This is a genomic window from Streptomyces sp. NBC_00576, assembly GCF_036345175.1.
In the GTDB taxonomy this organism is placed as follows: domain Bacteria; phylum Actinomycetota; class Actinomycetes; order Streptomycetales; family Streptomycetaceae; genus Streptomyces.
Genome location: NZ_CP107780.1, coordinates 4,544,733 through 4,775,418, shown reverse-complemented (window position 1 = coordinate 4,775,418; position 230,686 = coordinate 4,544,733). Strand labels below are relative to the sequence as shown.

Genomic DNA, 230,686 nt, shown 5'->3' with positions numbered 1-230,686 from the left:
GGGATGAGGAGTTCCGGGCGGAAGCTCGGGCTTGGCTCGGTGCGCATGTTGATGGGGCTCTTGATCGGCGTTCCTGGGAGCGGATTCTTGGGAAGGCCGGGTGGATCGGGCTCTCCTGGGGTGAGACCGGGTACGGCAACCGCAGCGCCACTCTCACCCAACAAGTCGTCTGGGCCGAGGAGTACGCCCGTTCCGGGGCGCCGACGCGGTCCGGGCACATCGGGGAGAATCTGCTTGCCCCGACGCTTCTCGCGCACGGTACCGACGAACAGCGGGCGCGGTTCCTGCCGCCGATCGCCGCGGGGGAGGAGCTCTGGTGTCAGGGCTACAGCGAGCCCGGCGCGGGTTCGGATCTCGCCGGGGTGAGTACGAAAGCGGAACTGGCCGCTGACGGGACGTACCGGATCACCGGTCAGAAGATCTGGACGTCCCTCGCCCATGAAGCGGACTGGTGCTTCGTGCTCGCCCGGACGGAAGCGGGGTCGGTCCGGCATCGTGGGCTCAGTTTTCTGCTCGTCCCCATGGACCAGCCAGGGCGGATCGAGGTCCGGCCCATCCGGCAGATGACCGGGACCAGCGACTTCAACGAGGTCTTCTTCGACGGGGCACGCGCGCGCGTGGAGCACCTCGTCGGAGGCGAGGGCGGCGGCTGGGGCGTCGCCATGAGTCTCCTCGGGTTCGAACGAGGGGTTTCGACACTTGCCCAACAGATCGGATTCGTCGGGGAGTTGGGGCGGGTTGTGCAGGCCGCCGTCGAGAGTGGCGCGGTGGCGGATCCCGTCGTACGGGAGCGACTCGTTCGGCAGTGGGCCGAGTTGCGGGTGATGCGCTGGAACGCCCTGCGCACGCTGGGGAGTTCGGGGGACGCCGCAGCGCCGAGCGTAGCCAAACTGCTGTGGGGCGGGTGGCATCAGCGGCTCGGGGAGCTGGCGATGCTGGTGCGGGGCGCGGGGGCTGCCGTCGGGCCGGTGGAGTGGTCGCAGGCGGCACCGTACGAACTCGACTCCGCACAGCACCTGTTCATGTTCTCCCGGGCCGACACGATCTACGGCGGCTCCGACCAGATCCAGCGCACGATCATCGCCGAGCGCGTGCTCGGACTGCCGAGAGAACCCAAGGGCTGACGGCTGACAAGGGGCTGCGTGATGCGAGGTGTGGTGTTCGACGGAACGCGGATCGAGGTCGTTGACGATCTCGACGTAAGGGATCCGGGACCCGGGGAGGTGCTCGTCGCGATCTCGGCGGCGGGGCTGTGCCACAGCGATCTGTCTGTCGTGGACGGGACCATCCCCTTTCCTGTTCCCGTGGTGCTCGGGCACGAGGGCGCCGGGGTGGTGGAGGCCGTCGGGGCGGGTGTCACGCATGTGGGACCCGGGGATCACGTGGCCCTTTCGACGCTCGCGAACTGCGGGGCGTGCGCGGAGTGCGACCGGGGGCGCCCGACCATGTGCCGGCAGGCGATCGGGCGGCCTGGGCGGCCGTTCACTCGGGGCGGGCGGCCGGTGTTCCAGTTCGCGTCCAACTCGGCCTTCGCGGAACGCACGGTCGTGAAGGCCGTCCAGGCGGTGCGGATACCCAAGGACATCCCCATGCCCTCCGCCGCGCTCATCGGCTGCGGGGTGCTCACCGGAGTCGGCGCCGTGCTCAACCGGGCCCGGGTCGACCGCGGGGACACCGTCGTGGTGATCGGCACGGGCGGGGTCGGGCTGAACGTCCTCCAGGGCGCGCGGATCGCGGGCGCCCTGCGGATCGTCGCTGTGGACGCGAACCCGGCGAAGGAGGCGGTGGCGCGGCGGTTCGGCGCGACCCACTTCCTGACCTCGACGGAGGGCGTGCGGGACCTGCTGCCGACGGGCGCGGACCATGTCTTCGAGTGCGTAGGGCGCGTCGAACTCGTACGGCAGGCCATCGACCTGCTCGACCGGCACGGCCAGGCGATCCTGCTCGGGGTGCCGCCCGCTACCGCCGAGGCGTCCTTCCTCGTCTCGTCGATGTACCTGGACAAGTCGATCCTGGGCTGCCGCTACGGGTCCTCGCGGCCGCAGCGGGACATCGCGCTGTACGCCGAGCTGTACCGCGAAGGGCGGCTGCTGCTCGACGAGTTGGTGACGGAGACGTACCCGGTCGAGGACTTCGAGAAGGCGGTGGGGGACGCGGAGGCGGGGCGGGTGGCGCGAGGGGTGCTGACGTTTTGAGTGGGTGCTGACGTTCTGGCGGGGAGGACGGGTGCCGACATGCCGAGTCGTCGTTGCCGTGCGGTGGGCGGCCGGGTTTTCCACAGGGCCGGTCCGCAGGAGGGCTGGTCCGCGGACTTTTCCACAGGGCGCCGGAAATCCACTGGGGCGTTGTCGGTGCCGGGCCCTAGCGTCGACGCATGACCTACCGCGACGTCGCCTCCAAACAGGTCGTCATCTGGGCCTGTACCTCCGTCGGCGCCCGGATGCCGGTGGCCATGGCTCCGCTGGCCCTGGTCTTCCTGGTGCGCGAACGCCCCGGAGGTTATGCGCTGGGCGCGGTCCTCGCCGCCGCCTATGTGATCGGCGAGATCATCGGCGCCCCGGTCCTCGGCATGCGGCTGCGTCCCGAACACGCCCGACCCCAGCTGGCCGCGGGCCTCGCGGCCGGATGCGCCGGCTTTGTGGGCCTCGGGGCGCTTCCCGAGGCGCATTCCGTGGTCCTCGCCGCGTTCGCGTTCCTGGCCGGCGCCGCCCCGGCCGCGTCGGCCGGCAGCCTGCGCGCGCTGCTCACCCACCTGGTCCCGGAACGTGCCGTGTCGCAGGCGATGTCCACCGAGTCGATACTCGTGTCGGGCATCTGGGCCGTCTCTCCCGCCGCCGTCACCGGGCTGGCCCTCGGCGTCGCGCCGCGCGTCCCGCTGCTGCTCGCGGCCGCCCTGATGGCCTCGGCGGTCGTGGGCCTGCGGCTGCTGCCGGCCGGCTGGAAGACGGACTCCGCGGATGGCACAGCGGGTGGCACGGACGGCGGGGAGCGGGCGGGCGGGTCGCCGATCCGGCTGCTGGCCGGTGCCTGGCCGGTGTTCGTGACGGGCGCGGCGGGCCTGGCACTGCTCGGTCTGGCCGAACTGGTCCTGCCCGCCCTCCTCGAACAGCGCGGCATCCGGGTCGGCTGGTCCGGCCCGCTGCTGACGGGTCTGGCGGTGGGCGGCGGGCTCGGCGCGTTCCTCTACGGCCTGCGCGGCTGGCCAGGGCTGCCGCGGACCCGCGGTGTCGTGTTGGTCTGCGGAATGTCGGCCTGTATGACGCTGGTCGCGCTGATACCCAGCACGGCCGGGATCGCGGCCGCGCTGACCGTGGGCGGCATGCTCCAGTCGGGCGGGCTCCTCAACCGCAACCTGGCGCTGCGCGAGGCCCTGCCGCCGCGCCTGCTGGCCGCGGGCTACTCGGTCATGTACGCGGCTGCCGGTGCGGGTTACGCCGCCACCGGCTCGCTCGCCGGCGCCCTGCTGCACGTGACGGCACCGTCCAACGCCATCCTGGCCGGCGTGATCCTGACCCTGGTGCTGGCGGCGGTCGGCTGGTGGGGCGAGGCCCGCCGCGCAGGGCGTTCAGCGCGGGGCGCCGACTCCGCCGTAGACCCCGGGATCGCCGTCCCTGGACCCGCCGGACCCGCCGTTCCCGACGCCCCCGGCCCGGAAGGTGCGGCGATACGCGGTGGGGGTGACACCGAGGGTCGTCTGTAGGTGCTGCCGCATCGACTGGGCCGTGCCGAAGCCCGCGTCGCGGGCCACCTGGTCGACGGACAGGTCGGTGGACTCCAGGAGGTGCCGGACCCGTTCCACGCGCTGCTGGACGAGCCACTGGCCGGGACTGACACCGACCTCCTCACGGAACCGGCGCGTGAACGTACGTACCGACATGGACTCCTGCTCCGCCATGTCGCGCAGCTGGAGCGGTTCGTGGAGGCGGCCGAGCGCCCAGGCGCGGGCGGTCGTCGTCGTCGCCAACTGGGGTTCCGGCACCGGGCGTTGGATGTACTGCGCCTGCCCGCCGTCGCGGTGCGGCGGTACGACCGTACGCCGGGCCACCTCGTTGGCGACGGCGGCGCCGTGGTCGCGGCGCACCATGTGCAGGCACAGGTCGATCCCGGCCGCGACGCCCGCCGAGGTCAGCACGTCACCGTCGTCGATGAACAGGACGTCCGCGTCGACCCTGACCTTCGGGAAGATCCGCTGGAAGTGCTCCGCGTCGGCCCAGTGCGTGGTCGCCGGACGGCCGTCCAGATGGCCGGCGGCGGCGAGCACGTACACGCCGGTGCAGATGGAGGCGAGCCGGGTGCCGGGCCGGATGTGGGCGAGGGCGGCGGCCAACTCGTCCGTCAGCACGCCCTCCTTGAACACCGGCCCGAGCTCGTACGACGCCGGGACGATCACCGTGTCGGCGGTGGCCAGGGCCTCCGGGCCGTGGGCGACCTGGATGGCGAAGTCGGCGTCGGTCTCGACCGGGCCCGGCGGGCGGATCGAGCAGGTCACGACCTCGTACAGGTGCCGGCGACGGGCGTCCTTGGGGCGGCCGAAGATGCGGTGCGGGATGCCCAGCTCGAACGGGAGTACGCCGTCGAGGACCAGGACGACGACGCGGTGGGGGCGGAAGTCCGGGTCGGCCTGCGGGTGGGCAGAGGCGGTGGAGGCGGTAGACGCGGCGGAGATGACGGGCATGGCCCGATCCTAACGAATACTGTCCTTCGGGCCACTCGTGCGAGGAGTTCGCAGGTCGGACGCTTGACGACGTGACGACGACTTCGAGACAGACAGCCGATGCCGCCGCCGGCGATCTCCACAAGCCCGGCCGGGCCCCGCGCTTCCGCATCCACAGGGCCTGGTTCGTCGCCGCCGTCACCTTCGTGACGATCATCGGCGCCGCCGCCTTCCGCTCCCTGCCCGGACTGCTCATCGACCCGCTCCACGAGGACTTCGACTGGTCGCGCGGCACGATCGGCGCCGCCGTCTCCATCAACCTCGCGCTGTACGGACTGACGGCCCCCTTCGCCGCCGCGCTGATGGACCGCTTCGGGATCCGGCGGGTCGTCGCGATCGCCCTCGCGGTCATCGCGCTGGGCTCCGGCCTGACCGTGTGGATGACGGCCGCCTGGCAACTGATGCTGTGCTGGGGCCTGTTGGTCGGCCTGGGCACCGGTTCGATGGCGCTCGCCTTCGCGGCGACGGTCACCAACCGCTGGTTCACCGAGCGGCGGGGCCTGGTGACGGGCATCCTGACCGCCGCCTCCGCCTCCGGCCAGCTGATCTTCCTGCCGCTGCTGTCGTGGATCATCGAGACGTACGACTGGCGCCCGGCGGCGGTGACGGTGTCCCTCGCGGCTCTGACGGTCATCCCCTTCGTGTGGCTGCTGCTGCGCGACCACCCGGCGGACGTGGGCCTGAAGCCGTACGGGGCCACCGAGTTCGTACCGAAGCCGGCCCCCGTGCAGGGCGCGGCGAGGCGGGCGGTGAGCGTCCTCCTCTCGGCGGTGCGCACCGGCCCGTTCTGGCTCCTCGCGGGCACCTTCGCGATCTGCGGGGCCTCCACCAACGGCCTGATCCAGACCCACTTCGTGCCCGCCGCCCACGACCACGGCATGCCCATCACGGCCGCCGCCTCGCTGCTCGCGGTCATCGGCGTCTTCGACGTGGTCGGCACGATCGCCTCCGGCTGGTTCACCGACCGCTACGACCCGCGCCGCCTCCTGGCGGTGTACTACGCGCTGCGCGGCGTCTCGCTCCTGTTCCTGCCTGTGCTGCTGGCCCCGAGCGTCCACCCGCCGATGCTCTTCTTCATCGTCTTCTACGGCCTCGACTGGGTCGCCACGGTCCCACCCACCATCGCCCTGTGCCGCGAGCACTACGGCGACGACAGCGCGATCGTCTTCGGCTGGGTCCTCGCCTCCCACCAGGTCGGCGCGGCCCTCGTCGCATTCCTCGGCGGCATGGCCCGGGACGTCTTCGGTTCGTACGACGTGGTCTGGTACGCGTCGGGCGCGCTGTGCGCGGCGGCGGCGCTGATGGCGTTGGTGATACGGCGGCGCGGGCCGGCTCGGGTGGTGGGAGCGCCGGCCTGAGGGGTTCCGGTGTGGTTCGGCAGGGCGCCTGCTGCGGCGTGAAGGTGCGTAGCGCAGTGAGACACGCGAGGCTGCGCTGAGAAGCTGGGAGCCGCGGTCGCGGACTTCGAGCCTCTGCCGTTCGACGGGGATGCCGCTGCCAGGTACGGCACCCTGGGCGTGCTGACCATCGCGGCCGACAGGGATCCCCGTCCGCGTCGCATGGACCTGATGACCGCTGCGATCGCATCGGTGCGAGGCCTGCCGCTTTACACGCGAAACGCGGATGACTTCAAGGGACTGGAGGGCGCGGTGGTCGTGGTCCCGGTCTGACCGGGGTCCCGTCACCGTTGCCGCAGAGGAGGGGCATCCCGCTGGCGCCGCGCTGCGGGTGCTCATGTCATCCGGGAGCAGACCGGTGACCGGGATGGGTCCGGGTCAGAGGAACCGGCCCCGATGGAACAGCAGCGGCGGCCCGTCTTCGGAAGCTGTCCCCAGCGCGTCCACCCGCCCCACGACGATCAGGTGGTCGCCGCCCGTGTGCACCGCCTGGATCGTGCAGTCGATCCAGGCGGAGGCGCCCGCGAGGCGTGGGGAACCGGAGACCGGGGCCGCGTCGTAGCTGACCCCCGCGAACTTGTCCGCGCCGCTCTTCGCGAACCCGCGGCACAACTCGCCCTGCTCGGCGCCCAGGACGTTGACGCAGAAGACGCCCGCGCGGGCGATGAGCGGCCACGTCCTCGACGTACGGCCGACCATGAAGACGACGAGGGGCGGTTCGAGGGAGAGGGCGGAGAAGGACTGGCAGGCGAAGCCGGCGGGGGTGGTCTCGCCTTCGGCCGCCGGGGCGGTGACGACGGTGACGCCGGTCGCGAAGTTCCCCAGTACGCGCCGGAATTCGGCCGGGGCGACCGGTGCCCGCTCGTCCTCGCTGACCGCCCGTAAGTCCGGCCGGGGCAGCGCTTCGACGGGGCCCGCGACGGCGGGTGCCGCTGTTGGTGCCCCGGCCGACCTGAGATACCGGACGGCAGCTGCCGCCATTCCCGCTTGTCCCAACATACGTCCATTGGAACTGACGAAGCGTCAGAAGTGAAGCCCCACAGGGTAGTCAGCTCCCTCTGTAGTGCGGGCTGCGGCGCTCCACGAAGCTCGCGACGCCTTCCTGCGCGTCGGCCGTCGTCATGTTGATCTCCTGGGCGGTGGCCTCGGCGGCGAAGGCGGTGGCGCGGTCGGCGTCCAGGGAGGCGTTGATCAGCTGTTTGGTGAGGGCGAGGGCGCGGGTCGGGCCGGTGGCCAGGCGCTCCGCCCATTCGCGGGCCGTCTTGTGGAGGTCCTCGGCCGGCACGACCCGGTTGACCAGGCCCAGGCGCTCGGCGTCCGGGGCGGTCAGCGCGTCGCCGAAGAACATCAGTTCCTTCGCGCGCTGCGGGCCGATCAGGCGGGGGAGGAGATACGCCCCGCCGCCGTCGGGGACGAGTCCGCGCCGTACGAACACCTCGATGAACCGGGCCTGTTCGGCGGCCAGGACCAGATCACAGGCGAGGGCGAGGTGGGCGCCCAGGCCGGCCGCCGTGCCGTTCACGGCGGCGATGACCGGTTTCTCGCAGTCGAGGACGGCGGCGATGAGGCGCTGGGCGCCCAGCCGGATGATGCGGGCCACGTCACCGGCGACCCGCTCCCCGGCGGCCTGACCACCTCCTCGCAGGTCCGCGCCCGTACAGAAGCCGCGGCCCGTGCCCGTCAGGACGACCGCTCGTACGGTGGGGTCGGCGGAGGCGTCCGAGAAAAGTTGGATGAGGCGTTCTCGCTGGTCAGGGGTGATGGCGTTGAGGGATTCGGGGCGGTTGAGGGTGATCCACGAGACCTGATTGTCAGTGGCGTGCAGTACCAATGAATCAGCCAATTCGGCGGATATTTCCGGCGTGCTGGATTCTTCGGGGGAGGAAGTCATGGGGGTGCTGCTCCGTTTCTCACGGTGGCTAGAGCGGCGGCTGGTTCACGTCCTGGCCGGGCCGGCCGGGCCGGCTGTCCTGGTCCTCCGGACCCGGTCCGCACACCGCCAGCGCGTCGAGCGCCACCGCCCCCTGCCCCCTGGGCAGCACCATCAGCGGGTTGATGTCGAGCTCCGCCAGCTCGTCCCCGAGTTCCAGCGCCATGCGCTGCACCCGCACGACGACCTCGACGAGCGCGTCCAGGTCGGCCGGGGGGCGCCCCCGGACCCCGTCGAGCAGGGCACGCCCGCGCAGCTCGGTCAGCATGTCCCGCGCCTGCTCCTCGCCGAAGGGCGGCACACGTACGGCGGTGTCCCGCAGCACCTCCACGAGCACGCCGCCGAGACCTACCGTCACCGTCGGGCCGAACAGGTCGTCGTGCGTGACGCCGACGACCATCTCGACGCCCCGCTCGACCATCTGGCACACGAGTACGCCGTCCAGGTCCACGCCCTCGTAGCGGGCGATGTCGGTCAGCTCGCGATAGGCGTCCCGGACCTGGCTGGCCGAGGTCAGCCCGATCTTCACCAGCCCGAGTTCCGTCTTGTGCGCGATCTGGCCGCCCGACGCCTTCATCACCACCGGGTAGCCCACCAGCCCCGCCGCCCTGACGGCCGCCGCCGCGCTGGTCACCAACTGCTCGCGTGGCACCCGGATCCCGTACGCGCGCAGCAGCAGCTTGGCCGCGTGCTCGCTCAGCGCCTCGCCCGGCCGCATCAGTGCCCGCGCCTTGCGGAAACTGGGCGACGGGGTGCGCGGAGCCTCGTCGAAGGGGGAGCGGTACGAGGCGGTGAACCGGGCGTGGTCGAGGTGGGCGCGCACGGCGGTCACGCAGTTCGCGAAGGTACGGAAGGTGGCCACCCGGGAGGACCCGAGCAGCGTCTCGCGGTACGCCGACTCTGTGCCGACCGGCGATCCCCAGATCACGCACACCAGCTTGTCCGTCTGCTCGGCCGCGTCCACGAGGTCCTGTGCGAGCTTGTCGCTCATCGGGGGGAAGGGGCCGGTGATGGGACAGACCAGGACGCCCACCGCCGGGTCGGCGAGGATCGCGTCGATGATCTTCCGGCCGCGCCAGTCGCCGACCGGATGCCCGCCGCTGTCGACCGGGTTGGCCACGTTCAGGTAGTCGGGTATCCACTGGTGCAGCTCGGTCTGTTTGGCGGCCGACAGCGGCGGCAGGCTCAGCCCGGCCTCGGTCGCCAGGTCCGCGAAGTGCGCGCCCGTGCCGCCGGAGATCGAATAGACGGCGACCCCGTCGGCGAGCGGACGGCGGGCGCGGGCCAACAGGGCTGAGGTGTCCTGGAGTTGGTCGAGTCCGTCGACGCGGATCACGCCGTACTGCCGCATCGCCGCGTCCACCACCTTGTCGGCGCCGGTCAGTTTGCCGGTGTGGGAGGCGGCGGTGCGGGCGCCGGTCTCCGTGCGGCCCACCTTGACCGCGACGACCGGTACTCCGCGCCGGGCCGCCCGGTCCGCTGCGAGGAGAAAGGAGCGGCCGTCCTTGAGGCCCTCGACGTAGCAGGCGATGGCGCCCACCTCGGGCCGTTCGGAGAAGTAGGAGATGAAGTCGGCGGTCTCCAGATCGGCCTCGTTGCCGGTGGGGGCCCAGTGGGAGAGGCGGATGCCGAGTTCCTGGAGGGCGAAGACAGGGCGGCCCTGGTGGCCGGACTGGGTGATGAGGGCGATCGCGGGGCCGTCGAGGTCCTCGCGGAAGTTCTCGAAGGCGTTGAGGTTGGTGTTCGGGCCGAGGAGCCGGAGGCCGGAGCGGCGGACGGCGGCGGACAGGCGGGCCTGTGCCTCCGCGCCCGCCTCGCCGGTCTCCGCGAACCCGGAGGCGAAGGCGACGGCGAACTTCACCTTTGCCTCGGCGAGTTGCTCGACCACGGGAAGGGGGTCGGCGACCAGGAGCACAGCGAGATCGACCTGCTCGGGCAGGTCCGCGACGGAAGGGAAGCAGGGGATGCCGAAGACGGCCTCGCGGGTCGGGTGCACCGGGTGCAGCCGGGCACCGACCCGCTCGGCCCACGCCAGCAACTGCCGGGTGATACCGGTGTTCGGCCGCCCCTCGGTGTCCGAGGCACCGATCACCGCAAGGGACTCGGGCCGGAAGAAACGGTCGAGATCGGGCACGCCGGCGTACAACGGCCGGCCGCTGACGTCGAGATCGTCGACATCGGCCGGCCTGCCGTGCACGACCGGCGAGGGCTGCTCGCCGCAGGCGATGACCCGGGCCCGGCGGGAGTCGGTGGTGAGGGTGCCGTGGGTTGATCCAAGCATCGGTCCACCCGATCCTGTGTGACAGCCAATAAACTGACGCAGTGTCAGGTTACTGAACTGACGCTCCGTCAGGAATGGCTGTGCGGGCAAAGTTGGACAACCGATGCCTGTGGTCATGGCCGAGCCGGCTTCGGCCTTCTGCGCAAGCGAGTCCTGCTCGCCTGATGTTTTCCCTCAGGGGCGCTGTGCTCCCAGGTCGGATTGCGGGGCGGCCCGACACGTCGGTGGGATCCCCATCGCTCGGGCTGCCTTCGTGGCCTCGCGGAGAGGCTCAGGCCTCGTCGAGTTCGGTGAGCAGGGCGAAGGTCAGTGCGTCGACAGGGCGGGGCTTGCTGTCGGACTCCTCGCTGAAGGTGTTCACCATCATCACCACCGCCGTCATGCTTTGCCTGCTGAACGCCGCACAGGTGCTGAATCCGCCGGTGCCGCCGTTGTGCCAGATCACAGTCCGGCCGCCGGGCAGCGTGCTGAGATGCCAGCCGAGCCCGAGCCGCAGGTTCTGGTCGACGGTGAAATGAGGACGCTGGGTCAGTTCGATCGCATCCCGCAACGGCGAGCGCTCCGGGCGCAGCTGGGCGCCGAGAAAGCGGAGCATGTCGTTGGCGGTGCTGTAGACAGAGGTGCCTGCACCGGTGTGAACGTGATCGTGCCAGTCGGGCACGGGATCCCCGGCGAGATGACCGACGGCCTTGCGGGAGGCCATGTCCGGCCTCAGGGTCGTCGTCGTGTCGGGCAGGCGCAGCGGCGTGGTCACATCGCGCTTCAGCATCTCAGCCACGTCGTCGAAGGCCAGCGACTGTCCGAGCAGTCCGAACCCGAGGTTCGAGTACTCGTAGGTGCTGCCCGGCTCGGTGCTCAGCGTCGTCTCGGCCAGGCCGACGGCCAGGTCGTCCAGCGTGTAGTGCGCGTACGGGTCGTAGGGATCCGCTTCCGCCAGGAGGTTCGGAGGCAGCGAGGGCAGACCGGAGGTGTGGGTCGCAAGGTCGACCAGCGTGATCCGTCGAGGGCCCTTGCGCGGGATGCGGAACGCGGGGGGCAGAACGAGCGGCGCGTCGAGGCGGACCGTGCCCGAACACACGGCGCGCGCGAGAGCAGTGGTGGTGAGGGTCTTGCCGATCGAGCCGAGCTGGAACACCGTCCTGCCGCCCGGTGCGGGGCCGTCCTGGGATGCGCCCGCCGCGTATCCGTGTGCGTCACGGATGACTCCGCACACCACGCTCGGGCTGCCGGCGGCCAGTGCACGGTCCAGGTATCGCCGCACCCGCGCGGCCAGGTCGCCCTCGGCCGCCGTGCCGTTCCCGGCCGCCGTGCCGTTCCCGGCCGCCGTGGCGTTCCCGGGTAACAGCGACACACCAGCCCCGGCTGCTACCGCGCCCAGTAATTTCCGTCGGTTCACGAACCACTCCTTGTCATCGAGTTCGGTGCCGGCAACACCGCGGACAACAGCACGAGCAGCGGTACCACTCTGCCTGCGGGCACCTGGTAGTGCCCACGTCCCTCGGCCCGGAGCCAGCCGGCGGCGGTGAGTTGTTTGAGGTGGTGGTAGAGCTGTCCGGTGGTGTTCAGTCCGGCTGTCTCCTGCAGTTCGGCCGCGGACCGGGTTCCTCGCAGCACCGCACGCAACAGGGTGAGCCGCACCGGGTGCCCCAGGGCGGCGTATGGCGTGGCGTGATCCGCCCAGTTCGCTTCGAGCAGTTCCTCCGCCGGCGTGCCTTGCTGCCATTCGTAGTGTTCGCCTGTGGGCAGGTCCAGCGCGCCGGCGAACAGCACCTGCCCATCCCCGGTGAGCCGCTGGCGCAGCCCCTCAAGTGCCCAGAACACATCGTTGGGGGGCACGTTCGGTCCCAACTCCAGCCGCGCCACTCGTTCTTCGAGCGTGGCGACTCGCTCCAGCAGGGATTCATCAGGCATGAGCCCGAAGTTACGTTATTCCGGAATAACAGATCAAGCCCCTGGGGGAGGCGTGAGTCCGGGGCTGTCGTCAGGCAGGCAGCCGGGCGGCCTGGCGTTCGCCGTCCCTGGCGATGGCTTTCGCGATCTTCACCGCGTCGATCGCCATTTCGCGGAACATCCCGCTGATGGGGTTGGTGTAGCCGGTGAAGAAGAGGCCTGGCGCGTTCTTCGGGGTGCGGGGCCCGTGGACGACCGGCTTGCCGCGTGCGTCGAGTACGTCGAGGTGGCCGACGAGGTCTTCCAGACCCCGGAGGTATCCGGTGGCGGCGACGACGGCGTCCGGTTCGAGGCGCTCACCGTCGGCGAGGACGACCTTGCCGTCCTCGAACGCTTCGACGGCGGCCACGATCTCGACCCGGCCCTTGCGTACGGCGTCGATGAGGCCGACGTCCTGGACGGGGAGCGAGCCGGCGTTGACGCGCGAGTACAGCCCGGTGTCGGGGCGGGGCAGCCCGTGGGCGGACAGGTCGGGCACGCTCAGCTTGGCCATCGGTCCGGCGAGCCGGTCGACGAGGCGCACCGGCAGCCGTCGTACGACGATGCCCGTGAACTGGGCCGCCCAGCCGGCCGTGGACCGCCGCACGATGTGCGGAGCGGTACGCACCGACAGCCGCACCCGCGAGGCCCCGCCCTCCGCCAGGTCTACGGCGATCTCGGCACCGGTGTTGCCGATCCCGACGACGAGGACGTCACGGCCGGCGTAGGGCGCGGCGTTGCGGTACTGGCCGGCGTGCAGCAGCTCACCGCGGTAGGCGTCGCGCCCGGGCCACTCGGGGATCCGGGGTGTGTGGTTCGTCCCGGTGGCGACGACGACCGCGCTGCCGGTCAGCTCGCGCCCACCGGTGGCGTGCAGCAGCCAGCCGGTGCCGTCGGCGGTCCGCTCGACCCGGGACACCTCGACGCCGGTGACGACCTCCAGCTCGTGGTGCTCGGCGTACTTGTCCAGATAGCGCACCACGTCGTCCCGCGACACCCACCGCCCGAACGAGCGCGGCATCGCCAGCCCCGGCAGCGAGGACAGCCGCCGGGTGGTGTGCAGATGCAGCCGGTCGTAATGCCGCCGCCAGGACGACCCGACCTTGTCGCCCCGCTCCAGCACGACAGCCCGCACACCCTGCGCCCGCAGCGCGTACGCGACGGCGAGACCGCCTGGCCCGCCGCCGATGACGTACACGGGAGCGGCAGATGACGGTGACGGTGCGGGTGAGTCGGCCATGTGCCTGAGCGTATTCACCTGCTCATTTGATAGGTCTCGGTCAAGACCGGAATTGGTTGCGGATTGATCACGGCTGTGGGGGGAGTGGGTGGGGCGAGTGGCGTAGGGGGCTTGGAGTGTGCTGGAACCGTGACGGCGAGGGTGAATGTCTGGAGCGTGTTCGATTGTCAGTGGTGGCCCATAGGGTCGACGCATGGCTGATCGCGACACTTTTGCGCCCCTGGTCTTCTTCGAGTACGACCACAAGCCCGGCAGTTTCTGCCTCATGCTCAGTGACCAGCACATGCTGGACACCGAGAAGGTCTTCACGGACCGCGGGTACGACGGCTGTGGGTACGGCTGGGCCGGCGTGGCGCGATCCGCGGTGCGCTCACGTGCCCCCGAACTGGCCGACCGCTTCGGCCTCGATCCCGAGGCGGGCATGTTCGTCGCGTACGGCGAGGACGCGGATGCCCTGCGGGCGCTGGCGCCGCTGCTGGTGCAGGCGCTTGAGGACCACCGTCTGCTGGGGGAGTTGATCGACGCCGGCGAGCCGGACTGGTTCGACTGAGGCAGTCCGTGACCGACGCGCGGGAGCATCCGCGGCCACTCCCGCCGCGGAAGCGCGGCAGTCACTTTGTTGGATGTGTCCGATTCCGGTGCGTGCGCACCTTGCGCGTACGGCATCTGTGCGCTGAACTGACGTACCGTCAGATTTCGCCATCCGTAAGGGAGTCCGCCGACATGGGCATGGACGGGGACCGGTTCGACATCCCAGAGATCGACGCCTTCACGCGGCCCTACTGGGACGCGGCGGCCGAAGGGCGGCTGCTCCTGCGGCGCTGCGGGGCCTGCGGGCGTGCTCATCACTATCCCCGCGAGTTCTGCCCGTACTGCTGGAGCGAGGACGTGACGTGGGAGACCGCGAGTGGGCTGGCCACGCTCTACACCTGGTCCGTCGTCCACCGCAATGACCTGCCGCCCTTCGCAGAGCGCACGCCGTACGTCGCCGCTGTCGTCGACCTCGACGAGGGGCCGCGGATGATGACGGAGGTGGTGGACGGTGTGGAAGGCGAGTTGCAGGTCGGGATGGGGCTGGCGGTCGCTTTTCGGGAGGGTGTGCCGATTTTCTGTCCCAGAGGTGGGAGTCGCACAGCCGTACGGGCTTCAATGGGCTGATGGCCCATATCCATGAGAGGTCCCTCACCCACCCCATTCCCGAGTTTCCCGAACTGCTCGGTCACGGACTCCGGCTGCGGCAGTGGCGCGCGGACCTGGACACCGACGTCGACGCGTGGCTGCGCGGGCTGACCGACCCGGACTTCAGGCGCTGGAACACCCCGATGAAGCCGGTCACCGACCTCGACAGTGCCCGGGACTCCCTCGGCACCCGCTCCGGGACCGCGGCGGACGGCACCCGGGTGTCCTTCTGCGTCACGGACATCGGCACCGGCGCGATACTCGGCCACCTGGGCGTCAACGACATCGACCCCTTCTTACGGCTCGCCCACGTCGGCTACTGGGTCCTCCCCGAGGCCCGCGGCAAGCGCGTCGCCACCCGCGCCCTGGCCCTCGGCACACGCTGGGCCTTCGACAACCTCGGCCTGAACCGCCTGGAACTCGGCCACGCCATAGGCCACGACGCCTCCTGCCGCGTCGCCGAACACTGCGGATTCCGCTACGAGGGAACCCTGCGGGGCGCGATGTTCGAGGCGGAACGCCAAGATGTGTTCCGGGACGTACACCTGCACGGGCGAATCGCCCAGGACCCGGAGCCGGATCAGGGAGCGGGCACGCCTACGGCCAGAGCAACTCCCTGAGCCAACCGGCGTCCGAACGACGGTACTTGAGCCGTACGTGCCGCCGCTGGGCGTCTCCCTGGAAGAACTCGGCCTCGACCGGGCGCAGTCGGTACAGGGTCCAGGTCGGGGCGGGGGCGTCCGGGTCGCGCTGCGCTCGTTCCCAGGCGTCCTGGGAGGCGTGGGCCAACTCGGTCACCGAGCCCAGTACTTCACTCTGGCGGCCGGTCAACGCGGCGGCCAGTGCTCCCGTCGAGCGGGCGTGCAGGTCGGCCTGTGCCTCTGTCGAGGGGGCGGACTCGACGGGGCCGCGCAGCCGGATCTGGCGGCCCAGTGCGGGCCAGTAGAAGTGGAGCGCCGCGTACGGTCGTGCCGCGAGTTGGCGTCCCTTGCTGCTCCCGGAGTGGGAGGCGAAGGACCAGCCGTCGGTATCCGCGCCGTGCAGCATGACGGTGCGTACGTCGGGCAGGCCGTCCGCGTCCGACGTGGCCAGGGACATGGTGTGCGGCTCGATCTGCCCGGCGGCCACCGCCTCCGCGAACCAGGCGGTGAAGAGGGGGAGTGGTTCGGTGGGGGCCGCGTTCGGGTCGAAGGCGGGCAGGGCTGTGACCTCGGGGGACCACACCCGCAGGGTCCTGAGCAGTTCGTGAAGATCCGGATCCGGTTCCATGGGACGAGTATCGCGGTACGTGCGGGTACGTGCTGATACGAGGGTCACTCCTCCCGGCAGGCGACATACGTGTCCGCGGGCCCGTACAGAGCCGTTGCCGCGCCCGTCGACAGGGCCCAATAGCGGTCGCCGTAGGACCAGTGCCACCACTCCGTGGGGTAGTTGGCGAAACCTGCCGTGGTGAGCGCGGCCGACAGGACGCGGCGGTTGGCGCGGGCGGTGGGGGAGATGCCGGGGGCGTCCGTGTAGCAGGCGCCGTCGCTCTCCTCCGGGCTCGCGTTCACCGGGGTGCCCAGGTCGAGTTCCGTGCCGGAGGCGGTGCACAGGGTCAGGTCGACGGCGGCGCCCGCGACGTGCGGGCCGATCTCCGGCGGGGAGAGCGAACGGCTCGCCTGGGTACGCAGATACGGCTCGGGCCAGTCGGGGTGGGCCGCGCGCAACTCGGCCTGGTACCTGTCGAAGTACTGCTGCTGCAGGACGAGCGGACGGTAGCCCTCGATGGCCAGCAGACGCAGGCCCTCGGGCAGCAGATGGGCGGCCCGGGCCAGGCGCGCGGCGGCGCCCTCGCGGAGCAGGGCGTAGGCGCCGGCCGGGTCGGCCAGCCGGGTGTCGACGCGCAGGTAGGGCAACTCCCTCAGATCCACGAGTGGTTCATCGCGTTCCCGGACCGGGATGCCGGCAACACGCGGGTCGTTCATGAGGATGATCTCGGGCATGGCCCTCCTGTGGAGGCTGCGGGAGTCGAGGTGCACGGACTCCGGGGACGGTCGGCAGACCGTCCCCGGATGTCCCCGTCGCGTGTGCTGTTGTGTGTGCTGTCGCGCGGCTGGTTACCGCTTCTTGGGCGACACGTAGCCGACGACGTCACCGGCCTTGGTGTTGTACCGGTTCGTCCGCTGGTAGACGCCCTCCGTGCCGCCGGAACCGGTCTTGGTGGTGTTGCCCTCGACGGTCGTCAGCTTCTTGGTCGTCTTGTTGTAGCCGACGACGATGCCGATGTGATCGACGTCCCAGCCGTTGCGCCCGAGGCGCGGTCCGTTGCTGCCCCAGTCGTAGAGGACCGCGTCGCCGACCTTCGGGACGTAGGAACCCCGGGCGTGCCAGGTGCCGATGGAGTTGCGGGCCCGGTAGAACGAGCCGGCGAACGCGTCGGTGTTCTTCGTCCTGGCGCCGGAGTTCTTCCAGACGTAGCGGACGAAGTCGGCGCACCAGCTGTTCGTGCGCCACTGCAGCCCGCCGACCTTCGTGCAGTTGCCGACCGTGCCGCTCTTCGGGTCGGTGGCGACGGCGCTGTAATAGTTGCAGTTGCCGGCCTTCTCGCGGTTGCGCGGCGACATGGTCACCTGCTTCTTCGCCGTCTTGCCGATGGCCTTCTGGAGCGGCGTCTGCGCCGCTGCCGCGGCCGGTGCGGCCGACGGTGTGAGCGCTTCCGCCTGTGCCGTCAGCGTCCCGCCCGCGAGGGCCGAGATGAGCAGAAGGGCGGCGGCGGTGCGTCGCGCGGGCGGCTTGGTCATGCTGGGCATTGGAGGTCCTTTCCCCGTTGAATCTCCGTCGGTGCCGGGGGAGTTCGGGTTGTTGCTCCCGTTTCCTTCCGACACCAAGAAGCTTCGCGGGGGCCTCTGCAACTTCTCTGTAAGTCCTCTTCAAGGCTCTTCAAGGCTCGTTGCGCTCCCGTGCCTCGTACGCGCCGAACACCTCGCCCGCCTCCGCCCGCAGGGCCCGCGCCTCTCGTTCGTCGCCGAGGGCCTCCCGCAGGGTCGCCAGGGAACGCAGGGTGCGGGCCCGGGGAAGGGGCAGGCTCAGGGTGTCCCACAGGGTGACCGATGCCGAGAGGTGGGTTTCCGCGTCAGCCAACTCCCCTGCCGCTAGGGCGCATTCGCCCAGGGTGCGGTGGACCAGCGCCTCGCCGTACCGGTCGCCGTACCGCCGGCACACGTCGAGCAGTCCGGCCAGGTCCGCCGCCGCTTCCCGGGTCCGTCCCAGCCTCAGGCGTGCCTTCGCCCGAGCCTGGGCCGAGTACGCGCTCATCAGGCGGTCGCCGAACTCCTGGAGAATCGCGAGGGACTGGCCGGACAGTTCCTCGGCCTTCTCGTACTCCCCGAGCGCCCGGTGCAGCAGTCCGTACGTCCGCAGGACGAGCGCTTCGCCGCGTCGGCTGCCGAGGCGGCGATACGCGGCCAGACCCTCGTCGAGGACGGTGCGGGCGGCGGCGTACTCGCCGAGTTCGACATAGACGGACCCGGCGTACCGGCAGGTGACGCCGAGTCCCCTCAGGTCGTCGAGCCGTCTGAAGTCGACCATGGCGCGGCCTAGTTCGTTGGCCGCCTCCAGTAAGCGGCCCTGCTCACGGTGGGCGGTGCCCAGGCCCGCGAGGGCCGCCGCGTGTCCCCGTACGTCGCCGAGGTCGTCGCACAGGCCGACCGCCTGCTGGAAGTAGCCCACCGACACGGCGAAGTCGTCCTGCTCGTACCGGAGATGGCCGAGACCGATGAGCAGCCGGGCCTCCCCGGCGCGGTCCTCGGCCCTGCGTACGGCGGCCAGCGCCGCCTCGTGTGTACGCGACCACGCGTCGAAGCGGTTGTTGACGATGTAGGCGGACGAGCACAGGGTGATGGCGGCCTCGTAGGCGAGCGCGTGCAGGTCCATGGCGGCGGCCCGCTCGACGGCGAGGCTGATCGCGTCGGACTCGGCCTCGAACCACCTGGCCGGGTCGGCCAGCGCTGCCTCGGCGGCCCGGTCGGCGACCGGCCAGAGCGTGCGCGGGGAGTGGAGCACGACCTCCCCGGAGGGCGCCGCGGCGGTTGCCCGGCCGGTGAGCCACAGCCAGCCGCCGAGCGCCCGGCCGAGGGCGGCGGCCCGCTCGGCGTGCGAGTCCTCCGCCTCGGCGCGCTCGACCGCGTACACCCGTACGAGGTCGTGCAGCCCGAAGCGCGGCTGGCCCGCCGGGTCGGTCCCCGTGAAGTGCAGCAACTGGGCGTCGATGAGCTGCTCCACGACGTCCTCCGCCTCCGGTGCGTCCAGCAGCGCGGCCGGCACCCAGGGGGCCACGTCGGATGCGCCGAGCAGGCCGAGCCGGCGCAGGGCGGTACGGGCGGGGGCGTCGAGGGCGTCGTAACTCAGGCCGAGTCCGCTGCGTACCTCCAGGTCGCCGACGGCGAGTTCGTCGAGGCGGCGGCGCTCGTCGGCGAGGCGCTCGGCGAGCCGGTGCGGCGTCCAGTGGCTGCGGGTCGCGAGGCGGGCCCCGGCGATGCGCAGGGCCAGCGGCAGCCCGCCGCACAGGTCGACGATCCGCCGTGCCGCCTCGGGTTCCCGCCCGACCTGCGCGTCACCGGCGATCCGGCCGAGCAACTCGATCCCCAACTCCACGTCTAAAACGTTGAGTTGGGTGAGGCGCGCGCCGTCGAGGCCCGCCAGCCTGGCCCGGGACGTGATCAGCACGCCGCAGCTCGCGCCGCCCGGCAGCAGCGGCCGTACCTGTGCCTCGCTGCCCGCGTCGTCGAGGACCAGCAGGATCCGGCGTCGGGCGACCAGGCTGCGGAAGAGGTCGCCGCGTTCGGCGAGACCCTCGGGCGGTTCGGCGCCCAGCGCCCGCAGCAGCCGGCTCAGCACCTCGCCGGGCGGCACCGGATCGGCGAAGCCGTGCAGTTCGGCGTAGAGCTGGCCGTCGGGGTAGGCGTCGGCCAGCCGGTGCGCGACCTGCACGGCGAACGCGGACTTCCCGATGCCGCCGGGCCCGGACACGACCGCGATCGGCATCGCCTCGCGCGGTCCGCCGGACAACAGGGCGTCCACTTCCGCGAGTTGCCGCGCGCGGCCCGTGAAGTCGCTGATGGCGGGCGGGAGGAGGGAGAGGGAGGCGCGGGGCAGCGGCACCACCTCGGGCGGGCTGCCGATGCCGGCGCCCACTTGTGCAGGGTTCGCCGAGCCGGTCGGGTTCACCGAGCCTGCTGCGCCTGCTGCGCCCGCTGCGCCCGCTGCGCCGGCCGAGCCTGCTGCGCCGGCCGAGCCTGCTGCGCCGGCCGAGCCCGCCAGGTTCGCTGCGCCGGCCGAGCCCGCTGCGCCGGCCGAGCCCGCTGCGCCGGCCGAGCCCGCTGCGCCGGCCGAGCCCGCTGCGCCCGCTGCGCCCGCCAGGCCCGCCAAGCCCGCCGGGTTCGCCGAGCCGGTCGGGTTCGCCGAGTTCACCGAGCCCGCTGCGCCGGCCGAGCCTGCCGAGCCCGCTGCGCCGGCCGAGCCCGCCGAGCCCGCTGTGCCCGCCGAGCCCGCCGGGTTCGCTGCGCCGGCCGAGCCCGCTGCGCCCGCTGTGCCCGCCAAGCCCGCTGAGCCCGCCGAGCCCGCCGAGCCCGCCGGGTTCGCCGAGTCGGCCGAGCCCGCAGAGGTCACAGAGCCCGCCGCTTGCGTCGTTTCCTCCGGGGCAAGGTTGCCGGCGTCCTCCCTGCCGGTGGCGTTGATCGGTATCGGTATCGGCATCAGCTTCTCGTCCGACCGCAGGATCGCCTCGTACAGCCGCCGCAGTTTCGGGCCCGGATCGATGCCGAGTTCGTCGGCGAGTACGGCACGTCCCTCGGCGTACAGCGTGAGCGCGTCGGCCTGGCGGTCCAACCGGTAGAGGACGAGCATCAGTTGGCCGCGTAACCGCTCCCGGGTGGGGTGGGTGCCGACCAGGGCGGTGAGTTCGGCGGCCAGGTTCTGCTCGTTGCCCGGTGTCGCGAGGTCGGCGGAGATCCGGTCCTCCAGGGCGGCCTGCCGTGCCTCCTCCAGCCTTTCGGCCTCGACGCGCAGGGCCTCACCGACTCCGCCGAGTGCCGAGCCGTGCCACAACTCCAGTGCCTCCCGGAGGAGTTGGGAGGCGGCACGGTGGTCGCCGGCGGCGGCGTGGTCTCGCCCGAGCGCGGTGAGCCGCTCGAAGTCGGCGAGGTCGATCCGGGCGCCGTCCGTGTGCAGGAGATAGCCGGGCGGGCGCGTCTCGATCGGGTCGGGGCGCGAGCCCGTACTCGGGTCGGTGCCGGTGGGCAGCGCGCGGCGCAGGCCGGAGACGTATGTCTGGATCAGTGCCCGTGCCGTGTCCGGGGGTTCGTCGCCCCAGACCGTGTCGATCAGGGCGCGAGTGGAGACGACCCGCCCGGGGCGCAGCAGCAGCGTGGCGAGCAGGGCACGGGGTTTGGGCCCGCCGAGCGAGAGACGGTGGCCGTCGGAGCGGGCCTCGACCGGGCCGAGCAGTCGGTATTCCAGGTCCACCGAGCCCCCCAATTCTACACACAACGTGCACATGTCATTTCCGGGCGGAAATGGCAGCGTACGCATCGGGTTCGTGGGAGGTCACGGAGAACACGCGAGGGCATGGCGGGTAAAGACAACGAAAAACGTCCAGGTCGGCCCGTACGTATGTACGGGCCGACCTGGACGTCATGACTCAGTCCGGCTCAGCCGACGCCGACCGCTGGGGTCGGACGTGGGTCGGACGAAGGTCAGACGAGGTCGAACCGGTCCAGGTTCGACACCTTGACCCACGCCTTGACGAAGTCCTTGACGAACTTCTCCTTGGCGTCGTCGCTCGCATAGACCTCCGCGACCGCGCGCAGCTCGGAGTTGGAGCCGAAGACCAGGTCGGCACGGGTGCCGGTCCACTTGACCTGGCCCGAGGCGTCGCGGCCCTCGAAGGTGTTCTGGTCCTCGGACGTGGCCGTCCACTCCGTACCCAGCTCCAGCAGGTTGACGAAGAAGTCGTTCGTCAGCTTGCCCGGGGTGTCGGTGAAGACGCCGTGCGAGGAGCCCTGGTGGTTCGCACCGAGGACACGCAGACCGCCGACGAGGACGGTCAGCTCGGGGGCGCTCAGGTTGAGCAGGTTGGCCTTGTCCAGCAGCAGGTACTCGGCGGGAAGGCGGTTGCCCTTGCCGAGGTAGTTGCGGAACCCGTCGGCGGTCGGCTCCAGGGCGGCGAAGGACTCGACGTCCGTCTGCTCCTGCGTCGCGTCCACGCGGCCCGGGGTGAAGGGGACCTCGATGTCGAAGCCGGCGTCCTTGGCCGCCTTCTCGACGCCCGCGGCACCCGCGAGGACGATCACGTCGGCGAGCGAGACCTGCTTGCCGCCGGACTGCGCGGCGTTGAAGGACGTCTGGACGCCCTCCAGGGTGCGCAGCACCGTGGCGAGCTCGTCCGGGCTGTTGACCTCCCAGCCGGCCTGCGGCTGGAGGCGGAGACGGGCGCCGTTGGCGCCGCCGCGCTTGTCGCTGCCGCGGAAGGAGGACGTGGCCGCCCAGGTGGTGGAGACCAGCTGGGACACCGTGAGGCCGGTGGCGAGGAGCTGCGCCTTGAGGGCGGAGACGTCGGCGGCGTCGACGAGCTCGTGCGTCACCGCGGGCAGCGGGTCCTGCCACAGCAGCGTCTCGGACGGGACCTCGGGGCCGAGGTAGCGGACGACCGGGCCCAGGTCACGGTGGGTCAGCTTGAACCAGGCGCGGGCGAAGGCATCCGCGAACTGGTCCGGGTTCTCGTAGAAGCGACGGGAGATCTCCGCGTACGCCGGGTCGAACTTGAGCGACAGGTCGGTCGTCAGCATCATCGGAGGCTTGGACTTCGAGGCGTCGTGGGCGTCCGGGATGGTGCCCGCGCCGGCGCCGTCCTTGGCGACCCACTGCTGGGCGCCGGCCGGGCTGTGGGTCAGCTCGTAGTCGTACTCGAACAGGTTCTTGAAGAACCCGTTGCTCCACTGGGTCGGCGTGCTCGTCCAGGTGACCTCAAGGCCACTGGTGATCGCGTCGCCGCCCTTGCCGGAGCCGTGCGTGCTCTTCCAGCCGAAGCCCTGCTGCTCGATCGGGGCAGCCTCGGGGTCGGCGCCGACGGCGTCCGCCGGACCGTTGCCGTGGGTCTTGCCGAAGGTGTGGCCACCGGCGATGAGGGCGACGGTCTCCTCGTCGTTCATCGCCATGCGGCGGAACGTCTCGCGGATGTCGCGGGCCGCGGCGATCGGGTCCGGATTGCCGTTGGGGCCCTCCGGGTTGACGTAGATGAGGCCCATCTGGACGGCGCCGAGCGGCTCCTCCAGGTTACGGTCGCCGGTGTAGCGCTCGTCGTCGAGCCAGACCTTCTCGGGACCCCAGTACACGTCCTCGTCGGGCTCCCACACGTCGGCACGCCCGCCGCCGAAGCCGAAGGTCTCGAAGCCCATCGACTCCAGGGCCACGTTGCCCGCGAGGATCATGAGGTCGGCCCAGGAGAGGTTCTGGCCGTACTTCTTCTTGACCGGCCACAGCAGACGGCGGGCCTTGTCGAGGTTGCCGTTGTCCGGCCAGCTGTTCAGGGGGGCGAAGCGCTGCTGACCGGCGCCACCGCCACCGCGGCCGTCGCTGATGCGGTACGTGCCCGCGCTGTGCCAGGCCATCCGGATCATGAACGGGCCGTAGTGCCCGAAGTCGGCCGGCCACCAGTCCTGCGAGTCGGTCAGCACCGCGGCGATGTCCTGCTTGACGGCAGGGAGGTCGAGGGTCTGGAACGCGGCGGCGTAGTCGAACTCCTCGCCGAGCGGGTTCGAGACGGCCGGGTTCTTCGCGAGGATCTTCAGGTTCAGCTGCTCGGGCCACCACTGGCGGTTGCCGCCGCCCTGCGTCGGGTGCGGGGCACGCGTGTGCGCGACCGGGCAGCCACCCGTTCCCTCGGTTTTCGCGTCGGTGACGATCGCGTCATGGTTCTCAGACATGGGAATCCTTCCGGACGGGGCAGATCTCGGTGCTGCTCACGACTGCGCTCTCAGGAACTTGGGGGTGGGGGGTGGGGGACGCTGGGCATGTGGAGGAGGTCACACACGCCGTCACGTCTCTTCTGTCTCCTGCCGCACTGGAGTCGCTTCCTGTCCCTTGGCTCCCATGGCTCCCTTGGCCATCGCCATAAGCGATCCTACAATGGACAAGGTCCAAGTCAAGAAGTGTGACAAATCCATATCCTATCGGAACCCGGACGTCCACTGGTAAAATCCGCGTATTCCGCCGAACCTGAATAGGTGAACGATATGAGCGACCTGCTGGAGCGACTGCGTGGGCGCGGCTGGCGCATGACTTCCCAGCGGCGTGTCGTTGCGGAGGTCCTCGACGGCGAACACGTCCATTACACGGCCGACGAAGTGCACGCCCGCGCGGCCCAGCGGCTGCCGGAGATCTCCCGCGCGACCGTCTACAACACCCTGGGCGAGCTGGTCTCCCTCGGGGAGGTCATCGAGGTCGCCACGGACGGCCGGGCCAAGCGCTACGACCCGAACGCGCACCATCCCCACCACCACCTGATCTGCTCCAACTGCGGCACGATCAGGGACGTCCACCCCACCGGCAACCCCCTGGCGGACCTCCCCGCGGAGGAACGCTTCGGCTTCACGGTGTCCCAGGTCGAGGTGACGTACCGGGGGCTGTGCGGGGCCTGCGGGTAGGGGAGACGTAGGGGAGACCCTTTAGTACGTCCCGTACATCCCCGTACGTACGTTCAGTACGACGGTTGCCTCGGCGTCATGCCCGCAACCCGTCGCACAGCACCGCCAGTGCCAGGCGCGGGTCCGCTCCCGCGTTCGCCCGGTGCCGCAGGGCCAGCAGGATGCCCGAGAGGATCGCCATCAGGTCCGCGATGCCGATGTCGGCGCGGATCGTGCCGGCGGACTGGGCGCGGGTCAGCAGGTGGCCGATCGCGCGGTGGAGGTCGGCGGAGGTCGCGTCGACCGTCGCCCGGACCTCGGGGCCCGCGTGGGCGATCGCGTCGATCAGGTCCGCCTTGGTCACCGCGTCCGTCACCAGCCGGTCAAGCACCGTGAACAGTGCCGCGCCCGGGTCGTCCGCGTCCCGCAGAGCGTGGGCCTCGGTGAGGAGCGGGTCGAGGCGCTCGTGGACCACCGCCTCGAACAGGCCCTCCTTCGTGGGGAAGTGCCGGTACAGCGTGCCCGGCCCCACACCCGCCCGGCGCGCGATCTCGTCCAGCGAGACCGAGAGTCCCTCGGCGGCGAACGCCTCCCGGGCCACCGCCAGCAGCCGGTCCCGGTTGCGGCGGGCGTCGGCGCGCAGGGGCCGGTTCTCTGACGCCATTTACGGGGTCTCCCTCGTCGTGGACCTCGTCCTGAACCATATAGACCATATAAGCGGGGCGCTCTCTCCGGTACGGTGAGGGTAACCGGGGCGCACTCTCCGATTCTGGCTCCGGCACCTGCCCCGTAACCCGTAAGGAGAAGCCCGTGGCCACCCCTGACGCCCCCGCCACCCGCACGGCATTCCTCGCCCTCGACTACGTCACCTACATCGTCGACAACTTCAGCCACGACCCCTCGGTCGCCGAGCGTGCCGCACACGCCCTCGCCGCCGCCCGTACGGCCGGGCTGCCCGTCTTCCATGTCGTCCCGCAGGGCATGAGCGAGCAGATCCACCCGCTCCTGGCCCCCGCCGAGGGCGAGACCGTGCTGACTAAGACCAGCTTCAGTGCCTTCGCCACCACCGACCTCCGCGAGCAGTTGGAGGCCGCCGGGGTCGGCCGGATCGTGGTCGCGGGCGTCGCCACCTCCGGGACCGTGCTGTCCACCACCAGGTGGGCGGTCGACACCGGACTCCAGGTCACCGTCTGCGCCGACGCCTGCGACGACCCCGACCCCGAGGTCAACGCCGTACTGCTCGACGAGTCGGTCGCCCCGAAGAGCTGGATCGGGCTGTGGCGCATCGCCGACGTCCGGCCGGCGGACGAGATCCCCGAGCTGTGGGCGGGTGTGACGTGAGTTGACATCCTCCCCCGCCTAACGGCGGGGGATTCCAGCGGTCGCCCGCTGGGGTTCCTGCTTCATCGACGGCTGCCCCGTCCGGGAGGAATCCCGTTGAGGTCTTACACCATCTCCACAGGCAGACACGGCCAGCCCGGCCGCGAGAATGTTCTTCGCCGCGTTCACGTCGCGGTCATGCACCGCGCCGCAGCCGCACGTCCATTCGCGGACGTTCAGCGGCAGCCCGGCCCGGATCGTGCCGCAGGTTCCGCACAGCTTCGAGCTGGGGAACCACCGGTCGACCACGACCAGGTCGCGCCCGTACCAGGCGCACTTGTACTCCAGCATTGTCCGCAGGTCGCGCCATGCCGCGTCCGAGATCGCCCGGGCGAGCCTGCCGTTCTTCACCATGTTGCGGACGGTGAGGTCCTCGATCACGACCGTTTGGTTCTCACGGACGAGACGGGTGGTCAGCTTGTGCAGGAAGTCACGGCGCCGGTCGGTGATCCGGGCGTGGACCTTGGCGGCCTTCACCCGGGCTTTTTCCCGGTTGGCGGAGCCCTTCTCCTTGCGGGACAGTTCCCGCTGGGCCTTCGCAAGGCGGACCCGGTCACGGCGCTCGTGCCGGGGGTTGGTGACCTTCTCCCCGGTGGACAGGGTCACCAGGGAAGTGATCCCCGCGTCGATCCCGACAGCCGCCGTAGTGGCCGGCGCCGGGGCGATCATGTCGTCGCAGAGCAGCGACACGAACCAGCGTCCGGCCGCGTCCTGGGACACGGTCACCGTCGACGGCTGCGCACCCTCGGGCAGGGGACGGGACCACACGACGGCGAGGGGCTCGCGCATCTTGGCCAGCGTCAGGCGGCCGTCCCGATAGCGGAACGCCGAGCTGGTGTACTCCGCCGAGCGGCGGGACGTCTTCCGCGACTTGAACCGCGGGTACTTCGCCCGCCCCTCGAAGAAGCTGGTGAACGCGCCCTGCAGGTGCCTCAGGCACTGCTGCAACGGCACCGAGGAAACCTCGGACAGGTAAGCGAGTTCCTCGGTCTTCTTCCAGGCTGTGAGCATCGCCGAGGTGGCGTTGTAGTTGACCCGCTCCTGTCGCTGGTACCACGCGACGGTACGGGCTTCGAGGGCCAGGTTGTAGACCTTCCGCACGCAGCCGAACGTGCGCGACAGCTCGTCTGCCTGCGCATCGTTCGGGTGGAAGCGGTACTTGAACGCCCGCTTCACGTGGGTGACCATAGCTCACAAACTATCACAGCGGATTGTGACTTCCTGACGTGTCGTCGGTGGTGGACGCCGAATCGTCCTGGCGGCGATTCGCCTTTCCCTGCCCCGCTCCGCAGGAGTCCGATTCCTCCCCGGCCTGAAGGCCAGGGCCAGGGTTTCCTCGGAGGTATCCGATGAACCGCTGACAGCCCCCGGTTCCTCCCCGCTCACCCCCGGCCCAGCACCACCGTCCCCGACGAGCAGAACCAGCCCCCCGTCCCCGACGCCACCGCCAGCTCCGGCAGCCCTCCCGCAGCCGTGCGGACCTGCCGCGCACCCTCGTCCCCGCGCAACTGCCGCACCGCCTCCACCAGCAGGAACAGGCCCCGCATTCCCGGGTGTTGGGCCGAAAGCCCGCCCCCGTCCGTGTTGACCGGCAGTTCGCCGCCCGCCACCCTCAACCGGCTCTTCGCGGCGTCCACGAACTCCCCGCCCTCGCCCTTGCCGCAGAAGCCGAGGTCTTCCAGCGTCACCAGCGTCATATAGGTGAACGCGTCGTAGATCTCCGCGAAGTCCATCTCGTCGGGCCGAACTCCCGCCCGCTCGAAGGCGATCCGCCCGCTCACCGCCGCCGGGGACACCGTGAAGTCGGCCCACTCCGACATGCTGACGTGCGAGACGTGCTCGCCGGTGCCGAGGATCCACACCGGCCGCGTGCGGCAGTCCCGTACGTACTCCTCGGCCGCCAGCAGCACCGCCGCGCCCCCGTCGGAGCGCAGACAGCAGTGGAGCTTGGTGAAGGGGTCCGCGATCATCGGGCCGTCGAGCACCTCGTCGACGGTGATCGGGGTGCGGAACATCGCCTCCGGGTTCAGCGCGGCGTTCGCCCGCGCCTGGACCGCCACCGACGCCAACTGCTCGATCGTCGTGCCGTACTCGTGCATGTGGCGGCGGGCGGCCATCGCGTACTTGGCGATGAGTGTGTGGCCGTACGGGACCTCGAACTGCAGGGGTCCGCGCGCGCCGAAGGAGAGGTTGCCCGTCCGCCGGCCCGCCTTGACGTCCGCGCGGGCGGTGGAGCCGTAGACGAGGAGTACGGCGTTCGCGTGGCCCGCCGCTATCGCGTCCGCCGCGTGCGCCGCCATGACCTCCCAGGTCGAGCCGCCGACCGAGGTGGAGTCGACCCAGGTCGGGCGCAGGCCCAGGTATTCGGCCACTTCGGCGGGGGCCAGCGTGCCGAGACCCGCGGACGCGAAACCGTCCACCACCTCCCGTCCGAGCCCCGCGTCCGCCAGTGCCCGTCGGGCGGCCTGCGCGTGGAGTGCGTACGGGGTGACGTCGTCCACCCGGCCGCAGTCCGACAGGGCCGCCCCGACGATCGCGACCTTCCGGCTCATCGTCTGCCCTTTCGTTGCCTGCCCGTTCGTCGTCGGCTCAGACTCAGACTCAGCATGAATCTGACGGTATATCAGCGCGGGCTCTGTGCGGCAGGGTGCGTCCGCCCTAATATGACGAACCGTCAGATCCCGCTGAACGGGCGCCGCGGACGCCCAGGAGGGGCAGGTCATGGACGCCCGATTCACCCCCGAGCAGGACCACATCCGCCGTACTCTCCGCGAACTGCTCCGCAAGCGCTGCTCGCCCGGCGACGTACGGGCCGCCGTCGACACCCCGGCCGGGTACGACCCCGCGCTCTGGGTAGCCCTCGCCCAGGACCTAGGCCTGCCGGGCCTCGCCATCCCCGAGGCCCATGGCGGTGTTGGCGGCACCACGACCGAACTCGCGCTCGCCGCAGAGGAGTTGGGCCGTCCTCTGGTCCCCTCTCCCATGCTCGCGACCGCCGTACTCGCGGCTCCCCTCGTCGCCGCCCTCGGCATCGATGCCCAGCGCGCCGACCTCCTCCCGCGCATCGCCTCCGGTGCCCTGACCGCAGCTCTCGCGGTCCCCGGTACCGCCCTGGCCAACGTTCTCTCCCTCACCGGTGAACCCCGGCGCGACTGGGCCGGGGGAGGGCGGGCCGGAGGTGTGCAGGCTGCCCAACGGGCAGGTGGCTGGCGGCTGTACGGGCAGGTCGGGCAGGTCCTCGACGGACACAGCGCCGGGCTCCTCCTCGTCGCCGCCCACGCCGGTGGGTACGCCCGTTCGCGCACCCTCCTCTTCCTCGTCCCCGGCGACGCCCCCGGCCTCGTACGCACCCGGCAGACCTCCCTCGACGCCACCCGTCCCCAGGCGCGCCTCGAACTGCGGGACGTGCCGGCCGAGTTGCTGGGCGACGGGGAGGCCGACGCCGGTGACGCCCTCTCCCGGGCCCTGGTTCGCGTCGGTGATGTCGCCGCCGCCGTGCTCGCCGCGGAGGCTGTCGGGTCCGCCGACCGGATACTGGAGCTGACCGTCGAACACGCCTTGCGGCGCGAGCAGTTCGGGCGGGCGATCGGGTCCTTCCAAGCCGTCAAGCATCGGCTCGCCGATGTGTACGTACAGGTCCAGGCGGCGCGTTCGGCCGCCTACTACGCGGCCTGGGAAACTGCCTCGACAGCCACAACCACCCACGGGGGAGAGCGGGTTGGCGGGATCGCTCTCGCGCAGGCCCTCGAATCCCTCCGTACCGCCGCCGCCGAGGGTATTCAGCTGCACGGCGGTATCGGCTTCACCTGGGAGCACGAGGCCCAGCTGTACTTCAAGCGCGCCGCCGGCGACGAGCTGCTGTTCGGGCCGGTGCACCGGCTCCGGGCGCACGCAGCCGAGGCCGCGCGGCTCTTCGACACGGGAGAGGTGGCGGTCTGAATGCCTGTGACAGCGGCGAGGGTCGTGAAGGCGGTCCAGAAGGTGTCCTCGGCGCCGGCCTTCGCGCGGATCGCTCCGCACGTCGTCCCCGCGCTCGACCGTGCCGTCCACCGGCTGACCAGGGGGAAGGTGCTGCTCAGCGCCCAGCTGCTGCCCGGGGTCGTGCTCACCGCGCGCGGCGCGAAGAGCGGGCAGCTACGGCGTACACCGCTCGCGTGCATGCCGGAGGAAGCGGGGAAGGGGCCGGAGAGGGGATCGGAGAAGGGGTCGGAGAAGGACTCCGGGCACAGCTGGTTGCTCATCGGGTCCAACTTCGGGCGTACCGGTCATCCCGCCTGGACCGCCAACCTCCTCGCCCATCCGGACGCCGAGGTCAGCTGGAAAGGGGAGGACATCCCGGTCAGGGCCCAGTTGCTGGCGGGCGAGGAACGGGACGCCGCCTGGAAGGCACTGCTGGCGTTCTGGCCGCCGTACGCGACGTATCAGGCGCGGGTCGAGCGGGAGATCCGGATCTTCCGGATCGTGCGGCGATGAACACACCTGTCCGTGGCCGGTGATGTGCGACAGGCGGTGGCCACCGGAGTGGACCACCGCCTGTGTGACAGGACTTGGGCCTGAATGGGCCGCGGAACCTGGATAAATGGGCTGAGGGCTATTTCGTCGGCTTCCTGCCGGTCACGCCCAGGTGGACCAACAGGGCCAGATTGGGCTTCAGTTCAGCCTGTTTCACACCCCAGGTCTGGAAGCCCTTCTGGTGGGAGGCCACCGCCGCGAGCATCGCGACGAGGGAGCCGGCCATCGCGGCGGGGTTGACGTCCTTGTCGACCTTGCCCTTGGCCTGTAGCTCGGTGACCGTGTCCGTAAGGGAGTTGTTCACGGAGTTGAGGATCTTCATGCGGATCTTGTAGAACCGCTTGTCGCCCTCGGCGGCGCCCAGATCGACGACCCTGAGGATCGCGTCGTTCCTGCGCCAGAACTCCAGGAACCCGTCGACGAGTTCCTGGGCGGTCTGCCAGCCGGCCTTGCCGACCCATGACCGTCCCGCGAGCAGCTGGGTCAACCCGGCGCCCTCGGTGGCCATTTGCTCGGCGATTTCCAGGACGGCGCCTTCGACGTCCGGGAAGTACTGGTAGAAGGTGGCGGGCGAAGTCCCCGCCTTCCGGGCGACATCGATGACTTTGACGTCCCGGTATGGGGAGGAGCTGAGCATCTCGCTGAGGCAGTCGAGGAGCTTCTGCCGGGTCGCCTGCCCACGCCGACCGGCCACGCGGCCGTCGACGGTACGCACTTGTCCTGTCATGCCGTCAGCTTACCGAGGGGTGATCGGAGCGCGATTCGGCCGACTGCAAATGGGGTGCATGGGAGGTGAGAGGGCGTGTGGAGGGCGGCGAGAGGCGGCTGTGCCCGGTCCCGCGCCCTGATCCCGCGCCTGCTCTGCGGGATGCGTGAAGGACCGTTAGCTTGACGGTATGGCCGAAAACAGGGCATCCGCCCGCACAGAGGGCGTCCCGTGCTGGGTGGACGCCCAGCTGCCTGACGTCGAGGCGGGCAAGCGCTTCTACGGTGAGCTCTTCGGGTGGTCCTTCCAGGAGAAGGACGGCCTGGTGCAGGCCCTGTGCGACGGCGAACCCGTCGCCTCCCTCGCCCACAAGGCCGACGGCAGGATGCCCACCGTCTGGACGGTGTACTTCGCCACTCCGAACGTCCATGCTCTCGTCGCCCGGATCCACACGGCCGGCGGACAGGTGATCTCACTGCCGGTTCCCGTGGGCGAGCTGGGGACGACGGCGCTGGCCGCCGATCCCGAGGGGGCCGTGTTCGGCCTCTGGCAGGCAGGTACGCACCCCGGATTCGGCCGCCGTCACGAGCCCGGCACCTTCGCCTGGGCCGAGCTGTACGCCCGGGACACGGCTGTCGCCAACACCTTCTACGGCAACCTCTTCCACGAGGCGCTCTTCGGTGCGGACGCGGCCCCCGACTTCGGCCGGGCCGCCGTCACGGAGGTGTTCCCGGCCGAGATGCCGCCGCATTTCCTGGTCCATTTCGCCATCGAGGACATGGAGGAGGCGCTCGGGACGGTGAACCGGATCGGCGGGCGCCTCCAGGTACCGCCCTTCGACACTTCGTACGGGAATGTGGCGGTCGTCACGGACAATCAGGGAGCGTCGTTCGCACTCCTCCGAAAATGAGCCCGCCAGCGGCCTTCATCAGCCTTCATCAGCCGTCATCGGCCGTCTTGAACGGGCGTGGGGCTGTCCGGGGGCGCCCTTGTGGGAGGCTTTTGCCCGGAGTTGTGTGGAGACACCCCGTTCCGGACCCGAGTTCGCAACCTGTGCCCGGGCCAGGAAGAATCGGGGTGCGTGCCGCCAACGCGGTGGCGGTGGTGAGACGCTGCACGGGGTCGCGTACATATGTGGGTGACGCGGCTCGTACGGGGAGGTGGCAGGCAAGTGGTGGATCAGCTGACGCAGCACGATCCGCGGCGCATCGGGCCGTTCGAGGTGCTGGGACGGCTGGGTGCCGGCGGCATGGGGCTGGTCTATCTCGCGCGCTCGGCCTCGGGCCGGCGCGTGGCGATCAAGACGGTCCGTACGGAGCTCGCCGAGGACCAGCTGTTCCGGGTCCGCTTCACTCGTGAGGTGGAGGCGGCGCGGGCCGTCTCCGGCTTCTACACGGCCGCCGTCGTCGACGCCGATCCGCGTGCCGCCGTACCGTGGCTGGCCACCGCGTACGTTCCCGCACCCTCCCTCGAAGAGATAGTGAACGAGTGCGGGCCGATGCCGGCCCAGGCGGTGCGCTGGCTGGCGGCGGGGGTCGCGGAGGCGCTGCAGTCCATCCACGGCGCGGGGCTCGTCCACCGTGACCTCAAGCCGTCGAACGTGCTGGTGGTCGAGGACGGCCCCCGGGTCATCGACTTCGGTATCGCGTCGGGCGTCTCGAACACGCGTTTGACGATGACGAACGTGGCCGTCGGTACGCCCGCCTACATGTCGCCCGAGCAGGCGAAGGACTCGCGGAGCGTGACCGGCGCCAGCGACGTGTTCTCGCTCGGCTCGATGCTGGTCTTCGCGGCCACCGGCCACGCCCCCTTCCACGGCGCGAACCCGGTCGAGACGGTCTTCATGCTGCTGCGCGAGGGCCCGGACCTCGAAGGTCTCCCGGACGAGCTGCGCCCCCTCATCGAGTCCCTGATGCAGATGGAGGCGACCGGCCGCCCCAACCCCGCCGACCTCCAGGCCCAGCTCGCCCCCCATCTCTTCGGCTCCGGCTCCGACGACAGCGGTACGGCGTCCGCGTGGCTGCCCGAACGGGCGGTGGCCCTCATCGAGACGCGGCGCGGCGGACGCCCGGCGGCGAAGCCGCAGTCGTCCGGCGGCCGCAGCGGCGGCAGGCTGGCCATCCCGCCCCCGCCGTCCCACGACCCGGCGCCGGGCTTCGGACCCGGCCCGCGCCCCGGTCTCCTGCCCGGCCCCATGCCGTCCACCGTGCCCGCCGGAGCGCCCGACACCGGCCCCGTACGGCTGGCCGGCGCCCCCGTGCCCATCGGCCCCGGCCCGCGCGTCGCCGACGCCCGCGCCGCCGCCGTACAGGCGCCCCCTCCGGAGGCCGGCCTCGTGGCCTCCTGGTCGCGCCCGCGCCCCGGCGTCAACGGCGCCGACCCGAACCCCCTCCCGGTCGCGCCGCAGCTGCCCCCGGAGTCCCCGGCGGGCTGGCGCCCCTGGCGTTTCCGTATGTCGAACGACGTCTGGGGCACCCCGGCCGTCGCCGGCGACCTCGTCTACGTCACCTCCTTCGAGGTGCACGCCCTGGACGTGATGACGGGCCGCCGCCGCTTCAAGACGAGGGACGTCGCCTGGTCGATGGCGGTCGCGGACGGCCGCGTCCACGCCTCCGACGGCCCGACCCTCTTCGCTCTCGACGCCCGCGAGGGCATGGACCTGTGGCGTCTGTCCACGGACGCCTGGGTGTACTCCCTCAAGGCCGACCGGGGCACGGTCGTCACCGGTACGCGCGGCGGCGGCGTCCAGGGCTGGGACGCGGCGACCGGCCAGAAGCTGTGGGAGCACACCGGCGCCCAGACGGACTTCGAGTCCCCGGAGGCCGGCCCCCACGTCCACGAGGGCACGGTCTTCGTGTGGCAGGACGCGCGGCTGCGCGCCCTGGAGGCCCGTACGGGTGACGAGCGCTGGTCCTACCCGATCGGCGACGCCGCCTCCTGCGGCGGCGTCCCGGTACGGCTGACCCCGGGCCCCGACGGCCAGGTGTACGTCTCCGCGGGCACCCGCGTCCTGGCGATCGACGTCGCCGCCGGCCATGTCCGCTGGCACTTCGAGGCCCCGGCGGTCTTCCTCTCCCCGCCCACCTTCGCGCCGGGCCCGGCGGTCACGGGCGGCGGCGTCTACCTCGCCGACTACCTCGGCACGGTGTACGCCCTCGACGCGGCGGACGGCCGGGACCGGTGGCGGATCGCGACGGAGTCGCGCGCCTCGATCGAACCGGTACTGGTGGCGGCGGGCCATGTGCATGTGGGCAGCGGCAAGGGCCTCTACACGCTCGACGCGGTCACCGGCACCCCCAAGTGGCGCTTCCAGGCGGGCGGCGACATCGTCGGCGCCCCGGCGGTGGCCGAGGGCCGCATCCACTTCGGCTCGACGGACCACCTCCTGTACACCCTGAAGGCCGACGACGGCCGCCTGAGATGGAAGCTGGCCACCGGCGGCGAGATCACCGGCGCCCCCGTGGTCAAGGACGGCGTGGTGTACGCGTGCAGCAAGGACCGATGCGTGTACGCACTGGACGCGGAGAAGGGGACGGGGACGGCGCGGACCGGGTGAGCTCTTAGGCCTGTCCGGCGTTTGAGGACAAGGCCCGTTCAGGGCCGGAGGGGGGTCTGGGGGCGCAGCCCCCAGGGGACGGGCGCCCAACCACGTAGCCCGGTTCCAGAGCGCTGAAACCATGGTGAAACCGCGCTGAATGCGGCCTGCCGCAATCTCCTCGGCATGACCTCAACGACATCGCACTCACTCGCCATCGCGGCCAAGGGGCTGCGGAAGGCCTACGGGGACAAGACGGTCCTCGACGGCATCGACCTGGCCGTGCCGGCCGGCACCGTCTTCTCCCTGCTCGGCCCGAACGGCGCCGGCAAGACCACCGCCGTGAAGATCCTCTCCACCCTCGTCACCGCCGACGCCGGCGAACTGCACGTGGGCGGCCACGACCTGGCCACGGACGCGCAGGCCGTACGGGCCGCGATCGGTGTCACCGGGCAGTTCTCCGCCGTCGACGGCCTGATCACCGGCGAGGAGAACATGCTCCTCATGGCGGACCTGCACCACCTGTCCAAGCAGGAGGGACGGCGCGCCGCCGCCGAACTCCTCGAGCGCTTCGATCTCTCCGAGGCCGCGAAGAAGCCCGCCTCCACCTATTCCGGCGGCATGAAGCGCCGCCTCGACCTCGCCATGACGCTGGTCGGCAACCCGCGGATCATCTTCCTCGACGAACCGACCACCGGCCTCGATCCGCGGTCCCGTCACAACATGTGGCAGATCATCCGCGGGCTGGTCGCCGACGGCGTCACCGTCTTCCTCACCACCCAGTATCTGGAGGAGGCCGACGAACTCGCCGACCGTATCGCGGTGTTGAACGACGGAAAGATCGCCGCCGAAGGCAGCGCGGAGGAGCTGAAGCGGCTGATCCCGGGCGGGCACGTCCGGCTGCGTTTCACCGACCCGGTCGCCTACCAGTCCGCCGGCGTCGCCCTGCGCGAGGCCACCGGGGACGACGAGTCGCTGTCCCTGAGCATCCCCAGTGACGGCAGCCAGCGCGAGCTGCGCTCCATCCTCGACTGGCTGGACTCGGCCGGCGTCGAGGCGGACGAGCTGACCGTGCACACCCCCGACCTCGACGACGTGTTCTTCGCCCTGACCAGCACCACGACCAGCACAACCACCAGCGCCACGACCACCACCGTGCCCAGCCAGTCCAAGGAGAACGTCCGATGAGCGCCTTCTCTCTCGCCGTACGCGACTCGAACACGATGCTGCGCCGCAACCTGCTGCACGCGCGGCGCTACCCGTCCATGACGCTGAACCTGCTGCTCACGCCGATCATGCTGCTGCTGCTCTTCGTCTACGTCTTCGGAGGCGTGATGAGCGCGGGCATCGGTGGCGGCGGCGCGGACCGCGCCGACTACATCGCCTATCTCGTCCCGGGCCTCCTGATGATGACCATCGGCTCCACCGTGATCGGGGCCGCGATCTCCGTCTCCATGGACATGACCGAGGGCCTCATCGCCCGCTTCCGCACGATGGCGGTCTACCGCGGGTCCTTGCTCGTCGGGCACGTCGTGGGCAGCGTGCTGCAGGTGCTCGCCAGTCTGGTCCTCGTCAGTGTCATCGCCGTGGCCATCGGGTTCCGGTCCACGGACGCCACGGCCCTGGAGTGGCTGGCGGCGTTCGGACTGATCGCGCTGTTCACCCTGGCGCTCACCTGGATCGCGGTCGGGATGGGCATGGCCAGCCCGAACCCCGAGGCGGCCAGCAACATGGCGATGCCACTGATCCTCCTCCCGCTCATCTCCAGCGCCTTCGTCCCCATCGACGCGATCCCTGGCTGGTTCCAGCCGATCGCCGAGTACCAGCCCTTCACGCCGGCCATCGAGACCCTGCGCGGCCTGCTGCTCGGCACTGAGATCGGCAACAACGGGTGGCTCGCGATCGCCTGGTGCGTCGGCCTGATCGCGCTCGGCTACCGCTGGTCGACGTCGCTGTTCAACCGCGACCCGAAGTAACCGCCATGACAGCGCGGGCCGCCTCCCGCAACTCGTCCCGCCCCAGGGCGGCGTACTCCGACACCGCGTCGGCGTACGCCGCCCTGGCCGCGTCCCCGGCGGCCCCGACCGCCTGCCGGGCGCGGTCCGCCGACATCGTCGGCTGGAACGAGCGCAGCACCCGCAGCCGTTCGGCCAGCGCGATCATCCGTACGGCGGCCGAGGCGTCGTCGCCGGACGTGAGCGCCGCCAGGCCGAGCGCGTACAGCACCGTCCCGAACACCGGGAGGTCCATGGGCGAGCCGGCCGGACCGGAGAGCAGAGTCCGCAGCCCCTGCCGCAGTCGGTCGACGGGCTCCGCGACGAGCTCGAGGCGGCCGGCGTGCGCGTGCGCCGTCACCGCCACCGCCAGGATCTCCAGCACCCACCGGTCGAAGAACGGGTCGCCGCCGGGTATCGAGCCGACTGCGGGCAGCGGCTGCACGGCGTTGCGCCACAGGCCCAGCCCGACCTCCGTCAGTCCGCGGGCGAGCGCGATCTCGGCGCGCCCGAGGATGTCCATGCTGTAGTCGTCCTGCTGCGTGGTGGTGGCGCCCTCCGCCTGCCGCAGCCAGTACTCGGCCTCGTCGGGGTCGCCGCGCTGGAGGCAGGCGAGGACGAGGCTCCAGCGGATGCCGATGAGGTCGTGCTCGTCGCCGAGCCGCAGCAGCGCCTGCAGCGCCGCCTTGAGGTGTCCGTACGCTTCCTCGCCCCGCTCCGTCTGCAAGCACAGCTCGCTCAGCCGGGAGTGGCCCATGACCTGCAGGAACGGGTTGTCGACCGGCCCCAGCGCGGCGATGATCCGCCGAGCCGAGGCGAGCGCGCGGTCGATGTCGTGCTCCGACTCCCAGACGTAGGTGGCGACGCACTCGGCGGTGCCGGCGAGCAGCGGCTGCTCGCTGTCGCAGAGCTTCTGCAGCACTTCGTAGTCGGGCGGCAGCATCTCGGGGACCGCGCTCAGCACCAGCGCGACGGCGCGCAGCAGCGTGTCCGGCGGGGCCGGGGGCAGCCGCCTGAGGGTGACGAGCTGGCGTACGACGTGCGGGCCGTAGCCCATGAACAGGCTCACCGTGCACAACACCGCGGCCGAGCGGGCGACTTCGACGTGTTCGGGCTCGGGGTAATAGTGCGACAGCGGCGGGCCGGTGTCCGCGGCGAGGGTGGAGAGGCGGGGATAGCTGGAACCGATGGACCACAGAGCGGCGAGGACGGCGGTGAGGGCGGCGGTGGTGGGGTTGTCCGTACGGGCCAGGGCGTGCCGCAGCGCCAGCACGAGGTTGTCCTGCTCGGCCCTGATCCGCTCCAGGTCGGTCAGCGGTTCCGAGCGCAAGAGCCAGTCGTGGTTCGCGACCCCGAAGTCCCGCGCCCAGGCGAGAAACCGGCCGACGGCCTCCTCGTCCTCGCCCGCCTCCGCGCGCCGGGCCGCGCTGAACTCCCGTACGGTCTCCAGCATCCGGAAGCGCACACCGGCCGGGGTCTCGGCGACGGTGAGCAGTGACTGGTCGGCCAACTGCTCCAGCAGAAACAGCGCGTCCTCACCCAGCACCCGCTCCGCCGTCTCGCCGGCGAAGCCGCCGGGGAAGACGGACAGCAGGCGCAGCGCGGCCCTGGCCTCCTCGTCGAGGAGGTTCCAGCTCCAGTCGACGACCGCGTGCAGTGTGCGGTGGCGCTCCGGTACGTCCCGTGCGCCGCCGCGCAGCAGCGCGAACCGGTCGCCGAGGCGGCGGGCGATCTCCGGCACCGACAGCACCCGTACCCGCGCCGCCGCCAGTTCCACGGCGAGCGGCAGCCCGTCGAGGTGCCGGCACAGCCCGGCCACCGCGTCCGACGGCAGCTCCACGCCGGGCCGGGCGGCCCGGGCCCGCTGCGTGAACAGCTCGACGGAGGTGGCGAGTCGGAGCTCCGGCAGCGCGTACACCGCCTCCGACGTGAGGCCCAGCGGGGACCGGCTGGTGGCGAGCACCCGCAGGTCCTTCGAGGACGACACCAGGGCCTGTACGAGGCCGGCGGCACCGGCGATGACCTGCTCGCAGTTGTCCAGGACCAGCAGAGCGGGCCCGGCGCCGAGCACGCCGAGGATGCCGGGCACCGGGTCGCCCGGCGGGTGGCCGCTCCTGGCACCGGGCCGCCCCTCGCCCGCGCCGAGCGCGGAGGCGACCTCGGCGGCCACGTCCGCGTCCGCGGTGACACCGGCCAGCGGCACGAAATACACCACGCGCTGCTCGGCCCGGCGACTGACGGCATGCGCGAGCCGGGTCTTGCCGAGGCCCCCGGGACCGACGACGGTGACGGCGCGAGAGGCGCGCAGCAGCCGCTCGACCTCGGCGATGTCCTCGTCCCGCCCGAGCAGCGGGTTCGGCTCGTGCGGCACCCCGTGCCTGACCGTGGGCGCCTCGCCGGACAGCAACTCCTGGTGTACAGACTTGAGTTGAGCCCCCGGGTCCGTGCCGAGCGTCTCGCGCAGCCCCCGCCGATACGCCTCGTACCGCGTCAGCGCGGCCGACGGTCCCGCCGTCGCCGCCTCGCCGCGCAGCAGCTCGGCGAGCACCTCCTCGTCGCGCGGACGCTCCGACGCGGCCACGGCCAGTGGCCCGGCGGCCTCCGCGTGCCGGCCAAGCTTGGCGAGCGCGAGGGCCTGCGCGCGGACGAGGGTGCCGCGCACGGGGGCACGCTCGGCGCGCAACGCGGCCACAGGGTCGTCGGTGTCGTCCCCGCCGCCCGTGCTCCCCTCCCACAGTGCGAGCCCTGCCTCGGCGGCGGCCAGCGCCCCCGCGTGGTTCCCGGCCCTGGCCCGGTCCGCGCTCGTGGCGGCGTGCAGCAGCAGGGCGGAGCTGTCGATCTGGTCCTCGGCGAGGGCGAGCCGGTATCCGGTCGGCGTGCTCACGATGACATCGGCGCCCAACTGCGCCCGCGCCCTGGACACCAGAACCTGCAGCGCCTTCCCCGGCCGCTCCGGCAACTCCTCCGGCCACAGCCCCGCCACCAGCCGCTCGGTGCCGCAGCCGGTGCGCAGGTCGCCCGCGAGGAGGGCGAGGAGGGCGCGCAGGCGGGGCGCGGTGACTTCCTGTCCGCGATAGGCGACCCGCGGGAGGAGGGTCAGGTCGGTGGTCATCCGTGCAGATTAGCCAAGGGGCCGGTGCACCGCGCGGCCGGTGAACTCCCGCTGCGCGGGCGGCTGTCGGGGCTACGCGTTTCTGACTACTCGTGTCCGGCGAACATGTCGATCAGGCCGTGGGGTGTGTTGTCGCCGTAGAGCAGCTCGTGGAGTCGGTTGCCGTCGGTGGCGGCTGCGGCGCTGCGGGGGAACATGGCCTGCTCGTACTCGGTGAGCGCGGTCTCGATGTCGCCGGGGTGTGCGGCGAGGGCATTGGCGAGTTCGGCGCCGTCGAGCATGGCCAGGTTGGCGCCTTCGCCGTTCGGGAGCGCGAGGTGGGCGGCGTCGCCGAGCAGGGTCACCCCCGGCACCCGGTCCCACCGGTGCGCGACGGGCAGAGCGTGGAGGGTGCGCAGGACCGGTGCGGTCTCGCCGTCGGTGATCAGTGCGGTGATTTCCGGTGCCCAGCCGTCGTACTCCTGAGCGATCCGCGCCGTGGCCGCGGCGGAATCGGTGAAGTCGATGCCCGCGAACCACTCCTGCGGCTCGGCGAGCATCACGTACGTGTGCAGGGTGCCGCCGCTCTCCCGGTGAGCCCCGAGGCCCCTTCCCGGCGCGAGCGCGTACAGCGCCCCGCCGCCGACCGTTTTCGCGTGGGCCGGGTGCCGGGTGTCGCTGTCGAACAGGTAGGTCTCGACGAACGACATTCCGGCGTACGTGGGTGTCGCGTCGGAGAGCAGTGGCCGGACGCGGGACCAGGCGCCGTCCGCGCCGACGAGCAGGCCCGTGGTGAGAGCGGTGCCGTCGGCGAAGGTCACCTCGTGGCGGCCGTCGCCGAGGGCACGGGTGCCGCTGACCTTGTGCCCCCACCGGACGGTGCCGGCCGGGAGCGAGTCGAGCAGCAGCTGCCGCAGCTCGCCGCGCTGCACCTCGGGGCGGCCACCCGTACCGTCGTCGGCCTGGTCGAACAGGACGGTGCCGTTCCGGTCGAGGATCCGCGTCGCCTCGCGGCCCTCCAGGACGAGGCCGCGGAACTCGTCGAACAGGCCGGCTGCCCGCAAGGCGACTTGGCCGTCGTGCTCGTGGATGTCGAGCATCCCGCCCTGTGCGCGGGCGGTCGCGGATGCTTCCGCCTCGTAGACCGTCGCCGGGATGCCGTGGACGTGGAGGACGCGGGCGAGGGTCAGTCCGCCGAGTCCGGCGCCGATGATCGTGACGTTGGTGGTCATGGTGGCTCCGTAAGTTGTCGGGCGTCTCTGGAACGCCGTTCCAGTGCGTTCGGGTGCCAGCCTGGAACGCCGTTCCATAGATGTCAAGATGGAACGGCGTTCCAGGGGTGTGTCAGGATGGGCGCATGGCAGTGAGCAGGACGCGTCCTTCGGAGCGACGAAGGGAACCGCTCTCCCGGGAGCGCATCGTCGAGGCGGCGGTCGAGCTTCTCGACGCGACGGGCGAGGGCGGACTCACGTTCCGCGCACTGGCCCGGCGCCTCTCCACGGGGCCCGGGGCGATCTACTGGCACGTCACGGGCAAGGACGAGCTCCTCGGCGCCGCCACCGACGCCGTCGTCACCGGCACCATGACCGGCGTTACCTCGGGTACAACACCGCAGGAAGCGGTCCGTGCCCTCGCGGTCGGCGTGTTCGACGCGATCGACGCCCACCCGTGGATCGGCGCGCAACTCGCCCGCGCCCCGGCACAGTCGCCGCTGCTGCGGGTCTTCGAGCACCTCGGGCGCCAGGTCCAGGCGCTCGGGGTGCCTCACGCCGCCCGGTTCACCGCGGCGTCCGCGCTGCTGAACTACATCCTCGGCGTCGGCGGCCAGAACGCGGCCAACGCCCGCGACCACCCGCCGGCCGCCACCCGCGCCGAGTTCCTGGGCGCGGTCTCGGACTCCTGGGCGAACCTCGACCCCGACGAGTTCGCGTTCACCCGGAGCGTCGCGGACCAGCTACGTGACCACGACGACCGGGAGGAGTTCCTGGCCGGCATCGACCTCATCCTGGCGGGGATCGCTGGGATCACCGCGCGGCGGTGAACTTCCGCCAGGCGGTGGGGGAGAGGCGGAGTATGGGGGGTCGGGACGTGCACCGTGGCAGCGGACAACCGGACGACGCGTACGCCGGGGAAGCACCGGGTGAGCTGTCGCCCCGCCAGGCCCGCGCGCTGTGGTGGGGATCGACCGGGCTGGTCCTCGCCGTCCTGGGCACCTCGGTGCTCGTCGCCGGCGCGGAGCACGGCCGACGGCTGCCCGTGGCGGTGGCCCTGGTCCTCGTACAAGCGTGTGCCCTGAGGTGGCTGGCGCGCGCCCCGGTCGCCGCACTCGCTGCGAACGCGGCGGCGGGGCTCGCCGTGTGGGCGCTGCTGCCCGCGGTGACCCTGACGGGGGCACTGCTCGCGGCACAGGTCGCGTTGTGCGTGCTGTCGGCCGTCAGACCGCGGCAGCTGTCGCTGTGGGCGCTCGCGGCGATGTGCCTGCCGGCACCGCTGGCGTTCGCGGCGGGTGGCGGTGCGGGTGGGGCGGTCTATCTGCTGGCGGTGGTCCTGGCGTGGACGACCGGTCAGTGGCGCAGGGCGCAGCAGGCACGGACGAGGGCGGAGACGCGTCGGGCTGTGATGGAGGAGCGTGCGCGGATCGCGCGCGAAGTCCACGATGTCGTGGCGCACACCCTGTCGGTGATGGTCATTCAGGCGGACGCAGCCGACGACGTGTTCACCCAGCGGCCCGAACAGGCCCGTCAGGCGCTGCGGGCCATCGAGACGGGCGCCCGCTCGGCGCTCGGCGAACTACGCCTGCTGCTGCGTGCGTTCCAGCCAGATCAGGGGGAGGGCGGGGCCGGGGAACAGCGGGAGCCGGTGCCTTCGCTCGCGCGCCTGGACGAGCTGGCCGACACCGTGCGCGCGACCGGGATGACCGTGCGCGTGCACCGCGAGGGCGCCACCGACGGACTGCCGGCCACGGTGGACCTGGCGGCGTACCGGATCGTCCAGGAGGCCCTCACGAATACGCTGCGGCACGCGGTCGGCGCCGACGAGGTCAGCGTGCGTGTGCGCGTGAACGCCGTAGGGGAGTGTGTGGAGGTCACGGTGGTCGACAACGGGCGTACTCCGCAGGGAGGTTCGGCCGCGGCGGGAGCGGGACGCGGTCTGGTGGGGATGAAGGAACGCACACGGCTCCTGGGCGGTAGCCTGCACGCCGGTCCGCTGCCCGGAGGCGGGTTCGAGGTGGCGGCGCGGCTGCCGGTGGAGGGCGCGTCATGACGCTGCGCGTGGTGGTGGCCGATGACCAGGTCCTGGTCCGTACCGGATTCCGCATGATCATCGACGCCCGGGACGACATCGAGGTGGTCGGTGAGGCGTCCGACGGCCGGGAGGCGGTGCGGCTGACACGGGAGCTGGCGCCCGACGTGGTGCTGATGGACGTACGCATGCCCGTGCTGGACGGCATCGAGGCGACCCGGCAGATCGCGGAGTGCGGCAGCCGGGCCCGGGTGCTCGTGCTGACCACCTGGGATGTGGACGCGCACGTGGTCGCCGCCCTGCGGGCCGGGGCGAGCGGCTTCCTGCTGAAGGACATGCGCCCCGGCGAACTCGTCGACGCCATCCGCCTCACCGCGCGCGGCGACGCGCTGCTGGCGCCTGCCGTGCTGGGCCGCGTCCTGGACCGGTTCCTGCGCACCACGCCCGACCCGGCCCCGCCGCCCTCCCTGCGGGACCTCTCCGAGCGCGAACGGGAGGTGCTGACCCTGATCGGGCAGGCGCTGTCGAACGCGGAGATCGCCGAGCGGCTGCGTCTGTCGGAGGCCACCGTCAAGAACCATGTCACCGCGGTGCTGCGCAAACTGGGCCTGCGTGACCGCGTCCAGGCCGTCGTGGCCGCCTACGACCACGACCTCGTACGGCCGCGCCGCCCCTGACGGCATCGCCTCCTCCCTGAGGAGGAGGCCACGCCGCGCTCCTCCCGCGTTCCCAGTGCAGGGCCGTTCCCGCGGCCGATCCGTGGCCAGGGTGTGCGGCCGTAGCGTCGAAACGTGACCGACGACCTGGCCTGCCTCATGTATCTGCTCGCCCACGACGACGCGGCCGAAGGCCCCTACGACCGTTCCCGGACCCAACTGCTGGTCCGTGCCGCCGCCCTGGTCGACCTCGCGTCGCGCGGCCGGCTGAGGGAGGACGCCGGCACGGTCGGCGTGTCCGGCACGGAACCGACCGGCGACCCGGTCCTGGACGGCGTGCTGCGGGACGCCGCCGCCGGACACGGCTGGAAGCGCCTCGTGCGCCGCCACCGCAAGCGGACCCTGACCCAGGTGGAGGACCGGCTCGCCGCGGCGGGAGTCCTCACGGTGAAGGCGCCCCGCACCCGATTCGGCAGCCGGCGGCTGACCGTGACGGACGGTGCCGTACCCGCCGCGCTCCGCGCCCGCGTGTCCGCGGCACTGCACGGGGACGGCCCCGTGCGGGAGATCCCCGCCGCCGACGCCGCGCTGCTGGCACTGGCCGCGGCGGGCGGCATCCGCTCGGTCGTGTCACGGCGGGACCAGAAGACCTTCCGGGCCCGTATCGACGCCTGCACGGGGTCTCTCGCCGCCCTCGCGCCCGGGCTGGAGAAAGCTGTACGCGCCCTGCCGACGACCGTGATCGCCGCACAGGGCGGCATGGGCGGCGGCTGACCGGATGGGGAGATGACGAACATGCTGAACATGCGCCGCGTCCTGACCGACCTGGGCTGCGCCCTGACCGCCGTGCTCGCGACGGCCTGGTCCGCAGCGCCACCGACACAGCCCGCCCCGCCCGCCGCCGCCACGACGGTACGTATCGACGACGGCCTCGTGCGGGGCGCCGCCCACGACGGCTACCGCACCTTCGAGGGCATCCCCTACGCGGCGCCCCCGATCGGCACACTGCGCTGGGCGCCGCCCCACCGCCCGGCCCCCTGGTCCGGGGTGCGCGATGCGACCCGGCCCGCGAGCGCCTGCCCGCAGCCGGCCGGTGAGGTGCCCGGCGGCAGCACCGACGAGGACTGTCTCCACCTGAACGTCACGACGCCCGACGGCGCGCGACCGGCACGCCCCCGGCCGGTGATCGTGTGGCTGCACGGCGGCGGCTTCACCACCGGAGCGGGCAGCTCCTACGACGCCCACCGCATGGCCACCCGCGGCGACGTCGTGGTCGTCACCGTCAACTACCGCCTCGGAGCCCTCGGTTTCCTCGCGCACAGCGGGCTGCCCGGCTCCGGCACCTTCGGCCTTGCCGACCAGCAGGCGGCGCTGCGCTGGGTCCGCGCCGAGATCGGCGCCTTCGGCGGCGACGCGCACAACGTGACGCTGGCCGGCGAGTCGGCGGGCGGCTACAGCGTCTGCGCCCAACTCGCCTCACCCGCCGCCGCGGGCCTCTTCGGCCGGGCGATCATCGAGAGCGGCCCGTGCACAGGCCGCCCCGACCTCCCGTTCGCCCCGTCCTCCGTACCCTTGTCCACGGCGCGCGCCGCGGGCGCGGACCTTGCGGCAAAGGTCGGCTGCGGCTCTGCCCGCGACGTCCTTGCCTGCCTGCGGCGCGTGGACGACGTCTCCCGTCTGCTCGCCGCCCAGGACGTCGATCAACACCCCGCGTACAACACCCCGTTGCTGCCCGAGGACCCCGCTGCGGCGATCGCCGCCGGCCGCTTCCACCGAGTCCCCGTGCTCATCGGCAACAACCGCGACGAGGGCAACGGCTGGGCCGCCGGGATCATCCAGGCCGGCCACCCCGTCACTCCCGACACCTGGCCCGACATGGTGGCCGCCTTCTTCCCCTCTCCGGGACTGGCGAAGGCGATCGTCCGCGAGTATCCGGTGCACCGCACCGACGGGGGCCCGGTGTTCGGCGCGGTCATCGGCGACGCCGACTTCGCCTGCCCGACGGCGCGCGCCGACGGTCTGCTCGCCGCCCATGTGCCCGTCTGGCGCTACGAGTTCGCCGACGAGCACGCCCCGCCGCTCACGCCGGGCACGCCGCCGTTCCCGCTCGGCGCACCGCACGCGAGCGAACTGCCCTACCTGTTCGACTTGGGTGGCCGTCCCTGGGACCTGACCGCGCCACAGCACCGGCTGGCCGACACCATGATCGACTACTGGACCCGCTTCGCCCGCACCGCCGACCCCAACGGCCCGTCGTCACCGCACTGGCCCCGCCAGACGGTGCCGTCCCTGGCACCGGACCACATCGCCCCCACCCACACGACGGGCTCCCGCCATCACTGCGGGTTCTGGAACGCCCTTGGGTGACGACGCGGACGAGACCGGGCGTTCACCCCAGGCCCGGCAGGCTCCGCAGCTCGCTGATCTTCATGATGCGTGCGAGCAGCACGAACACCAGGAGCATCGTGAGACCTCCTGCAGCGAGGCCCAGAGCGGGTGCCCAGGTGGTTGACGTGATGGTGGTGGAGGATGAGCGGGCCACGAACCAGCCCAGCGTTCCCGCGGCGAGGGCAGAGGCCGTCAGCTTGCCGTAGGTGCGGCACAGTCTCTTGCCGTCCAGTCGGCCTTCGAGGCGTCGTCGCAACAGCAGCGCGGTGATGAGCAGGCCGATGGCGTATGAGGCGGCGTAGGCGCCGGCCAGGCCGGTGACGGCCCACCGCGGGGGCATCAGCAGATGGCAGGCGGTGGCCAGGGCGACGTTTGCCGTACTGATCCACACGGCCATCCAGAACGGGGTTCGGGTGTCCTCGAACGCGTAGAAGCCGCGCAGCAGCATGTACTGCGCCGAGAAGGGGATCAGGCCGAGTCCGAAAGCCTGGAGCATCTGGCCCAGCGGCACGATGGACGCCGGATCGGCTGCTCCGTGGGCGAAGATCACCTGCGCCATTTGCGGGCCGAGGGCCACGAAGAAGAAGGCGGCGGGCACGATGACGACGCCGCTGATCCGCAGGGCCCGGGAGAGGTCGCCGCGCATGTCGTCCAGGCGGTGTTCGGCGACGGCCCGGCTCATCCGCGGCAGCAGGGCGGTGACCAGCGAGACAGTGATCACCGACTGCGGCAGCGACCAGATGGTCTGCGCGTAGGTGTAGGCGGAAAAGCCCACGCCGCTCTCGGGCAGTGCCGTGTCCGCGGCGGAGGCGTAGCGGGTCACCACCGTGCTGGCTACGAGGTTGGTCAGGACGAACAGCAGGGTCCAGCGGGCTGCGCTGATGCTCTTGCCCAGGCCTGTGCCGCGCCAGTCGAAACGTGGGCGGAAGCGGAAGCCGGCGGCCCTGGCGAAGGGGATCAGGGCAAGAGCCTGGATCGCCAGGGCGAGTGTGGTGCCCGCGCCGAGCAGCGTGACCTGGGTTTGCGTGATGTCCTGGACGGAGTCCGGGACGGTCATCATGCCGAGGTATACGCCGAACATGGAGATCAGGACGACGTTGTTGAGGACAGGGGTCCACATCATCGCGCCGAACTTGTCCCGGGCGTTGAGCACTTGGCCCAGGATGCTGAACAGTCCGTATAAGAAGATCTGCGGGAGCAGGAACCGCGCGAAGACCACCGTCAGCTGAAACGCTTCGTGGTTGGCCGGTGAGTCGCTCTGATAGAGGCTGATGATCTGCGGCGCCGCCCAAACGGCCAGCAGCGTGCCGGCTCCCAGCACGGACATTGTGAGGGTGACCAGACGCTGCTCGAAGGCCTGTCCGCCATCCGGCTGCTCCACCCTGGCCCTCACCAACTGCGGTACCAGTACGGAGTTCAGCGCACCGCCGATGAGCAGGAAATACAGGCTAGCCGGCACCACGTTGGCCTGGTTGTACGTCGTGGCCAGCAGTCCCGTCCCGAGTGCCCCGGCCTGTAAGACTGTTCTCAGCAGGCCCGTAGCCCGGGACACCACCGTCCCCGCCGCCATCAGCATGGACGAGCGCATCAGCCCGCCCTTTGCCGCGCCAGACTTCGTAGCGGCGTGCCGCCCTCGCTTCTGTTTCCCCGGTAACCGCGTTCTCGCCGCGCCCTGTGTCCCCTCCGCCATGTGCCTAATCTACGGCGTAGAGATCATCATCATGGGCACTGCCCCGGGTTCTCAGGTCGGCCCGCAGTCCCCAGTCGATGCATTGCGGCGAATGGAAACTCCGGGCCGTGGGGTCATGCAGTACGCAGGTGCGTCAGGCCGGGAAGGTCCTCGCTACTCGCTGGCGTCCGGATCGCATAGGGGCCGCAGTCCGCCGGGCAGGTCAGGAAGCTGGAAGGAGTATCAGCCCAGCATGTTGATGTGCTGCCGTACAAACGGCGAGAAGCGGGACACGTCCTCATCGCGGACGCCGAAGCCGTCCGCGCGTAGCTGGTTGACCGCGGCGTCCATGTACCGGGTGGCCTGGTCGTTTACTGGCGGAGACCCCGTTCCGCGCCACAGCACTGCCCCGGTCACTGCGCGGCGGTGAACACCCGCCAACTGGCAGGGGAGAGGCGGAGTATGGATGTGTCGGGGGATGTCTTGGAGTCGCGGACGGCGACGACTCCTGGGAAGATCGCCGCTCGTGAACCGCGCTGACCTGCGAAACGGTGCGGACGGGTGGGCGACTTGATCGGTCACCGGCATCAACCGGAGCATCGTTGCGTACGAACCGGGCCGGCCACGCAACGTCATACCGTCGCGACCTGCACACTCACGTGATCACCGGGACTTTGAAACCGCCCTGAGTCCAGGGGTTGGGCCGGGCAACGTCGCTTCTCCTTCCAGGTTCCAGGCGAGCGCGGCCGACCACGAGTTCAAGCCCACGAATTGCCGAAACTCCGTTGCACGCAAGCGACGTGAGGTCACTCCTGCCTCAACGGAGCTTCTGTACGTTCAGTCACACCCCCGCTGACCGGACGCTCCAAGGGTGCAACCCGACCTCAAGCCGGTTTTCTGAAGCGCCTCGGCGTGGGTTCTGGATTCAGGTGATCGTGGCCGGCACCCAGACTCCCTCCCGAGTCGGCCCGAATGTGACCGACTCCTCCCGGCTGTCGTTGACCCAGCGGTCGTAGGCGCCCACGCCCTCCAATCGGATTCCGAAGTGATACATCGGGTCGGCGAAGACGACGAAGTGGTTCTCAAGCTCGAATTCTGCGCACCTCACTGTTCCGCTGCCCGGCACGGACTCGTTGTTTAGTGCATAGCGAATCCGCGTGATCCGATACTCGGAGTGGGAGTCGGCAAGGAAGGAATCGCCGCAGGAAGCGAGCGTGAACTCCTCGTCCTCGCCCTGGAGCGCCGGAGAGGGTTCCGTCCCTGTGACCAGGCTCATGGCCAACTGTCCGTGGTTGCCGACCGAGTCGAGCCGGAAATATCCCTCGTCAAGGGCCAGGTAGACGCTGTCTGCCAGCGGTGTGAACCGTGGAACGGCTTCATCACGGTCGACGAAGCCGGGTACTTGGACGTCCCGGACCCTCCGCCTGGCCAAGGGCTCGAACATGGAGTGGATCTCATGCACCGACTTGCTCCTCGTAGTACTCACCCGACCATCACGATCTTCAAGTCCATTCCCGCGCCCGACTTGAGGAGCGTCCAGAACTCTCCGAGGGCTTTCAGGACCAGCGTAAGTCCTTCGCCACGGAAGATCAGACCGGGCCCTGCGGTCTTGTTAAGTGTCCCCATTCCCTTATGTGCGAGCTTACCGCTGCGGATCATCTCCAAAAGGTCGATGAGGAACGTCGCACCTTCATCGTCCTTCCATTTCGGATATTTTTCCCGAGGACGTCCTCAAGCAATGACTTGTGGCTGAGGTAGTGCGCTTTGAAGTTCTTGCCGGCGGTGAGGAGAGTCAGGCATGGAATCTTTGGAAAGTCGTCGGACTGGGCGAGCGAACTCGCCATCTGCGCTGTACCGGCCGTCCGGGCGAGTGACTTGTCCAAGCAGGACGGTTTGGGGAACTTTTTCGCCAGTTTGATGATCTGGCGCAGCCGTTCCATGGTCCGCTTGGCCCATTCTGCCTTCTCGAAGAATTTGGCGATGCCCGTCGCCACTCCGGCGCGGCAGGATGTCAACTCGCCTGCTGGCTCCTGTGGTTGGGGCGAGGTGGGTGGACGAGGGTGTCGAGCGCGCCCACGGCCGCGAGGAAATGGGCCGGGCCGCGACGCGATCGTTCTCCCGCGCACCACCAGGAGAACTGTCCGTCGTCCGCATCCCGCGGATGCATGCCCAGGCCATGCTCGGCGCACACGGGCCACACCTTCCACAGAAGCCCGGTGATGGTGTCCTGCGCGGCTTCGGTGACGCTGCCCAGTGCATGGGCAGGGTGGTTCACCGATTCCGGGTACAGGCAATTGCCGTGCCACTCGCCGTTGGCCCGACCGACGTAGACGTGTTCCGGCTCGTCCGCATCGTAGGACGGCATGGCCAGCAGTTGCAGGGGTTCCTGCTCGGGGAGGGTCGCCGCCAGGTCCCGGTTGAGGAGGGCGAGGGCCTGGTCCCATATGGGGTACTCGCCGGGCGGGACCCGACGGGGCTCGGGAGGGTCGAAGAGCGTGCGCATGGGCACCATTCTCCGCCCCGCGGCCACAGCCCCAGGTCGCGCACCAGGTCGTAAGCAGTCGATGCGTGGTGTCGTGGTGTCGTGGTGTCGTGGTGGCACTCATATAGGTTCAGATATAATAACTGCACCTATACAAGCTTGGAGTTTGGTGTGGACAAGCCCGCCGACATGTTCGACCGCGAGTTCGAGTGGGCCGAGCTGACCCGGTTTGCTGCCCTGCCCGGTCCGAGGGCGACGCTCGGTGTGGTCTCCGGCCGTCGTCGTCAGGGCAAGACGTTCCTGCTCGATGCGGTCTCCCGGGCCAGTGGCGGCTTCATGTTCACCGCGACCGAGACCACCGAGGCCGATGCCCTGCGTCAGTTCGGCGAGGCTCTCGCCCGGTACCGGCGCCAGCCCACCCCGTTCCGCTTCGCGCACTGGGACGAGGCGGTCACCGAACTCATGCGCATCGCCGACGCGGGCGGCCCCAGGGTGGCGGTCATCGACGAGTTCCCCTTCCTCGTCAAAGCCTCCCCTTCACTGCCCTCGATCATCCAGCGCGCCCTGGACCCCGCCGCTCAGCACACCAACACTCCCGTGCGTCTGCTGCTGTGCGGCTCCGCGCTGTCCTTCATGGGCAGGCTGCTGTCCGGTAACGCGCCGCTGCGTGGCCGAGCCGGTCTTGAACTCGTGGTACCCACCCTGGACTTCCGCCTCGCGGCCGAGTTCTGGCAGATCGGTGACCCGCGCACCGCGCTGCTGACCAATGCCGTCGTCGGCGGCACGCCTGCCTACCGCCGTGAGTTCACCCAGGGCGACACGCCGGCCGGGCCGGACGACTTCGACGCCTGGGTCGTCCGTGCCGTGCTCAACCCGGCGCGCCCGCTCTTCCGGGAGGCCCGCTACCTTCTCGCCGAAGAGCCCGAACTTCACGACACCGCGCTCTACCACTCCGTACTGGCCGCAATCGCCGCGGGCAACGCCGCTCGTGGTGGCATCGCCGACTACCTGGGGCGCAAGTCCACCGACCTTGCCCACCCGCTGAGCGTTCTCCAGGACGTCGGCATGATCACCCACGAGGCGGATGCATTTCGCCGAAATCGCTCCGCCTACCGCATCGCCGAGCCGCTCGTCACCTTCTACCACGCGGTCATGCGCCCTGCCTGGGGCGACCTGGAACGCCCCGGGCGGGCGCCCGACGTCTGGCGCCGCGCTCAGTCCACCTTCCGCAGCAAAGTCGTCGGCCCGCACTTCGAGCAAATCTGCCGGGAATGGGCCCGCTGGCACGCGGCGTCCGGCACACATGGGGGACACGCCACGAGGGTCGCCGGCGGCACCGTCAACGACCCCGCTGCCAGGACCAGCCATGAGGTCGACGTCGCCGTCCACGGCGAAACCCCCGACGGACGCCAAGCGCTGCTCGCCATCGGAGAGGCGAAGTGGAGCGACGTGATGGGGCTCGGCCACCTGGAGCGGCTCCGGCACATCCGCTCTCTCCTGACCAGGAGCGGCGCGGCCACCGAGACAACACGGCTGTACTGCTTCAGCGGCACCGGCTTCACCGACGAACTGCAGCACCTCGCGAAGGACGACCACACGATCCAACTGATCGACTTGCTCCGCCTCTACCAGGGAGACTGACTTTCTGATCTGCGGGCCGGGGGACACGATCGTCTTCCTACTGCTGGATCCGCAAGCTGTCAGGACGGCACAGCGGGGCAGCTGGTGCCCCGTGGTGGGACTGTCAGGTCGGTGAGGTAGCTGTCCACGGCGTCCTCCATGCACGGGCCGTTGGTGACGCTGCCGTGTCCCTGGCCCTCGTAGGTGAGGAGCACGCCGCTGCGGCCGAGCTGCCGGGCCACCGAGACCGCCCACGGGTAGCCGGTGGCTGGGTCGTGCAGCGCGTTGGACACCAGGATCGGCGGGGCACCGTGTGCGTTCAGGCGGTGCTGCGGGTTGGCGGTCGGCGCGCCCAGACACGCCGCTGCCATGTGGATCGGCAGCAGATACGGCAGGTCAGGTGCGGTCATCTTCGTCATGGCGACGAGCGAGGAGTACTCCGGGTAGTCGCGCACCGGCAGGTGCCAGTCCGAGCAGAAGACCGGGGTGGCCGGATGCAGCGGCGCTATCGAGGTGGGCGACGCGGGCAGCGGCCTGCTCGCGTCCATCCCCGCGATCGCCGTGGCCAGGCCCGCGTAGTCGGCCCCGTAGAACTTCCGGAACGCGATCTTGTTGACCAGGTCCGAGGACGAGAGCGAGGTGCCCGGCTTCGCCGGGTCCTCCAGCTCGCCGCGCCCGGCCCGGGCCAACAGGCCCTGCCAGACGGCGCGGACGTCGCGGCCGTGCAGCGCGCAGTCCGCGGCACCGTCGCACCACTTCACGAACTCCCGGAATGAATCCTCTGCCGTGGCAGCCTCGGACCGCAGGAAGTCACGGGTGGTCGGGACGCTGTGGTCCATGACGCTCTCCAGCACCATCGCGCGCACGCGGCGCGGATAGGTCTCGGCGTACTGCGCGCCCAGCAGTGTGCCGTACGAGCTGCCATGGAAGGTCAGCTTCCGCTCGCCGAGGGCGGCCCGGAGGGCGTCCAGGTCCCGGACCGTCTGGGCGGTGTCAAGGTGGTCGAACACTGGGCCGGTACGGGCCCGGCAGTCGGTACGGAGCCGCCTGTTGTACGCCATGGTGGCGTCGAAGTCCGCCTGGCTCTTCAGCTCTGGTGACGGCCGCTCGGCAAGCAGGTCGCCGGAGCAGGTCACCGGGTTGCTGCCGCCCACGCCGCGCGGATCGAAGCTGACGATGTCGAACCTGCGGCGGACCTCGGGGCTGAACCGGCTGATACGGCGCACCACCATCTCCACACCCGAGTCGCCCGGCCCGCCGGGGCCGAACACCATCGGGCCGACGCGGGCGCCGGGGTCGGTGGCCTTGCGGCGGGCCACGGCCAGGTCGAGTCTCGGCCCGTCCGGGTGGGCCCAGTCGACCGGCACCGCAAGAGTGGCGCACTCGGCTCCCGGCTGCGCCGGATCGTCACACGGTGCCCACCGCAGGGCCCCAGCGAGAGATGGCGACGCGTGGACCGCAGGAGCGGCGGCGACGCCGGTGGTGACGGCCATGGCGGCTCCCACGGCCATGGCCGTGCCCCGCGCGGTGATGCGCCGCAGTGCGGATCTGCCCCTGAACGGCATGGATCCTCCTCGTGAAGAGAGCGGTTGTGTGGCGTGCGGACCCGGCCGGGGCACCGTCTTCACGTTAGGTGCGCTGTTGCCCATGTGGTGCCCTTGTCAGGGGCTTTTCCGGGTCGGGTCGGGGACCGCTCAGGGGCGCTCGGGGGCGATCGGGGCGCAGGGCGAAAACCGGTCAGGGTCGGGTCAACTCTGTTGGCAGGGCGGCCGGTTGTTCCTCAGTCCCGGCGGATCAGTTCCGGGTCGATACGGCGGCCCACCAGCGGCAATGAGCCCACTGCGGCCGTCGCCACCACGCCTGCGGTGGCGAGGGTCAGCAGGGGGATGCCTGCCAGGTCCCAGCGGATGGTGCCGCCACCGGTGATCAGGTAGCTGGACTCGGCGAGTTTGCCCGTCAGCAGGGCCAGGATCAGGCCGAGGCCCAGTGGCAGCACGACCTGGGCGCACTGTACGGCCCGCATGGTTCTCGCCCGTGCGCCGATCAGGGTGACGGCGGTGACCTGCGCGCGGCGCTCGACGGCGCGGTCGGTGACGGACACGAGGAAGGCGGCCACCCCGATGACCAGGCCCATGATCATGCCCAGGGTCATGAGGGTCTCGACCACGGAGATCTGCTCAAGGCCCTGGACGTTCAGCCCGACGAGTTCGATCTCGGCGATCGGGACGACGGCGGCGATGCCGTCGAGGACACCGCGCACCTGGCCGGGGTTCGAGCTGCTGGTGAGGAGGAGCTCCGCGTCGCGTGGGTTTGCCTCGGCGGGCAGCGCGGACGGTGGGACCAGCAGCACGGCGTTGCCGACGGCGGAGGCCGAGTACGCGCTGTAGACGATCCGCTCCGCGGGGAGGGTGACGTTCAGGTTCTCGGCCTTGCCTCCGTCGAGGCGGAAGCGGAACGACGTACCGGGTTGAAGATCGGATCCCAGGCTCGAGTTGGGGTCGACCAGCCGCATCACTTGGCCGTCCACACAGCCCTCGGAGCGCCGGGTCATACGGTCCAGCTGGGCGCAGGTGGCCACCAGGGCCGTGGCCGACGACGCGAGGGCCGCATCGGGCCGGCCCGCGTGGTCCGCGTTCAGGTCGACCCAGGAGTTCATCATGACGGCGTGCGTGCGTACGCCTGACACGGCTGCGAGGTCCCGCTGCTGCTGTGCGTCGAGTCCCGACAGCGGAAGGGAGTAGTCCTGCACGGGACCGGACGGGCGGGTGACCTGCTCCAACTGGATGAGGACGCCCTGGGCGAGCGAGGCGGCGTAGACGAGGAGCACGAGGCCGGTGACGACCCGCATGGTGCTTCCCGGCTCCGCCTCGTTGCGCCGCATCGCCAGATTGAGCGTCAGGGACTGGGTGGACCTCGCCAGTCGGCCGGCCAGTGCGTACGAGAGCAGGGGCAGGGTCAGCACGAGTCCTACGCCGGTCAGCACGACCCCGGCGACCACGAGCAGCGCGTTCGGGCCGTCACTCGAGGCGGGGCGTCCCATCAGGCCCGTGGCGCAGAAGCCGCACACGATGCCCAGGCCGGCGAGCAGCAGCAGACCGCCCCATTTGGAAGGCGGTCGCGGTACCGCCGTACGCCGTACCGCCAGGGGGTTGGCGGTCGCGTCCCGCACGCTCCTGCGGCCGACGAACCAGGCGAGGGCCGGGCAGCCGATCAGGCAGACGGCGATGGTGGTCGCGGACAGGGCGCCGTCGCCCGGGTACCACCTCAGGCCGGGCAGACCGGCTCTTGACATCACCTGGTTGAGGAGCCAGTACTCGCCGAGTCCCAGCACCGCGCCGAGCAGTGCCGCGACGACGGTCTCGGCGGCGTTCACGCGCTGGGTGCCCTTGATGCTCAGGCCCAGCAGCCGCAGTGCCGCCAGGCGGCGCATACGGCTGGCGGCGGAGAGACGGGCGCAGACCGACAGGAAGATTCCCAGGGGCAGCAGAACCAGTGTGGCCAGCGCGAACCGTACGTCGGTGAGGGTGGACGGGTCGACGGCCGGGAACGGGGCGTAGCTGTAACCGAACCCCTTCAGGGTCCGGCCCTCGTCGGCGATCCGGGCGCGATCGGTTCCGACGTAGGCGTAGAGCTCGTCGGGATGAGCGAGTCCGGCCGGGCGGATCACGCCCGCCTCGCGACCCGGCAGCAGGGCCTTGACGGCAGGTGCCTCACGCAGCAGGTCGTGCACCCGTGGGGAGACGAACACCTCGCCGGGAGAAGGCAGTTCACTCAGTCCGGGCGGAGTGGACTGCGGTCCCTGGACTCCCCGGGCTCCCCGGGCGACGAACACCCGGGTGAACGACTTGGAGCCGTAGGCGTCGTTGCGCTGCAGGACGAGGGTGCCGTCCGCCGGCCCCTTCGCGGAGGTGACGGGCTGCCGGGCGGCGGCACGGCCGTCGTGCGCGTCGAGGATCGCCGGGACGGTGAGGACGAGGGCGAGGCAGCAGACCCCGATGGAACCGCCGACGGCCATCAGGAAGAAACGGATGCGGTTGCCGCGCCCCGCGCCGAACAGCAGGCGCAGACCGAACAGGAATTCCCTCACACCGCACCCCGCGGGCTCAGGACTCCGTCAGCCATCGTGTAGTGGGTGTCGGCCTGCGCGGCGATGGCGTGGTCGTGTGTCACCAGAAGGACGGCGGTTCCCTGCGACCGGGCCAGGCCGAGGAATTCCTTGAGTACGGCGGAGGCGTTGGCGCTGTCGAGCGATCCCGTCGGCTCGTCCGCGAAGACGATCGCGGGCCGGTGCACCAGGGAACGGGCGACCGCGACGCGCTGGCTCTGCCCGCCGGAGACCTGTCCGGGACGGCGCTCACGCAGGTCGCCGAGTCCGAGGCGCTCGAGCACCTCGCCGGCTGCCGCGAGGGCGGGACCCTTGCGCTGCCCGGCCAGCCGCAGGGGCAGGGCGGTGTTCTCCTCGACGGTGAGTTCCGGCAGCAACTCGCCGTACTGGAAGACGAATCCGAAGCGTTCCCGGCGGAGAGTGCTGATCTCGTCGTCGGAGAGATCGCCGAGCGTCCGCCCTTCGAACCGCACCTGACCGCGAGTGGCGGGGAGGACACCGGCGAGACAGTAGAGGAGCGAGGACTTGCCGGAACCGCTCTGCCCGGTGATCGCCACGACCTCCCCGGGGGACACTGAGAGATGGGCATCACTGACGGCCGACTGATTGCCATAGGAAAGGTCAACTCCTGTGGCAACGAGGATTTCTGACATGCTGTTGGCTTCCCCCAAAGAAGCGTGCGGGCCCAAGAAGATGTCCTGGGCCCGCGGTTTTGCAGAAGTGACCGACTACTTCTGGTAGTGCTTGGTCTCCGAGCAGTTGTCAGGGTTCAGCGAGCCCTTGTCACGGCAGACGCGTATGTACGCGTCGTCCGTGTACTGGGCGGCACCGTCCCAGTTCAGCTGGTCGAAGGAGACGGAGCTCTTCTGCTTGCCGTTGTAGCGGCTCCAGTCGTAGCCCTCGACCCGCACCTGCATGTAGACGTTGTGCCCGTCACCGTTGTCGGTGTCGTTGAGCTTGCCCTCCCACTCGAAGGCACCGTGGTTCTGCCCCGAGGGCCAGAACGTGTACGAGCCACCCGTGAAGGATGCGCCCCCCGTGGTGAGCGTCGGAATGGTGTGCCACGAGACCGCCATCGCGCTCCCGGCGCCCAGGGCGAAGATCCCGCCGGCGAGCACGCCAACTGCCAACTTGCGCATTGTTTCTCCCGTTTTGTTTCACCCTGGCTGGTCGTTGTGCCTCCAGGGGCGCGGATGAAAGTAACAGGAGCAACGACGAGTGAGCCTGGGGTAAACCCGGGGACTGTTCCGGTTTGGCTGGTTTCACTAAAGATCTTCACCCGACCATCACGCTTTGCACTTCGAAAGCTACCTGATGCCCGCTTCGTGATCGAGCCGGTGCACGGGCAACTCCGCCGCCAGGGCACGGCGTTGATCTGCCTCCTGCCGGTACTCCTTGGGTGACATCCCGTAGGCGGTGCGGAAGGCCCGGGTGAAGTCGGACGGGCGCGGGTAGCCCCAGCGGGCGGCGATGACGTGGATCGGCGTACAGCGCAGCGAGCCGTTCGCGAGGTCGCGGTGGGCGTTTTCCAGGCGTCGGCGGCGGATCCAGGCGGCGACCGTTTCGCCCTGTGCCTGCTGCTGGAAGATGCGGTGCAGATAGCTGAGCGAGATGTTGTGGGCGGCGGCGATCACCGGCGGGGTCAGTTCCGGGTCGTGCAGGTTCTGGTGGACGAACGTGCGGATACGTTCCGTCAGGGCCTGCTGGCGGGTCTCCGGAGACAGGGCGGCCTCCGCGTCGAGCAGTTGGCCGAGCCAGGCCGACAGCAGGTCGAGGACGACCGTGCCCAGGCGGGGTGCGTCAGCGGGCTTGAGGGTGTCGGCCTGGCGGTCCAGGCCGGTGAGGAAGTCCGCCAGCAGGGCGCCGATGCCCTCGTCCCCCGACAGGCGCCGGTTCAGCAACTCCCGTACCCGGTGCGGCGGCAGGGGCAGCAGCGCCTTGGGTATGTCCAGGCCCACACCCCGGACGACCCGGCGTTCCCGGTCGTCCGCCGGCCGGAAGTCGTAGGGCCGCGAACTGTCGGCCAGGTGCAGGTCACGTGGGTTGAACGTGGTGGTCCGCCCGGCGTGGTCGAGGCCCATCCCGCCGTCGAGCATCAGCGTCAGGTGATACAGCTCGCGGTCGCACTGGCGCACCATTTTCGGGCTCCGCAGAAAACGCGTCGGCAGGAACGACACCTGCATCACGGTCGCCGGCCCCAGCTCCAACAGCCGTAGCTCTCCCCAGAAATCGGCGGAGTGGGTGCTGATGAAATCGTTGGAGCGTGTCCGGGCGATCAGTTCCCGCCAGTAGTCGAACCTGTCCGCCGCAGGCACGTCCTCGCTCCGGAACACCGTCCCGATCATTCCGTTCCCCACCGATCCCCTGCCGAACACTCCCGTCGTCATCCTTAACACGGGCGGCGCGAGGCACCTGGGTCCCCAACCAACTTTTTACGGCAACCAACCTCTTACGGCGCCGCAGTGCTGCCCGGTGTCGCCGTGGGCCCAGCCACGCTCGCCGACGGCGAGATCCCCGCCGGAGTCGGCGCTGTCGAAGCCGCCGGGGAGAACACCGGCGTCGCGGCGACCGAGGCGCCCGGCTCCTCGGTGGGCGCTTGGCTCGGGGAGTCGAGCTCCTCGGTGGGCTCCTCGACGGGTGCTTCGTCGGGGGCGTCGGACGCTCCGCTCGGGTCGGTGCTGGCGGGTTCGGACGGCTGCGGGGTGGCGGGTGACGGCGAGCGGTCGGCGGGGGGTGTCGCCGGGCTCGTCGGGACGGGCGGGGCCATCGGGACCGTCGGGGAGCGGGGGGTCTCGGACGAGGTCATCAGGTTCAGGGGGAGCGCGATGAGGGCGGCGACGGCGCAGACCATGCCCACTCCGGCCGCCGTACGGACTCGGCGGCGGCGGGTCGCGGTGCGGCGGATCTCCTCGTAGCGGCCCGGCGCCGCGCCCAGGTAGGTGGGCGTGGGGGCGAGCAGGATCAGGAGGGGGTCGTCGGGGTCGTGGTCGGGACCGGGCGGGTCGAATTCCGGGTCGTCGTCAAACCGTGTGGTCAAGGCTTTTCCTCAGGTGGGCGCGGAGCAGTTCACGGGCCGCGTGGAGGTCGGCCTTGATGGTTCCTTCCTTGCGTCCGGTCAGGGCGGACACGTCCCGGATCGGCATGTCAGCGTAGTAGTGGAGGAGTATCGGGACGCGTAGTCGTTCCGGCAGCGACTGTACGAGGAGGCGTACGGACGGGTCCGACGGGTCGGTGTGGGGGCGCAGGGCCGCTTCCGTGGTCACGTGCCGCATGGCCTTGCGTTCGCGTTCCAGTTTGCGCCAGTGGTCCCGGACGATGTTGGCCGCCGTCACATAGAGGAAGCCGCGCGGCTCCTCCACCGATGTCCAGCGCGCCCACAGGCGGGTGAACGCCTCCGAGGCGATCTCGTGGGCCGTCTCGTCGTCGTCGACGAGCCGGCGGCACCAGCCGGCCAGGCGTGGATAGAGGGCAGCGAACAGCTCGGACGCTGCCTTGTCGCGGGACCGTTTCAACGCTCTCCATGGTGCCGTTGCCACGGATGTGGCACTCGTGGGGGAGGACGACGGGCCGGCGGCGTACGTTCCGGCGGCCCGCCATCCTTTCTGTTCAAGCACGTTCAAGCACGTTCAAGTACGTTCACGGGCTCGTCGACGACGTCAGCGCGGCGAAGACGATCACGTTGTCGAGGTAGCCGCTCTCGTCCTTTGGGCCGCCGCACGTGATGAGCCGAAGCTCCGGGCGGCTCACGTTCCCGTAGACGTCGTCGGCCGGGAAGTCGGCCTTGGCCACCGTCCGTACGGAGGTGACCGCGAACTCGGTCTCCGTGCCGTTCTCCAGGCGCGCCACGATTTTCTCGCCCCGGCGCAGCCGCGTGAGGTCGTGGAAGACGCCGTCCCCGTACGCGCCGACCGTGACATGCCCGAGGATCACCGACGGGCCGGTCTGACCGGGCGTCGGCGAGTGTTCGTACCAGCCGGCCTGGTCGTGATCGGTGACCGGAGGCACCTGCACGGTGCGGTCGGACGCCAGCCCGAGCCGCATGACCGGGGTGTCGACGCCGATGACCGGGATCCGGAGTCGGACGGGGGCCGAACGGCCCACCGCCCGGGCGGAGTTCGCGGACGTGTGCTGACCAGAGGTCGACTGCGGCTTACCGGAGGTCGAGCGTGGCGCGCTGCCGCCGGGGCTCGCGGTCCCTGTCGTCCGTACGCCCCCGGCGCCGGAGGAACAGCCCACGAGCAGCGAGGCAGCGGCAGCCGTGGCTCCCGTACCGAACGCGCGCCTGGAGAGCACGGTCACGCGCCGGTCGTCCGCCGACGGCGTACGACGAACACCGCGGCGCCACCCACGGCGAACGCGGCGGCGGCAGCGCCCCCGCCGATCAGCGTCCCCGGCGTTCCGGAGTCCGTCGACGTCGGCGTCACACCGGTGTTGGGGGCGCCCTTCGGAACCTCGGCGATCTGGGCGTCGGTGGTGGGAGCGTCGCCGGGAACCGGGGAGGCTTCCTCGGCCGGGACCTGGGTCGGTGCGGTGCTCGGCTCCTGGGGCGCCTCGGTCGGCGCCTCGCTCGGCTCCGGGGTGGCCTCGGTCGGCGCGGTGCTGGGGACCGGGGTCGGGCTCGTGCCGTCGGCGAACGCGGGTGCGGTGCCCGCGAGTACGGCGGTGGCCGCGAGTGCCACGGCGCTGAGGACGGTACGGCGCACGGTACGGCGCATGGAATCGCTCTCTTTCGTCGTCCGCCCCGAACCGCGCCCGGATGAGGGCGGGTTGGGCTGGGCGGGCTGAGTGACGGATCGAGGGGAGAGACGAGTCGGCGGCCGAACGGGTTGTAAAGAGATGGCAAAGTCGTCAGGTGGTCGGCAGAGGGCGGCGGCGGGGATGGTGAGCGGCGGCTCGGGTTGCCCAGACGTACCCCACGGGTTTACCCGTACCTACGCCACAGGTTTACAGGCACTCCTACCAGTGCGGGATGGCATCAAGCACTTGGAATGCCAGGCTTTCCACGTCCAGCCGGAGACGTTCATGGCGCCGGCAGGCGAATAGGGGGCTGACATGAACATGCATATGAGCATCAGATCCGTCCGGCCGAGCAGGGGGAGGTGGCGCCGGGCACTGGCCACGGCGGCGGTGCTGGCGACCACTGGCAGCGTGCTCACCGTCGTTTCGCAGCCGGCACAGGCGGCGCTGCCGCAACAGCAGATCGCCGATCCCGTCCACTACTGGAACGATGTCCTGCTCCAGGTCATCCGGCGTGAGGGGGGCGGCCCGGGGCCGATGTCCCGTTCCGCGGCGATGCTGAACGCGGCGATCTACGACGCGGAGAGCTCGTACCAACTGAAGTGGAATGGCAAGATCACCTCGGAGCAGTACATCTACGCCCACAAGTACGACGGCTGGGTCCAGGGTCCCGACGAAGAGGAACGGGTGATCGGCCGTACGGCGTACAACATCCTGCTGGGGCTGTACGAGAACCAGACGCAGTTCCTCGACTCGAAGTTCCTTGAGCGGTTCGGCACCGCGCCCACCGAGTTCGATCTGCTCGACGTCACGGTTGTCAATCGTATGGTCACGCAGATGAGGAACGCGCGAACCGGCGACGGCTCCGCCAATCCCAAGGTGTACGTCGGTGACAACAAGCCCGGCGCGTGGCGGCCCACCAGCTACCCGGACATGCCCGATCCCTCGTGCGAGCGCGACAGCCAGGCAGTCACACCGTTCTGGGGCGAGGTGAAGCCCTTCGCCCTCACCTCCGGCTCGCAGTTCCGCCCGGCGACCCCGGGCCTGTACGGGACGTACGAGAAGCTGCTGGTCAGCGACGCCTACAAGGCGCAGGTCGAGGCGGTGCGGTCGGCCGGCGCCGACAAGCCGACCGCGCGTACGCCCGTTGTCAACCGGACCCCGGATCAGGAGGCGGCGGCCTGGTTCTGGGCCAACGACGAGAACGGCACCTACAAGCCGCCGGGCCAGCTGCTTCAGGCGACCCGGGAGATCTCCGAGGCCCGCCGCCTGAACACGTACGAGAACGCTCGGCTGTTCGCGCTCGTTTCCCTCGCCATGGCGGACGCCGGGATCGCGGTACGGGACGTGAAGTTCCTGACACCGATCGACCTGTGGCGGCCGGTGTCGGCGATCCGGGAAGGCGGGCTCGACCCGGAGTGGAAGCCGCTGCTGAAAACCCGGGCGGGCGTGAACGTCAACCCGTGCTTCCCGGCCTGGGCCTCCGGGCACGCGACGTTCGGCGCGGCCTGGGCAGGGGTGATGAAGCGCTACTTCGGCAGCGACAACATCGCCTTCGACATGACCACCGACGAGCCTCAGTCACCGGTGAAGACCCGCCACTTCACCAGCTTCAGCGCGGCGGCCACCGAGGACGCCTACAGCAGGGTCTGGCTCGGAGTCCACTTCCCGTGGGACGCGGAGGACGGCCTCACCCTGGGCGACAAGGTCGCAGCCCACGTCTTCGCCACGAAGCTGCGCAAGTTCTAGGGCCGGTGCCGGTGCCGGTGCCGGTGCCGGGTCCCGGTTCAGGTCCGGGACCGGGTCCCGTGCCCGGTGGTGCCCCGGACAGGACGGAACTCCTGCTCATCGAGCAGGAGTTCCGTTTGTCGCGGCGTGCTCAGCTCGCGCTGTCCCTCAACTCCTCAAGGAACGGGATCAGCGCCGCGTTGACCTCGTCCGGCCGCTCCTGCTGTGTCCAGTGGCCGCAGCCCTCCAGCACCACCGGCGCGCGCCGCAGATTTGGCATCAACTCCGGGAGCCGCTCGATCAGTTGAGGCGTACCCGGAAACGCCGGCACCAGGTCCTTGTCGCCGTACACGTACAGCGCGGGCGGGCTGACCACCGCCCCGTGCCAGGCCGCCGTCAGTTCCCAGTTGCGGTCGATGTTGCGGTACCAGTTGAGGGCGCCGGTGAAGCTGCCCGCGAAGCTCTCGGTGAGGGAGTCGAGGTCGGCCTCCGTGAGCCAGGCCGGGAGTTTCTCCGGGTCGGGCATCGTGTCCAGCCAGCCCTGGCCGGGCTCGACCAGCGGCTGCCTGCCGCTGCCCGCGCCCGGGCAGTCGCCGGAGGCGCCGTAGAGGACCTGGCGGAGGGTGGTGCGCGGGTCGCGGGCCAGTTCCGCGTCGGCGACCCCGGGGAGGGCGAAGTAGTTCCAGTAGAAACGGCCGCCGAACATCGCCTCCATCACGCCCAGGGGACGGTGGTCGCCCCGGAACGGCGGCGGCACGCTCAGGCCCGCCACCCCGCGTACGACGTCCGGGCGCAGCAGCGCGGTGTGCCAGGCCACCGGCGCGCCCCAGTCGTGGCCGACGACGTACGCCGTCTCCTCGCCGAGCGCGTGGATCAGCCCGACCACATCGCCGACCAGGTGCAGGATGCTGTACGAGGACACGTCCTCGGGGCGGTCGCTCTTGCCGTATCCGCGCTGGTCGGGGGCGACGACCCGGAAACCGGCGGCGGCCAGCGGCCCGAACTGGTGGCGCCAGGAGTGCCAGGACTCGGGGAACCCGTGCAGCAGTACGACGAGCGGGCCCTCGCCCGCCTCCGCGATGTGCAGCTGGATGCCGTTCACGTCCACCATGCGGTGCTCGACCGCCGTGCGGTTCTCAACCATGATGCAAAGGGTATGCGTTGCTATCGCAATCGAAAATCCGGGGTCCTGGCCGAGAACAGTTCCGCCTGTCGGTCGCCCGGGAGGTTGCCGAGCCGGACCAGGTGCGGGGCGTACGCGAGGGCGTGTGCGCGGGCCGCCTCCTTCGCCGCCCACACCGCCCGTACCGTGCCCTGCACCCCCTCAGGCGGATAGGACGCGATGACGCGGGCGCGTTCGACGGAGGCCGCCAACGACCCACCGGGCGCGGTGACTTCACTGACCAGACCGATCTCGTAGGCCCGCGCCGCCGACACGCGCTCCGCCGTCCCCATCAGCGCCATGCGCGCGATCTCCCCGTACGGCATCCGCTGCGCCATGCCCATCGACTCGTACGCGCTGACCATGCCGTACGTGGTGTGCGGGTCGAAGAAGGTCGCGCTCGGGTCGGCGACGATGAACTCCGACTCCGCGAGGAGGTAGAAGGCGCCGCCGCACGCCATACCGTTCACGGCGGCGATCACCGGCTTCCAGAGGTCGTTCGCCTTCGGGCCGATGGAGTCGAGCGGATCGTCCACCATGTAGGGCGAGTTGGGCTGGGGGACGGCCGCGGAGCGGTCGAGGCCCGTACAGAAGGCGCGCGGCCCGGCTCCCGTGAGGACGACGGCCCGTACGGTGTCGTCGAAGCGCAACTCCCGCCAGGTGGCGGCCAGTTCGGCGGCGGTGGCGAGGTCGATGGCGTTGAGTTTCCGCGGCCGGTCGAGGGTGACGACCGCGACCCCGGTCTCCTTGTCGGTCGAGAGGCTCAGGCTCACGGCCGCTCCAGGATCCACTGCGGAAGCCCGGTGGAGGAGAAGACGACCTGCACCCGTGCGCCGATGCGAATCCGGTCGGGGGAGAGGGAGTTGAGGGGCGCGTCCGGACCGGTGACCAGGTTGCCGACCAGCCGGATGCGCGGTGCGTCCGCCAGTTCGACGACGACCACGTTGTACGGGGCCTGCTCGGCGTAGTCCGGGAGGAGCGGGGGATGCGGGACGACGTACGACCAGACGCGTCCGCGTCCGCTGACCGCGCGCCACTCGCTCGCGAAGGACTGGCAGTGGGGGCAGCAGGGGCGGGGCGGGAAGCGGGGCTCGGCGCAGTCCGCGCAGGTCTGGACGGCGAGTTCGCCCCGGGCCGCGTGCTCCCAGAAGGGGGCGCCGTCGTCGTCGACGACCGGTGTCAGCATCTCTCAGCTCCTTAGGAGAAGGGCGGAGGTGGGGACGCCCTCACCTGCGGTGACCAGGCAGGTGGAGGCCCCCGGGACCTGGGCGGTGCTGGTGCCGCGCAGTTGCCGTACGCCCTCGGTGATGAGGTTGAAGCCGTGGACGTACGCCTCGCTGAGACCGCCCCCGCCGGTGTTGAGCGGCAGCCGGCCGCCGATCTCCAGGGCGCCCCCCTCGGTGAAGGCGCCGCCCTCACCGCGTCCGCAGAAGCCGTAGCCCTCCAGGGAGAGGGGGATGAGAGCGGTGAACGCGTCGTAGATCTGGGCTACTTGGACATCGTCGGGTGTGAAGTCGGCGTGTTTCCAGAGGTGTCGGGCGGCTGTCCAGGCCGGGCCGGTCAGCGGGTCGTCGTTCCAGTAGTTGACCATGCCGTGGTGCTGGGCGGGCAGGCCCTGGGCGGCGGAGTGGATGTACACGGGCGCGCGGCGGCAGTCGCGGGCCCGCTCGGCGGAGACGATCACGCAGGCCAACGCCCCGTCCGTCTCAAGGCAGTTGTCGAAGAGGCAGAGGGGTTCGCTGATCCAGCGGGAGGTCATGTACATCTCGCGGGTGAGCGGCCGGTCGTACATGATCGCGGCCGGGTTCTGGTTCGCCCGGTTGCGACAGGCGAGGGCGACGTTGAAGAGGTGGTCGCGGGTCGTGCCGTACTCGTGCATGTGGCGGCGGGTGAGCATGGCGATCTCGTCGGAGGGGCGGAGGAGCCCGAAGGGGCGTGTCCACTGGGCGGGGGTGGGGAGTTGGGCGCTGGTGTTACGCCAGGGCCGGGGTCCGGAACCCCTCTTCCGCGACCTCCAGGCGACGCCGACCGTGGCCTGCCCGGTGGCTATCGCGGCGGCGAGATGGGCGACGGTGGCACAGGAACCGCCGCCGCCGTAGCCGACCTTGGAGAAGAAGGTGAGGTCACCGAGGCCGAGCGCCTTGGCGACCTCGACCTCGTCGGTCTCCTCCATGGTGTAGGAGGCGAGGGCGTCGACCTCGGTGGGAGAGATGCCGGCGTCGTCGAGCGCGGCGAGGATTGCACGGCATGCCAACGTTCGTTCATTTTCGGGGAGTTGGCGCGCGAAGGGGGTCTGTCCGATCCCGGCGATGGCGGTGGCGTCCTTGATGCCGGCCGTAACTGGCGCTAGTGCCATGACTGCACACACCTCCGCAAGCGTGCCCGGCTGCTGACAGGGCGTCAGGTTACAGCTAATCTGACGGTCAGTCAGCTCCTGTGTGTCGGGGTGTTGGGGTGCTGGAGAGTTGTGGGAGGCCGGCTGTGCGCGGTGACTTGGAGTGGGGCAGCATTCCGGGGCTGGTCCGGGCCGCGGTGGAGCGGTACGGCGACACCGAGGCGGTCGTCGACGGCCGTACGCGTGTCTCGTACGCGGAGTTGGGCGCCCGCGTGGAGCGGGCGGCGGCGGCCTGCGTCGCGAGCGGGGTGGCGGCCGGCGACCGGGTCGCGATCTGGGCGCCCAACTCTCTCGACTGGATGGTCTCCGCACTGGGCGCGGTGTCGGCGGGCGCGGTGCTCGTACCGCTGAACACGCGCTTCAAGGGGGCGGAGGCGGCGTACGTACTGGGGCGCAGCCGGGCGCGGCTGCTGTTCGTGACGGGGACGTTCCTGGGCACGTCGTACGTGGCCTCCCTGAGGCGGGCGGCGGGGCACGGTGACGGTCAGGGCCCGTTGCCGGGGCTGCCGGAGCTGACGGACGTGGTGGTGCTGGGGGAGGACGCGCCGGCTGAATTCCGTACGTGGAAGGACTTCCTGGCGGGCGGCGAGGGGATGGACCCGGCGGTCGTCCGGGCGCGGGCGGAGGCGGTGGAGGGTTCCGATCCCTCGGACATCGTCTTCACGTCGGGCACGACCGGGCGGCCGAAGGGGGCCGTGATCACGCATGCGCAGTCCCTTCGGGCGTACGAGATCTGGAGCGAGTTGGCGGGGCTGCGGGAGGGGGACCGCTATCTCGTCGTGAACCCGTTCTTCCACACCTTCGGCTACAAGGCGGGGGTGTTGGCGTGCCTGATGCGGGGCGCGACGGTGATCCCGCAGCCGGTGTTCAACGTCGACACGGTGCTGGCGAACGTGGCGGCGGAGAGGGTGTCGGTCCTGCCGGGGCCACCCACTCTGCTTCAGTCGCTTCTCGACCACCCGTCCCGGGGCGCGTACGACCTGTCGACGCTGCGGCTGGTGGTGACGGGGGCGGCGGTGGTCCCGTTGCGGCTGGTGGAACGGTTGCGTACGGAGCTGGGTGTGGCGACCGTCCTCACGGCCTACGGGCTGTCGGAGGCGAGCGGGATCGTCACGATGTGCCGCCAGGGGGATGCCGTGCCGGTGATCGCTTCGACTTCCGGGCGGGCGATCCCGGGGGTGGAGGTGAGGGTGGAGGCGCCTGTGGGCGAGCCCGGGGAGGTGCTGGTGCGGGGCTTCAACATCATGCGGGGGTACTTCGAGGACGCGGACGCCACGGCTGAAGTCGTCGCGGGGGAGGGGTGGTTGAGGACGGGGGATGTCGGCGTGCTGGACGGCGACGGCAACCTGCGGATCACCGACCGGCTCAAGGACATGTTCATCGTCGGCGGCTTCAACGCGTACCCGGCGGAGATCGAGCAGCAGCTCGGGCTGCATCCGGATGTGGCGGACGTGGCGGTGATCGGGGTGCCGGACGCGCGGCTGGGGGAGGTCGGGAAGGCGTATGTGGTGCGGCGGCCGGGGGTGAGTCTTACGGGGGACGACCTGATCGCTTGGGCTCGGCGGGAGATGGCCAACTACAAGGTGCCGAGGGCTGTGGAGTTTGTGGGTGCGCTGCCTCGGAACGCGAGCGGGAAGGTGGTCAAGGGGGAGTTGCGGGAGGGGAGTTGAGGGAGAGGGAGGTTGCGCAGCGGGCGGGTCAGGACGACTCGGCCGTCGACGACTACGGCGTTCCCCTCGCGGCCGTCGGGCGGCAGCGAGCCGTGCTCGTCGGGCATGAGGTCTACCAGGGGCCGTACGCCAAGGCGGCGGCCCTCGCGCACTCCCTCGGCCGTATGCGCTGGCTGGAGCGGTCGAATCTCAAGGCGGCCGTCGCGGTGGCCCACGCATACCTCGTCGCCTCCGGTATTCCGGCCAAGCTCGACCAGCAGCGGGTCTCCGCACTCGCGAACGAGCTGAAGAGGGAGAGCTGCACGGTCCGCAGCGTGACCGAGTTGCTCAAGTCCTGGGCTGTGTGACGGCCTTGGTGAACGGGTGCCGGGGTCGGGGCGGTTGTCGCCCCGGCCCCGGCGCAGTCTGTACGGCCCTCCTCGCGTCACGGGCCGGTTGTGGCGCGGTGGATGGGCGGTTCGTCCGGTGGTGTGCTCATGGGGAAGGTTCTCGCCGTCAGTGCGCCTGGGGTTGGGTGCGCCGGGCGTAGGCGCGTGCCGCGCGGGCGCGGTCGCCGCAGCGGGTGGAGCACCAGTGGCGGCGGCCGGTGCGCAGCAGGTAGCGGTTGCAGGGGGCGGAGCCGCAGGCGGCGAGGCGTTCGGCGTCGGGGCCGGTGAGCAGGTCGGCGGCGTTGGCGGCGAGGACCGCGAGGGCGTGGTCGAGGATCTGCGTCGTGGGGTGTGAGGCGGCACGGTGCAGGCCGTGGGTCTGGTCCCAGCACAGCAGGGAAGCCGCGGGTGCCCGGGTCAGCGCGTCGTTGACGGCGGAGAGAGCGCTCGGTGGGGCGACGTGCCCGTCGACCCGGGAGGCGAGCAGTGCGCGGATCTGTTCGCGCAGCGACCGCAACCGTGCGGCGCACACCTCCCGCAGTCCGGCGTCGGCCGGGGCGAGGCCGCGTTCTGTGAGCCACTGATCGGCCGCCTCCGGGGTGCCGAGCAGGTCGAGGAACTGGCCGCCAGGCAGGGCCGGAGCGCTGTTGGCGAAGTCGAGTGCCGGGTACTGCTCCACCCCCGGTGCGGGCGGCGGGGGCGGCTCGGCGGCCACGGGCATTCTCATGGTTCTCATGGTACGACTTGCCGCCATCCGTGAGAAACGGCTACCTTCATCTCACGGATAACCCTTCTCTCATCCGTGAGGTGTCTTCTTCCATGGCTTCTGTCGGCACGCCCAGTGAGCAGGTTCCCGTCCGCGTGTTCGGCGGCCCGACCGCCCTCATCGAGTACGGCGGGCTGAGGTTCCTCACCGACCCCACCTTCGACCCGCCCGGCGACTACCCGGCGCCCAAGGGTCCGCCCCTGACCAAGACCGCGCCCTCCTCCGTCACGCCCGCCGACCTCGGCACCGTCGACGCGGTCCTGCTCTCCCACGACCAGCACCCCGACAACCTCGACCACTCCGGCCGGACCCTCCTCGCCGACGTACCCCTCACTCTCACCACCCCCAGCGGCGCGGACCGTCTCGGTGGCACCGCCCAGGGTCTCGCGCCCTGGGAATCCGTCGCCCTGCGCCGCCCCGACGGCGGCACCGTGACCGTGACGGGCGCGCCCGCCCTGCACGGACCCGAGGGTGTCGCGGAGGTGGAGGCGATCGCCGGCGAGGTCGTCGGCTTCGTCCTGACCGGGGACGGCCTGCCCACGGTGTACGTCAGTGGCGACAACGCCTCGCTCACCCTGGTCAAGGAGATCGCCCAGCGGTTCGGCCAGGTCGACACGGCCGTCCTCTTCGCCGGGGCTCCCCGCCGCCCCATCTTCGACGGCGCGCTGCTCGTCCTCGACAGCGCCCAGGCCGCCGAAGCGGCCACCATCCTCGGAGCACGCCGGGTGGTACCCGTCCACTGCGACAGCTGGGCCCATTTCACCGAAGGCCGCGCCGACGTGGTGGCCGCCTTCACCGCCGCGGGCCTGGCCGACCGGCTGCAACTGGACTGACGGCGCCGGCCGACGGCACATACGGCGGCAGCCGCGGGCACGTGCTCCGCGGCTGCCGGTGGTTGTGTCGTTGTGTTCTCAGCGGCCCGCCGTCACCGGAGCCTGCTTCTGCTCCGCGGCGTCCGGGACGGCCCCGGAAGTCTTCGCCGCGGCCTGGGCGACCGCCGTTCGCTTCGCGATCCGGCGCAGGTAGAGGTTGTTGAAGACCAGTGCGAGGGCCGTCAGCGAGGCGCCCACCACCTGCATGCCCGCGGGGACCGCACCGGTCAGCGCGGAGATGACGAAGGCCGTGACCGGGACGACGTCCATGAAGAGGACGCCGTTGAGCGGGCCCAGGTACTTGTTGCCGAAGTTCCAGCCGAGCACGCCCACGAAGCCGGCGATGACGCTCATGTAGGCGAGCTCCGGCAGGATCGTGCCCACGGCGTGGGCCGACGGGACCGGGACGCCGCCCGCGGCCAGGATGATCGCGGTGATGACCGTGGCGCTGCCGAGTCCCAGAACCGTGGTGATCGCCGTGTACTTGATCGGTGACCAGGTCGGGAAGTAGGACGCGCCGGCCGTGTAGACCACCCAGCACAGAGCGGCGAACAGCAGCAGCGCGTCGGGGCCGAAGTCCGACAGGTGGGAGAACAGGGAACCGAGGTCGCCCTCCGAGACGACGAGGATGACGCCGACGAAGGACATGGCGATGAACGCCAGCGCGCCCTTGGGCGGCACGACCTTGCGCAGCACCCAGTTCACCAGGAAGCCCATCATCGGCATGGTCGCCATCATGATCGAGGCGTTGAGGGCGCCCCGCTCGCCGATGAGGTCCTGGCCGAAGAACACCAGGAACTGGAAGCCGGCGAAGCCCGCGGTACCGAACAGCCAGGCCAGGCCGATGCGTTCGCCCTTGAGCTTGAGGCCCGCGGCGCCCTCGCGGATCCGCAGGAACAGCAGGAACATGGCGCCGGCGATCGCGTATCGCATGCAGGTGAAGGTGAACGGGTCGATGTGCCGCAAGGTCACATCCATGATGGGGAACATCGCTCCCCAGGACACGGTGGCCACGAGGCAGAGCAACACGCCCCGGGTGTAGTTCTTCTGATCGACCATGACTCTTCCAGTCGGGTTGGGGACGGACAACGGAGGGACAGACAAGGGAAGGACGGACAAGGGAAGGACCGAGAACGGACAGGCGGAGAACAGAGGTGGACGGCGCCGTACGGCGGGCGGCGGTGCGGAATCAGGCGGGGACGAGGCGCGTCGCACGCTCGGCCGCGGCGGCCCGTACCAACGGGAGGACCATCTCCAGCAGTTGGGCCGCCCGGACCTTGCCGGTCGGGCTGAACGGGATCGCCTCGACCGGGACGACGTACGCGGGCAGGCAGGGCACGCGCCGCTCGCACGCGGCTTCGACCGCCCGTCGGCCGCTCTCCAGGCGCTCCGGAGCGACCGCGGCGAAGGGTACGACCAGTACCTCGCCCACCTCGGGGAGCCGAGTGCGCAGCACGGCCGTCTCCCGGACGCAGGGCAGGTCCATCAGGTCGTTCTCCAGACCGAAGATGTTGACGTCGAGCGGCTTGCCCCCCGCCGCCTTGGACACGCCGTCGTTGCGGCCGGTGAGTTCGAGCCGCCCGGCCTCGTCGATGAAGCCGCTGTCGCCGGTGAGCAGGAAGCGCTGGGTCCGGCCGCCGTGGTCGAGGGTGAGGAAGCCGGGCTCGGCGGCGGCGTACGTGTCCATCAGCTGATAACTGGCGATCGCCACCCGGCCCCGCTGCCCCTTCGGCAGCGGACGGTCCTCCGGATCCAGGACGGCGATCGTGTTGCCCGGCATGGGCCGGCCGGAGCGGCAGGGTGCCACGTGCAGTTCCTCGGGGCCGATCATCACGTTCACGCCGGTCTCGGTGGTGCCGTAGTAGAGATGCAGCACCGCGCCCAGGCGGTCCCACGCGCTGTTGACGACCCAGCGGTTGAGGTGGCGTCCGCCGGAGAGGACGAAGTGCAGCCGCGAGGTCCTGTGCAGGTGCTCCGACGCCGGGTGTGCCACGACCCTGGTCAGAACGGGCGGCACCATGAGCGTGGTGGAGACGCCCTCGTCCTGGATCAGCCGGATCAGCTCGCCGACGTTGTCGTACGGACCGAGGACGATCGTTCCGCCGAGGGTGAGGAAGATACGCGCCCAGCCGGGTCCTGAGGCGTGGTAGAGCGGGACGGTCACGAGGTGCACATCGTCCTCGTCGAAGGAGTACTGGTCGACCAGATCGGCGAACCGACGCGCCTCGAACGAGGTCCGGCGGATCACCAGCTTCGGGATACCGCTGGTGCCGGAGGTGAAGGAGAACGCCTCGAAGGGCTGTTCCACCGGCTGCGGTTCGCCGGGGGCGGCCAGCAGCAGATCGGTGAAGGCGACGCCCGGCGAGCCCTTCGGGGGGTCGCTGTCGAGGCGTATGTCCAGCACGTCGCGGTCGGCGGGCCAGCCGGCCTCCGTCAGGATCTGCCGGTGCGTGGTGGTACTGATGACGACGGTGGGCCGGAGCTGCTCCAGAGCACCCGAGGTGGCCCGCGGTCCCGCGGTGTGGTCGAGGCCGACGCAGGGGATGCCGAGCGAACTGAGGGCCGCCATGGCGACGACCAGTTCCCAGCGGTTCTCGGCGACGAACACCGCGCGGGCCGGGCGCCTTTCGGGCAGTCGGAGTTCGATCGCGCTTGCCACCCGGGCGACCTTGTCGGCCAGGTTCGCCCAGGTCAGCCGGACGTCGCCGTCGACAATGGCGAGGTGGCCGGGCCGGCGCGCGGCGTGCGCACGGATGTCTGTCAGCTTGATCATGGGTCAGTTCCTTCCCGTCATGGCAAGTCGTTCTGTTGAGTCGGCGGTGGTGGTGGCGGTGGTGGCGGTAACGGCGGTGGTGGCTCCGTTGGTGGCGGCCGTCGTGGTGGCCGAGTGCCGCAGCGTGTAGATCTCGCATCCGCTGGAGCGCAGCGCGCCGATCTCCTCAAGGGTCCGGTCGCACAGCCGCTCGCCCGGCACCGTGATCGGGATGCCCGGCGGGTACGCGATGATGAAGTGCTCGGAAGTCCCCTGCGTCAGTGCCGCGGACGCCGTCCGGTAGGTGCGCTGGATGGTGCGCAGCGCGTCGAGCAGACGCAGCAGCATGGCCTCGTCGACCCCGATGTGCAGGTGGAAGAGCACGGCGTCGCCGCTCTCGCGGGCCACGTACAGGGCGTACTCGTCGAACAGGATCCGCCGGAAGTCGGCGGCGGTGATCCCCAGCGCGCTGATGTCGACCAGCACCCTGGTCGGGTCGTCGCTCACCAGCAGCGCGGGGTCGGTGAGGTGTCCCTCCGGCCCGAGCGCTCGATACGCGGACAGCCGTGGGTCGGTGCCGAGTTCGCCGCGCAGGGTGCGGGCCAGGGTCAGCGACCGCTCCAGCAACGCCTCCCCCTCGGTCTCCGCCTGCAGCCGTGCCAGGTCCAGGCTGGCCAGGACGGGGAAGCTGGGCGAGGTGGTGTGGTGCTGGAACAGCGCCTGCGCCATGCGCTCCTGCGCCTCGCCGTCGCCGACCAGGTGCAGGTACGAGCCCTGCCGCAGCGCCGACATCGACTTGTGCGCCGAGTGCGTCACGGCCACCGTCATCGCCAGATCCGGCTCGGTCCGGCGCAGCACCTCCACGGCATGCAGCGCGGTCAGCGGGCGCAGCCGGGGATGGAAGCGGTGCACCGCGCCCCAGGCCTCGTCGACCAGGACGTGGACCCCGGGGTGGGCCGCGGCCAGCTCGGCGAGGACGGTCGGCAGGTCGTAGCGGACGCCGTCGTACGAGACCGCCGAGAGGACCACGATGTCGTAGGGCCGCTCCTCCACCACGGCCCGGCGGAACATCTCCAGCAGGCGGGGCAGGTCGCCGAACGTCCGGGGGCAGTCGCCGCAGCACTTCTGCATGGGGGCGTACGTGACGTCCGCGCCGAGCCCGCCGAGTGCGAAGTGCACGGACTGGTGGCAGCTGCGGTCGGCGAGCACGCGGCTGCCGGGGCGGGCCAGCGCGGTCAGCGCCGCGCGGTTCGCGGTGCTGGTGCCGGTCGACAGGAAGTACGTCGCATCGGCGCCGAAGCTGTGGGCCGCGAGGCGCTGGGCCTCACGGAGTGGGCCGCGGGGTCGGAAGAAGGAGTCGAGCATGGTGCCGCTGTACGACACGTCGGCGGCGAGGTGGGCCACTCCGAACAGGGCCTCGTACGAGGCGCGGATCCCGGAGTCGCGGATGGAACGGCCGTTTGAGAGCGGGAGGGCGTGGAACGAGGCGATGTCCCTGCGGGCCACTGCCAGCACGGCGTCGGCCAGCGGTGCCCTGCTCGCCCGGTGGTGCCCGGGGAGAGGTGATGGCGCACTCTCCCCGGGCACGGGATGGGAGCTGGTGGATTCGGTCATGGTTCGAGTAAAACAAAACCTTCGCGAAGGAATCAAATATTATCGGGATCCCTGATGAACGCGGAAGGAGCGGCTGCGGCGGCTACGCGCGGTCGTCCGTGAACACCCCGGCGGCGTACGCGGCCGCCGACGGCCCCGGTTGCAGGGTCGCGTGGGCGGCCACCGCGTGGATGTCACGCCAAGCGCGTTGCAGGGGACTGTCCTGACTCAGGGCGCGCACGCCCGCCGTGCGGAAGAGGCGCTCCACCGCGCCCGCCAGGAGGTCGACGGCTACCGCCGCGTCACGCTGGTTGCGGGCCGCCGTCTCCGGCTCGAACGCCGCCGGAGGGGTCAGCGCCGCCCGGTCCGCCCGGTTCGCCGCCGTCTCCAGCAGCAGCTGGGCCGCGTCGATCTCGGCGGAGCAGCGGGCGAGGGTCTGCTGGACGCCGGGATCGCCGGACACGCCGCGCTGCCGGGCGAGCGCTGTCCACGAGTCGAGGGCGCCCCGGGCCGCCCCGAGGGCGGGCGCGCAGAAGAAGAGCGAGGCGACCAGGGTGTACGGCACCCGATGGCAGGGGGCCGCGTCCGCGTCCCGCACGCCGGTCAGCAGGACGTCCCGCAGAAAGGAGCGGTGCTCCGGCACAAAGACGTCGTCGACCGTGACCGTGTCGCTCCCGGTGCCCCGCAGGCCGACGCTGTCCCAGGTGCGGTGGACCCGGACATCCCGACGGGGCAGCGCGAGGACGCGGTACTGCGGCTGCCCGGCCTCCGGGTCCTCGATCGTGGCCAGGAGTATCCAGTCCGCGTGGTCCGCTCCGCTGGCCCACGCCCAGCGCCCGGTCAGCCGCCAACCGCCGGGGACACGGGCCACTTGGCCGGACGGTGGGACGACCGCCGCCGCGATCGCGGTGTCGGGGGTGTCGGCCCACAGCTCCGCCTGCGCGCGCTCCGGGAGATGGGCGGCGAGCCGGGCGTGCCCGGCCTGTAACGCGCAGCACCAGGCGGTGGAGGCGCAGCCCTCGCCGACCGCGGCCACGGCGTTCACCAGTTCGGTGAAGCCGCCCGCCCGGCCGCCCCAGCGGCGCGGCACGAAGTGGCGGGCGAATCCGGCCGAGGGGAGGGCGTTGACCACCTCCGGGTGCAGTCGCCCGGCGTCCTCCGACGCGCGGGCGTACCGCGCTGCGAGTGCGGTGACGGCGGTCGGGGCGAGGGGGGTGGCGGGGAGTGCAGTGGTCATGGTCCTGCCTTTCGGTGTGGGTGTGGGTGTGGGTGTGGGGTGGGCCGGCCGCTGGGGCCGTGCCGCTTCTGCCGTTGTGCTGGGTTGCGTGCCCCGGGTAGAAAAAAATTCGATCGAGAAGGTATTTTCTTGGGATGCTAATGAGAGCGAGGACGAGGTGAAGCAGGACAGAGCGCGCCGTACGTACGATCAGCTCCTCGACTCGGCGGCGACCGAGTTCCTCCGCCACGGCTTCACGGGGACGAACCTGGCCGCCGTGGCGGCCCGTTCACAGGTGACGAAGGGAGCGCTCTACGGCCACTTCGCGTCCAAGGCGGAGCTGGCCGACGAGCTGACCCGGCGGTTCGAGGACACGTGGGCGCAGTTGCTGTCGTCCTCCGGACGGAGTGACCGGTCCCTGGTGTGCACCCTGCGGGAACTCACGACCGAACTCGCCCGGCGGCTGGACGACGACCCGCGGTTCGCGGCGGGCCTCAGGCTGGCCACGGACGCCGCTCGCGTGGACCGGCGTGAGCCGGCGCCGATCGGCGAACTGCGCGACGTGCTGGAGAGCCTGGTCCGGGAAGCCCAGCGGGACGGTCGAACCCACACCGAGCAGCGGCCCGAGGTGCTGGCCCGGCTCGTCCTGGTCCTGCTGCTCGGTACGCACTCCACCCGGTGGGGGGCGGAGGGAGGCGGACTCGCCGAGCAGGTGCGGGAGATCTGGGACGTGGTCCAGCCGGTGATGGCCGAGCGCCCCGCCGGGGGACCTCCGAGGGTGCCGTACTGAGGGCAGTGCCGCACGAGCGACCACGGGCCGGCCGTGGCCGGTCGCGCCGATGCGGCACAGCCGAGTGAGTCACAGCCGCGTGACGTCACAGCCCCGCGCCCCTTACGGGGCGCGGTCTCACGCCGGACTGAGACAGGTTCGCTCAGCCCCTGGACGGCAGGACGCGCGCCGTACCTCGACCGGGGCACCGCGCGCGTCAGGCCGCCGCGTGCAGTGCCCCGGTCGAGGCGGGCCCCGGCAGGCGTGCCCAGTGCAGGCGACGGGCGTGGACCGTCAGGGTCGGGTCGGTGCCGACCACGACCGGATGCCCGACGCCGCTGAGGAGGGGGAGGTCGCTCGCGTCGTCGCCGTACGCGAAGCACTGCTCGGGGGTGAGCCGGAACGAGGCCATGATCCGCTGGGTGGCCTCCGCCTTGGCCTCGCCGAGCATCGGCCGATCGGTGATCTCACCGGTCAGCACACCGCCCACCGCCTCGGGTGTCGTGCAGACCAGCAGGTCGGCGCCGACCGCCCGGCTGATCGGGGCCAGGCAGGCGGCGAAGGAGCCGGAGACCAGGACCGTCAGGTGCCCGGCGTGGGCGTGGCGCCGTAGCGCGTCCCGTACGGGCGGGTGGAGAAGGCCCCGGACACGCTCCCGGGCGAACCAGAGCCGGCCGCTCTCCTCCAGGTCCGCCTCGCGGGTGCCGCGCAGCAGACGGTAGTAGTCGCGGTTCACCTGCTCGCGGGGCACGCCCGAGCGGAGCCGGCGGCCGAGAGAGGTGCGGGCCGCGGTCAGGTCCGCGGGATCGCGACCCTCGCGGTCCCAGTGGAAGGCGAGGAAGCTCATCATGCTCTTGCAGGTGATCAGCGTTTCGTCCACGTCGAAGAACGCGGCTCTGAGGGGGTCGATCGTCATGGGACAAGAAACCTCGTGGGTCTTCGTGGGCTCGTCGAAGAGCCCGCCGTCAACGGCTTGTCGGGTGCGGGTGCGGGTGCGGGTGGCCGGTCGGCCGGCGCGGAGCGGAGGTCCATGTGCGCGGTCTCGACCAGGTCGAGAATCCGGTCGGCGTACGGCCGCAGTCGGGCCCCGGCCGAGGTGAGCTCGACGGAGCGGTTGCCGCGGCGCACGAACAGGGGCATGCCGACGGATTCCTCAAGGCCCTTGATCTGGGCCGTGATGCTGGGCTGGGAGTAGTTCAGGTTCCGGGCCGCCTGGGTGAAGCTGAGTTCGCGCGCGACCTCGCGAAAGGCACGCAGACGCTGGAGTTCCACGGAAGTTCCCCTGTCTCGGGCGTACGTGAACCGGTCAGCCATTCGTTCGGGACCTGCCCGGACCGGTCGTTGTCGCAGGCCCGGTACACGGCGACGCGCGCCGTGCCGGACGCCTGCCGGTCAGGCCCTGGTGAAGCGGACGTCGGCGCGGGCGAGTGTGCGCTCGCCCTGGACAGCGGTCAGGTGCAGTGCCCCGGCGGAGTGGTCGGCCGCCCTGATGGTGACCGGCCGGGACAGTTCGCCGAAGGACTCGAACCCGGAGCTCATGGAGGTCAGCACGGCGTCGCGGCCGGCCGCGAGGTGGCCTGCCTGACGAAAGGCTTCGAGCAGCACCATGCCGGGCACGTGGTCCGACGGGTGCTCGAAGTAGCCCGGGTGACCGGGGTCCGCGTGCAGCAGCCAGGTGGTCGGGTCCCCGTTCGTGGATGTGCGCAGCAGCACGTCCGCACGGGGCCGGCCGGCGATCACCGGTGCGGTCAGGGTGGTGGCCGGTGACGCGCTCGGGACGGGCGTGGTGTCCTGGCCGCGTCGGCGGAGTATCCCGTAGCGACGCGCGTCGACCACCAGCACGGCGACGGAGCCCTGCGCGCACGGCCGGCCGTCGACCTCGACCGTGACGTCGAGACGGGCATCGAAGCGGCGGGCGTCCGGGGCACCTGTCCCCGTTATGGACACGTCCAGGACCGCGCCGAGCGGTGTGCCCCCCACTCGGAGGGCGGTGAGGTCGTCGATGTCCAGGGAGAGCGACTTGAAGACGAAGTGGTGGTCCAGCGGAACGTTTCTGTAGCGGTGGATGAGGAAAATCCCCGCTTGCCGCACGGTCTCGGCGAGCAGCATGAAGTCGCAGCGGCCGGCCGTGTCGGGTCGGTAGAACGCGTGGTGGCGCGGCCACTGGGCACCGACGAGAAACCGGTCGGCGGCGACCTGGACGCCATCGGTGAGGAAGACCTCGTGCACGGACGCACGGTGTACCAATTGGCGCGGCACCGTGCGGTCGAAGGTGAGCCCGACCCGGGCGCATTCTGCCGGTGACGGCACGGCAGGCAGCATGGTTACAGACATCCCCGTATCCCCCCCAAGAGGTGTATGTCTACGCACAGAGGGCCTGCGCCCCCCGGCAGCAAGAAATATACCTTCGGGAATGTATATTGCAAGGGGGTTGATCAGAAAGGCGGAGTGACCATGGCAGGTAGCCAGAATGAACCGAAGCAGGAACGGGCGTGGCGCACGAGGGCCCACATCCTCCAGGTGGCGGCCGAACTCTTCGCCGAGCGCGGCTACGCGACGGTGACGTTGCAGGACGTGGCCGAGCGGGCGTCCATGACCAAGGGTGCGGTGTACTTCCACTACAAGAACAAGGAGGCGCTCGCTGTCGCCGTGGTCCACGAGCACTACGTACGCTGGCCACTGCTCCTGCAGGACGTGGCGGCCCGCGAACTGCCGCCGTACGAAACGCTGGTCACCGTACTCGACCGGGTGGCCGAGGCGTTCCGCGACGACATCGTGGTCCAGGCCGGCGCGCGTCTGCAGATCGAACGGTCACTGATCGACGCCGACCTGCCCGAGCCGTACGTGGGCTGGGAGGAGTACCTGACCGGCTTCGTCAAGGAGATCGAAAAGGACGGCGGGCTGCGCCCGGGCGTCACCGCTCGGGGCGCGGCCCGGGTGATCGTCGCCGCGTTCTTCGGCATGCAGCACATCTCCGATGTGCTCAGCCGCCGAGCCGATCTCGCCGAGCGCTACGGCGAGTTGCGCTACGTCGTGCTCGAAGGGCTGTGTGCCTGAAGGAACGAGATGTGTCGTCGACCGCGCGGCGCCGCGGCACCCGCTGGATTCGTTCCGGGGCTGGTGTCATGGCGCCGGCCGCGAGCGTGCTGGAGGCGGTGCCCTACCCGGGACGGTGCGCCGGGGGGCTTGGGCGGCTCCGTTCTCGTCCCCGGGGAAGTCCGTTACTCCTGGGGTTCCGGGGACGCTGCCGGGGCCACGCCGATCCGGCGGATCTCCTCCAGTGGGTACGGGGTGCTCCTGCTGCCGTAGCGGAGTTCGTCGACGAAGTCCCACATCACGAGGGCGAGCGGCGCGTGGCGGGCGATGATGGCCGCCGCCTCCTTCGGGATTGGGGGGCTTCCGGGGCTTCCGGGGAATCTTGTGAGGTGCTTGCCTTCCGCGCAGGCGCGCACCAGCGCGCGGCGGTCCTCCCGGTCGTATCCGTACAGAGCGGTGACCAGCCAGTGCACCAGGTAGGACTCGGTGTAGCAGCGGTCGTACGTCTGATGGCGGTCGAAGAACTCGGCCTCGTTCCGGGAGAGTTCGAACCGGGAGGACAGGGCGAGGCCGTAGTCCGCGAAGTAGAGGCGCCGGCCGTCGGTGAGGATGTTCTCGAAGTGGGCGTCGAAGTGCAGGAGCCCTCGGCTGTTCATGAACGAGGTGCCCGCTGCGAGGCCTTGCTCCACCATGACGCAGGCCCGGTCTGCGGCCTCGTCGCCGACGGTCAGTTGTTCGCTGAGCCACTGGTGCAGGTTCTGCGGGATGTACTCCAGGAACAGTGCCACGCTCGCCGAGGACTGCTGCAGAGCCTCGATGCGGTGGCGTACCTGCGATCTGCCTCCCCAGTAGGCGACGGCCCTTTCTACGTCGGCCAGTTCCTCGGGGAGAGGTGTGGAGTCCGGCAGTACGCGCCAGTGGTACATCAGGGGGAAGCCCTCGTGATCCCCCGTGAGCACCCAGTCCGTCGTCATGGTGTGCGCGGCGAGTTCCCGCCAGGCCCCGAAACCCGGCCCACCGATGCCGTACTGGCAGAACATCGGAAGGTCGAAGAGGTTCGCCGTGGACCGTACGTTCTCCGGGTGCCTCTCCGGATCGGTGAGAGGCACCCGCTTGACGAAGACCGGGATTCCGTCGATCTCCAGAAGCGCAGACTTTCCGCCGATGCCGGAGCCCAACGGCGTGGCTGCGTCGAGGAGTTCGGACAGCGCGCGGTCGCTGTGCAGGGCCAGGGCGGCGGAGACGGTGCCGTGGGCGGTCAGGCGCGCGGGGTGCGACATGTCTCTGCGGCCGCCGGTGAGGCCGGGTTCCGGTTCTAGCCCGGCCACGGGGTGACTTGGAGGATGTACACGCACTCGTGGCGAACGATGGTCAGGTAGAGGAACATCCCGCCTGAGACATAGGCGGTCTGTACGCCCTCGCCTGCGCCTTGATACCGAGTGCCGTCCAGGTGAAGAGCCTCGGCTGCTCGTGCGATCTCGTCGGCTCGCTTCTCGACCTCTGCGACGAACGCGGGAGGCGCGGGCGTGGGGCCACCAGTGACGTGGGTTTCGTCCGGGTCGTACTCCCAGCGCCAATCACTCACCGGTGACCGACTCCCGAGCGGTGGAGTGCAGGCGCCGGATCTCGTCCATGGCGTCACGCCAGGCGGGTTCGTCACGGTCGATGGTCTGTGCCGTGTACTCAGCGGTACGGAGCTGTGCGGCGGCGGCCGGAATCCTTGCGATCTCGATCGCCACCGCCCACGTTTCGAGAAACTGGGTGATGGGACCGAGGCTGCCCGTGCGCGCTGCGAGGGTGATGGCCTCGTCCTTCTGCCGCTCCATGTCGGCCAGCCGGTGGGGAGCCACCTGTGCCAGGGCCACGCGCAGGGCGGCGGGCGTTCGCTCGGGCCGCGGGATAAGAGGCCCGCTGGGCTCGAAGTGCTGTGCGGTCATCCTGATCCTTCCGTGGACCGTGCCATGCCCACGGTACGGCAGGGGCGAGTGACTACGCAGGGTGTTCGGGGTGATCGGTCAGGGTGAGCTTCTGCTCTTGGGTGGGTCAGCCCTTCACGTCGGTGAGGAAGGCTGTCCAGGCCCCGGCCTGGAAGAGGAGTACGGGGCCGTTGTGGGGGGCGGTTTTGGAGTCTCGAACAGGGATGACGCTGAGGGGTTTGACGTGAGGGAGGGCTACCTCGACGCAGTCTCCGCCGCTTCCGTTGCTGTAGCTGCTCTTGCGCCACCGTTCGGTACTCAAGTCACTTTTTCTGCTTGCCATTTCGGTATTCCTCTGCCGCTCGCTCGACCATGGCCAGGGACGTCTCAGGTGGAAGTGCCGTCGCCCTGAGTAGATCGTACGACCTGCGGTAGTCCTTCACGAGGGCTGGATAGTCGATGAGTTGGCCGCTGTGGAGACCCTCCGTGTAGATCAAGGGTGGCGCGTCCGGGAAGGTCATGGCCTTGGTCATGCCCATCATGAACGGGTGGGCCGTGGTGGTTTCCGGGAGGAGTTGCAGAACACCCTGCGTGGAGCGGATCACGTGCGCGATGTGCTCCAGTTGTTCCGCCATCGCCTCGGGCGACAGAAGTGGCTTGCTGATCAGCGACTGGTGCAGGATCGCCCAGAACGCGGGGCGCTGCTCGCGCTCCCAGATGTCCGCGCGTTCCAGGCGGGCTCGTACCTGGCTCTCGACGGTCTCGGGCGGCAGCCAAGGCAACGAAGTGTGGACGACTGCTTCTGCGTACGGCCGTGTCTGGAGCAGGCCGGGGATGAGCGCGGGCGCCCACTCCTCGATTGACTCTGCGTGCTGTTCCATCTCGACGACATCCGCGAAGTACTCCGCATGCCCCGACTGCTTCGCCTTGCGCGCGTCTTCACAACGTCGGGTGAAAAAGCCGTCCGTGCCCAGCTTCCGGTCGACGTGTTTGGCCAGGTCGTCCGTCATTCGGCGTTCGCCGCGCTCGACCTGGCTCAGGAACGAGATGCCGCGCCAGCTTCCCTCGACCAACTGTTCCAGGGTCAGGCCCGCCTGCTCCCTTCGGAAGCGCAACTCGGCGCCGTAGAAGGAGGGGACGTTCGCGGACGCGTCGGGGTCCTTGCGGGAAGGCACAACTCACCACCGTCTCTTTCCAGTTGCGCTGTGCAATCTGAATCCCTTTCACGGTACGCACAGTCACGTCATTCTGTGAGGGAATCATCACAGAGCGCACATGGGAGTGCGCTGAACAGGGAGGTCCCCCGATGGAGTCGACGCACCAGAACACCACCGTCTACGACGTCACCCTTTGCGTCGAGGAACTCCGTGCCGCTCTTGCCGAGCACGGCATCACCCTTCCGTCCCTGCGGGTCGATCTGCCGAGTTTCGCGGGGAGTTACCAGCCGCCGAGGGGACTGGTCGCTCTGGGCGGCTGCAACGCGGCCACCGCGCTGAAGCTGGCCGCCGTGCTGAGGAACGCGGCGGGACAGTGAACGCGACGACGACGGCGGACTTCGGTGCCGAACTGCTCGCCGTCCCCAAGGCCGTGCCGGAGCTGCGCCGCGCGGTGCGGGAGTGGTTCGGGGAGGACGCGTATGGGCGCGTAGGTGGAGACGTCCAGTTGTGCGTGACCGAGCTGGTCGGCAACGTCGTCCGGCACGTGGGGGAGGGGACGCCCGTTTCTGTGCGGGTGGGCTGTGTGGACGGTGCTCGTATCCGGGTCGCAGTCGGTGATCCCGACCCGCGTGCTCTTCCGGTGCTGCTCAGCGCCACGGGGGCCGACGAGTCGGGGCGCGGGCTGGCGCTGCTGGGTGCCCTCGCTGTGCGGTGGGGCGTGGAGGTCGAGGCCGGGGGCAAGACGGTGTGGTGCGAGTTGGAAGGCGCCGGTGTCCCGCGGGCCATGGAGCGCCGACGGGAGCAGGAGCGGCTGGGGGAACTGGTGGCGTGGATGGAGGAGAAGGGCGGGCCGGTCACGGAGGAGGAGATGGCGGCGGCAGAGGCGGAATGGCGGGAAGTCGGCCGTATCTTCGCCGAGCGAGAGCGAGAGCGTGACGTACGAGGGCGAGCGTGAGTAAGAGTGCGAGCGGGGGGCACAGAGTCGCGCACCCGGCCTTCCGGCCACCACCGCCCGATAGATGCACGACCCCGCCCGCCCCCGGACACACCACGACCGCGGCGGCTCCCCCTCCGCGCCGCCGCGGTCGTTCCCCGTGCAGGTGTACGTCTGTTGGAGTGTTGGAGCCGGTGGCTCAGGCCGGTTCGTCCGTCGCGTGGACGTCGTTCGGCTTGGCGGTGGTCGGTTCCGTCGTGGCGTGGACGTCGCCCAGGATCGTCGCCGTGGCCTTGGACTTCTTGGCCGGTTCGGTCGTCGCGTGGACGTCGTCCAGGGTGGCGGTGGCCGGCTCGCTCGTCGCGTGGACGTCGGTCGGCTTGATTTGGTCGCTCATCTTGCTGTCTCCCCTGTAATGGTGACCGGTGGACTGAGGGGCCCGCCCCGCGACTCCCCCGCGGACTGCGGGACGGGCCCTGGGCCGGTTCACCATAAGAGGTCCGGCCCTCTGTCGTTCCGCCTGCCCCCCGACGCGACGGCTCGACAGGGACGAGCCTGCCGGACGGCGATAAACGAACGATGAACGTCCCGCCGTTTCGGGTTTTATGTCGTACGCCCGAGCAACCTTCAGCAGTTCGTGCGCGTTGCCCGCCCCAGCAGCCCCCGTACCGTGTCCGCCTCCGGCGCCTCCAGCGACTCGAAGATGCCGAGCGCGTCCTGCCAGCACACCTGGGCGCGGTCCAGTTGACCTACGCCGTGCAGGGCGCGGCCGAGGACCGTGAGGACGTTGCCGCGTCGCCATTCGCCGCCGATGCCGCGCAGTACCGTCAGCGCCTGCTCGGCGTTGGCCGCCGCGCGGGCCGAGCGGGTCGCCGCGAGATCGACCTCGGCGAGGCGGAACAGGGTCATGCCCTCCCACAGGCGCTGCCTGCTGTCCCGGAACACCCGCAGGGCCTCGTCGAGATGACCGGCGGCCTCCGTCAACTGGCCGCTCTGGGTGAGCGCCAGGCCGAGCGCGTAGCGGCCGTTGGCCCCTCTGACCGTGTGGCCCATCGCGTCGTACATCGCCGTGCCCTGCTGGGCGAGAGCGACCGCGCTGTCGGTGCGGCCCGTGGCGAGGTGGATGCGGGACAGGTTGCACAGGGCGCTCGCCTCGCCGGGTCGGTCGGCGAAGGCGCGGTAGCTCTCGATGGCGCGGGTGAAGTGGGCCTCGCCCGCGTCGTGCCGGCTCTGGTAGAGCGCGACGACGCCGCTGATGTTGGACGACCAGCAGGCGGTGTACTGGTCGTCTGCCGCGAGCGCCAACTCCGTTGCCCGCTCGGACTCCTGGACGGCCGCGTCGAAGAGGCTCCCGGAGACATGGTGCACGAAGGCCAGGGTGGTGAGGGCGCGGGCCTCCGTACGGGGGGAGCCGGCCTCCCGGGCCGCGTCCCGCACGATCGCCGCGACCGCCTCGTACTCCTTGGAGTTGGTGCCGGACTCGGCCAGTTCGACCGCCGCCCAGAGCACGTCGGCGGCGCGGCGCAGTGTGTCCGGCCGGGTCGCGGACTGGCGTACGCAGGCCAGCACGCACACCGCCTCCGCGTGCACCCAGTCCTGCGCAGCGTGGCTGTCGGCGAAGGTCAGCCCGGGATACTCCGCATGCTCCAGGTGGTCGACGAGTTTGTCCTCGGGGCGCTGGATCCGGTAGGTCGCGGCGACCGTCGCGAGGTAGAAGTCGAGGAGGCGTGACATGGCCGACGCCCGTTCACCAGGCGGGTGTTCGTCCCGTTCGGCGCAGGAACGCGCGTAGAGTCGTACGAGGTCGTGGTAGCGATAGCGGCCCGGCGCCGCCGATTCCAGCAGCGAGGTGTCGACCAGGGATTCGAGGACCTCTTCCGCGTCGTCAACCGGCAGGTCCAGTACGGCCGCTGCCGCCGCGAGGGATATGTCGGGGCCGTCCGCCAGGCCCAACAGCCGGAACGCGCGGGCCTGTTGGCGGTCCAGGGCGCCGTAGCCGAGTTCGAAGGTCGCCTTCACCGCGAGGTCGCCGGCCTGGAGTTCGTCCAGGCGGCGGCGTTCGTCGCCCAGCTTCTCCGCCAGGACGGACACCGTCCACGTCCTGCGCGCCGCCAGCCGGGACGCCGCGATCCTGATCGCCAGCGGCAGGAAACCGCAGGCCGCCACCACGTCCAGGGCGGCCTTGCGCTCCGCGGCGACCCGCTCCTCGCCCACGATCTTCGTGAACAGCTGCAGGGCCTCCTCGGGGGACATGACGTCCAGGTCGACGAGGTGGGCGCCGGCCAGGTCCACCATCCGTACCCGGGAGGTGACCAGGGCCGCGCAGCCCTCCGTGCCCGGCAGCAGTGGACGTACCTGGGCGGCGTCGCGGGCGTTGTCCAGCAGGACCAGGACCCGGCGGCCGTCCAGTACCGAGCGGTACAGGGCCGCGCGCTCCTCCAGGGAGTCCGGGATCGCCGAGTCGGCCGTTCCGAGGGCGCGCAGGAAGGCGCCGAGGACCGTCTCCGGCTCGGAGGCCTGGGTGCCGGCGCCCTGGAGGTCGATGTACAACTGCCCGTCGGGGAAGGCGGATCGGGCCTGGTGGGCCACATGGACGGCGAGCGTCGTCTTGCCCACGCCGCCGATACCGGCCAGCGCGGACACGGCCATCACTCGGCCCTGTGCCGACGAAGCCGACGATGCGGATGCCAGGACCTTGCTCAGCTCGGAGACGAAGGCCGTACGGCCCGTGAAGTCCGGGACCGTGGCGGGGAGTTGGGCGGGCCGGACGAGTGCGGGGGCCGGTTCGGGGGCGAGCGGGGCGGAGGGTTCGGCGAGCCCGGGGTCCGCCTGGAGGATGCGCTGCTGCAGCTCCTTGAGGCCGGGGCGGGGGTCGACGCCGAGTTCGTCGGCGAGGAGGCGGCGCGTGTCCGCGTACACCGCCAGGGCCTCGGCCTGCCGGCCGCTGCGGTACAGCGCCAGCATCAGCAGTTCGCGCAGGCGCTCACGGAGGGGGTGTTCGGCCGTGAGGGCGGTCAACTCGCTGACCGACTCGGCGTGGCAGCCCTGTTCGAGGTCCATGTCGAGCCGGGATTCGAGGAGTTGGAGGAGCCACTCCTCCAGCCGGGCCCGCTGCGCCTCCGCGTACGGACCCGGGAGGCCCGCCAGCGGCTTGCCGTCCCACAACTCCAGCGCCTGGTTGAGGACGTCCCGGGCATGGCACAGATTTCCGGCGCTCTTGGCCTTCTCCGCCTCCGTGGACAGTTCCTGCGCCACCGTCAGATCCAGCGCGCCCTCCGCGAGCGAACGGATCGCGTACCCGCCGGACTCGCTCACCAGCACCCAGGCGCCCAGCACCTTCCGCAGCCGTGACGCGTACGTCCGTACCGCCGCCAGCGCCTGCGACGGCGGTTCGTCGCCCCACAGCGCGTCGATCAGCTCGGCGGCCGTCGCCGTCCGGCCCTCGCGCAGCAACAGCGCGGCCAGCAGCGCCCGTTGCTGCGGGGATCCGGTGGGCAGAGGCTCCTCGTCGCGCCAGGCCCGCACCGGTCCGAGCACGCTGAAGCGCAGCGCCGCCGGGGAATCAGCCGGAGAGTCTGCCGGGGGTCTCACCGGCGTATCCCTGGGATCCCGCTGTGCCGGCACCCGCGGTACAGCCGGTATGTCACCCATCACCGCTCCCTGCCGAACTTCATGACCAGGACAGCAGTTTGCCTTGTCCGTGGCATGTGCGTCAGCTCTGGGGACAGCGATCACAGTTCGGCGCACGAGGTACCACAGGGTTCTCACACGATCTCCGCACGGGGTTCAACAGAAAGGGACGTGCGAACACGGGAGCTGACGGTTCGTCAGATCGGCGCTACCGTGCCCCTTATGGAGACGACTGTGGAGAGTACGGAGACCACGAGCACCTTCCCGAAGATCATCTCGGTGGACGACCACACGGTGGAGCCCCCCAACGTCTGGCAGGACCGGCTGCCGAAGAAGTACCTGGACATCGGCCCCCGCATAGTCCGCGCGCCGCTGAAGTCGATGTCCTTCCTCGGCGGCCGGTTCAAGCCCGTCATGGGCGAACCGGGCGACGACGGCCCGATCGGCGACTGGTGGGTCTACGAGAACCTGCACCGCCCCCTCACCCGCCTCGACACCGCCGTCGGCTACGACCGGGACGAGATCAAGCTCGAGGTCATCACGTACGAGCAGATGCGCCCCGGTTCGTACGACGTCCCGCAGCGACTGGCCGACATGGACATCAACCACGTCCAGTCAGCCGTCTGTTTCCCGACCTTTCCGCGCTTCTGCGGCCAGACGTTCACCGAGGCCAAGGACCATGAACTCGGGCTGCTCGGCGTGCGCGCGTACAACGACTGGATGGTGGAGGAGTGGTGCGGGCCGGCCGCGCAGGGCCGTCTCATCCCGCTCACCCTCATCCCGCTCTGGGACGCGGAGTTGGCGGCGGCCGAGGTCCGGCGCAACGCGGCCCGGGGCGTCCGGGCGGTCGCCTTCTCCGAGATCCCCCCGCACCTCGGCCTGCCCTCGGTCCACGGCGACGACTGGGACCCGTTCCTCGCCGCGTGCGCCGAGACGGGGACGGTGATCGCGATGCACATAGGCTCGTCGAGCCGTATGCCGTCCACGTCCGCCGACGCCCCGCCCGCCGTCGGCTCCACCATCACCTTCGCCAACTGCTGCTTCTCGATGGTCGACTGGCTGATGAGCGGCAAGTTCGAACGCTTCCCGGAGCTGAAGATCATGTATGCGGAGGGCCAGATCGGCTGGATCCCGTACATCCTGGAGCGCGCGGACGTGGTCTGGGAGGAGAACCGGGGCTGGGGCGGAGTCGCCGACAAGGTCCACCGGCCGCCCTCCGAGCTGTTCGCCGAGCATGTCTACGGCTGCTTCTTCGACGACGCCTTCGGGCTGCGCAACCTCGACTCGATCGGCGTCGGCAACGTCCTCTACGAGACCGACTACCCCCACTCCGACTCCACTTGGCCCGGCTCGCGCGAGGTCGGCGAGGCGCAGATGGGGCATCTGGACGCGGACGTCGTGGAGCGGATCGTACGAGGGAACGCGATCGACCTGCTGGGCCTGACGGCGGACGGGCTGTGGCAGCCCGGCAGTCCGGCGTAGCGGGGCAGGCGAGGATGGAGCGAGGCGAAGAGAGGGCGAAACTGGCGTAAACCCATAGCGCCGCTGGTCATCCGGTACCGTGAACTTCCTTGGGGGGCCAAGTAGTCGGACTGTGAAGGTGTGCTGCCGAACGCGGCTGTCCCCCAGCGAACGCACAGTGACCGCGTAGCGACCGCATGGAAAAACGGGGGCCGTCCGTTGCCGTACACCGCCGAGATCAGCCGGACCAACCCGGGGTGTTTCATCTTCCTCGTGGACCAGTCGGCCTCCATGAGCGACCCCATGGAGAGCGGTGAGACGACACAGCCGCGGGCCGAGGTGGTGTCCAACGCCATCAACCGGCTGCTGACGGAACTGTCGGTCAAGTGCGCCAAGGAAGAAGGCGTACGCGACTACTTCCACGTCGCCGTGATCGGCTACGGCCACCAGCACGTCGGCTCCGCCTACCAGGGCGCCCTCGCCGGCCGCGACCTCGTTCCGCTGAGCGAGGTCGCCAACAACCCGGCGCGGGTGGAGAGCCGTACCAAGAAGGTGCCGGACGGCGCCGGCGGGCTGGTCGAGACGTCCGTGCAGTTCCCGGTGTGGATGGACCCGGTGACCAACGGGGGTACGCCCATGACCCGCGCCCTCGGCTACGCGGACACCCTGGTGGCGAACTGGGTCGACGCGCACCCCAGCGGCTTCCCGCCCATCGTCCTCAACCTCACCGACGGGGAGTCCACCGACGGCGACCCGACCAGCGCCGCCATCGGCCTGGCCTCCCACGCCACCGCCGACGGCCCGGTCCTCCTCTTCAACCTGCACGTCTCCGGCAGCGGTGGCGACCCCATCACCTTCCCGGACAACGTGGAAGCGCTGCCGGACACGTACGCCAAGCTGCTGTTCCACATGTCCAGCGTCCTGCCCGGCCACATGCGCTCGTACGCCGCCTCGCAGGGCCACCGCGTCAGCGAGACGACCCGGGGCTTCGTCTACAACGCCGACATCGTCTCCATCGTGGAGTTCCTCGACATCGGCACCCGTGCGACGGAGCTGCGCTGACCATGGGGGACATCCCGGCGCTGCCGCGGGCGCAGTGGTTGTGGACGCCGAAGTCGGGCAGCAGTGAACAGGAGTGCGAGGACGCCGCCTACTGCTGGCAGTCCGACGAGGCGGGCGTCGACAGCGCCGGACGGGCCGTCGCGTCGCTGTACGCCGCGGTGTCCGACGGAGCCTCGGAGAGCCTGCTCGCCCGCGACTGGGCCACGCTCCTGGTCGCCGACGCCGTCGAGTCCATGCGGCTCGCCGGTGACTGGTGGGACGAACTCGGTACGTTCGTACGGGACTTGATGGAGCGCTCCGCACTGCACTGGGACGCCTTCCTCACCCGCTACCAGGCCGAGCGCGCCGCCCAGGGCAGGCCCATCACCTGGTACGAGCAACCCGGCCTGGAAAAAGGCGCGTTCGCCACCGTGCTGGGCGCCGAGATCCGGGCCACCGTCCTGGAGGACGGCACGACCCGCCGCCACTGGTACGCCTTCGCCCTCGGCGACAGCTGTCTGTTCCAGCTGCGCGACGGGCGCCTCCTCGAATCCTTCCCGGTGCGCACGGTCGAGGAGTTCGGGATCACTCCTCAGCTGCTGGGCAGCCGGAACCACGATGCGCGGCTGGTCGCGGAACGGATGCGGGTGGCGCACGGCGAGCTGCTGCCCGGCGACGAACTACTGCTCACCACCGATGCGTTGGCGGCCTGGGTGCTGTCCCGGGAGGCAGCCGGCGAGGCTGAACAGGCCGTGGCTTTCCCGGCCTTCGCCGCGTTCGGCCAGCAGGACTTCGCCGAGTGGGTGGACGACCAGCGGGCGCGCGCCCGGATGCGCAACGACGATGTGACCCTCGTTCGAGCGAAAGTGTGACGTTCATCCGTATATCCGTATGACGGTGCGGAGTTCTTCCGGATGGTGGCGAGAGGGGAGGCGTAAATGGCGGTGTCCCGCGGCGGTCGTCCCGGTCACGACCCCGGACGCGACCCCGGTACCGGACCGGTCCGGAGGTTTCCGACGGGCGCGAACTACGCGGAGGCGTTGCAACACCCCGAACTGTGCTTCAGCGACCCGGACTTGAAGCACGGCAGGATCCAGCAGAGCCCGGCCTGGGGCCCGAAGGCGATCTCCGGGAACTTCGCCAGCGTCTTCGACATCACGTCAAAGGACGGTCAGCGGTACGCGCTGAAATGCTTCACCCGGGACAGCGCGACGCTGGGCAAGCGCTACTCCGCCATCAGCTCGGCACTCGGCGGACTTGGTGGACCTGGTGGAATCGGTGGCTCTGGCGCGGGTGGTCTGTCGCAGCCATGGCCGGTCGGGTTCGACTTCCTGGAACAGGGAGTTCTGGTCGGGCGGGAGTGGTACCCGGCGGTCAAGATGACCTGGGCCCAGGGCACCGGACTCATCAGCTGGATCGAACGCAACCTCCACGACCCGGCCGCCCTGCACACACTCGCCGACCGCTTCCTGGCCATGACCGCAGACCTGGAGCAGAACGGCATCGCCCATGGCGACCTCCAGCACGGCAACCTCCTCGTGGCCGCCGACGGAACCTTCCGGCTCGTCGACTACGACGGCATGTACGTCCCCGCCCTGCGCGGCGAGCAGGCGACCGAGAACGGCCACCGCAACTACCAGTCGCCCTCCCGTACGGCCGCCGACTACGGCCCCGCCATGGACCGCTTCTCCGCCTGGACCATCGAACTGGCCCTGCTCGCCGTCGCCACGGACCCCGGTCTCTGGACCCAACTCCACGACAGACATGGTGAGTTCCTGATCCTGTCCGAGGCGGACTTCAAGGAACCGGCGACCTCGCTGGCCTGGCCCGTCCTGCTGAGCCACCCGGACGAGCGGGTACGGGACGTGGCCGGCCGGGTCAAGGGCTTCCTCGGCAGGCCGGCGTCCGCCCTGCCGCCCCTGACCGCCGACGCCGTGAAGCTCCCGGCGCAACGGACGGCATCGGCATCGGCATCAGCATCGGGTGCGGGAACAGGGGCTGGTACGGGGGGCTACGGGGCCGGAGGCGGCCTGGGCGGCGGCCGTCCCACGGTCACGTCCTGGACGCCGACCCCGTCCGGGGCACCCGCGTCCGGGGTGCCGGCCTGGATGGCGGGGCGCGTGGCCATAACTCCGGTCCCCACCTCCGCGTCCACCCCGCCCCCGGTGCGGCAGCCCGCCGCTGCCGGACTCCCCGGGTTCGGCGGGCGCAGCGCCGGTGACCTGCTCGCGGCCGTCGGCGCGCTGCTCAGTACGTCCGCCCCGGGTGCGCTGGTCCTCGCGGCGGCCCAGCCCGTGGACGTCCTGCCCGCGGCACAGGGCCTGGCCCTGCTCACCTCCGCCGCCCTGGTCGGGTACGCGCGACGCCGGCGCCCCGAGTACCGGGCGGCGCGGAAACGGGTGCGCGACCTGAAACGGCGCTCCCGTGAACTGGCCGACCCGGCGGGCGCCCATCAGCGCCTGGAGAAGGAGATCCGCGTCCTCGACGACGCCCTCGCCAAGGACAACACGGCCTCGGACCAGCGCGTCCAGGCACTGCAGATCGAGCTGCGTGACGGCCAGGCCCGTATCACCATGGACCTCAACCGTCGTACGGACCAGGCCCAGCAGCAGCTGGTGGGGCTGGCGGCGAATGAGCAGCGGCGGATCGACAAGGCGCTGGAGCCCGCGATCAGGGCGCACATCCAGGACAAGCTGCGCAGCACGTCGATCCAGGGGGCGCTGTCGCTCAACAACATGGGCAGCAAGATGGTGCAGGCGCTCCAGGACGCGGGCATCCGAAGCGCGGCGGACTTCATCGGCGTGGACTTCTCCCACAACCCGTCCGTGGTGTTCCTGGTCGGCCCCGGCGGTCAGCGGATCCGGGTGCCCGGCATCGGCGAGGCCCGGGCCGCCGTCCTCAGCGACTGGCGGCAGGGTCTGGAGCGCCGGGCCAGGGCATCCGCACCCACGACGGTGCCGCCGGCGGCCAAGGCCCAGATCAAGGCGGACATCGCCGCACTCCGGGGGACCCACCAGACGGAGATCAAGCAGGCGGAGGGCGAGGCCCAGCAGAGGAAGGCCGCGTTGCAGCAACGGATCACCGACGAACGGGGTCGCCTGATGGGGCAACGCCAGCAGCGGGCGATGGACACGCAGCGCAAACGGGCGGAACTCCTCCAACGGCAGAAGCAGTTGGCCGGTGCGGGGGCGGAACGGACACGGGTCGAGGCCGACCTGGCGACCGCCCGCCAGGAAACCCGGGGTGCGCTCGGCGCCGGCAGGTATGTGCGGTTTCTGTTGACCGGGGGGTGAGGTGGCCGCCGGTGCAGCCCAGGTCGTGTTTCCCACCAGCCCACCCGTCTCGGCACGATTGCCCGGCGCCCCTTGAACTTCTCGGTGCCGGGCGGCATCTCCAGTGGTCCGGACGGTTCGGCGCGTCCATGGCTTCCCACCCACCCGCCCCACCGCTCCTGCAGCCCAGCCAGCATCCCTCCAGCCCCGGCCCGCACCCCCAGCCCGTCCGGCGTTTGAGGAAGAGGCCCGTTCAGGGCCGACGGGGGCCTGGGGGCGCAGCCCCCAGGTACTGGATGGGAAGGAAGTTCGGCGACCCCTTGCCCGGCGATGCGGCAGCCGTGACGATGGCCATCGCGGCCCGAATTGACGGACCGTCAGATCCGGCAGGGAAAGGGACGCGCCCATGACCTACGGCATGCAACTCCCCATCCAGTCCCAGTCCACCCTCTACACCGAACCCTGGGAAACCTCAGCCACCCCCACCGACCTCCTCCACATCGCCCGCACCGCCGACCGCGCCGGCTTCGCCTACCTCGCGGCCTGCGACCACGTCGCCATCCCGCGCCGCCTCGCTCCCGCGATGAGCACCGTCTGGTACGACCCCGTAGCCACCCTCGCCCACCTCGCCGCCGTCACCGAACACGTCCAACTCCTCAGTCATGTGGCCGTCGTGGGCCTCCGCCACCCCCTCCTCACCGCCAAGCAGTACGCCACCCTCGACCACCTCTCCGGCGGCCGCCTGATCCTCGGGGTCGGGGCAGGCCACGTACAGGAGGAGTTCGAGGCGCTGGGGGTCGACTTCGAGCGCCGGGGCGCCGTACTCGACGAGACGATCGACGCGTTGCGCGCGGCACTCGGGCCGGACGAATTCCCGGAGCACCACGGCAAGTTGTACGACTTCGAGGGGCTCGGCCAGCGTCCACGGCCTGCCCAGGAACGCGTACCCCTCTGGGTCGGTGGGTCGTCCCCGGCCGCCGTACGCCGGGCCGCACTCAAGGGTGACGGCTGGCTGCCGCAGGGTGACCCGCGCGACCGGCTCCCGGACCAGATCGCCCGGATCCGTAGGCTGCGCGAAGAGGCCGCGATCCAGGGGCCGTTCACCATCGGGGCCATCACCGAACCGCTGTACGTCGGTGAGCCGGGGTGGGAGGTCGGGCGGCGGACGATCAGCGGGGCACCGGAGGCCCTCGCCGAGTCGCTGCGGGCGTACGGCGCGATGGGCGTCGACCAGATCCAGGTGCGGTTCCGGAGCCGGAGTCTCACCGAACTCACCGACCAGATAGGGGCGTTCGGGGAAGAGGTGGGCCCGCTGTTGGAGGGCGGGTCGGAGGGGAACCTGTCTGACAGCCTGACCGGTTCCTCTTGAATCTTTGAACATGTCCACGCCGGGGCGCGTACGTATGAACGTACGGACGTCATGGTTCCGGCGGAAGGACATGCACGGTGCGCACCTCCCGGCTCGTCGCCCACTCCTCACCCACGTCCGCATCCTCACCGGCGTCCCCGCCCGTGTCCCTGCCCAGGCTGTCCGTCGCCCTGGCCTGTGCCGAGGGCGAGTGGCCGCACGAGGGGTGGCCGGACCCCGACGACCCGCACGTGGGGCGGGTGTTGCGCGTGGCCCCGCCCTACCGTGAGCTGAGCGAGGAGGGCGCCGTGGATGTCGTCGTCCTGCGATGCGAGGAGCCTGCGACCGAGTTCGCGGTGCTGCTGAGGGCCATGGGGGCCGTGAGCGTTCCGGTGATCGTCGTCAGCCCCCGGCGGGACATGGAGACCGTGGTGGAGGTGTTCCGGGGCGGGGCCGGATATCTGGTCGAGGGCGACTACTGCACCTGCATGCTGGCCTCGGCGGTCATGGCGGCCACGGTCGGGCACACCTACCTCTCGCCGATCGCCTGCGCCGCGCTCCGGGACAGGGTCCAGCGGGAGTCCGGGGAGGGGAGAGGCAGTGCGTCCGTCGCCGGGGCGGCGATGGAACGGCTGCGGAGTCTGCTCTCGCCGCGCGAGCGGCAGATCATGGAGCTGCTGTCGACCGGCCTGGGCGCCCAGGAGATCGGGCTGCGGTTAAGGCTGAGCGAGAAGACGGTCCGCAACAACCTCAGCAACATCTACGCCAAGCTGGACGCCAGGGGGAGTACGGACGCGGTGCTGAGATGGCTGGGGGCGACCCCGGCTGTTCGCACCTGAGAACAGCCGGCGCCGCCCTGCTCGCTGAATTCCGGTCCGGATGCCGCTACGGCGCCGGAATCTCCGTCACCGGGATTTCCACGTCCGTGACGTTGGCGCCGCCCTCTTCGAATCCGGGCTCCGCCCTGACGCTGTTCTCCGAGTTCTGGAGTCCGTTGGCCTGGGGAGTTCCGCACTCGACGTTGCGCAGCCAGAGACGGCCGTCAGGCGTACCGTTCTTCAGGAGCTGCGGATAGAAGACGTGCACGGTCGTGGCGCCCTCGCTCGGCGAGAAGAAGACTGTCTGGCCGTCCTGCGCTTCCTTGTACGTGGCCTTGAGGAATCCGCTCACGTCGGTTCGCTTCTCCGACCACATGAAGAACCCGATGTGGTTGGGTTTCACGGTGTCGGTCCGGGAGAAGTCGAATCCGGTACCGGTGTCGTCACGCTTGAGGTTGAGTTCCGTCGTGTTGAACTTGGCGCCGATCTCGAAGAACGAGTTTCCCAGCTTCGAATCGGCGGAAGCGGTGAACCCGTCTTCGAGCGTGACGGACCTCGTCACCGACGCCGACACGCTGAAGGCCTTCGAGAGGGCACTCGTGGAACCGCAGTTGTCGGTAATTGTGGATACGCGCTTGTTGGGCCCGAGGTTGTCCCTCTTGAACTGGACGTCGACAAATTCGCAGTTCTCCAGCTTCGGGTTGTTCTGCGCGCAGTCCTTCGTCACCTCGGAGGGGGTGGCGGCACCCGCCTGGTTCATCAGCGGAACGGCCACCGCGATGGCCACCACCGGGGCCATGGCGATGACGATGCGCTTCTTCTTGCTCCGGTGATGTCCCTTGCGGCTGGTGCGGGTCATGGTGCGTCTCCTTGCGGGGAAAGGGGGGAGTTGAGGGCATTCGGCCAGGTGAGGCGAGGCGTGGGGGTGGGGAGTGAGGGGGAGTGGGGGGAAACGCGGGACATGGGAGAGCGTCGTCAGCAGTCGGTCAGGACCGGCTTGACCGCCCCGTCCGCGATGCCTGCGGCTCCGGCGGCGCCGGGCAGGATGGCGGGTCCCTCGACGAGTTCCGACGCGACGAAGTTCTTCTCCGGGGAGGGGTTCACGGCGAAGCTGCCGGGGAATGCGTCCTGCCTCACCCTCCATTCGCCGGTCATACGCTGCATTTTCGGCGTGAACTCCATGTGCAGGACCTTGCCGACCGGAACCTCCCGATTCTCCGTGTCGCCGGCGGTCACCGACTTGACGGTCATGTCGGTGGTTCCCTTGTGCTTGAGCCAGGCCCCGCTCAAAAAGCCGAAGAGCCCGCCGCCGGCGCCCTGTTGGGTCGCGGTGTACTTGCCCGAGCCCTGGCCCACGGTGGCCTTCCAGGTGATCGACACCTTCGCCGGTTCGGTGGCGTTCGGTTCGCAGTTCGGGAAGTCGATGGAGGCCTTCTCCGTGGGGCCGTCGAACGACTGGAAATTCGTCTCGACGTAGTCACAGTTGGAGGCTTCAAAACCGTCCGCGAAGGCGCCCCCGAAATCCCGTACGGACTGCTGTTTTCCGTTGAGCACCGAGGACCGTTCGCACATCCTGATGATCTGGTCGGGAGTCTTCGCCTCCTCGGCCGCGTTGGCCGACGGAAGGAGGGCGATGATCGCGCCGCCGGTGGCGAGCGCCGATCCGACCGCCACGAGTCGGACCTTCTTGTTCTTCAGACGCCTCTTGGCCATGTCGCTCCGTCCCTGGGATTCCTTGGTGATCGCTTTGCCTGTTCGTGGAGGATTATTGGCGTCATCCATGGGTCCGCGACAGGGTCAAATATCCCTACTCCTCGGTTACTTGGGGTGTGCTCTCGCACACACTCCCCTCAGGTCTGACGCATCGTCAGGTACGGCGATACGATGCTGACCTCCACCGATCCGAACGATGTGAACGCTGCGAAGGGGTTCCGCATGGGCAAGCTCGACGGACGGGTCATCATCGTCACCGGCGCGGCACGCGGCCAGGGGGAGCAGGAGGCCCGGCTCTTCGTGACGGAAGGCGCGCGGGTGGTCGTGGCGGATGTGCTCGACGACCAGGGAGAGGCCCTCGCCAAGGAGTTGGGTGCGCTGTACGTCCATCTCGACGTGCGCGAGGAGGCGGGGTGGCAGGCGGCCGTCGCCGCCGCGGAGAAGGCGTACGGCCGGATCGACGGGCTGGTCAACAACGCCGGCATCCTCCGCTTCAACGCCCTCATCGACACGCCCCTCGACGAGTTCATGCAGGTCGTGCAGGTCAACCAGGTCGGCTGCTTCCTCGGGATCAAGACGGTCGCGCCGCACATCGCCGACGCGGGTGGCGGGACGATCGTCAACACCGCCTCGTACACCGGGGTGACCGGGATGGCGGCGGTCGGGGCGTACGCGGCGAGCAAGCACGCCATCGTCGGGCTCACCCGGGTCGCCGCGCTGGAACTGGCGCGCCGGAAGATCCGGGTCAACGCCGTGTGCCCGGGCGCGATCGACACCGCGATGTCCAACCCGGCCGTACTGGACCCGGGCGCGGACGCCGAGGGTGCCGCGCGGGGCCTGGACAAGCTGTACCGCAAGCTCGTGCCGCTGGGGCGGATCGGGCGGCCGGACGAGGTGGCGCGCCTCGCGCTGTTCCTCACCTCGGAGGACTCCTCGTACATCACCGGGCAGCCGTTCGTCATCGACGGGGGCTGGCTCGCGGGTGTCGCCGTCGTCTGACCGATGCGACAGCAGTACCTGACTGACCGTCAGCTATTGACGGTCACAGGGGCCGGTGGAACAGTCGACTCAACAAATCTGACGCTGCGTCAGAAACGACGGAGAACGTCAGAAACGTCAGGAACGGTTACTGGGGACGGTGAACCTCCTTGGAATTCGGGCTCTTTGTACAGGGATACGTGGGCAAGCGGGCCGAGACCGATCCGCTCGCGGAGCACAAGGCGCTGATGGAGGAGACCGAGTACGTCATTCAGGCGGACAAGTCGAACTTCAAGTACGCCTGGGTGTCCGAGCACCACTTCCTGGAGGAGTACTCGCACATCTCGGCCAGTGACGTCTACCTCGGCTACCTCGCCCACGCCACCGAGCGCATCCACCTCGGCTCCGGCATCTTCAACCCGCTCGCCCCGGTCAACCACCCGGTGAAGGTGGCCGAGAAGGTCGCCATGCTCGACCATCTCACCGGCAACCGCTTCGAGTTCGGTTCCGGCCGAGGTGCCGGCTCGCACGAGATCCTCGGCTTCATGTCCGGCATCACCGACATGAACCACACGAAGGAGCTGTGGGAGGAGACGATCGCCGAGTTCCCGAAGATGTGGATGCAGGACGAGTACGCCGGCTTCCAGGGCAAACACTGGTCGCTGCCGCCGCGCAAGATCCTGCCCAAGCCGTACGGGCCCTCGCACCCCGCGATGTGGTACGCCGCCGGCTCGCCGCCCTCGTACGCCATGGCCGCCCGCAAGGGGCTCGGAGTGCTCGGCTTCAGCGTCCAGAAGGTCTCCGACATGGAGTGGGTGCTGGAGCAGTACAAGACGGCGATCGTGGACGCCGAGCCGGTCGGGGACTACGTCAACGACAACGTGATGGTGACCTCGACGGCGATCTGTGCGCCGACGCACGCCGAGGCGGTACGGATCGCCGCGGGCGGCGGGCTGCACTATCTGCAGTCGCTGCTCTTCCGGTACCACGACACGTTCCCTCGTCCCGAGGGGTTCCCTGTGTGGCCGGAGACGTTGCCCGAGTTCAACGAGGAGATCATCGAACTGCTCATCGCCGAGGAGCTGTTGATCTGCGGCGATCCGGACGAGGTGCTGACGCAGTGCAAGCGGTGGGAGCAGGCGGGCGCGGATCAGTTGAGCTTCGGGATGCCTATCGGGATCTCGAAGGAGGACACGCTTCAGACGATCCGGTTGGTGGGGGAGCACGTGATTCCGAAGATTGACACGGATCCTGTGCATCGGACTTCGCGGTTCCGAGGGGTGGCTTGAGGGTCTCGTTGGCGGGTGCGGGTGCGGGTGCGGGTGCGGGTGCGTGGGGGTTGTTCGCGCAGTTCCCCGCGCCCCTTAGGTAGGAGTGAGGTGCCGTCTTGCTTGATCATCTGGTCAGAGGGGTTACCGTCGTCGACGGGACCGGTCGCCCTGCCTACGTCGCTGATGTGGGGATACGGGATGGGCGTATCGCGGTCATCGGGTCCCGTGTCACCGAGGAGGCGCGGACGACGGAGGAAGCCGCCGGGCTGGTCCTCGCGCCCGGGTTCGTCGATCCGCACACGCATTACGACGCCCAGCTCTTCTGGGATCCGTATGCGACCCCCTCCCTCAATCACGGGGTCACGACGGTCGCCGCCGGTAACTGCGGTTTCACGCTTGCCCCGTTGAACCCGGACCGGCCCGACGACGCCGACTACACGCGGCGGATGATGTCCAAGGTCGAGGGGATGTCCTTGGTGGCGCTGGAAGAGGGGGCGCCCTGGAGTTGGAGCAGCTTCGGGGAGTACCTGGACGCGCTGGAGGGGCGGATCGCGGTCAACGCCGGTTTCATGGTGGGGCATTGCGCGCTGCGCCGGTACGTCATGGGGTCGGACGCGGTGGGCGGTCAGCCGACCGCGGCTCAACTCGCCGACATGCTGCGGCTGTTCCACGAGGCGATGGACGCCGGAGCCTGGGGATTCTCCACCACCCAGTCGTCCTCGCACTCCGACGGGGACGGCAAGCCGGTGGCGTCCCGGCACGCGCTGCCCGCCGAACTCCTCGCCCTCTCCCAGGCGGTCGGCGAGCACGAGGGCACCCAGATCGAGGCGATCGTCGCCGGCTGCCTCGACCAGTTCAGTGACGCCGAGATCGATCTGTTCGTCGAGATGAGCGCGGTGGCCGGGCGCCCGCTGAACTGGAACGTGCTCACGATCGACGCGTCTGTGCCGGCCCGCGTACCCCGCCAGCTTGAGGCAAGTGAGCGCGCCCGCAAGGCGGGTGGCCGGGTCGTGGCCCTCACCATGCCCATCCTCACCCCGATGAACATGTCCCTCGGCACCTTCTGCGCGCTGAACCTGATCCCCGGCTGGGGACCGGTGCTGGGGCTCCCGGTCCCGGAGCGGATCACCCGGCTCGGCGACCCCGAGGTGCGGGCGGAGCTGGTCCGCCGGGGGCAGAGCGAGGAGGCGGGCGTCTTCCGGCGGCTGACGGACTTCGGCCGGTATGTCATCGGGGACACCTACAGCGAGGCGAACGAGGGCCTGACCGGAAGGGTGGTCGAGGACATCGCCGCCGAACGCGGCCAGGACCCCTTCAGCTGCCTCGTCGAGATCTGCGTGGCCGACGAACTGCGTACGGTCCTGTGGCCCATGCCCACCGACAACGACCCGGCGTCCTGGGCGCTGCGCGCCGAGACCTGGCGGCACGAGGACGTGCTCCTCGGTGGCTCCGACGCCGGCGCGCACCTGGACCGGATGTGCGGGGCCCCGTACACGACCCGTTTCCTCGGCGACTGTCTGCGCGGGCGGAAACTGGTGCCGCTGGAGCGGGCGGTGCAGATGCTGACCGACGACCCGGCGCGGCTGTTCGGCCTCCGGGAGAGGGGACGCATCCAGGAGGGCTTCCATGCGGATCTGGTCCTCTTCGACCCGGAGCGGATCGCCGCCGACAAGGCCACCCTGGTGCACGACCTGCCGGGTGACAGCCCGCGTCTCGACTCGAAGGCGATCGGCGTAACAGCCGTGTGGGTCAACGGGGTTGAGACGATCCGTGATGACACGGTGACGGGTGCGGTACCGGGCAGGGTGCTCCGCTCGGGCCGGGACACGGCGACGGTGAGCACCAAGTGAGCGACGGACAGCGGCTGTTCGTCGGCGGTTCGTGGGTGGAACCGGCCGACGGGCACTACGAGGTGATCGACCCGGCGACGGAGGAAGTCGTCGGGTGGGCGCCGGAGGCCTCGCGGGATCAGGCGCACGCCGCCGCCGCGGCGGCCCGCGAGGCCTTCGGACCGTGGTCGCGCACGTCACCGGAGGAACGGGCCGCCGTCCTGGCCCGCGCCGCGGACATCATCCAGAGCCGCCTGGTGCCGTACGCCGCGCTCGCCCAGGCGGAGACCGGCGCCACGACGGGGACGGCGCGCGGAATGCAGGTGGGCGTGGGTGCGGCCCGTTTCCGCCGGTACGCGAAGGTGGAGCCGGCCGAGTGGGCGATCCCGCCGCAGGTCAACGAGGGGGGCCCGTTCGGGAAGGCCGCGGTGATGGGCGCACTGGCGATACGCCAGCCGGTCGGCGTGGTCGCCTGCATCACCTCGTACAACAACCCGTGGGCCAACCCGGCCGGCAAGATCGCGCCCGCGCTGGCGATGGGCAACACGGTGGTCGTGAAGCCCGCTCCGCAGGACCCGCTGTCGGTGTACAGGATGGCGGAGGCGCTGGAGGCGGCGGGCGCGCCGCCGGGGACCGTCAACGTGGTCAGCGGGCTGGGCGTCGGGGTAGGCGAGGCGGTCGTGGGCGCCGGGGACGTCGACATGGTCAGCTTCACCGGCTCGACGGCGGTCGGACAGCGGATCGCCGAGGTGTGCGGCCGTGGCATGAAACGCCAGTTGATGGAGCTGGGCGGGAAGGGCGCGGCCCTCGTCTTCGACGACGCGGACATCCGCTCGGCGGTCGCGGGCATCGGCACGACGTTCTCGTTCTACAGCGGCCAGATCTGCACGGCGCCGACGCGGGTGCTGGCGCAGCGGGGCGTGTACGGGCAGTTGGTGGAGCAACTCGCCGCGTATGCCGGTCACTTGAAGGTGGGTGATCCTCGCGCGGAGGGCACGGTGGTCGGGCCGGTGATCTCGGGGGCGCACCGGAACCGGGTCGAGGCATACGTCGAACTCGGGCGGAAGGAAGGCGCGGTGGTCGTCGCGGGCGGCGAACGGCCGCCGTACGACCAGGGGTTCTATGTCGCCCCGACCCTGCTGGCCGACTGCACGAACGACATGCGGGTGGCCCGGGAGGAGATCTTCGGGCCGGTGGTGACCGTCATCCCCTTCGACGACGAGGAGGAGGGCGTCGCGCTGGCCAACGACAGCGAGTACGGGCTCATCGACTACGTCTGGTCCGGCGATGTGGCCCGCGCATTCCGGGTCGCCCGGCGGCTACGGGCGGGCGGGGTGGGCGTGAACACCGTCGGACGGAACATGGAGGCGCCGTTCGGCGGGTTCAAGCGGAGCGGGGTGGGGCGCGATGTGGGGTCGTACGCGCTGCATGCGTACGGGGAGGTGCAGGCGGTCGTCTGGGCGGGGTGAGCGCGAGCAGGGCCGAGGTCCGGCCCTGCTCGCGCGCGTAGGAGAAACGCACCGTCAGGAGTCGAAGCACTCCCGGTCCGTGCCGCCCGCCGGTGTGAAGCACAGCTGTAGGCCGGTCCGGTCCGGGCCGCCGATCATCGGCGTGAATCGGTAGTCGCTCGTATCCGCGGCGTCCGTGATGACGACCCGACGCGGCAGGGTGCCGGGGGCAGAGACCTCGATCATGTCCCCGACCTTCGAATGCCAGATCCGGCCCCAGGCGGCGGCGCACACCTCGCTGTACCGGAGATCCACCCCCGTACCGGTGCTGGTGTGGTGCGGCGGACCGAGCGAGTCCACCCGTTCGGGTATCCCGCAGGCCATCGGGCTGGGGTCCTTCCCGTCGCACGCCTTCCCCCGGCATCCGGGGGCGGGATCCAGCGTGGGGGACGCCAGGCTCGCCGGGCTTCCGGCGGCGCTGTGGCCGCGCAGAGACAGCGCCGCCATCATCGCCACTGCGGCCACACCCACACCGGCGATGAACAGCCCCTGGCGCCGAACCCTCCGGTGGTCGCCCGTGGCGCCCACGGCACCTGCGGGGACCAGGGCGGACGCGGACGTGGGCGAGGACATGGGCGGGGGCTCGGCAGAGGGGCGGGTGTGCCGGGCGCGCCCGCTCCACTCGGCGTCCGCCAGTTCCCACAGCGCGAGCAGCCGCCCGGCGGACTCCCCCGCCATCGCGCACAGCGCCTCGACGGCCTGCCGGGGCACCGGCTTCTTCCCGTTGAGATAGCGCTCCCAGGACGACTTGCTGTACGGCGTGCGCTCGGCCAGCGCCGCCAGGCTCAGGCCCGTCCTCGCCCTCATCTCGCGGAGCCCCTCGGCCAGTGCCACGCACTCCGGTGCGGGGCCGGTCATCCGCGCAGCGCCTGCCAGGTGTGCGGACCCACGACGCCGTCCGCCGGCAGCCCGGCCTTCTTCTGCAGACGCATCACGGCCGCGATGGTCTGCTGCCCGTAGACCCCGTCGACGGTGCCCGGCTCCAACCGGAGGTAGCGCAGCAGGCACTGGGCCTCCACCACGTCCCAGCCCGGTCCGGCAAGGACGGCGGTGCGCGTCTCGCTGTAGTCGGCGAACAGTCCCCCGCCTGCCGCGCCGGAACGGCGGACCTTGCAGGAGTACGACTTGCCCGGCTTGAAGACGTACCAGCCCAGCCCCGAGGTAGAGGTGTTGTTGCTGTTGGTGCCGGCATTGGCACCGGTACTGGTGGTGGTACTGCTGCTCGGCTGTGGGCCGTCCAGCGCCGTCTGTACCTTGTCGCCCCCGCTCTCGTCATCGCCCCAGGGCGCGCCGATCAGCATTCCGGCGCACATCCCCACGAGCGCGGCGGCCACCACGGCAGCGAGGGCGACGGGCCGGCGCACCCCTGGCGGCTGCCCAGCCCCCGGCACCGCGGGCCCCTCATCCGAGGCGCCGGGCCCCTCCGCCGATGCCGTAGAACCTGCGTCCGCACCGGAAGGCTCGGCAGCCGCCTCACCCCGTGCTCCCTGCTCGCCGCCGTCCTCCGCACCGGCCGACGAGGACGACGCGATCCGCTGCGGCCACGCTTCCTCGGCCACCTCGTGCAGCACCAGCAACCGGACCGGATCCGCCTCTGCGACCCGCGCCAGCTCCTCCACCGCGTGGCGCGGCGGCAGTGCCTTCCCGTTGAGGTAGCGATCCCACGACGAGCGGCTGTATCCGGTCTTGCCCGCGAGGACGTCCAGGCTCAGCCCGCTGCGGTCCTTCAACCTCCGCAACTGCACCACGAGTTGCCGGACTCTCTGGTCCAGAGAATCCGGCAGTTCCTTCCAACGTGACACGCCCCACCCCAATACGCATCAGAAACCCCCCAGGGCTCTCGCCCCTTGCCCTGTTAGTACACCTCGCGCGGGCTCCAGGGCCAGGCCGACGCTCCACACCCATGTCCTCAGCCATGTCCCGCGAGGGCGGGCGTCCCAGCGATACCGCATCACGCCGGACATCCCAGCAGGTCAACGCTTGTGACGTCCCACGGTGTCCCAACGGGGCCGGCCTCACTGGCCCAGATCCGGATTGACCAGCAGTCTCTGTCGAGCAAGCAGACGGCGCGGTCCACCCGCATCGTCCTCACGGGGAGGAGGTCGAAGCATGAACGCACGAAAGTGCACCGCCTCGCGACGTCAGAACCCGGACAGCTCGCTGTACGAAGTGCGGAGCAGCTGGCCGAATCGGCCTCCTGAAGCTGGCGCGAATCCATCCACGGCCAGTCAATCGAAGAGCGTGTTCTCGATCCCGGCCGCGTAGTGGGCGGCATCAACCCCGGGATGTGCACCGCAACCCGGCAAGCCCGCAAACTCGCCCAGCCCCCAAAACACCTACTGAAGAAAAGGGTCCCCACCATGCGAAATGACACTTTCAAGGGCACGCGGCGGATACTGGCCACCGCCGTCACTGCTGTCGGCCTGCTGGCCGCGTTCGCCGGTTCCGCCCACGCCTCGGGCGGTACTTTCTCGGGCCGTACCGAAAACGGCTGCGGTACTGCCTCCGGCACCTACCACTGGTACGAGACCACCATGTACAACGGCAAGCAGGCATTCAAGACCGACTGGGACATGTCGGTCGTTGACCACTGTTCGACCGACAATGTGAGCGAAAGCCTCTACACGAAGTACTCGAAGTGGAACGGTTCCTCCTGGGCCAACGACAACAAGTTCCACAAGATCGCGGCCTCGGGCAATGGCACCAATGTGGCCGATGTCCGGCTGTACATTTGCCACGTCGGAGACGGCAACAGCTGCGTGGAGCTGTAGGACTGACACACGCACCACCTGAACCCCGGCGCTGCGACCACTTCGCAGCTACGCGGTTCCGCGTCTGCCTGGGATGGGCCCGGTCGGCATCACGCCGGGCGGGCCCATCTTTCGTGGATGGCGTCCCGTGTGACGGCGCAGCCGGTTGAAACCGGCGGGCAGCTCGGTCGCCGCGCCCCGCCGAGCAACCGACGGCCGCCCGGGACGCGGCGTCGAGCGGTCGCTCAGCAGCCGAGGTAGAACCGGATGGCCGTACCCTCCGGGCCCGTGTGGACCCGGACCAGGTCCGCGACGGTGTGCACCAGCAGCAGGCCCCGTCCGCCTCGCTGGTCCCGGGTGGCGGGGCGGCGGCCGGCGAGCGGGTCGTTCAGTTGCCCGCGGTCTCGGACCTCGCACACCAACTGCGAGTCCTCGGCCCAGATCCGCAGGCTCCCCGAACCACCGCCGTGCACCACGCTGTTGGTGGTCAGCTCGGCCACCGCCAGCGCGAGATCGTCCAGGCGTACGCCGGACAGGCCCAGCTCCGCGGCCCGCGCGATGGCGAAGTGCCTGACGTACGGCAGCTCGTCGATGCCGAAGTGCTGGGGCTCGGCCGCCGCAGGGGCCGCCGAGAGCGGCTGGTTGTACTGGGCGACGACCTGCCCGGGCGCGTACGACGGGCTGGGCCGCTCGCTGCCGCCGGAGACGATCACCGGGTGGGTGGCGTACGCGTCGGTGAGCACCTCCTCCGCGAGGCGCTCGGCGTCGTACGGGCACAGGATGGTCACGTCCCGGCCCTCGAACGCCGGGTTGATCAGCGCCTCGTGCTGGACGCACGCCGGGTACTCCACGTTGCTGCGGCCGGGCCAGATCGGCTCCCCGATGATCCGCACATGTGTCTGAGGGTGGGCGTCGGCGAAGGCGCGCAGCACCCTCGGGATGATCCGGCCCGGGTTGCGGCCCGCCTCGGTCATGTCGAGGAAGTACACCGACGTGGCATCGGCGCCCAGGCTGTCCTTGAGCAGGGTCAGGTTCGGGCCGGGCACGGCGACCGCCACCGGATGGCCGACCTTCAGTCCCTCGCGGATGAAGGGCAACGTGCCGTCCAGGTACTCCTCCTGGCCCCGGTAGAACAGGGCGGGATGCACAAACGTCTCAGCAGTCGCCTCAGCGGTCTTCGTGGCAGTCACCGGGCCACCACCTCGATCACGGACAAGTCGGGCCAGAAAATTTCAAGCAGCCGTGGAAGGGTGGCAGGCGGCCGTTCGACCACGATGCGCCGCCCGGCCGGAAGGTCCTGAGCGGCCACCGCCAGGGCCGAGGCGCCGGCGACATCGACAAAGGTCACGGCGGACATCTCCAGATGGCACACGATCTCCTTACGAAGGGGCAGTTGCCGCAGCGTCCACTCCCAGGCCGGACACGTGGCCGCAGTGATCTCGCCGACCGCCCGCCACCCCGCTCCGTCGAGCAGCGGATGCAGCAGCAACGCGCTCCCCGACGCGACCGGTGCCGGCCCTGACCCCGGCGCCGGCGCTGATGCCGAGGCATTCGCCCGTCGTCGCAAACTGTCCACGCCCTCCACGTCCATCTGCCGGTTGCACCTCGCTGTCCCCACGCCGCGCAGTCAAAGAGGAAAGCTGTTCATAGGCACCTTCAGTACACCGCCGCCACTCCCGCCTGCCCCGCGGGAGCCCATATATGCACAGCCGCGCCCCGGCCCGCGACGCGCCGGAACGGTGTCACATCTGCACGCAGGATCCTGAATATGCCGTCCCGGAGGGGGAAGGCGCGACAACACAACAGCCGCGGGCTACGGCAGAGCCGCGCCGTGTGGCGTGGACCCCGACGGCGCATCAGGACCCCAGACCCGAGGTGAGTACATGTCTGCAGCCGATCCTCGTTCACCGTTCGCGTCGGTCGCCCATGGGCCATTGATCATCCGTACCGAAATGCTGGACACCACCGCGGTACTGGCGCCAAGCGGGGCGATCGTTCACGGCTGCACAACGCTGCTCGATCCGGCCCTGGGCAAACTCCCCTGTGACACGGACGGATTGGTCCTGGACATGGCGGAAGTCACCTTCATGGACACCGCCGGGCTCCAGTTGCTCGAACGGCTGGAGGACTACAGCAGCCTCGCCGACATCCCTCTACGGACCGTCAACTGGAACGGCCAGCCCCGCCGCGTCCTGGAGATCATCGGCCTGCCGGTCCCCGCGGCCGGATCCGACCCCGCCGACCCTTTCTCCTCGTCCCCGCCTCCGGACACCCGCCAGTTGGTCGCCTCTCTGCGCTCCGACCAGGGCCTGTGCGCGGTGGCCGCGGAACGCGCGGAACAGGTGGAGAGACTCCGGGAGGAGGTGCACCAGTTACAACAGGCCATCGACTCCCGCCCGGTCATCGACCAGGCACGCGGGATCCTCATGGCCGTCGAAGCCTGCACAGCCGACCAGGCCTGGGACGCCCTGCGCGACGCCTCCCAGCACGCGAACACCAAGCTCCGCGACGTCGCCGAAGCCCTCGTCGCCGTGACCACCGGCGGCCCGGCTCCGACCGAGCCCGTGCGCACGGCGCTACGGGACGCGGTGCGGCGCCGGCAGCGGCGGGCGCCCTGAGGAGGGGGCGGGCGTTCGTTCTTCGTTCAACGCTTGAGCATGTGGATGAGGGCGGCGAAGGCGTCGCGACCGGTCGAGACGACGGAAGAGGGGTCCGGTGTTGCCGAATCGGCGAGCAGGATCGTTTCGGCGGTGACGGATATGTGGACGCAGGCTTCGCCTTCCTGGCAGTGGGACGACTTCTTCCAGGCGTGCTGGGACATGAGGACTCCTCTACAGGTTCTGGGCGATGGCAAGGATCAGGTCTCGGGACTTCTCCGGGGCGAGGGCGGCGGCCTCGACGGTGTCCAGGAGCTGTCGGTACTTCTCCAGGTGGGCCTCGGCGTCAAGCAGCATGGGGCCGTGGAACTGGTCGAGTTGGACGGTGTCCAGTTGCGGTACGGGTCCGCACAGGTAGTTGATGGACTGCCCGGACCCGGGGAACGCGCCGACGTCGAACGGCAGCACCCGGAGGATGATGTGGTCCCGTTCGCTCATGTCGAGCAGATGCCGGAGTTGCGCGCGTGCCACGTCACGGCCGCCGACCCTCATGTGCAGGGCGGCTTCATGGATGACGGTGCTGTACGGATTCGGGTTGGCCCGGTACACGACGTCCTGTCGCTTGATGCGGTACGAGACCCGGTGCTCGACCTCGGGCGGAGTGGGAGCCGGGATCACGTGACGGAAGATCTCGCGGGCGTGCTCGGTGGTCTGGAGCATTCCGGGGACGTGTGAGGTGAAGGCGGTGCGCAGGGCGGTTGCGTGGTGCTCCAGTTCGGCGAGTGAGAGCAACCCTGAGGGCAGTACCTCGCGGTACGCCTCCCACCACCAGCCGCGGGTCTTCTCGCCGGCCATGGCGACGAGGGCGTCGACGTAGGGCTGGTTCGCGCAGGAGTAGAGGTGGGCCATCGCGCGGACGCGGTCAGGGCTCACGCCGAACCGGGCGGACTCCACGTTGCTGAGTTGACCAGAACTGGTGCCCAGCAATTGCGCTGCCTCCGTCGCGGTCATCCCCGCCCGCTCACGGAGTTTGCGCAGCTCCGTCGCGAGCCGGACACGTCGGGCCGTCGAAGCGGGCCTTGTCGTCATGGCGTCTCCTTGTCGCGCGCACCGCAGGGGTTTGTCACCCACATGAGGGATAAAGCGCCGAGATCCTTCGGAATCCAGCAAAGCACCTTTGCCGATCCCCTAACTTCGTCTCAGGCGCCCCACCGCCCAGAAGCACCCCGCTCGACGGAGCGACCACGGTCACTGGGCAACGCAACGCAGCATCACGCAACACAACGTACCGACACCACCCAACTCCCCTCCGTGATCGGAGACTTCCGATGGCCACCGTATCGCCGTCATCCCCGTTTTGGAGCTACGCCCTCCAGCTCCCGCACGATCCCCGCGCACCGGGCATCGCCCGCGCCACCCTGCGCACCGTCCTGGCCGCCCACGACCTCGCCCACCTCACCCCCACGGCCGAACTCCTCGCCTCCGAACTGCTCACCAACGCCCACCTCCACACCAGGGGCCCGTACATGCTCCGCCTCCTCGCCACGGAACCGGACCGGCTCCGGGTCGCGGTGTGGGACACGGACCCCAGGGTCCCGCCCGGCTTCCGCGAGGAGGGCGCCCTCGCCGCCGTACCCCCGGACGACGCCGAAGGCGGACGCGGGCTGCACCTCGTACGGGCGTGTGCCGACTCGTGGGGGGTGTCCGTGCTGCGGGAGCTGGGGGCGTCGAAGGGCGGCAAAATGCTGTGGGCCGACTGCGGACCGACGGAGGTGACCGGGTGATCACGCCCTGTCGGCCTTCCGTGAGCGGCGTCATACTGGGAAGTGGAGCCATGCCCGTTCATCAGGAGCAGATCATGAGCGCACAGCCCGAGCACGCCTGGGGGGAGATGCCGCTCCCACCGATCCGGACCGTGGACGACCTGCGCAGTGCGCTCAGCCGTTACGGCTTCCCAGGGGACCGGGAGCGGTTCGAGGATGAGTTGGCGGCTGCCATAGGAGCTGCTCCGACCAATGACTTCGAGGGTCCCGCCGCCGTGGTCAGACACCCCATGTCGTTTGGTGTCAAGCTGCATGGGGTTCGGGGTGTGCGTGGTGCGACCAGGCGGTCGCTTCGTCGTAGAAGGTTCGGGTCTTGAGGCAGCCGTGGAGGATGCCGACGAGGCGGTTGCCGACCTGGCGTAGGGCGGGGTTGTAGCCGGCCTCGCGGGCGCGCTGCTTGTCGTAGTAGTGGCGGGCGCCGGGTGAGGCGCGCAGGGCGGAGAACGCCTGACGCTGGAGGGCGTCGGCGAGCCGGTTGTTGCGGATGTAGCGGGCCTGGACGGTGTGGCTCTTGCCGGAGGCGCGGGTGACGGGGCTGGTGCCGGCGTAGTTCTTGCGTGCCTTGGCGGACGCGTAGCGGGCGGGGTCGTCCCCGAACTCGGCGAGCACCCGCGCGCCGGTGATCACCCCGATGCCGGGCATCGAGAGGTAGATCTCAGCGTCCGGGTGCGCGAGAAAATGCGCCTTCACCTGCGCTTCCAGCTCGGTTATCTGCTCGTTCAGGGCGACCAGCAGCTTCGCGTGGGCGGTGGCGGTGGCCGCGTAGGCCGCGGTCACCGGCTCAGGCAGGCCGAGGTGCTGCTCGCGCATCGCGGTCTGGATCGTGGCGGCCTTGGCGCTCCGGTTGTGTCGGCGGTAGCGGGCCAGGACGACGGTGATCTGCGCGCAGGTCAGCTTCGCCGCTGCGGCGGGTGTAGGCGCCTTGATCAGTAGCTCCAGTGCGTCCGGGCTGGTCAGTTCCAGGTCCGCGTAAGCGTTCAGGGCGGCGGGAAAGTACTCGCGCAGCGTGTTGCGCAGCCGCTGGAAGGTACGGGTGCGTTCCCAGATGAGGGTCTGGTGGGCGCGGGCGACGACCTTGACGGCCTGGGCCTGTTCGCTGTCCCCGGCGACCGGCCGCAGCTGGTCGCGGTCGATGCGGACCATGTCGGCCAGCGCATGCGCGTCACCCTTGTCGCTCTTGGCGCCGGAGGTGCCGTACCGCTCCTTGAACCGCGCGGCCTGCCGGGGGTTGAGGGCGTAGACCTGGTAGCCGGAGGCGAGCAGGGCCTGTACCCAGGGGCCGCGGTCGGTCTCGATGCCGACGATCACATCGGTGGCATCGAGGTCGTCGCCGCCGTGCCTCGCGATGAGTTCGTGAAGCTTGGTGATGCCCTCCACGCCCTCGGGCAGTCTCGCGGCGGCCAGTTTGCGGCCGGTCGCGTCCTGGACCTCGACATCGTGGTGGTCCTCGGCCCAGTCGTCGCCGATGAGAATCAACTCGCCCTCCCGGTCAGGTAGTTCACTCGGGCAGCCTGCGGAAGACGCGGCACGCTCCCTAATGGATCCAGTGCTCACGCTCTGCTCGGCGGGCACGCCACCCCATCAGCGGTCTGGCCTTCCGGCCGACCGGCAGGGGCACGGTCTGACCACAGAAGTCGGATGCTTCCGGGCTTGTGAGTGCTCACCTGTCGGCGGCTACGGCACCGAGTCTCTCCGACCCGGCAGCTCCCATTAGGGCTTACCGCCACCGGGTTCGGATCAGGAACTCGCCGGAGATCATGGCGGCCCTTGAGGAAGCTCGTAGCGGGGGCGGCGGTACGTGAACGAGTTTCCGTTGGAGGAGGCCGAACCCGCGAGGAAGGTGTTCGGTGACCTGACGGAGGGGGAGCGGGAAGTCGTACGGGACGCGCTCGCGGTGATCGGGCGGGACCCGGCGGCCGGCCGCGAGATTCCGGGCTGGCGCCCTCCTTCCGTGGAGTACACGTACACGACCCCACTCGCTCACGACTCGGCGGAGGCGATCACGGTTGTGTACACCCACACGCCCGGAATGGGTGTGACCGTCGTCTTCTACTTCCGTGATCCACAGGTGGTGGACTGAGGCTGCCGGTGTCGGCCTTCGACGGCCGGATGCGCGGGCGCAAGGATGAGCAGGGCCGTCAGCAGGAGAGTTGGCGGGCTCCACGACCGGTAGGGTCGGTGAGCTTCAGTCCCAGCAGCATCCGGTCGTTGTGCTCGGCGGGGTCATAGACCCCGTCCGGGTCTGCCAGCAGAGCACCCGACAGCGCGCACAGCTCCAGCAGTTGATGCCATTCGCGGCCGCTGCGGGCCAGACGCGACATTTCCATGCCCAGCACCAGGCCCACATGGTCCAGGCCGACCTCGGAGACCAGACGCTGGAAGCCGGCCGGCCCGCTTTACGACGCCGGATGCGGAGTGGCCCAGGTCCTCGTCGATCACCAGGACCCTGGAGGCAGCCCAGCCCAAGTCGACGGCCCGTTGCCTGAGTCCGTACTGCAGCCGGGTGGACTCGGCATGATCGAGGACCTGCTGGGGAGTCGACTGACGGACATAGATCACCGCGAGCCGGTCACGATGCCACGGCTGGATCTTGCCCTCAATCCGATCCCACGGCGCTGCAGCCGTCGTGCTCACCGAGGTCACCCCCGTCCTGCCCGACCGGGTCCGCCGCGGTCACCATCCGTGCAGCCAGCACTGCCAGCAACCGCACCACCAGCTGGCGGTTCAGTTCCGGAACGGCTCCCCACTGCGGAATCCGGGGAGCTCAGCGGCGACATGTCCGTCCACTGACCCTCACCGCCCTCTTCGTCATCAGCCAGCCGCTCACGCAACTGCCGGACAAAAGCAGCGGTGTTGAGCAGGCCATCAACCCCTACGACAGGCCTGTTCCCCGCCTCGGGCACATCTATGTCGGCATTACGGCTTGCTCCTTGAGCACACCTTCCGGCTGATGAAACAGACCCTCGGCTGGACCCGCCCGAAACTCCGCACCCCCGAGGCCGGAGACCGCTGGACGTGGCTGATCAACGCCGCCCACACCCAGCTCCGGCTCACCCACGCCGCAGCGGACCTCCGCCGCCCCTGGGAGAAGCCGGCCGAGCCCGCACGGCTCACCCCGGCTCGAGTCCGCCGAGGGTTTCGGAACCTCCGCCCGCACCTGCACTGTCCAGCCCGTGCACCGAAACCCTCAACACCCGGACCAGGAAGACCACTTGGTTCGAAGAACCGCCGCCCCACGACCCACTATGACGTCGGAAAAACGACCAGGCGCCCCGAGAGCATCATCGAGCGCGACAGCCTCAGAGGTTAGAAGACGCGCTCAGGGCCCACGCTGGTCCAGGACACGATCTCGGTATCCACGCCAGGCTTCGAAGGCCGACTGGGCGCAGTCCGCGGTTAGGAAGTCTCCCGACCCGGTGTCGAAGGCCCGTGCTTTCAACGCATCGGCGACCGCGAGGGCAGCGTGAGCTGCCATTTCGCTATCGCCATGGATGAAGAGGCTGACGCCGGCGACCGGCGCGTCGTCAGCCTCGTTGACCGGGGTGCTGATGGAGAAGCCGGGACCCTCGTAATCGCCCCATCCATTCTGCGAATACTCGATGCCCGGCAGCACCTCTGCAAGGACAGCGCGAACATCGCAGCCCGCGCCCAGACTCGGCGGCTCCCAGTCCTCGGGGATCTCGTCTATCGCCTCGGCCTCGGGCGGAAACCGCATGATGAATACATCCCAGCTCACCCGCACAATCTACGCGCCAGCACTGACACTCAGCCCGGGCATGAACCGGCCGCCTGGTTAAAAGACCTTACGCTTTCTGAAGGGTGTCTTTGAAGGGCGACAACGTGTTCAGCAGCTCCACACATTGGCGGTCCGTCCACAAATAATCCAGCGCCTGCGCCGGTGCCGGAGAGTACACCCTGGTATGAAAAAGCCACGACCAGTGCGAAGGAGTGGTGGCACGTTAATGTGGAGAACCATGACTGGTCCCAGAGCCCATGGGGGTCCACGGATTCTCCCCTGATTCCCGGGATCGGCGGGCCTCTGCTAGCGTACTGAACCGGTCTGGTCGGAGGGTAGTGAGTGATGAACGTTTCCTTGTTCCCTATTTCTGGGCGAGAGATCGAAGATGGTTTCGGACTGGTCATTTCCCGATTCCATGTTCTAGAATCGAATGATTCCACCGTGTTGTGTGACCTCGGTGACGATTCAGGTGTTATCGAGAAGCTTTTGCAGCAGATTAACGCGAGCGACGGTGTCATCTCGGCTGTTTCTGGTGGGAGTCTCCTCGGTGATGACGGTGCTGGAACATTTTGCACTTTTCTGTCGGCCGAAGAAGTAGCAGAGGTAAGTCAGTTCTTTTCTTCCGTCCCTGTTCGGGATGTGATGCAACAGGCGCCCGAGGTGCTTTCTGGAATTATCCGTGGCCGGATCCCTGCCGGCTACCTGGAGGATCTGGAGGCAACCTTGATTGACCTGTGGAGAATCTATGATCTCGCGGCCAGGGAAGCTCTGTGTGTGGCCCAGGTCTATGAAGGGTGATCGCTCCAAGCGATTGCTCACGAGGCGTAATGAATCGTCCGGGCGGCATCCAAGCCGTTCGTGACACTGGGCTTCGAACAGGTCAAATCCTTGCCCCGGGGTGCTTTGATGTTGCCTGTTACGCATGACTTCGGGCAATATTGCCGCCCTGCCACCACCCTTGTGCTGCGCGCCCTCTTCGGCGGCCGGATGCCCCCGGTGAGCAGCAGAGGCGCCCTGACCGTGTCTTCCCGCGCCCTCTCCCGTTGCTGCTGACAGGGGAGTTATGGCTCTCCGTCCTGGGGAGGAGTAGGCGTTTGCAGCACGATCTGTCATGCGGTGCGTCCGGAGGCAAGGAGGCCCGCGTCATCGTGGTCGGTGCGGGTTTCTCCGGCATCGGTGCCGCCATCCGGCTGCGCCAAGCGGGATTCGGTGACCTCCTGGTGCTGGAGAAGGCTCCGCAGCTCGGGGGCACCTGGCGGGAGAACACCTATCCGGGCTGCGCGTGCGACGTGCCGTCCTCGCTCTACTCCTACTCCTTCAACCCCAACCCCGGATGGAGCAGGCTCTTCGCGGGGCAGCGGGAGATCCACGACTATCTCCGGACGACTGCGGAGCAGTACGGCGTGGACGAAGCGCTGCGCTGCGATGTCCGCGTGCTGCGGGCCTGGTGGGATCGGCCCTCGGGGCGTTGGCGGTTGGAGACGACCGACGGTGACTACAGCAGCGAGGTGCTGGTCATGGCCACGGGCCCCTGGCACCGGCCACGGCGTCCTGAGGTGCCGGGGCTCGCCGAATTTCCCGGTCCGGTGTTCCACACCGCGCAGTGGGACCACACCGTGGACCTGGCCGGACGGCGCGTGGCGGTGGTGGGGAGTGGGGCTTCGGCCGTACAGGTCGTCCCGGCCATCCAGGAACAGGCGGCAGCGGTGCACGTCTTTCAGCGCACCGCCCAGTGGATCCTTCCCAAACCCGACTTCCCGGTCCCCCGGTCCCTCGGCTGGTGTCTGCGCCACTTGCCAGGCGCTCAACAAGTCATGCGGAGTGCCCAGTTCAGGATGCAGGAGGGCTTCGGCTACGTCTTCCGTCACCCACGGCTCGCCCGCCCCCTGCAGGCAGCAGCTCGTGCTCACTTGCACCTCGCGGTCCGTGACCGGCTCCTGCGGCAGGCGCTCACGCCGCACTACACACTGGGCTGCAAGCGCCTGCTGACCTCGAGCACCTACTATCCGGCGCTGACCAGGCCCCACGTCCACCTGCACCCCACCGCTGTCTCCGCCGCCCGCGGAAATCGCCTCATCGGGGCCGACGGTTCCCAGGCCGAGGCCGACGTGGTGATCCTGGCCACCGGCTTCCACATCGGCGAACTGCCCCTGGCACGACGCGTGCACGGCACGGACGACCTGACCCTGCACGAGACCTGGGCAGGGGGGCCCGAAGCCCATCTCGGCACCACCGTCAGCGGCTTCCCCAATCTGTTCCTCCTCCTGGGCCCCAACATCCTCAGCGGCTCCACCTCCGCCATCACCGTCCTCGAAGCCCAGCTCACCTACCTGTGCGCAGCCATGGAACACCGACGCCAGGGCGGCTACACCTCCATGGACGTGAAACCGGCGATCCAGGCTGCGTACAACACCGCGTTACAGGACGCGCTGCGCACCACCGTGTACGACGCCGGCCACTGCTCCAGCTACTACCTCAGCCCCAGCGGGCGGAACACCTTCTCCTGGCCCTGGTCCACGGGTCGGCTCATCCGCAGCCTGAGCCGCTTCGACCCAGAGGCCCACATCCTTCAAGGACCACCCCTGCCCGGCCCTCGGTCCGCGCCCAGCACGCCGGATCACACCCGCCCCGGTCGGTGAGACAGATGCCTCCGCGTGACGCAGCAGCCTCGCAGGAGGCGAAATAGCACGCATCAAGTCGATGCCGACCATGGTGGTCTTCAGCCCTGGAGGTCGACCCGCACCGTCAGCAGATTCGTCCCCATGGCCCGTACGCCCGTGCTGTTGACGCGCGGCAGTGTCCGCAGCCGGGCGATCGGGTCGTCGTCCGGGAGAAGGTGGGCCGTGCCCGAGTGCCACCGGCCTCCGACCCGCACGCGCACCCGCGGGTCGGCCTTGATGTTCCGTACGTACTGCGACTTCTCGCCGAACTCCGAGACCAGCCAGAACGTGTCGCCGACGCGGCGGCCGCCGACCGGGGTGACACGGGGCAGGCCGGAGGTGCGGCCCGTGGTCTCCAGGAGGGTCTGGAAGGGGAGGCGGCGCATGACGGGGTTGCCGATCCGGCGCTGGAGGGCGGTGGTGGCCTTGAATCTGAGCCGGCCCTTCCCCGACTCCGGGGTGGAGTTGTGCTGCTGAGTCACCTGTTGTCCCCTTCCATCGGCGTCGCCGGGCTGCTGTCCGGGTTCAGTCCGGGTTCAGTCCGGTTCAGTGTGACAGCCCCCCGGTAACGCCGTAACGCCGGATGATTTACTCCCAAGTGCCGGTCTGGCGCAGGCCCGCCCCTGGGTCCTGGAAAAACGGAATACGGAAAACGGAGAGGCGGAGAGACGGAATGGGAGCCGGCCTCGTACTCATATTCATCCCGCTGTTCTTTTATCTGACGTCGGCAGTGCTGCTGTGCGTCAAGGTCGCCGACCGGACATCCTCGAAAATGGGCTGGCTGTTCTCGGTGGCGCTCATCTTCGGACCTGCCGCCCTGCTCACCGTCGGTGGCCTGTACGATTCCGGCGTCTGGTAGGGGCCGGGAGATCAGGTGGAAACCCTCTTCACGGTGGTGATCGTCGTGTTCATGGGATGCGTCTACGCATGGCCGGTCGTTCCGCTGGTCGCTTACCCGCTCAACCGACGGCGTGGTTCCTGGGCGGCCCTCTACTGCTGCGCCCCGCACTGAGACTCCTGGAGGGTGAGGACGGCTTGGACGAGGGTCGTGATGTGCAGGACATCTGCCGTACAACCCTTTGCGCGTCCAACGGGTCTCACCTTACGTCCGAAGTGTTCCGGGCAATCCGGAAGTGGCCGCTTCGTGCTACGGGGACCTGCGCTGACCACGCATGCCTTTCGGTGTCCCCCGCTTCAGAGCACGTCTGAGCACATGTCATGACACGTAGCTCAACCACGACGATCAGGGGGAAACACCACATGCGTCATCTCAAGACCGCCACCGCGGCGCTGGCCTGCGCCTTCGCTCTCATCCCGGCCGGAGTCGCCGCCGCCGGGAGCGGCCCGGCGCCCGCACCGACCGCCCGCACCACCACTGCGGCGGCCTCCACCGCGCCGTCCGCCGACGGCAACCCGGCGAGCCTGCGGGCCCGGGTGGCCGGGGTGTGCACGGACGCCTACCAGATCGGTTCCACCGGGTACGTCAAGCGCGCCGGCCAGACCATCGCCTCCGTCAAGCAGTTCTACTCGCCGTCCTGCGGCCAGAACTACGGCTACGTCTGGGTCTGGGACAGCTTCCGCAACGCCGTCGGAGACTACGACGTGACCTCCGCCGTCTACAGCTACGCCCGGGACGAGGTCCTGGGCAAGCATTCCTGGACCAACACCGACGGCCAGGAGTTCTGGTCCAGCGGCACCCGCACGGTGAACGAGTGCACGGCCGGCTCGGGCACCGTACGGGCCGCCGGTGACCCCGCACCTGTGGGGGGTTACTCCAGCAAGCGCTGCTGAACCCATGCCCACGGCGGGGGAGTTGACCAACGGCTCCCCCGCCGGAGGGACAGCGCCGCCCCGGCAACACTGTTGCAGCACCTGCGAAGCGGGACATGTTGGTCTTGTGCCCCCCTGCACTCGCGCCGCTGCTGTGGTGTGTTCTTGAATGGTGTCCCAGAGGGACTTCAGCTGGGCGAAACGGGTGGGCGGTGGCGAGTATGCGCGTGGTGACCTGGAACCTGTGGTGGCGGTTCGGGCCCTGGGAGGCGCGGCAGAAGGCGATCCTTTCCGTGCTGCGGGATCTGCGGCCGGACGTGGTCGGGCTCCAGGAGGTCTGGGAGTGCGGCGGGGAGAACATGGCCGCCTGGCTCGCCGACGAACTCGGGCTGCACTGGACCTGGGCCGCCTACGAGGCCCCCGAGCGCTGGCAGCGGCGTATCGGGGACGCGAAGGTCAACGTCGGCACCGCGGTGCTGAGTCGCTGGCCCGTCGTCGAGAGCGAAGCGATGCGGCTGCCGGCCCCCGACGACCTGGACGACGGACGCATCGCCCTGTACTCCCGGCTCGCCGCCCCCGGCCACCACGTGCCCTTCTTCACCACGCACCTCACCTCCGCGCCCCACGCCTCGGCGGTCCGCTGCCAACAGGTCACCGCCCTCGCGGAGTTCGTGGCGAAACGCCGTGACGGCACCGCCTTCCCGCCCGTCATCACCGGCGACTTCAACACCTGGCCCGACTCCGACGAGATCCGCCTGTTCGGTGGTTACAAGACGGCCCCGCCCGTGCCCGGCCAAGTCTTCCTGGACGCCTGGGAGTTGGCCGATCCAGCGGCCCCATCGGCGACTTGGGACGCCACCAACCCGTACGTCGCGGCCGGCTTCGGCCCCAGCGCGCGGATCGACTATGTCTTTGTCGGGCCGCCGGGGCGGGGCGGACTCGGACATGTGCGCCGGGTGGAACGGGCGGGGCACGGGCCCGTGGAGGGCATCTGGCCGTCCGATCATGCGGCGGTCGTAGCCGAGTTGGCGTCCGCGTGAGCGTATGAACCGGGCGAAACCGTCAGCGTCTGATCCTCACAGGCCAGGGCGTTGGCCGGACCACGGGCGCTGGGGCGGATCGGCCCGGTGCCTCATGCTCCTTCTGGTGTACGGGGCGCACCGTGCCAGCGCCACGTCGTGAGGCGCGGTCGGCCAGGGAGCTCCGCTCGGCCGGTGGCCCACAGGAGGGTTGGCCAGCGTTCGGTGTCGGTCGGCGCGTCGGGGAAGATGCGACGCAGTACCCGGTCGCACAGGTCGGGGTCGGGCGCCCATTCGATGCCCAGGCCCTCGGCGACGTCGTGCGTGTGCACCAGCGTCTCCACGATGCCCATGGCGGCGAAGCCCTCGGGATCGGCCGCGCCGAAGATGTGGTGCGACCTGACTGTTGGCGGCTTGGTCCGCACGATGGCAGTCAGCAGGGCGCCGCTCGCCTCCAGTACCTGGAGCAGTCCGGCCGGCCCCGCCTCGCGGTCCACGAAGATGACGTTCGCCGGGCCGCCGGGCTTCTTGCGGCTCCACGCGAACGGGACGTGCGTGTCCAACGGTGGCGTCTCGGGGCCCAGTTGGGCGGCGTAGGAGAACAGGTCGTCGGCCAGGTGCTCGACGGTCTCCCAGCAGTCCCACTCCAGTGAACCCGCGTCGGCGCTCCAGTCGGCCGTCTCCGCGCCGCGCAGGGCACCGACCGCCAGGCGCACCGCGCGGTCGACGTCGGCCGCGGTGACGGTGGTGCCCGGCGTGCCCTGCGTGCTCTGTGAGTCACGTGTTTCAGCCATGGCCGGACCGTATCAACGGCCACCCCCACCTCGCCGACCTCGCCCACACCGGCGCCTTCCCCGCGTTCCGGTGATCGCCGGCGTGGGTGGCGTGGCTGTGGTCCTCGGGGCCGGTGCCGTGTACGTCGTACGGTGCCGCAAGTCCGGCACCGGCACGACGCATCCTGACTCGACGCTTGACCCGACCGACTAGGCCTCGTTACCGCCCCAGGAAGATCGGGTTCGTGAACGCGGCCAACGCCCCCGGCAGCGGCGCCAGTACGGCCTCGTGGCGGACCTCCGCCCGGACGTATGCCGCGTACTGGGCCGTCGTACGCCATTCCACGGCTCCCGCGCCCGTCACCGGCAGGACCCCGCTCGTGAAGAGCACGCCCTGGTCCGTCACGAAGCGGACCGTGCAGCGCGGGGCGCCTGTCACCTCCAGGCGGACCGTGACCGGGGCGTCCTTGGACACCTTCAACCGGCCGCCGATGTCCGCGTGTTCGCCCTTCGGGCCGGATGCCGTGAAGGTGAGGGAGACCGACTTGGACTCGGCGACGTAGGAGCGGCCTGCTTTCAGGCCCTCCTGGATCGCCTCCCGGGTCAGGTCGTCGGCCAGGACCACCGTCTGCGGGACGCCCACCGGGTCGGGGTCGCGGTGGGCGTCGCTGTTGCCCATGGCCGGAATCCACCCGCGGCCTTCCCTGACGGACGCCACCAGCATGCCGTCCCAGTCCGCGAGAGCCACCTCGTCCTCGGGCGAGTAGGCGCCGTTCCACACCTCCACCGCGTCCGCGTCGGCGAAGCCGAACTTCCAGTTGCAGCCGACGCAGGTGGCGTGCGGGTGGGCCGGCACCACCAGGCCGCCGGCGCGGCGGATCTGGCGCGCGTACTTGCCGAAGCGGTTGTCGCGGGCCCGGTAGCGCCAGTCGACGAACGTCCCCGGATCGGTCCCGAGCGCGACCACGTGACCGTTGCGGGTCGTCACCTCCTCGCCCACCATGATGAGGAGGTCGTCGCCCGCCTGGTCGGCCCAATGAGCGTGCGCCGACTGGGTGTTGTGGTCCGAGGAGTTGATGAAGTCCAGGCCCGCAGCCCGCGCCAGGGCCGCGATCTCGGCCGGGGTGCGGCGGCCGTCCGAGTACCAGGTGTGCAGGTGGCAGTCGCCCCGGTACCACGCACGCCCTCTGCCCTTCGCCCGCTCGGGCGGATAGACGGGCGGGACGACCTCGCCGGGCTCGCCGTAGGTCAGCGTGATGGTGATCTCGTACGAGAGGCCCTGCGGGGAGACCGTGTAGGGACCCAGCGCGATGTGCCAGGTGCCCGGCTTCACCGGGCCCGGAAGGTAGCCGGGCGTCGCGTCGTCCGCGCGGACGAAGAACTCCGTGCGTGCCCCGCCCGACCAGCCCCGGAAACCCTTGCCGCCCAGTTCGGTACCGCGCTGGTCGAAGACACCGATGTCGAGCGCGTTGCCCGCGGTGCCGGCCGGGACGGACGGGCGGTCGTAGCTGTACGCGACCCTCAACTCCCGTACGCCATCCGGGATTTCGACGGGCAGGTAGACGAAGTCGGGGGAGCCGGTCGGCAGCGTGCCCCGTACCGTCTTCGTCTCTGTGCCGGGCGCCGCCTCGGCCGGGGTGCCGTGGGAGAAGGTCACGCTTCCCAACGTAAGCGCGGCGGCGGCTCCGGACACGAAGAGGGCGCGTCTGCCGAGACCGCTTCCCGTGCCGGTGACACTTCCGGTGCCGGAACCGTGGTCGTGGTCGTCTTCGCACATGCTGCTGCTCCCAGGGTGTCGGGGTGTGACGTGGGTGATGCAGTGGCGCTCCGTCCACTCTCGTACCCGGGGGTGAACTCCCTTACAAGACAAGGGAATCGCCATCTTTCGAGTGCGCAGCGCGCACCACGTGGCGGGAACGCGGCCCGGGTGATGTTCCACCAATGCCGACCGGTCGGTATGGACAGACAAGACGTCGCCCGGTACAGATATGGACATGCGCCTAGCCGTCACGATCTTCCTCACCGACGAGACGATCACCCCGACCCGACTCGCCCGTGAGCTGGAGCAGCGCGGGTTCGCCGGGCTGTATCTGCCCGAGCACACGCACATCCCGGTCGAGCGGACCAGCCCGTACCCGGCGGGCGGCGACCTGCCGCCCGAGTACGGCCGTACGCTCGACCCCTTCGTCGCGCTCGGCCAGGCCGCCGCCGTCACCGAGCGGCTCGCCCTCGGCACGGGCATCACGCTCGTCGCCCAGCACGACCCGATCGACCTCGCCAAGCAGATCGCGACCCTCGACCACCTCTCCGGCGGCCGTTTCACCCTCGGAATCGGCTACGGCTGGAACGTCGAGGAGGCCGCCGACCACGGCGTGGAGTGGCGTACGCGGCGCGAGCTGACCCGGGACAGGATGGCGCTGATGCGCGCCCTGTGGGCGGACGAACCGACCGCGTACGAGGGCGAGTTCGGGAGTGTGCGGGCGAGTACCGCGTATCCCAAGCCGGTGCAGAAGTCGCGCGGGCCGGTCGTCGGCCCCCGCACCCTCATCGGCGGGGCGGCCGGGCCGAAACTGTTCGCCCACATCAGCGAGTACGCCGACGGCTGGCTGCCGATCGGCGGGCGCGGCCTGTCCGAGTCGCTGCCCCTGCTGCGGTCGGTGTGGGCGGACGCGGGCCGCGACCCGGCCGCCCTCCAGGTCGTCCCGTACGCCGTCCAGCCCACCCCGGGCAAGCTCGCCCACTACGCCGACCTCGGCATCGAGGAGACCGTGGTGCAGCTGCCGCCGGCCGGGGAGGCGGAGATCCTGGGCCTGCTGGACGGGTACGCCCCGTACCTGTAGCTCAGCAGTCTCCGCTGTAGCTGTAGCTCCGCAGGCTCCGCAGGCTCCGCAGGTGATGGCTGCACATGGCTGCCAGTGCCGCTCTGTAACGTTCGCCACCCCGAATGGACAGGGCGGTCCTGCAGGACCTGATCACATCGATCGTATGCTCGATGGATGACGACCTCCGAGACTTCCGGAACCGGCCCCACCGAGCGCCCCGGCGCCACCGGCCCGACCGAGAACTCCATGCGTCGCGCCCTCAAACGGGCCCGGGACGGCGTCGCCCTCGACATCGGCGAGGCCGCGGTGCTGCTCCAGGCCCGCGGCGAGGCCCTCGACGACCTCACCGCGTCCGCGGCCCGCGTACGGGACGCCGGCCTGGAGGCCGCGGGCCGCCCCGGCGTCATCACGTACTCGAAGAGCGTCTTCATCCCCCTGACCCGCCTCTGCCGGGACAAGTGCCACTACTGCACCTTCGTGACCGTCCCCGGCAAGCTCCGCAGGGCGGGCCACGGCATGTTCATGTCCCCGGACGAGGTCCTCGACATCGCCCGGCGCGGCGCCGCCCTCGGCTGCAAGGAAGCGCTGATCACCCTCGGCGACAAGCCCGAGGACCGCTGGCCGGAGGCGCGCGAGTGGCTCGACGCGCACGGCTACGACGACACGATCGCGTACGTCCGCGCCATCTCGATCCGCATCCTGGAGGAGACGGGCCTGCTGCCCCACCTCAACCCGGGCGTGATGTCGTGGACGGACTTCCAGCGACTGAAGCCCGTCGCTCCCTCCATGGGCATGATGCTGGAGACGACGGCGACTCGTCTGTGGTCCGAGCCCGGCGGCCCGCACTACGGCTCCCCGGACAAGGAACCCGCCGTACGGCTACGGGTGTTGGAGGACGCGGGCCGGTCGTCCGTCCCCTTCACCTCGGGCCTCCTGATCGGGATCGGTGAGACGTACGAGGAGCGGGCGGAGTCCCTCTTCGCCCTCCGCAAGATCTCGCGCGCCTACCACTCGATCCAGGAACTGATCATCCAGAACTTCCGCGCCAAGCCCGACACCGCGATGCGCGGAATGCCGGACGCGGAACTGGACGAACTCGTCGCGACGGTGGCGGTGGCCCGCCACATCATGGGCCCGAGCGCCTGCCTCCAGGCCCCGCCCAACCTCGTCGACTCCGAGTACGAGCGGCTGATCGGCGCCGGCATCGACGACTGGGGCGGGGTCTCCCCGCTCACCATCGACCACGTCAACCCGGAACGCCCCTGGCCCCAGATCGAGGAGCTGAGGGGTAAGTCGGCGGCAGTCGGCTTCGAACTGCGCGAACGCCTCTGCGTCTACCCGGAGTTCGTACAGCGCGGCGAGCCCTGGCTCGACCCCCGACTCCTCCCGCACGTACGGGCACTCGCCGACCCGGAGACAGGCCTCGCGCGCGAGGACGCCGTCGTCGAGGGGCACCCCTGGCAGGAACCGGAGGAGGTGTTCGTGTCGTCCGGCCGCACCGACCTGCACACCACCATCGACACCGACGGCCGTACGTCCGACCGGCGCGACGACTTCGACGAGGTGTACGGCGACTGGGGCGCCCTGCGGGAAGCGGCGGCGCCCGGGATGGTGCCGGAGCGCATCGACACGGACGTACGACAGGCGCTGCGCACCGCGGCCGACGACCCGACTCGGCTCACCGACTCCGAAGCCCTGGCCCTCTTCCACGCGGACGGCCCCGCACTGGACGCGCTGTGCCAAGTCGCCGACGACGTACGGAAGTCGGCGGTCGGGGACGACGTCACCTACATCGTCACCCGGAACATCAACTTCACCAACGTCTGCTACACCGGCTGCCGTTTCTGCGCCTTCGCCCAGCGCCGCACGGACGCCGACGCCTACACGCTGTCCCTGGACCAGGTGGCCGACCGCGCCCAACAGGCCTGGGACGTGGGGGCGGTTGAGGTCTGCATGCAGGGCGGCATCCACCCGGACCTGCCGGGCACCGCCTACTTCGACATCGCGCGCGCGGTGAAGGAGAGGGTGCCCGGCATGCACGTACACGCCTTCTCGCCCATGGAGGTCGTGAACGGCGCGACCCGCACCGGGATGTCGATCCGCGAATGGCTGACGGCCGCGAAGGAAGCCGGCCTCGACACGATCCCCGGCACGGCGGCCGAGATCCTCGACGACGAGGTCCGCTGGGTCCTGACCAAGGGCAAGCTGCCGACGGCAACGTGGATCGAGGTCGTCACGACGGCACACGAGCTGGGCATCCGCTCCTCGTCCACGATGATGTACGGCCACGTCGACCAGCCCCGCCACTGGCTGGGCCACTTCCGCACCCTCGCCCGCATCCAGCAACAGACGGGCGGCTTCACGGAGTTCGTCACCCTCCCCTTCATCCACACCAACGCGCCGGTGTACCTCGCGGGCATCGCGCGCCCCGGCCCGACGATGCGCGACAACCGGGCGGTCATCGCCATGGCCCGCCTTCTCCTGCACACCCATATCCCCAACATCCAGACGAGCTGGGTGAAGTTGGGGACGGAGGGCGCGGCGGAAATGCTTCGCTCGGGCGCGAACGACCTGGGCGGCACACTGATGGAGGAGACGATCTCGCGGATGGCGGGGTCGAGTTACGGGTCGTACAAGTCGGTGAAGGAACTGATCGCGGTCGCGGAGGCGGCGGGTCGCCCGGCCAGGCCCCGGAACACCCTTTACGGGGAGGTCACGGAGGAGCGGCAGCGGGCGGCGGCTGTTTCGGACGGGCATCTGCCGGAGTTGTTGCCTGTGTTGGAGTGACCAGTTTGCTCGGCATGGCGAGGTGGAGGTCTGTCCCGGCTGCTGCGGCGGCTCGCAGAGCGTTCGGAGGTCGGCTTTGCGTGACTGACCGCCTCATGCGCCGTCGGCGTCCAGACGTTCCGCCGACTCGAGCAGGTGCTTCGGCAGCTTCGAACTGGCCGCTAGCACCTCGATACCGATGAGGCGGCCCTCCTTGTCGAAGTCGAGGTTGATCATGCCGTCGACCTTCACCGGATCACAGGGATACAGAGCTGGCCTTCTGCGGCCTCGCCGGTTCTCTCGGTGATGATCCGCGTCACCCGCTGACCAGCAGTCACGACCGAGGTGGTCTGCCTCCCATCCCGCTCACGCCTGTTTGCGGGCCGTCAGACGACGACACGGCCCCGCAGGATGATCCGGCTCGGGTGGGCCAGTGCGGAGGGGTCCCGCGTCGGGTCGGTGGCGTAGGCGACGAGGTCGGCGGGGGCTCCGTCGGTCAGGCCGGGCAGGCCGAGCCAGGAGCGGGCCGACCATGATGCCGAGCCGAGCGCGGCTTCGGTCGGCAGGCCGGCCCGGACGAGCCACTCGACCTCCGAGGCGACGGTGCCGCACGGGAAGCTGTCCGTGCCTGCCAGGACGGTGACACCGGCTTCGAACGCCGCCCGGACGCTGGGCAGCATGCCCTCCCAACCGTTCAGCCACCAGTCCCGGGAGCCGCTCGGCTCGGCGGCCCGCCGCCGCTCGGCACCGGCACCGAAAACGCTCAACGTCGGTACGTATGCGGTCCCTTGGGCCGCCATCCGGTCGATCAGACCGGGGTCGAGATGCATCCCGTGCTCCAGACTGTCGACCCCGGCCAGTACGGCGTTGCGGCAGCCGTCGGCGGTCTGGCAGTGCGCGGCCACCCGGCCGCCGACGGCGTGCACCGCCTCCACGACGGTGGTGAGGATCTCCAGCGGCAGCGCGGGCTCGTTGTACTTCCAGTCGCCGATGACCTTGCACCACCCCGAGGACGCCTTCACCTCCTCGACGGCGGCATCCACCAGGCCGGCCTCGCTCACGTCCCGCCCGAACCCGGGGAAGAACCGACCGGGCGTGGCCAGCCACCGCCCGGCCGAGTGAACGCGAGGCAGCTCCGGATCGTCGTCCACCCAGGCCGGGATACGGGCGGCGGATCCCGGCGTGCGCACGAGCAGCACGCCGGCGTCCCGGTGATCGGTCAGGTGTCGGCGTAGCGTCTCGTCGCTGAACGCGTCCTCGACGCCCTCCGCACCCGGATGGGTGTGCGCGTCGACGAGGCCGGGCAGCAACCAGCCCCCGTCGACGACCAGTTCGGCATCCCTGTCCGAACCCGCTGCCGGGACCGGTTCGGTCCACAACCGGCCCCGGTCGATCCAGAAGGTCCGCTGCTCTCGCTCGGGCAGTACGACGCCTCGCACCTTGAGCACCACGGTCGACTGCCCCTTCCTGGTGGGTGGTTCACGGGCCGGTAGCCCACTGGGAATGTAGCGTCCCGCTGCTCACCAACCGGTCGAGACCGGGTCACCTCCACCGGAGGAGCCGGAGGAGCCGGAAGAGCCGGAAGAGCCGGAAGCCGAGGGGATGCGCGCCCGTATCCACCCGCCGCCACGCTTGCTCAACGCTGTGATTCGATGTGTCGATGGACGGTCAAGGAAGCGCGGCCCAGGAGGCGCTCTACCACGCGCTCGACGAGACGGTGTCACGGCTGTACGGCGAAGGCCGGTTGGCCGATGCCCTGAAAGCGGTGGAGGCCGAGGCCCCTCGGATCCCTGCCCGCCGCGCGGACACCGCCCACCTGGCGGCCTGTCTGCTGACGCTCACCGGGCGGCCCGAGGACGCGCTGGCGGCGCTGTGCACCGCACTCGCCGACGGCGCCTGGTGGAGTCCCGCGATCCTTGTCGATGACGACGACTTGGCCGCCGTCCGCGACCTTGAGGGGTTCGCCCCTTTGCTCCGCGAGTCCACGGCCCGGCACGCGACGGCCACCGGGGTCCCTCTTCCTCCGGTCGTACGACGGCCGCAAGGCGACCCCGGTGGCATCCCCCGAGGTGTCCTGGTCGTCCTGCACGGCGCCGATCAGAACGCCGCCTTGGCTGCGGAACAGTGGGCGGCGGCGGTTGACGCGGGCCTCGTCCTCGTCGCCGTCGACTCCTCCCAGCGGTCGACCCCGCTCTACCGCAGCTGGCCCGACATCGGCGTCGGCATCCGGGACATCACCGCGGCGCTCGCCGAGCTGGACGAGGCCGACTCCTCCCTGCCACTCCTCGCGGCGGGCTTCTCGGCGGGCGCGCGCGTGGCCGTGCTGTGGGCGCTCTCCGACGCAGCGGTACGCCCCTCCGGCTTCCTGGCGGTGGGCCCTGCCCTCACACCGGCGCACCTCGACGGGGAACGGCGCGCGAGGGCCGCGCAGGGTGCGGTGCGCGGCCGGATTCTGGTGGGGGACCAGGACGACGACGTCACCCCCGAGATCTACGACGCCCACGCAATGCTCGCCGACGCGGGCGCGGACGTCACCCTGGAGACCATCCCCGGGCTGGGGCACGCCTTCCCCGCGGGCTTCGGACGTAGCCTCCCGGGCCTGCTGGAGTCGTTGTTGGTGACTCGGCCCCGTCCTGCGGGGTGCTGAGGGCCTGTAGGTGACTCCGCGGGCGTCCGCACCGGGTTCTTCTTCCGGGTGCGCCCTCTTGCCGAGGTGGTACCGGGTTCTTCTCTGCACTTTGGACGTCGCCGGACCTGGCAGCACGAAATCAATGGCCCGAGGTTCTGGGGATTCCGTAGCGTGTCAGTCATGCCGATCCCTGTCCTGTACTGCCGTGATCCGTTGAATCCACGATGCGTGGACGAACACTTCGCGCAGGAGGCACAGGGCGTGCGGGCCTGCGGCGGGGTGATGGGGGTGATCGACCACGATGCGCTGTTGCGGGGTGACGCAGAACAAGCTGTTGCACACGTACCGGCTGGGCTGGGAAGTGCCTGGTACCGGGGTTGGATGATTCCGGGCGATCGATACGCCGCGTTGGCTGAGGCGCTGAGTCGACGCGGCACCCCGTTGCTCGTCGCTCCGGAGCAATACCGGGCTGCTCACGAACTGCCGGGCTGGTATCCGATGTTCGTCGATGTCACGCCCGTGAGTGTGTGGCGCCCCACCAAACCCGGTGAGGTCCTGACCGCCGAAGACCTGGCTGTTCTCGCCGAGTCGTTGCCGCCGGGCCCGGGAATCGTGAAGGACTACGTCAAATCCCGTAAGCACGAGTGGGAGCAGGCGTGCTTCCTTCCCGATCTAGCCGACGCGGTGGGGGTGATACGGGTCGTGCGGCGCTTTGTGGAACTGCAGGAGGAGTTCCTTGCTGGTGGGGTAGTTCTGCGCAGCTTCGAGACGTTCGCGAAGCCGGAGTCCGTCGCGGCTGAAGTGCGCGTGTGGTGGCTGGATGGTGAACCCAGGCTGCTCACGCCCCACCCGGACGGCCCGTTCGAGTGTGAGCTGGTGCCCGACCTCGGCCATATCGGGTCTGCGGTGCAGCGACTGGGATGCCGGTTCGTCACAACCGACGTGGCTCTCCGCGCGGACGGGGTGTGGCGAGTCGTCGAAGTCGGTGACGGCCAGGTCAGTGACCTGCACCCGTCGAGCACGCGTGGCGAGTTGGCCGCTCTGCTGGTCGGTCCGTAGCGCTGCGGAAGCAGCCACGCGTTCACGCCAAGGTGCGTGCCTGGGCAGCTGACAACGACATCCAGCTGGTCTTTCTGCCGCCCCATGGCTCCTGGCTGACCCGGATCGAGGCCGAGTTCGCGGCCTTGCGCTACTTCGCGCTCAACGGCACCGACCACCGCAGCCATGAAGAGCAGAATGCCGCCATCGCCGCCATCGCCGCCATCGCCGCCATCGCCGCCTACGTCCGCTGGCGCAATGCCCGCGCCGGCCCGAAGACGAACTTTGCACCCGCCTCGCCGATCCGTTCGTGGACCGAATACCCGGCAAGGCCGCATGACGAGCCGCTCTAGATCACTTCCCGGAGCACGTCGTCGACCGGAGTGGCGCTCATGCCGAGGATCTTCTCGGTCTCGGAGTAGTCGATGACGAACGGCTCACCCGGCTTGGTGAGCACTTCGTGCATTTCCGCCCAGAACGGCTCGGTGAACGCGAGCAGGGTCAGATCGCGTTCGGTCATCTCTTCCATCCGCGGTTCCGGTGCCCCAGAGAGTTCGGCGAGTCGCACGGCCAGTTCCCGCACCGACAGGGTCGAGGTGGGTACGTGCCAGGCCCGGCCGTACGCCTGTTCGTTGCGGCTCGCGGCGACCAGCGTGCGCGCGGTGTCGCCGATCGCCGAGTAACTGTGCGGCACGTCGAGTTCTTGTGGCACCAGGGCCAGCGTGCCTTCCATGACCTGCCGCTGCACCATGAGACTGAACACCGAGACGGCGCCGGAGCCGTAGAACTGGGCAGCCCGCACCTCGGTGACCTTCACGCCTGAGGCGGCGGCCTCCTCCCATACTTGCGCCCTGACCCGCCCCTTGGGGCCGGTCGCGGCCAGGGGGAGGGCCGGCGTTATCGGCCCGCTCACCGGCCCATACGCGTAGTGGTTTCCGAGCATCACGTACGCGACACCGGTCCGCCTTACCGCGCTGAGGAGCGACGCCGACAAGACCGGAAACTGCTCGGGCCAGAGGTGGTATGGCGGCGCGGCGGTGGTGAACAGCGTGTCCGCCCCCTCCGTCAGGTCGGTGAGCCGATCGGTGTCGGTCGCGTCAGCGGCGACCTTGTCGATGAGCGGGTGCTCGGGCCCGCCGCCGGTCCGGCTGATCATTTGAACCCGCTCGCCGTCCTCAGCCAGCAGCAGAGCGGTCTTCGACGCGGCGGCCCCGCGACCCACGATCACATGAGATTTCATGCCGACAACGCTGCCGCTCCGCACCCTCGTAGGATAGTGGCCTGAATGACATCCTTCCGGAGGTTCTGGCCATGCACCGCGTCACCTCGGTCATCGTGCCGCCCGTACTGAGCTTCGACGTCTCGATCCCGCTGATGGTGTTCAACAGCGTCCCGGACTACGACGTGCGCATCTGCGCGGCGCGGCCCGGCCCGATGCCTACCGTCGGCGGCCCCGACATCGTGGTGCTGGACGGCCTGGACGCGGCCGAGGGCGCCGACACGGTGATCGCCGTCGGCAGCGGCGGCGAGCAGGCCCCCACGGAGGTCCTCGACGCCCTGCGGAAAGCCGCGGCTACCGGCGCGCGGATCGCCTCCCTGTGTACGGGTGCTTTCGTACTGGCCCAGACCGGCCTGCTCGACGGGCTCCGCGCCACGACCCACTGGGGGCTGGCCGACGACCTCGCCACTCGCTTCCCGTCCATCGATGTGCAGCCCGACCTCCTCTTCGTCGAGGACGGCGGCATCTTCACCTCTGCGGGCGCAGCCGCCGCCATCGACCTGTGCCTGCATCTGGTCAGAATCGACTACGGCGCGGCGGTCGCCAACACGGCCGCGCGGCTCGCGGTCGTCCCTCCCGTACGGCCGGGCGGCCAGTCCCAGTTCATCCAGACACCGCTACCGCCGGAACGCGGCACCTCGCTCGCCCCCACACGCGTCTGGGCGCTCGAACACCTTGATCGCCCGCTCACCCTGACCGACCTGGCAGGTCACGCCAGGACGAGCGTGCGCACCCTCACCCGGCGCTTCCACGCAGAGACCGGGCTGAGCCCGCTCCAGTGGTTGCTCCACCGGCGCATCGACCGGGCCAAAGAACTGCTGGAGACGACCGAACTGCCCATGAACCAGGTAGCCCAGAACAGCGGCCTGGGCAGCGCGGACTCCCTCCGCAAGCACATGGTCGGCCGGGTCGGCCTCACTCCCACGGCCTATCGCGCGAGCTTCAACCGAGCGCCCACTGGTGCCTCCCGCTGAGGTTGGCAGCATGACCACGCCGCGGTAGGGCACCCGTCTGCACTGCGACGGCCACGATCTGTTGCACCGTCCGCCTTCTGGATCCGTCGACCGGAGCAGTCCTGCCGAGGGCCAACGTCCCACGGCCGTCTCCGAGATCAGACCTTGAAGACCATCTGCGGGCCGACGCGCAGCAGGTCGATCACCTGGCCAAGGCCGCGTGACAAGCCACTAGAAGGCCGCTGTCCGGTCTTCGCTGCGCGGGTCGCTCACCTGATGCTCCGTGTAGATGCCCGAGCGCGCCTCACGACGCCAGGGACGCCCGTAGGTCACTGCGTCGGCGGCGGCCTCGGAACTGTCGTCGAGGTTCACGACGGCTACCGATGGCGAGTCGTCCGTGGGGCACCGCGCAAGCCAGTCACCATTGGGGGCGACGATTCCGGACGGTGCGGTGGTGCTGTGCTGCGTCGGCACCGACATGCTGACCCAGTAGCTGTTGACCGCGGCGTGGCCTTGGGCTTGGACGGCGGTGTTGCCCGAGGTGCCGCTGGTGGAGAACAGGACGCAGTCGACATTCAGCTTCTCGTACTCTGCGAACAACTCCGGGTAGTGGATCTCCATGCCGAGCAGGCAGCCGAATCGCACACCGCCGACCTCGAAGGTCACCGGTGAGACGCCCGGCGAGTACATGTACGAGACCTTCGTCTTCGACAGCAGGCGCTCGTCATAACGCGTGACGACCTCGCCGCGGTCGGAGATGACGTAGAGGCTGTTGTGCGGGCGGTTCGGGCCGGTCAAGCGGTGCACCGATGCGATCACCGTCCACAGCCGCAACTCGCGGGCCAGCTCGGCGATCGCAGCCAACTCCGATTGGAGCACCGGCCACTGGCACCGATCCCAGTCCGCCGGGCCGACCGCGTCCGGGCCGTCGACGGACATGACATGTTTGCTGGGAAAGCAGATCGCGCCTTCCGGAAAGTGCACGATTTTCGCCCCCTGAGCACTGGCCTCGCGCATCAGAGCACGGACCTCACGCCCGCTTTCGCGCAGCGCTTCGACGTCTCGGGGGTCATCGCGTACGGGGGTCTGCGCTACGGCAAACCGCACACTCTTGGGGTTCCTTGCTTCCGGCATGACGTCTCCTGATGGAGTCGGACGGAAGTGCCGGAGGGCGGACGTGTAGGACTCGCCGGTCTTGGCGGCGCGGGCACGCACCTGGCGCTTGAAGTTCCTACGGGCTGTCATCGCGGCCTTCCACGCCTTGAGCGACGGCTCCCCAGCAACCTCGCCCGAGGCGATCGGGCTGCGACAACGACCTGAGACGCTGGTCCCTTTGCCTCCGGGGGAGACCGTGCTGGGGACGGTCGCGGGAGGTTCGGCGTAGGCCACGCAGTCGGTCATCATGCCGTCGCCCGCCGGCTCCGTCAACATCCCTCGACCTGTTCGGCGCACCGTCGAACGCCCCGGCCGCCGGCGAGAAACACTCAGGTCGACGGGCTGAACTCGACAGAGAAGCCGCCGCTCACGGGCTCGCCTATTCCGGGTAGGGCCTGCCACCTGGCACTGACGTCCTGCCGGTACAGGACGAGCGACCACCGCGTTCCACTCGGCGACGGATGGCTGAGGTTGCTGCCGGTGCACGGGCAGCGCCGGTGCACCGGCAGGGAGTCAGGGGCCCCGAGATGCCTTTCGGCTCAAGGCAGTTGGGGCGAGTACTCGCTCAGTACCCCACCCGGAACGTAGCGTCCTGCTGCTCCGTAGCCGTGGAGATCGGGTCGATCCGCAGCACGTAGTTCGAGTGCCGTATGTACCGCGTCGGGTTGTTGTACGACCGGAACGACGCCCACGAACTGTCCGCCAGCCCAGCCGTCCGATAGAACGTCGCGTCGCCTGCGAACGTCGACGTGCCGTCGTTCACGTCGAGTTGGAGCGCGTAGTTGTAGTGCCGGAGGTAGCGCGTCGGGTAGTTGACCGACTGGAAGGAGACCCCCGCGCTGTCGGCCAGGCCCGGGACCAGTTTCCACTCCGAGTCGGTGTACAGGTCGAAGGGGTACTCGTCGATGCGGGCCACGTAGTTGGCGTGGCGGACGTAACGGGCCGGGAAGTTGTACGACTTGAGGCGGTTCCAGGCCGGGGTGCCCCACTTGGTGAGCAGGTTGTTGTACTCGGTTGTCGTGATCGTCGTGATGCCGCAGTGCTTGGAGTTGACCGGCTGGGTGTACGTCTTCTGGTCGAGCGCGGTCCAGGTGCCGGAGGCCAGGTTGCTGGTCTGCCAGGCGTAGAACACGCCGTTCGGTGTGTAGGTGTCACCCCAGAGGTACCAGTTGCCCGACGTCAGCGACTTGAACACCGTCGGGGCTTCCGTGCCGCCGTGCGACACGCCCGCGCTGTACTCGGTGAAGCTGCCCGGGTTGAGGGTGGTGGAGCGCGCGGAGACCAGTGTCTGGTTCTTCTTGAAGAACAGGTAGTTGTAGCCGTTGACGCCCACCGCCATGTCCCCGTCGATCACTTCGTACCCGGGGTCGAAGAAGACCTGCGGGGCCGACGCCGTGACGAAGTCGCTGGTGTAGTTGACCATGATGACGTTGTGGCCGCTGGAGTTGACCGCCGAGTAGATCACCGCGTACTGGCCCCGCCCCGCGTCCCAGAACGCCTCGGGTGCCCAGCTGTGCGTGGTCATGTCGTGGAGTTTGAGGCGGCGGTAGCCGGTGAAGGTGCGCAGGTCGGCCGAGTCCCAGACGTGGATGTACTGGCTGTTGTACGACCAGTCCGTGCCCTTGAGGTCGGTGGCGAGGACGACGAACGTGCCGTCCTGCTTGCGCATGAGGAACGGGTCGCGCAGGCCGAGGGCGCCCGCGGTGGGGGTGACCACGGGATTGTTCTGGTTCAGCGGCGTCCAGTTCAGCGAGTCGGTGCTGACGGCCAGGTGGAGGCCGTAGTCGGTGCCCGCGCCGAGGCTCGTCGACTCGGTGAAGTAGCACATCACGTACGCCGAGTCGGCCGCGTGGGCGGTGCCGGCGCCGAGGGTCATCACGCCGGACATGGCGAGAGGAGTGGTGGCGGCCATGCCGAGGAAGAGGCGGCGGGACGGCTGGGGTCTTGCGCTCATCGTGATCTCCAAGCAGGTGCGGGTGCGGACGCGAGTGCGGCTCTGGGAGCGGAGTGAGCGGCTGCGTGACGTGTGAGTGAGGGAGGGGGAGTGGGGACGTGGGATACGCAGCCTGGCAAGCGGAATGGCCGAAATTTCGAACTAGGTTCGGAAAGTCGATCAGAAGGTAGATCGCCCCACCCTGCTCGTCAATCACTCTGGCGAGGCTGTGGAGATTCTTTTGCAGCGTTTGCAGCGCAACACTCCGCCCTCGCCGGAAGCCGTCAGCGGTTTTCGCGCGGCCAGGGACGGAGTGCGCGTCGGAGTACGATGATCCGACCCCCGGCGGAGGACCCGGCGGTGGGTTCCGTTGCTGAGGAGATGCGTGACCGTGGCTGCCCGACGGCTTCCCTCATCGGTCTGGGTCACCGGTCTGACCGTCGGCGCGGTCGCCGTGGTCGCCGCACTGGCCGTGAAGGCCGAGCAGGGTCCGCAGCCGCACGCCGCAGCTGCCAGACCCAGCGCGTCCGCCTCGGCGAAGCCCTCCGGCAAGCACAGTCAGGCTGCCGAGGTGGCCGTTCCCGACGGGTCCGGGACCGGGCGGCGGGTCGTCTACTCGCTCGGGCAGAAGCGGGTCTGGCTGGTCGACGCGAGCGAGCAGTCCCGGCGTACGTTCGTGGTGTGGCCGGGCTCGGTGAGCCCGGACCCGGGCAGGTACACGGTGGGGCAGCGGGACGAGGCCCGGACCGGCTCCGACGGCGTCGCCATCGAGCACGTCATGTTCTTCGCCACCGGATCCGGGCTCTCGATCGCCTTCTCCAACGCCGTCGACGGCGCCTCACCGCAGCCCGCGCTCGGCGTCAAAACGGGCGGCATCCGTATGTCCAAGGCGGACGGCACCGCCCTGTGGGCCTTCGGCGACACGGGGACCGCGGTGACGGTCGTCAAGTAGGCGGCGCGCGCCGCTCTCTGCCCTGCCCTGCCTTCCTACGACTCGTCGGCGGCCGTTCGGGGCGCACCCGTGGGCAGGTGGATCACCAGCAGCACGACCCCGCTCAGCGTGAACACCCGCGTCGCCGCGTCCAGCCCGTTCCAGTCGCCCGACTGCCACATGGCGAACCACTCGCCGCCGATCGCGATGAAACCGGCGCCGAAGAGCAGCATCAGCATCAGCAGGCCGTACGTCGAGATGCGCCGCGCCTGTTCGAGGTCGCGGCGGACCCAGAACCACGTGGCGGCGATGAGGACGAGCGCGGCGAGCGTCTCCCACGCGATGATCGCCACGTACGCCGTGTCCTGGAGGCCCTTCGACGTGATGGCTCTCCACATCAGGTCGTCGTCCTTGAACGTGGTGTCCATCGCGAGGACATGACGCACGAACTGCTGGTTCGAGTCGAAGTCGGTGATGTTACCGAGTGCCACGAGGGCTATGTAGAGCGCGACGGTCGCCGTCAGCAGGGTCGAGGCGAGGGTGAGCGCGGTGTGTGGGGGGTGGGCGGTACGGGTGGGGTGGGGGGTACCTGTTGAGGTCATGGGGCAACTCTATGACCGGCCGGTACGCCGTCTCGCACGCCGTCCTCCCCTTCCCTGCACGGGAGTTGGGCCAGACTGATGCACGCGCCACCGATGCACCCACCAGGCACTTGTCACGACGCGAGGAGACGTACTGATGGCTCAGGACCCGCGGCCGTCGATGCGGCAGCTGATCCAGCAGCGCAGACGTGCCGGATTTGTCGGCCGGGGTGCCGAACGTGCCGCGTTCCGGGCCAACTTCGACCTGCCGCCGGACGACGAACGCCACCGCTTCCGCTTCCATGTGCACGGCAACGCCGGAGTCGGAAAGACCTTCCTGGTACGGGAGTTGGAGCAGCAGGCCAAGGAACGCGGCGCGCTCACCGCGTACGTCGACGAGGGCGCCGGGAGTGTGCCGGAGGCGCTGGCGGTGATGTGCCGTCAGTTCGCTGTCCAGGGGCGGCGGTTCAAGGAGCTGGAGCGGCTGCTCGCGGCCCATCGTGAGCGGCGGTACGAGGCGGAGTCCGCCGTCGCGAGCCTTGAACCGCAGCCCGAGAGTCCCTCGGCCGGCAGTCTGACGGCCGCCCGGATCGGGCTTGTCGGCGCCGGACTCATCCCGGTCGTCGGACCGCTCGCCGGTGTCCTCGACGCCGACCGGATCGCGCAGGGCGCCGACTGGGTGCGGGCCGGGATCGCCGCCAGGCTGCGCAACCAGGACGACGTACAGCTAGTCCTCGCACCCGAGCGAGTCCTCACCCCGGTGCTGCTCGCCGAGCTGAACGACATCTGCGCCGTCGTGCCCTGGATCGTCCTGTTCCTCGACACGTACGAGCGCACCGGCCCGTTCCTCGACGGCTGGCTGCACGACATCATGACCACCGACCGCTACGGCGACCTCTCCTTCCCCGCCAACCTCGTCCTCGTCACCGCAGGTCAGCGGCCCTTCGACACCGGGCGCTGGGGCGGCTTCGCCGACTTCGTCGCCGATGTGCCGCTCGGGCCGTTCACGGAGGCCGAGGCGCGGGGACTGCTCGCCGACAAGGGTGTGACGGACGAGCCGGTCGTCGAGGAGGTGCTGCGGCTCACGGGTGGGCTGCCGGTGCTGGTGTCGACCCTCGCCGAGGCCCGCCCCGCCGACCCGGACGACGTCGGCGACCCGAGCGCGACCGCCGTGGGCCGGTTCCTGAAGTGGGAGACCGACCCGGTGCGCCAGGCCGCCGCCCTCGCCTGCGCCCTGCCCCGGCGTCTGGACGCGGACGTCTTCCGCGCCGCCGTCGACTGCGAGGAGGATCAACTCGACGCGCTCTACGGATGGTTGAGGTCGCTTCCGTTCGTCAGCGAGCGGGGCGACCGGATCCAGTACCACGATGTCGTGCGCGCTCCGATGCTCCGTCTGCAGCGCCGTCGTTCCCCGCGCGGCTGGGCCGAACGTCACACCCGTCTCGCCGAGACCTTCGGGCGATGGCGGGCGGAGGTCGAAGTCCCGCTGTCCGCCGATGAGTTGTGGGGCGAGGAGGAGTGGCGGGAGCTGCGGCTCGCGGAGTCCTACCACCTGCTGTGTGCGTCTCCCCGTGCCGCGCTCCCCGTCGTCCTGCGGGACGGCGTCGACGCCTGCGACCACGGGGAGGTGGTCGCCCGGCGGTGGGCGCGGGTGCTGGTGGAGGCGGGGGACGACAACGAGGCGGCAGCCGTGGCGAGTTGGGGGCGGGATCTGATCGCCGCGCTCTCCGCGGCCGAGGACGGCAGAGACGGCAGAGACGGCAGAGACGGCAGAGAGGGCAGGGACGGCGGGGTGCTCGGCGCGCTCGCGCTGCTGCTGGGCCGGGCCGGGCTCGATACGCACGGGCAGGCCGTCGCGCGCATGCTGCGCGGGCGCGAACTGCGGCTGGGCGGAGAGTACGAGAAGGCCCTCGGCGAGTACGAACAGGCCGTCGCCCTCGATCCCGGGCTGGAGCGCGCCTACTACGGCCGGGGCGTCACCCGTGCCGAACAGCGCGACTACGCCGCCGCCATCGCCGACCTCGACCGGGCCGACGAACTGGCCCCCGACACGGCGCGCGTCCTGTTCGTACGCGGCGACTACCACCGCATCCTCGGCCACCACGAGGAAGCGGTCCGCGATCTGGACCGGGCCGTCGTCCTGGGCCCCGAGCTGGCCGGCGCCTGGGCCTCCCGTGGTGTCACCCGGCACGGCACCGGCGACACCGAGCAGGCGCTCGCCGACCTCGACCGGGCCCTGGAACTGGACCCCGAGCACGTGTGGGCGCTGGTCCGGCGGGCCAGGGTGCACCGCTCGCGCGGGGATCGGGCCGCCCAATTCGCCGACCTGGACCGGGCGGTGGCGCTCGGCCCCGAGCTGGCCTGGGTCGCGTGCCAGCGCGGCGACGCGCTGCGAGGCGCCGACCGCGACGCCGAGGCGCTCGCCGACTACGACCGGGCCCTCGAACTCGACCCGGCGTACGCGTCGGCGTACGCCAGCCGGGGCGCCTCGCGCAGCCGACTCGGCCGCCACGGCGGGGCGTTGGCCGATCTCGACAAGGCGTTGGAGCTGTATCCGTCGTACGCCTGGGCGCTGGTGCAGCGCTCGGTGGTGCACCGTCGGGTCGACGGATACGAGGCGTCGTACGAAGACGCCGACAGGGCGGTCGAGTTGGAGCCCGACAGTGCGTGGGCGCTGTGGAACCGGGGCGAGGCACTGCGCTGCCTGGGCCGGTTCGAGGAGGCGCGCGCGGATCTGGACCGGGCGCTCTCGCTGGCGCCGGACAGTGTGTGGGCGATCGGCTGCCGGGGTGCCGTACTGCACGAACTGCGGTTGTACGGGGAGGCGTTGGCGGATCTTGACCGGGCGGTCGCGCTCGACCCGGACGGGGCCTGGCATCTGATGCGCCGGATCATGACCCTGCTGGCGGTGGGCCGCCCCGAGGACGCCCGCACCGACCTCCACCGCTACCTCGTGATCGGCGACGACCTTGCCTGGGCGCACCACACCCTCGCGCAGATCCACCTCCTGGACGGGCGCCCCGAGGACGCGGCGTCAGCGCTCGCGGAGGCCGCGCGGCACGGGCTCGTGGAGCCGGCCGGCCTGGAGGAGCTGGCCCGCACCCAGCGCAGGGCGGGGCAGTGGGCGGCGGCCCGGGAGACGGCGGAGCGGATGCGCGTCCTGCACGAGGCCGGCGGTGCTTTCTGTCTGGCCCTCGCGGTCGGCGGGGAGCAGGGCATCGAGGCGGCCCGCCCGGTCTGGCGCGAGGCGGACCGGCTGGCCTCCGGCTGGGAGCTGACCGAGGGCGCCTTCGACTTCCTGCACGCGGTGATCGCGGCGGGCCTCGGCGACTGGGCCGGCCTGGACGGACACCTCGCAAGCCTGCTCTCGGGGACGCGGGAGTGGGTGGATGTGGCGTGGCTGGCCGACCTGCTGAGCGAGGTGGCGCAGGCGCAGACGCTGGCGCAGGGCGGTGCGGCGGCGGACGGGGAGCGGATCGCCGTACGGCTGGACCGGGTGCGGGAGGCCAGGGAGGGGATCAGCCGGCGGTTCACGGAGTGACGAGTGCGAAGCGCGAGGTGTGCGGGATCTGGAACATGGGGGGTTTGTGAGGGTTGCGTGGGTAGGGCGTAAGCCTCTCGATTGGTGACCAGCCGGGATCACTCATGCCGAGTCATGACCACTCGTGCCACATTCCGCATACCAATCCGAGCCCTGAACGGACCGTTCCCGGTCGATTACAGTGCTGAGCTGTCAATCGTACGAACGATGCTGTGAGGGAGGTCCGAGGTGGGTGTGATGACATCCGGTGGCGTGACCGGTGCCGCGTCCGGCGCCATCTGGGGCCGCTCCGAGCAGCAGGACTTCCGCAGCCGGGTCCGCGGCACCCTGCTCGGCGCGGCCCTCGGCGACGCCCTGGGCGCCCCGCTCGACGGACTCACCCTCGCCTCCGTCCACGAGGCGTACGGCGCGGAGGGCCTCACCGATCTGGCCTTCGCGTACGGCAGACGCGGCGCGATCACCGACCTCACCCAGCTCAACCTCTTCACCCTGGACGGCCTGATCCGCGCCCAGGTGCGCCGCGACACCGGCGCCTGGCACCCGCCGACCGACCTGCACCGCGCCTACCGCCGCTGGGCGGCCACCCAGAGCGACTGGGGCCCCGACGAACGCCGCAAGGACGACGGCTGGCTGGCCCGCGAGGAATGGCTGTACGCCCCCCGCGACCCGGCCCTCGCCTGCGTGCTCGGCCTCGGCGACGAGACGATGGGCACCCTGGACGCGCCCAAGAACCCCGGTGAGGCGGGGGCGGAGGCGGCGGCCCGCTCGGGCCCGTTCGGGCTCCTGGTCGGCTGGGAGCCGCAGCTCGTGATGCAGCTGGCGGTGGAGTGCGCCGCGCAGACCCACGGCCACCCGACGGGCTACCTGGCGGCGGGCGCGTACGCCGTGATCGTGCACGGCCTCGCACGCGGTGAGAGCCTCGACGCGGCGGTGCAGAGGGCGCTGGCCCTGCTGGCGGCCAGACCCGGCCACCAGCAGGTCGCGGAGGCCCTCCAGCGTGCTCTGGGCGCCGTACGCCAGGGCATCCCGTCCCCCGCCCGGGTCGAGGACCTGGCCGGCGCCTGCACGGCGGAGGGCCTTCTGTCGGTGGCGGTGTACTGCGCGCTGGTCGGCGAGGACGTCCGCCACGGCCTGTCCCTGTCGGTCAACCACGGCGGCCCCTCGGCCGCGGCGGGCGCCCTGACCGGCGGCCTGCTGGGCGCCCTGCACGGCGAGACGGCGCTCCCGCCCGCCTGGCTGGCGGAACTGGAGGGCCGGCCGACGATGCTGGTCCTCGCGGACGACTTCGCGATGGAGATGACCCAGGGCCCGGCCCTGCACGGCCCGGCAGGGTCCTCCCCGGGGTGGCTCGCGCGGTATCCGCGGGCGTGAGGGTGTGCTGGTCGTGGAGGGGGACCTCCATGATCACTTCTCTCGCCGTTCACCTGCAGCAAGATCGTCCTGCGTAGCGTCGGTCCCCGATCCACACAGAAAAACGAGGGGACGCAACATGCGCAGACAGAGGATGATCGCGGCCGTCACCGGGTGTGCCGCGGCGGCCGTCATGGCCGGCGCGATACCCGCTCAGGCGGAGGGCAACTGGAGCTCCAGCATGAACGGGGTCCGCACCGGGTTCAACTCCCGTACGTGGACCGACAACAACAACGACAGCGTCAGCACCTCCATCTCCCTCAGCGGCTGCAGCAACGGGGGGATGGGCGCCCCGGTCGACAACACGCAGCTCCAGCTGACCCGTGAGACCTCGATCGTCGAGCCCGACGAGGACCGCGGCCGCTACACCTTCCACTGCTCCAGCTCGGCCTCCCACGCCTTCGGCGACCAGCCGAAGGGCGACTACCACTTCACCGTGACGAAGATCCAGGACGCCTCCTCGGGCTACTACCTGAAGGTCGACTCGGTCTCCGTCCGATACTGACCCGGTGCTGAGCGGCGCGCCGAAGCACCGTCATTTTCTGTACGTCTGTGTATCTGTGCGTCTGCGTGTGTGTACATCCGTAGGTATGCAAGAAGGCTGTGAGGCTGTGTCTGTCGAGTTCGCCACCTGCACCTATCAGTACCGGCGGGGCCCGGTCGTCCTCGACAGACTCAGCTTCGCCTTCCCCGCCGGCCGCACCGTCCTGCTCGGGCCCAACGGCGCGGGCAAGACCACACTGCTGGCTCTCGCCGCCTCCGCACTGAAGCCCCGGACCGGCACCGTCTCCTTCGCCGGACTCGACCCCGCCGCGCGTTCCCAACTACGCGCCTACCGACGCCAGGTCGGGTGGATGCCCCAGCACATCACCCCCGTTCCCGGTATGACGTGCCAGGAACAGGTCGCCTACGCAGGGTGGCTCAAGGGCATGTCACGACGTGAGGCGTGGGACCAGGCCCTGGAGGCACTCGGGCGCGTGGGACTCGCCAAGAAGGCCGGCCAGCAGGCGGCATCGCTGTCCGGCGGCCAACTGCGCCGCGTCGGCGTCGCCCAGACACTGGTGCACTCCTCCCGGCTCGTGCTGATGGACGAACCGACAGCGGGCCTGGACCCCGCCCAGCGGGGCACGTTCCGGAAGGTCGTCGAGCAGCTCTCCGAGAGCGCCGACGTCGTCGTCTCCACCCACCAGACCGAGGACCTCTCCGAGGTCTACGACCATGTCGTCGTCCTGTCGGACGGGACGGTCCGATTCAGCGGCACCGTCGAGGAGTTCTACGCCCGGGCACCCGACGACACGGCGTCGGGCCGCGTCGCGGACGGCGCCTACGCGGCGGTTCTCGGCGGGGGCGAGACATGGTGATGTTCCGCCTCCACCCGCGCGCCAACTCGGCGGTCCTCGCCGCTCCCCTGCTGCTGGTCATCGTCGCCCTCTACGTCTCCTCGGACTACGTCGCCGGCGATCTGGACGGCTACTGGACCGCGGCCACCGCCAAGGCCGTCTCGGCCCTGATCTTCATCGCCCCGGTCACCGCGGCCTGCGCCGCCTGGGAAGCCGGACGAATCCGCCGCGCCCGGATCGGGGACGGGACCCCGACCCGCAACGGGTGGCAGATCGCCGTGGCAGCCCTCACACCGGTCGTACTGCTCGGCTTCCTCGCCCTCGCGGCCGCACTCGCCGTGGCCCGCCTGCACATGGAGTCGGCTCCGGGATGGCCGGACGCCCGGATCATCGCCTCGGCCGGCCTCATCGTGTGCGCGCATGTCGTCGTCGGCTACGCGGTCGGCATGTGGCTGCCCGCGGTGGCCGCCGTCCCCGTGGTGCTGATCGGCGACTACCTGTGGAACGTGTACCCGCCCGCGCTGGAGCCCCTGTGGCTGCGCCACCTCACCCGGCCGGCCTCCGGCTGCTGCATGAACACCTCCGCGGTCGACCCGGCGGGCATCGTCGGACCCGCCCTGGTGGCGGTCGGCCTGGCCGCCGTGGCCGTCGCCGCCGCGACGCTCTCCCGGCACACACCGCGGCTGGGAACCCTGCCCGGCTTCGTCCCGTACGCGGGTGCCGCACTGGCGTTGGCCGTCGCCGCAGCCACCACCACGGCGAGCGTCGGCCTCGTGGACGGACTCGGCCCCGACGCGATCCGGACGCGCCCGGCGTCCGAACTGGTCTGCGCCGACTCCCGGGGCACACGGGTGTGCGTCTGGCCCGAGCACGAGCCCCGTCTCGCCGAGACGGCCCGCGCCGTGAGCACAGCCGCCGAACGCCTCCGTCTCGTCGGAGTGACCTCACCGGACGTCATCACCGAAAGCCTCCAGCAGCCCGAGCCCGGCCAGACACACCAGAGGCAGTGGACGGTGACGGTCCGCCAGGACCCCGGCTTCACCAGCCAGGACATCGTGACCGGCCTCGTCTCCGATCTCACCGTGACGCTGGTCGACAGCCCGCACGACGAGAACAGCGCGCACGCGAACTGCCCGGCTGACCCCGCCACCGCCGCACAACGGGCGTACGACGCCGAGGACGAGCTCCGCAGCTGGCTCGCCGTACGCGCCGGCATGACTCCACAGGACGCACGCCTCCGCACCGACCCACGGATATGGGCGCCCGTCGGACACGTCCTCGACTCCCCCCTGGGCAACCAGAAGGACTGGTACCGCGCCACCCTCGCCCAGGTGCGGTGCATGCCGCGATGATCTGGTGGCTCCACACACGACGCATGGCCCTGCTCGTGATCGTCACCGCCGGGTTCTGGGCCGTGAGCCTCGTCCTGGGCAACAGCAGCCTGCCACTGCCCCAACTGGGCGGAGCGACATCGGCGAACGTCCCGCTCCTCCTCTTCGCCCCCCTGGCGCCGGCCATCGCCCTGAACGCGTGCTACGGCACGCCCACACCCGTCGAGACGACTGCGGTACGCCGAGTCGCCGCCCTGGACTCCCTGCTCGCCGTCGCTGTGTTGGCGGCAACTGCCGCCGTGGCGGCGCCGGTTGCGGCAGGCTGGATCGGCGGTGTCGACGACCTCACGGTCAGGACGATCGAGTCGGCGGTCCGCAACCTGGCCTGCTACACCGGGCTCGCCCTCATCGGCAGAGCGGCTCTCGGCACCCACGCCTCAACAGTGATTCCGACGCTGTACGCCCTGGTCGTGTCCGTCATGGGCTACGGCCCCGAACAGACGGCCCACTGGTGGGCGTGGCCGGCGGCACAACCCGCCGACGCGGTCTCCTGGGCGGGATCCGCGGCCCTCCTCCTGGCGGGCCTGGCTCAGACGGCCCGGGGGGACTTTCCGCGGCGGGTGTGAGGGGGTCGAAGACGGCACATTCATCTCGCCCGGTGCCTGAGGGGCAACGCTGGTGCAGCCCAGGTCGTGTCTCCCACCCAGCCACCCGTCTCGGCGCGATTCCAGGGTGCCCTTGAACTTCTCGCTGCCGGCCGGCATCTCCGGTTCCGGCCAGTACCCCTCCAGGACCGGCCCGCATCTCCAGCCCGTCCGGCGTTTGAGGACAAGGCCCGTTCAGGGCCGGAGGGGGGTCCGGGGGCGCAGCCCCCAGGAACGGGATGGGACGGGTAGGGGCGGCGGGGGCGAGAACCTCAACAGTTACCCCCACCCCCACCTCACCCCACCCGCACCCTCAGTCCTTGACCGGCGCCACGTCCACAGGCTGCTGCGGAACAGGCACCCGCACCGCCGCGCTCCCGCTGTCGTCCGTGTTCACCGCCTCGATGACCGCCAACCGCTCCGGCGTGTCCTCGGGCCGCAGGAAACCGATCAGGATGTACAGCACCAGCGAGACGGCCAGCGGGATCGACACCTGGTACTGGAGCGGCACCCCGCCCTCCACGCTCCAGTTGATCGGATAGTTCACCAGCCAGAAGGCGAGCAACCCCATCGACCAGCTGCCCAGCGCCGCCGTCGGCCCCGACCGCCTGAACGGCCGCAGCAGACCCAGCATCATCGGAATCGCCATCGGACCCATCAGACCGGCCACCCACTTGATGACGACGGTGATGATGTCCTTGAACGCGGGGGAGTTGACCTGCGTCGCCGCGGCCATCGACAGCCCGAGGAAGACAACCGTCGTCACCCGCGCCGCAACCAGCCCCGACGAGTCCGTCCACGTCCGCGCCCGCTTCCAGACCACCGGCGCGACGTCCCGGGTGAAGACGGCGGCGATGGCGTTCGCGTCGGACGAGCACATGGCCATCGTGTGGGAGAAGAAACCGACGATGACGAGCCCCAACAACCCGTGCGGCAGCAGCTGTTCGGTCATCAGGGCGTAGGAGTCGGACCCGTCCGGCTTCTGCGACTGGACCAGCAGCGGAGACATCCACATCGGGAAGAACAGCACCAACGGCCAGACCAGCCACAGGATCGCCGACAGTCGCGCCGACCGCTCGGCCTCCCGGGGGCTGGCCGTCGCCATGTACCGCTGGGCCTGGTTGAGCATGCCGCCGTTGTACTCGAACAGCTTGATGAAGAGGAACGCGAGCAGGAACACCGTGCCGTACGGACCCACCAGCGGCTTCCCGTGCCCCTGTAGCGCGGGCTCGTCCCAGACCCCGAAGAATCCTCCGTGGTCGCCGAGTTTGGAGACCACCGCCACGAACATCGCGATACCAGCGAGGAGTTGGATGACGAACTGCCCCAACTCCGTGAGCGCGTCGGCCCAGAGCCCGCCGATCGTGCAGTACACGGCCGTGATCGCGCCGGTGATGAGGATGCCCTGGTTGAGGGACATGCCGGTGAAGACAGACAACAGGGTCGCGATCGCGGCCCACTTGGCGCCCACGTCCACGATCTTCAGCAGCATCCCGGACCACGCCAGCGCCTGCTGTGTCTTCAGGTCGTAGCGGTTCTTCAGGTACTCCAGCGGGGAAGCCACATGGAGCCGCGACCGCAACCGGTTGATGCGCGGCGCGAACAGCTTGGAGCCGATGGCGATGCCCAGTGCGATGGGGAAGGACCAGGTGACGAAGGACGTGACGCCGTATGTGTAGGCGATGCCCGCGTAGCCGGTGAACATCACCGCGCTGTAGCCGGACATGTGGTGGGAGATGCCGGACAGCCACCACGGCATCTTTCCACCCGCCGTGAAGAAGTCACTGACGTTGTCGACCCGTTTGTGGGACCACACACCGATCGCGACCATCACACCGAAGTAAGCGATGAGCACGGTCCAGTCGAGGCCGTTCATGTGCTCCCTCCCAGGGGCGTCGAGCAAGTCGAGCGGGGGTGTCGAGCGCCCGCTCATCGTCGATTCGCTGGCATGGCAGCGACAACAGCTCGTACAGTCAAGAGGGAGTAAAAAAGTTCGCCGCACTGACCTCGGTTCATGTCCATGAACTCAATGCGACCACTGAATGATTGGCGGAATATCAGCTACCGCATCAACTCCCCCGCGTTCACCAGCAACGACTGCCCGGTGATGGCCCGAGCCCGCTCCGACGCCAGAAACACCACCGCGTCCGCGACATCCCCGTCCGTGGCCAGTTCGGGCAACGCCATCCGCTCCGCCAGCCGCCGCCGCACCTCGGCCTCCGGCACCCCGTCCCCCCGAGCCGTGAACCGCACGTACGCCTCCACCGGCGGCCCCCACATCCAGCCCGGCAGCACGGTGTTGACCCGTATCCGATGGGGCCCGAGTTCCCGCGCCAGCGAGTACATCGCGCTCGTCAACGCCCCCTTGGAGGCGGCGTACGCGGCCTGCCGCACCTGGGAGGGGGCGGCCACGGCGGACTGCGTACCGATGAACACCACACTCCCGCCCCGCTCCTTCAGGGCCGGCAGGCAGGCCCGCGTCATCCGCAGAGTGCCCAGCAGATTCACATCGACGACACCCGCCCAGCTCTCGAAGTCCGCGTCCTCGATCCCCCCGAAGTAGCTGTCCCAGGCGGCGACATGGACGACCCCGTCGATCCGCCCGAACCGCTCGCACGCCAGCGCGGCCAGCGCCCGGCACTGCCCCTCGTCGGTGATGTCGGTCGCGAGGTACGCCGTCCGCGCCCCGTCCGGATCGAGCTCGGCGGCGGTCTTCACGAGGTGCGCCTCGGTGCGCGCTCCGAGCACGGCGTTACCCCCGTCCCGCACGACAGCCGCCGCGACCTGACGCCCGAGCCCGGCGCCGACTCCCGACACCACCACGGTCTTCCCTGTGAGCAGCGACATCGAAGCCCTCCCCGACACTGGCGGATTATCTGACGGAGCGTCAGAGTATGGGCGTCCGAAGGAGGAAGGAAGAGAGAGGAAGAGAGAGGAAGGGGAAGAGAATGAGCGAGAAAACCCATGACGAGGAGACCCGCAGCGAGGTGTATGCCGAACTCGCGGCAGTCGGCCCGTACGGAGTCCACCCGGGCCATGCGCTCATCACCATGGTCGAACCGCACCCGGGCCACGAGTACGCGTACAACCGCTGGTACGAAGATGATCATTTCATCGCCGGTGCGATGGCCATGCCCTGGATGTTCTCCGGCCGCCGCTGGGTCGCACCCCGGGACCTCCAACTCCTGCGCTACCCCGAGAAGTCGGCGATCGCGCAACCGGTCACCGCGGGCTGCTATCTCTCCACGTACTGGATCACTCAGGGCCGCTACGCCGACCACATGCGCTGGACCGTCGGCATCAACAAACGCCTGAACCGCGACGCACGCGTCTATCACGACCGTACCCACGTCTTCACGGCGTTCCAGGACCACGAGACGACCGTCTACCGGGACGGCGCCGCCGGCCCCCGGGACTTCCACGCGCTGGACCACCCGTACGCGGGACTGGTGTTGCAGGTCATCGACGCCGAAAGTCCGGCAGCGCGGGCGGAGTTGCTGGAGTGGCTCCGCACCCGCCACCTGCCCAAGCGCCTGAGCGCCTCACCGGCCGCCATGGTCACCGTCTTCCACCCGACCCCGCTGCCCGGCGACCGTATGACGTACGTGAAGCAGGTCGAGGGCGTGGACGTACGGCTGACGCTGCTGTGGTTCCTGGAGGCGGATCCACGGGACTGCTGGGAGCCGTACTTCACGGGGCTGGGGGAGGATGTGGCCGAAGTCGGCCTGGGGCGGGTGGAGTTCGTGGCTCCGTTCATTCCCACCGTGCCCGGCACCGACCTGTACGTCGACCGGCTCAGGTGACCGGAGCCGGGCATGGCCGAGCCCCCTCGGCCAGGACGGCGGGCCAGTCGAGAGGGCTCTTCCTGCGGTGCTTATGGAGTTGTGGGAAGTGGCGGTGACGCATCAGATGAGGTCGAACGCTCCCCGACTGACCTCTGCCACGAACGAGTTCCATGAGTCGGCCGGGAAAGCCAGCGTCGGACCGGACGGGACCTTGGAGTCCCGGACCGCCATCGCCGCGTGAATCGGGGACTTGACCTCGACGCACGCGCCGTTGCCAGTGGAGTACGAGGACTTCGTCCAGGTGCTCGTGGCGCCTTGCTGAATTGCCATGTTCGCTCCGCTTTGACCAGTGGTGAGTTGCTGTCGCCGACCGGAGGGCACCCTGCGGAGCCCGCGGCACGGTTTGCGCCAACGTTGTTCTTCGATGGCCTGATCGACGCTACTCGCCAACACCGTTAAGCGGACTGGTCGTTCACTCGACCGGGTGGCATATACCAGCGGGCTCTTCCACTGGCGTGATGCGCAGGTGTACTGTGCGTCCCTTGCTTCTCCAGGGCGTCAGCGTGCGTACTCTTTCGCCAAGTCCGCGATGAATTGCCGGGATTGTTCCACATTGAGGGCCTGTGCCCTCAAGTGTTCGTACATGACGCTGTACTTCTGTACGTCCTGCGCCTTCTCCAGATAGAGGTCGCTGGTGACGCCCTCGATGTAGACCACGCTGGAATCGGCCGCGTCGGGGAACTCCAGGATCGCGTACTGGCCGTTGAGGCCGGGATGCGCCCCCATCTCGAAGGGGATGACCTGCACGGTGACGTGCGGCAGCTGGGACTGCTCGACCAGGGACTCGAGTTGCTCCCGCATCAGCAGCTTGTTGCCCACGAGACGGCGCAGCGCCGCCTCGTCGAGCACCGTCCACAGGCGCAGCGGGTTCTCCAGGGCGGTGATTCGTTCCTGCCGCCGCAACCGGACCTGGACGCGGTTGTCGATGTCGCTGGAGGCCGTCTCCGGCAGCGCGCCGGTGATGAGGGCCTCCGCGTACGGGCGGGTCTGCAACAGCCCCGGGATGACCTGGGGGTCGTACACCCGCAGCGACGCCGCGTCCGTCTCCAGTCCGATGTACACGCTGTACGGGACGTCACCGAACGCGTGCCACCAGCCCTGCTGGCGGGAGTCCTTGGCCATCTCCATCAGGGAGTCGACCATCCGCTGGTCCTCGACGTCGTACACCCCGCACAGGTCGCGGACATCGCGCTGGCTGATGCTGCGGCGGCCGTTCTCCAACCTGCTGATCTTCGACTGGGAGACCAGCAGCCGCTCGGCGACCTCTTCGGCCGTCATGCCCTTCTGTTCGCGGAGCCTGCGCAACTCCTGGCCCAACCGGCGTCGCCTGACGGTGGGATTGACGTTGGACGCCATGGGACGTGCACCTCCGGCTGCGTACCTGTACTTGCCACTTTCCGTATCTGCTGTTGAGCAGACTGCCACCAAGGTGCGTGCTACCGCTGGGAAACTGCGGATATGCGGTGTCTGGGTGGGAGATATGCGCCCGGTACACGCCAGTTCGGCGGATTCCGCTTATCCTTCGGGCTCGCTTCCGGCCGACTCCCGACACGCATGTGCCGGACGCCATGTGTCGGACGCAATGTGTCGGCGGGCACTGCCGGGCGGCCGGGGCTGGGCGGTCTGTGCCGGCCACCGGATCCGGACATGCGTCCGCGCGGGGCGGCGAGGGCCGTTTCGGAGTCCTTGCGGACGTCCTTACGGTCCCTCACCGCCCCGCGCGGCCAGCGGCTCCCGAACCGGTCTTGGGGACTGCGGTACGGCGCTGTTGATGCCCTGCGTGGTCCTGCGTGGTGCGGGTGCTGCGCGGATCGGGCGTTCGCCGCGGGACTGCGGCTCAGTGAGCCACGGCGCGCGCCATCGATCCGTGGTGCGGCTGCATCGGAACGCCGCGTGCGGGCTCCGATGCGGACCTGGCTCCGGGGGCGGCCTGACGGCCGACCGGTGCCGGGCTGCGGCGCGGCTGGGCCGCGACGCCGTTCTGCACGTCCATGACAGCGTGGGCCACCAGTCCGCCCATGGGGTCGTGCCGGATCAGGTCCCGCAGCCGGGAGCGGGACGAACGTCCCTCGTTACCCGGATACAGGTGCTTGCCGAGACCGACCGCATGGGCCAGCGCGGCGAGCGCCGCCGTCCGCGGATCCGGCGGAACGCCGGTGCGGATTGCGGTGTCCAGTCGGGCTCTGATCTCCCGGCTGATCTCCGTGTCCGTCGCCTGATAGCGAGTCGTCGGCAGCACCCCGCACATCTGTCCCGCCACGGCATGCACCATGCCGCACCGCTCAAGATGCGAGAGGTAGGTCTGACGCAGCCCCAGGCGGGGCCCGCCAATCCAGTTCACTGCGCGTACGGGTGCTCCGCGTCGGCGAAGCAGTTCCAACGCACAGTCCAGTGTTGGATCTCCAGTCGGCCGTGGTACGACCACGGCGATACGATCCCCGTCCGGGGCTATCCGTCCGGCCATCGCCAGCTCCACTAGCTGTGCTCCGGCCAGACCGAGGTCGAGCGACTGCGGCTGTGCGGTGGTACCCGTGGCCGGGTCCAACGCCAGCAGAAGAAGCTCTTCCGGAATTGATCTGCGGCTCCTGCCCATCCATGCCTCCCCGCGTGGATGAATGACAGGGTGACCCCTCTCACATTCATCTGTCGAGGGGGCGTGACCGCTTCGTTGTGGAACCAGTAGGTATGTCGTTCTCGTCTACCGCAGGAGTCAAGGCTGCGCACAGGACACTGGTAGGTGGTTCGGACAGTGTCGTTCGGGCTGCCTTTGACGATTCACGGTTCGGTAGACGCACGGTGAACGTGCGGCGCATGAAGGAGGCATCGGTGGCGGGCGAGTCCCCCGACAGGTCGAAGCAGCGCGAGTCGTCGGAAGAACCGACGTCGGGGAGCGCGGGTCCGGTTCCCGGGGCCAGGAGTGAATCCGGCGCCGGGGTACGCGACCCACGGCTCGCGGTGGCCCGGGAGCGTGAGTCCACGGCGCGCGGTGGCGTGGACACGGCGACGCGGGTGTTCTCCCGCCCGCCGCTTCCGGCGAAGGCGGAAGGCGCGGACGCGGACGTGGAGGGCGGCGTCGAGGCCGACGCCGATCTCGGCGCCGACCTGGACGTGAGTACGGCGGACGCGGCCGCGGAGGCTGCGAGCGAGCCCGAGGATGCCGCCGAGGCCACCCCGGCCGACGGCACCGACGGGTCGGGCAGCACCCGGTTGCGCGCGGCCGTGGCCGCGTGGGTCGCCGGCGGCGACGATGGGACCGGCGCCAAGGGCAAGGTCGCGGAGGAGTCCGAAGGCGTCGAGGGTGCCGCCGACGAAGACCGTCCCGATACGGATGTGAACGCTCCGGCCGATGCCCCTGAGAGCGACGAGGCGCCCGCGGCGGAGGCCGATGGCCACGCCGGACCGGATGAGCCCTCCGAGGCCGCTGACGAGGCTCCTGAGGTCGCCGACGGGGCCTCCGGCGACTCCGGTGAGGACTCCTCTGAGCCGGAGGGCGCACAGGAGAGCGAATCGGAGCCCGAGGCAGCGTCGGAGCCTGAGCCCGGTACCGAGCCTGAGCCCGAAGGGGCGTCCGAGCCCGAGCCGAATACGACGGCCGAAGCCGAAGCAGACCTCGACTCCGGCCCCGGTGCTCGCACCGAGGCCGACTCCGACGCCGATGCGGACGCCGACGCCGAAGCTCGCGCCGAGGCAGACTCTGGCCCCGATGCCGATGCCGATGCCGACGGGCGCACCGGGGCAGGCTCCGGCATCGACTCTGGGTCCAGTGCCGTCGCCGTCGCCGACCCGCGGGTCGGCGACGATGCGGACGCGGACGCCGACGCTCGCGCCGAGGCAGACCCCGACGCCGATGCGGACGCCGAAGCTCGCGCCAAGGCAGACTCTGGCTCCGATGTCGATGTCGATGTCGATGCCGATGCGGACGCCGACGCTCGCGCCGAGGCAGACCCCGACGCCGATGCGGACGCCGAAGCTCGCGCCAAGGCAGACTCTGGCTCCGATGCCGATGCCGATGCCGATGCCGATGCCGATGCCGATGCCGACGCCGATGCCGACGCCGACGCTCGCACCGAGGCAGACTCCGTCGCCGATGCGGACGCCGACGCCGACGCTGGCGCCAAGGCGGACTCTGGCCCCGATGCCGATGCCGATGCCGATGCCGACGGGCGCACCGGGGCAGGCTCCGGCATCGACTCTGGGTCCAGTGCCGTCGCCGTCGCCGACCCGCGTGTCGTCGCCGATGCGGTCCCGGGTGTCGACGCCGATGGTCAAGCAAAAGCAGGCTCCGGAGCCGGAGCCGGAGCCGGAGCCGAAGCCGAAGCCGAAGCCGGCGCTGGCACCGACGCCGACGCCGAGGCGGATCCGGGTGCCGACGCCGAAGCTCGCGCCGAAGCAGGCGCTGACCCCGAAGCCGATTCTGACCCTGAACCTCATGCGGATGCCGACGACCCGGCCCCCAAGCCGCCCGTCGACCAGCCCACCGCCATCTTCAAAGCCGTACGCCCGCCCGCCGCACCCCCGGTCGATCAGCCGACGACGATGCTCAAGCTGTCCGATGTCCCGGCCGCGAAGCCCAAGGACGACAAGCGCGAGACAGGCGCCGCCGCGAACGCCGATGCGGAAGCCAACGGCGAGTCCGTTGCTGAACGCACCAGCAAATTCGTAGCCCTGAAGAAGCTGGACGACCCGGCCACCCGTAAGCCGCCGCCCGGCGCTGAACCGCCCAGGACGCCCGCCGCCCAGCCGCCCAAGGCGCCCGCCGCCGATGCCACCGCCGTCGTCCCGCAGGTGGGGCCGGAGCGGACGACGCAGCAGCCGTTGCCGCCTTTGCCGCCGCTGGATCTGCTGGCCGAGCTGACGAACACGCCGCCGCCCCGGGACACCGCGGTGCGGACGATCGTGCGGCGCGTCAAGATCTGGACGCCGGTGGCCATCCTGTTGGCGATCGTCTTTGCGGTCGTACAGGCGATGCGTCCGTTGCCGGCCCCCGAGCTCACGCTGACCGCCAAGGACTCCTACACCTTCGACGGAACGGCCGCCGCTCTGCCGTGGCCCTCCGAGGGGCAGGGCTGGATGGACGTCAACGGCGTCGGGACCATGGGGAAGTTCGGCGAGCAGAAGCCGGTCGCCATCGGGTCGGTCGCCAAGGCCATGACCGCGTACATCGTCCTCAAGGACCACCCGCTGAAGTCCGGCGAGGCGGGGCCGAAGATCACCATCGACGCGCTCGCGGAGAAGGAAGCCGGCTACTGGAAGGACGGCGAGTCCACCCTCACCACCGCCAAGAAGGATGACGTCCTCACCCAGCAGCAGGCGATCACGGCCATCATGATCCCCTCGGCGAACAACATCGCGCGACTGCTGGCACGCTGGGACTCGGGAACCGAGGCCGCGTTCATCAAGAAGATGAACGACACCGCCAAGGAACTCGGGATGAAGAACACCACCTACACCGACGCCTCCGGGCTCAAGGAGACCACCGTCTCCACCGCCGAGGACCAGGTGAAGCTGGGCAACGAGCTGGTGAAGATCCCGGCCCTGATGGACATCACCAAGCTGCCGGTCTGGTACGACCCCACGGGTAAGAAGTGGGAAAACTTCGACCGTCTCGTCCCCTACAACGGCGCCATCGGCATCAAGACCGGCACCACCACCGCGGCCGGCGGCAACCTGCTCTTCGCCGCCACCAAGGAGGTCGGCGGGGAGACGGCCATCGTCGTCGGCGCGATCCTCGGCCAGCACACGGCGCCGATCATCGACACGGTCAACGCGGTCAGCAAGACGGCCATGATCGCCGCCCGGGATGCGCTGCTCTCGTCGAAGATCCTCAAGAAGGGCGACGTCGTCGGATACGTCGACGACGGCCTCGGCGGGCAGACGCCGGTCGTGCTGTCGAAGGACGTCACGGCGGTCGGCTGGGCCGGACGGAAGGTCGAGCTGTCGTTCGCGGCCGCCGACGACCTGCCGCACTCCGCCAAGGCGGGCACCGCGGTGGGCTCCCTCACCGTGGGCGACGGCAAGGGCGGCGCGGTGAAGGTGCCCGTACAGCTCCAGAAGGACCTGGTCGAGCCCGGCTACGACAAGAAGCTGACACGGGTCGGCTGAGCGGTACGCAGCACGGCACCACACGGCACCACACGGCACCACACGGCACACAGAGAAGCGCCTGCCCCGGTCGGACCGACCGGGGCAGGCGCTTCTCTGTTGCGGTCCCCGTTACTTGTTCTCGTCCGTTTCCTTCTCGCACTGCAACGCCGTCTCCCGGGACGGGCCGCCGTACGCGGAGCTGATCCGGATGTCGCCGGGCTGCTCGACGGTCAGCCTGGTGAACTCGCCGTCGTCCGTCAGGCAGCCGTTCTCCGCCCACAGCCAGGGCGAGAACGCGATCCGTACGGTCACCTCACCGGCCCTCGGCATCCGGACGACGAGGTTGGCGCCGTCGGCGCTGACCACGGTGGCGGGCTTGTCGACCAGCGGGGTCGCGTTCTTGACCCGGTAGATCTTCCAGTTGGCGTCCTCCCAGACCGGCTGGAGATAGCTCGGCCCGCTGGTCACCAGGGCGTGTTCCAGCTTCGCCGGGCCGTCCGGTTCGCCGTTGACGAGGACGACGAAGCCCACCGCCCACTGGGAGAGCCACGCCTTGTAGGACGCGGCGGAGAAGCCGCCCTCGGGCTCCTCGGTGCCGCCGTGGCCCTCGTAGAAGAGCCGGCCCCGCTCGACGTCGGCCTGCCGGTTCCAGCCGCGGGCCATGTTGATGTACGGGGCGAGGATGGCGGCCTCGCGGTGGTCGCGGGCCGGTACGACCTCGACGCGCGTCTCCTCGGCGCCCAGCCGCTTCAGCTCGTTCACGACGCCGTCCGTCTTGACGGCCCACTCGGGCACCGTGGTGTTGGTGACGATGTCGGCGATCGTCTTGCCGGACAGCCAGCTCACCGCGATGGCCATCGCGAGCCCGAGGGCCACCATGCGCCGCCGGGGCGTGAACCAGGGGAGGGGCAGCCGGGGAGCGGTGGCGGTAGCCGTGGCGGCTTCCCCGGCCTGCCGCTCACTCGACTCCTCGCTGGACCTCTCACTCGGCCTCGCGCTCGACCCCTCACTCGGCTCCTCGCCCTGCCGTCGCCGCTCGGTCCGGTACATCATGATGGCGAGCAGCGTCGCCGGGGCCGCCAACTCCGAGAGCCGCTCGACGTTCGTACCGATCGGCGTCGGGATCAGGTAGCAGAGGACCACGCCGACCGCGTACACCGCGGAGCCCAGACGCAGTGTGCGCCAGGCGCTCGGAGCCGTCAGGACGACGATCGCGCACAGCACGACGGGCGGCCATATACGGGCGAACGGCATGGGCTGCTCGCCCTCGAACGGGAACAGCAGCGTCGTGACACCCACGACGGCCACCGGGGGCACCAGCAGGGCCGCGGCCCGGCCCCAGTCGCGCGACAGCAGATAGGCGGCGCCGACGACGAGGACGAACAGGCCGGCGACGGGACTGCCGGTGGTGGCCAGCGTCGCGCACACGGCGGCCACGCCGAGGTGCCGCGTGCTGCGCCCGCTCACCACGGCCAGCACGGCGGCCATCCCGAAGGCGGTGCCCAGCACGAACGTCGAGCGCCCCGAGATCACCTGGCACCACAGCGAGAACCCCACCGCCACGGCCGGCCACAGCGGCTTGCGCACGCCCGTGCGCGCGACGAGTTCCGCACCGAGCACGGTGGCGGCCACCCCCGACAGCATGGTGGTCGCGACGACACCGATGGCGGCCATCAGGTACGGCGACATCAGGCTGTAGTTGGCCGCGTGCAGGCCGCCGTACCAGAACAGGTTGTATGCGGAGCCGGGGTACATCTTCGCGAACTCGGCCCACGCCACCTGCGCGGCCAGGTCGCCGCCGCCGGTCGCGAACACCGCCCACCACACGAAGTACAGCGGCACCGCGCCGGCGGTGACCGTCAGGGCCACCCGGTGTCGCTCGTGCCACACCTCACGTGCCTGCGTGGGCTTGTCGGCACGCATGGCAGGTCTGCGTGGGGTCAGCTCGGCAAAGGCCACTGCAACTTCCGTTTCGGTTCGGCTCGGGCGCGCGCGGACGAACTGGCGGTGTCTGTCCTGTGGAATCTCTTGGAGTCTCAGGGAGTCTCTTGGAGGTTTCTCCGGGGTAGACGCTAATCGCACCCCGGGCGTTGGCTGACAGGGCCCCATGTGACCGGGTGGTGACCGGGGCATGACGGAAGAGAGCCCCACCAGCTTCGGACGGTTCCCGGGCGGGCGCGACCGGATAATTCAGGCCGAGCCCTTCCGGACACCTGTCAGGCAATTTCAGGGCTGTTTTTCCGGGTTCTCCTACAGGCTCTGTACGGGTTCCCCCGGGACTTCCCCGGACTTCCTCAGGATCCGATGGGGAACGCGATGTCACACACCGGCCCGGCCATCCACTGGCTCCACCGCCTCGAAAGCGGGCGTAGCCCAGGCCCGCCCGTGCGCCTCGGCCCCCGGGCCCGCGCGGCGGCCTCGTCGGCGACCGGAACGCACGACTCGGCCGACGGGCGCGTTCGGTCTGCGCGGGGTGGTATGGACGCCCTCACCTGCGTAGACGTAGGTGAGGGCGGTCAGCTCACACCGACATCCTCCGTCACCGGGCACGGTCGGCCCGGTGGCACAGGACGCTCGACCTTGTCCCAAGGGCAAGGTCAATCCACTGAACAATCCACTGAACAATCCAGTGAACCGAGGCAGGTCAGCCGATGGCCTTCTCCACCGCGCCCACCAGCTCGTCCGTCTCCGGCTCGGTCTGCGGGGAGAAGCGGGCGACGACCTGGCCGTCGCGGCCGACGAGGAACTTCTCGAAGTTCCAGCGGATGTCGCCGGTGTGGCCCTCGCCGTCGGCGAAACCGACCAGGCGCTCGTACAGGGTGTGCCGCGCGTCCCCGTTGACCTCGACCTTCTCGGTCATCGGGAAGGTCACGCCGTACGTCGCCGAGCAGAACTCGGCGATCTCCTCGGAGCTGCCGGGCTCCTGGCCCATGAACTGGTTGCAGGGCACGCCGAGCACGGTGAAGCCCTTGTCTGCGTACCGCGCCTGGAGCTTCTCCAGCCCCGCGTACTGCGGGGTCAGCCCGCACTTGGAGGCGACGTTGACGATGAGGACGGCCTTGCCCGCGTACTGGGCGAGGTCCGCGGAACCGCCCTGGAGGGCGCCGATCTCGACGTTGAGGGGGGAGGAACTGGCATCTGTGGTCATAAGCGGATGCTAGCTCCGGTAGGTGTCGGGCTCCGCCCCCGCCCCCGAAGCCTTGACCAAGACCTCACCGGCGGCCGTACGCGAGTACAGCACCGACCGCCCCGCCCGCCGCCGCTCCACCAGCCCCGCGTCCAGCAGTACCCGCAGATGCCGCCCGACCGAGCCGAGCGTCTGCCCGGTCACGGCGGTCAGCTGGGTGGTGCTGTGCGGCGAGTCGAGAAGGACGAGCACGGCGGCCCGCGCCGGTCCGAGCAGCGCCCCGAGAGCGGCGGACGCCGTACGCCCACCGCGGTGCTCGGCCAGCGCTCCCGTGCACGGGTAGATGACGGCGTACCGCTCCGGCTCCTCCCAGGACACCCACCCCGCCTTCGGCGTCACGGGTACGAAGACCAGCTCGGCGCCGGAGATCTCGCGGGGCGGGTTCGCGTACAGGTTGATCTGGAGCCGGTTGTCGCCGAGCCAGCGGGTCCCGGGGCGCAGCGTGTCCAGTACCGCCGCCCAGCCGTCCTGACCGACCCGCGCGGTCCGCGCGACCACATCGGCTTCGAGGATGCGCCGACGCCGGTCCCAGTAGGGGCGTACGGCCTCCTCCCACACGTAGGTGAGGAGGTCGGCGGCGCGGTCCGGGAGGTCGTCCCGGTCGGCGAGGGTGGCAGGGAGGGGACCGGGGTGGGAGCGGGCGAGGTCGTCGCGGGCGAGGGCCGGGGAGACCGTACGGACGCGGTCGACGGCCTCCTCGAACGTCTCGCCGTAGCGGGGAGTCGGGGTCAGGAAGTCGGCCGTCCAGTCGCGGCCGAGGCCGGCGCGGACGAGGAGGGCGGTCGTCGGGTCGTGCGCGAGACGGTGGCGGTACGCGGGCAGGTGGGCGGTCAGCCAGGCGCGCTCGCCGAGGTGCGAGGCCGTCCCGGCGTGCAGCAGGTGCAGGTTCGCGAAAGTCTCGGTGAGGGGCGAGATGACGAACCGGCTGCGGGCGAGGGTGTCGGCGTTCACCTGCCACCAGCCCATGCCCGTACCTCCGTCGATGCCCATACGCGGCTGATGTTTCGCGTGTGCGCGAAACAATAACGGGAGTCCGGTGCCCCTCGCAGACTCCCCGCATGCGCAGCTACTCCGCCCTCTTCCGCACCCGCGAGTTCACCCCCCTCTTCCTCGCCACGGCGCTCAGATCGGCCGCCTCGACGATCGGCGGCCTGGCCCTCGCCACCCTCACCTACCGCGCCACGGGCTCGCCCCTGCTCTCCGCCCTGAGCATGTTCGGCCCCCAACTCGCCCAGGTGGTGGGCGCGACGACCCTGCTCTCGGCTTCCGACCGCCTGCCGCCGCGCGCGACCCTGACGGGCATCGCGCTGGCCTTCGCGGTCGGTACGGCGGCGATGGCGACCCCGGGGCTGCCGATAGGGGTGGTCTTCGCCCTGCTGTTCGCCCTGGGGCTGATCGCGTCGCTGGGCGCGGGGGTCGGCTGGGGCCTGCTCAACGAGATCCTGGAGAAGGACGGCTATCTGCTGGGGCGTTCGGTCTTCAACATGTCCAACGGGCTGATGCAGATCACGGGTTTCGCGACGGGCGGGGTCATGGTGGCGACCCTCTCCCCCCGGACCACCCTCCTCACCTCGGCGACCCTCTACCTGGCGGGCGCGCTGGTGACCCGCCTCGGCCTGACCCGCCGCCCGCCCCGCCTCTCCGGCCGCCCGTCCATCGCCCAAACATGGCGTACGAACGCCCAGTTGTGGTCGGCTCGTCCGCGCAGGCTCACCTATCTGGGCCTCTGGATCCCCAACGGCATGGTCGTCGGCGTCGAGTCCCTGTACGTGTCCTACGACGCCGACTCCGCAGGCACCCTCTTCGCGTGCGCGGCCCTGGGCATGCTGATCGGGGACGTGACGATCGGCCGGTTCGTGCCACCCCGGCTGCGCCGCCAACTGGCCGTACCGCTGCTGCTGTTGCTGGCGGTGCCGAATCTGCTCTTCGCCCTGAACCCCGGTGTGTGGACGGCGGCGTTGACGGTCTGCGTGGCCTCGGCGGGCTACGGCGCCAGCCTCGTCCAGCAGGAACGCCTGATGTCTCTCACCCCGCCCGAACTCTCGGGCCACGCCCTGGGGTTGCACTCCGCCGGGATGCTCACGACGCAGGGCGTGAGCGCGGCCCTGGCGGGCACCCTCGCCCAACTCGCCTCCCCGGGTGCGGCGATGGCGCTGATGGCGGCGGGGTCGGTGTGCGTGACGGTGGGGCTGGTGTGGGCGGGGCGGCGGGAGGGGCGCGGCCGAGGTGGAAGTGGGGGCGCGCTTTCGAGCCCGGCGGAGCGGTCGCGCTCCGGCACGTGACGCGTGCCGGTCCCCGAACCGGGTGAGGAATTCCGCGCGCGGGAAGAACTGGCAGGACATGCGCGGCTCGACCGGCTTGCCAAGGGGGACCCACTCGCATGACGACGCGTGACGAACGTACGGAGAAAGCGGAGAAGGCGGCGACGGCGGAGAAGGCGGAGCAGGCAGCCGAGGGGGAATCCGCAGGGGAAACCGACGGACAAACCGCAGGGGACACCGGTTCCGACGACGGTGTCTCCGAGTCCGAACGCCTGCTGTTCGGGGGGCCGTTGAGGTACGACATGGGGTGGAACCAGCACCAGGGGTCCTTTCTGGAGCTGGGGCTGCGGACGATGGTCGCGCGGATGCCGAGGCTGATCGGCGCCACCATCCGGCTCGCCCACCGGGCCGACCCGCGCGCCCTGCGTCGGGTCGCGATCGCCGAGTTGGGCGGGGGAGTGGCGCAGGCGGTCGGGCTGGTGGCCGTCAACCGGGTGCTCGCCCAGCTGCTCGCCGGCGGGGGCACCGCCGACCGGCTGCGGGACGCCGTACCCGCGCTGGTCGTGGTCGCGGTCACCGCGATCGTCGGCGCGCTGTTACGGTCCGCGTCGACCGCCGGTACCGGGCGGCTGGAGCCCAAGGTGTTCCGGGTGGCGACCGAGGAGTACCTGGAGCGGGTCGCCCGGGTCGAGTTGGCCGCCGTGGAGGACGAGGAGTTCCACAAGCTCCTCGACTCCGCGCAGTGGGGGGCGGAGTCCGCGCGGCGCATGATCCGGTTCTGTACGTCCGTCATGACGGCGAGCATCGCGCTGGCCGCGGCCGCCGGTGTGCTCACGGTGCTGCATCCGGCCCTCCTCCCGCTCCTCGCGCTGATGACGCTGCCCAGTGCCTGGAGCGCGCTCACCATCGCCCGTCGGCGGTATGTCTCCTTCCACACCTGGGTCCAACACGCCCGCGCGGGGCAGCTGTTGGGGCGGCTGCTGATCGACACGCAGGCCGCGCCCGAGGTGCGGGTGCACAACATCGGGCCGTTCCTGCTGCGGCACTTCAGGACCATGGCCGAGACGGGGGAGCGGGAACAGACCCGGCTCGCCTCGCTGGCCGCCCGTACCGGGCTGATCGCCTCCGGGTGGACCGGCATCGCGACCGCCGGCGCGTACGGCGTGCTCGGGCTGCTGCTGTGGACGGGGGCCATGGATCTCGCCGTCGCCGGTACGGCGGTCATCGCCATCCGGACCGGGTCCGCCAACCTGGAGGCCCTGGTCGTCCAGCTCAACTACCTTTACGAGGAAAGCCTGTTCGTCGCCGACCTTGAACGGCTGTGCGAAGAAGCGGACCGCAGGCTCATCCCGGAAACCGGCCGCCCGCTACCCGACCGGGTGGACGCCATCCGCTTCGAGAACGTCTCCTTCACCTACCCGGGCACGGCCACCGAACCCGCCCTCGACGCGGTGAACGTCACCATCCCCACCGGCCGGATCGTCGCGCTGGTCGGCAACAACGGCAGCGGGAAGAGCACACTCGCCAAGCTGCTGTGCGGGCTGTACGCCCCCGACTCCGGCCGCATCCTCTGGGACGGACTCGACTCCACCGAGCTCGACCGCAGCGACCTCTTCGACCGGATCGCGGTCGTCGCCCAGGACTTCTACCGCTGGCCCTTCACAGCCCGCGTCAACATCGCCATCGGCCGCCCGGACGCCCCGTACGAGGACGAACACCTGCACGCCGCCGCCGAGTACGCGGGCGCCGACGAGACCATCGCCGCGCTGCCCCGGGGGTGGGACACGCTCCTCGCCCGTGGTTACAAGGGCGGCCACCAGATCTCCGGCGGCCAGTGGCAGCGCCTCGGCATCGCCCGCGCCCGGCACCGCGACGCCCGCATCCTGGTCGTCGACGAGCCGACCAGCGCCCTGGACGCGGAGACAGAGCAGCGCGTCTTCGACCAGATCCGCAGCCTCGCCGCGGCGGGCCAGACGATCATCCTCATCACCCACCGCCTGCACAGCGTCCGGCACGCGGACGAGATCTACGTCCTGGAACGGGGCCGCGTCGCCGAACACGGCACGTTCGAGGACCTGTTGAGGTCCGACAGCGACGGGCCGGGCCTGTTCCGGCGGATGTATCTGGTGCAGTCGGAGCAGTACCGCCTGGACGGCGAACAGTGAGCGGGGCAGCGATCGGGCCGCGCGCGGAAAGTGATCCACATCACGAGATCGTGATGTGAAGAAAGTGATGGAAGCGTGCTTCGGGGGCGCGCGGGGCTGGCATGCTCATGCATGGCTACTGAGGGGTAACCACTCGTGCTCGACCCCCGTGCTCTCGATCCCCGTGCTCTCAACCCCCGTGCCCCGTCCCGTCATTCGATCAACTCGATCCCGAGGACCCCCACGCGTGCACAAGCTCACCAGACATGCCCTGCTGGCGTCGGTCACCGTCGCGGCCCTGCTCACCACAGGCTGCTCCGCAAGCTCGTCGCCGGAGGCGGACAGCGCGGCTCCGGCTGCCGCCGAGACTCCCGCCGCCGCCCCGACGCCGGACCAACTCGCCGTCGTACAAGCTCCGTTGGGTGACAAGGCCCCCACGGCCGTCGCGACCCAGGAGGCTGCGAAAGCGGGCGACGCGGCGCAGAAGTCGTCGCTCAAGGTCGCCTCGTACGACAGGAAGAGCGGCCGGGCGGTCATCACCGCGAAGTCGGTGACCCCGCCCGCCGGCGACCCGGCGACCCCGACCTCGTCCCCGGCGTCCTCCGCCCCCGCATCCCCCGCATCCCCCGCGCCCTCCGCGTCGGAGACAACTGCCGCCCCCGCCGCCCCCGTTCGCGTCGGTGACGTCATCGCCAGCGCCCCCGCTCCCGGTGCCCCCGACGGTCTGCTGGCCGAGGTGACGGAGGTCGTCGGTGACGCGGCGAGCGGCGGTACGGAGGTGCTCACCAAGTCCGCCGAACTCAACTCCGTACTCGGTGAGAGCAAGGCCGAGGGCGAGGTTCCGGTGGACCCGGCGGCCATCAAGGTCGATCCGCTCGTCGAGGGCGTGAAGGTCTCCTGGGCGAAGACCGGCGACCTCACCTTCGGCCCCGAGGGTGCCAGGCTCCCGCTGGGCAGCCTGCGCATCGATGTGGGCGCCGCCATCGCCACGGCCGAGGGCGCCCCCGCCTCGGCGTCAGCCTCCGTACAGGGCTTCGTCCAGCTCGCCCCCGAGGTCGCCTTCTCGTACGACGGTTCCGGCGGCGGGACCGGCTCCGCACCCGGCGGCGCGTTCCTCGGGCTGACCGGTGACTGGGCCTCGCAGTGGTCGCTGAAGGGCCGCGCGGCCGGGACCAGCACGACCGACGGTAAGCCCCTGCGCATCCCCTTCGCGAAGCTCCACGCCGACCCTGTCATCCAGGCGGGCCCCATCCCGATCGTCGTCAACCTCGACCTGGTCTGCTACTTCCAGGTCGACGCCGACGGCAAGGTGACCGTCGACGTCGAGCAGGACCTCAAGGGCGACTTCCGCGTCGGCGGCACCTTCTCCTGGAGCAAGGGCTGGCAGTCGGTCAGCGAGTCCGAGATGACCGGCACACCGCTGGACGTCAACGTCACGGCGACGGGCGACGTCAAGGCGTCCCTGGGCGCCGAGGCATCGATCGGCCTGTACGGCACCGTCGGCGTCAGCGCCGACCTCGCCCCGTATCTCCGCGCGGAGGCGGACGCCTCGGCGGAGGGATCGAGCGACGGCACGGGCTCGGCCGCCGGCTCCTGGGCCCTGTACGGGGGCATCGACCTCTCCGGCGCCCTCCAGATCCAGCTGACCATCTTCGGCACACCGATCTTCCAGCACCGGATCCCGCTGGGGGAGCTGCACAAGGAGTGGCCGTTGGCGAAGGGCGAGGCGTCGGCGACGACCCCGACGGCACCGGCGACGGTGAAACCGGCGGCCTGACACACGCCGGCCTTCGACGACAGGGGTCCTTCCGTCCAGTACCGGACGGAGGGGCCCCTCGGTCATGTTCCTCTGGCGTCGTTGTCATTCCGTTTGTAATTCCGTTGCCGCACCCGAGCTTCTTCGGTGGAATGCCTGCATGACTGCTGACGGCCCGGCGGCCCATCTGGAGCAAAACCGACGCTTCTGGGATGACGAGGCGGCTGCGTGGCACGAGCCGCTGGCCCGTGATCACTGGGCGCAGGCGGAACCGTCCTGGGGACTGTGGGCCACCCCTGAGTCGCGGGTCGGCGTGCTGCCCGACGGCATCGACGGGATGCGCGCCATCGAGCTGGGCTGCGGTACCGCCTACGTTTCCGCCTGGCTGGCCAGAGCAGGGGCCCACCCGGTCGGGATCGACCTCTCGGAGAAGCAACTGGCCACTGCTCGTGCGATGCAGGCGGAGTTCGGCATCGACTTCCCCCTTGTCCTGGGCAACGCCGAGAAGGTGCCCTACGAGGACAACACGTTCGGCCTGGCGATCAGCGAATACGGCGCCTCGTTGTGGTGCGACCCGTACCAGTGGATCCCGGAGGCGGCCCGGCTTCTCGTTCCCGGAGGCCGACTGGTGTTCATGCGCTACTCACCGCTGTACGCGCTGTGCCTGCCGCCCGAGGGGCCCGCATCCACCACCCTGTCCCGCGGGCAATTCGGGCTGAATCGGCTGCAGTTGGAGAATCGTGTGGAGTTCATCCTGCCGCACGGTGAGATGCTCCGCCTGCTGCGGGACTGCGGCTTCGTCGTGGAAGACCTGATCGAGATTCAGGCACCCCAGCATGCGCGGGACTACGCAGAAGTTTCCGCCGACTGGGCCCGGCAATGGCCCAGCGAGGAGATCTGGAGGGCTCGGCTGGCAGGCTGACAGCTCCGCAGGCGCACACGTCGAAGGCCGACGCCTTGGTCTCAGACGCGCTGAGGCACGCGCATCCCGGCACGCACCTCTGCGGCCAGAGCGCGCACCGTCGGATCGGGACGGCGTACCGACGGCCCGGGCGCTCCAGGCCCGCCCCGGTCGTCCTGGCTCCGGCACCCCCGGCAGAGCCCACCGGGCAGCGCGACCCTCCGAGGGCCTGAAACAACGGAAACCCGCCCTCGCGGTGGACGAGAGCGGGCGGCAGGGGCGAGGTCAGGCTGCCTGCTCGATTGCCTCGAAGATGTCGGCGTCGGTCTCCTGCTGCCACGGGGGCAGGTCGGGCCAGTCGGCCACATAACCCGGCTTCGGGTTCTCGAAGTGCTTGTACATCTGAGCTGTCCAGCAGGTCGCGACGAACCGGCTCTTCTGCTCGCGACTCAGGCGTGCCGCGTGGCCGGCGCTCAGCTCCAGGAATTGGCGTACCTGTTCGCACACGGCGGCTGCGGCTTCGCGCTCCCACTCGGGAGTGTCCTGCCACGGCGTCACGTAACCCGACTTGGGCTCGCCCGGGAAGTGCTTGCGTACGCCTGCGATCCACGCCTCGCGGAAGATCCTGCCGTCTGCCATGCGGTTCCTTGTCGTCATGCGGCACCCGCGAGGGCCGCGATCCGGTGGTCCAGGTCTGAGACTCGGGTATCTGAGGCCAGAGTGCCAAGGCGCGGCCGGAGGCCACTGTCGCGTAGAACTCGGCCTGCTCCTCACGACCGCAACAGCTGGGGCGGCGAAACGGCCTCGCTGACGGGGATGGACAAAGTCACGGGCGTGGCTTGCGGCGACCTGTTCGTGGCGGATGAGGGCAGGGGCACGGATATCTGTGTGACTACGGTGGGATGTATGAGACTCTCGCCGCTCGCTGCTCGGGAGCGTTTCGTTGCGTCGTCCGTCGCCCGGTTGGCGACTGCCGATTCGCACGGGGTACCCCATGCGGTACCCGTGACCTTCGTCGTCCTGAACGACATCCTTTACTTCGCCATCGACCACAAGCCCAAAAGCACGTGGAACCTGCGGCGGCTGCGCAACATCCGGGAGAACCCGTCGGTGACGGTGTTGGTCGACCACTACGACGAGGACTGGTCGCGGTTGTGGTGGGCTCGTGCCGACGGTCGAGGGGAAGTCCTGGAGGACGGCGAGGAGCGGCTCCATGCGGTAGAGCTGCTGTGCGGCAAGTACGACCGGTACGGCCAGTACAAGGACACCCCTCCCCAGGGCTCCGTGGTCGCCGTGCGGGTGGAGCAGTGGAGCGGCTGGGCTTTCGCATAGCTTGCCGGGACAGCTGGCGCGGCCGGCGAAATCGTTGTAGCGGCATTGCGGGTGCTCGCCGCTGGTCGTCGCTGATGAGGCTCTTCGAATTTGGCCCTGTCCGCCCTGTCCGCATTTTCGTGAACAGGTGCCTTGGCAAGCGGGTGCTGTCCCTCAGTCCGTCAGTAGGCTCGCGAGGTGATTGATCACGGCATAGAATTCCCGGTCTTCCGACTTCATGTTGTGCCAGCGGTTCTCGCCCTTGCGAGTCCCTCGTGGCAGCGCGATGTCTGGCTGCGGCCGGAGGAGTTCGAGGACCTGGACTACGTGGTCGCCGTTCTGTTCGACGACTTCTGCAACGCGGACGATCCCGCGCCGTGGCTGGGCAAGAGCCTGCGGACCGAGGAAGAAGTCACGCTCATGAAAAAGCTGGGCGAGGTCTACTCGACCGTGCAGGAAGAGGTAGGTCGCGGAGCCTCGGATGAGGTCTATCTAGATGCTCCAGCATGGACCAACGTGATCGCAGTCGCGGGCAGGTTGGCTCAGCTGATGGTCACCAACGACCTCCAGGCTGCTGCTCTCCTGCACGAACAGCTCAACCTTTCTCACGAACATAGGCCCACTGAAGGGGCGTCGGAGGTTGAGGACGACCGGGACTGAACCGACCACGCTCAGCGCGCGACAGCAGCGGCCGGCGGCCGGTCCACGGGGGACACCGGCATGCTAGTTTGTGAGCGGTCGTTCAACTACAAGGTCGCGGCAGGGCCACTACAGGGTCACTGCAAGGTCGCTAGAGGGGTGCTTGATGGGCCGCAAACAGGTCTGGGACCAGGACGAGGTGCTGGCCTCCGCCATGCGCCTGTTCCGTCGTCGTGGATACCTAGGCGCCTCGCTGCGCGACCTCGAAGAGGCGACCGGAATGCACCCGGGCAGCCTGTACCGCGCGTTCCGCAGCAAGGAGGGCCTGTTCAGTGCCGCGCTGGACGCCTACAACGAGCGTGTGGTGGAGGGCAGGGTTCGCGTTCACCTGCGGGACGCGGAGGATCCCGTGGCCGGCATCCGCTCGTTCTTCACCTCGGCGTTCGACACCGGCATGGGACCCGAATCCGAATCCGAACCTGATCCCGGGTGCCTGCTCACCAACACCGCGGTGGAGTCGTTCACCGTTCCGCACGTGACGCCAGGTGTGCGCCGGGGGCTGGAGACGATCGAGTCCGGCTTCGCCGACGCGCTGACGCGAGCCCGGGCCCAGCGGCTACTGCCCGCCGAACTCGACGTCGAGGAGTCCGCCGCCCAGCTCTTGGCGCTCTACCAGGGCCTACTGGTGCTCGTCCGGTCCGGTACAGGCGCCGCCAAACTGCGCACCATCACCGACGGAGCCCTGGCATCGATCGGTGCCAGGAAAGCCACAGCCAAGCAAGCCGCGCAAGCCAACCAAGCTGCGCAAGCCACGCAAGCCATGCATGCCAACCAAGAGGAACAGCGATGAGCGACCAACAGCAGCTCTGGGACAACTACGCCGCGTGCTGGTCGGCCGACCCCTCGAAGCGGCTCACCGCGCTCGGCGCGGTCGCGGTCGACGACGTCACCTACCGGGACCCGGGGACCGAGGTCGGCGGCCTGGCCGAGCTGGACGCGTACATGGGCGGCTTCGCCGGGGCGTTTCCCGGACACCGCTTCCGCATCGACGAAGTCCTTGACCACCACGACCGGTCGCTGGCCCGCTGGACCCAGGTCGGCCCGGACGGCGAGTCGTTCATGACAGGCGTGAGCAGCGGGGTGCACCGGGACGGCCTCCTCGCCGACGTGACCGGATTCTTCCTCCCCGCCTGACGACTTCGGACGGCCGGAAGTGCGCGAGTTGGTGGAATCCTGGGCACCCAAGGGGCTGAACCCGCCTCGGAGTCGCCCATCGAAGACCGTGATCGGCTGCGGTACGAAGATCCCGACCTCCGGGACGAGCTCACCAGGGACGCCTGCCGGCCGACGGCCCGCTGAAAAGCACGGAGCCCGCCGCCGCCGGACATCCGGCGGAAGCGGGCTCGGTGGCTGACCCGGTCGGCGGGCCTCAGCAGCGGTCGCCGCTGGTCACCGCGCGGTCGCGGGCCACGATCTGGCCGACGGGTGAGCCGTCGCCGTTGGTCACGTTGGCGTAGGCGTCGTAGAAGGCGCCCTGCGAGTTGATGTCGCGGTAGCCGCGGCCGCGCCAGCTGTTGACGGTGGCCCAATTCGCGAAGGGAAGCGTGTTCCAGGTGTAGGCCTCGACGTGGAAGACCGGGTTGCTCCGCACCGTACGCATCTCCGGGCGTTGGACCATCCATCCCACCCTGCGCGGCGGCACGGTGAGGCTGCTCGTCTTGGACCAGCCCTTCGTCGTCGCGTACGACCAGCTCCGCGTGTACTCGCCACCCGCCTGGATCGACAGCACCTCCTTGAGAGGCGTCCATTGGATGCCGACCGAGCCGGTGACACTGTTGCTCGTGGTGCTGGTCGTGCTGCCGGTGGACGTGATGTTCTGGCTCAGCGTGGAGCCTGAACTGCAGTTGACGATGGTGTCACTGACCCGTGCCTCGCCGCCGGTCCAGGTCCAGCTGGACGACTTGGGGTAGGTGCAGCGGCCCATATAGCGTTCCCAGGGGGCCCGGATGTCGTTCCAGTCCGAAAGACGCCTGAGTTCGCCGGTCTGGACGTTGATCAGGCCTTCCTGGGTGTCGGTTCGCCCGTTGCACAGGCTCATCAGCAGCCTGTCGGCGTCGAACGGCTCGGCGCCCCGGATGTTGGTGGCCGCACTGGCCGGTGAGACGGTCGCCATCACCGCGGCGAGACTCAGCAGCGCGGCAACTCCTGTGCGCTGGATCGTGGAACGGGAAATCACGGGGACCCCAATCGTTGGACACTGAACCAGGAAGTGCGGGAGATGCACCTGCCGCGACAGGTTGGCATCGGAAGATCAGGGTTCGATCGGAGTGGCAGCAGGATCGGATCAGACTTCCCCGCGCGGTCGTGAGCGGACGACGGGCCCGGGCACGAGCGCCGGGGCCACCCGCTCCCCGGGGGCCGCGGGCAGCCGGACCCTGAACCACGCGCCCTGCCCGGACGGCTCCATGCCCACAGTTCCTCCGTGCGCCGCCGCGATCGCCGCGACGACGCTGAGCCCCAGCCCGCTGCCGGCGGCCGTGGCTTCCTCTCCCCGGACAAAGCGGTCGAAGACCGTGTCGCGAAGCTCCGGCGGCACCCCGGGCCCGTCGTCCATCACCTCGATGACCCGGTGTCCGTCCTCGGTGCCCAGCCCCAGCGTCGTCGTGGTGCCCGGGGGCGTGTGCACACGGGCGTTGGTCAAGAGGTTGGCTACGGCCTGGTGGAGCCGCTGCGGATCGCCGTGGACGGTGTGTTCGCAGGGCGCGATGAGCAGCCGTACCGGATGGTCCGGGTGGCAGTCCCGTGCCGCCGCGACCGCCTCCCGGCACAGCTCGGCGAGATCGACGCGCTGCCACCGCAACGGCCGGCCCAGGTCGAGCCGTTGCAGCAGGGTCAGCTCGTCGATGAGCGAGGCCATCCGCTGGATCTCGCCCGTCAACCGCCCCAGCGCTTTGTCGCGCATCTGCCGATGCCGGTCCGACTCGCCCGCGGCCCCGGCGAGCTGGGCGTAACCGGCGATCGTGGTGAGCTGGTTGCGCAGCTCGTGGCCGGCGGTGGCCACGAACTCCCATAGCTGGCGTTCCCGTTCCCGTCGGTCGTGTGCCTCCTTGCGGTGCAGCCTGCTCGCTCCGGCGACGACCGTCATGAGCAGGAGCACCCCTTGCCACCACAGCAGCCGGTTGACGGCCCGCTCGGTGGCGGCCGTCGAACGCGCGATGACGTGGTAACCGCCCTGGTCGGCATCGCGCACCACCAGGGCGCGGAACTGGCCGCGCGGGCCGACGGTCACCGGGTGCGCGCGGGCGGCGTACGCGCCCAGCCGGTCCGCCGTGAGCCGGGGGAAGTCGGGCAGGTCGGGGGAGCCGGTGCGGCGTCCGACGACCCGCCCCCGAGGGTCCAGGAGCAGAACCACGTAGTCCGGGTCCATGTGGTCGGATTCCGCCCGAGGCGCGGCCGGCGCCGACAGCGGCACGTCGCGGAACTTCTCCAGGTCCCGGTCGGCCTGTGCCTGGAGGTGGTGGGCGAGCAGCCAGGCGGAGAGCAGCGCGGCACCGCCGAGTGCGGCAAGAGTGGCGGTGGCCAGGCCGTACGTCACGATGCGGGGCCGCGAGCGGCGGGGTCCGGGCAACGGACTTCCGCGACGGCCGACGGACCGGGTCAGTCGGCGCACAGCTGGTACCCGACCCCGCGCACCGTCCGTATCAGCGCCTGCCGTCGGCCGCCCAGCTTGCGCCGCAGGTAGTAGATGTAGGTGTCCACGAGTCCGGAGTTCTCATCCCGGTGGTTCCAGACCCGCTCCTGGATCTGGGCGCGGGTCAGCACCCGGCCCGAGTTCTCCATCAGGTATCGCAGCAGCGCGAACTCGGTGCTCGTCAGGTGTACGGGGGTGTCGGCGGCCCACACCTGGTGGGTGTCGGCGTCCAGCCGTACGTCTCCGACGGTGAACCGGGTCCTGACGGCAGGTTGTTCGCCACCCCCCGAACGGCGCAGCAACGCCCGTACACGGGCCGCCACCTCCTTCAGCTCGAACGGCTTGGTGACGAAGTCGTCGCCGCCCAGATCGAGCCCACGCACCCGGTCGTCGAGTTCGGTGCGGGCGGTGAGGAACAGAACCGGCATGGCCAGGCCGCGTTCGCGCAGCAGCCGGCACACCTCGAAGCCGTCCAGATCGGGCAGGTTGACGTCCAGCAGCACCAGATCAGGGGCGCGCCGGGTGACGGACTGAAGAGCCTGCCGGCCGGTGGCCGCGCACTTCACCTCGAAGCCCAGGAACTCCAGGGCCATGGTCAGCATCGCGCGGATGCCCGGCTCGTCGTCCACGACGAGCAGGCAGGGGCAGGCAGGCGTGGTCATGTCCTGTTCCCTTTCGGACCCGTTTGTGCGTCGATTCCGCAGGCGGCTGTGTTCGATGGGAGGCGGTGCCCGGAGCGGGACCGGCAGGGTTGGCTGGGGAGAGAGGGTTCGGCCGGATCACGGTGGGGATCAGACGTGTGCGACCTGCCGTCAAACTAGGCGGGAAAACGCGTATGTCATCGGTACCGCGGGACCGAATACGGCAGTGCTGAGTAGTACCGCGGTAGGAAGGCACGTCGACTCCGGGCGGAGGCGCGGTCGGCTCGACCGGGCGAGTCCCGTGTCGTGCGTCGGGCCGGTGCCGGCTCGGGCGAGGCCGGCGGCGGACCCGGTCGAGCAGGGCGTCGAGGTCGGCGAGGCCGGGCTGCGGGGCGAGCGGGGCATCTTGCGGCCGGTCGTTGTCGTCGCCGATGACGGCGAGCAGGCGGCGCAGTTCGGCCAGGGCGTCGCGGCCGCCGGCGCTGATGACGCGGAGGTCCTGGGCGCCGCGTTCGCGCCGGTTCTGGCTCGCGTTCGTGGATCCGCACATGGCGGAGATCGAAGGGATGCGGGGAGATCTCACGCTGAGCCGGATCAAGGAGCGGAGGACGAGCCGACGGGGCCGCGCGATCGAACCCCTGGTCCGTGAATCCCTCGCCCGCCTCCTCCCGGACGGGATACTGCCCGCCGCCCCGGCGACCGGCGGGTACTGGACCCGCGACACCGACGTCGACCTGCCCGCGGCCGCCTACCCAAAAAGTTCGACCGAGATGTGCCCGGACAGAGCACCCAGGAAATCAGCCGCGTCGAAGATCGCCCCGGCGGAAGCGACACCGACTGTCCGTGTACGTCCCGTCAGCACCCGCGTCACCGCCTCCACAGCCAGCGGCGCACTGACCGCGTAGATGTCCCGTCCCCTCGCCACCGCCCGCCGTTCCAGGCCACCAGCCCGTACGACGACATCGACGACGAACGTCTGCGCGGAGCGGCCGTCCTCGCCGACCGCGACCGGGGCCGGGGTGTCCGGCGCCGACAGTTCCCTCGCCGCGTCGGCAGCCATGTAGCCGCGTACCTCGGGGACGGCGAGGTGGCTGGGGACGGTGACGACGTCGGCCATCGAGAACTCGCCGATCACCTCCCGGGGTCCCATCGGGTCCGGGAAGGACCACTTCAGGGTCGGCAGGGCGTCGTCGTGGTACTCCAGGCGCCCTTCGCTGTAACGGACCCGGCGCCCGTTCCTGCGGTCCCGGGAGACGGTGCCCGCGGTGCGCGTGCCGGCGGTGGGGTGCCAACTGCTCAGCCCGTACGCGATGTGCGCCTCGTCGGCAGACGTCCAGTCGCCCATCGCCGCGGTGACCAGCAGGTCACTGAGGCCGCCGAAGAAGGCCATCGCGGGGATCACCACGGCGTTCGCGGCACGGGCCCGCTCCGCGAAGTGCGTGAACGTGTCGAGGTTGGCCTCGATCTCGGCCGCCACGTCCACATACGGGACCCCGGCCCGCAGTGCCGCCTCGATCACCGGCGCGGCCGTCGCAGCGAAGGGTCCCGCGCAGTTGATCACGGCCGCCGCTCCGGCCAGCGCCCGGTCCAGTGACCCCGGATCGTCGACCGAGGCCGGCCGGACGTCGAGCCCCGGGTGGGACGCTGCCAGCGCCCGCAGCTGCTCCGGGTCGCGCCCGGAGAGCATCGGGACGTACCCCCGGTCCAGCAGTTCCGCCACCACGAAGCGCCCGGTGTGCCCGTACGCGCCGAACACCACAATCTTCTGCCCCGACACCGATCCCATGGCTTCTCCCCGTCGCGTTTCCATGACCAACATCCTGACGGCGCCGGCAGATCGGCACGAGTGTCCGGAACGACACGCCCCATACAATTCCGGACATGGACATGGACATGGGTACGAGGACTGTCGCGCTCGCCATCACCGACGGCATGCTGCACTTCGAACTGGCCACCGCTTACGAGGTCTTCGGCTCCGATCTCTCCGGTCTCCCCGGCATGTCCGACCCCTGGTACGACGTCGCCCTCTGCGGCCCGGGCCCGGTGCGCGTCGGCAGGTTCCTGCTGGAGCCCGACGGTGGCCTCGACCAACTCCCGTACGCCGACACGGTGATCGTCCCCGGCTGGGCCGACGTCGACCAGGCGCCGCCCGCCGAGCTGGTCGACGCGGTGCGCGCGGCCCACGAGGCGGGGGCGCGCGTCGCCTCCCTGTGCACCGGGGCGTTCGTGCTGGCCGCCGCCGGACTGCTGGACGGCCGGCGCGCGACCACGCACTGGGCGCACACCGATGTCCTGGCCGCCCGTCATCCTCTCGTCGAGGTCGATCCGGATGTGCTGTATGTCGACAACGGCAGCGTCCTCACCTCCGCCGGCAAGGCGGCCTCGATGGACCTGTGCCTGCACCTCGTACGTCTCGACCACGGCTCGGCGATCGCCAACACCGTCGCCCGTCGCCTCGTCGTACCGCCGCACCGGGCCGGCGGTCAGGCGCAGTTCGTCACCGCGCCGGTGCCCGTCCAGGACGACCATCCGCTCGCCGAACTGCTTCCCTGGGCGATCGAACGGCTCGACCGCGCGCTGACCGTGGAGGACCTGGCCCGCCGGGCGAACATGAGCTCGCGCCACCTGGGCCGCCACTTCCGGGCCGTCACCGGCACAACTCCGCTGCAGTGGCTGCTGATCCAGCGGATCCGGCGCGCGCAGGAGCTGCTGGAGGCGACCGGCGACAGCGTCGACGCCATCGCGGAGGCCGTCGGCATGGGCACGGCCACGACCCTGCGCCGCCACTTCAACCGCACGATCGGCGTGCCGCCGGACGCGTACCGCCGTACGTTCCGCAGTGCGCGATCCGGTGCCGAATGATGCGCGACGCCTTGACGTGTCCCTGCCGGGATGGGTTTATGGGAGCGCTCCCACATTTCCGCTGATGCTGAAGTTTCTTCGCGCTCACTTTCTGGAGTCGCAGTGAGAACAACGAGAAGCACAACAAGAAGCACCACGCGAAGCACCACGCGAAAGAATCCCCTGACCGTCCTGCTGACCGGACTCGCCATGATCCTCGGCCTCTTGGCGCTGGCCCCGGCCTCCGCCCAGGCCCAGGCCGAGCCGCCCGGCGCCCTGGCCACCGGCCTCCACATCTCCAACGGCCGCCTCCTCGAAGGCAACGGCAACGACTTCGTGATGCGGGGCGTCAACCACGCCCACACCTGGTACCCGACCCAGACCCAATCCCTCAGGGACGTCAAGGCGTTGGGCGCCAACACCGTCCGCGTCGTCCTTGCCGACGGGCACCGCTGGACCAAGAACAGCGCCGACGACGTGGCCGCCGTCGTCGCGCAGTGCAAGGCCAACCGCCTGATCTGCGTACTGGAGGTGCACGACACCACCGGCTACGGCGAGGACGCCGCCGCCGGGACGCTCGACCACGCGGCCGACTACTGGATCGGCCTCAAGAGTGTGCTCGCCGGCCAAGAGAACTACGTGATCATCAACATCGGCAACGAGCCCTGGGGCAACACCGATCCGGCCGGCTGGACCGCCCCCACCATCGCCGCCGTACAGAAGCTGCGTGCCGCCGGCTTCGAGCACACGATCATGGTGGACGCGCCCAACTGGGGCCAGGACTGGCAGAACGTCATGCGCACCAACGCCCAGTCCGTGTACAACGCCGACACCACCGGCAACCTGATCTTCTCGATCCACATGTACAGCGTCTTCGACACGGCGGCGGAGATCACGGACTATCTGAACGCCTTCGTCACGGCCAAACTCCCCATCCTCATCGGTGAGTTCGGCGGTCCGGCCGACCAGTGGGGCGATCCGGACGAAGACACCATGATGGCGACCGCCCAACAGTTGAAGCTGGGCTATCTGGCCTGGTCGTGGAGCGGCAACACGGACCCGATCCTCGACCTGTCGATCGGCTTCGACCCGAAGCAGCTCAGCGCGTGGGGCCAGCGCATCTTCAACGGCGCCAACGGCATCGCCCAGACCTCCAAGGAGGCCACGATCTACGGCGGCGGCACGGGCACCGACACCCAGGCCCCGACCGCCCCCGGCACACCGACCGCATCCGCGACGACGGCCACCTCGACCACCCTGACCTGGACCGCGTCCACCGACAACGTTGGCATCGCCGGCTACGACATCGTCCGCGTGAGCGGCGGCACGGAGACCACGGCCGCCGCCTCCACCACCAACACGGTCACGGTGACCGGCCTCACCGCGGCCACGGCATACACCTTCGCCGTGTACGCGCGGGACGCGGCGGGCAACCGTTCGACACGTTCGGCCACGGTGAGCGTCACCACTTCCCCGGGTGGCGGAACCCCCGGAGTCAGCTGCTCCGTCGCCTACCGGGTCGTCGGTGAGTGGCAGGGCGGCTTCCAGGGCGACATCACCCTGCGCAACACGGGCACCGCCGCCCTCGCCAACTGGACGCTGGGCTTCGCCTTCGCGGGCGGCCAGACGATCAGCAACATGTGGGGCGGCACGGCCACCCAGACCGGCGCCGCCGTGAGCGTCGTACCCGCCTCCTACACGGCCACGATCCCGGCCGCCGGCTCGGTCACGGTCGGCTTCATCGGGGCGAAGGGGGCGACGAACGCGGCGCCGACGGCGTTCACCGTCAACGGGGCTGCCTGCGCGACCAGTTGATCCCCTCGTTCAGCGCGCTGCCTGTGCGGCGCGCTGAACGCGGGCCTCGTGCACGTCGATCACGGCCTGGAACTGCTCGCGCGCCTCGCGGAGGCGGCCTCTCGCCAGGTTGACAGGCGCCGCCGTTCGGCCTCGGCGAAAGGCCCGGGCAGCCCGGTCAGCGGCTCGCCGTGAAACAGGTCGAGCGCCTTGGAAAACAGGCCCAGCGCAGCGTCCAGGTCCTCGGCCTCCCTGGCCCGCTGAGCACCGTCGAGCCACTCGGCCAGCTCCGCCACATCCAGCCGGACGCCGTCGGCGACGAAGCGGTACCCGCCCTGTCCGCTGTGGATCGGAACGGGATGACCGAGTGTCTTCCGCAGGGCGTAGACGTAGCTGGGCAGCACACTGCGACCGGTTTTCGGTGGATATTCCCCCCACACCGCGTCGAGCAACTGCTCCTGGCTCACCAGGACGCCTGGACGCAGCACCAGCGCGGTCAGCACGGCCTGCCGCCGCACGGGCCCCAGTGTCAGGGGCGTATCGCCACGCCACGCGCGCACCGGCCCGAGCACCGCGAACCGAAGCCGCCGAGGAGATCCCGCGCCCACCCGAAGCCTCCGCCCCGTCGCGCATCATCGAAATTTCATCCGCATTGCAGCGCCTCCCGCGAAGGTTTGCAAGTGCCCATCGCGACCCCAGGGGAGCCGTGGGGAAGCGCCGGAGGGTGCGCTGTGCCGGGCGGCGGCCGTTGGCGGGGGGAACGGCCGCCGCCCCCCGAGGAAGGAACACGGATTTGGCAGTCGTCGACAGGTCTCTCACGAGGTTGCTGAACCAGCGGCGGCTCTTCCTCAGCCCGGAGCCGGAACGGACCGCCGCCACAAACGCCATGTACGTATGTGTGGACGACGGCTTCCCCGGCGGCGTTCCGATCGGCCACGTCACCCCGTCCGACGCGGGAACCTGGTCTGCGTACGCCAGGGTCCGCCCGGGCCGCATCTTCGCCGAGGACTTGGTGTCCGCCGAACTGTCGAGCCTTGAGGACGCCGTACGCGCTGTCCTCGAACACGCCCGCTACGAGGACGTCATGGCGGACCTCGAATCCGTCCTGTGAACCTTCTTCGGCCGTTGCCACATCCTGCCGAAGGCGAATGCCAGAGGGCGGCGTCCCGTTGCCGGAACGCCGCCCTCTGGCCTGCTGGTTGCCCTGACCGTCAGCCCTGGTGGGCCGTGCCGTTGACGATGAGCTCGGTCATGTCCAGGTAACTGCAGCCCGACGGGCCGGAGTTCTGCGCGCAGTCCACGCCGTTGTCGGCAGCCTGGTTGCCCAGCATCGTCACGCGGACGTACCGGACGTTCTGCTCGGTGCCCGTGTTGAGCGGCACGGCGTTCTCCCGGCCGGTGTCGGCGGGAGCGAAGTGGCCCTCCGCGGCGGTGGCCCAGGTGGTGCCGTCCGTGGAGGTCTCGATCCGGTAGTCGCCGAGGGACGACGTCAGGTCGTCCCCGCAGCCCGCCGTCGGGTCGACGCGCAGTTCGCTGACGTCCACGGCCACGGGCAGCCGTACGGTGGTGTGGACCGGGTCGACCCCGGTGCCGTTGGTCCCGCCGTTGGCATCCGAACTCCAGACGGCGCCCGACAAGTCGATCACAGCGGCGGGTCCGCAACCGAAGTCGCTGTAGTCGGCGCCACTGAACTCCTCGATCTCGGCGCCGCCGGAGGCGGCCGACCAGTCCCGGAGCAACGCCCAGTCGGCGGCACCGGAGTTGACGGTGATCGTGCGGAGCTGCGGCTCGTAACCGTTGCCGCTCGCGTACACCTTCCGGTAGGTGCCCTCAGGGATGTTCCGGATGGTGTACGTGCCGTCCGCCGCGCTCACGGCGGAGAGGTCGGCGCCGGGGAAGCCGGACGCGTGGCCGCTGATGCTGACGGTGACGCCGCTCACGGGGGCGCCGGTCCCGCCGTCGGTCACCTTGCCGTCGAGCGTGACGAGCGGGGTGTCAGGGCCGGGCGGCAGCGAGAAGTCCTCGTCGGGCCGGATGTCGTCGGCCATGAACGCGGCGGCGTAGTAGCCCATGCCCCGGTGGGCGAAGGCCTGCCAGAGCGCATCGTGGGCACGCCCGCCGTTGACGACGGTGTCGGCCTGCAGGATGGCGTTGCGCTGGTCGAGGAACGTCGGGTTCGCGGGCGACAGCTCCATCGCCCGGGTCAGCAGCGACTCGGTGAGCTTGCTGCCGAGTGCGGTGCGCAGGTCCCAGAGCGTCTCGCCCCAGATCTCGCCGTCGGCGTGCACCTCCGGACCGTCGGCGATCTTCCCGTAGTCGCCGTACGTGTACCCGCCGGCGCCAGCCTCCTTCGTGCCGGGGCACTTGGCCGACGTGGAGCCGACCTGGCAGTCCAGCGGCTGGGAGCGCAGACTCAGGTCGCCCCGCCAGCCCGGCGGGTCCATCGACACCTCGCCATCGACGCGCGGGTCGTCCTTCATGAACCTCTCGGCGGCCAGGAAGTCGGCGGCGTACCAGTCGCTCCAGGCCTCGCCCATGGCCCCGCCCTGCTGGCCGGTGAGCGTGGAGACCCCGTCGGCGTCGACCACGAGGCGGTTGGACAGGCCGTGGGTGAACTCGTGGTACACGACCGGTGCGACGTCACCGAAGTTCCCCGACGGCACCTTGTAGTCCGGGGAGCCCGGGTATCCGCCGGTCAGGTACATCTGCATCGTGGGCGCCTGACCGTCCGGCGGCGTCCCCATGTTGGCGTTGTTCACGTGGTTGTCGTCGGGCAGCCCGTCCTTCACGGCCGCGCCGTCGTCGGTCTGCGCATCTACGGCGTCGCCGTCCCGCCCGTCGAAGTTGCCCGCGGCCCGGGTGAAGCCGATCGGGGCCGCCTTGAGGTGGTCGTGGAACTTGCCCAGGTAGTAGAGGACCTGCGCGGCGTTCTGCTCGCGGTTGGCCTGCCAGGAGTACGGCGTCTTCTGGTCCCAGGAACAGGGCGCGGGACCGCAGTTGTCACCGGTGAAGGGCTTGAAGGGGAAGGAGAACGTCCCGTCGGCGGCCGGGGTGATCTCCTCGCCGTCGTCCGTCTTGTTGTTGTCGTTCGTGTCGCTGTACACGTGCGCGATCGGCCCGTCGAGCGTCTTGGCGCCCACCGGGAGCCAGCCCCGCGCGTCCAGGTGCCGGGTGTGCTGCTTGCCGCCGGTCGCGGCGCCCGGGGAGTAGTCCCAGGCGAGCACCTTCCCGGTGCGCAGGGGCGTGGCCGGCGAGGAGGACAGCGGCTGCCCGCTGCCCGGCGCCGCAGCGGTCGCGCCGGCGGCCTTCAGGTCGGAGGAGAGATTCTGCCGGTACAGGACCCGGCCGGTGGCGGCGTCGACGACATGCAGCCACATGCCGTGCCCGTCCGGCGAGGTGACGGTCTGCCAGGCGCGGTGGGCGGTGCCGCCGGAGGCCGGGTAGACGACCTGCTTGGCGGTGTCCGAGCCGGCGGTGCCGTCGGCCTTGGCGCCCGCGATATCGCGTACGGCGGCCTTCCTGGCCTGCGTCCCGGTGACCTTGGCGGGCGCCAGCTGCGACGGCAGCTTGCGCACCGGTGAGCCGAGCACGCTGATCAGCCGTCCGTCACGGGCGACGTTGGCCTTGACACCGTTGCCGAACACCGGGACACCGTCGACGGTCTGGACGAACGAGAGGTGACGTATCCCGGCGACATCGGTGTACTGCTTGCGCAGGGTCAGGCCCTGGACCTGACCGGCGGTGAGCCCGAACACATCGGGATGCGCCCGCAGATACTCCCGGGCGATGTCCTCCGGGTCGGCGCCACTGGCCGAGGTCAAGTACCCGTCGAGCCGGGCCACTTGACGCGCGGTACCGGTGGCCGGGTCCAGTTCGAGCACGCCCTGCGTCCCGAGCTGCTTGCGCAACTGCCGTACGCCAGGGCGCTGTTCGGCCTTCGTCAGCCGGGCGTCGCTACGCGCCAGGGACTGCTGCGAGGGTATGGGCGCCAGCCCATCGGCCGTCGGCGAGTCCCCTGGGGAGCCCGCCGGAGAGCCTGCCGGTGTGTCGGAGCCGGCCGCGGGGCGGCCCACCGGATCGCCCGGGGCCGCGCTCGCGCCGCCGGGCAGCAGAGCGACGGCCAGCGAAAGGCCGGCCGTCGCGGTGAATATGGACGCGCGTGTTCTGCGCGAGAAGGGGGCTTTCGCCATGGTGCGCCTCGTGGGGGGTGAGGTCCAACGACCGCATGGAGCAGTCGAGTTGTGCGCCCCAAACCTCTCAGGGCGCCGAGCACACAAGGAAGCCTGAATGTTCAATATTCACAAGAGCCTCACAAGATCCAGGGTTTGCGTCGACGCACAGGACGACTGAAAAGGCTTGTCCGATACGCCGCCCTGCCAGGAAGATCGTCGATCGTGCGCCTCGACGAACTCAACTCTCCCGAACGGCGGTTGTGGGACTCCTTCTCCCAGGGCCGCACCACCGACGTCCGTGCCGACTCGGCGTCGCCGGTGGAAGAGGCGGTCCGGACGGTCCGGGCCGAAGTCCTCGCCGCGCTGCTGCTGGGCGCCGGCCCCGAACCCGCTCCGGGCGACCGCCCCGCGCTACGTCTGACCGGCGCACGGATCACCGGCCGCCTGGATCTCCGGTTCACCGAGATCGCCGTACCCGTCGTCCTGACCGACTGCCGCTTCGACGAGGCGCCCCAGCTGCAGGGTGCCCGCACCCGCGAACTGGTTGTGACCGGCTGCCAGTTGCCCGGCCTCGTCGCCGACACCGCGCAGATCGACGGCCGACTGGTGCTCTCCCGCTGCCGCCTCACGGGGCCCCTCGTCCTGACCCGCACCCAGATCCACGGCGATCTGGACCTGCGTGACACGGTGATCGCATCTCCCGGCGTCGAGGCGATCTCCGCCGTCCACGCCACGGTGGGCGGCGACGCGCTGTGCACCAACCTGGCGGTCGACGGAGGATTCCGGCTCTCCGGAGCGTCCATCGACGGCGAGTTCGATCTGGAGGGCGCCGCCCTGCGCAACCTCGGGGGCCACGCCCTGGACGCCTACCACGTGCGGATCACCGAGGACCTCACCTTCCACCCGGGATTCAGCGCCGAGGGCCGGATCATCCTCTCCGGTGCCACGGTCGGCGCGGCCATCGGCTTCTGCGGTGCCCGGCTGAGCAACGCCGGTGACATCGCCCTGGAGGCGGTCGATGTCACGGTCAGCCGTAACTTCGACCTCGGCCGCGGCCTGACCGTCGAGGGCGGCATCAGACTCGACGGCACGAGCATCGGCACGGAACTCAGCTTCCGCGACGCCACACTGACCCACCCCGACGCCACCGCCCTCTCCCTGCGCGCGACCCGGGCCAGGGAGACTGACCTGCGCACCCAGCGGCCGATCGACGGCGCGGTCGACGCGCGCAACGCCCACCTGGGCACGCTGTACGACGCCCCGGACACCTGGCCCGCCGACCTCCGGCTGGCCGAGACGACGTACGACGCCCTCGCGTTCCCCCTCCCGGCCGCCGAGCGGATCCGCTGGATCCGGCGCGCCGACGGCGGCTACCTCCCGCAACCGTACGAGCAACTCGCGGCGGCCTACCGCAGGCTCGGGCACGAGGACGAAGCGCGCACGGTACTCCTCGCCAAACAGCGCCACCGCCGCACCACCCTCGCCCCGCACACCCGACTCTGGGGCCACATCCAGGACGCGACTGTCGGCTACGGCTACCGCCCTCTCCGCGCAGGCCTCTGGCTGCTGGCCCTGCTCGTCTGCGGCGCGCTGTACTTCGGCATGTATCCCCCGGCCGCGCTCGAAGCGGACAAGGCACCGCAGTTCAACGCAGTCTTCTACACCCTCGATCTGCTCGTCCCGATCATCACCTTCGGCCAGGAAGCCGCCTTCGCGCCCCGGGACACCGGCCAGTGGCTGGCCTACGGACTGATCGCGGCCGGCTGGATCCTGGCCACCACGGTCACCGCGGGCATATCCCGCGCGATCAGCCGCCAGTGACCAGGCAACCGTCCCGGGTCGATCACGGACGAGAACGAGCTCTCTCCCGCGTCGTCACAGCCCCCGGCCTGCGGTGTGAGGGTGACGCAATCCAAGTTCCCACCGGCTCTAACAGACCGGAAACCGGCCGCCGCGGCAGTCGGACTAACTTCGTTACATGAGGGTGTGGACGCCATTTCGGCCGCTGTTCGATGTGCTCGGCAGGCTCGGCGTAGTCGGCAACGGCCGTTTCGGCAGGGGCAGTTCGCCGGACGGCTCGATGCACCGTCACGGTGGCCGAACGCCTCCCGGCCGGCGCCGTCCGCTGCCCGGCTGGCGCAGCATCAGGGGACGGGTGGCGGTGGTCATCACCGTCCCCATCTGCCTGCTGCTGACGGTGGCCGGTCTGGCCGTGTACGGCCGTGCGGAGGCCCTCGGTGACGCCCGGACGACCCGCGCCGAGGTCGGGCTCAGCCTGCGCGTCCAGGCGCTGGTGCACCAGCTGCAACGCGAACGCGGCCTGACGAACGGCCTGTTGGGCGGCGAGGAGGGATACCGCACACCACTCGCCGCCACTCGCAAACGCATGGACACGGCGCTGCGCGCGATGCGCCCGGAACCTGCCGTCGAGGACGTCATCCAGCGGCACCTGCAACGCCTCGCCGCCATCCGCACGGCTGCCGACAGAAAGGCCACGGGAAAGGGCACCGCCGACCGCACCGCGACCCTCACCTTCTACACCACCGCCGTCGACGCCCTCAACGCCGTCGACCCGGTGGCGGACACCGCAACGCGCGACGACCGTCAACTACGGGACGGCCTGGCGGCGTTGCGGGAACTGGCCGCCGCCAAGGAGTCCGTCGCCCTCGAACGCGGCCTCCTCAACGGCGTGTTCGCCGACGGCGCCTTCCACGACCGCGAGTACCTCACCTTCACCGAGGTGCGCGCCACCCGCGTCGCCGCCCTCGCCCGCTTCCGGCAGGTCGCCACCCCACCCCAACTCGCCGCGCTGAAGCACGCGTTCGCCACCAAGGACGCCGAAAGCGCCACCGCCTACGAGAGCCGGGCCGAAGCCGCCGCAGACGGCTCCGCACTCCGCGCCGACGCCGGCACCTGGTGGGACGCGATGACCGTACTCGTGGACGACCTGTACACCGTCCAGCAGACGGTCGGTGACGACGTACGGGACCGGGCCGACAGCCTCAGTCATGACGCCGAACTGGGCCTCGCCGCCTACCTCCTGTCGGGAACGCTCATGGCCACCCTGGTCGCGGCCCTCGCCGCCTTCGCCTCGCGTTCCCTCACCCGCCCGCTCCGTACGCTCGTCGAGGACGCCCACGACGTAGCACGAAACCGGCTGCCCGCGACCGTCGCCCGTATCCAACAGTCCTCGCAGGACCATGTCCCGGACTACCCCGAGGCCCAACCACTGGGCGGTGCGGCGGAGATCGCCGAAGTCGCGGAATCCCTGCGCCAGGTGGAACACACCGCCCTCCACCTGGCCGCCCAACAGGCGGGCCTGCGCCGCAACACCACCGAGTCGCTCGCCAACCTCGGCCGCCGCAACCAGAATCTCGTACGTCGTCAGCTCGGCCTCATCACCCGCCTGGAACGGCAGGAACTGGACCCGGACGCGCTCGCTGAACTCTTCGAACTCGACCACCTCGCCACCCGCATGCGGCGAAACGCCGAAAGCCTGCTGGTCCTGGCGGGGGAGAACCCGCCGAGGCCCACGGCGCAACCCGCAGACGGACTGGAAGTCGTCCAGTCCGCCGTCGCCGAGGTGGAGCAGTACCGGAGGGTCCTGATCGCGGCAGTGGAGCCGGTTCGGGTACGCGGACACGCCGTCGCGGATGTCGCCCACCTCCTTGCCGAACTCCTGGAGAACGGGCTGACCTTCTCGCCGCCGACCGAACGGGTCGAGGTGCACGGCTGGTACGACGCGGAGGACGCCACGTACAGCTTCGCAGTCGTCGACCACGGCGTCGGCATGTCCGAGGCCGACAAGGAACGTGCGAGCGCCCGCCTCTCCGGTTCCGGCGAGGACGCCTTCCTCGCCGCGCCCACCCGCTTCCTCGGCCACCTCGTCGTCGGCCGGCTCGCCCACCGCCTCGGTGAGGGCGCGAAGGTCCACCTCTTCGACACCCCGGGCGGCGGCCTGTCCGCACTCCTCGTCCTGCCCGGCCGCCTGCTGGCCCCGGCCCGGACCCTCTCCGCCGCACCGCCCGTACCGCCCGTACCGCCCGCGCCTGCGCCCGCCGGACCACCCGCTGTCTCCGCCCTGCTCAACGGCTTCCGGGCAGGTGTCGCCCGAGCCGAGGCCCGAAGCACCCCCCGAAGCACACAAGGAGCGTCATCGTGACCACCGCCGTCCAGAGTTTCGGCTGGCTCGTCTCGGAGTTCGTACGCACCACGGACGGCGTCACCGACGCGGTCGCCGTCTCCTCCGACGGCCTCCTCATGGCCGCCTCCGAAAGCCTCGGCCGAGACCGCGCCGACCACCTGGCCGCCGTTGTCTCCGGCATCACCAGCCTCGCGCAGAACGCGTCGACGACACACGGCTTCCGCGGCATGAAGCTCGTCATGATCGAAATGTTCGGCGGTTTTCTCATGGTCGGCCGCATCCGCGACGGCAGCTGCCTGGGCGTCCTGGCCACCGAGGGCTGCGACGTAGGCCTGGTCGGCTACGAGATGTCAGTCCTCGCCGACCGCGCCGGCGAACTCCTCACCCCACAACTGGTACGCCAACTCCACTCGGCACCGCTGGCGGCGGGATAGACGCGGCACGTTCCGGCCACCCGCGTCCCAGGACCCGGTATCCGTGCCGGCTCCCCCTGCGCGGGTCCCTTCGGCGCCGACCAGGTATCAGTCGGCCTGCGCGGCCACGTACATCCGGAGCCTGCCGGGGACTCCCGACCCAGGCACACCAGACCCAGCTACAGAGGTCAACCGCTCGCCCCGGCCCGCGCGCCACGACCTCGACGCCCGGGCCGCAGCCGCCGGTGAGGATCCGGCCGACGCCGGGGGGAGCCGTACGACGGTCCTTCCCGCCGGACAAGGCTCCTCCGGAGCGTCCTTCTCCTGGGGCGGAGCCTGGGGCGGAGCGCCGGTGCCGCAGTCCGTCGCAGATGCCTGGCGGTCAGCCAAGACGCACACGGCCGAACACCGGCAAGTGGTCGCTCCCGGTCGCGTCCAGGGCTGACACCTCCGTCACCATGACGCCCCTGCCGAGCACCTGGTCGATCCGCGCCACCGGCAGCGAAGCCGGCCAGCTGAACGCGAACCCCACGTCAGGCGCGGCGAGTTGTGAGGTGAGCGGATCCAGCCCCCGGTCCTGCACGGTGCCGTTGAGGTCACCCACGACCAGGAGCCGGACCGCCGGGTCGTCCGCGACCAGCGCCCCGAGCCGAACCGCGCTCTCGTCACGGGCCGCCGATGCGAAACCGCTCGCGCCGAGACGGATCGACGGCAGGTGGACCACGTACACCGCGACCGCTCCCTCGGGCGCGGCGACCGTGGCCCGCAGGCCGCGCTGCCAGCTGTCCGGGAACCCAGCCGGCCGGATGTCCACGGCCCGCACGTCCGTGAGGGGGTACGAGGACCAGAGCCCGACCGTGCCGTGGACCGCCCGATGGGGGTGGGACGCGCCCAGGACGTCCTCGTACACGGGCCGCGCCGCGGATGTCAGCTCCTGCACGGCCACGAGGTCGGCGCCCGTGGCGAGCAGCGCCTGCGCGGTGCCGGACGGGTCGGAGTTGTCGTCGGCGATGTTGTGCTGGACGACCGTCAGGTCGTACGACTCGGAGGACGAGGCGAACCAGAGCCCGCCGAACAGCCAGAGCCAGGCCAGCGCGGGCAGCAGACAGGCGACCAGCCCTGGCGCCGACCGCTTGACCAGGGCCAGGCACCCGAGCAGGGGCACGACCACGCCCAGCCACGGCAGAAACGTCTCCAGCGCGCTGCCGAGCCGCCCGACCCGGTTGGGCACGGCGAAGTGCAGGGCCAGCAGACCGGTGACACCGACGGCACCCGCGCCGAGCCCGTACTCCCACCGCCGAAGGCTTCGCCGTTCTCCGCGTACGATCACACGCCCCCCTCGTCCCGACGGACGACGCGCCTTTCCCGCCGGACGGTTCCCCACGGCGAACGGAGACCCGCCGGACGCGGCCGAGTAGGGGATATTTGGGGGATATTCAGGAGATCGACGCTCGTAGCGAAGACGTATTCGGGGTGAAAGCGGGCCGTGGCCAGACTGGGAGCCGGTCGCACGAGTAAGGCCCCGGACCTTCCCTGACCTGGGAGTTCCGGGGCCTTGGCCCTGATCGGCAACGTGCCCTCGGCAGGATTCGAACCTGCGACACCGGCTTTAGGAGTGGGATCGAATCCTTGCCGGGGCCTGCCTGGCGCTGCCGCACGGTGCTGTTTCCCCTGGTCAGAACCGCGCGGCGAGCCACTTGATCCGGCTCATGCCGCCCTGTATCGGGCAGTCCGCTCACGCATCGCTCACGCGCCTGAGGTACCTCGGTGTCGTGCCGGCGCATCCCCATCTCGCCGTGGCGGAGTCTGCCGCGCCCGGTTCGTTCTTGCCATCTTCCAACGCCTTGCGGAGTTGCCGCTCCGGCAGCACGTGCAAGCACCCGGGCCGATCGGCAAGAGTACGTCGAGGGGGTTCCATAGCTGAACCGTGGGATGCTGGCTGCTCCCTCTGGCAAAGTGATCGTCACTGCTAGACGATTCTCGTGAGGAACCTTGTGAGCACGCTCGGTAGCTTCATCTGGTCGATCGCGGACCAGCTTCGAGGCCCCTATCGCCCCAACCAGTACGGGACTGTGATTCTTCCGTTCACGATCCTGAGACGGCTCGACTGCGTACTTGAGCCGGACCGCGCGGCGGTACGGAAGCTGGCGTCGGAGTACGAGAACCCGAACCGGCTCAAGGTCGAGGTCAAGAAGGCCACGAGGCGGACGTTCTACAACACCTCCAACTACGAGTTCGCGAACCTGCTGGCCGATGCGGACGGGCTGGCGGACAACCTCGCTGACTACATCGACCGGTTCTCCGCCGACGTGGACGTGTTCGAGTACTTCGACTTCAAGAAGGAGATCCTGGCCCTGGAGAAGGCCGGGCTGCTGCGCGAGATCGTCAAGTCCTTCGGCGCCGTCGACCTGCATCCCAACGTCGTGTCCAACGCCGACATGGGGGATGCGTTCGAGTACATCATCCGCAAGTTCAACGAGGCCGCGAACGAGACCTCCGGAGACCACTACACGCCGCGCGACGCGATCCGGCTGCTGGTTGACCTGCTCTTCACCGAGAAGGATGTCTCCCCCTCCGAGGGCAGCATCGTCCGGACGCTGTACGACCCCACCGCCGGCACCGGCGGCATGCTCTCCCTGGCAGAGGAGCACCTGCTCGCCCAGAAGCCCGAGGCGAAGTTGAGCTTGTACGGCCAGGAGTACAACCCGCAGTCGTACGCCATCTGCAAGTCCGACCTGCTTGCAAAGGGGCACTACGCGACCAACATCGCCTTCGGTAACACGCTCACTGACGACGCCTTCAAGGGCCGCCAGTTCGACTTTTGCATGTCCAACCCGCCCTACGGGGTGGACTGGAAGCAGTACGCCAAGGCAGTCAAGGCGGAGCGCGACTCCGCCGGCCCCTACGGCCGATTCGCGCCGGGACTCCCCGCGACCTCGGACGGCCAAATGCTCTTCCTGCTCCACTTGGCCCACAAGATGCGCGCCCCCGAGGACGGCGGTGGCCGCGTCGGCATCATCATGAACGGCTCGCCACTCTTCAACGGCGCCGCCGAATCCGGCCCTTCCAACATCCGCAGGTGGTTGCTGGAGAACGACCTGGTCGAGGCTATCGTCGCGCTGCCGACCAACATGTTCTTCAACACCGGCATCGCCACCTACATCTGGATCCTCGACAACACCAAGCACCCTGACCGCCAGGGTAAGGTCCAGCTCATCGACGGCACGTCGTTCTGGACCAAGATGCGCAAGAACCTTGGGTCTAAGGGACGCGAGATCAGCGACCATAACCGCGCCGAGGTCGTGCGGCTGTACGCCGATTTCGAGGACGCCGACCCCGACCTCTCCAAGGCGCTGCACAACGACGAGTTCGGCTACTGGGCCATCACCGTCGAGCGTCCCCTGCTCGACGAGGACGGGAACCCTGTAGTCGACCGCAGGGGCAACCCGAAGCCCGACTCGAAAAAGCGTGATACCGAAAACGTGCCCTTCACCTACGGCGGCTCAACCGTCGGCGCGGCAGCCGAGCGCGAAGTCATCCAGACGTACTTCGACGCGGAGGTGAAGCCGCACGTCCCTGACGCCTGGATCGATTGGTCCAAGACCAAGACCGGCTACGAGATCCCCTTCACCCGCCACTTCTACAAGTACGTACCACCCCGCCCGCTTGCCGAGATCGACTCCGACCTGGAGAAGCAGGTAGCCAAGATCCTTGATCTCCTCCGCGAGGTGGAGCAGTGATCACCACGCTGCCGCCCGACTGGCGTGAGACAACGGTGCGGCGAGTGTTGCGCCTGCTGGACCGACCAGCTCGGTCGGGGCTCGGTGTTATCACCGCCTATCGGGATGGCACAGTCACGCTGCGCTCGAACCGCCGTGAGGACGGCTACACCTTCTCTGATACCGAGAACGGTTATCAGGAGATCCGCCCTGGCGACCTGGTCTTCCACGCCCTCGACGGTTTTGCTGGCGCCGTCGGCGTCTCGGACAGCCATGGCAACGGTTCACCCGTCTACCACGTCTGCGAATCTGTGGTGGGCGACGATCCCGCTTACCTTGCCCGCCTGCTCCGCCACCTTGGTACCTCCGGGTTCCTCGCCACCCAGGCGCCGAACGTCCGCGAGCGCAGCGTTGACTTCCGCAACTGGAGCACCTTCGCCCGCATTCCTCTGGTATTGCCCCCGGCCGACGAACAGCGAGCCATCGCCTACCACCTCGACCGCGAGACGGCCCACATTGACACGCTCATTGAAGAGCAGCAGCGGTTGATCGAGATGCTCCGGGAGCGACGTCAAGCCATCATCGATGTGGCCTTTTCGGTGCTTGGTGAGCCGTGCGTGCAACTGCGCCGATACACCAGATTCCTGACGAGTGGCTCCCGCGGGTGGGCCGACTACTACGCAGATGAGGGCGAGCGTTTCGTCCGCATCGGGAACTTGCCGCGAGCCAACCTAGACCTTCGAGGTGACGTCCAGTTTGTCGACCTGCCAGCGAATGTGACTGAGGGCTCGCGAACGATGCTGGAGGCAGGAGATCTGCTCTTCTCCATCACCGCCTACTTGGGATCGGTCGCCGTGGTTGGGGGCGACTGGGTCGGTGCGTACGTCAGCCAGCATGTGGCTCTCTGCCGTTTGGAGTCAGAGCGCGTGGATTCCAGGTTCATTGGGTGGTTCATGCTGACCACTCCGGGCCAAGATCAGCTTAAGGAGGGTGCTGCAGGCGGGGCGAAGATGCAGTTGGCGCTCGATGACATCAGGGGACTTCGTGTGCCACTGGCGCCCATCAACGAACAGCGAAGCATCGCTGCATCCCTCGATGAGCAGACCGCAAAGATCGACACGCTCATCGAGGAGACCGAGCGCTTCATCGAGCTCTCCAGGGAGCGACGGTCGGCGTTGATCACGGCGGTGGTGACGGGACAGATTGACGTACGCGAGGGGGCGTGATGGCCGATCACAACGAGGTGGTCTTCGAGACGGAGATCTGTAAGTACCTCGAGGCTCACGGTTGGCTGTACTCGGAGAACGACCGTGACGGCGGGGAGTACGACAGGGAGCGGGCGCTGTTCCCGAATGACCTGTACGCGTGGCTGGAGGAGACGCAGAGGCCGGCGTACGAGAAGGCATTGAAGGCGGCGGGCTCGCAGGCGAAGTTCCTCGACGTGCTGACTGCGGCGTTGGACAGGCCGCTGGAGCATGGCGGGGGCACACTGAACATCCTGCGCAACGGGGTGCAGTACATCGGTGGCGGCCGGTTGAAAATGGCGCAGTTCCGCCCCGAGACCTCGCTCAACGCGACCACCACGGCGCACTACGAGGCGATGAGGGTGCGGGTGGTGCGGCAGGTGCACTTCTCGACCGCTGACCAGCGCATCCTCGATCTGGTGTTCTTCGTCAACGGTCTTCCGATGGCCACGGTGGAGTTGAAGACGGACTTCACCCAGTCGCTGGATGAGGCGATCAACCAGTACAAGCAGGGCCGCAACCCACTGACTAAGGGGCGGCCCGAGCCGCTGCTGTCCTTCGGACACCGCGCTCTGGTCCACTTCGCGGTCTCCAACGACCTCGCGGCGATGACCACCAGGCTGGAGGGGGAGAGGACCCACTTCCTGCCCTTCAACATCGGCTTCGACGGCGGTGCTGGCAACCTGCCTGGCGCGGACGGACGGTCGTCGACGGCGTACCTGTGGGAACGCGTCTGGGAGAAACACGCCTGGCTGAACATCATCGGGAGGCTGATGATCGTGCAGACCAAGGAGGAGTGGGACGTCACCGTCGGCACGTCGGTGCGGCGCACGAGCATGCTCTTCCCGCGGTTCCACCAGTGGGAGGCCGTCACAAGCATCGTCAAGGCGGTGAAGGAGGAGGGTGTTGGGCAGCGGTACCTGATTGAGCACTCGGCCGGGTCGGGGAAGACGAACACCATCGCCTGGACGGCCCACCGGCTGGCGCGGCTGCATGTCGATGACCGGAAGGTCTTCGACTCGGTCATCGTGGTCGTGGACCGCACCGTGCTCGACTCCCAGCTGCAGGATGCGATTCGGCAGATCGACGGCACCGGCAAGATCGTCGCGACTATCAGCCCCGAGGACGTCCGCAAGGCCGGCGCGAAGTCGAAGTCGGGTCTGCTGGCGCAGGCGTTGAAGAACGGTGAGCTAATCATCGCGGTGACGGTGCAGACCTTCCCGCATGCGCTGAACGAGATACGGACTGACGCTGGCCTGAAGGGCAAGCGGTTCGCCGTCATCGCCGATGAGGCGCACTCCTCCCAGTCGGGTCAGATCTCCTCGAAGCTGAAGCAGGTGCTGACGGCGGAGGAGGTCAAGGAGATCGAGGAGGGTGGCGAGGTCGATGTGGAGTCGGTGCTGGCCTCGGAGATGACCGAGCGGGCCGAGTCGGAGAACATCTCCTACTTCGCCTTCACCGCGACGCCGAAGAACAAGACCCTCGAACTGTTCGGCCGCAAGGGCGCCGACGGGAAGCCGCACGAGTTCCACCTTTACTCGATGAAGCAGGCGATCGAGGAGGGTTACATCCTCGACGTGCTCAAGGGCTATCAGTCCTACGACACTGCGTTGAAGATCGCAGGCAGGGCCGAGAGTGGTGACGGGGGAGAGGTCGAGGAGGCCGCCGCCCGCAAGGGGCTGATGCGGTGGGTGCAGCTCCACCCAACGAACATCAGCCAGAAGGTGCAGATCATCGTCGAGCACTTCCACGCCAATGTCGCCTACCTCCTCGAAGGCAAGGCGAAGGCGATGGTGGTGACCGACTCGCGCAAGTCCGCGGTGAAGTACAAGCTGGCCATCGACGCCTACATCGCCAGGCGCCGCACCGAGGACGCCTCGTACAACTACCGTACCCTGGTCGCCTTCTCCGCCGGGGTGACGATGGCCGAGGACGAGACCTGGCACAGCGACTGGGGCCCGCAGCCGTCGAAGGATGACGAGTTCACCGAGGCCAACATGAACCCCGGCGCCGGGGCTGATCTGGCAGCCGCATTCAAGGGCCAGACGTACAAGATCATGCTGGTTGCCAACAAGTTCCAGACCGGCTTCGACCAGCCCTTACTCTCGGCGATGTACATAGACAAGAAGCTGTCAGGGGTCACCGCGGTGCAGACGCTCTCGCGGCTCAACCGCACCCATCGCACCGCTGGTGGGGAGCAGAAGCGCAAGACGTTCGTCATCGACTTCGCCAACAAGCCCGAGGACATCAAGACAGCCTTCGAGCCGTACTTCAAGAATGCGACCCTTGAAACCGAGACCGATCCGTACGTAGTCGTCCACCTGGCTAACAAGCTTGCCCAGGCCGGAATCTACACCGAGGACGACGTTCGCAAGGTCGCCGAGCTGTGGGTGACCCGGAAGGGCAACAACGCGCTCTCGGCGGCGATCAGCCCGGCGCAGCACGGCTTCCGACGCCGCTACGCGCGGGCAATCGAGGAGGAGGACAAGGTCACGCTCCAGGCGCTCGACCTGTTCCGCAAGGATGTCTCCACCTACGTACGTCTCTATGACTTCATGTCCCAGATCGTCGACTACGGCGACCCCTACATGGAGATGCTCTCGATCTTCCTGCGCCTGCTGGAGAAGGTCATCGCGGAGTCCGCTTGGGCGGCCGACGTGGACCTCTCCGACGTGGTGCTGGTCGGGGTCAAGCACAACAAGGCAATCCCGGTCAACATCTCGCTCGTTGGCGACGGGCAGCTGAAGGGCATCAGCGCAGCCGGCACGGGAATGAAGAAGGATCCGAAGTACGTCGCGCTCCAGGTCGTCATAGACAAGATGAACGACCTCTTCGGCGCCGAATCGTTCGCCGAGTCCCAGGTCAGGGAGTTCGTGCAGGGACTCGTCCAGCGGTTGCTCGCCGACCCGAACCTGATCAGGCAGACCAAGGTGAACTCCAAGAAGCAGTTCGTGGAGTCACCAGACTTCCAAGCAGCCGTAACGGAGGCGGTCGCAGATAACCAGGACGCTCACAACACGATGGCTGACTACTTCTTCACCGACGGGCCGGCCATCAACTCGATCATCGTCGCCCTCGCGGATGCCTTCTACGAAGCGGCGGTCGATCAGCAGGTGGCTCCTTAAAGGCTGGCACTGACAACAGCCTTGTACGTGAGGGGCCGTTGAGCGGTGGTGCGTGTCTGCCTGCGTGACAGCGCCACGAGCAGGGCGGCCTCGGCCGCCCGAGCCGTCGGGGCCGCATGCCGAGCGGTCTCACGTGCCGTCGGGAGTGAGCGTGGCCATCATGCGGGCCACACCCTCCCTCTCGGCCGCCGTCGGCTCGGTCGAACGGGCGGGCGCAGGGCGTCTCGGCGTCCTCGGGGCACTGAGGGGCGATGCCGATGCCTCCACGAGAGCGCGGACCTTGTCGAACATCTCCTCGTCAAGCCGGTACAGGTCCCCATCCCCGGATTCGTAATGACGGAAGATGGCCTCCATCTCGGTCAGGTCATATCTGGACCCATCACCGTGTTCCACCCAGCTCTCTAGAGCCCATTCGGCGTAATCGTCCATGCGGCCTGCGACATACTCATGCGCCTCTTCCCCTTTTTCGAAATCCGTCAGCAGTGAGGCGAAATCCAGGGCGTCGCTCAAGGATCGCCAATCCGGAAGATCGAGTTCCATGATCCATTCGGCTGCCTGGTCGACTGCTTGCGGGACGAATTCTCTGAGATCCTGCCTCTTCGAATCGCCGAGAAAACCGATAATGTCCTGAACCGTCTGCTGATCCCATGCTTTGCTGATCACACTGTCTTCGCTGATACTCCGCCACCCAATGTCATGCACGCGCTCGGACGCCACGGCGGTTCCCAGCTTCAGGCAGAGCAGAGCCCGATGGGCATTGTCATGCGCGGAGTGGTGACCTTCCACCACGACGGTCTCCGCCCGGAAGGCAAGCTCCGCACTCCGCTCCAACTCCGGCATGCAGCGCATCAAGGCTTGCAGCACCTGCTCCGCGTTATGGGACGAGAGCATGGACCATAGCGACTCGACCTGCTCGAAGAGCTGGATGCGATCGACGAAGTCCTTCATCTCGGAGTGATCGGAAGAAATGAAATCGCGCATGTAGTCGCGCACCGACGGGTTATGGAACTCCACGAACACCACTTCTCCGTGACGCACGCTCCTGAGCATCGTCCCGTCCAGTACCTTCAGTGCATTGTGCAGGTCCCGGAGTGCACCCCCCGACGAAGCCCAGGCGCTTTCGAGGGTATCCATCCGAATGCCGGACAGGAAAGACAGTTGCGTTTTAAGTAGGAGGGTGTCGGATGCGCCGATTTGGTGGTTGACGATGTGACCCCACACGCGGCCCGGATCATTCAGGTTGGCAACCATTTCGGCCGCGATGCGCTTCCCTGTGGTCCCGAATGCTACAGCCTCGGACAATGTCGCGGAAATAACGCGCGGATTAAAATTCCCGTGCTGGATAATGGGTGCGTACGTGCCTGGAGATGCGAATATAGATTTCGTGCGAGCCGGAAGGCTGGAGGCAGAGACGTGGTTGTAGAGGATTGACGCCCTCGCCTCGTACGTGTACTCGGCCACGTCGAGCACGCACGTATGGACATCGAAACGGTGCCTGTCGAGGCGCTCGTACCTCTGTCTGGCCTGTGCGAGAATGTACTCCCGCGTGGTGAGCAAAAACCTCTTGTTGGGGGAGTTCGCCGCCCGTTGCATCAGAGATATTAGGCGGCCGTCCTCGTTCTTCCCTAGCTTTTCGTCGATCGCGGTCTGTCCCAGAAAATCGTCGTAGTAGAAAAGTTGCGGGACGTCAGGGTCCCACAGTGCATTTGCTTCCTCCGCGTCTTCGGAGATCTCTATGATGTCGTACCCGTGACTCACGTAGTGGGCACACAGCACATGGCTGAGCGTGGTCTTACCCACTCCCGGAGTCCCGGCGACCACGCAAACGTGCCGATCGTCAAGAAGTCGCAGCGCTTCCCCGAGGCTGCCGTTGTCGGCATACGTGCGCAGAGTTGCCTTGACTGCGTCGGTGAGGGCGTGGGAACGCGTGACGATGCTCTTGGACATGAGGGAGTTGAGTACCGAAGCGCTCGTCAGCCAGAGTCGCAGATGCCGCCTGACCACCTGATCGTGCTTGCGGAGAAGCGCATCGATGTCATCTTTGCCGTAGATGTCGCTCGGTGACCTGACGAACGGCTGCAGCATGTCGTAGAGCTTGTCCTTGGCGGCACGGCTGAGCTCGACCGATGTGGCAAGGACATAGCGCCCTGGCTTGAGATGGGCGAGCTTGGGTGCTTCGGCCTTCCGCATGTGGGCCAGTAGTTTGGCTCGGCCGGACCGGTGGAAATGCTTGCACTGCACGATGAGGGCGGGATCGTCTCCCTGCATATGCCGCAGGTCCACGCCTCCGTCCGGCCCGGAGGTGAAGATCTCCAGCCGAACGCCGAATTCCAGCTCGAAAAGGTCCTTGCACACGGCCTCGAAGTCGAAGTCCGTCAGCCTGCCCACGTCGAACGTTTCCATGGTCCCGCCCCCCTGCCTGATCATCCGCGGACCAGGCCACTAGCCAGGACTGCGGGCCCCGAGGTCACGCTGAACGAGGCGTGGCTCAGCATTCCATGAGTCGCGATGCCATGAGTGCGGCTGGCGCTGACCAGGGCTTTGGATATGGCAGAGCAGTCGCGTCGTTCGAAGACGGCGGGTCGTAGGCGCCGGTCAGCGGATGGCGCGGATCATCGCGGTGAGGACTGGCGAGGCCGGTGATGGTTGGCTCTGTCCGATGTCCTCGTATCCCCACGACTTGTAGAGCGCGTGGACTTTTCCGTCGCCAGCGGCCGGGTTGACCATGAGCGTGACGTACGGCTCGTCGCATGTGGCGAGTAGGGCATCGTGGATGCGGCGGGCGGTACCGGTCTTCCGCCAGGACGGCCGGACGCCGATCTCCTTCAGGGCCACGGCCGGACGCTCGGTGTACTTCTCCGCCGGCGCCGGGCTGATCCGCTGCCAGTAGCGGTCGCCGTGCTCGATGGTGTTGCCGTAGGCGTAACCGACCGGATGTCCGTCCGCGTACGCGAGGACGGCCGTGAACCCCGGCTCGGCGCTGTGCCGGTCCAGGCGCTCGCCGAACGCGGTGACGGCGTAGTTCGGCAGGTGGAGTAGTGGGGCGCGTACGTCGGCGTACACGTCGAGGAGGTCGCCGCGGGCGGTGTCGAGGGTGGTGAAGGTGCGCAGTTCGATGGCGGGCGCCGTGGTCATGCGGCAATCCTCCAGGTGGTGGTGTGCTCGGTCCAGGTCTGCACGGTGGGGCTGCCCGGTGCCGTGGCGCGTAGTGCGGCCCCGAATTCCTGCAGCATGCGCGTGACCCGGGCGTGCTGGGTGGCAGCTTCGGCGGGGACCTTCATCGCGGTGGCTGTGGCGGCTTCGGGGGCGCCCTGCGCGAGCTGGGCGTGTGCGAGCCGGGTGGTCGTGATGGCCCGGGAACGGATCATATGGGGCCGGAGGGCGGACAGACAACGGTGAGCGTGGTACTCGGCGGTCGAGTAGTCGCCGAGCGCCAAGTGCGCGGAGAGGGCCAGGGAGTCCAGTTCGGCCTGGTCGTAGAAGGCGAGCATCCACACCGGTCGGTAGTCGGCGGCGTTGGCGCGCAGCATGGCGTCCTGTGCTTGCTCGAACGCCCGCCGGGTACCGGTGCGGTCCTGCGCCGCGCCGTGGATGGCGCCCTGGCGGGCCATACCGAGGGATGCGAACAGGGGGTCTCGGCGGGTGAGGTGCAGGTTGCGGGCAACGTCGTTGGCGGCGAACGCGTCGGCGGGACGGCCCATGTGCCGGTACATGGCTCCCGCATGGCTCCAGATACGGAACTTGATCGTCTGGTCGCCGGACATCTCGGCGAGCGCCTGGGCCTCACGCATGTGCGCCTTGGCGACGTCATAGCGGCGGCCGTCGATGGCGGCCCACATTGCTGAGGAACGGAACGCCGCTGCGGAGGCATAGAGGTTGCTGCGTACCCGCTGGGTGGCGCTGCCGGAGTTCTGGAGGTTGAGCGCCTCGTCGGCGAGGGCGGCGGCCCGCTGCTCGATGCCGAGTTGTCCGCCGTGGCGGTGGTCGCTGGCGATGATCTCGGCGAAGCGCTTGTTCAGGCGGTTGACGTCGCTCATGCCGATACGGCGTGGCGATGCGGTGCCGGGTGCGGCTGCTGCGGCAGCAGCCGCCGCGATGCTGCCGACAAGGGTACGGCGCTTCATGTCGGGGTCCTCCTGCTGCGGTGGGGCCGGGATGGACGAAGGCCGGCCCCGTGGCACGAACCCTAAAGCGACGGCGGGTAGTCCGGTGACGTCCTCAAGTGCCTTGCGGGCAGCTGACTTTGGCCACGTGACCCGGCCCGCTTTCCATGCTCGGACCGATGAGCCGTCGAGTCCTCCAGGGCGCCCGGTCAACCGTTCAATGGCCCTGTTCACGGCCTCGGCGAGGCTGTTGGAGCTGTAGCCGTGTTCGGTCATCCACGCCTCAAGAACGGTGTTGCGGGTGGTGTCCATGCGGGCACGGTAGTCCGCGCGATCCTCACCTGCCAGGTAAACGAGAGGTCAAAACGTCCTAGGCAGGTCCGTCGACTGAGTGCCTGAACGTCCTAACCAACCTTCTGGGAAAGGGAGTTGTCTGGGTGCTGGTCGCCCGCCGCGCCCCACCGTGCGGGCGGCTGTTGACGGCCCGGCCCGCCCCTGAGGTTCCCCCGCGGGGGTGGGCCGGGCGCCGAGACGACACGAAGGCTCCACCCCAATGACGAGTCAGAGAACACCAGTTGAGGCCCTCTCCGTCGGCCACCCCACGTACAGTCAGACCTTCCCGTGCGAGCCGTCCACGGCCGAGATCGGCCGCGAACTCGTCCGAGACGTCCTCGGTGTGTGGCACCTCGACGGCCTCGCCGACCGGGCCGCGCTGATCGTCACGGAGCTGATCGCGAACGCCTCCAGGCACACTCCGTGTCCCGAGATCCGTCTCACGGTTGGGCGACCGAGCGCGACGCGACTGCGTGTCGGGGTCGTGGACCGGGAACCATCGCGTCTGCCCATACTCAGCCAGGTGGCTGACGACGACGAGTCGGGGCGCGGGTTGCTCCTCGTCGATGCTGTCGCCAACCGCTGGGGCTACGACCTGCATGGCTCGGGCAGACGTCCTTGGGGCAAAGAGGTCTGGGCGGAACTCTGCACCGAGGGCAGCAAGTGAGCGTCCCGCCCACGGCACCTTCGCCCCTTCCGGACCTCGCCCGACTCCGGCCCCGCCAGCAGATGGCCATGGACTGCGCCCTCTGTGCCCGGCCGCTGGGAGCGAGCGGTCGACGGCTGTGCGAGGTACGCCACCGAGGTCTGCCGTTTCAGCTCTGGGCCTGCGCGTCCCACTGTCAGGCCGCCAGATCGACCATCCAGACCAGCTGAGAAAGGGGACGTCCCTCCATGGAGTGGCCGTGGATCACCGCTGATTGCTGGCTGGGCTGCGGGCGTACCGGAGTTCTGGTGATCTGGCTCGGCCCGGTGCAGTGGGATGGGCAGCACGCCCCCTTCTACGCGTGCGAGCCGTGCCTCGACCGCCTCAAGGCCCAGGCGCTCGCCTATTTCATGGAACGGCGGCCGTCGTCCGTTTGATCAGACTTCCGGCACACGACTTCCCGGCGTGAGGCAGGCAGCCCGCGAGGACTCTCCTACGCGGAGCACATCCCCTTGTGCCGGGCGGCCAGGAGCCTTCCGGGGAGCAGCCGTCTGGCAACGCTCCCGTGGCGGCACCTGGTGGGCGCTCCTGCCCAGTAACACCACAACGATTACGAGGAGTTGAAGCATGACGCGCAACACCGTAGTTCCCAGCCGCACCGAAGCACGCCCGCAGATCGCGGGGGCGTCGGAAGGCTTCGACCTGGACGTCTCCCTCGTCGAGATCGCCGACCCGGCGGGTCTGATCAACCTGACCGACGACAACTGCGGGTCCACCTGCGGCGCCTGCACCACCAACGTCGCCTGATCTGGACCCCCGGTCACCCCGGTCTGGTGCCGCCGCGTCTCCGCGCGGCGGCACCAGCCGCCCGCCCCCTCACCTACGGAGGTACTTGGTGGTTGCTCCGCCCGCAGCGTTCCGCACCGGTTCCACTGTTCTCGTGCGTGCCGTGGCCCGGCCCTCGCTGCCATTTCCTCCATGCCCTGCCCTCGATGACCGCTCGCCCAGTGGTTCGTCTGCCCGTGTGGCGTGGCTACGGGCGGTCTGGGCGAACAAGGACGTCGCCGAGGCACTCCAGCACTCCAGTCCGGTCCTGGCCGCGCAGGTAGGGGACCTGTGTACGGCTGAGCATCCCGCCCTCCGGGATGTGCAGCGAGCGGCGCTGTCCGTGGCCCGCTACCTGCTGCGGGCCCTGCACCGGGCTACGCCCTTTGGCCTGTTCGCCGGCGTGGCCACCGCGGAGTTCGGCTCGCAGGCGCGGGCCGACTGGGGCGAGGAGCACGTGGCTATCGGCCGCGCGGGGGCAGAGTGGCTGGCTGCCGTGATCGCATGGTTAGAGTCGTGTCCGGACCTCCTCGAACGGCTGCCCGTTGTCATCAACAACACCGTGACGTACCGGGGCGACCGGCTCATCGTGCCGTTCCAGCCCGACATCCAGGGCGACCGGACTCGCGCGGTCGAGGCGTCTCTGGCCCTGATCGGACCGGTGCGAGCGGTCCTTGCTGCAACCCGACTGCCGATCCGGTTCGGCACCCTCGTGGACAAGCTCCAGGCGGAGTTCCCCGAGGCCGGTCCCGAGAAGGCGCGTCAACTGCTGGCGGAGCTGATCCGGCGGCGGGTGCTGATCACGGGCCTGCACGCTCCGAGCACCGAGACCGATGCCCTCGGGCATCTGGTGGGCCAGCTCGACGCGATCGACGCTGGAAGCCTCGCCCCGATCGCGGAGACCGTACGCGAACTCCATGCGGTCCGGGCGGGCCTTGAGGAGTGCGCCACGCATGGCGGCCGGGACAGCGTCGCGGCGCGGATGCGAGGCCTCGTCCCCGGCCTGCGTCGGCACCCCGTCGCGCTCGACCTCCGCCTGGACGCGCAGATCGTTCTGCAGGAAGCGGTCGCCCGAGAGGTCGAGCGCGCTGCTCTCATCCTGACCCGCTTGAGCATCCGCCCGTACGGCACCGCCGCCTGGAACGAGTACCACCAGCGGTTCTACGAGCGGTACGGCATCGGCACGATGGTGCCGCTCGCGGAGGCCGTGGCGGACAGCGGCACCGGCTATCCCGACGGCTACCCAGGCGCTCCGGCCAGCGCACGCAGGCCCCGCGTCTCCGCTCGGGACGACGCCCTCGTACGGCTGGCCCAGGCCGCCGCGCTCGACGGCCGTGACGAAGTGATCCTCACGGACGAACAGGTTGAGGCCCTGGACGCGGGTCCCGACGAGCCCCGGCTGCCGCCGCACTTGGAGATCGGGGTGCGGGTGCAGGCGGCCAGCCTGGAGGAGTTGCAGCGTGGGCGGTTCCGGCTGGAGGTCGTGAACGTGTCCCGTGGTGCCGGCGTCTCCGCAGGCCGATTCCTCAGCGTGCTGGCCCCCGCCGACCGGGATGCCCTGGCCGCCGAGCTTGCCGATCTCCCGGCTGCAGACGACAACACCATGGCCGCGCAGCTTTCTTTCCCGCCACTGCTCCCTGAGAGCGCCCACGTCACCCGCTCCCCACAGGTCCTGCCCACTGTGATCAGCCTTCAGGAACACCGCGCCCCGCAGGACACCGCCCTCACCCCGGAGGACTTGGCCGTGGGGTGCGACGGCCGCCGCATGTACCTCGCTGCCCCCGAGCGCGGCCACCGCGTCGAGGCCATAGGGATGCACGCCCTGAACCTCCACACCCACACCCCGCCGCTGGTGCGGTTCCTCACCGAACTGTCCCGCGCCCAGTGCGCGCAGGTCACCGTCTTCGACTGGGGTGCCGCAGCGGCGATGCCGTTTCTTCCACGTCTGCGGTACGGCCGGATCGTGCTGGCCCCGGCACGCTGGCGGCTGGAAGCGTCCGAACTGCCCGACCGCGTCCGTCCTCGGCCGGAGTGGGATGCTGCGCTCACCGACTGGCATACCCGGCGGAGGCTGCCGCGCCGCGTCCATCTCGTCGAGGACGACCGACGTCTCTTCCTCGACCTCGACGAGGCCGGCTACCGGACGCTCCTGCGTCAGCACCTCGACCGCACACACCTGGCCGTGCTGGTCGAGGCCCCGGAACCGGAGGCGTACGGCTGGTGCGGTGGGCGAGCCCACGAGGTCGTGGTGCCCCTCAAAGCAACCAGGCCGTCGGCATGGCCACCGCTGCCCGCTCCCAGCCGGGCCCGTGCCCTGTCTGCGGCCCAGATGCAGACGCCCGCCGCTTCCTCGGTTCTTCTGGCCGCCCTGTACGGCGTTCCCCGCCGCCAAGACGTCTTGCTCTCCCGGCACTTGCCCGGCCTCCTCGAACAACTCGGCTACCCGCCGTGGTGGTTCATCCGCTTCCGCGACCCGGACCAACACCTCCGCGTACGGATCGCCCTCCCCGACCCGGAAGCCTTCGCCGACACGGCCCGAACGGTGAGCGCCTGGGCCGACGAGTTACGAAGCGTCGGCCTGCTGGCTGACCTGCGCTATCCCACCTCCTACCGTGAGATGGGCCGCTGGGGCTCCGGCGCCGCGTGGGAGGCGGCCGAGGAGGTGTTCCGGGCGGACTCGCGCGCCATCCTGGCCCAACTCGCGCAGCCACAGCGCCCCGGACCGCGCACGCTGGTGGTGGCCCACACCGTCGCCATCGCCTCCGCGTTCCTCGGCAGCACCGCAGCCGGGATGCGGTGGCTGATCGACCACATCCCGCCGACAGCCCCCGCTCCCGTTCCGCGCCCGCAGTTCACCGAGGCTGTACGGCTCGCCGACCCATGCGACGACTGGGCAGCGCTGCGCTCTGTTCCGGGCGGGGACGCCATCGTGTCGGCATGGGCCGACCGGGATACGGCGCTCGCCGAGTACCGGCCGCACCTGCCCGGCCCGGACACCCAGGGCATCACCGTCGACGATGTCCTGACCTCCCTGCTGCACGTCCACTTCGTGCGCCACGTCGCCGTGAACTTCCCGGAGGAAGAGGTCTGCCTCTACCTGGCGCGCGCCGCCGCCCTGGCCTGGACCGCCCGCACCAGGGGGAGGACTTCGTGACCGCCCACCCCGCGCTCGGCCTGGTCGACGCCATCGCCGCCCGGCTCGCCGACCCCGACATGGCGCCCTTCAACTCCAGGATGCTGGCCTCGGACCGGCAGCACCTCGCGTACGGCCCTCCCGGAATCGCGCTTCTGCACATCGAGCTGGCAGCGAACGGCCTCGGCCCGTGGCAGCGCGCCCACGACTGGCTCGCCGCCGCCTCCAGGCAGCCGCTCACCAGCGGCCCGGACAGCCACCCGTTCTACGGAGTGCCCGCCTTCGCCCATGCCCTGAGCTGCGTCGCCGACCACCTCCCCAGCTCCTACCAGCGCGCCCTCGACGCGCTGGACGGCCAGATCGCAGTCGACGTCGGACGCCGTCTCGACACCGCACACCGCCGCATCGACACCGAACGTCTGCCGCAGCTCGCCGAGTTCGACGCCATCCGGGGCCTCACCGGATATGGCGCCTACTTATTGCGCCGAGACCCCGGCAGCTCCACGATGCGCGCCGTTCTCGACTACTGCGTGCGCCTCACCGAACCGATCACCCACCACGGCGAGACTCTGCCGGGCTGGTGGTCGGAGACCGGCCCCTCGGGCAGCCCGGAGGACCGATTCCCCGGCGGGCACGCCAACACCGGTATGGCCCACGGCATCGGTGGCGTGCTCGCGCTCCTGGCCCTCGCCGCGCGGAACGGCTCCGCCACCGACGGGCACCACGCAGCACTGCGCACCATCCTGGCCTGGCTGGACCACTGGAAGGAGAAGACCAGCGGCGGACCGGTCTGGCCGTACTGGGTCACTCAGGGAGAACTGCGCAGGGGGAGTCTCGGCTCGTCAACCCCCAGGCGGCCGTCCTGGTGCTACGGCACCGCCGGCCTCGCCCGCGCCCAGCAACTTGCCGCGCTCGCCCTCGGCGATGCCGACCGTCAGATCGACGCGGAGAACGCGCTCGTGGCCGCACTCACCGATCCCGAGCAACTGAAGGCCACGACGGACAACGGCCTTTGCCACGGCTTCGCCGGCCTCGCCCACACTGCCGCGCGTACGGCCGACGACGCCCACCCCTCGACCGCAGGGAACCTCCGAGCCGCGATCCCGGCCCTCCTGGCTGCGGTCATCCCACCAGGCACCGACCCCGAACTCATGGCAACGGCGCTCATTCAGGACGAGGAAGGCGGCCCCGGCCTCCTCGACGGCGCCGCCGGCATAGCCCTGGCCCTCCTCGCGCCCAGCACCGCCGCACCACCCCGGTCCGCCTGGGACGCATGCCTCCTCATCGCTTGATCCACCGACCGAAGGACCTCTATGCCTCCCGACCGCTGGCAGCAGCACAACATCACCTTCGTCGACCGCGAGATTGCCCGGCGTACTATCGCCGAACGCCTCGGCCCCGCCCTGATCGAGGCCGAGGCCGACGGGCAGCTCACCGGCTGGTGGTTCATGAACAAGCAGCCCTGGCCGTTGCGTTACCTCGCGGACAAGCCCTCACCAGCCATTGAGTCACTCCTGAGCGACCTCATCGGCGACGGCGTGGCCGTGTCGTGCCTGCCCTGCGTCTACGAGCCCGAGACCGACGCATTCGGCGGACCCCAGGCTATGGACGCAGCCCACGAAATGTTCCACAGCGACTCCCGCCATCTGCTCACCTACCAGCTGAGCCCGATGCACTTGGGACGCCGGGAGACCGCCGTCCTGCTGGCGAGCGCCATGATGCGCGGCGCTGGACTCGACTGGTTCGAACAGGGCGACGTATGGGCGAAGTTCGCGGCCCTTCGACCGGCCACCAATCCACCACTACCCGAACGAGCCGCCGAACTGGCCCCGGGCATGCGAAAGCTCATGACCGCCGACGCCCACAACCTCTGCCGTCCGGGTGGCCCACTCGACGCGCACGAGGAATGGGTGACCGCCTTCGAACGGGCCGGCACCACGCTCGCCAACCTCGCAGCCCATGGCGCCCTCACTCGCGGCCTGCGAGCCGTCATCGCCCACCACGTGATCTTCCACGCCAACCGCGCCGGTCTCCTCCAGGACGACCAGAGCGCCCTGTCCCACATCGCACGAGAGGTAGTCATGGGAACGAGTGACCACACCGAGTCGCCCATCGAGGCAACGGCCGAGATCGATAGCGTCCGTGCGGTGAACACCGACACGATCACTACCTCCACGGCGGACGCCGAGCGCCTCCGCAACGCCCTGGTCGACCAGCTCCGCGCGGACGGACACGCCCGCACGCCCGCCGTCGAGACCGCGTTGCGGACCGTGCCCCGCCACGTGTTCGTGCCTGACGCGTCACTCGAAGACGCCTACGCCAACGCACCTGTACACATCAAGTACGACACCGACGGCACGTCCATCTCCTGTGCCTCCCAGCCGGGCGTCGTCGCCCTCATGCTGGATCAGCTCGAAGCCCAGCCCGGCGAGCGCATCCTCGAACTCGGCGCCGGCACCGGCTACAACGCCGGTCTGCTCGCCCATCTGGTTGGCGAGGGCGGGCACGTGACCACCCTCGACGTTGACGACGACCTCGTGGAAGGCGCCCGTGCGCACCTCGCCGCCGCCGGAACCACCAACGTCCAGGCAGTGACCCGCGACGGGGCACTCGGCTACGCCGAAGCAGCGCCATACGACCGGATCATCGCCACCGTGGGCGCGTACGGCGTGCCGCACGCCTGGCTGCAGCAGCTCGCCCCCGGCGGCCGGCTCCTCGTACCCCAGCGCCTCAAGGGCACAGTGTCCCGCTCCATCGCCTACGAGCAGCGTGACGGCCGGTGGGTGTCCCTCGGCAGCGAGATGAACACCTTCATGCCGCTTCGGCGGGGCATCGCTGACGACGACCGCCGAGTGATCCCGCTCAGTACGGACGGCGCCGTACGACTCCAGGCCCCCGCCGGGCTCAGCATCGAGGCCGATGCCCTCGCAGGCGTACTTGACCAGCCGCGCACCGAGGAGTGGACCGGCATGACGGTCCGCGCCATGGAGTCGCCGGAGTGGATGGAGCTGTTCGTCACCTGCTCCCTCCCCTCTGGTCTGATCCGGATGCTGTTCCCCCAGAGCGCCAAGGGCACGCTGCTCACGGAGGACCCTTACCCCTCGTCAACTGCGGTCGTCGACAAGGGCGCCGTCACCTACCTCGCCCGGCGCGTGTCCAAGGAGAAGACCACCGAGGGCAACAAGCTCTGGGAGTTCGGCGTCATCGGCCACGGCCCCGGCAGCGACGAACTGGCCGCGAAGGTCGCCGACGCCATCCGCACCTGGGACAGGCAGTATCGAGGCCGTGAGGCCACGTTCGAGATCCAGCCCCTCGGCGCCCACAAGATCGAGCAGCGCCCCGGTCTCTTCTCTCTCGACACCTCGCTGAACCGCATCGTCGTCGACTGGCGGTGACGCCCCACGCGTAGCAGACGGTGCCCGCAGCACGCGGGCACCGTCCACCAGCCCTCACCCACACACTGGGGGACTCATGGATCCGCACGGACCCACAGCCCAGCGCTTCCCGCTCGTCGCCCGATTCCGGCCCGCCTGCCTGCCCTTGCCCGAGCGTGTGCGCAGCCTCAGCGAACTCGCCGACTCTGCTGTGAAGAAGAGCGATCAAGGGCTCGCATCGGCCGTCTACAACCAGGCCGCGCTCATCGCCTCCGATCTTGGCCTTCCCGATCGCGCTCGCGAGATGTGCCACCAACACGCCGCTGCCTACCTCCACGCCTGCCCCCTCCCCAGCATGAGCGCGATCCGGGGGTTGGAACCAGTCGTCAACCTGGCCCGCCTCCAGATCCGCGCCGGCCGCGCAAATGAGGGGCGTCAGCGACTGCTCGACCTGTACAAGGCTGTCGAGGCGGGCACAGCTGCCCGGGTCGAGGGCGTCAACGTACCTGCGGACCTCACTGCGACCGGCGAAGACCGCCAAGAGGTTCGCACGTGGCTGTGGCGCGTGCTCCTCGCCGACGGCACGCGCACCCTCACCACCGAGGGGCGATGGACTGAGGCTCTGGCGCACATCGAAGCCCACCATGGCATCGGGAAGCGGATGCTCGACGGTCGGCAGGTCGCCGTACTCACCGCCCTCGCTGCGCGTGACACCGTGTGGGCCGCTGTCCTCCTTGCCGACACGATGCCCGGCGATGCGTGGGAGCAAGCCGTCACGGCATGCTTGACGGTTCTATGCCGCCGCGACGCCGGGCAGCCGATCGGCGGCCACCTGGCGGACCTGGTGACGGCCTACTCCGGACGGAAGACCGAACCCGGGATGTCCGTCTTCGACACCCGGCTCGGACTTACAGTCCTCGATGCGATCGGTTCCGCCGAGGCGCTTACCGCGCACCGCATCGTCGAGGACCTCCACCGCAGGGCGACGGACACCGAAGACGGCTACGTGGCCCGCGAGAACTTGGCTCATCCTCTGTTCACCGAGATCGCCACGGACCGGCAAGTGCAGGACTGTCGCGCGCTGGTGCGCGCCTGCGCCCTCGGCACAAAGCTCCTCCCGGACGAGCTGCGAGGAGAACTGACGGTGGCCCTGCGCGCCAGCGACAGCGTGATCCGGGAAAGCCTCGCACGTTCCTCCGGGCCCGGAGGAAAGTAACCCTTGCGGTTCTGACTGTGTGTCTATCGGCGTTGTCGGTGCTGCTGTTCCGTAGGCGTCGCAGTCGCCGATGGAAGCTGACCAATTTGGGCCTGCTGAACGCGGACCGATGCTGTGATGGTGGAGCGTCGGCGGGCGGCTTCGGCGCGGCGGTTGGGTGCGGGGTTGCGGCTGGTGTGCTGGATGCGGGTGATGAGGACGCGGGCGGGTTGGCGGGCGGTGGTCAGTTCGCGTTGGGCAGCGGCTTCCTTGAGGAGTTGGTGGGGTTGGTGGCCGTGGGCTTCGGCGTCGGCGAGGACGGTGGCGAGCGCGGGCCAGGCCGGGTCGGCGAGGATTCGCTCGGCGTGGTGGGGGACTGCTGCTCGTACGTCGCTGGCCAGAACGCGGCGGGCTTCTTCCCTGGGCGGGCGGGTTGTGAGTTCGGCGAGCGTCGGGGCGAGGGCGCGGTCGGCGGCTGTCTGGAGGTGCTGGACGGCCTGGCGGGCGGTGTCGGCCTGGTGGGCGTGGAACGCATCCTTCACTGGAAGCGCACCGGCGAGAAACCTTCCCCGGTGATGGTCTGGACACCGGAGCACATCGGCTTCTTCCTCGACCACGTCGCGGAGGATCGCCTGTACGCGCTGTTCCACCTGATCGCGTTCCGCGGACTGCGACGGGGCGAGGCGTGCGGGCAGAAGTGGGCCGACACCAGCTTGGACGCCGGTCTCATCACCGTCGCCAAGCAACTCGTCGTGAACGGCTGAGAGGTCTACGAGGACGACCCCAAGACCGACGCCGGCGCGCGCACCATCGCGCTGGACTCCGACACGGTCCAGGCCCTGCGACGCCACCGCGCCCAGCAGGACAAGGACCGTAAGGAGTGGGAGAACGCCTGGGTGGAGACCGGCCGCGTCTACACCAAGGAAAACGGTGAGATGCTCCACCCCGCCAACGTCACACGGCGGTTCATCGAGCTGTACGAGGAGATCGGGCTTCCGCCGGTTCGGCTCCACGACCTCCGCCACGGTGCCGCGACCCTCGCCCACGCGGCCGGGGCTGACCTGAAGGACATCCAGGAGATGCTCGGCCACTCCTCGATCACCATCACGGCCGACACGTACACGAGCCTGCTTCCCGAGGCGGATCTGGCGATCGCCGAGGCCGCAGCCCGGCTCGTACCGCGCGCCCGTGCTACCTCCGAAAACGCCGCCCCCGAAGCGGAGGCCGAGCCCGACGACACGGAGGATCCAGGCCCGGAGTCCGTGCCGGATGATGCTGATCCGTTGGGAGATATTTCGGAGATCAACTCTCCGTCCGCTCACGCACCGCTCACGCAAACGGCCCCGGACGAGGAGTCCGAGGCCGAATAGAGTGCCTCCCTGGGGAGGAAACCCCAGGTCAGCGGCGTTCTGCGTTGTGCCCTCGGCAGGATTCGAACCTGCGACACCGGCTTTAGGAGAGCCGTGCTCTATCCCCTGAGCTACGAAGGCGGGGATCTGTCGGAAAACGTGTCTGAAATTGGTGCCCAGGTGAGTGGGCCAAGCCAGACGGGATCCCAACAGTGTTGTGGCGGCCTAGCCGACGTACGGCTGTGCCACCGCCGTCAGTGTAGCGCGTGGCACTTCGCCGGTTGGCGCGTCGGTCAGGTCGGCGGCGGGAGGCAGGCCTGCGTGGCAGGCCTGCCTCGATCGGGCGTCCTGGGAGGGCGTGAGCTGTCGGTTGGGCTGTGGGGTGTCAGGCCGCGAGGCCCACCGGCTTGCGGGCCATGATCCGGGTGGTGGAGTTGTTGACCCAGGCGTAGCCGATGTAGATGAGCAGGGCAGCGTTGGCGCCGTAGGCAGGCACTCGTTTGTGCGGATATGCCTGGTCGAATCGTGAATGCTGGGATTCGCTGTCCTGGCGGAATCCCTTGAGCCGGCGGCCCGCGGGTGTGTCGGGTGGGATCTGCCTCAGGTGTTCGGTCCTGTTGAAGCGCTTCTTTTTGGTGGACGGATCTACTTCGCTGTCTTCTTTTGTTTCGTCCACACGGATACGGATCCTGTGATCGCCTCGCGAGCAGGGAATGGTCATGCGATGAGAGAAGCGAGTCTTTTCGATTCCCTTTCGACGTTCCAGTTCTTGGACCGGCAGAGGTATGTAGTACGTTTCGCCGTCCACAGTGATGCGGCGTTCACACACCCGTCCCTCGGCAACGTACAGGTCGTGGCCGAGTGCACCCTCGCACCCTCTGCCTTCGTACTTCAGTAGCGGGTGGGGTTCGATACCGCCGTGCTGGGTGGTGAATACGACGATTCCTCCAGCGATTATGGGGGCGCGGTGGACGCCGCGCAGCGCGGTGTCATAGGTGAAAGCACGAACTCCGGGTGCCTTCGTCAAAAGGTGCCGGACGAGCCGGACCACTGCGGTTCCTTCGTCGTCGCGTTCTGGATCGCGCATCCGTGATTTGTGGCGGATGGATTCCAGGGCCAGGATGACTCGGCTGTGCGGGGTGTTGGCTGCGCGGGCTGCGATGGACAGGAACTTGTTCCCGTATACCTTCCGGCCTCCTCCCTCGGTTGTGTAGCTGGCGTCGTCGTCCACTCGGTGGCGTTTCATTTCCCCGGTTTCCTTGTCGACGGTCTCGTGCTTGGTCTGGGCGGAAGGAGGCGCGGCAACCGTTGCGTCACCGTGGAGGACTTGTTCGCGCTCCGGGTATACCCAGTTTCCTCTCGACCTTTCTTCCGCGATGATTCCCATGTCGAGTGCCTGTTGGATCCACAGGTCTCGGCTTGCGTCACGGAAGGCGGTCACGTGTTTTTTGAGGTGGTTTTTGAAGAAGTAGTTCCATTGGCTTCTGTTGGGGCCGACCGGCTTGAGGGCGTCGGCTTCCTCGGTACCGAGGTGCTTGCGGACGGCCTCGCGTACGGCGCCCCACCACATGTCGCGCTGGAAGTGCCGCGCGGTGCTCCGCGCCGAGCCGAATACGGAGATGGCGCAGAGGAAGAGAAAGTAGACGTAGGGCGGATGCGACGGTGGACGGCCGACGCTGTGGGGTTTGCGGGCCGGCAGTGTCGCGCGGATCGCCGTGTAGAGGTCGGGGTTGTGGAGGAGGTACTCGAATCGCTCGTCGATCGCGATGGGGGGTGCTTCGGGACCTGGTGGGGGTGGAGGGTCACAAGCGGAACCGAAGACGTCGTCGGGGATGGGTCCCAAGAGCCAGTTCCGGCCTTTGGTGGTCTTTCCCTTGGGTCGGCTGCGTTTCTTGGGAGTGCTCACGCTGCCTCGCCGCCTTCGCCGTCGTCCTCGGGCTTCCACTGGAGGTCGGCCAGGGCGGCTGCCGAGTCGAGGGAGGACAGCCCCAGGCGGCGGGCGACCTCGGAGAGCTGCCCGGTCTCGTAGAGGATCTTGCGGGCCATGTAACGCGTGACGTCCTTGGGTTCGACCCGGCGTTCCTGTGTGGCGAGGCCGCTCCGGCGGGCGATGTCGCCGAATCCGGAGCAGACGCTGGCCTGTGACCGGTAGGCGGACGACGCCGCGGTGACCAGTCGCTGCGGCGAGCTGGTGCCGGCGCTGCGCAGTAGATGGGCGCGGCGCAGCCACAGCGCTCGTGCGCTCCACTCGTCGAGGGGGCAGCTTCGGCCGCGGGTGCGGGTGGCGCCGTCGGTCCACACCTCGGCTTGGAAGAGGTCGAGGAGGTTGAGTTCGTCGGTGGTCGCGGCGGCGATCTCGGCGCTGTGCAGGCCCGCCAGCAGCAGGGCCAGGAGGGCGGCGTGACGGGTGTCCGGCATGCCGCGCTCCGAGTGGAAGCGGAGCAACTGCACGTCGGCGTCACTGAGTTCGGTTCCCCGCTTTCGGGGGCTGCGCGGAATCGGCGGGAGGTCCACGAGCGGTGCGGCCGTGGTGAGCCCGAGTGCCCGTGCCTCGGTGAACAGCGCTTCGAGCGCGGAACGGCGCTGCCTGCGGGTGCCGGCGGCGGGGTTGAGAATGATTCGCTGGCGGCGGTCGTGGCCGGGCGCCTGGATGAAGTACGCGACGAGGTCCGCGGTGACGTCGTCGAGCCGCGTGGCGCCCTGCGCGGCGGCGAAACGTAGGAGACGCTCGACGATCTGGGTGTAGAGATTGACGGTCTCGAAGCTGAGTTCTCCGGCCGCGGCACGCAGCTGCCAGACGCGGGCAACGCACACGAGCGCATCTTTGATCTTCGTTCTGGCCATGGGAGCCTTCCCGGTTCGCCACCGTGCCCAAAGACGGCGCGGTGGATCACTGACGTGAATCGGCGCGGGCCCGCTACCGTGGTCGGTGCTCCTCGCCGTGTGTGAGGGCATGCCGAAGCCCCTCATGCGCGCGGCCTTGCCGCGCGTAGCGGTGGTGGAGGCGGGGGTCCGGCAGCGCCACCCGGCCAAGGGAATGCGGCGCTGCCGGACCTGCTCTTTCCGGCGTTGTCGTCTAAGGCATGGTCGGCCTCCTCAGCTTGGCGAGGATCAGCGCCAGGCCCCGGATATGGGCGTGGAGGGCCGCCATTTCCTCGGGCGACAGGCGCGCGAGGTCGGCCAGCAGCACCGGCGGGCTGAGCAGGGTCATCAGATCCTCACCCGTAGGCGGCGCGGCGTTGTCGGCATGTGGGCGCGGTGCTGGGATGACGCCCTCGGGCGGGACGGGAGCGCGGATGCCCTCCGAGTTCATGCCGGCTGCCTGGTCCTCTTCGGGCGTACGGGCCGGGGCTCGCGGCCTCGGGACTGCGGGACTCTCATGCCAGCGCAGGTAGCCCCCGTCCTCCGGAACGAGCATGCCGACCGCCACCATCAGGTCGACCAGCACCTCGATGTGGCGGCTTCGTGTCTCACCGACCTCCGCGCGCGTCATCAACTTGCTGACGAGACCTATCCGCAGAGCCGGACCCTGCGCGAGCCGGGCACGTGCGCACTGGGCGAACCACGCTTTCCTCCACGCCTCACGCAGTGCTTGGCGTCCTTTCGCGTCGCTCTCCTCCCAGGCCGCGGCCACGGCGCCTGCCGCCTTCGTCGGCTGGTACGTGCCGCGCCCCGGTGCTTGCTCGACCAGCCCGCATGCGCGCAGGAAGCTCATGACGAGCCCGCACCGGTGCGCCGAGACGCCGGTGAGCTGCTCCAGGTCACGAGCGGTGAACGGCCCCTTGGCCGAACAAGAGGCCCGGGTGATCGTCAGATGCTCACCGGCGAGCACCCGGTCCGTGGGCACCGGCTTCGCGGGCGGCGTGGAGACACCCTGGCGACTGCTCACCACCGCGCTCCTTCTTCGTCGGTCCGGCTCATGACATCGCGGGGTAACTCCCGCGCAGGAATGCGGGCGTAGCCCCTCACAAGATCCTGCCATTTGAGTAGCATGTGGGATGGGTGGACGCACCTCGGCGGCTGCTCCGTCACACTGGTCGCATGCCTGGAGGAAAGAGACGTGGCAAGAAGCCCAGCGAATACGCCACCGACGGCGTTTGGCCGTATGCGGTGATGGACGAGCTGCTCGGGGCGCGGGTGGCGCAGGCTGTCTCCCGTGCGCTCGCGGAAGCCATGGAGCGCAAGAAGATCAGCGCCAACGCGCTGGCCCAGGCGAGTGAGGTCAATCGGCAGGTCATCTCGAATGTCCTGGCCGGTGTCGTGTGGCCCGACCTGCTGACAGTTGCGAGCTTGGAAGGGGCTTTGGGGGAGCGGCTCTGGCCCGATCACCTGAGCTGGCCGCAGGACGAGAGCGGAAACCGGGCGCAGCCGCTGCCCGAGAGAATCAGACGGCAACGCGATCTGGAGACTGCCGAGCGCGAGGAGCGCCGACCACGCACGAGCTAAGTCGATAGGCATGGGTGTTCGACCCTTCGGCGGGTGGGGTTGGCCGAACGCCCGACATGCACCACCGGAAGCCGGTAGCGTCGAGAGTGGCGGCCTGTGTGGACGCCGACCACCGCCGTGTCCCAGGCCGAGGGCTGCAATCCAAGGGCCAAGGCACGGCGGCGGTCTTTTATGCGGTTGTGTGCTGGGTGACGGCTTCAGGGCCGCAGGCTGTGATCGTCAAGCTGCCTTCCAGGGGGCCGCGAGCTGGTAGGAGACCTTCTTCTTGCCCCGCCTGTCGCTGTCGGAGCTCTCTCGCCGCGACAGGGCACCCCGGTCACACAGGGTCTCCAGGACGCTGCGGTTGCGGCGTACCGCCTCGCGGGGTTCGCCGAGTGCTTCGGTGACGGCCTGTACGCTCCAGTGCCGCTGTCCGTCGGTCGAGATCACCTTCATGATGGTCACGGACCTGGGGCCGTCGATGACCACGACCGGGTTGCCCTCAGGAAGCGCCGCCGCTTCACTCGCGCCGCCTTCTGGGACGGTGGGCACAGCGGAGACGTCCTCGGCGTCGGGGACCACGTGCAGATGGGGGTTCGGGGACTGGGCGCGGGCTGCCCGCAGTTCCTGTCCTTGCCGTACCGCCGAGTGGAGTGCGTCGAGCACGCTTTGGGCTCTGTCGCGGTCGTCGCACGCACATTTGCGCTCCGACTCGATCTGGGCGATCGCGGTGCGGAGCCTGCGCAGTTGCTCGTCGTGGGACTCGATGAGGGCATTGGACTCGCGGAGCATCTGCTCCATCTCCTGAGCCACCCAGTCTGCCGAAGGCGGGCGGCCATCGTGCTGACTCATACGGCCACAGTAGCGGCGAGGCAGGTGCGCCGTCTGCCCTTCGTGAAAGAGGAGGGCAGACATGGTCGGGCAGATGCTTCGGCCGGCCCGAAGACGGTCTGCCTTTGGCTCGGTGGGACTTCCCGGTGACACCGGCAGGCGGCGAAAGCGAGGAGGGCAGTAGTTTGACGTCTCCGGCCCGTCATCAATGTTGGTCTTAAGAGTCAGTCGCCTTTGGGGTTGCTCATCCAACCTGGTCTTTTGGCGAGCGCGCTGTCTCGTCTGACACATAAAACCTACGGCGCGGACCGGCTCACACGGCGATGACGTCGAGGTCCTGCTCGGTGATCTCCTCGCTTCCGGTGAGAATCGCGTCGATGGCCGCGGAGCGCACCAGATGGGCGAGGGTTCCCGGCCAGCCGCCGGTTCTGTCGTGCAGCACCTGCGCCAACCGCACCAGGGAGCCCGGCCGATGGCGATGCAGACGCAGGGCGTGGTCCAGGGTTTCCACCAGTATTTCCCAGTCGGCGTCGTATGGGGCGGGAGCCGCCCGCAGGTGAGTCAGGCGGCTCTGCCCCGTCCGGAAGGCGGCGGGGAGGGAGCACTCCTGCCCCTCAAGACCCGCGTACACGAACGTGGCCGGCACCTGGTCAGCTAGGTAGCGCAACGTGTCAACTGGCTTCGTACTGGCGGAAGATGACCCCTGCGCAGCGAAGATGTCGTCCACCAGGACCACCCTGGTCCCTGACGAGAGCAGAGCGTCGCGCACCGCTCCGGAAGCTGAGGTCGTACTCGCCCTCGTCGGCAGGGGGTAGGACAGAAGTCCTGCCAGCTTGAAGAGCACCGAGCGGCTGCTGTCACTGGGGTGGACGCGCAGGTAGACGGCAGAGGCACGGAGGATGCCGCCGGGAGGGTGGGAACGGTCCACATGCTCGAAGTGCCGCCCCAGCTCCTGAAGTGCGGTCGTCTTCCCGCTGCCGGGCGGCCCGGTGATCAGCAGGCCGTGGTGACCGCCGACCGCAGCATGGTTCAGCACCGTGAGCCGGCCTCCCAGTCTCACCACCTCCTGCAGGAACGGCGTCTGAAGCACAGGGAGTTGGGCGTGGTAGGCCAGACGTTCCCGGTTGTCGTGCAAGGGTCGGGACGACGACATGAAGTCGATCGGGGAGTTCCAGCCCTCGTGGCGAACCGCGTTCCTGCTGACGGAGCGGTGGGAAGGGCGGCGAAGAGAGCCGGTCTGGGCCAGTGGTACCCGGATCCACGTCCCATCCCCGCTCTGTACCCATACCTGGCGTACGTCGTGCGGATCAAAACGCACCTCGACATGCCGAGTTGGGGCCCCCGATGCGCGTGAGACGGCTGCCCGCAGCGGGTCGAGGTCGGGGCAGTCGTATCGATTACCCCTGATATGGACCCCGTCCAAGGCTACCCATCGCGTCGTGCTCGGCAGGAAGGTGCGAACGGCATGCCCGCCCAGGGGCAGGTGCGCCCATCCCAGTCTCGCCACACACGCGTCGTACGCAGATCTGGGCGTCGGCTGCTCACCATGGCCGACCACGCTCCGCAGACCCCATTGGGTCTGGCGCTGCCAGACCGACTCCACCCATTGTTCGGCATGGCTCTGGAGCCAGCTGATCAGCGATGCCTTATCGGGGGTCCAACCCGCTTCAAGTACCGCAAGTTCCGCGTTGAACAGGGAGACGAGCCGCCCGACAATGCGTTCACCATGTGCCTTCCCCGTAGGCTCCGGGGGTGCAACCTTGATCCCCAAGCGCCGGCATGTGTCCGTGAACGCACGCGGCCGTCGGAGCAACTGCCTGTCGAGTAGCAGCGATTCGGGCATGATCAGCGGCATAGCCTCCTCGCGCGCGCCGGTGTCCGTGTCCCGCAGCGCAGGCGGATCGCACAAACGAGCCAGAAGCAGCTGCCCGTCCAGCAGTCGCCCGGAGGCGCGGACCATGACCGTGCAGACGGACCAGGTCAGTTCGTCCACCGCGACCGTCATCAGCACGCCCTGCGGGACGAGGTGAGCGAGATGCTGAGGGAGCGCGAGAGCGACGGTGTCGACATAGACCCGCTCGCCCGGCCGGGACGACCGGATCCCGTCCTTGCCTGCCACCGGGATGCCGCCCGCCCGTCCGTGCAGGGAGAGGAGTTCCTTCACCAGCCGCTGGAACGTCGAACGGGACGGCAGCTTCACAACTCCAGGGCCGTAGAGCGACTCCAGCATGTTGCCGGTGGCCCGGCGGTAATGTTCCACCGACGTGGTCGGCCCACGCTTGTCGTCGGCGACAAGCGGCAGCAGCACTTCCAGAACACGGGGGTCCTGACGAGAGCCCGGAGCCCGCTTCCTGACCGCCCGTCCGTCGATCAGCCCCTCGATACCCTGCGCCCGGTAACGCTGACGCCGACGCCTTACAGTGCGTGCCGAAACCCCGGGCACACCCTCTGCGGCGAGTTCGGCGGCCTTCGCCGCCTCCCGTTCTGTCAACGAGCGGACAGCCGGGTCGAATTCCGGACGAGGCGCGGCACCTTCGTCGGCGCCGGGAGGCAGGCCAGTGATGACTTCCGCGATGTGCCGCTCCCACCACCGAGCTTGTTCCAGTACCTCCCCGGTTGCCGGCAGGACGAGGACGGAAGGAGAACGAGGGCCGCGCTCCAGCACGTCGAAATCCCCGGACAACACCAGCTGCGGCACCGTGAGCCACCTCAAGCCGCCCAGCGGGTCCATGAGTTCGACGCCCCCTCGGGCGAAGCCAGCCACCACCCAGGCGCGGCCCTCGAACCGCACCCGGTCCCCCACGCCCAGACGTGGAGGCCACGACACATCCATCGGCCTTCCTCACCCGGTGTCAGACGAACTGGCGACCCCCACACCGCCATGTGCCACCTTGCGTACATGGCGACAGTGCAAGACGAAGAGGGGATGTGCAACGCTCACGGTGTAACGCTCGCAGCGTAACGGGCCCGATGCACGTTCATGATGGCCTCGCGCGCGGATCGACCGCCGTAAATGGGCGGCGCCCGGAGAACGTCGCTGGAAGCATGACTGGGTGAGACGCGATGCCGGTTCCCTGGTCCCCGCAGGCTGTCGGTGACGGCTTAACACGGTTCAGCTGCGGCCGACATGGAAGGGTCAAGAATTGGGGAGATGGAGGGGTACGACGGGTCGGTTGGTTCCAGCCGTGTCGGTCTGACTCTTGCTCATGACTGACCCTGTGGGTGTCATGGCGTTGGCCTGTCGACCGTCCGGCCAGGCACGCAGCAAGCGCTGCCGCCACTTCAGAGGCGTCGGCGGCAGCTCGGGGGCCGGTAGCGGATCCGATCCTTGCGGGATCCGGTACGAAGAGACTGACAGTCGTAGCTGTCCCCGACGGAGCTCATGGGCGCATCGACTCCCGCTCGCAGCAGGCGAGTTGTGATCTTGATGGATGTCTACCGCTTGGCCGTGGTCGGCGTGATGAATGAGCTTGCCGGGCTCGGCCTGGCGGCTGGCAAGCGCGTACTCGAGCGTGGTGAGGACCACTCGACTCCCAGGTGCGGGTGCTCGTCGCTGGGCGCGGTCACCTGGGGCGGGTCGGGACGAGTCGCGCCGCGAAAAAGGCCGAAGCCGTCCGCAGGACTCGTTCGCGCGCTTGAGCTGGGCGTTCTCCCTGCGCAGCGCCGCCAGTTCGGTCCGCTCGTCGGTGATGAGATGGTCGTCGCGCTCGTCGGTATCGGCCTCTGCCTGCCGCGCAGAGCATCGGGATGCACGCCGACCTCGACGGCCGGCTTCTCGATCTGCGGCTTCGGATCCGTTCCCGCCGGATTGGGGGTCCCTGACAGTGACCCCCTCATCAGGGACTCCCACACTCCCGTGACAAACGGTTTTGTTGGTCGTGCACCGCCCAAGGGCGGCACGAACGGCAGGATACCGCGGTGCTTGTGCCACCTGCCTCTCCGCTGCACGCATCACCACCGCACATACCGGGTGCCGGATCACGGCGCCTGAAAGAAGGAAACCCCTCATGAGCAAGGTCGTTCTCGTCACCGGTGCCGGATGCGGTCTGGGCACGGACATCGCCCGTGAAGCCCTCGCGGCCGGCCACCAGGTCGTCGCCACCGGCCGCCGCCCCGGAGAGGTCGAGAAGACCCTCGGCGGACCCCAGGACAACCTGCTGGTCACCAAGCTCGACGTCTCCAGCCCCGAGGCCACCGTCGACCGCTTCGGCCGCGTCAACGTCCCCGACTACGCCGAGCACCACAAGAACATGGACCGTGACATCCCGGTCCTCCTTCTGGAGTCTGCGGCCCAGGCGCACTGACCCGGCACAGCCGGTTCAGCCAACCGATCCCCGCTGCCTGTCACTCGCAGCACCGGCCTGGCCTACGGTGACCCGCGCCTGAGCGATACGTCCCGAAGCACGGTCCGCCCGCTCGTGGCGCACCGTGCACCCGATCGGTCCTGTCGGCGGCGAGGAGTCCGAGCTCCTCCGGCGACGTGACGCCATTCATCACCACACAACCCCTGGCGCCGATACGGCACCCGGAAGGCGATCTCTCATGAGTAAGTCAATGTTCGATACGGGTGCTGGACGCGGTCCGAGCACGGACGTCGTCCTGGAGTTCGCCCACCAGGATGTCGGCACCGGCCGCCACTGCGAGCACGGTTTCGGACGCATCAGTGTCCTGCCCGACGGCGCCGACAACCTCGCAGGCTGTGTAGCTGAGATCTCGCCCGCGCGGATGTGCTGGCCATACGCGAGCAACCCACTCCGGGGAGGGAGTCCGAGGGTGTTCCCTCCGTTGCAGGCCAGCAGTCGTCAGCGTGTTCTCCGCCCCAGGTCGGGTGGGGAATCCCGCAGGCCGGCTCCGGCGCTCGGCCGTGCCCTGGCGTTGGCGGGGAAGCCGTGATGCGGGATGGCTCGGGCACCGACTGGCTGATCGGGAGCGGAGCCGGACTGGTGGATCCGCTGCAGGTCGGGCATAAATTCGCACGGCAGGCGGTGCTGGGGCTTGAGGGATTCCCGATACCTCCCTTCGCCTGTGTACCCGCCGCCGTTTTCGACCGTGTGGTCCGTCCGGAGCTGCCCACGCCCCCCGACTCCACGTCTCCGGACTGGGGGACGTCTTCCGCCTCGGCGGTGGCAGAGAGGGCGCGAGCCCTCCAGAGTGTCGTTCACGGTCTGGAAGTGCCCCAGGAATTGAGGGAGGCGCTGGACCGCCGCTTCGACGAGCTCGCCGGACCGGGCGGACTGGTGGCGGTGCGTGCCTGCGTGGTGCCTCGGCCGGGCGATCAGGAGCTGGGGGAGGACTCGGCGCAGGACCCGTTCGCCGGCCTCAGCGACAGCTTCCTCTACGTGGGCCGAGAAGGACTCGCCGACCGGATCCTCTCGTGCTGGGCCTCCGCCTTCAATCCGGAGGCGGCGCTGTACCGGGCCAGGCAAGGGCTCGACCCCTTCAGCGCGCGGGTGGCGGTCGGAGTGCAGCGCATGGTCATGGGAGCACGGTCCTTCGTCGCCTTCACCCGTGACCCCCGTGCCCCCCATGACAGTGCGCGGCGCTGCGTGATCGCGGCGGCTCACGGCATCGGCGAGGGCGTCGTCCAGGAGAAGGCGGACGTCGACCACTTCTTCGTCGATCCTGTGGCGTGGCGTATCGAGGCTCATGTCGTGGTCAAGAGCAGGGCGGTCGGCTGGGACCCGGCGCGACCGGATCAGGGCCCGGTGGCGGTGCCGGTCGACGAACGGCAGGCGGCGGCCCCGGTGCTCTCGGACACCGAACTGAAGGAGATCAGCACCCTCGCGCTACGTGTCGAGGAGCACTTCGGGGAGCCCCAGGACATCGAGGGGACCATCACCGAGGACGGCGGCGTCCACTTGGTGCAGGCCCGGCCGATCGTGACCGCGCCGCAGGCATCCACAACCCCACCGGACCATGGCGGGAACGCTGGGGGGATCCTCTGGGACAACAACAACGTCACGGAGAGCTATCCAGGCGTCAGTTGCGCTCTGACGTTCTCGGTGGCCCGCACGTTGTACGAGGTGGGATTCGGCGACCTGTACCGGCGGATGGGCGTGCCCGCCCGCCTTCTGGAACACAACCGGCCACTGCTGCGCCGGATGGTCGGACACCTCGACGGCCGGGTCTACTACCAACTGGACTCCTGGTACAGGCTGCACGGGCAGATCCGCTGCTTCCGGCCGCTGTGGTCCACCTGGGAACAGTCCCTGGGACTCGCGGAGAGCGGCCGCCACGGTTCGGCTTCACGCCGACGCGGCCCGCTGCCGCGGCTCGCCGACGCCGTCCACCTCGCGGAGATCCTCGGCAGGCTGATGGCGCACCCCCGCCGGGTCCGCCGGTTCCTGCACTGGTGGGACAGCTACCACCCGCAGTTCTCGGATGTGTCGGCGATGCGCCCGCACGAGGCGGTGGAGGCCTACCGCACCCTGTGGGCGCAGGTGTCCCGCCGCTGGGGCGTCACGCTGGTGAACGGGCTCTTTCTGTTCACCGTGACCTGGGCCGCCAACGGCCTGCTGCGCCGGTGGCTCCCGGAGGCGGGCCGGAGCCTGCTCAACGGCATGCTGGTCGGCGGACCCGACAACCGGTCCGCCGCGGCGCTGCGATCGGCCATCGCCCTGGCCGAGACCGCGGCCGCGTCCCCGGACCTGCGCACCGCCCTGATGTCCGACCAGGACCCCGAAAAGCTGTGGCGGCGGTTGACGGAGCAGGGCCACGACGAGCCGTTCGTCTCGGCGATGCGCCAGCATGTCCAGCACTACGGCGACCGAGGGTTGCACGACCTCAAGCTGGAGACGCTGACACCGCGTGACCAGCCCTGGACCGTCCTGCACACGGTACGCGCGTATCTGCGGCAGGGACTGACCGTCGAGGGCAGCCGGACCGCCGGCCGGGAGATCCGCCGACAGGCCGAGCAGGAGCTGCACGCCAATCTGCGCAACCCCCTCAAGCGAGCGGCGTTGCGTGGAACGTTCGGGATCATGCGGATGCTGACCCGGGTGCGTGAGGACACCCGCTTCTGCCGGAGTCAGCTCATCGGCGACGTCCGCGTCCTGCTGATGAGGCTGGGCGAGGAACTGGCCGCGGCCGGCCGCCTGGACCGGCCCAGGGACGTTCTCGACCTCACTGCCGACGAGGTTCTGGGCGCCTTCGACGGGACACTCGCGGGGGCCGACCTCAGGGGACTCGCGGCCGTGCGCGCCGCCGAGCGGGCACGCTGGACGGCCGGGGACCCCTTGCCACCACGTATGACGACCGACGGGGACCTGCCGCTGGCGACCGCGCTGCGGTCCGTCACCGGCCAGTACGCGGCGCGGCAGGCAGTGCCCGAGGACGGCACCGCGCCATCGCGCCTGCTGACCGGACTGGCGTCCAGTTCGGGCACGGTGCGGGGCACGGCCAAGATCGTTCTTGACCCGTCGGTCAACGCCGACGAGTGCCAGGGCCGCATCCTGGTCGCACGGGAGACCGACCCCGGCTGGCTCTTCCTGATGATGACGGCCAGCGCCCTGGTGGTGGAGCGGGGGACGCTGCTCTCGCACACGGCCATCACCGGCCGACTGCTGGGCATCCCCACCGTCGTGGCGGTGCGCGACGCGACAAGCCTCATCGCGGACGGCAGCCTCATCGAGGTCGACGGTTCCTCCGGTACGGTGCGCATCCTGGACGGCGCGTCATGATCCGCCGACTGGGTCGCTACATCGGCGTGGCCTATCCGCCGAGGACGCAGTTGCCCCTGATGCTCTCCTGGGCCGTCGGACTGACCGCCCTCTTCGCCTGCACCGTCGGCACGGTCTCCCGCTGGCGGCCCGACGGCGGGCTGGCCATCACCGCGGTGACCCTCGTCGTCGACATGCTCCTGCTCCGGGCTCTCGACGACCTCCGCGACCACGGGTACGACCGGGAACACCATCCGTCCCGGCCGCTGCCCAGCGGGATGGTCACGGAACGGGACCTGCTGACCCTGGTCGCCGTCGGCACCGCCGTCCTGCTCCTGCTCAACGCCCACCGGGGCATGGTGCTGGCCGCGCTGGGTGTCCAACTCGCCTACGGGATCGGTGTGATGACCCTGGAATGGCGGACAGGCCGGCCGTCGGCCGACAGGCTGGGACTCCAACTGGCGCTCAATCTGCCGATCCAGACCCTGCTGAGCCTGTATGTGTACGCCGGTTTCCTGAGGGCCGAGCAGCAGCAGCCGAACCTCGCCGGGCTGATGGCCGTTGCGGCCGCCACGTTCGGTGGACTCTGCCTGGAGCTCGGTCGGAAGACCACCCGCCGCCCGCGGCCGGGAGAGCGGACCTACGTCACGGTGCTCGGTCCGGCGCTCACATCGGCCGCTGCGGTCGCCGCCGCCGCGACGGCCACTGCCATCGTGCTGGCGATCACCCAGCCATGGCGTCCGGGGGCCGCCGGATACGGCTGGGGGTGGTTGCTGCTGATTCCGCTGCTCCTGCCGGCCACCGCTGCGGCCCGCTTCGCGGCAGGTGCCACGGGCTGGCCGGTGGCACTGACCCGCAACTATCTGCCGGCCATGTACGCCAGCTTCCTGGCGGTCGGCCTGCTCACGGAAGGAGGGCTGCGGTGACCCCCTACGCACCGACCACCGACGACCCCGGTTTCTGGACCCTGCTCGGACCCGACTTCGCGGGCAAGTCCACCGTGCTGGATCGCCTCCACGACGACCACGGCTGGCGCGTGGTGTCCTACGACGACCGATATCTGGAGCAGTACCCGCTGATCGCACGACTACGGCAGCGCTGGATCGACGACGCCTTCCTGTGGACCGGGGAGCGCTACTCCCCGGAACTGGTGCTGTCTGTGTTGCACACCATCGTGTTGCATCTGCGCGACCAACTCGCCCGCTCCACCGGGCCGGAACCGGTGATCGTCGACTCGTACTTCTACAAGCTTCTCGCCAAATGCCGCCTGCTCGGGCTGGAGCACGACCCCACCTTCGACCTCTGGCGGCTCTTCCCCAGGCCGAGGGGGGTGCTCTACCTGGACGTCCCGCCCGAGGTCATCTGGGCGCGCAGCGGTCAGGGAGCCCTTCTCAACGCCTTTGAGCAGCGCCCCGGAACCGCGGGCCGGGCCGGCTTCCTTCAGTTGCAGTCCGAACTGCGCGAGGCGCTGCTGAAGGAGGTCGGCGACGTGCCGTTGACCGTCATCGACGGCTCGGCCGATCCGGACACCGTCATGGCCGACGTACTCGCCTCCCTGCGGACGGAGGCACTGCGGTGACCTCGACCGAACACCCGACGACCGTGGGGTCGCCGACGCAGAAGCGGCTGGCCGAACTCCTCGCCGAACGCGCCGCCTGGGTGGGCGGCCCGCCTCGGGACCCCGCGGCAGGGCCTCCCTCGGAGGCCACCGTCGTGGTGCTCCTACGCTCCTTCGACCTGGACGGCCTGGTCAACGGCGCACGCGCATTCGCGGCAGGACTTGCCCCGGCCGAAGCGGACGCCTGGCGCCGATCCTGGACCCGGACGCTCTTCCTGTTTGGCAACCCCGCCAACCTCACCGAGCGCACACCGCCCCGCCTGGTCTCCCCGACCGGGACCACCGCCTGGCTCGGGCCCTATGCGCCCCAGCATCTGCCCGGCCCGATCCGGCTGTACAAACCGGTCTCCGGGGTTCTTCCGGAACTCCGCCCGGACATCGAGATCGCACCTGCCGAAACCCCGGCTGGCTCGCCTCCCACACCCGGCGGCCCGTGCCGGCCCATGCACATCGCCGTACGGGACGTGAAACTCGCCGACTACCTCATTCACCTCCACCACGCCCTGAGCGAGTCCGTACTCCAAGGCCGCCTCCGGCTGGACGAACGTCTTCGGCTGATCCACAGCCCCGACCTCGGTGCCGAAGCGGTCGGCGGGACTTCGGGCTATGCCCGCGTCCACCACGCGCCCGACGACCCGGAACGGCTCCGTTGCCACGTCTGGCTCTCCGACATGTCACACCACGGCCGCCACAGCCCGACCGACCACAGGTAACAGCACCACTCAACAGCGATTGGACGGCGAGGAAACCATGGACATTCCCGACTTCACCGATGACGATCTGGCCCGCCTGGCGCTCTCCTCAAGGCTGCGGAGTCTTTCGGAATCGCTCAGGACGGCGGTCGTCGCGGAGGACCGCCCAGCCGCTGCGGACGGCGGAGGCGGTCTGACCGCCGAACTCAGTTCGCTCCTCGCGACCGAGGTCCCGCTGCTCGAGGAGGCCGTCGCGAGATATGCGAGGAGCCGTGGCGAGCACGCGCAGGACCTGCCGCCTGCTCAGGACGTCGATGTGGTGGGCGCCTTCCACCCGGCGGACCCGGCGGCGGAGGCCGCCGCAATCGACGCCTGGTACGCACTGCACGCGCAATTGGAACCGCTGGCACGCGTCCGCGATCCGTTCAGCCGACTGCTGAGCGGGCGCAGCCCCCTCCAGCAGGACTGTCTGATCTGCCGCAAGTACGCGGGCGAGCCGGTGCCGCCCTGGGCGGGCTTCGCCAAACCGCCCGGCGGGCACGTCATCGATGACGGAACCTGGCGGGTCGGACACGGCCCCACTCCGTACTGGCCGGCCGGGACCCTGCTGATCGAGTCCCGCCGGCACTTCCTGGACCACGCCGGTTTCGACGCCCACGAGGCCGCCACCTTCGGTCCGCTGGTCCAGCGGCTCACCGATCCCCTGAAGGAGGCCACCGGAGCCCCCCGTATTCATGTCTTCTCCTGCATGGAGGGCACCGGGCACTTCCATACGTGGCTGGTGCCCCGCACCGAGGGGAAGCAGAGCGGGCGGGGCTTTGTCGCCGATCCCGGATACTGCACCCCGGCCGAGGCCGAGGACGTGATCCGCCGTCTCAGGACAGCGCTCGACGGCGCGGTGGAGCAGCGATGACGGCGGGTGTGCACGCGGCCGACACCCTGGCACGCGCCACAGCACAGCAGCCCAGAGCCCGCATCCTGCTCGCACCGGTGCCTGTCAGCCCCACCAAACCGCTGACGCCGACTCACCTGAAGTACCTGCTCTCCCTCGACATGCTCCACCGGGCCACGGCCACGTTCGCCGATGTGACCTTCGTGTATCACCACACCGCCTTCGCCGGGAGCCGGCAGGTGGCCGGATTCTGGGAGTACCTCGACCGCTGCCACCCCGGCGCGGCACACGAAGCCCTGAGCGAGGAAGAGATAGGCGAGCTGTACACCGCCTACAACCGAGCCGGGCCCGCACCGGAGGCCGACCTGTTACCGGTGGTCCGACGTGCCGAGGCAGGCTGGACCCACCCGGTGACGGCACGTCTCCTCGACATCTGGGAGGGCCACTACCGGCTGCTCGGTATGGCCGATCCCGGACTGGGCCGCACCGGCCCGGAGCCGGCCTCCGAGGCCGCCGTCCTGGATCTCCTCGTCAGCCGGAACCTGTGCATCGACGCCCGGGGGCTGCGAGCGCCCGCCTATCTGGACGCCACCGCTGCGGGGCTGCCGCTGCGGGCCGTCACCAGCCCGGACGGGCAGGCCAACTACCTGCTCTACCTGCTCCGCCAGTTGGTGCCGCTCCTGGACAGCCACGACCTGGTGGTACTGGCCCATGACGTCGACCTGCGCACCGACTACCAGACGCTGGCCCATGTGTTCACCGCTCTCGGCGCCACTGTCGTACGGTTCGAGGTCCCCCGGGTCCCGATCGACGGAGTCGTCCGGTCGACCAGGTTCGGTGGCTGGCAGGGCCACACCCTGGGGGCGTTCGCCGGTGCGCTGGTCGACGAGTTCGGACCCGAGGCGTTCCAGCTCGGCCTGCGCCTGTACCTGGTGGCCGGTCTGGGCAGGACAGCTCGCTCGTCCTTCTCGCTCGGGCATCTTCGGCGATGGATGCGCCGCGCCGTCCGGCTGCTCGACGAGTCCGGCGGCCCCCTGCCCCCCGACGGCTCCGAGCACCGCACCGCCGGACGGTTTCTGGCCGCGAGGGCGGGGCGGCGGCGCTACGCGGATCCGTACCTGCTGGCCACCACCCTGCTGGGCCGCGATCCCGCCCTGCCCGCGGGCGAGCTGCTCCGCGTCGTCATGGGGTCACTCCCGGACCGCGGGGCTCCGACAGACATGGAGAGGTGACAAGGAATGCCCATCCCGACGCGCGCCACCGCCCTTCCGGAGTCCGCCGCGCAGCTGAACTTCTCCCACACCGTGGCCCGGGAGATGATCCACCGCCGCCACCTCACCGAGGTCTTCCTGACCGACGTGCTGCAGGTGGATGCGCAGAGCTTCGTGGCAGCCGCCGTGCTGCCCCCGTCGCATCCGTACTACACCGGACGCACTCATGCGGCCGGGGGCCCTGATCCGATGCTCCTGCTGGAATGCTGCCGACAGGCCGAGACCTTTGCCGCGCACGCCTTCTTCGGTGTGGAGACGGGCGCCGGTTTCATCCTGCGGAACTGGTCCCTCGAAGTCTCTCCGGAGGCCTTCGCCGCCGTGCCGTCCGGCTCGAATCAACTGTTCATGACGGCGGTTGCCGAGCGCCGCGGCCCTGCCGCGGCCAGAGCGCACGGCATGGTCTACGAATTCCGGCTGTGGCTGGCCGACACCCAGGTCGGGCAGGTCCGGATGGACGTCGGCTACCTGGCCAAAGACGCCTACGCGTCCGTCAGGTCGCGCAGGCGCGGGCACCCTCCGGCGATGTCGGACGAGCAGCCGACGGCCGGGGCGGGACAGCCGGTCGATCCGGCCAGGGTGGGGCGGACCAGAGCGATGGATGCCCTGCTGCGCGACGTCGGTGTCGCTCGGGGCACCCTCACCGCGACCCTGCGCCTCGCCACGGACAACCCCAGCTACTTCGACCACCCGCAGGACCACGTCCCCGGGATGGTGCTGACGGAGGCGGCCTGTCAGATGGCGGTGCTGGCGCTGGAGGAGTGGGACGGCATCGCGCCGCGCCTCGGCGGCATTGTCGCGGTGGAGTCGTCGTTTCTCGCATTCGCCGAGCTTGACGAGCCCGTCGTTCTCACGGCGGCGCGACCGTCGGACGGCGGAGACCGGGACGTGGCGTCGGACGGCCGTGAGCGCCACCGAGCCGTCGAGGTGACTTTCCACCAGCGAGGGGCGGAGATCGCCCGCACGAAGGTCGTCATGGCCACCAGCTTCCGTGCGCGGCCCACGAGCCCGGGGTGCCTCGGATGAGCGGCACGGACCGTGCGGCGGTCGTCGCCGGCCTGGGCGGCTGGGTGCCGCGCACGGTGGTGACCAACGATGAACTCGCCGCCCTCCTGGGCACCGACGACGAGTGGATCCGAACACGTACCGGCATCCGGCAGCGTCATGTGATCGCCCCGGGCGAGGCCACCGGCGACCTCGCCGTCGAGGCGGGGAGGCGGGCGCTGGAGTCTGCCGGCCTGGTGGGCGTCGGTGCGTTGGTCCTTGCGACCAGCACACCGGACCGGCTGAGTCCGGCGACCGCGCCCGAGGTGGCGAGCCGACTCGGACTGGGCACGGTGCCGGCCTTCGACGTGGCGGCCGTGTGCGCCGGCTTCGTCTACGCCCTCGCAGCCGGGGCGGGGCTGATCGCGACAGGAGTCGCCGAGAGCGTGCTGGTCATAGGCGCCGACACCTTCTCCACGATTCTCGACCCGGCGGACCGTACGACCAGAGCCGTCTTCGGCGACGGGGCAGGGGCGGTCGTACTGCGGGCGGGATCCCTCGATCAGCCGGGGGCGCTGCTGGGCCTGAGCCTCGGCAGCGACGGCAGCCGCAGCGACCTCGTCGAGATTCCGGCGGGCGGCTCACGGCAGCGCTCCACCGGCCTGCCGGTCAAGCCGGAGGACACCTTTCTCACGATGCGGGGGCGGGCCGTCTTCGCCGAGGCGGTGCACCGGATGTCCGCTTCGGCGCGGGAGACCGCGGCGCGGGCCGGGTGGCCGCTGGATGAGATCGACCGGTTCGTTTTGCACCAGGCCAATGCCCGGATCGTCACGGCGACCGCTCACCGGCTTGCGCTGCCCGCCGAGCGTTTCCTGTCCAACATCGACAGGGTCGGCAACACGGTCGCCGCCTCGATTCCGCTGGCGCTTTCCGACGGTGTCCTCTCCGGCGAGCTCAGGCCAGGACACCGCGTGGTTCTGGCCGGTTTCGGCGGCGGACTCGCATGGGGGTCGGTGGCCCTCGTCTGGCCGCACATCGTGCACCCCGGAATTCGAATCCTCCCCGCACCATCAGCTGACCAGTCAGGAGCGCGAAAATGAACCAGTTCCAGAAGGTAATTACCGATGTGTTGTCAGATCACTTCAAGGTGGACCGCCAACTGATTCACTCCGATGCGACGTTCGCGGACATCAGGTTCGACTCCCTGGTTCTCGTGGAGCTGGCGCTCGTTCTGGAGAACGAACTGGACATCAGGGTGGCGGACGGCGAACTGCGCGACCACATGACCATCGCCGAAGCAGCTGAACTGGTGGCGGCGAAGAAGGCCGTGCTCTGATGACGGGCCCTGCGCGCCCGTTCGAAGCGGCAATCACCGGGCTCGGGTTGGTCACCCCCGCCGGTATCGGAGTCAAGGAGAACTGGGACCGCCTGTTGTCGGGGGTCTCTTGTGCAGCCACCGACGAGGAACTGCGCGGTTCCCCGGTCGACTTCAGCTGCCGGGTGCCCGGATTCGATCCGGCCGCCCTGCTCGGGGGATTCTCCGCCTGGCAGCTGGACCGGTTCGTGCAACTGGCGATTGCCTCCTCCCGGCAGGCCGTCGAGGAGGCCGGCTGGGATCCCGCCACCTGGGACGGTGCCCGGGTCGGCGTCGTGCTCGGCAACTCGCTCGGCGGGATGCAATCCCTGGAGCAGCAGCACGGCAACCTGCTGGAGAAGGGACCGCGCAATGTCTCCCCGCTCCTGATCCCCAGATTCATGGTGAACATGGCCGCCGCACAGGTCGCGATCGACCTCGGTGCCCGAGGACCGAGTCTGGTCACGGCGACCGCCTGCGCCTCGGGGGCCACCGCGGTGGGCACAGCACGGGAACTTCTGCGCTCCGGGGCCTGCGATGTGGTGCTGGCCGGAGGGACCGAGTCCGCGCTGACCCCGCTGGTCATGGCCGGGCTCGGCAGGATGGGCGCGCTGTCCGGGCGCGGGCGGGAGCCGGAGAGGGCGTCCCGCCCCTTTGACACCGACCGTGACGGATTTGTGGCCGCCGAGGGCGCGGGCGTCCTGGTCCTGGAACGGATGGCGGACGCCCGGGCGCGCGGCGCGCGCGTCCGGGCCGTCGTGCGGGGGTACGGCAGTTCCACCGACGCCTACCACGCCACAGCGCCCGATCCGCAAGGTCAAGGCATCGAACGGGCGCTCAGGGCCGCGCTGGCCGACGCGCAGCTCGGCGCCGCTGATGTGGATCACGTCAACGCGCACGGCACCGGGACTCCGCTGAACGACGTCACCGAAGGGCGGGCACTCCAGCGGGTGCTGGGCGCCCGGCCCTTGGTGACCTCGGCCAAGGGCGTCATCGGGCACACGCTCGGCGCGGCCGGCGCCATCGAGGCCGCGTACACCGCGCTCGCGATCGAACACAACAGTGTTCCGCCGACAGCCAACCTGACCCGGCTCGATCCCGAGCTGGAGCTCGACGTGGTGAGCGGATCTCCCCGCAGCGCCCTGGTGGACGTCGCCGTGAGCACCTCGCTCGGCTTCGGCGGCCACAACGCGGCACTGGTGCTCACGACCGCCTGATCAGCACCCGCCTGGAACAACCCCCTTCCCATCTGGATAACCATCACCCGGAGGTATTGATGAACCCCCTTCAGAAGATCCGCCTCGTCGCGCTCGACAGTGACGGCGTACTGCTCAACGACACGTACAGCCCCGTCATCGAACGGTTCGTCACCCGGCACGGCGGCGAGTACACCGCGGCCGTCGAACGCGGCGTCTGGGGCTCGCCCCAGCTGGCGGCCGGCCAGAACATGGCCCTTGCCTGCAAGCTCCCGTGGTCGGCCAAGGAGACCATCGGGGCGTTCTTCAAGGAGCGCGAGGAATATCTCAGGGAGAACCCGGTCCAGGTGATCCCAGGCGCCGAAGAACTCCTCGCCACTTTGCGGGAGGCCGGTGTCCGCGTCGTCTGCTACGGAGGACGCAACCGCGAGTACACCTTCGACACCCATCTCGGCCACCTCGCCGAGTACTTCGACAGCGAGATCCCCTACGTCGACGTCAACGACTTCCGGCCCGGTACCAAGGAGATCGTCCGGGACATCTTCGGCTACGAGTTCGACGAGGTCGTCTTCGTCGACGACATCAACCGCGTAGCCGAGGTCACCCAACGCCTGGGAGCCGGATTCATCGGTGTACCGGCCTCCTTGCCCCACAACTTCCAGCGCGCGGAGATGGAGGCCACCGGCGTGCGGTACATGGTCGACGACATCCGGAAGATCGATGCCGAGCTCCTCAGGAAGGTGGACGAGGAGCTCGCCGCCGGCACCCTCTGGGCGGAGCCGGGCTCCCACCGTGCGGCCGACGGCGCGGGGCGGGTGGCCGGATGAACGTGCCGGACACGCTTCCCACCACCCGGCTGGGTGTCGACGGCCCGCCGGTGGGGGCCCAGGGACTCGGCTGCATGGGTATGAGCGAGTTCTACGGCCCCAGCGACCGGAAGGAGTGCCTGAAGACCCTGGAACGGGCGCTGGAACTCGGCGTCACCCTTTACGACACCGCCGACAACTACGGCCATGGGCAGAACGAGAGACTGCTGGCCCCGTTTGTGCGGGCTCACCGCGACCGGGTGCTGGTCTCCACCAAGTTCGGCCTGGTGCGGAGGGCGGACGATCCGCACTACCGGGGGATCGACAACTCTCCCGGATACCTCCGCACCGCGGTCGAGGGCAGCCTGCGGAGGCTCGGCACCGACACCATCGACCTCTGCATCGCCCACCGTCTCGACCCCCGGACGCCCGTCGAGGACACCGTCGCCGAGATGGCCAAACTGGTCGACGAGGGCAAGGTCCGCCTACTGGGCCTGTCCGAGGTGACGGGCGAGGAACTGCTCCGGGCCAACCGGGTCCATCCGATCGCCGCCGTGCAGTCGGAGTGGTCGCTGTTCTCCCGGGAGGTCGAGGCCGATGTCGTTCCGGTGGCCGCCGAGTTGGGAGTGGCCCTCATGGCCTACTCACCCTTGGGGCGGGGATTCCTCGCCGGAGGATTCACCAGCGCGGACCAACTCTCCGCCAACGACTACCGCCGGACGATGCCCCGCTTCACCGGGGAGAACGCCCAGCGCAACACCGCGATCCTGGCGCCACTCCACCGGATCGCCGCAGCCGGCGGGGCAACAGCGGCTCAGGTCGCCCTGGCCTGGCTCCACCACCGGTCCGCCGTCCACGGATTGCCGGTTGTGCCTATCCCCGGGACGCGCAGCCCCGCGCGGGTGGAGGAGAACACCGCTGCCGCGACCCTCGTCCTCGGAGCCGATGAACTCGCGGCCCTGGAGCCCATGGCGGCGCAGGTCTCCGGCTCCCGTCTCATCGGGCTGAACTTCACCCCGCAGTCAGAGTCTGACCGCAGCGGTTGCCCGGCATGAACGAGTACGTGCCCAGCGCCTGATGGCGCAGCTGGGTGCACTGTCCGCCGACTCCGCGGAGTGGTCGGCGGACAGTCCGCCGGCTACTCCGCGGAGGAGGTGCTGGTCTGCGCGGCGAGCGTCGTTCACGGCCGCCGCGTACTACCGAGTCAGTAGGGCCTGTGCGGCACTCCACGGAGGGATGTGAACGCGACTTCCCCGAACCGGCACCGGGGTTCGTCCTGCCCCACCATGACGACATGACTCTGCAGTCAGTGATCAGGGTTGCGCAGTCCGGCCAGCAGGATAACGAGCAGGTGTTCGGTTCGGTGGAGTGAGGCGCTGCTTGTGCGGGTGAGGAGCTGGTAGAGGACGGAGCCGATGAGGGCGTCGGCGACCGCTTCCACCTCGACGTCGGCGCGGAATTCGCCGCTCGTCACTCCCGTGCGCAGGCAGCTCACGACGGCCTCGTGCTGCGCGCGGGTGTGGTGCTGGTACAGGCTTTCGGCGTCGTGCGGGCTCTCGGCGGCGGCAGCGGTCAACGCCAGGATCATGGCTGCATGGCGCGGGTCGCCGACCGATGTGGCGTAGGCACGGAACCAGGCGGTCAGCTGCTGGGCGGCGCCGTCGGTGTTTGGCCGGCCGGGCAGCCGGATGCCGGGCGCGGTGGTGAGGAAGCTTTGCAGGACGGCATCGCCGACGAGGGCCGCTTTGGAGGACCAGCGGCGGTAGAGCGTGGGTTTGCCGACGCCGGCTGCGGCGGCGACCTTCTCCATCGACAGACCGGCGTAGCCGTCGCGCAGGAGAACCTCCCGCGCCGCGTCGAGGATGGCCTTGTCCCTGGCCGCGTCCCGGGGCCGCCCAGGCCGCCGCACCTCATCCATAGCCGCCCATCCTACGAGAGGTACACTCCCCAATTACGAAACGTATCGTAACGCTATATAGGAGGTGTCCGTGGGTGTAAACGTGGTCGTCGTCATCGGTGTGGGCGGCATGGGACAGGCCATCGCCCGGCGCCAGGGCAGCGGCAACAAGCTGCTGCTCGCCGACTTCAACGAGGAGACTCTCGCTTCCGTCGCGGATCTCCTGCGCGGGCAGGGACACGACATCGTCACGCAGACGGTGGACGTCTCCTCACGCTCTTCGGTCGCCGCTCTCGCGGACGCGGCGGCACAGCTCGGCCCCGTGGTCCAGGTCGTGCACACCGCGGGCCTCTCTCCTGTTCAGGCCCCCGCCGCCGCTGTCCTGAAGGTGGACCTGCTCGGTACGGCGCTGGTCCTGGAGGAGTTCGGGCGGGTCGTCGCGCCCGGCGGAGCAGGCCTGGTGATCTCCAGCATGGCCGGTCACATGCTGCCCGTCCCCCTGACCGCGGAGCAGGAACAGGCCCTCGCCCACACACCCGCCGACGATCTGCTGGACCTGCCCTTCACCGATCCGGAAGTCGTGGGACAGAGTGCCTATCCGCTGGCCAAGTACGGCAACCGGCTGCGTGTCCAGGCCGCCAGCGCATCCTGGGGCGAGCGGGGAGCCCGGATCAACTCCATCAGCCCCGGCGTGATCGCCACCCCCATGGGACAGCAGGAACTCGACGGCGAAAGCGGCCAGATCATGCGCGCCATGATCGCCGCGTCGGGAACCGGCCGACTGGGCACTCCCGACGACATCGCCGAGGCCGCCGCCTTCCTCCTCGGCCCCAACGCCACCTTCATCACCGGCAACGACCTGCTCGTGGACGGCGGTGTCGTGGCCGCCATCCGCGCCGGTCGCCTCACACCGGTCGCCTGACCCGGAGGACCGGGGCACAGCGCCCCTCCCGCACCCCGGCCCTCGTCCGCCGCCTCCCCGAACGACCACCAACTGTCAGCCGGCCCGCAAGTGCCCGTATGTATGAGGAGAAACCATGAGCCTGGTTCCGCCCCCG

The 230,686-nt window shown here is 69.8% G+C and carries 202 protein-coding genes, 1 tRNA gene and 5 pseudogenes (2 of these 208 only partly in view); 108 read left to right on the top strand and 100 right to left on the bottom strand.

Annotated features, from left to right (window positions below):
- Positions 1-1,124, top strand: partial view of an acyl-CoA dehydrogenase family protein gene (locus tag OG734_RS20305; protein ID WP_330288944.1) — the 3' portion only. The gene continues 22 nt to the left of window position 1, outside the view; the window shows 1,124 of its 1,146 coding nt (coding positions 23-1,146); its start codon lies beyond the left edge, outside the window; its stop codon occupies positions 1,122-1,124.
- Between the two features lie 21 nt (positions 1,125-1,145).
- Positions 1,146-2,195, top strand: coding sequence for a Zn-dependent alcohol dehydrogenase (locus OG734_RS20300; protein ID WP_330288943.1), 1,050 nt, complete (start codon positions 1,146-1,148; stop codon positions 2,193-2,195).
- A 1,370-nt stretch (positions 2,196-3,565) separates the two neighbouring features.
- On the opposite strand, the gene OG734_RS20290 is transcribed toward OG734_RS20300, so the two are convergent.
- Positions 3,566-4,675: a GlxA family transcriptional regulator gene (locus tag OG734_RS20290; protein WP_330288942.1), complete on the bottom strand. Its 1,110-nt coding sequence runs from the start codon at positions 4,673-4,675 to the stop codon at positions 3,566-3,568.
- Between the two features lie 71 nt (positions 4,676-4,746).
- Between OG734_RS20290 and OG734_RS20285 the strand changes: the two genes are divergently transcribed.
- The gene (locus OG734_RS20285; protein ID WP_330288941.1) at positions 4,747-6,072 is read left to right on the top strand and encodes an MFS transporter; all 1,326 of its coding nucleotides are present in this window, start codon (positions 4,747-4,749) and stop codon (positions 6,070-6,072) included.
- A 159-nt stretch (positions 6,073-6,231) separates the two neighbouring features.
- Positions 6,232-6,384, top strand: a complete 153-nt coding sequence (locus tag OG734_RS20280) for a hypothetical protein (RefSeq protein WP_330288940.1) — start codon at positions 6,232-6,234, stop codon at positions 6,382-6,384.
- Positions 6,385-6,489: 105 nt separating this feature from the next.
- Here the strand turns inward: OG734_RS20280 and OG734_RS20275 are convergent, their stop codons facing one another.
- The 6 genes from OG734_RS20275 to OG734_RS20250 all read right to left on the bottom strand — a co-directional run bounded on the left by OG734_RS20275 (position 6,490) and on the right by OG734_RS20250 (position 13,491).
- The gene (locus tag OG734_RS20275) at positions 6,490-7,110 is read right to left on the bottom strand and encodes a flavin reductase family protein (protein ID WP_330288939.1); all 621 of its coding nucleotides are present in this window, start codon (positions 7,108-7,110) and stop codon (positions 6,490-6,492) included.
- Between the two features lie 49 nt (positions 7,111-7,159).
- Complete coding sequence (locus OG734_RS20270; RefSeq protein WP_330288938.1) at positions 7,160-8,002, bottom strand: enoyl-CoA hydratase/isomerase family protein; 843 nt, start codon at positions 8,000-8,002, stop codon at positions 7,160-7,162.
- Between the two features lie 28 nt (positions 8,003-8,030).
- Positions 8,031-10,322 carry an acetate--CoA ligase family protein gene (locus tag OG734_RS20265; protein WP_330288937.1) on the bottom strand — a complete coding sequence of 764 codons (2,292 nt, stop codon included), beginning with the start codon at positions 10,320-10,322 and terminating at the stop codon, positions 8,031-8,033.
- 271 nt (positions 10,323-10,593) lie between these two features.
- The gene (locus OG734_RS20260; RefSeq protein WP_330288936.1) at positions 10,594-11,718 is read right to left on the bottom strand and encodes a serine hydrolase domain-containing protein; all 1,125 of its coding nucleotides are present in this window, start codon (positions 11,716-11,718) and stop codon (positions 10,594-10,596) included.
- On the bottom strand, positions 11,715-12,233 hold the full coding sequence (locus OG734_RS20255; protein ID WP_330288935.1) for an ArsR/SmtB family transcription factor: 519 nt from the start codon (positions 12,231-12,233) through the stop codon (positions 11,715-11,717). The genes OG734_RS20260 and OG734_RS20255 overlap by 4 nt, the downstream gene beginning before the upstream one ends.
- Positions 12,234-12,303: 70 nt before the next feature.
- Positions 12,304-13,491 (bottom strand): flavin-containing monooxygenase, encoded by a 1,188-nt coding sequence (locus OG734_RS20250; RefSeq protein ID WP_330288934.1) that lies wholly within the window; start codon positions 13,489-13,491, stop codon positions 12,304-12,306.
- A 193-nt stretch (positions 13,492-13,684) separates the two neighbouring features.
- Here OG734_RS20250 and OG734_RS20245 point away from each other — a divergent pair, with 193 nt between their 5' ends.
- From OG734_RS20245 to OG734_RS20235, 3 genes are all read left to right on the top strand, one after another.
- Complete coding sequence (locus OG734_RS20245; protein ID WP_330288933.1) at positions 13,685-14,041, top strand: immunity 51 family protein; 357 nt, start codon at positions 13,685-13,687, stop codon at positions 14,039-14,041.
- Between the two features lie 179 nt (positions 14,042-14,220).
- On the top strand, positions 14,221-14,649 hold the full coding sequence (locus OG734_RS20240) for a Zn-ribbon domain-containing OB-fold protein (RefSeq protein ID WP_330293723.1): 429 nt from the start codon (positions 14,221-14,223) through the stop codon (positions 14,647-14,649).
- The gene (locus tag OG734_RS20235; protein WP_330288932.1) at positions 14,649-15,290 is read left to right on the top strand and encodes a GNAT family N-acetyltransferase; all 642 of its coding nucleotides are present in this window, start codon (positions 14,649-14,651) and stop codon (positions 15,288-15,290) included. The genes OG734_RS20240 and OG734_RS20235 overlap by 1 nt, the downstream gene beginning before the upstream one ends.
- Here OG734_RS20235 and OG734_RS20230 read toward each other — a convergent pair.
- From OG734_RS20230 to katG, 5 genes are all read right to left on the bottom strand, one after another.
- On the bottom strand, positions 15,268-15,939 hold the full coding sequence (locus tag OG734_RS20230) for a pyridoxine/pyridoxamine 5'-phosphate oxidase (RefSeq protein ID WP_330288931.1): 672 nt from the start codon (positions 15,937-15,939) through the stop codon (positions 15,268-15,270). The genes OG734_RS20235 and OG734_RS20230 overlap by 23 nt on opposite strands.
- A 44-nt stretch (positions 15,940-15,983) precedes the next feature.
- On the bottom strand, positions 15,984-16,655 hold the full coding sequence (locus OG734_RS20225; RefSeq protein WP_330288930.1) for a M15 family metallopeptidase: 672 nt from the start codon (positions 16,653-16,655) through the stop codon (positions 15,984-15,986).
- Positions 16,656-16,769: 114 nt separating this feature from the next.
- The gene (locus OG734_RS20220; protein ID WP_330288929.1) at positions 16,770-17,453 is read right to left on the bottom strand and encodes a CHAP domain-containing protein; all 684 of its coding nucleotides are present in this window, start codon (positions 17,451-17,453) and stop codon (positions 16,770-16,772) included.
- Positions 17,454-17,592: 139 nt separating this feature from the next.
- The gene (locus OG734_RS20215) at positions 17,593-21,174 is read right to left on the bottom strand and encodes an AfsR/SARP family transcriptional regulator (protein ID WP_330288928.1); all 3,582 of its coding nucleotides are present in this window, start codon (positions 21,172-21,174) and stop codon (positions 17,593-17,595) included.
- Between the two features lie 230 nt (positions 21,175-21,404).
- Positions 21,405-23,633 (bottom strand): catalase/peroxidase HPI, encoded by a 2,229-nt coding sequence (gene katG, locus OG734_RS20210; protein WP_330288927.1) that lies wholly within the window; start codon positions 23,631-23,633, stop codon positions 21,405-21,407.
- Positions 23,634-23,942: 309 nt separating this feature from the next.
- Between katG and OG734_RS20205 the strand changes: the two genes are divergently transcribed.
- A complete protein-coding gene (locus OG734_RS20205; RefSeq protein WP_330288926.1) occupies positions 23,943-24,353 on the top strand; it encodes a Fur family transcriptional regulator in 411 nt (136 codons plus the stop codon).
- A gap of 76 nt (positions 24,354-24,429) precedes the next feature.
- Here the strand turns inward: OG734_RS20205 and OG734_RS20200 are convergent, their stop codons facing one another.
- A complete protein-coding gene (locus OG734_RS20200; RefSeq protein WP_330288925.1) occupies positions 24,430-24,996 on the bottom strand; it encodes a TetR/AcrR family transcriptional regulator in 567 nt (188 codons plus the stop codon).
- A 146-nt stretch (positions 24,997-25,142) separates the two neighbouring features.
- On the opposite strand from OG734_RS20200, the gene OG734_RS20195 reads away from it, so the two are divergent.
- A complete protein-coding gene (locus tag OG734_RS20195) occupies positions 25,143-25,673 on the top strand; it encodes a cysteine hydrolase family protein (protein WP_330288924.1) in 531 nt (176 codons plus the stop codon).
- Positions 25,674-25,691: 18 nt separating this feature from the next.
- On the opposite strand, the gene OG734_RS20190 is transcribed toward OG734_RS20195, so the two are convergent.
- Positions 25,692-26,900 (bottom strand): RNA-guided endonuclease InsQ/TnpB family protein, encoded by a 1,209-nt coding sequence (locus OG734_RS20190; RefSeq protein WP_330288923.1) that lies wholly within the window; start codon positions 26,898-26,900, stop codon positions 25,692-25,694.
- Between the two features lie 194 nt (positions 26,901-27,094).
- Entirely contained in the window at positions 27,095-28,264 is a 1,170-nt protein-coding gene (locus tag OG734_RS20185) for a thiolase C-terminal domain-containing protein (protein WP_330288922.1), read from the bottom strand.
- Between the two features lie 169 nt (positions 28,265-28,433).
- Here OG734_RS20185 and OG734_RS20180 point away from each other — a divergent pair, with 169 nt between their 5' ends.
- Positions 28,434-29,651, top strand: coding sequence for an acyl-CoA dehydrogenase family protein (locus OG734_RS20180; RefSeq protein ID WP_330288921.1), 1,218 nt, complete (start codon positions 28,434-28,436; stop codon positions 29,649-29,651).
- Positions 29,652-30,185 (top strand): nitroreductase family deazaflavin-dependent oxidoreductase, encoded by a 534-nt coding sequence (locus OG734_RS20175; protein WP_330288920.1) that lies wholly within the window; start codon positions 29,652-29,654, stop codon positions 30,183-30,185.
- Positions 30,186-30,303: 118 nt separating this feature from the next.
- Here OG734_RS20175 and OG734_RS20170 read toward each other — a convergent pair whose 3' ends face one another.
- Positions 30,304-30,951, bottom strand: a complete 648-nt coding sequence (locus tag OG734_RS20170) for a TetR family transcriptional regulator (RefSeq protein WP_330288919.1) — start codon at positions 30,949-30,951, stop codon at positions 30,304-30,306.
- 169 nt (positions 30,952-31,120) lie between these two features.
- Between OG734_RS20170 and OG734_RS20165 the strand changes: the two genes are divergently transcribed.
- The 4 genes from OG734_RS20165 to OG734_RS20150 all read left to right on the top strand — a co-directional run bounded on the left by OG734_RS20165 (position 31,121) and on the right by OG734_RS20150 (position 36,441).
- Positions 31,121-31,840 carry a VOC family protein gene (locus OG734_RS20165; protein WP_330288918.1) on the top strand — a complete coding sequence of 240 codons (720 nt, stop codon included), beginning with the start codon at positions 31,121-31,123 and terminating at the stop codon, positions 31,838-31,840.
- 261 nt (positions 31,841-32,101) lie between these two features.
- A complete protein-coding gene (locus OG734_RS20160) occupies positions 32,102-34,486 on the top strand; it encodes a serine/threonine-protein kinase (RefSeq protein ID WP_330288917.1) in 2,385 nt (794 codons plus the stop codon).
- 165 nt (positions 34,487-34,651) lie between these two features.
- Entirely contained in the window at positions 34,652-35,653 is a 1,002-nt protein-coding gene (locus tag OG734_RS20155; protein WP_330288916.1) for an ABC transporter ATP-binding protein, read from the top strand.
- A complete protein-coding gene (locus OG734_RS20150; protein WP_330288915.1) occupies positions 35,650-36,441 on the top strand; it encodes an ABC transporter permease in 792 nt (263 codons plus the stop codon). The genes OG734_RS20155 and OG734_RS20150 overlap by 4 nt, the downstream gene beginning before the upstream one ends.
- Here OG734_RS20150 and OG734_RS20145 read toward each other — a convergent pair.
- Positions 36,422-39,571, bottom strand: coding sequence for an ATP-binding protein (locus OG734_RS20145; RefSeq protein ID WP_330288914.1), 3,150 nt, complete (start codon positions 39,569-39,571; stop codon positions 36,422-36,424). The genes OG734_RS20150 and OG734_RS20145 overlap by 20 nt on opposite strands.
- A gap of 86 nt (positions 39,572-39,657) precedes the next feature.
- Entirely contained in the window at positions 39,658-40,782 is a 1,125-nt protein-coding gene (locus OG734_RS20140; RefSeq protein ID WP_330288913.1) for an FAD-dependent oxidoreductase, read from the bottom strand.
- Positions 40,783-40,907: 125 nt separating this feature from the next.
- Here OG734_RS20140 and OG734_RS20135 point away from each other — a divergent pair, with 125 nt between their 5' ends.
- From OG734_RS20135 to OG734_RS20115, 5 genes are all read left to right on the top strand, one after another.
- Positions 40,908-41,591, top strand: coding sequence for a TetR/AcrR family transcriptional regulator (locus tag OG734_RS20135; RefSeq protein ID WP_330288912.1), 684 nt, complete (start codon positions 40,908-40,910; stop codon positions 41,589-41,591).
- Positions 41,592-41,623: 32 nt separating this feature from the next.
- Positions 41,624-42,814: a sensor histidine kinase gene (locus OG734_RS20130; protein WP_443064880.1), complete on the top strand. Its 1,191-nt coding sequence runs from the start codon at positions 41,624-41,626 to the stop codon at positions 42,812-42,814.
- A complete protein-coding gene (locus OG734_RS20125) occupies positions 42,811-43,470 on the top strand; it encodes a response regulator transcription factor (RefSeq protein ID WP_330288911.1) in 660 nt (219 codons plus the stop codon). The genes OG734_RS20130 and OG734_RS20125 overlap by 4 nt, the downstream gene beginning before the upstream one ends.
- 114 nt (positions 43,471-43,584) lie before the next feature.
- On the top strand, positions 43,585-44,223 hold the full coding sequence (locus OG734_RS20120) for a GOLPH3/VPS74 family protein (RefSeq protein ID WP_330288910.1): 639 nt from the start codon (positions 43,585-43,587) through the stop codon (positions 44,221-44,223).
- Positions 44,224-44,235: 12 nt separating this feature from the next.
- Positions 44,236-45,816: a carboxylesterase/lipase family protein gene (locus OG734_RS20115; RefSeq protein ID WP_330288909.1), complete on the top strand. Its 1,581-nt coding sequence runs from the start codon at positions 44,236-44,238 to the stop codon at positions 45,814-45,816.
- 22 nt (positions 45,817-45,838) lie between these two features.
- Here the strand turns inward: OG734_RS20115 and murJ are convergent, their stop codons facing one another.
- The 7 genes and pseudogenes from murJ to OG734_RS20085 all read right to left on the bottom strand — a co-directional run bounded on the left by murJ (position 45,839) and on the right by OG734_RS20085 (position 50,009).
- Positions 45,839-47,527: a murein biosynthesis integral membrane protein MurJ gene (murJ, locus tag OG734_RS20110; protein ID WP_443064879.1), complete on the bottom strand. Its 1,689-nt coding sequence runs from the start codon at positions 47,525-47,527 to the stop codon at positions 45,839-45,841.
- A gap of 153 nt (positions 47,528-47,680) precedes the next feature.
- Positions 47,681-47,866 (bottom strand): annotated as a pseudogene (locus tag OG734_RS47975) (Tn3 family transposase); the annotation flags it as partial.
- Positions 47,867-47,919: 53 nt separating this feature from the next.
- Positions 47,920-48,024, bottom strand: coding sequence for a DUF397 domain-containing protein (locus OG734_RS47970; protein WP_443065092.1), 105 nt, complete (start codon positions 48,022-48,024; stop codon positions 47,920-47,922).
- A gap of 407 nt (positions 48,025-48,431) precedes the next feature.
- On the bottom strand, positions 48,432-48,968 hold the full coding sequence (locus OG734_RS20100; protein ID WP_330288906.1) for a hypothetical protein: 537 nt from the start codon (positions 48,966-48,968) through the stop codon (positions 48,432-48,434).
- Between the two features lie 20 nt (positions 48,969-48,988).
- Positions 48,989-49,165 carry a hypothetical protein gene (locus tag OG734_RS20095; RefSeq protein ID WP_330288905.1) on the bottom strand — a complete coding sequence of 59 codons (177 nt, stop codon included), beginning with the start codon at positions 49,163-49,165 and terminating at the stop codon, positions 48,989-48,991.
- Entirely contained in the window at positions 49,162-49,500 is a 339-nt protein-coding gene (locus tag OG734_RS20090; protein ID WP_330288904.1) for a hypothetical protein, read from the bottom strand. Before OG734_RS20090 ends, OG734_RS20095 begins: the two co-directional genes overlap by 4 nt.
- 17 nt (positions 49,501-49,517) lie before the next feature.
- The gene (locus OG734_RS20085; RefSeq protein WP_330288903.1) at positions 49,518-50,009 is read right to left on the bottom strand and encodes a hypothetical protein; all 492 of its coding nucleotides are present in this window, start codon (positions 50,007-50,009) and stop codon (positions 49,518-49,520) included.
- A 168-nt stretch (positions 50,010-50,177) separates the two neighbouring features.
- Between OG734_RS20085 and OG734_RS20080 the strand changes: the two genes are divergently transcribed.
- The gene (locus tag OG734_RS20080; protein ID WP_330293721.1) at positions 50,178-51,629 is read left to right on the top strand and encodes an AAA family ATPase; all 1,452 of its coding nucleotides are present in this window, start codon (positions 50,178-50,180) and stop codon (positions 51,627-51,629) included.
- Positions 51,630-51,688: 59 nt separating this feature from the next.
- Here OG734_RS20080 and OG734_RS20075 read toward each other — a convergent pair whose 3' ends face one another.
- From OG734_RS20075 to OG734_RS20035, 9 genes are all read right to left on the bottom strand, one after another.
- Positions 51,689-53,173: an alpha/beta hydrolase gene (locus OG734_RS20075; protein WP_330288902.1), complete on the bottom strand. Its 1,485-nt coding sequence runs from the start codon at positions 53,171-53,173 to the stop codon at positions 51,689-51,691.
- Positions 53,174-53,388: 215 nt separating this feature from the next.
- Positions 53,389-55,695 (bottom strand): ABC transporter permease, encoded by a 2,307-nt coding sequence (locus tag OG734_RS20070; RefSeq protein WP_330288901.1) that lies wholly within the window; start codon positions 55,693-55,695, stop codon positions 53,389-53,391.
- A complete protein-coding gene (locus OG734_RS20065; protein WP_330288900.1) occupies positions 55,692-56,366 on the bottom strand; it encodes an ABC transporter ATP-binding protein in 675 nt (224 codons plus the stop codon). The genes OG734_RS20070 and OG734_RS20065 overlap by 4 nt, the downstream gene beginning before the upstream one ends.
- Before the next feature lie 75 nt (positions 56,367-56,441).
- Positions 56,442-56,852 (bottom strand): hypothetical protein, encoded by a 411-nt coding sequence (locus tag OG734_RS20060; RefSeq protein WP_330288899.1) that lies wholly within the window; start codon positions 56,850-56,852, stop codon positions 56,442-56,444.
- A 168-nt stretch (positions 56,853-57,020) separates the two neighbouring features.
- Complete coding sequence (locus OG734_RS20055) at positions 57,021-58,058, bottom strand: helix-turn-helix domain-containing protein (RefSeq protein WP_330288898.1); 1,038 nt, start codon at positions 58,056-58,058, stop codon at positions 57,021-57,023.
- A gap of 104 nt (positions 58,059-58,162) precedes the next feature.
- Positions 58,163-58,750: a hypothetical protein gene (locus OG734_RS20050; RefSeq protein ID WP_330288897.1), complete on the bottom strand. Its 588-nt coding sequence runs from the start codon at positions 58,748-58,750 to the stop codon at positions 58,163-58,165.
- Positions 58,734-59,225 carry an RNA polymerase sigma factor gene (locus tag OG734_RS20045; RefSeq protein WP_330288896.1) on the bottom strand — a complete coding sequence of 164 codons (492 nt, stop codon included), beginning with the start codon at positions 59,223-59,225 and terminating at the stop codon, positions 58,734-58,736. Before OG734_RS20045 ends, OG734_RS20050 begins: the two co-directional genes overlap by 17 nt.
- A gap of 124 nt (positions 59,226-59,349) precedes the next feature.
- Positions 59,350-60,012 (bottom strand): class F sortase, encoded by a 663-nt coding sequence (locus OG734_RS20040; protein WP_330288895.1) that lies wholly within the window; start codon positions 60,010-60,012, stop codon positions 59,350-59,352.
- Positions 60,009-60,416 carry a sortase-dependent protein gene (locus tag OG734_RS20035; protein ID WP_330293720.1) on the bottom strand — a complete coding sequence of 136 codons (408 nt, stop codon included), beginning with the start codon at positions 60,414-60,416 and terminating at the stop codon, positions 60,009-60,011. The genes OG734_RS20040 and OG734_RS20035 overlap by 4 nt, the downstream gene beginning before the upstream one ends.
- Positions 60,417-60,777: 361 nt before the next feature.
- Between OG734_RS20035 and OG734_RS20030 the strand changes: the two genes are divergently transcribed.
- Positions 60,778-62,199 carry a vanadium-dependent haloperoxidase gene (locus OG734_RS20030; protein ID WP_330288894.1) on the top strand — a complete coding sequence of 474 codons (1,422 nt, stop codon included), beginning with the start codon at positions 60,778-60,780 and terminating at the stop codon, positions 62,197-62,199.
- Positions 62,200-62,329: 130 nt separating this feature from the next.
- Here the strand turns inward: OG734_RS20030 and OG734_RS20025 are convergent, their stop codons facing one another.
- From OG734_RS20025 to OG734_RS20010, 4 genes are read right to left on the bottom strand one after another with little or no spacing between them, the layout of a single operon-like run.
- Positions 62,330-63,289 carry an alpha/beta fold hydrolase gene (locus tag OG734_RS20025; RefSeq protein ID WP_330293719.1) on the bottom strand — a complete coding sequence of 320 codons (960 nt, stop codon included), beginning with the start codon at positions 63,287-63,289 and terminating at the stop codon, positions 62,330-62,332.
- Positions 63,290-63,342: 53 nt separating this feature from the next.
- Entirely contained in the window at positions 63,343-64,113 is a 771-nt protein-coding gene (locus tag OG734_RS20020; protein ID WP_330288893.1) for an enoyl-CoA hydratase/isomerase family protein, read from the bottom strand.
- Positions 64,110-64,526, bottom strand: a complete 417-nt coding sequence (locus OG734_RS20015; RefSeq protein ID WP_330288892.1) for a Zn-ribbon domain-containing OB-fold protein — start codon at positions 64,524-64,526, stop codon at positions 64,110-64,112. The genes OG734_RS20020 and OG734_RS20015 overlap by 4 nt, the downstream gene beginning before the upstream one ends.
- Before the next feature lie 3 nt (positions 64,527-64,529).
- On the bottom strand, positions 64,530-65,696 hold the full coding sequence (locus OG734_RS20010; RefSeq protein ID WP_330288891.1) for a lipid-transfer protein: 1,167 nt from the start codon (positions 65,694-65,696) through the stop codon (positions 64,530-64,532).
- 125 nt (positions 65,697-65,821) lie between these two features.
- Between OG734_RS20010 and OG734_RS20005 the strand changes: the two genes are divergently transcribed.
- Together OG734_RS20005 and OG734_RS20000 are read left to right on the top strand one after the other, a co-directional pair.
- Positions 65,822-67,405, top strand: coding sequence for a FadD3 family acyl-CoA ligase (locus OG734_RS20005; RefSeq protein ID WP_330288890.1), 1,584 nt, complete (start codon positions 65,822-65,824; stop codon positions 67,403-67,405).
- On the top strand, positions 67,402-67,752 hold the full coding sequence (locus OG734_RS20000) for a fic family toxin-antitoxin system, toxin component (protein WP_330288889.1): 351 nt from the start codon (positions 67,402-67,404) through the stop codon (positions 67,750-67,752). Before OG734_RS20005 ends, OG734_RS20000 begins: the two co-directional genes overlap by 4 nt.
- Before the next feature lie 148 nt (positions 67,753-67,900).
- On the opposite strand, the gene OG734_RS19995 is transcribed toward OG734_RS20000, so the two are convergent.
- The gene (locus OG734_RS19995) at positions 67,901-68,509 is read right to left on the bottom strand and encodes a CGNR zinc finger domain-containing protein (RefSeq protein WP_330288888.1); all 609 of its coding nucleotides are present in this window, start codon (positions 68,507-68,509) and stop codon (positions 67,901-67,903) included.
- An 83-nt stretch (positions 68,510-68,592) separates the two neighbouring features.
- Here OG734_RS19995 and OG734_RS19990 point away from each other — a divergent pair, with 83 nt between their 5' ends.
- Positions 68,593-69,372 carry an MBL fold metallo-hydrolase gene (locus OG734_RS19990; RefSeq protein ID WP_330288887.1) on the top strand — a complete coding sequence of 260 codons (780 nt, stop codon included), beginning with the start codon at positions 68,593-68,595 and terminating at the stop codon, positions 69,370-69,372.
- Between the two features lie 78 nt (positions 69,373-69,450).
- On the opposite strand, the gene OG734_RS19985 is transcribed toward OG734_RS19990, so the two are convergent.
- The 4 genes from OG734_RS19985 to OG734_RS19970 form a co-directional block, all read right to left on the bottom strand.
- The gene (locus tag OG734_RS19985) at positions 69,451-70,470 is read right to left on the bottom strand and encodes a DMT family transporter (protein WP_330288886.1); all 1,020 of its coding nucleotides are present in this window, start codon (positions 70,468-70,470) and stop codon (positions 69,451-69,453) included.
- Between the two features lie 130 nt (positions 70,471-70,600).
- Positions 70,601-72,184, bottom strand: coding sequence for a class I adenylate-forming enzyme family protein (locus tag OG734_RS19980; RefSeq protein ID WP_330288885.1), 1,584 nt, complete (start codon positions 72,182-72,184; stop codon positions 70,601-70,603).
- Positions 72,185-72,187: 3 nt separating this feature from the next.
- Entirely contained in the window at positions 72,188-73,777 is a 1,590-nt protein-coding gene (locus OG734_RS19975) for an arginine decarboxylase (RefSeq protein WP_330288884.1), read from the bottom strand.
- A gap of 82 nt (positions 73,778-73,859) precedes the next feature.
- Positions 73,860-74,993, bottom strand: a complete 1,134-nt coding sequence (locus tag OG734_RS19970) for an acyl-CoA dehydrogenase family protein (protein WP_330288883.1) — start codon at positions 74,991-74,993, stop codon at positions 73,860-73,862.
- A gap of 157 nt (positions 74,994-75,150) precedes the next feature.
- Between OG734_RS19970 and OG734_RS19965 the strand changes: the two genes are divergently transcribed.
- A complete protein-coding gene (locus OG734_RS19965) occupies positions 75,151-75,762 on the top strand; it encodes a TetR family transcriptional regulator (protein ID WP_330288882.1) in 612 nt (203 codons plus the stop codon).
- 196 nt (positions 75,763-75,958) lie between these two features.
- On the opposite strand, the gene OG734_RS19960 is transcribed toward OG734_RS19965, so the two are convergent.
- The 3 genes from OG734_RS19960 to OG734_RS19950 all read right to left on the bottom strand — a co-directional run bounded on the left by OG734_RS19960 (position 75,959) and on the right by OG734_RS19950 (position 78,075).
- Positions 75,959-76,657, bottom strand: coding sequence for an HAD family hydrolase (locus OG734_RS19960; RefSeq protein WP_330288881.1), 699 nt, complete (start codon positions 76,655-76,657; stop codon positions 75,959-75,961).
- Positions 76,654-77,013 (bottom strand): LysR family transcriptional regulator, encoded by a 360-nt coding sequence (locus OG734_RS19955; RefSeq protein ID WP_330288880.1) that lies wholly within the window; start codon positions 77,011-77,013, stop codon positions 76,654-76,656. Before OG734_RS19955 ends, OG734_RS19960 begins: the two co-directional genes overlap by 4 nt.
- A 120-nt stretch (positions 77,014-77,133) precedes the next feature.
- Complete coding sequence (locus OG734_RS19950) at positions 77,134-78,075, bottom strand: ScbA/BarX family gamma-butyrolactone biosynthesis protein (RefSeq protein ID WP_330288879.1); 942 nt, start codon at positions 78,073-78,075, stop codon at positions 77,134-77,136.
- Between the two features lie 120 nt (positions 78,076-78,195).
- Between OG734_RS19950 and OG734_RS19945 the strand changes: the two genes are divergently transcribed.
- Entirely contained in the window at positions 78,196-78,798 is a 603-nt protein-coding gene (locus OG734_RS19945) for a ScbR family autoregulator-binding transcription factor (RefSeq protein ID WP_330288878.1), read from the top strand.
- Positions 78,799-78,962: 164 nt separating this feature from the next.
- Here OG734_RS19945 and OG734_RS19940 read toward each other — a convergent pair whose 3' ends face one another.
- From OG734_RS19940 to OG734_RS19920, 5 genes are all read right to left on the bottom strand, one after another.
- Positions 78,963-80,057: a serine/threonine-protein kinase gene (locus tag OG734_RS19940; RefSeq protein WP_330293718.1), complete on the bottom strand. Its 1,095-nt coding sequence runs from the start codon at positions 80,055-80,057 to the stop codon at positions 78,963-78,965.
- 35 nt (positions 80,058-80,092) lie between these two features.
- Positions 80,093-80,362 carry a hypothetical protein gene (locus OG734_RS19935; protein WP_330288877.1) on the bottom strand — a complete coding sequence of 90 codons (270 nt, stop codon included), beginning with the start codon at positions 80,360-80,362 and terminating at the stop codon, positions 80,093-80,095.
- Entirely contained in the window at positions 80,355-80,714 is a 360-nt protein-coding gene (locus OG734_RS19930) for a DUF6247 family protein (RefSeq protein ID WP_330288876.1), read from the bottom strand. The genes OG734_RS19935 and OG734_RS19930 overlap by 8 nt, the downstream gene beginning before the upstream one ends.
- 106 nt (positions 80,715-80,820) lie before the next feature.
- Positions 80,821-81,036, bottom strand: coding sequence for a DUF397 domain-containing protein (locus OG734_RS19925; RefSeq protein ID WP_330288875.1), 216 nt, complete (start codon positions 81,034-81,036; stop codon positions 80,821-80,823).
- Positions 81,017-81,868, bottom strand: coding sequence for a helix-turn-helix domain-containing protein (locus OG734_RS19920; RefSeq protein ID WP_330288874.1), 852 nt, complete (start codon positions 81,866-81,868; stop codon positions 81,017-81,019). The genes OG734_RS19925 and OG734_RS19920 overlap by 20 nt, the downstream gene beginning before the upstream one ends.
- A 131-nt stretch (positions 81,869-81,999) precedes the next feature.
- Here OG734_RS19920 and OG734_RS19915 point away from each other — a divergent pair, with 131 nt between their 5' ends.
- Both OG734_RS19915 and OG734_RS19910 read left to right on the top strand, forming a co-directional pair.
- Positions 82,000-82,227, top strand: coding sequence for a hypothetical protein (locus OG734_RS19915; RefSeq protein ID WP_330288873.1), 228 nt, complete (start codon positions 82,000-82,002; stop codon positions 82,225-82,227).
- Positions 82,224-82,805, top strand: coding sequence for an ATP-binding protein (locus OG734_RS19910; RefSeq protein ID WP_330288872.1), 582 nt, complete (start codon positions 82,224-82,226; stop codon positions 82,803-82,805). Before OG734_RS19915 ends, OG734_RS19910 begins: the two co-directional genes overlap by 4 nt.
- A 178-nt stretch (positions 82,806-82,983) precedes the next feature.
- On the opposite strand, the gene OG734_RS19905 is transcribed toward OG734_RS19910, so the two are convergent.
- Together OG734_RS19905 and OG734_RS19900 are read right to left on the bottom strand one after the other, a co-directional pair.
- Positions 82,984-83,181 (bottom strand): hypothetical protein, encoded by a 198-nt coding sequence (locus tag OG734_RS19905; protein WP_330288871.1) that lies wholly within the window; start codon positions 83,179-83,181, stop codon positions 82,984-82,986.
- Positions 83,182-83,411: 230 nt separating this feature from the next.
- A complete protein-coding gene (locus OG734_RS19900) occupies positions 83,412-86,435 on the bottom strand; it encodes an AfsR/SARP family transcriptional regulator (RefSeq protein WP_330288870.1) in 3,024 nt (1,007 codons plus the stop codon).
- A 201-nt stretch (positions 86,436-86,636) separates the two neighbouring features.
- Here OG734_RS19900 and OG734_RS19895 point away from each other — a divergent pair, with 201 nt between their 5' ends.
- The 6 genes from OG734_RS19895 (at position 86,637) to OG734_RS19870 (ending at position 94,375) form a co-directional block, all read left to right on the top strand.
- Positions 86,637-87,896 (top strand): amidohydrolase family protein, encoded by a 1,260-nt coding sequence (locus OG734_RS19895; protein ID WP_330288869.1) that lies wholly within the window; start codon positions 86,637-86,639, stop codon positions 87,894-87,896.
- A 198-nt stretch (positions 87,897-88,094) separates the two neighbouring features.
- A complete protein-coding gene (locus OG734_RS19890) occupies positions 88,095-88,937 on the top strand; it encodes a vWA domain-containing protein (RefSeq protein WP_330288868.1) in 843 nt (280 codons plus the stop codon).
- Between the two features lie 2 nt (positions 88,938-88,939).
- Entirely contained in the window at positions 88,940-89,788 is an 849-nt protein-coding gene (locus OG734_RS19885) for a hypothetical protein (RefSeq protein ID WP_330288867.1), read from the top strand.
- Between the two features lie 66 nt (positions 89,789-89,854).
- The gene (locus OG734_RS19880) at positions 89,855-92,209 is read left to right on the top strand and encodes a hypothetical protein (RefSeq protein WP_330288866.1); all 2,355 of its coding nucleotides are present in this window, start codon (positions 89,855-89,857) and stop codon (positions 92,207-92,209) included.
- Positions 92,210-92,594: 385 nt separating this feature from the next.
- Complete coding sequence (locus OG734_RS19875) at positions 92,595-93,557, top strand: LLM class F420-dependent oxidoreductase (protein ID WP_330288865.1); 963 nt, start codon at positions 92,595-92,597, stop codon at positions 93,555-93,557.
- 77 nt (positions 93,558-93,634) lie between these two features.
- Positions 93,635-94,375: a response regulator transcription factor gene (locus OG734_RS19870; protein WP_443064878.1), complete on the top strand. Its 741-nt coding sequence runs from the start codon at positions 93,635-93,637 to the stop codon at positions 94,373-94,375.
- A 46-nt stretch (positions 94,376-94,421) separates the two neighbouring features.
- On the opposite strand, the gene OG734_RS19865 is transcribed toward OG734_RS19870, so the two are convergent.
- Positions 94,422-95,213, bottom strand: coding sequence for a hypothetical protein (locus OG734_RS19865; protein WP_330288864.1), 792 nt, complete (start codon positions 95,211-95,213; stop codon positions 94,422-94,424).
- 116 nt (positions 95,214-95,329) lie between these two features.
- Positions 95,330-96,067: a hypothetical protein gene (locus tag OG734_RS19860; protein ID WP_330288863.1), complete on the bottom strand. Its 738-nt coding sequence runs from the start codon at positions 96,065-96,067 to the stop codon at positions 95,330-95,332.
- A 222-nt stretch (positions 96,068-96,289) separates the two neighbouring features.
- Between OG734_RS19860 and OG734_RS19855 the strand changes: the two genes are divergently transcribed.
- From OG734_RS19855 to OG734_RS19840, 4 genes are all read left to right on the top strand, one after another.
- Complete coding sequence (locus OG734_RS19855; RefSeq protein ID WP_330293716.1) at positions 96,290-97,066, top strand: SDR family NAD(P)-dependent oxidoreductase; 777 nt, start codon at positions 96,290-96,292, stop codon at positions 97,064-97,066.
- A 149-nt stretch (positions 97,067-97,215) separates the two neighbouring features.
- Positions 97,216-98,334 carry an LLM class flavin-dependent oxidoreductase gene (locus tag OG734_RS19850; protein WP_330288862.1) on the top strand — a complete coding sequence of 373 codons (1,119 nt, stop codon included), beginning with the start codon at positions 97,216-97,218 and terminating at the stop codon, positions 98,332-98,334.
- Between the two features lie 98 nt (positions 98,335-98,432).
- Complete coding sequence (locus OG734_RS19845) at positions 98,433-100,166, top strand: N-acyl-D-amino-acid deacylase family protein (protein ID WP_330288861.1); 1,734 nt, start codon at positions 98,433-98,435, stop codon at positions 100,164-100,166.
- Positions 100,163-101,614, top strand: a complete 1,452-nt coding sequence (locus OG734_RS19840) for an aldehyde dehydrogenase family protein (protein WP_330288860.1) — start codon at positions 100,163-100,165, stop codon at positions 101,612-101,614. The genes OG734_RS19845 and OG734_RS19840 overlap by 4 nt, the downstream gene beginning before the upstream one ends.
- A gap of 54 nt (positions 101,615-101,668) precedes the next feature.
- On the opposite strand, the gene OG734_RS19835 is transcribed toward OG734_RS19840, so the two are convergent.
- Positions 101,669-102,511: a helix-turn-helix domain-containing protein gene (locus OG734_RS19835; protein ID WP_330288859.1), complete on the bottom strand. Its 843-nt coding sequence runs from the start codon at positions 102,509-102,511 to the stop codon at positions 101,669-101,671.
- On the bottom strand, positions 102,508-103,455 hold the full coding sequence (locus OG734_RS19830; RefSeq protein WP_330288858.1) for a helix-turn-helix domain-containing protein: 948 nt from the start codon (positions 103,453-103,455) through the stop codon (positions 102,508-102,510). The genes OG734_RS19835 and OG734_RS19830 overlap by 4 nt, the downstream gene beginning before the upstream one ends.
- 558 nt (positions 103,456-104,013) lie before the next feature.
- Between OG734_RS19830 and OG734_RS19825 the strand changes: the two genes are divergently transcribed.
- Positions 104,014-104,424: a hypothetical protein gene (locus OG734_RS19825; RefSeq protein ID WP_330288857.1), complete on the top strand. Its 411-nt coding sequence runs from the start codon at positions 104,014-104,016 to the stop codon at positions 104,422-104,424.
- Between the two features lie 224 nt (positions 104,425-104,648).
- Here the strand turns inward: OG734_RS19825 and OG734_RS19820 are convergent, their stop codons facing one another.
- Together OG734_RS19820 and OG734_RS19815 are read right to left on the bottom strand one after the other, a co-directional pair.
- Complete coding sequence (locus OG734_RS19820; RefSeq protein ID WP_330288856.1) at positions 104,649-105,593, bottom strand: anti-sigma factor RsbA family regulatory protein; 945 nt, start codon at positions 105,591-105,593, stop codon at positions 104,649-104,651.
- A complete protein-coding gene (locus OG734_RS19815; RefSeq protein ID WP_443064877.1) occupies positions 105,590-105,892 on the bottom strand; it encodes an STAS domain-containing protein in 303 nt (100 codons plus the stop codon). The genes OG734_RS19820 and OG734_RS19815 overlap by 4 nt, the downstream gene beginning before the upstream one ends.
- A 394-nt stretch (positions 105,893-106,286) precedes the next feature.
- Here OG734_RS19815 and OG734_RS19810 point away from each other — a divergent pair, with 394 nt between their 5' ends.
- Positions 106,287-107,021 (top strand): ANTAR domain-containing protein, encoded by a 735-nt coding sequence (locus OG734_RS19810; RefSeq protein ID WP_330288855.1) that lies wholly within the window; start codon positions 106,287-106,289, stop codon positions 107,019-107,021.
- Positions 107,022-107,047: 26 nt separating this feature from the next.
- Here the strand turns inward: OG734_RS19810 and OG734_RS19805 are convergent, their stop codons facing one another.
- Both OG734_RS19805 and OG734_RS19800 read right to left on the bottom strand, forming a co-directional pair.
- Complete coding sequence (locus OG734_RS19805) at positions 107,048-107,224, bottom strand: DUF397 domain-containing protein (RefSeq protein ID WP_330288854.1); 177 nt, start codon at positions 107,222-107,224, stop codon at positions 107,048-107,050.
- Between the two features lie 10 nt (positions 107,225-107,234).
- Entirely contained in the window at positions 107,235-108,089 is an 855-nt protein-coding gene (locus tag OG734_RS19800; RefSeq protein WP_330288853.1) for a helix-turn-helix domain-containing protein, read from the bottom strand.
- Positions 108,090-108,328: 239 nt separating this feature from the next.
- Here OG734_RS19800 and OG734_RS19795 point away from each other — a divergent pair, with 239 nt between their 5' ends.
- Positions 108,329-108,784 (top strand): ATP-binding protein, encoded by a 456-nt coding sequence (locus OG734_RS19795; RefSeq protein ID WP_330288852.1) that lies wholly within the window; start codon positions 108,329-108,331, stop codon positions 108,782-108,784.
- 282 nt (positions 108,785-109,066) lie between these two features.
- Here the strand turns inward: OG734_RS19795 and OG734_RS19790 are convergent, their stop codons facing one another.
- Positions 109,067-110,299 carry an IS110 family transposase gene (locus OG734_RS19790; protein ID WP_330288851.1) on the bottom strand — a complete coding sequence of 411 codons (1,233 nt, stop codon included), beginning with the start codon at positions 110,297-110,299 and terminating at the stop codon, positions 109,067-109,069.
- 322 nt (positions 110,300-110,621) lie between these two features.
- Here OG734_RS19790 and OG734_RS19785 point away from each other — a divergent pair, with 322 nt between their 5' ends.
- Positions 110,622-110,903 (top strand): hypothetical protein, encoded by a 282-nt coding sequence (locus OG734_RS19785; RefSeq protein WP_330288850.1) that lies wholly within the window; start codon positions 110,622-110,624, stop codon positions 110,901-110,903.
- 58 nt (positions 110,904-110,961) lie between these two features.
- Here OG734_RS19785 and OG734_RS19780 read toward each other — a convergent pair whose 3' ends face one another.
- Positions 110,962-111,150, bottom strand: a complete 189-nt coding sequence (locus OG734_RS19780) for a hypothetical protein (protein ID WP_330288849.1) — start codon at positions 111,148-111,150, stop codon at positions 110,962-110,964.
- A gap of 602 nt (positions 111,151-111,752) precedes the next feature.
- Between OG734_RS19780 and OG734_RS19775 the strand changes: the two are divergent.
- Positions 111,753-112,133 (top strand): annotated as a pseudogene (locus OG734_RS19775) (NF041680 family putative transposase); the annotation flags it as partial.
- A 9-nt stretch (positions 112,134-112,142) separates the two neighbouring features.
- Here the strand turns inward: OG734_RS19775 and OG734_RS19770 are convergent.
- A complete protein-coding gene (locus OG734_RS19770) occupies positions 112,143-112,559 on the bottom strand; it encodes a hypothetical protein (RefSeq protein WP_330288848.1) in 417 nt (138 codons plus the stop codon).
- A gap of 345 nt (positions 112,560-112,904) precedes the next feature.
- Here OG734_RS19770 and OG734_RS19765 point away from each other — a divergent pair, with 345 nt between their 5' ends.
- Both OG734_RS19765 and OG734_RS19760 read left to right on the top strand, forming a co-directional pair.
- A complete protein-coding gene (locus tag OG734_RS19765; protein WP_330288847.1) occupies positions 112,905-113,360 on the top strand; it encodes a hypothetical protein in 456 nt (151 codons plus the stop codon).
- 296 nt (positions 113,361-113,656) lie between these two features.
- Entirely contained in the window at positions 113,657-115,201 is a 1,545-nt protein-coding gene (locus OG734_RS19760; RefSeq protein WP_330288846.1) for a flavin-containing monooxygenase, read from the top strand.
- An 80-nt stretch (positions 115,202-115,281) separates the two neighbouring features.
- Here OG734_RS19760 and OG734_RS19755 read toward each other — a convergent pair whose 3' ends face one another.
- Positions 115,282-115,704 (bottom strand): nitroreductase family deazaflavin-dependent oxidoreductase, encoded by a 423-nt coding sequence (locus OG734_RS19755; RefSeq protein ID WP_330288845.1) that lies wholly within the window; start codon positions 115,702-115,704, stop codon positions 115,282-115,284.
- 191 nt (positions 115,705-115,895) lie between these two features.
- Between OG734_RS19755 and OG734_RS19750 the strand changes: the two genes are divergently transcribed.
- From OG734_RS19750 to OG734_RS19735, 4 genes are all read left to right on the top strand, one after another.
- Positions 115,896-116,081, top strand: coding sequence for a hypothetical protein (locus OG734_RS19750; protein WP_330288844.1), 186 nt, complete (start codon positions 115,896-115,898; stop codon positions 116,079-116,081).
- Positions 116,082-116,096: 15 nt separating this feature from the next.
- Positions 116,097-116,234, top strand: a complete 138-nt coding sequence (locus OG734_RS19745) for a hypothetical protein (RefSeq protein WP_330288843.1) — start codon at positions 116,097-116,099, stop codon at positions 116,232-116,234.
- 248 nt (positions 116,235-116,482) lie between these two features.
- A complete protein-coding gene (locus tag OG734_RS19740; protein WP_330288842.1) occupies positions 116,483-117,013 on the top strand; it encodes a hypothetical protein in 531 nt (176 codons plus the stop codon).
- A gap of 200 nt (positions 117,014-117,213) precedes the next feature.
- On the top strand, positions 117,214-118,032 hold the full coding sequence (locus OG734_RS19735; RefSeq protein WP_330288841.1) for an endonuclease/exonuclease/phosphatase family protein: 819 nt from the start codon (positions 117,214-117,216) through the stop codon (positions 118,030-118,032).
- Positions 118,033-118,124: 92 nt separating this feature from the next.
- Here the strand turns inward: OG734_RS19735 and OG734_RS19730 are convergent, their stop codons facing one another.
- Both OG734_RS19730 and OG734_RS19725 read right to left on the bottom strand, forming a co-directional pair.
- The gene (locus OG734_RS19730) at positions 118,125-118,805 is read right to left on the bottom strand and encodes a hypothetical protein (RefSeq protein WP_330288840.1); all 681 of its coding nucleotides are present in this window, start codon (positions 118,803-118,805) and stop codon (positions 118,125-118,127) included.
- A 199-nt stretch (positions 118,806-119,004) separates the two neighbouring features.
- Complete coding sequence (locus OG734_RS19725; RefSeq protein ID WP_330288839.1) at positions 119,005-120,561, bottom strand: CehA/McbA family metallohydrolase; 1,557 nt, start codon at positions 120,559-120,561, stop codon at positions 119,005-119,007.
- 217 nt (positions 120,562-120,778) lie between these two features.
- Between OG734_RS19725 and OG734_RS19720 the strand changes: the two genes are divergently transcribed.
- Positions 120,779-121,624: an LLM class F420-dependent oxidoreductase gene (locus OG734_RS19720; protein ID WP_330288838.1), complete on the top strand. Its 846-nt coding sequence runs from the start codon at positions 120,779-120,781 to the stop codon at positions 121,622-121,624.
- Between the two features lie 156 nt (positions 121,625-121,780).
- Complete coding sequence (locus OG734_RS19715; RefSeq protein WP_330288837.1) at positions 121,781-124,393, top strand: bifunctional FO biosynthesis protein CofGH; 2,613 nt, start codon at positions 121,781-121,783, stop codon at positions 124,391-124,393.
- Between the two features lie 93 nt (positions 124,394-124,486).
- Here OG734_RS19715 and OG734_RS19710 read toward each other — a convergent pair whose 3' ends face one another.
- Positions 124,487-124,609 (bottom strand): DUF2283 domain-containing protein, encoded by a 123-nt coding sequence (locus OG734_RS19710; RefSeq protein ID WP_330288836.1) that lies wholly within the window; start codon positions 124,607-124,609, stop codon positions 124,487-124,489.
- Between the two features lie 149 nt (positions 124,610-124,758).
- The gene (locus tag OG734_RS19705; protein ID WP_330288835.1) at positions 124,759-125,823 is read right to left on the bottom strand and encodes an amidohydrolase family protein; all 1,065 of its coding nucleotides are present in this window, start codon (positions 125,821-125,823) and stop codon (positions 124,759-124,761) included.
- Between the two features lie 209 nt (positions 125,824-126,032).
- On the opposite strand from OG734_RS19705, the gene OG734_RS19700 reads away from it, so the two are divergent.
- From OG734_RS19700 to OG734_RS19690, 3 genes are all read left to right on the top strand, one after another.
- Positions 126,033-127,019, top strand: coding sequence for a dienelactone hydrolase family protein (locus OG734_RS19700; protein ID WP_330288834.1), 987 nt, complete (start codon positions 126,033-126,035; stop codon positions 127,017-127,019).
- 162 nt (positions 127,020-127,181) lie between these two features.
- Positions 127,182-128,060 carry an ATP-grasp domain-containing protein gene (locus OG734_RS19695; protein ID WP_330288833.1) on the top strand — a complete coding sequence of 293 codons (879 nt, stop codon included), beginning with the start codon at positions 127,182-127,184 and terminating at the stop codon, positions 128,058-128,060.
- A gap of 32 nt (positions 128,061-128,092) precedes the next feature.
- Complete coding sequence (locus OG734_RS19690; RefSeq protein ID WP_330288832.1) at positions 128,093-128,392, top strand: hypothetical protein; 300 nt, start codon at positions 128,093-128,095, stop codon at positions 128,390-128,392.
- Here the strand turns inward: OG734_RS19690 and OG734_RS19685 are convergent.
- Complete coding sequence (locus tag OG734_RS19685) at positions 128,389-129,279, bottom strand: NAD-dependent epimerase (RefSeq protein WP_330288831.1); 891 nt, start codon at positions 129,277-129,279, stop codon at positions 128,389-128,391. The two genes, OG734_RS19690 and OG734_RS19685, sit on opposite strands and share 4 nt — an antisense overlap.
- Before the next feature lie 71 nt (positions 129,280-129,350).
- On the opposite strand from OG734_RS19685, the gene OG734_RS19680 reads away from it, so the two are divergent.
- The gene (locus tag OG734_RS19680; RefSeq protein WP_330288830.1) at positions 129,351-130,292 is read left to right on the top strand and encodes a GlxA family transcriptional regulator; all 942 of its coding nucleotides are present in this window, start codon (positions 129,351-129,353) and stop codon (positions 130,290-130,292) included.
- A 210-nt stretch (positions 130,293-130,502) separates the two neighbouring features.
- On the opposite strand, the gene OG734_RS19675 is transcribed toward OG734_RS19680, so the two are convergent.
- Both OG734_RS19675 and OG734_RS19670 read right to left on the bottom strand, forming a co-directional pair.
- Complete coding sequence (locus OG734_RS19675) at positions 130,503-131,516, bottom strand: carbon-nitrogen hydrolase family protein (protein ID WP_330288829.1); 1,014 nt, start codon at positions 131,514-131,516, stop codon at positions 130,503-130,505.
- A 475-nt stretch (positions 131,517-131,991) separates the two neighbouring features.
- Positions 131,992-133,380 (bottom strand): glycoside hydrolase family 43 protein, encoded by a 1,389-nt coding sequence (locus OG734_RS19670; protein ID WP_330288828.1) that lies wholly within the window; start codon positions 133,378-133,380, stop codon positions 131,992-131,994.
- A 364-nt stretch (positions 133,381-133,744) separates the two neighbouring features.
- Between OG734_RS19670 and OG734_RS19665 the strand changes: the two genes are divergently transcribed.
- Positions 133,745-134,311, top strand: a complete 567-nt coding sequence (locus OG734_RS19665) for a hypothetical protein (protein WP_330288827.1) — start codon at positions 133,745-133,747, stop codon at positions 134,309-134,311.
- A 35-nt stretch (positions 134,312-134,346) separates the two neighbouring features.
- Here OG734_RS19665 and OG734_RS19660 read toward each other — a convergent pair whose 3' ends face one another.
- Positions 134,347-134,892 (bottom strand): DUF2165 domain-containing protein, encoded by a 546-nt coding sequence (locus OG734_RS19660; RefSeq protein ID WP_330288826.1) that lies wholly within the window; start codon positions 134,890-134,892, stop codon positions 134,347-134,349.
- Positions 134,893-135,028: 136 nt separating this feature from the next.
- On the opposite strand from OG734_RS19660, the gene OG734_RS19655 reads away from it, so the two are divergent.
- The 6 genes from OG734_RS19655 (at position 135,029) to OG734_RS19630 (ending at position 143,119) form a co-directional block, all read left to right on the top strand.
- A complete protein-coding gene (locus OG734_RS19655) occupies positions 135,029-138,412 on the top strand; it encodes a tetratricopeptide repeat protein (RefSeq protein ID WP_330288825.1) in 3,384 nt (1,127 codons plus the stop codon).
- A 237-nt stretch (positions 138,413-138,649) separates the two neighbouring features.
- On the top strand, positions 138,650-139,783 hold the full coding sequence (locus tag OG734_RS19650; RefSeq protein ID WP_330288824.1) for an ADP-ribosylglycohydrolase family protein: 1,134 nt from the start codon (positions 138,650-138,652) through the stop codon (positions 139,781-139,783).
- Positions 139,784-139,901: 118 nt separating this feature from the next.
- Positions 139,902-140,327 (top strand): hypothetical protein, encoded by a 426-nt coding sequence (locus tag OG734_RS19645; RefSeq protein WP_330288823.1) that lies wholly within the window; start codon positions 139,902-139,904, stop codon positions 140,325-140,327.
- A 106-nt stretch (positions 140,328-140,433) separates the two neighbouring features.
- Positions 140,434-141,183, top strand: coding sequence for an ATP-binding cassette domain-containing protein (locus OG734_RS19640; RefSeq protein ID WP_330288822.1), 750 nt, complete (start codon positions 140,434-140,436; stop codon positions 141,181-141,183).
- Positions 141,177-142,514: a DUF7224 domain-containing protein gene (locus OG734_RS19635; RefSeq protein ID WP_330288821.1), complete on the top strand. Its 1,338-nt coding sequence runs from the start codon at positions 141,177-141,179 to the stop codon at positions 142,512-142,514. The genes OG734_RS19640 and OG734_RS19635 overlap by 7 nt, the downstream gene beginning before the upstream one ends.
- 23 nt (positions 142,515-142,537) lie before the next feature.
- Positions 142,538-143,119: a hypothetical protein gene (locus tag OG734_RS19630; protein ID WP_330288820.1), complete on the top strand. Its 582-nt coding sequence runs from the start codon at positions 142,538-142,540 to the stop codon at positions 143,117-143,119.
- A 331-nt stretch (positions 143,120-143,450) separates the two neighbouring features.
- On the opposite strand, the gene OG734_RS19625 is transcribed toward OG734_RS19630, so the two are convergent.
- Both OG734_RS19625 and OG734_RS19620 read right to left on the bottom strand, forming a co-directional pair.
- Positions 143,451-145,013, bottom strand: coding sequence for a sodium:solute symporter family protein (locus OG734_RS19625; protein ID WP_330288819.1), 1,563 nt, complete (start codon positions 145,011-145,013; stop codon positions 143,451-143,453).
- Positions 145,014-145,198: 185 nt separating this feature from the next.
- Positions 145,199-145,984 (bottom strand): SDR family oxidoreductase, encoded by a 786-nt coding sequence (locus tag OG734_RS19620; RefSeq protein WP_330288818.1) that lies wholly within the window; start codon positions 145,982-145,984, stop codon positions 145,199-145,201.
- A gap of 101 nt (positions 145,985-146,085) precedes the next feature.
- On the opposite strand from OG734_RS19620, the gene OG734_RS19615 reads away from it, so the two are divergent.
- The gene (locus OG734_RS19615) at positions 146,086-146,940 is read left to right on the top strand and encodes a hypothetical protein (protein ID WP_330288817.1); all 855 of its coding nucleotides are present in this window, start codon (positions 146,086-146,088) and stop codon (positions 146,938-146,940) included.
- 102 nt (positions 146,941-147,042) lie between these two features.
- Here OG734_RS19615 and OG734_RS19610 read toward each other — a convergent pair whose 3' ends face one another.
- From OG734_RS19610 to OG734_RS19600, 3 genes are all read right to left on the bottom strand, one after another.
- On the bottom strand, positions 147,043-147,252 hold the full coding sequence (locus tag OG734_RS19610; protein ID WP_319209146.1) for a DUF397 domain-containing protein: 210 nt from the start codon (positions 147,250-147,252) through the stop codon (positions 147,043-147,045).
- 228 nt (positions 147,253-147,480) lie between these two features.
- Positions 147,481-148,338 carry a helix-turn-helix domain-containing protein gene (locus tag OG734_RS19605; protein WP_330288816.1) on the bottom strand — a complete coding sequence of 286 codons (858 nt, stop codon included), beginning with the start codon at positions 148,336-148,338 and terminating at the stop codon, positions 147,481-147,483.
- 481 nt (positions 148,339-148,819) lie between these two features.
- Entirely contained in the window at positions 148,820-149,575 is a 756-nt protein-coding gene (locus OG734_RS19600; RefSeq protein WP_330288815.1) for a GOLPH3/VPS74 family protein, read from the bottom strand.
- 218 nt (positions 149,576-149,793) lie between these two features.
- Between OG734_RS19600 and OG734_RS19595 the strand changes: the two genes are divergently transcribed.
- Complete coding sequence (locus OG734_RS19595; RefSeq protein ID WP_330288814.1) at positions 149,794-153,084, top strand: D-alanyl-D-alanine carboxypeptidase; 3,291 nt, start codon at positions 149,794-149,796, stop codon at positions 153,082-153,084.
- Positions 153,085-153,195: 111 nt separating this feature from the next.
- Here the strand turns inward: OG734_RS19595 and OG734_RS19590 are convergent, their stop codons facing one another.
- The 3 genes from OG734_RS19590 to OG734_RS19580 all read right to left on the bottom strand — a co-directional run bounded on the left by OG734_RS19590 (position 153,196) and on the right by OG734_RS19580 (position 157,219).
- Complete coding sequence (locus tag OG734_RS19590; RefSeq protein WP_330288813.1) at positions 153,196-154,989, bottom strand: hypothetical protein; 1,794 nt, start codon at positions 154,987-154,989, stop codon at positions 153,196-153,198.
- Positions 154,990-155,710: 721 nt separating this feature from the next.
- The gene (locus tag OG734_RS19585) at positions 155,711-156,214 is read right to left on the bottom strand and encodes a glutathione peroxidase (protein ID WP_330288812.1); all 504 of its coding nucleotides are present in this window, start codon (positions 156,212-156,214) and stop codon (positions 155,711-155,713) included.
- A gap of 9 nt (positions 156,215-156,223) precedes the next feature.
- Entirely contained in the window at positions 156,224-157,219 is a 996-nt protein-coding gene (locus OG734_RS19580; protein WP_330293714.1) for an ArsR/SmtB family transcription factor, read from the bottom strand.
- A 92-nt stretch (positions 157,220-157,311) separates the two neighbouring features.
- On the opposite strand from OG734_RS19580, the gene OG734_RS19575 reads away from it, so the two are divergent.
- From OG734_RS19575 to OG734_RS19560, 4 genes are all read left to right on the top strand, one after another.
- On the top strand, positions 157,312-158,535 hold the full coding sequence (locus OG734_RS19575; RefSeq protein ID WP_330288811.1) for an MFS transporter: 1,224 nt from the start codon (positions 157,312-157,314) through the stop codon (positions 158,533-158,535).
- A 281-nt stretch (positions 158,536-158,816) separates the two neighbouring features.
- On the top strand, positions 158,817-160,679 hold the full coding sequence (locus OG734_RS19570) for an ABC transporter ATP-binding protein (RefSeq protein WP_330293713.1): 1,863 nt from the start codon (positions 158,817-158,819) through the stop codon (positions 160,677-160,679).
- Positions 160,680-160,905: 226 nt separating this feature from the next.
- Positions 160,906-162,435 carry a hypothetical protein gene (locus OG734_RS19565; RefSeq protein ID WP_330288810.1) on the top strand — a complete coding sequence of 510 codons (1,530 nt, stop codon included), beginning with the start codon at positions 160,906-160,908 and terminating at the stop codon, positions 162,433-162,435.
- Positions 162,436-162,574: 139 nt separating this feature from the next.
- Complete coding sequence (locus OG734_RS19560) at positions 162,575-163,336, top strand: class I SAM-dependent methyltransferase (RefSeq protein WP_330288809.1); 762 nt, start codon at positions 162,575-162,577, stop codon at positions 163,334-163,336.
- A 264-nt stretch (positions 163,337-163,600) separates the two neighbouring features.
- Here the strand turns inward: OG734_RS19560 and OG734_RS19555 are convergent, their stop codons facing one another.
- Positions 163,601-163,954 (bottom strand): hypothetical protein, encoded by a 354-nt coding sequence (locus tag OG734_RS19555; RefSeq protein WP_330288808.1) that lies wholly within the window; start codon positions 163,952-163,954, stop codon positions 163,601-163,603.
- Positions 163,955-164,131: 177 nt separating this feature from the next.
- Between OG734_RS19555 and OG734_RS19550 the strand changes: the two genes are divergently transcribed.
- The 4 genes from OG734_RS19550 to OG734_RS19535 all read left to right on the top strand — a co-directional run bounded on the left by OG734_RS19550 (position 164,132) and on the right by OG734_RS19535 (position 166,459).
- Positions 164,132-164,647, top strand: a complete 516-nt coding sequence (locus tag OG734_RS19550) for a TIGR03668 family PPOX class F420-dependent oxidoreductase (RefSeq protein ID WP_330288807.1) — start codon at positions 164,132-164,134, stop codon at positions 164,645-164,647.
- A 177-nt stretch (positions 164,648-164,824) separates the two neighbouring features.
- Positions 164,825-165,286: an SCO4402 family protein gene (locus tag OG734_RS19545; RefSeq protein ID WP_330288806.1), complete on the top strand. Its 462-nt coding sequence runs from the start codon at positions 164,825-164,827 to the stop codon at positions 165,284-165,286.
- A gap of 145 nt (positions 165,287-165,431) precedes the next feature.
- Positions 165,432-166,115, top strand: coding sequence for a TetR/AcrR family transcriptional regulator (locus tag OG734_RS19540; RefSeq protein ID WP_330288805.1), 684 nt, complete (start codon positions 165,432-165,434; stop codon positions 166,113-166,115).
- Entirely contained in the window at positions 166,112-166,459 is a 348-nt protein-coding gene (locus OG734_RS19535) for a nuclear transport factor 2 family protein (RefSeq protein WP_330288804.1), read from the top strand. Before OG734_RS19540 ends, OG734_RS19535 begins: the two co-directional genes overlap by 4 nt.
- Before the next feature lie 235 nt (positions 166,460-166,694).
- Here OG734_RS19535 and OG734_RS19530 read toward each other — a convergent pair whose 3' ends face one another.
- From OG734_RS19530 to OG734_RS19520, 3 genes are all read right to left on the bottom strand, one after another.
- A complete protein-coding gene (locus OG734_RS19530) occupies positions 166,695-167,501 on the bottom strand; it encodes a hypothetical protein (RefSeq protein WP_330288803.1) in 807 nt (268 codons plus the stop codon).
- A 108-nt stretch (positions 167,502-167,609) separates the two neighbouring features.
- Positions 167,610-168,893, bottom strand: coding sequence for a sensor histidine kinase (locus OG734_RS19525; RefSeq protein ID WP_330288802.1), 1,284 nt, complete (start codon positions 168,891-168,893; stop codon positions 167,610-167,612).
- A gap of 29 nt (positions 168,894-168,922) precedes the next feature.
- Positions 168,923-169,618 carry a response regulator transcription factor gene (locus OG734_RS19520; RefSeq protein ID WP_330288801.1) on the bottom strand — a complete coding sequence of 232 codons (696 nt, stop codon included), beginning with the start codon at positions 169,616-169,618 and terminating at the stop codon, positions 168,923-168,925.
- 497 nt (positions 169,619-170,115) lie between these two features.
- Here OG734_RS19520 and OG734_RS19515 point away from each other — a divergent pair.
- Positions 170,116-170,334 (top strand): annotated as a pseudogene (locus OG734_RS19515) (DUF234 domain-containing protein); the annotation flags it as partial.
- An 11-nt stretch (positions 170,335-170,345) separates the two neighbouring features.
- Here OG734_RS19515 and OG734_RS19510 read toward each other — a convergent pair.
- Positions 170,346-171,383, bottom strand: a complete 1,038-nt coding sequence (locus OG734_RS19510; RefSeq protein ID WP_330288800.1) for a saccharopine dehydrogenase family protein — start codon at positions 171,381-171,383, stop codon at positions 170,346-170,348.
- Positions 171,384-171,484: 101 nt separating this feature from the next.
- Here OG734_RS19510 and OG734_RS19505 point away from each other — a divergent pair, with 101 nt between their 5' ends.
- Together OG734_RS19505 and OG734_RS19500 are read left to right on the top strand one after the other, a co-directional pair.
- Positions 171,485-172,459, top strand: a complete 975-nt coding sequence (locus tag OG734_RS19505) for a helix-turn-helix domain-containing protein (protein WP_330293712.1) — start codon at positions 171,485-171,487, stop codon at positions 172,457-172,459.
- A 189-nt stretch (positions 172,460-172,648) separates the two neighbouring features.
- On the top strand, positions 172,649-174,253 hold the full coding sequence (locus OG734_RS19500) for a cellulase family glycosylhydrolase (protein WP_330288799.1): 1,605 nt from the start codon (positions 172,649-172,651) through the stop codon (positions 174,251-174,253).
- Positions 174,254-174,312: 59 nt separating this feature from the next.
- On the opposite strand, the gene OG734_RS19495 is transcribed toward OG734_RS19500, so the two are convergent.
- Positions 174,313-174,750: an AfsR/SARP family transcriptional regulator gene (locus tag OG734_RS19495; protein ID WP_330288798.1), complete on the bottom strand. Its 438-nt coding sequence runs from the start codon at positions 174,748-174,750 to the stop codon at positions 174,313-174,315.
- A gap of 275 nt (positions 174,751-175,025) precedes the next feature.
- On the opposite strand from OG734_RS19495, the gene OG734_RS19490 reads away from it, so the two are divergent.
- The gene (locus OG734_RS19490; protein WP_330288797.1) at positions 175,026-175,343 is read left to right on the top strand and encodes a hypothetical protein; all 318 of its coding nucleotides are present in this window, start codon (positions 175,026-175,028) and stop codon (positions 175,341-175,343) included.
- A gap of 100 nt (positions 175,344-175,443) precedes the next feature.
- On the opposite strand, the gene OG734_RS19485 is transcribed toward OG734_RS19490, so the two are convergent.
- Positions 175,444-178,422 (bottom strand): M36 family metallopeptidase, encoded by a 2,979-nt coding sequence (locus OG734_RS19485; protein WP_330288796.1) that lies wholly within the window; start codon positions 178,420-178,422, stop codon positions 175,444-175,446.
- A 204-nt stretch (positions 178,423-178,626) separates the two neighbouring features.
- Here OG734_RS19485 and OG734_RS19480 point away from each other — a divergent pair, with 204 nt between their 5' ends.
- From OG734_RS19480 to OG734_RS19470, 3 genes are all read left to right on the top strand, one after another.
- Positions 178,627-180,225, top strand: a complete 1,599-nt coding sequence (locus tag OG734_RS19480) for an oxidoreductase (RefSeq protein WP_330288795.1) — start codon at positions 178,627-178,629, stop codon at positions 180,223-180,225.
- Between the two features lie 157 nt (positions 180,226-180,382).
- Positions 180,383-182,566: a sensor histidine kinase gene (locus tag OG734_RS19475; RefSeq protein ID WP_330288794.1), complete on the top strand. Its 2,184-nt coding sequence runs from the start codon at positions 180,383-180,385 to the stop codon at positions 182,564-182,566.
- The gene (locus OG734_RS19470) at positions 182,563-182,982 is read left to right on the top strand and encodes a roadblock/LC7 domain-containing protein (RefSeq protein ID WP_330288793.1); all 420 of its coding nucleotides are present in this window, start codon (positions 182,563-182,565) and stop codon (positions 182,980-182,982) included. Before OG734_RS19475 ends, OG734_RS19470 begins: the two co-directional genes overlap by 4 nt.
- 361 nt (positions 182,983-183,343) lie before the next feature.
- Here the strand turns inward: OG734_RS19470 and OG734_RS19465 are convergent, their stop codons facing one another.
- Both OG734_RS19465 and OG734_RS47965 read right to left on the bottom strand, forming a co-directional pair.
- Positions 183,344-184,291 (bottom strand): endonuclease/exonuclease/phosphatase family protein, encoded by a 948-nt coding sequence (locus OG734_RS19465; protein ID WP_330288792.1) that lies wholly within the window; start codon positions 184,289-184,291, stop codon positions 183,344-183,346.
- 106 nt (positions 184,292-184,397) lie between these two features.
- Positions 184,398-184,819: pseudogene (locus OG734_RS47965) on the bottom strand (hypothetical protein); the annotation flags it as partial.
- Between the two features lie 136 nt (positions 184,820-184,955).
- On the opposite strand from OG734_RS47965, the gene OG734_RS19460 reads away from it, so the two are divergent.
- Genes OG734_RS19460 through OG734_RS19450 form a run of 3 tightly spaced genes read left to right on the top strand, consistent with a single transcriptional unit; the run spans position 184,956 to position 191,049 of the window.
- Positions 184,956-186,701, top strand: a complete 1,746-nt coding sequence (locus OG734_RS19460; protein WP_330288791.1) for a type I restriction-modification system subunit M — start codon at positions 184,956-184,958, stop codon at positions 186,699-186,701.
- Complete coding sequence (locus tag OG734_RS19455) at positions 186,698-187,906, top strand: restriction endonuclease subunit S (protein WP_330288790.1); 1,209 nt, start codon at positions 186,698-186,700, stop codon at positions 187,904-187,906. Before OG734_RS19460 ends, OG734_RS19455 begins: the two co-directional genes overlap by 4 nt.
- Complete coding sequence (locus OG734_RS19450) at positions 187,906-191,049, top strand: type I restriction endonuclease subunit R (RefSeq protein ID WP_330288789.1); 3,144 nt, start codon at positions 187,906-187,908, stop codon at positions 191,047-191,049. Before OG734_RS19455 ends, OG734_RS19450 begins: the two co-directional genes overlap by 1 nt.
- A 129-nt stretch (positions 191,050-191,178) precedes the next feature.
- Here OG734_RS19450 and OG734_RS19445 read toward each other — a convergent pair whose 3' ends face one another.
- From OG734_RS19445 to OG734_RS19435, 3 genes are all read right to left on the bottom strand, one after another.
- Positions 191,179-193,452, bottom strand: a complete 2,274-nt coding sequence (locus OG734_RS19445) for an ATP-binding protein (protein ID WP_330288788.1) — start codon at positions 193,450-193,452, stop codon at positions 191,179-191,181.
- A 192-nt stretch (positions 193,453-193,644) separates the two neighbouring features.
- Complete coding sequence (locus OG734_RS19440) at positions 193,645-194,184, bottom strand: GNAT family N-acetyltransferase (protein WP_330288787.1); 540 nt, start codon at positions 194,182-194,184, stop codon at positions 193,645-193,647.
- Positions 194,181-195,464 (bottom strand): XRE family transcriptional regulator, encoded by a 1,284-nt coding sequence (locus OG734_RS19435; RefSeq protein WP_330288786.1) that lies wholly within the window; start codon positions 195,462-195,464, stop codon positions 194,181-194,183. Before OG734_RS19435 ends, OG734_RS19440 begins: the two co-directional genes overlap by 4 nt.
- Before the next feature lie 241 nt (positions 195,465-195,705).
- On the opposite strand from OG734_RS19435, the gene OG734_RS19430 reads away from it, so the two are divergent.
- The 9 genes from OG734_RS19430 to OG734_RS19390 all read left to right on the top strand — a co-directional run bounded on the left by OG734_RS19430 (position 195,706) and on the right by OG734_RS19390 (position 206,028).
- Positions 195,706-196,152: an ATP-binding protein gene (locus OG734_RS19430; RefSeq protein ID WP_330288785.1), complete on the top strand. Its 447-nt coding sequence runs from the start codon at positions 195,706-195,708 to the stop codon at positions 196,150-196,152.
- Between the two features lie 227 nt (positions 196,153-196,379).
- On the top strand, positions 196,380-196,568 hold the full coding sequence (locus OG734_RS19425) for a hypothetical protein (RefSeq protein ID WP_330288784.1): 189 nt from the start codon (positions 196,380-196,382) through the stop codon (positions 196,566-196,568).
- A gap of 190 nt (positions 196,569-196,758) precedes the next feature.
- The gene (locus OG734_RS19420) at positions 196,759-196,938 is read left to right on the top strand and encodes an FxLD family lanthipeptide (RefSeq protein WP_330288783.1); all 180 of its coding nucleotides are present in this window, start codon (positions 196,759-196,761) and stop codon (positions 196,936-196,938) included.
- A gap of 217 nt (positions 196,939-197,155) precedes the next feature.
- A complete protein-coding gene (locus tag OG734_RS19415) occupies positions 197,156-200,110 on the top strand; it encodes a lantibiotic dehydratase (RefSeq protein ID WP_330288782.1) in 2,955 nt (984 codons plus the stop codon).
- Positions 200,107-201,381, top strand: a complete 1,275-nt coding sequence (locus OG734_RS19410; protein ID WP_330288781.1) for a lanthionine synthetase C family protein — start codon at positions 200,107-200,109, stop codon at positions 201,379-201,381. Before OG734_RS19415 ends, OG734_RS19410 begins: the two co-directional genes overlap by 4 nt.
- A 21-nt stretch (positions 201,382-201,402) precedes the next feature.
- The gene (fxlM, locus tag OG734_RS19405) at positions 201,403-203,484 is read left to right on the top strand and encodes a methyltransferase, FxLD system (protein ID WP_330288780.1); all 2,082 of its coding nucleotides are present in this window, start codon (positions 201,403-201,405) and stop codon (positions 203,482-203,484) included.
- Positions 203,485-203,560: 76 nt separating this feature from the next.
- On the top strand, positions 203,561-204,679 hold the full coding sequence (locus OG734_RS19400; protein ID WP_330288779.1) for a hypothetical protein: 1,119 nt from the start codon (positions 203,561-203,563) through the stop codon (positions 204,677-204,679).
- A 176-nt stretch (positions 204,680-204,855) separates the two neighbouring features.
- Positions 204,856-205,422, top strand: coding sequence for a hypothetical protein (locus tag OG734_RS19395; RefSeq protein ID WP_330288778.1), 567 nt, complete (start codon positions 204,856-204,858; stop codon positions 205,420-205,422).
- Positions 205,423-205,467: 45 nt separating this feature from the next.
- Positions 205,468-206,028, top strand: a complete 561-nt coding sequence (locus tag OG734_RS19390; protein WP_330293711.1) for a tyrosine-type recombinase/integrase — start codon at positions 205,468-205,470, stop codon at positions 206,026-206,028.
- Positions 206,029-206,075: 47 nt separating this feature from the next.
- On the opposite strand, the gene OG734_RS19385 is transcribed toward OG734_RS19390, so the two are convergent.
- The 4 genes from OG734_RS19385 to OG734_RS19370 all read right to left on the bottom strand — a co-directional run bounded on the left by OG734_RS19385 (position 206,076) and on the right by OG734_RS19370 (position 209,896).
- Positions 206,076-206,148: transfer RNA gene (locus tag OG734_RS19385), tRNA-Arg, on the bottom strand.
- Positions 206,149-206,392: 244 nt separating this feature from the next.
- Positions 206,393-207,913, bottom strand: coding sequence for a hypothetical protein (locus OG734_RS19380; RefSeq protein WP_330288777.1), 1,521 nt, complete (start codon positions 207,911-207,913; stop codon positions 206,393-206,395).
- Positions 207,910-208,851 carry a hypothetical protein gene (locus OG734_RS19375; protein WP_330288776.1) on the bottom strand — a complete coding sequence of 314 codons (942 nt, stop codon included), beginning with the start codon at positions 208,849-208,851 and terminating at the stop codon, positions 207,910-207,912. The genes OG734_RS19380 and OG734_RS19375 overlap by 4 nt, the downstream gene beginning before the upstream one ends.
- A gap of 232 nt (positions 208,852-209,083) precedes the next feature.
- Entirely contained in the window at positions 209,084-209,896 is an 813-nt protein-coding gene (locus OG734_RS19370) for a hypothetical protein (protein ID WP_330288775.1), read from the bottom strand.
- 152 nt (positions 209,897-210,048) lie between these two features.
- Between OG734_RS19370 and OG734_RS19365 the strand changes: the two genes are divergently transcribed.
- A complete protein-coding gene (locus tag OG734_RS19365; protein WP_330288774.1) occupies positions 210,049-210,453 on the top strand; it encodes a helix-turn-helix transcriptional regulator in 405 nt (134 codons plus the stop codon).
- A gap of 219 nt (positions 210,454-210,672) precedes the next feature.
- Here OG734_RS19365 and OG734_RS19360 read toward each other — a convergent pair whose 3' ends face one another.
- Positions 210,673-211,284 (bottom strand): hypothetical protein, encoded by a 612-nt coding sequence (locus tag OG734_RS19360; RefSeq protein ID WP_330288773.1) that lies wholly within the window; start codon positions 211,282-211,284, stop codon positions 210,673-210,675.
- A gap of 292 nt (positions 211,285-211,576) precedes the next feature.
- Complete coding sequence (locus OG734_RS19355) at positions 211,577-214,096, bottom strand: Mu transposase C-terminal domain-containing protein (RefSeq protein WP_330288772.1); 2,520 nt, start codon at positions 214,094-214,096, stop codon at positions 211,577-211,579.
- 1,174 nt (positions 214,097-215,270) lie between these two features.
- On the opposite strand from OG734_RS19355, the pseudogene OG734_RS19350 reads away from it, so the two are divergent.
- From OG734_RS19350 to OG734_RS19290, 13 genes and pseudogenes are all read left to right on the top strand, one after another.
- Positions 215,271-215,486: pseudogene (locus OG734_RS19350) on the top strand (SDR family NAD(P)-dependent oxidoreductase); the annotation flags it as partial.
- A gap of 669 nt (positions 215,487-216,155) precedes the next feature.
- Entirely contained in the window at positions 216,156-218,942 is a 2,787-nt protein-coding gene (locus OG734_RS19345; protein ID WP_330288771.1) for a PEP/pyruvate-binding domain-containing protein, read from the top strand.
- Positions 218,939-219,847, top strand: a complete 909-nt coding sequence (locus OG734_RS19340; RefSeq protein ID WP_330288770.1) for a hypothetical protein — start codon at positions 218,939-218,941, stop codon at positions 219,845-219,847. The genes OG734_RS19345 and OG734_RS19340 overlap by 4 nt, the downstream gene beginning before the upstream one ends.
- Positions 219,844-220,500 carry a dTMP kinase gene (locus OG734_RS19335; RefSeq protein WP_330288769.1) on the top strand — a complete coding sequence of 219 codons (657 nt, stop codon included), beginning with the start codon at positions 219,844-219,846 and terminating at the stop codon, positions 220,498-220,500. Before OG734_RS19340 ends, OG734_RS19335 begins: the two co-directional genes overlap by 4 nt.
- On the top strand, positions 220,497-221,252 hold the full coding sequence (locus OG734_RS19330) for a DUF6182 family protein (RefSeq protein WP_330288768.1): 756 nt from the start codon (positions 220,497-220,499) through the stop codon (positions 221,250-221,252). The genes OG734_RS19335 and OG734_RS19330 overlap by 4 nt, the downstream gene beginning before the upstream one ends.
- 37 nt (positions 221,253-221,289) lie before the next feature.
- The gene (locus OG734_RS19325; RefSeq protein ID WP_330288767.1) at positions 221,290-222,144 is read left to right on the top strand and encodes an HIT family protein; all 855 of its coding nucleotides are present in this window, start codon (positions 221,290-221,292) and stop codon (positions 222,142-222,144) included.
- Complete coding sequence (locus tag OG734_RS19320; protein ID WP_330288766.1) at positions 222,141-223,355, top strand: hypothetical protein; 1,215 nt, start codon at positions 222,141-222,143, stop codon at positions 223,353-223,355. Before OG734_RS19325 ends, OG734_RS19320 begins: the two co-directional genes overlap by 4 nt.
- Positions 223,356-223,361: 6 nt before the next feature.
- Positions 223,362-224,417 (top strand): AfsA-related hotdog domain-containing protein, encoded by a 1,056-nt coding sequence (locus OG734_RS19315; protein ID WP_330288765.1) that lies wholly within the window; start codon positions 223,362-223,364, stop codon positions 224,415-224,417.
- Positions 224,414-225,475 carry a beta-ketoacyl-ACP synthase III gene (locus OG734_RS19310; protein WP_330288764.1) on the top strand — a complete coding sequence of 354 codons (1,062 nt, stop codon included), beginning with the start codon at positions 224,414-224,416 and terminating at the stop codon, positions 225,473-225,475. The genes OG734_RS19315 and OG734_RS19310 overlap by 4 nt, the downstream gene beginning before the upstream one ends.
- Positions 225,472-225,711, top strand: a complete 240-nt coding sequence (locus OG734_RS19305) for a phosphopantetheine-binding protein (RefSeq protein WP_330288763.1) — start codon at positions 225,472-225,474, stop codon at positions 225,709-225,711. The genes OG734_RS19310 and OG734_RS19305 overlap by 4 nt, the downstream gene beginning before the upstream one ends.
- Positions 225,711-226,946, top strand: a complete 1,236-nt coding sequence (locus OG734_RS19300) for a beta-ketoacyl-[acyl-carrier-protein] synthase family protein (protein WP_330288762.1) — start codon at positions 225,711-225,713, stop codon at positions 226,944-226,946. Before OG734_RS19305 ends, OG734_RS19300 begins: the two co-directional genes overlap by 1 nt.
- A 59-nt stretch (positions 226,947-227,005) precedes the next feature.
- Positions 227,006-227,752, top strand: a complete 747-nt coding sequence (locus tag OG734_RS19295; RefSeq protein ID WP_330288761.1) for an HAD family hydrolase — start codon at positions 227,006-227,008, stop codon at positions 227,750-227,752.
- Positions 227,749-228,786: an aldo/keto reductase gene (locus OG734_RS19290; RefSeq protein ID WP_330288760.1), complete on the top strand. Its 1,038-nt coding sequence runs from the start codon at positions 227,749-227,751 to the stop codon at positions 228,784-228,786. The genes OG734_RS19295 and OG734_RS19290 overlap by 4 nt, the downstream gene beginning before the upstream one ends.
- Positions 228,787-229,037: 251 nt before the next feature.
- Here the strand turns inward: OG734_RS19290 and OG734_RS19285 are convergent, their stop codons facing one another.
- Positions 229,038-229,649, bottom strand: coding sequence for a TetR/AcrR family transcriptional regulator (locus tag OG734_RS19285; RefSeq protein ID WP_330288759.1), 612 nt, complete (start codon positions 229,647-229,649; stop codon positions 229,038-229,040).
- 70 nt (positions 229,650-229,719) lie between these two features.
- Between OG734_RS19285 and OG734_RS19280 the strand changes: the two genes are divergently transcribed.
- Entirely contained in the window at positions 229,720-230,550 is an 831-nt protein-coding gene (locus tag OG734_RS19280; protein WP_330288758.1) for an SDR family oxidoreductase, read from the top strand.
- 115 nt (positions 230,551-230,665) lie between these two features.
- Positions 230,666-230,686 carry the 5' portion of an alpha/beta hydrolase gene (locus tag OG734_RS19275; protein WP_330288757.1) on the top strand. 948 nt of this gene lie beyond the right edge of the window, so 21 of the gene's 969 nt are visible here — the first part of the coding sequence; its start codon is at positions 230,666-230,668; its stop codon lies beyond the right edge, outside the window.

Coding starts and splice junctions, on each gene's coding strand:
- OG734_RS20300 (WP_330288943.1), top strand. CDS start 1,146: ATGCGAGGTGTGGTGTTCGACGGAACGCGGATCGAGGTCGTTGACGAT.
- OG734_RS20290 (WP_330288942.1), bottom strand. CDS start 4,675: ATGCCCGTCATCTCCGCCGCGTCTACCGCCTCCACCGCCTCTGCCCAC.
- OG734_RS20275 (WP_330288939.1), bottom strand. CDS start 7,110: ATGTTGGGACAAGCGGGAATGGCGGCAGCTGCCGTCCGGTATCTCAGG.
- OG734_RS20270 (WP_330288938.1), bottom strand. CDS start 8,002: ATGACTTCCTCCCCCGAAGAATCCAGCACGCCGGAAATATCCGCCGAA.
- OG734_RS20265 (WP_330288937.1), bottom strand. CDS start 10,322: ATGCTTGGATCAACCCACGGCACCCTCACCACCGACTCCCGCCGGGCC.
- OG734_RS20255 (WP_330288935.1), bottom strand. CDS start 12,233: ATGCCTGATGAATCCCTGCTGGAGCGAGTCGCCACGCTCGAAGAACGA.
- OG734_RS20250 (WP_330288934.1), bottom strand. CDS start 13,491: ATGGCCGACTCACCCGCACCGTCACCGTCATCTGCCGCTCCCGTGTAC.
- OG734_RS20245 (WP_330288933.1), top strand. CDS start 13,685: ATGGCTGATCGCGACACTTTTGCGCCCCTGGTCTTCTTCGAGTACGAC.
- OG734_RS20240 (WP_330293723.1), top strand. CDS start 14,221: ATGGACGGGGACCGGTTCGACATCCCAGAGATCGACGCCTTCACGCGG.
- OG734_RS20235 (WP_330288932.1), top strand. CDS start 14,649: ATGGCCCATATCCATGAGAGGTCCCTCACCCACCCCATTCCCGAGTTT.
- OG734_RS20230 (WP_330288931.1), bottom strand. CDS start 15,939: ATGGAACCGGATCCGGATCTTCACGAACTGCTCAGGACCCTGCGGGTG.
- OG734_RS20225 (WP_330288930.1), bottom strand. CDS start 16,655: ATGCCCGAGATCATCCTCATGAACGACCCGCGTGTTGCCGGCATCCCG.
- OG734_RS20220 (WP_330288929.1), bottom strand. CDS start 17,453: ATGACCAAGCCGCCCGCGCGACGCACCGCCGCCGCCCTTCTGCTCATC.
- katG (WP_330288927.1), bottom strand. CDS start 23,633: ATGTCTGAGAACCATGACGCGATCGTCACCGACGCGAAAACCGAGGGA.
- OG734_RS20205 (WP_330288926.1), top strand. CDS start 23,943: ATGAGCGACCTGCTGGAGCGACTGCGTGGGCGCGGCTGGCGCATGACT.
- OG734_RS20200 (WP_330288925.1), bottom strand. CDS start 24,996: ATGGCGTCAGAGAACCGGCCCCTGCGCGCCGACGCCCGCCGCAACCGG.
- OG734_RS20190 (WP_330288923.1), bottom strand. CDS start 26,900: ATGGTCACCCACGTGAAGCGGGCGTTCAAGTACCGCTTCCACCCGAAC.
- OG734_RS20185 (WP_330288922.1), bottom strand. CDS start 28,264: ATGAGCCGGAAGGTCGCGATCGTCGGGGCGGCCCTGTCGGACTGCGGC.
- OG734_RS20180 (WP_330288921.1), top strand. CDS start 28,434: ATGGACGCCCGATTCACCCCCGAGCAGGACCACATCCGCCGTACTCTC.
- OG734_RS20175 (WP_330288920.1), top strand. CDS start 29,652: ATGCCTGTGACAGCGGCGAGGGTCGTGAAGGCGGTCCAGAAGGTGTCC.
- OG734_RS20170 (WP_330288919.1), bottom strand. CDS start 30,951: ATGACAGGACAAGTGCGTACCGTCGACGGCCGCGTGGCCGGTCGGCGT.
- OG734_RS20165 (WP_330288918.1), top strand. CDS start 31,121: ATGGCCGAAAACAGGGCATCCGCCCGCACAGAGGGCGTCCCGTGCTGG.
- OG734_RS20155 (WP_330288916.1), top strand. CDS start 34,652: ATGACCTCAACGACATCGCACTCACTCGCCATCGCGGCCAAGGGGCTG.
- OG734_RS20150 (WP_330288915.1), top strand. CDS start 35,650: ATGAGCGCCTTCTCTCTCGCCGTACGCGACTCGAACACGATGCTGCGC.
- OG734_RS20145 (WP_330288914.1), bottom strand. CDS start 39,571: ATGACCACCGACCTGACCCTCCTCCCGCGGGTCGCCTATCGCGGACAG.
- OG734_RS20140 (WP_330288913.1), bottom strand. CDS start 40,782: ATGACCACCAACGTCACGATCATCGGCGCCGGACTCGGCGGACTGACC.
- OG734_RS20135 (WP_330288912.1), top strand. CDS start 40,908: ATGGCAGTGAGCAGGACGCGTCCTTCGGAGCGACGAAGGGAACCGCTC.
- OG734_RS20130 (WP_443064880.1), top strand. CDS start 41,624: ATGGGGGGTCGGGACGTGCACCGTGGCAGCGGACAACCGGACGACGCG.
- OG734_RS20125 (WP_330288911.1), top strand. CDS start 42,811: ATGACGCTGCGCGTGGTGGTGGCCGATGACCAGGTCCTGGTCCGTACC.
- OG734_RS20115 (WP_330288909.1), top strand. CDS start 44,236: ATGACGAACATGCTGAACATGCGCCGCGTCCTGACCGACCTGGGCTGC.
- murJ (WP_443064879.1), bottom strand. CDS start 47,527: ATGGCGGAGGGGACACAGGGCGCGGCGAGAACGCGGTTACCGGGGAAA.
- OG734_RS20095 (WP_330288905.1), bottom strand. CDS start 49,165: ATGATCCGCAGCGGTAAGCTCGCACATAAGGGAATGGGGACACTTAAC.
- OG734_RS20085 (WP_330288903.1), bottom strand. CDS start 50,009: ATGCGCACGCTCTTCGACCCTCCCGAGCCCCGTCGGGTCCCGCCCGGC.
- OG734_RS20080 (WP_330293721.1), top strand. CDS start 50,178: ATGTTCGACCGCGAGTTCGAGTGGGCCGAGCTGACCCGGTTTGCTGCC.
- OG734_RS20075 (WP_330288902.1), bottom strand. CDS start 53,173: ATGCCGTTCAGGGGCAGATCCGCACTGCGGCGCATCACCGCGCGGGGC.
- OG734_RS20065 (WP_330288900.1), bottom strand. CDS start 56,366: ATGTCAGAAATCCTCGTTGCCACAGGAGTTGACCTTTCCTATGGCAAT.
- OG734_RS20060 (WP_330288899.1), bottom strand. CDS start 56,852: ATGCGCAAGTTGGCAGTTGGCGTGCTCGCCGGCGGGATCTTCGCCCTG.
- OG734_RS20055 (WP_330288898.1), bottom strand. CDS start 58,058: ATGATCGGGACGGTGTTCCGGAGCGAGGACGTGCCTGCGGCGGACAGG.
- OG734_RS20030 (WP_330288894.1), top strand. CDS start 60,778: ATGAGCATCAGATCCGTCCGGCCGAGCAGGGGGAGGTGGCGCCGGGCA.
- OG734_RS20025 (WP_330293719.1), bottom strand. CDS start 63,289: ATGGTGGACGTGAACGGCATCCAGCTGCACATCGCGGAGGCGGGCGAG.
- OG734_RS20015 (WP_330288892.1), bottom strand. CDS start 64,526: ATGCTGACACCGGTCGTCGACGACGACGGCGCCCCCTTCTGGGAGCAC.
- OG734_RS20010 (WP_330288891.1), bottom strand. CDS start 65,696: ATGGCACTAGCGCCAGTTACGGCCGGCATCAAGGACGCCACCGCCATC.
- OG734_RS19995 (WP_330288888.1), bottom strand. CDS start 68,509: ATGAGAACCATGAGAATGCCCGTGGCCGCCGAGCCGCCCCCGCCGCCC.
- OG734_RS19990 (WP_330288887.1), top strand. CDS start 68,593: ATGGCTTCTGTCGGCACGCCCAGTGAGCAGGTTCCCGTCCGCGTGTTC.
- OG734_RS19985 (WP_330288886.1), bottom strand. CDS start 70,470: ATGGTCGATCAGAAGAACTACACCCGGGGCGTGTTGCTCTGCCTCGTG.
- OG734_RS19980 (WP_330288885.1), bottom strand. CDS start 72,184: ATGATCAAGCTGACAGACATCCGTGCGCACGCCGCGCGCCGGCCCGGC.
- OG734_RS19975 (WP_330288884.1), bottom strand. CDS start 73,777: ATGACCGAATCCACCAGCTCCCATCCCGTGCCCGGGGAGAGTGCGCCA.
- OG734_RS19970 (WP_330288883.1), bottom strand. CDS start 74,993: ATGACCACTGCACTCCCCGCCACCCCCCTCGCCCCGACCGCCGTCACC.
- OG734_RS19960 (WP_330288881.1), bottom strand. CDS start 76,657: ATGACGATCGACCCCCTCAGAGCCGCGTTCTTCGACGTGGACGAAACG.
- OG734_RS19950 (WP_330288879.1), bottom strand. CDS start 78,075: ATGTCTGTAACCATGCTGCCTGCCGTGCCGTCACCGGCAGAATGCGCC.
- OG734_RS19945 (WP_330288878.1), top strand. CDS start 78,196: ATGGCAGGTAGCCAGAATGAACCGAAGCAGGAACGGGCGTGGCGCACG.
- OG734_RS19940 (WP_330293718.1), bottom strand. CDS start 80,057: ATGTCGCACCCCGCGCGCCTGACCGCCCACGGCACCGTCTCCGCCGCC.
- OG734_RS19930 (WP_330288876.1), bottom strand. CDS start 80,714: ATGACCGCACAGCACTTCGAGCCCAGCGGGCCTCTTATCCCGCGGCCC.
- OG734_RS19925 (WP_330288875.1), bottom strand. CDS start 81,036: ATGGCAAGCAGAAAAAGTGACTTGAGTACCGAACGGTGGCGCAAGAGC.
- OG734_RS19915 (WP_330288873.1), top strand. CDS start 82,000: ATGGAGTCGACGCACCAGAACACCACCGTCTACGACGTCACCCTTTGC.
- OG734_RS19905 (WP_330288871.1), bottom strand. CDS start 83,181: ATGAGCGACCAAATCAAGCCGACCGACGTCCACGCGACGAGCGAGCCG.
- OG734_RS19900 (WP_330288870.1), bottom strand. CDS start 86,435: ATGGGTGACATACCGGCTGTACCGCGGGTGCCGGCACAGCGGGATCCC.
- OG734_RS19895 (WP_330288869.1), top strand. CDS start 86,637: ATGGAGACGACTGTGGAGAGTACGGAGACCACGAGCACCTTCCCGAAG.
- OG734_RS19885 (WP_330288867.1), top strand. CDS start 88,940: ATGGGGGACATCCCGGCGCTGCCGCGGGCGCAGTGGTTGTGGACGCCG.
- OG734_RS19880 (WP_330288866.1), top strand. CDS start 89,855: ATGGCGGTGTCCCGCGGCGGTCGTCCCGGTCACGACCCCGGACGCGAC.
- OG734_RS19875 (WP_330288865.1), top strand. CDS start 92,595: ATGACCTACGGCATGCAACTCCCCATCCAGTCCCAGTCCACCCTCTAC.
- OG734_RS19865 (WP_330288864.1), bottom strand. CDS start 95,213: ATGACCCGCACCAGCCGCAAGGGACATCACCGGAGCAAGAAGAAGCGC.
- OG734_RS19860 (WP_330288863.1), bottom strand. CDS start 96,067: ATGGCCAAGAGGCGTCTGAAGAACAAGAAGGTCCGACTCGTGGCGGTC.
- OG734_RS19855 (WP_330293716.1), top strand. CDS start 96,290: ATGGGCAAGCTCGACGGACGGGTCATCATCGTCACCGGCGCGGCACGC.
- OG734_RS19835 (WP_330288859.1), bottom strand. CDS start 102,511: ATGACCGGCCCCGCACCGGAGTGCGTGGCACTGGCCGAGGGGCTCCGC.
- OG734_RS19825 (WP_330288857.1), top strand. CDS start 104,014: ATGCGAAATGACACTTTCAAGGGCACGCGGCGGATACTGGCCACCGCC.
- OG734_RS19810 (WP_330288855.1), top strand. CDS start 106,287: ATGTCTGCAGCCGATCCTCGTTCACCGTTCGCGTCGGTCGCCCATGGG.
- OG734_RS19805 (WP_330288854.1), bottom strand. CDS start 107,224: ATGTCCCAGCACGCCTGGAAGAAGTCGTCCCACTGCCAGGAAGGCGAA.
- OG734_RS19800 (WP_330288853.1), bottom strand. CDS start 108,089: ATGACGACAAGGCCCGCTTCGACGGCCCGACGTGTCCGGCTCGCGACG.
- OG734_RS19795 (WP_330288852.1), top strand. CDS start 108,329: ATGGCCACCGTATCGCCGTCATCCCCGTTTTGGAGCTACGCCCTCCAG.
- OG734_RS19780 (WP_330288849.1), bottom strand. CDS start 111,150: ATGGAAATGTCGCGTCTGGCCCGCAGCGGCCGCGAATGGCATCAACTG.
- OG734_RS19765 (WP_330288847.1), top strand. CDS start 112,905: ATGAACGTTTCCTTGTTCCCTATTTCTGGGCGAGAGATCGAAGATGGT.
- OG734_RS19750 (WP_330288844.1), top strand. CDS start 115,896: ATGGGAGCCGGCCTCGTACTCATATTCATCCCGCTGTTCTTTTATCTG.
- OG734_RS19740 (WP_330288842.1), top strand. CDS start 116,483: ATGCGTCATCTCAAGACCGCCACCGCGGCGCTGGCCTGCGCCTTCGCT.
- OG734_RS19735 (WP_330288841.1), top strand. CDS start 117,214: ATGCGCGTGGTGACCTGGAACCTGTGGTGGCGGTTCGGGCCCTGGGAG.
- OG734_RS19730 (WP_330288840.1), bottom strand. CDS start 118,805: ATGGCTGAAACACGTGACTCACAGAGCACGCAGGGCACGCCGGGCACC.
- OG734_RS19725 (WP_330288839.1), bottom strand. CDS start 120,561: ATGTGCGAAGACGACCACGACCACGGTTCCGGCACCGGAAGTGTCACC.
- OG734_RS19720 (WP_330288838.1), top strand. CDS start 120,779: ATGCGCCTAGCCGTCACGATCTTCCTCACCGACGAGACGATCACCCCG.
- OG734_RS19715 (WP_330288837.1), top strand. CDS start 121,781: ATGACGACCTCCGAGACTTCCGGAACCGGCCCCACCGAGCGCCCCGGC.
- OG734_RS19710 (WP_330288836.1), bottom strand. CDS start 124,609: ATGATCAACCTCGACTTCGACAAGGAGGGCCGCCTCATCGGTATCGAG.
- OG734_RS19700 (WP_330288834.1), top strand. CDS start 126,033: ATGGACGGTCAAGGAAGCGCGGCCCAGGAGGCGCTCTACCACGCGCTC.
- OG734_RS19695 (WP_330288833.1), top strand. CDS start 127,182: ATGCCGATCCCTGTCCTGTACTGCCGTGATCCGTTGAATCCACGATGC.
- OG734_RS19685 (WP_330288831.1), bottom strand. CDS start 129,279: ATGAAATCTCATGTGATCGTGGGTCGCGGGGCCGCCGCGTCGAAGACC.
- OG734_RS19680 (WP_330288830.1), top strand. CDS start 129,351: ATGCACCGCGTCACCTCGGTCATCGTGCCGCCCGTACTGAGCTTCGAC.
- OG734_RS19675 (WP_330288829.1), bottom strand. CDS start 131,516: ATGACAGCCCGTAGGAACTTCAAGCGCCAGGTGCGTGCCCGCGCCGCC.
- OG734_RS19670 (WP_330288828.1), bottom strand. CDS start 133,380: ATGAGCGCAAGACCCCAGCCGTCCCGCCGCCTCTTCCTCGGCATGGCC.
- OG734_RS19660 (WP_330288826.1), bottom strand. CDS start 134,892: ATGACCTCAACAGGTACCCCCCACCCCACCCGTACCGCCCACCCCCCA.
- OG734_RS19655 (WP_330288825.1), top strand. CDS start 135,029: ATGGCTCAGGACCCGCGGCCGTCGATGCGGCAGCTGATCCAGCAGCGC.
- OG734_RS19650 (WP_330288824.1), top strand. CDS start 138,650: ATGACATCCGGTGGCGTGACCGGTGCCGCGTCCGGCGCCATCTGGGGC.
- OG734_RS19645 (WP_330288823.1), top strand. CDS start 139,902: ATGCGCAGACAGAGGATGATCGCGGCCGTCACCGGGTGTGCCGCGGCG.
- OG734_RS19635 (WP_330288821.1), top strand. CDS start 141,177: ATGGTGATGTTCCGCCTCCACCCGCGCGCCAACTCGGCGGTCCTCGCC.
- OG734_RS19630 (WP_330288820.1), top strand. CDS start 142,538: ATGGCCCTGCTCGTGATCGTCACCGCCGGGTTCTGGGCCGTGAGCCTC.
- OG734_RS19625 (WP_330288819.1), bottom strand. CDS start 145,013: ATGAACGGCCTCGACTGGACCGTGCTCATCGCTTACTTCGGTGTGATG.
- OG734_RS19620 (WP_330288818.1), bottom strand. CDS start 145,984: ATGTCGCTGCTCACAGGGAAGACCGTGGTGGTGTCGGGAGTCGGCGCC.
- OG734_RS19615 (WP_330288817.1), top strand. CDS start 146,086: ATGAGCGAGAAAACCCATGACGAGGAGACCCGCAGCGAGGTGTATGCC.
- OG734_RS19610 (WP_319209146.1), bottom strand. CDS start 147,252: ATGGCAATTCAGCAAGGCGCCACGAGCACCTGGACGAAGTCCTCGTAC.
- OG734_RS19605 (WP_330288816.1), bottom strand. CDS start 148,338: ATGGCGTCCAACGTCAATCCCACCGTCAGGCGACGCCGGTTGGGCCAG.
- OG734_RS19600 (WP_330288815.1), bottom strand. CDS start 149,575: ATGGGCAGGAGCCGCAGATCAATTCCGGAAGAGCTTCTTCTGCTGGCG.
- OG734_RS19595 (WP_330288814.1), top strand. CDS start 149,794: ATGAAGGAGGCATCGGTGGCGGGCGAGTCCCCCGACAGGTCGAAGCAG.
- OG734_RS19590 (WP_330288813.1), bottom strand. CDS start 154,989: ATGCGTGCCGACAAGCCCACGCAGGCACGTGAGGTGTGGCACGAGCGA.
- OG734_RS19585 (WP_330288812.1), bottom strand. CDS start 156,214: ATGACCACAGATGCCAGTTCCTCCCCCCTCAACGTCGAGATCGGCGCC.
- OG734_RS19580 (WP_330293714.1), bottom strand. CDS start 157,219: ATGGGCTGGTGGCAGGTGAACGCCGACACCCTCGCCCGCAGCCGGTTC.
- OG734_RS19575 (WP_330288811.1), top strand. CDS start 157,312: ATGCGCAGCTACTCCGCCCTCTTCCGCACCCGCGAGTTCACCCCCCTC.
- OG734_RS19570 (WP_330293713.1), top strand. CDS start 158,817: ATGGGGTGGAACCAGCACCAGGGGTCCTTTCTGGAGCTGGGGCTGCGG.
- OG734_RS19560 (WP_330288809.1), top strand. CDS start 162,575: ATGACTGCTGACGGCCCGGCGGCCCATCTGGAGCAAAACCGACGCTTC.
- OG734_RS19555 (WP_330288808.1), bottom strand. CDS start 163,954: ATGGCAGACGGCAGGATCTTCCGCGAGGCGTGGATCGCAGGCGTACGC.
- OG734_RS19550 (WP_330288807.1), top strand. CDS start 164,132: ATGGACAAAGTCACGGGCGTGGCTTGCGGCGACCTGTTCGTGGCGGAT.
- OG734_RS19540 (WP_330288805.1), top strand. CDS start 165,432: ATGGGCCGCAAACAGGTCTGGGACCAGGACGAGGTGCTGGCCTCCGCC.
- OG734_RS19535 (WP_330288804.1), top strand. CDS start 166,112: ATGAGCGACCAACAGCAGCTCTGGGACAACTACGCCGCGTGCTGGTCG.
- OG734_RS19520 (WP_330288801.1), bottom strand. CDS start 169,618: ATGACCACGCCTGCCTGCCCCTGCCTGCTCGTCGTGGACGACGAGCCG.
- OG734_RS19510 (WP_330288800.1), bottom strand. CDS start 171,383: ATGGGATCGGTGTCGGGGCAGAAGATTGTGGTGTTCGGCGCGTACGGG.
- OG734_RS19505 (WP_330293712.1), top strand. CDS start 171,485: ATGGACATGGGTACGAGGACTGTCGCGCTCGCCATCACCGACGGCATG.
- OG734_RS19500 (WP_330288799.1), top strand. CDS start 172,649: ATGATCCTCGGCCTCTTGGCGCTGGCCCCGGCCTCCGCCCAGGCCCAG.
- OG734_RS19485 (WP_330288796.1), bottom strand. CDS start 178,422: ATGGCGAAAGCCCCCTTCTCGCGCAGAACACGCGCGTCCATATTCACC.
- OG734_RS19475 (WP_330288794.1), top strand. CDS start 180,383: ATGAGGGTGTGGACGCCATTTCGGCCGCTGTTCGATGTGCTCGGCAGG.
- OG734_RS19450 (WP_330288789.1), top strand. CDS start 187,906: ATGGCCGATCACAACGAGGTGGTCTTCGAGACGGAGATCTGTAAGTAC.
- OG734_RS19445 (WP_330288788.1), bottom strand. CDS start 193,452: ATGGAAACGTTCGACGTGGGCAGGCTGACGGACTTCGACTTCGAGGCC.
- OG734_RS19440 (WP_330288787.1), bottom strand. CDS start 194,184: ATGACCACGGCGCCCGCCATCGAACTGCGCACCTTCACCACCCTCGAC.
- OG734_RS19435 (WP_330288786.1), bottom strand. CDS start 195,464: ATGGACACCACCCGCAACACCGTTCTTGAGGCGTGGATGACCGAACAC.
- OG734_RS19430 (WP_330288785.1), top strand. CDS start 195,706: ATGACGAGTCAGAGAACACCAGTTGAGGCCCTCTCCGTCGGCCACCCC.
- OG734_RS19425 (WP_330288784.1), top strand. CDS start 196,380: ATGGAGTGGCCGTGGATCACCGCTGATTGCTGGCTGGGCTGCGGGCGT.
- OG734_RS19420 (WP_330288783.1), top strand. CDS start 196,759: ATGACGCGCAACACCGTAGTTCCCAGCCGCACCGAAGCACGCCCGCAG.
- fxlM (WP_330288780.1), top strand. CDS start 201,403: ATGCCTCCCGACCGCTGGCAGCAGCACAACATCACCTTCGTCGACCGC.
- OG734_RS19400 (WP_330288779.1), top strand. CDS start 203,561: ATGGATCCGCACGGACCCACAGCCCAGCGCTTCCCGCTCGTCGCCCGA.
- OG734_RS19375 (WP_330288776.1), bottom strand. CDS start 208,851: ATGGCCAGAACGAAGATCAAAGATGCGCTCGTGTGCGTTGCCCGCGTC.
- OG734_RS19365 (WP_330288774.1), top strand. CDS start 210,049: ATGCCTGGAGGAAAGAGACGTGGCAAGAAGCCCAGCGAATACGCCACC.
- OG734_RS19360 (WP_330288773.1), bottom strand. CDS start 211,284: ATGAGTCAGCACGATGGCCGCCCGCCTTCGGCAGACTGGGTGGCTCAG.
- OG734_RS19355 (WP_330288772.1), bottom strand. CDS start 214,096: ATGGATGTGTCGTGGCCTCCACGTCTGGGCGTGGGGGACCGGGTGCGG.
- OG734_RS19345 (WP_330288771.1), top strand. CDS start 216,156: ATGCGGGATGGCTCGGGCACCGACTGGCTGATCGGGAGCGGAGCCGGA.
- OG734_RS19340 (WP_330288770.1), top strand. CDS start 218,939: ATGATCCGCCGACTGGGTCGCTACATCGGCGTGGCCTATCCGCCGAGG.
- OG734_RS19325 (WP_330288767.1), top strand. CDS start 221,290: ATGGACATTCCCGACTTCACCGATGACGATCTGGCCCGCCTGGCGCTC.
- OG734_RS19320 (WP_330288766.1), top strand. CDS start 222,141: ATGACGGCGGGTGTGCACGCGGCCGACACCCTGGCACGCGCCACAGCA.
- OG734_RS19315 (WP_330288765.1), top strand. CDS start 223,362: ATGCCCATCCCGACGCGCGCCACCGCCCTTCCGGAGTCCGCCGCGCAG.
- OG734_RS19310 (WP_330288764.1), top strand. CDS start 224,414: ATGAGCGGCACGGACCGTGCGGCGGTCGTCGCCGGCCTGGGCGGCTGG.
- OG734_RS19305 (WP_330288763.1), top strand. CDS start 225,472: ATGAACCAGTTCCAGAAGGTAATTACCGATGTGTTGTCAGATCACTTC.
- OG734_RS19300 (WP_330288762.1), top strand. CDS start 225,711: ATGACGGGCCCTGCGCGCCCGTTCGAAGCGGCAATCACCGGGCTCGGG.
- OG734_RS19295 (WP_330288761.1), top strand. CDS start 227,006: ATGAACCCCCTTCAGAAGATCCGCCTCGTCGCGCTCGACAGTGACGGC.
- OG734_RS19290 (WP_330288760.1), top strand. CDS start 227,749: ATGAACGTGCCGGACACGCTTCCCACCACCCGGCTGGGTGTCGACGGC.
- OG734_RS19285 (WP_330288759.1), bottom strand. CDS start 229,649: ATGGATGAGGTGCGGCGGCCTGGGCGGCCCCGGGACGCGGCCAGGGAC.